The following is a 230,686-nucleotide window of genomic DNA, read 5'->3' on the forward strand; positions in this document are numbered from 1 at the left end:
TTCTTTTCGGTCACTTGATTGACCGCTTGGATTTTGAATTCTTCGGGATAACGTGGGTTGCTCATGGCACCTCCTGATTGGCCTCAGTTTAAGGCAAAGAGGTGTCTACGAAACCCAGGGCGATTCAGTCCATCGACCAATGCGCGTAATGTTCTTTGAGGTAGCGCAGGTCGCCGAAGCGGCTGTGTGCGGCGTAGTTGGCGAATTTGCGGCGGAATTGGTGAGTGGTGAGTTTCCAGCTCAGTCCGCAATTCTTGGTAAAAGCCTTCAGGTTCTGATCCCAAGTCGTATTGGTGAGTGTGCGCACTTGGTTGTTAGCCCTTGGATTTACCCCGAGAAACAGCGAATGGCGATGCTTTAGCGCCTCTGCGATTTGTGGGTCAAGCGGGTTTGCGCGACGGCGGTGCATAATCTCAGCAGCGATCATCGCTCGGTAGGGCGCGCTCCAGCGTTCCATCAGGCGCAGAGCGCGCACGGCGGTCTCAGGAATCATCCAGTCATGTATGCCAGCATCGGTTTTGTCAGATCGAGAGCGCATCCAGTGATAGATGATGCCCTCATCGTCTTCTGTGCGGCGCTCTGCGCCCGACTGTAGATTGGCCAGCTCGTGGTTGCGGCAGCCGGAGGTGCTGGCCAAGACGATGTAGCAGGCCGTGCGTAGATCGATCAGCGCTTTTTTGAATACCTTCAAACCACCTTCCCAACCAGAGGTGCTCAAGTGGCGATTCTTAGCCCAAACGAGACCCTCGACGCTGAGCGCATTGCCTTGCGCCGCTACAGTATCAAGCTCATCTCGCAGATTAAGCACTTGATGACCGCGCTCGACTAGGTGATGGGCCTCTCCGAACAAGGTGCAGAACACGTCATCGGGGATCAGCGGCGTCTTTACACTTCGAGTGTTCCCGCTATTAGTCCCTGCCATTGCCCTTCCGGATGTCTCGGGCCAAGGATGCTGAGGCATCGGGTCGTCGGTATACTGGCTGAGTTCATAGAATGCTTCGACTGCTATGAAGCGGGCTTCCAGCCCACGCGGTGATAATGGTTTGCCTATAGAACGCTTGGCCTGGAGGTGTGCTTTACAGGCGGTTACGTAGGCCATACAGATCATCGGTGTAACCACGCTCAGGCGGTCTAGTTTCAGCATTTCAAGATGGCGCAGAAATGGCAGTGCAGAATTGAACACATAACGAGCCGTAGAGCCTCTAGGTCGACCCGCTTCTTGTCGCCCGCGCATTACGTAACGGTACATTATCGCCTTCACCACCGCTCTAAATGCTAGTGGCACTTGACTGAAGTCTATGCGTCTTTGAGAGGATGACCGGTTACTGGTGAAGCCATCGAGATGCCAGATGTCGTCGGCGTATCGGCTGAGGATGACCCACTGTCCATCTACCTGAGTAGCGGTGATGATAGCAGCATCGCGTTCGGACTCAGGGAGTCCGCGCACGTCACCCGGCGGGGTGATGATGGGCGTCCATGAGAGCGCCAACAAGGTTTCGTCACTCATGCAAAGATCTCCAAGCTCTCAATCAGATCAACTGACCAGTATGGGTGCGGCTGTGAGCGGGCGCGCTCACGAGCGGCCTCAACGTTTGCGGTCTTGAAAATGCCACGCCGCAATCCCTCGGCGACGATGTACTTGTCGATCAGACGAGGGATATGGGCGTACTCTCTTGCCCAGCGTTTTTTGTCCATTCGCGAGCGTTCGCCCAGCACACGGAAGTAGAAGCTGAACAGCTTGTAGAGATCCTCAGCAGTCACCGCGTAGTGTGTGCAGCGCAGGCAGTTCATGAAGCTCATGCAGTTCGCATCCTTGCGCTTTGGGGCGAACTGGCCGTTCACCGGATCGGCGCAACGACCCATTGGGGTGTCTTTATAGGTCTCGCCTATTGTGTGAGTCTGCAACTCCTGCACCAGTACTTCACCCATGAACTTCCAGTTGCGACGGGCGTCTGGGCCGGGCGCTAAATAGTTCCTGTCGGCTACTTGAGGGGTATTGCCGAGCGCTGCGGCGGTGGTCGCGAGATCGCCATCGGTAAGCTCAAAAATACGGTTCGCAAAGGTTTTGCGCAGGCGCGAGATATTTATGCGCAATGGATTTCCGTCGCTATCCTTTAGCCCATATTTAGCTACAAGACTCCTCGCCTCCTTTTCCAAACTCGCCGCGCTTAGCGACGTCACTTGACCGACTGACTCCGTGCTGCGGCTGCGATAAAGCCACACGCGCCCCTTAAGGTCGCCCGGTGCGTCTGAATCCAATGGCTCGGTCAAAACCATAACGCGACGAATCAGACGCTCTACGTTCATCCTAACGCTGGGCGTGTATTCGAGAAGGCGCTCGGCGTCTGATTCGGACCGCAGCGGGACTTTACTAGTGTTGTAGCCGCGCCGCTTCCAAAGCACCAGAAACACAGTGTTGTCTTTGGGGTGTGGCCGCAAGCAGTCGCGACCCATCTCAAGCAGTGGCGTGGTATTTCGTCCGGTGTGCAATGCCACGATCAGCAGGGCAGCGACCAGAAGGTAGCCCGTCACAAGTGGGTTATCGCTCCATATCGGCCTGATAGCCTCGCGCAGTGCTTTTGTAAACGCCTGCCGCTCGCGTTTGGACAGCGCCGTCTCGCCCTTAACCTTTCGGTTGCTGTTTGGGAAGGGGTTGCGTGGGAAGGTAGCGGTATCCCCCGATGGGACCAGGGGGAACAATCCGCGCCGCCCAAGTGCTGTAAGCAAGGACTTTGTTTTCGTGTAGACGTTCTTCTGACTGATAGTTGCCAAACTAAGCTCAGTTAGATGGCGTAGATAACCGTCGATAAGGTCTCGGTTTACATCTGCCAAGACCAAGTTACGTCCAAAAGCTGCCGCCCGGAGCAGGCAGTAATCGAGGAAGTAACGCAGCCCGATTGTGCAGTGATGAGCCGCAGTAGTAACTGCGATGGCTCCGTCCTGACCGGCGAGGAAACGTTCAATTTGGCGCTGGCAGGCGTAGGTGATAGGGTCAATCCCCGCGCCATACCACCGGGCAAAATCGAAGCTCCGGGTGCTGGAGCTGTTCCGCGTGAACTTGACAGCGGTGTTCAACGGAGGGATAGCCTCAGGAAGAACGACCACGTTGCCAGCGGTGTCGATGCTGTGCTCGACTTGTGGGACGCTGAGATCGGTCTTGGTAAATACCTTACGCTTCCCCATCAAGCATCTACCTCCAATGCATTCAGCTCATCGTCGTAGGCCAGCACCGCTTCGTCGGCAATGTCGTTGACCAAATGGAGGTACAGCATGGTCGTTTGAATTGAGCTGTGGCCGAGTTGCCGCTGAAGGAACACGAGAGGGTCCAGTCCGCTCGACCGGTTGCGCTGAAGGCCGATCAAGGTGTGGGTTGCATAGCTATGCCGAAGCATGTGTGTATGGACCTTGATTCCTACACGCTTGCCGGAGTTGTTGATGATCCGATTAAGGCTCTTGCCGTCACCGTAGGATCTCCCAGCTTTGTTGAGGAACAGCGGCTTTTGTGGAGTGTTGCTCAGCGATGCGCGCTCGCCACGTGCCTTTGATGCATAGCGATAGAGTTCTGCCAAGAACTTGCGGCTTACATAGATATCTCGCGGCTTGCTACCTTTGGTCACCATGCCGCTTCCGTCGAACGGATCAAGTCGGAGGCGGATATTGCGTTCGGTTCTTCCAGCCTTTTCGGGGTCGAACACATACTCCAACGGGAAGTTCGCGACTTCCTCTCGGCGCAAGCCCATGTGCAACGCTAGGCGCATCATCATTCGGTGATGGGGGTTCTCAACACTAGCCAGAAGCGATTTGATCTCGGAGATGGTCAGGAACTTGGGGAGAGTCTTATTGCGACGTGGCATCACATCATTTGCCATAACTTTGCCGCCACTGGCATTGGTGTGCTCAAGGAAGCTTGTTTCGCGCTTCACGGTGATTTCTTCATAGTCGAATGGCAGGCGCGTCACCCACCTTTCCTTCAGAGCGAACTCGTAGAACTTGCAGATGTAAGTCAGGCGCTGTCGAGTGGTATTCGATGCCAGCTTGCACGTTACCAAGCAGTAGTCCCGGTAGGCCGCTACAAGGCTTTTGGCCTCGCCACGATCCACGTCGCGCCAGTCAAGCTCATGAGCCTGAAGGAAGCTGAAAAAATCGTAAATTGCACGGCCTGTATTGGGCCATGACTTCTTCGAGCCAATGGCCCCGCGAAGCAGGTAGTTGCGATAGAACAGATTGGCTTGAACGCAGCTCTCCATCGTGTCCCAGAGCAGAATGGGAAATCCTGGATAAGGTTGCCCAGCGATCACAAAGTCCTCAGTACTCCAAACAAGCTCCATTCAACTTCCCCACCTAGACTAAGACACCCAATCGCTTGGCCTATTTGACAGACCTAAGATGATTGAAACGTCTCAAGCACTTTAGTGGGTTTTTTTCTAAGTGGTTGTTTCTAAAATAAAAACAACCTAACGAACCCCAAGAGCCAAATCATAGGGCATTCCTGAGGGTTTGCAGGTGGGCAACCTGACGGGTGAATTCGGCACTGGACATCCGCTGGCTGGGTCTTGGCCGCAGGGCGTCGCTGATGGCGCTGGTGGGTTGGCGGGTCAGGCGGGCCAGAACCTGCCACTGATCGGTTACCCCCAATCGTTCAAAACCGGGATGGCGCAGGCGGGCGCGCCGCAGGATATCCATTTGCAGGCTCTTGAGCAGAACCTGCTGGCCACTGCGTCGGCGCACAAAGTCGGCACTGGCGCGCAGATGCTCGGCCAGTTGTCGCCTGCCTCTGGCGGCGGGCGCTTGCAAGGGGCCTTCACGCAGGCCGACATGCCAGAGCGTCAGGATGATCAGTAGCGCGAGTGTCACCAGCGCCAGCGGGAAGTTGCGCAGCAATAGTCCCGGCAGGCTGTCATGCTCGGTTTCCAGAAGCATGGTCACCGCGCTGTCCTGGGTGATATACCACAACAGCCAGGCGTTGTCGTATTTGGCGATGGCGCGGTTTTTCCACAGATCCGAGTCCGTGAGGACAGTGATCAGCCCCTTGCCATAGATCATTTGCAGCATGTGCGTGGCATCGGCGCTGTTGGCCCAGGACTGGGCGTGATCCTGCGGATCTTCCAGATGGAAGGCCGGGCTGAAACTCATGTAGGCCGGTTCTTTTTCGTTTTCCAGATACAGGCGAGTCAGTTCCGGCCAGCGCATGGAAGGTGCAGCAGGGCGCGGGGCGATCATGGGAACGGGCAGTCTGGGGCGTGCCTCGTTTTCCAGCCGTTCCTGTTCGCGGTCCTGTCGCTTGATATCTCTTGTGAGGTATTGGCGAACCTGAACCCTGTCCAGCAACAGGTCGCCGCTCCGACCCTTTTTTTCGTCCCATAGCTGCTCGGCGACAAACAGCAGATGGCCACCCGATCTGGTCCAGTCCAGCAGCCGTTCGACCTGAGCAGGCGTCATGTTTTCGCGACTGTCGAGCAGCAAGAACGTTTGTGCCTGCTGACTGACATCGGGAAGAGCGAGCAGGGTGCGGGTCGTGTTTACTGACGTCGAGCGTTGCCGAAGGAAGTGTTCGGCAGCCAGGTACGGATTGGCCGCTACTTCCGGTGAAGGCCCTTGATCGATGATTTCTTCGTAGGGCTCGAGGTTCTTGTAGGCATAGATACCGCTCAGTACCAGCGCCACGAGCACCAGCAAGCCGATGAGGATCTGCTTGCGCCGAGTCATCGCTGTACTCCGGCATCGAACAGTCGGCGCCAGCCGTCACAGAGTTCCTGTTGCAGATGAGCGGGTGGCAGGCGATGGCCGTAGGCGAGGTTTTGCCAATGGGTGGTCAGGTTGCGGCTGAACTCGCTCAGCAGTGGCTGGTTCAGTTTCGTGACCTGCTCCAGCACCTGGCCTTCGGTGTCGGCGTTCTTGAGGGGAAGTTGATAGTCACTCAACAAGCGGCTGAGCAAGCCGCGATACAACAGGCTCAACGCTTCTCGCGGTTGGGTGGCCCAGAGTTGCTGGGCGTGGCTGGCAATGTCGTCAGGCAGGCTTTGGGCCGTGATGGACAGGCCGAACAACTGCTCGGGCCTGTCACGCAAGGTTTTGCGCTTGCCATTGCCTCGGCCTACAAAGGTCTTGAACCACTCGCGATAACGCCAGACCAGCCAGCCGATCAGGGCGATGGCGGCCCCCCAAAGCAAGACCTCCAGTACGTTGGCGATCACATTTGCCGACCTCAACAAGCCGTTCAGCCATTTGATCAGGGCGCCTTCACTGCCGGGCTTGGCCTTGGACGCGGGCTCTTCGTGTTCCGGGAAGCGCCAGCCGCTTACGGTCTTGGGGTTCTTGAACGGTGGTTGTTGCAGCAGGGCCTTGATGTCCTTTTTCGCGTCTTCGCTGGTCAAGGCCTGATGCGTCAGGCGTGGTGTATCGGGCGCAGCGGGTTGCGGGTCATTGATGGCTGGATCCTGCTCCGGCAGCGGGCAGCTATAGCTTTGGGGGTCGTCTGCCAGGCTCGACGTGGGCAAGGCGGACAGGGCCAAGCCTGTGGCTATCAGCAGGACAGAAGCGCTGCCGATCAACCGTTGGCGCAGGCGCCTGAATATCAGTTCGATATCCCAGGCTTCCAGTGTGGTGCGGCGATTGAGGTACAGGGTAAAACCGCAGGCAACGTAGATCGGCCCCCAGAACACCAGCACCAAGGCATAAAGCGCATTGCTCAGGTGTTCAAGCCAGTTCCAGCTTCCGTCCGTATTCAGCATGCTGTACCAGCGCCAGTCGAGTTCGATCTGCTGGGGAATGAAGGCATAGAACAGCAGGATCAGGCCGAACCACAGCGCAAATTCCAGATGGCTGCCGACGATGGTCAGGCAGCGGGCGGCGCGCATGTTTTTTTGTTGGAGCAGGGCGATGCGCTGGCTTCGTTCGATGCCTGAAAGGTTTTCCAGTTGTTGCACCGGCAGCAGGAAACTGCGACTCAGGCTCAGGCGTCTTGTGGTCAGGCTGGGGAGCAACTGGTTCTTGAGTGTCGCAGGCCAGGCCTTTAGCGCCTGTTTGAGTGTCGGCGCAGGGCCGAACAAGGCCTGGGAGAGAATCAGCAGGGACAAGCGCTCAAAGACGGGTTTTAGCCACCAGATCAGGATGAAGACCAGCGAGGGATAATCCCACAGCAATACGCTGAGCAGCGTGAAGATCGGCAGTGTGACGATGGCCCAACTGCTCATCAGCAGGGCACGGTGTTCGCGGGCCAGCAGTACGCCGAGATCGATGGCTTCCCAGGCGTTGCGCGGACGTATCGTGACGCTGGCGTCAGTCAGGCGCATGGGCTGTCCGTCCTGCCAGAGCCAGATAGGCAATCACCAATGCCCAGAGAGCGGCGCCCACCAGATATTTGATGAGAGGGGCGGGCCAGGTCATCGATGACCAGTAGGCTTCTATAAAGGCCGCAATAAACAGGAACAGAATGACGCCGCCGATCAGTTGCACACTGGTTCGTGCCGCCAGACGCAAGGCTTCGGCGCGGGTCAGGCGGCCCGGAGCCAGCAAGGCCCAGCCCAGTTTCAGGCCTGCCGCGCCGGCCAGGGCAATTGCCGTCAGCTCAAAGGCCCCGTGCCCCACCACGAATGACCAGAATGTCTGGCCAAAGCCGATCTGTGTCAGGTGGCCGGCAACGGCACCGATCATCAGGCCGTTGAACAGCAGGAAGAACAGGCTGCCCAGGCCAAAGAGCAATCCGCTGGCGTAGGTCTGAAACGCGATGCCGATGTTATTCATGATGTAGTAGCCGAACATCATCCAGTCATCGCTGGATTCTCGCTCCAGTGCCTGGCCTATGCGTTTCGCGGCGGGGTCGTACATGCTTTCCATGTCGCTGACCTGTGCCGGGCTGAGGATGCTGTAGACCAGATCCGGAAAGAAATACACCAGCAGGCCCATGCCGATCAGGCTGGCGAAAAACAACAGGCTGGCGACCAGTACGAAGCGCCATTGCGCCCGAACCAGACGCGGGAAGCCTGCGAGGATGAAACTCAGGAACTGCGCACCGATGCTGTTGCGATGGCGGTAGAGCTGTTGGTGGCCGCGCATGGCCAGTTGTTGCAACGGGTCGATCAAGTGGCTGCTGTAGCCGCGTTCCCTCGCCAATGCCAGTTGATGGCAGATACGCCGGTAATCGCTGGCGAAGGTTTCGCCGGTTTCGGGATCGCTCTTGCTACGCTCAAGTGCATCCAGGCGCTCACTGAAACGTTGCCATTGGGGTTGGTGACGGGCTTCAAACAGGCTCTGTTTCATGTTGGCCCCAACAGGCCGCGGGCCAGGCCATTGATGTGCGCGACTGCCTTGCCGGGAGGAATGTGCAAGGGTTCTGCCAGAATGGCTGCCAGCTCTTCAGTGCGGGCAGCGGAGAGTTCGCCCTGGCGTTCCGCCAGATCCATGACGGCACGTTGTTCGTCCAGAGTCAGCGTGAACGGCGCAACAACCGGCTCGGCTTGCGGCAGAACGGGGCGCTGGACCGGTACATCGCGATAGATCACGCAGGTTCCGGCCGCCAGATCGCCCAGACGCTTGAACATGGGATGGCTCAGGCAACTGATGATCCCGATGCAGTAACCGAAAGGCAGCATGTCGACGACGCGCAGCAGGTTGCGGATCAGCGACGATGCCCAGCCGATGGGCGTGCCATCGTCCTGTACCACGCGCAGGCCCATGATGCGTTTGCCCGGCGTGCTGCCTTGATTCAATACTTCAAACAGCACCATGTACCACCAGGTCACCAGAAACGTGGCGATGGAACCCAGGCCTGTGCCGAGTTTGTCGAACAGCCGGAAGAACATGATGAGTGCGCCGATGATCAGCACTCGGATGCCGAGATCGATCCCGAAGGCCAGTGCGCGCGGCAGCAGACCGGCTGGACGGATGACCAGATCGATGCCTTCCGGGGTCTCGATCCCTATTCGGGTATCCAGTGGCGCGGGCGGCGCTGCATTCCTTGGCGAGGCTGGAGGCGATGACATTGTCGGGAGCAGGGCACCTGAAAGCGATTTGTGATGCTATCGAGCAAGGCTGTGGTGCGCAACAAGGCATTCCGGGCTTTGTGGGGCAATAAGGCTTTAATTCGCCACAGGCATGCTCGACAACCTACACTTTGCAGGTCTTTTGTTCAGGATCAGCCCGTGACCTCCAGCATCTTCTGGTACGACTATGAAACCACCGGTATCAATCCGCGCAGTGACCGTGCGTTGCAGATGGCCGGCATTCGTACCGACTTCGACCTCAATGAGATCGCAGAGCCCGTAAATCTTTATTGCCAGCCCGGCGACGACATTCTTCCTCATCCGGCGGCGTGCCTGATTACCGGGATCACGCCCGAGCGTCTGGCTGAAAAAGGGCTCTGCGAAGCCGATTTCATGACCCGTGTGCATGCTGAACTGTCGGCTCCCGGCACATGCGGTTCGGGCTATAACACGCTGCGTTTCGATGATGAGGTAACCCGTTACAGCTTGTATCGAAACTTCTTCGATCCTTATGCGCGAGAGTGGCAGGGCGGTAACAGTCGCTGGGATTTGATCGATGTAGTGCGAGCCGCCTATGCACTGCGCCCTGACGGGATTGTCTGGCCACAGGAAGAGGGCAGAGTAACCCTCAAGCTGGAACGCCTGACCGCCGCCAATGGCATTGATCACGGGCAAGCCCATGATGCGTTGTCGGATGTGCGGGCAACTATCGCTCTGGCGCGCCTGATACGTGAGAAACAACCAAGACTGTATGACTACCTGTTCGCTCTGCGCAGCAAACATAAGGTTCAGGAACAGATTCGTCTGATGCAGCCGCTGGTGCATATCTCAGGACGCTTTTCTGCGGCCCGTAATTATCTGGGTGTGGTATTGCCGCTGGCCTGGCATCCCAGGAATCGCAATGCCCTGATTGTGTGCGACCTGCATCTGGATCATTCGCCTCTGCTGGACCTGGATGCCGAAGTTCTGAAGCAGCGTTTATATAGGCGTCGTGAGGAGATGGCGGAGGGTGAGTTGCCGGTGCCGCTCAAATTACTGCATATAAATCGATGCCCGGTGATTGCGCCGCTCAGTGTCTTGCGCAGTGAAGATCAAGAGCGCTTGCAGCTGGATATGGCGGGCTATCAGGCGCGCGCGTCTCGGCTGAACGAGAGTCGTGAAGTTTGGCAGAGTAAATTGCCTGCTTTGTATGACAAGGATGATTTCACGGCCACCGAAGATCCCGAGCAGCAATTGTATGATGGATTTATTGGTGATCGTGATCGTCGACTTTGTGAGCAAGTACGCTGTGCCGAGCCGGAACAACTGGCCCATGATGCGTGGCCTTTTGACGATGGGCGTCTGCCTGAGTTGTTGTTTCGTTATCGTGCCCGTAACTTCCCCGATACCTTGAGTGACGAAGAGCAACAGCGCTGGCGCCATTTTTGTCAGGCGCGGCTACGCAGCCCGGAATGGGGCGCTCCCAATACCTTACAAAGTTTTACAGACGCGCTGGCCGAGTTGTCTGTTAATGCCACCCCTGCGCAGCTTCAGGTGTTGAATCAGTGGCAGAATTATGTACAGCATTTAACCGGGCGATTGGGAGTATAAGGCGAGAGGGGGGGAATCTTATTAATAAAAAAACGCCAGCAAGCTGGCGTTTTTAACGGGTGCAGATGCGGTGCAGCCCTGTAAGGCTTAGCCCAGCAGAGTGGCCCAGCTTTCAACCTCGTCGCTGCCCCACTTGGCTTTCCACTCTTTCAGAGTTTTATGGTTGCCACCTTTGGTTTCGATGACTTCGCCGTTGTGCGGGTTTTTGTATTGCTTGACTTTGCGAGCACGCTTGGTGCCGGTAGTTTTCACTGCACCGCCACGAGGCGCTTTAACTTTGGATTCTGGATCCAGAAGTGCAATGATGTCGCGCAGCGATTTTTGGTATTCGCCCATCAGTGTGCGCAGTTTGCCTTCAAATTCCAGCTCGGTTTGCAGTTTGTCGTCTTGCGACAGGTTTTTCAAACGGGCTTGCAGTTCTTTGATGGCTTCTTCTGTGGCGCGGTATTCGTTGATCAGGGACATGAGGGAACCTTATGTTGTGATGGGTTTCAGGGTTACAGTCACGCAATAATAGTCAGAGAACTTGAGCAAGTAAACATTAAATAAAAGTTTTATTGGATTATTTAGAATATACACCCCGCCTACAGATTCATGGAACTAGCAAGCGGGTGTGCGACTCCCAAAGATGCACCCTATTAAAGCACCGCTAAATAGAGGGTTTGTTTGGGGCTTGAGCGCTGACAATGTGATGCTGGCAAGGTGCAATCTCTGGCGGCGGGTTTTCTTGAGAGGCAGGCAAAGGGAATACTGCAGTTTTGCCGCACAGTCGCTAGAATAGCGCCTTTGCGAAGTTCTGGAGTTTCCCTAAATGCGCACTTTTCGTCTGGTGATTGCTTGCCCGGACCGTGTTGGCATCGTTGCCAAAGTCAGTAACTTTTTGGCATCCCATAATGGCTGGATTACCGAAGCGAGCCACCATTCGGACAATCTCAGTGGCTGGTTCTTCATGCGTCACGAGATCCGTGCCGATACATTGCCCTTTGATCTCGAGGGCTTTCGCGAGGCGTTTACGCCTATCGCCGAAGAGTTCTCGATGGACTGGCGCATCACTGACTCTGCGCAGAAGAAGCGCGTGGTGCTGATGGCCAGCCGCGAATCCCATTGCCTGGCTGACCTGCTGCACCGCTGGCACAGCGATGAACTCGACTGCGACATCGCCTGCGTGATTTCCAATCACCAGGATCTGCGCAGCATGGTCGAGTGGCACGACATTCCTTATTACCACGTCCCTGTCGATCCAAAAGACAAGCAGCCGGCATTTGCCGAAGTTTCGCGTCTGGTCGGTCATCACAAGGCTGATGTGGTGGTTCTGGCGCGCTACATGCAGATCCTGCCGCCGCAGTTGTGCAGCGAATATGCCCATCAGGTGATCAACATTCACCACAGCTTCCTGCCATCGTTCGTCGGCGCCAAGCCTTATCATCAGGCCTCGCTGCGTGGCGTGAAGTTGATTGGTGCCACTTGTCACTATGTCACCGAAGAACTCGACGCCGGTCCCATCATCGAGCAGGACGTGGTTCGCGTCAGCCATCGCGACAGCATCGAAAACATGGTGCGCTTCGGCCGTGACGTGGAAAAAATGGTCCTGGCCCGTGGTCTGCGTGCTCACCTGGAAGACCGGGTGTTGGTGCATGACAACAAGACCGTGGTTTTCGATTGATCATTTGCGCCATTCGCGAATAAATTCGTTCCTACGCCTCTGTAGGAGCGAATTCATTCGCGAGACGTCATTGAAGGCGACAGATTTTCTTCGAATGTACGGGCGCCTTGCTAATGACCGATCCCCTCGACAAAGCCACCTCCACCGCGCCTCCCACTCTGGGCGAAGGCTGTCTGAGTCGCTACGACCTTGATGAGTTGACGCCTGAAGACGGCGCCGACTTCTCTGAGGCCGCTGAATTGTGGCGTCAGTTGCAAGAACAATCCCCCGAGCCCGACAGCAACGCTTGAGCATTCAGCCAGGCGATTTTGGTCATGGGCTGACGTCCTTCCTCCAGCAAGCGTTTGAGGGTGTCGAGCCAGTAGCGGCGCGAGAACCCATGGCGCATGTCGACAGGGTGCAGGCCCAGACGAATGGTCGGTGCTTCCTGAATCCTGGACCTGTGCAGTTCGCTGACCACTTTCGATACGCCTCGCCGCCAGGAACTTCGTGCGCTCCAGACAAGACCGGGTGCATCGATGCTCGTAAAGTCAGGTAATCGATAAAGGTGCTGCGAGTCGCTGGTGTAAGCCAGTGGCAGTTGGCGCAGCGCTTCGCGGGTGCCTTGGCTCATCAACCAGGCGGGTGCCACAAAACCGTGAAGGGGCCAGGCATGGCGTCTGAACAGTTCAATACCCGCTTCCAGTCGCGCAAGGGCCTGTTGTCTGTTCAGGGTGTAAAACTCGCCTTCCCAGGTGAAGATGCGACGCATGAAGTATTCATGCAGTGAGCGGGGCGCAGGGCCGTCGTCGTAGTGACAGTAACCATGCAATGCCAGCTCATCGCCTCGTTCAAGCCTGCTGTGCAGCAGGTTAGGCAAGTACGGGTCGTTATCCAGCGGGTGGCGTTTGTGGAAGTCCGGTACGACCAGCCAGGTGATGGGGATCGAGCCCAATGCATCCACGGCAGCCACAAAGGGCTGATAGTCGGCCCAGGTTGGCGGCGCGACATCATGCAGGACCAGCAGGACACTGCGCGGTTTCGGCGTTTCAGCCATGGGCGAGTGCTGGCAGGCGACAGCCCAGGACTGCTCGATAATGTTCGAGCAGGCCGCTGATCACGTTATCCCAACTGTAACGCTCCTCGACATGGCGTCGAGCCGCCAGGCCTTTCTGCTGCGTGTCATGGCTGAACAACTCGCGAACGGCGAAGGCCATCGCCTGGGGATCATTCGCATGACACAACAAGCCGCACTCCGGTTTTACTATTTCAGTAAAGGCCCCGGCCGCGACGGCAATTACGGGAATGCCGCTGGCCATGGCTTCAAGGATTACCAGGCCGAAAGTCTCCTGATCGCCTGCATGTACCAGGGCATCGGCACTGGCCAGCAGTTGTGCCAGCAGCCTGGTGTTGCAGAAGCGTCCGATAACCGAAACATTGTCCGGCACCTGGACCGGCATATGTGAACCCACCAGCAACAGGTGATAGTGCGGGCCAAGTTGGCGCATGCATTCAAGCAAGACCGGCAACTTTTTCTCTTTCGAGCCGCGCCCGGCAAATATCAGCAGATGGGTATGTTCGTTCAAGCCGAGTTCAGTTCTGATGTCCGGGTTTCGATGGCGGGGGTTGAATGTCTCCAGATCGACGCCCAGGGGCTGTGTATAAACATTTTCTACGCCCAGGGATATCAACTTGTCAGCCATGATCTGACTGGGCGCCAATACCCGGTCGAAGTTGCCGTATAACTTGCTGATGTAGGCTTCGACACTGGTCCCCATCCAGTGGCCCATGCGGTTGCTGACCAACAATGGCAGATCCGAGTGATAGAAGCCGATCACCGGCACTTCCAGTTGCCGCCGGGCATCGAGTGCCGCCCAGGCAGTGAGGTAGGCATCGCCGACTTCTATCAGGTCCGGTTGCAGGCTATGCAATACATTGCGCCAGGGCGATACCCGTAACGGAAAGCGGTAACCATTGCTGAACGGCAAGGCAGGAGCGGCCACTTTATAAACCCCGTCGTTATGGCTTGAGCAGGCACCGGGGATCAGCAGGCTGTGGCGCACATCCGGGTAGCGCTCAAGGCGGCGGTGCTTGGCATCGAGGTAAGTGCGTACTCCACCGCTGGCGGGGGCGTAGAACATGGTCATGTCGGCGATATGCACAGTTGGCACTCCTGCGATCAATGGCAGTTCTTTCCTTGACCTCCCACAAGAATAGATGTTCGCGTGCAAATCCCGCCGCCCGGCGGGAGGATGGCAGTCAGCCTTGTTGAAACTGGTCAATACTATGCGTTCTATAAAAAGCGGCTGGCTGGCGGTCAGCTATTTCCAACAGCTCTGCATGATGTGCATGAGAAGGTGATGACATGCCCGATTCTCAGGAAATTGCGTTGGGGGCCGACCTTGGTGGGCAACCGGTCTTTCAGGCTTTGCGCCTGACCAATCGTCATGGTCTGGTGGCCGGTGCAACCGGGACTGGCAAGACGGTCACCTTGCAGCGTCTGGCTGAAGCCTTCAGCGATGCCGGCGTGGCCGTATTCGCCGCGGATATCAAGGGCGATCTCTGCGGGCTGGGGGCAGCGGGCAATCCTCAGGGCAAGATTGCCGAACGGATTGCCGGGATGCCCTGGCTCAATCACAAGCCTCAGGGATATCCAGTAACGCTGTGGGATATCGACGGCAAGTCCGGCCATCCCTTGCGCACGACATTGAGTGAAATGGGGCCGTTGTTGCTGGGCAATCTGCTTGAACTGAGCGACAGCCAGCAATCGGCGTTGTACGCAGCCTTCAAGGTGGCTGATCGTGAAGGCCTTCTGCTGCTGGATATCAAGGACCTCAAGGCACTGCTCAACCATTTGCGCGATAACCCGCAGTTGCTGGGGGAAGATGGCGCGCTGATGACTACCGGTTCCAGCCAGGCCTTGCAGCGGCGTCTCGCGGTTCTGGAGCAGCAGGGCGCAGAAGCCTTGTTTGGTGAGCCGGCCTTGCAACTGGAAGATATCCTGCGGCCTGCCAGCGACGGGCGAGGGCGCATTCATCTGCTGGACGCCAGCCGCCTGGTACACGAAGCCCCCAAGGTCTACGCCACTTTCCTGCTGTGGTTGCTGGCAGAACTCTTCGAGCAATTGCCTGAGCGTGGCGATGCAGACAAGCCGCTGCTGGCGCTGTTCTTCGATGAAGCGCATCTGTTGTTTGCCGATACGCCCAAGGCCTTGCAGGAGCGGCTTGAACAGGTGGTGCGTCTGATTCGCTCCAAGGGTGTCGGTGTGTATTTCGTCACTCAGTCGCCCGGTGACCTGCCGGATGACATTCTGGCGCAGTTGGGGATGCGTATTCAGCACGGGCTTCGAGCGTTTACGGCCAAGGAGCAGAAGTCGCTGCGTGCAGTAGCCGATGGTTTCAGGCCCAACCCTGAGTTCGATGCATTGAGTGTGCTGACTGAGCTGGGAATCGGTGAAGCGCTGGTGGGCACCTTGCAGGACAAGGGTACGCCGGCCATGGTCCAGCGGGTTCTTGTGGCTCCTCCTCAATCGCGCATCGGGCCGCTGAGCGAAGCCGAGCGTGTCAGCCTTATCAGCCAGTCGCCTCTGGCGGGGCGCTATGACAGGCCTGTCGACCGGGAGTCGGCCTACGAAATACTGGTCACCCGCAAAGCGAGCGAACCGAGTCAGGCCGATGCACCTGCCGCAAACACGCAGGAGTCGGAAAGTTTCGGGGACAAGGCCAGTGAATTTCTGGGAAGCGTTGCAGGGCAGGCGGTGAAAAATGCCATGCGTCAGGCGGCGACTCAATTGGGTCGTGAGCTGGTGCGGGGTTTGATGGGGTCGTTGCTGGGCGGCAAGAAGCGCAGGTAAGGCGTCAAAGGCGGTGCGTGCGCACCGCCTTTGTATGGAGCATCAGGCCAGCGCTTTGGACGCGAGCCAGAACAGACAGGCCGACAGTGCGACAGTGGCTGGAAGGGTCAGGACCCAGGCCAGCAGAATCGTACGTACGGTGCCGCCTTGCAGGCCGCTCCTGTTGGCAACCATGGTTCCGGCAACACCCGACGACAGGATGTGGGTGGTCGAAACGGGCAGGCTGAAGATGTTGGCCATACCAATTGCGCAGGCTGTGGTGATCTGCGCAGACATGCCTTGAGCGTAAGTCATGCCTTGCTTGCCGATCTTCTCGCCAATGGTCAGTACCACACGTTTCCAGCCGACCATGGTGCCGATACCCAGCGCCAGTGCAACGGCCAGGATTACCCAGAACGGTGCGTATTCGGTCGTACCGGTCAGGTCCTTGCGAAGTTTTTCCAGGTCGGATTTTTCACGAGCGCCCAGGTTTGGCAACTTGCCGACCTTGCGTGCAGTGTCATCCAGGCAAAGCAGGTAGCGACGTACCTCGATGCGTTGCTCGGAAGACAGCGAGTGGTAATCGGCAACGCCTTTCAATGTGTCGAGCAGTGCGTCGATGGTTGGCTCGGTCTGCTCCGGGTTACATGCGGAACTGGATGGCAGGTCGCCCTTGAACGACTTGCCCATGGCCAGGTATTCGCCCAGCGTGTTGCTGTTGCGCTGATAGAACTGGCTCAGGTGCAGGGTTGCATCCCGGGTGCGCTCGATCTGGTAGGTCGTGCTGTTGAGGTCCAGTACGAACTGGCTTGGCACGATACCGATCAATACCAGCATGATCAGGCCGATACCTTTCTGGCCATCGTTGGAGCCGTGTACAAAGCTGACGGCCATGGCCGAAATGACCAGTACCAGACGGTTCCAGAACGGTGGGTGCTTCTTGTCGTCGATCTTGCGACGCTGTTCAGGCGTCTTGTGCATCTTGGACAGGGGGCGCCACCATTTCAGTGCGATGAGCACCAGGCCCGCCACCAGGAAGCCAGCCAGTGGCGAGAACACCAGCGATGCGCCGATATCCATCGCTTTCTGCCAGTTGACGCCCTCGCTCAGGGGGATGTCGTTGATCAGGGCGTTGGCCAGACCCACGCCAAGGATCGAGCCGATCAGCGTATGGGAACTCGATGCCGGGATACCGAAGTACCACGTCCCCAGGTTCCAGGCGATCGCGGCAGCCAGCAGCGAGAACACCATCGCCAGCCCGTGTCCTGTGTTGACGTTGATCAGCATTTCCACCGGAAGCAGGTGGACGATGGCATAGGCCACGCCGACACCGCCCAGCAGGACGCCGAGAAAGTTGAACACACCCGAGAAGAACACGGCCAGATGAGGCGGCATTGCCTTGGTGTAAATGACTGTCGCCACCGCGTTGGCGGTGTCATGAAAGCCGTTGATGAACTCGAACGTTAGGACGAATGCCAGGGCGAGCAACAGGCTCACTAACACCCAAGCATCTAGCCCGCTGAATAAATCGATCATGTAGGTTTTCTGACCCGGTCTGAAGGGGGCGCGATTATGACAGAAAAAATACGGATCGACTTGCCAGCCGCTGATTGGTATCGATTAAAGTCAAAAAAAAGGCATGCCACAGGTGCCCGAATGATTGCTCAATGGGACGGTGACGCCTGTGTGGCTGGCATTTTCAGGTCTGGGCGAACGGCTGAAGCCCGTTCAGACCTATGTCTCTTCTTTCAGGTCTTTTTCCATCTTCTGCAACTCTTGTTTGAAAGCCTGATCCAGAAGACTGGCTCTTTTACGCCAAGGCTTGCGTTCCGGTTCGGGTTGCGCGGCATAGGTGGTGACTTCCCCGCCGTAGACATCCTTGTAACGTTGCTCCTGGCGCTCAAGTTCCGCGCGCAGTTCATCTTTAGTCACTGAGTTACCTGATCTAAGTCAATTGAGTCTGGTGATAACGCTGAGCACGCAAAAGTGTTCGCTCGTGTGAGCTGACCGGCGAAATACATTCGTGGCTGTCTGGCCACGCAGGGATTCCGGCTTTTTCACAAGGCCTTTGACACGTTGCTGCTCGCGGCTACGGGGCACCAGAAAAAACAGCTGTCGTAGCGACATTCGTTTTTGGGTTGGGCGCTAATGCTTAACGTTGACTGGTCCTTGCACCGAAAAATTAACTGCATGTTGCGCAGGAGGGCAAGGTATCGCCAATCAAGTGATCGATACTATCTCCAAGAAGTTCAGTCTCGTCAACTATAGGCGTTGTCCGGACGCCATGAGATTTCATGAATATTGTTTTTTTTGTGAGACTCTTCCGAAGTTTTGGTGAGTAATGAATATGACAGAACTTTCATCGATGAAAGTCTGATGCGCCGGGACAGAATACTGGCGACAAAATTCAAATGAAAATGAGAGAGGCGATTTATCGAGTGATCATTGAGGGGTGCGTCAGGATGTCGCAGTCTGGATCGCTCTAATGAAAACGGCCTTGCTTCGTGGGCAAGGCCGCTGCCTTGGACTTCTTAGTGGGTACCTGACCAGGATTTCCAAGAAGTCACTTCATGGCAGACGTAAAGGTATAAGTATATTTGCGACGGGTCAATTGCGATTATCGGCCATTGGTTCGATAATCGCACAATCCGGGCTTCGCAGAACCCCTTGAAAAGGGGCTGAAGCCAGCGGTTTACAAGGCCTGAGAGCTGTTACAGAGGTGTTGGCAATGAATGATGAACTGCGTAATTCTTTTGCATCGCTGGCACCGCCTATCGTGGCATCGCCTGCAAAACGTATTCAGGCACTGACCGGCGACCCCGATTTCATGACGTCACTGGCACGTGGCCTGGCAGTGATTCATGCCTTCCAGGAGCGCAAGCGGCATCTGACCATTGCCCAGATCAGCCATCGCACGGAAATTCCCCGGGCTGCGGTTCGGCGTTGTCTGCATACGCTGATCAAGCTGGGTTACGCGACGACAGACGGTCGAACCTACTCATTGTTGCCCAAGGTCCTGACACTGGGTCATGCCTATCTGTCCTCGACCCCTCTGGCGGTTTCTTCCCAGCCTTATCTGGACCGCATGAGCGATATGCTGCATGAGGCCTGCAACATGGCGACCCTCGAAGGCGATGACATTCTTTATATCGCCCGCTCGGCAACCACCCAGCGGCTCATTTCCGTCGATCTGTCTGTCGGTGGTCGCTTGCCGGCTTATTGCACGTCCATGGGACGTATCCTGCTGGCGGCGCTGGATGATGTGTCGTTGCGTGAATATCTGGATCATGTGGATTTACAGCCCAAGACCAGCCGCACCATTCGCACTCCCGAAGCACTGCTCGAATGCCTGCAACTGGTTCGCCAGCAAGGCTGGTGCATCGTCGATCAGGAACTGGAGCAAGGGCTGCGCTCGATTGCCGTACCTGTTTATGACGCATCGGGTCAGGTGCTGGCTGCGCTGAATGTCAGCACCAGTGCCGGGCGAGTGGCCCGCAGCGAGCTGGAGCAGCGGTTCTTGCCGATCATGCTCGATGCGAGCCGGGACTTGAGCACGCAACTGTTTACCTGATCGCTGTAGTCGCTTTTTAATGCGTTCGATTATCGAACGCTTAGTCGATTATCGGATTGTTTGCGATCGTGCTCAGGCATAACCTCATTTTCATTGCGGCGCTCTTCGCGCTGATCATTGAACGTGATGTTGGGTTCGGGAGCACCTCATGGCTGAAATTCTTTCTCTACGCGATGCAGTGAAGCAACTGGTCAACGACGGCGATACCGTTGCACTGGAAGGCTTCACGCATTTGATTCCTACGGCTGCTGGTCATGAAATCATTCGTCAGGGCAAAAAAGACCTGACGCTGGTCCGCATGACGCCGGATTTGATCTACGACCAATTGATCGGTGCCGGTTGTGCGAAACGGCTGATTTTTTCGTGGGGCGGTAATCCGGGCGTCGGCTCTTTGCACCGTTTGCGTGATGCGGTCGAAAAACAGTGGCCTCATGCGATTGAAATCGAAGAGCACAGCCATGCCGACCTGGCCAACGCCTACGTGGCCGGTGCATCGGGTTTGCCGTTCGCAGTGCTGCGTGCTTACGCCGGCTCCGACCTGCCCAAGGTCAACCCGCTTATCAAGACCGTGACCTGTCCGTTTACCGGTGAAGTGCTGGCTGCCGTGCCTTCGGTGCGCCCGGATGTCACGGTGATCCACGCCCAGAAAGCCGACCGCAAGGGCAACGTGCTGCTGTGGGGCATTCTCGGTGCGCAAAAGGAAGCGGCCCTGTCTGCCAAGCGCTGCATCGTGACGGTCGAAGAAATAGTCGACGACCTCAAGGCACCGATGAATTCCTGTGTATTGCCTACCTGGGCATTGAGCGCTGTCTGTCTTGTGCCGGGCGGTGCGCATCCGTCCTACGCCCATGGCTACTACGAGCGGGACAATCCTTTCTATCAAGCCTGGGACCCTATTGCCCGGGACCGCGAGAGTTTCACCGCCTGGATTGCCGAATACATTCATGGCACGGCGGATTTCAGTGAGTTCCAGAGCAAGTTGGCCAGCGCTGCGGAGGCAAAATAATGACTTACACCACCAGTGAAATGATGACTATCGCCGCCGCCCGCCGCTTGCGTAATGGCGCGGTCTGTTTCGTGGGCATCGGCCTGCCTTCCAAGGCTGCGAACCTTGCGCGCCTGACCTCTTCGCCGGATGTGGTGCTTATCTACGAGTCCGGCCCGATTGGTGCCAAGCCGAGCGTATTGCCGCTGTCGATTGGTGATGGCGAGTTGGCCGAAACGGCTGACACCGTGGTCGCCACCAGCGAAATCTTCCGTTACTGGTTGCAAGGCGGGCGCGTGGATGTGGGCTTTCTGGGGGCGGCTCAGGTCGACCGTTTCGGCAATATCAACACCACGGTCGTGGGCGATTACCACAACCCGAAAGTCCGCTTGCCGGGTGCCGGTGGCGCGCCGGAAATCGCCGGTTCTGCCAAGTCTGTACTGATCATTCTCAAGCAGTCGGCCCGCTCGTTCGTCAACAAGCTCGACTTCGTGACCTCTGTCGGCCATGGCGAAGGCGGCGACTCGCGCAAGCGCCTTGGGCTGCCGGGTGCGGGACCTGTAGGGATCATCACGGACCTGTGCATCATGGAGCCGGAAGCCAGCACCAACGAATTCGTTGTGACCACGCTGCATCCGGGTGTTACCCGCGAGCAGGTCATTGCGGCCACTGGCTGGGAAATCCGTTTTGCCGAACAGGTCGTTTACTCGGCAGAGCCCACTGATGTGGAACTCAATGCCCTGCGTGAGCTGGAAGCTCGAACCGCGGCGGCTCACGGTCAGGTTGCAGGAGAAGCGTGATGCGTGATGTCTTTATCTGCGATGCGATTCGTACTCCTATCGGACGTTTTGGCGGTGGCCTGTCTTCGGTGCGTGCCGACGACCTGGCGGCCGTGCCGATCAAGGCTTTGATAGAGCGCAACCCGTCGGTCAACTGGGAGGAGGTCGACGAGGTGTTTCTCGGCTGCGCCAACCAGGCAGGCGAAGACAACCGCAACGTTGCGCGCATGGCCGCTCTGCTGGCGGGCCTGCCGCCGAGCATTCCCGGCGTGACCCTCAATCGGTTGTGCGCTTCGGGCATGGACGCTATCGGCACCGCCTTCCGCGCCATTGCCGCAGGCGAGATGGAATTGGCGATTGCCGGTGGCGTCGAGTCGATGTCGCGCGCACCGTTTGTCATGGGTAAGGCCGATGCAGCGTTCTCGCGCAACATGAAGCTGGAGGACACCACCATCGGCTGGCGCTTCGTCAATCCGGCCATGAAGGCTGCGTACGGCGTCGATTCCATGCCGGAAACCGCCGACAACGTGGCGGATGACTTCAAGATTTCTCGAGCCGATCAGGACGCTTTCGCCCTGCGCAGCCAGCAACGCACCGCCGTTGCTCAGGCTGCGGGCTTTTTCGAGGAAGAGATCGTGCCGGTGCGGGTCGCTCACAAGAAGGGCGAAACCATCGTCGACAAGGATGAACATCCACGCGCCGATACCAGTCTGGAAACGCTGGCCCGGCTCAAGCCTGTCAACGGTCCGGAAAAAACCGTTACCGCTGGCAATGCCTCGGGCGTCAACGACGGCGCGGCAGCCTTGATTCTGGCTTCGGCCGAAGCCGTCAAGAAGCATGGCCTGACGCCTCGGGCACGGATTCTGGGCATGGCCAGCGCCGGTGTTGCACCTCGGGTGATGGGCATTGGCCCGGTGCCGGCGGTACGCAAACTGGTCGAGCGTCTTGGGCTGGCGGTTTCCGATTTCGACGTCATCGAACTCAATGAAGCCTTCGCCAGCCAGGGGCTTGCAGTGCTGCGTGAACTGGGGCTTGCCGACGACGCACCTCAGGTCAACCCGAACGGTGGTGCGATTGCGCTGGGGCACCCACTGGGCATGAGTGGCGCCCGACTGGTGTTGACGGCCTTGCACCAACTGGAAAAGACCGGCGGCCGCAAAGGTCTGGCGACCATGTGCGTGGGAGTAGGGCAGGGGCTGGCGCTGGCAATCGAAGTACAACCCGCGTAAGCGAATTCATTCGCGAGGGGGCGGCATATTCGATAGAGATATGTCGTTTGAAATACCGCATCGCGAATGAATTCGCTCCTACGGTGGCTAGGTAGGAGCCAATTCATTCGCGAGAAGCCGGTGCATTCAACAGAAGTGTGTGGTTTGCAATGCCGGGACGGTTGTACTTGTCGGGCTTGAGTGTTACAGATTGTTTCTAGTCGCCTAATCAGGATGGGGAAACAATGACAACTACAAACACGACGGAAACGCCTTATACCGGCGAAGAGCGCAGCAAGCGAATCTTTGCCATCGTAGGCGCCTCTTCCGGCAATCTTGTCGAGTGGTTCGACTTCTATATCTACGCCTTCTGCGCCATTTACTTTGCTCCGGCGTTCTTTCCTTCGGATGATCCTACCGTTCAGTTGCTCAATACCGCCGGGGTGTTCGCGGCCGGGTTTTTGATGCGGCCGATCGGCGGTTGGCTGTTCGGACGTGTGGCCGACAAGCATGGCCGCAAGAACTCGATGCTGATCTCGGTAACCATGATGTGCGCCGGGTCGCTGATCATTGCCTGTTTGCCGACCTATGCCACGATTGGTGCCTGGGCTCCTGCGTTATTGCTGATGGCGCGTCTGCTGCAAGGGTTGTCGGTGGGTGGTGAATACGGCACCACGGCCACTTACATGAGTGAAGTCGCACTGCGCGGCAAGCGCGGTTTCTATGCGTCCTTTCAGTACGTGACCCTGATTGGCGGCCAGTTGCTGGCAGTGCTGACGGTGGTGATCCTGCAGCAGTTTCTCACCACTGAAGAGCTGCGCGACTACGGCTGGCGTATCCCGTTCGTGATCGGTGCCTGTGCTGCGGTGATTGCCTTGCTGCTGCGCCGCACCCTCAATGAAACGACCACTGCCGAAAGCCGTCAGGACAAGGACGCCGGAAGTATTGCGGCGCTGTTCAAGCATCACAAGTCGGCGTTTATCACCGTACTGGGATACACCGCGGGTGGCTCGCTGATTTTCTACACCTTCACCACTTACATGCAGAAGTATCTGGTCAACACAGGCGGTATGGAACCCAAGACCGCCAGCTACATCATGACCGGCGCGCTGTTTCTGTACATGTGCATGCAGCCGTTTTTCGGCATGCTGGCAGACAGGATCGGGCGTCGTAACTCGATGTTGTGGTTCGGCGCGCTGGGCGCACTTTGCACCGTGCCCATTCTGATGACCCTGAAAAGCAACACCAGCCCGTTCGTTGCTTTCGTGTTGATTACCCTGGCACTGGCGATTGTCAGTTTCTACACATCCATCAGCGGTCTGGTAAAAGCCGAAATGTTCCCGCCCCAAGTGCGTGCGCTGGGTGTCGGCCTGGCTTACGCAGTGGCCAACGCTCTATTTGGCGGTTCGGCCGAATACGTCGCTCTGAGCTTCAAGAGCAACGGCATGGAAAACACCTTCTATTGGTACGTGACGGCGATGATGGTAGTGGCTTTCCTGTTCAGCCTGCGCTTGCCGAAGCAGCCAGCGTATCTGCATCACGATCACTGATTGCGTTTTTCAGGGCATAAAAAAACCACCCGTCAGGGTGGTTTTTTTGTGGATGCCGATCAGAACAATTGAACTGACGGCTTCTCTTTGGCGATAGGTTCCGCGCTGCTGGTCTGCTCGTACCAGCCGCCACCGAGGGCCTTGTACAGGTTGACCTCGCTGGTGAGCTGCGACAGACGATCAGTGATCAGCGTCTGTTGCGCGCTGAACAGCGAGCGCTGTGCGTCAAGGAACGTCAGGTTGCTGTCGATCCCGATGCGGTAGCGACGCTCGGCAAGACGGTAGTAGTCCTGGTTGGCAGTGACGAAATCGCGCTGCGCCTGAAGCTGCTCGTTATAGGTCTTGCGCGAGGCCAGGCCGTCGGAGACTTCCTGGAACGCAGTCTGAATCGCCTTCTCATAGTTGGCGACGTTGATTTCCTTCTGGATCTTGGAGTAATCCAGGCTGGCGCGCAGGTTGCCGGCGTTGAAGATCGGCAGGTTGATGCTTGGCTGGAACAACCATGTGCCCGAGCCGCCCTTGAACAAACCGGACAGGTCGGGGCTGGCTGTACCGGCATTGGCCGTCAGCGTGATGCTCGGGAAGAACGCGGCACGTGCTGCACCGATATTGGCGTTGGCGGCCAGCAGGTTATGTTCGGCCTGCAGGATATCCGGACGACGTTGCAACAGGTCAGACGGCAGGCCGACCGGCATTTCGGTCAGCAGGTCGGCAGACAGTGGCTGCGCCTCTGGCAGGTTGTCAGGCAGGGCTGAGCCCAGCAGCAGGGTCAGGTTGTTCTGATCCTGTGCGACCAGTCGTTGGTACTGGGCCAGTCTGGCCTTGGCACTTTCAACCGAGGTACGCGACTGGCTCAGGTCCAGTGCCGAAGCGACACCCACTTCATTGCTGCGCGAAGTCAGGCGATAGCTTTCCTCGTAGGTCTTGAGGGTTTCCTGCGTCAGCTTGAGCAGTTCCTTGTCGGCCTGCCAGGTCAGGTAAGCGTTGGCGACGTTGGCCACCAGGCTGATCTGTGTGCTGCGGCGTGCTTCTTCGCTGGCGAAGTAAGTCTGCAAGGCCTGATCGCTGAGGCTGCGAACACGACCGAACAGATCCAGTTCATAGGAACTGATACCCAGGTTTGCCGAGTAGGAGCTGGTGATACCGGCCTCGCCACTGGTGGACATGTCGGCTGGCACGCGCTGGCGTGAGCCCGTGGCATTTGCCGACACGGCCGGGAACAGGTCGGAGCGCTGGATGCGGTATTGCGCACGGTAAGCGTCGATGTTCAGTGCCGCGACACGCAGGTCACGGTTGTTGACCAGAGCGGACTGGATCAGTTGTTGCAGTGCCGGGTCATGGAAGAACTGACGCCAGCCTTGTTCGGCGGCAGCTCTTTCGGCGGTCTCGGCTGGCAGGTACGCAGGACCTTGCGGGTACTGCGCTGCAACCGGTGATTCCGGTTGCTTGTACTCAGGAATCAAAGAGCAACCGCTGAGAATGAACGCGGTTACTGCCAGAGAAATCAGGGACTTGCTCATTGGCCAGCCTCATCGTGAGAGATAGGTTTCTGCTTGCTCTTGAAGAGCGACGATATCGATACAAAGAACAGTGGCACCCAGAAGATGGCCAGAACAACGGCAGTGATCATACCGCCAATTACGCCTGTACCAATCGAGTGTTGGCTGCCCGAGCCTGCGCCCGTGGAAATTGTCAGTGGGACAACACCCAGGATGAAGGCCATGGAGGTCATGATGATCGGACGCAGGCGCATCCGGCAAGCCTCAATTGCAGCGTCGACCAGACTCTTGCCCTGTTCGTGAAGCTCCTTGGCGAACTCCACGATCAGAATGGCGTTCTTCGCAGCCAGACCGACTGTCACCAGCAACCCTACCTGGAAGAACACGTCGTTGGACAGGCCGCGCAAGCTGGTTGCCATCAACGCACCGATGACGCCCAGTGGCACGACCAGCATGACCGCGATCGGAATCGACCAGCTTTCATACAGGGCCGCCAGACAGAGGAAGACCACCAGCAGGGAAAGAGCATACAGCGCAGGTGCCTGCGAGCCGGACAGACGTTCCTCGAAGGACAGACCTGTCCAGGAGATGCCGATGCCTGGTGGCAGTTTCTTGGCCAGTGCTTCCACTTCGGCCATGGCTTGACCAGTACTGTAGCCAGGGGCCGGTGTACCGAGAATTTCCTCTGCCGCCACGCCGTTGTAGCGCGACAGTTTAGGCGAGCCGTAGACCCACTTGCCGCTGGCAAATGCCGAGAACGGCACCATCTCGCCTGCACTGTTGCGCACATACCACTTGTTCAGGTCTTCCGGTGACATTCGTGCGCCAGAGTCGCCCTGCAGGTAGACCCTTTTGACACGACCACGGTCGATGAAGTCGTTGATATAGCGGCCACCCATTGCAATCGACAGCGTACTGTTGATGTCCGACAGCGTGATGCCCAGGGCGCTGGCGCGCTCGTCATCGATCAGCAACTGGTACTGAGGCTCATCGTTCAGGCCGTTGGGGCGGACGCCTGCCAGAACCTTGCTCTGGGACGCCATGCCCAGGAACTGGTTGCGGGCTTCCATGAGTTTCTCATGGCCTACGCCACCCTGGTCTTGCAGGTAAACGTCGAAACCGGTGGCGTTACCCAGTTCCAGAACCGATGGAGGCACTACGGCGAACACCATGGCATCGCGGAAGCTGAAGAAGTGTGCCTGGGCACGCTTGGCCAGCTCGAAGACGCTGTTTTCAGCCGAACGCTCATCCCATGGCTTGAGCATCACGAACGCAATCGCAGAGCTCTGGCCGCGACCGGCGAAGTTGAAACCGTTGACCGTGAACACCGATTTGACGGCCCCGCTTTCTTTGGTCAGCAGGTGTTCGCGCATCTTGTCGATGACTTCTTGCGTGCGCTCAGACGACGAACCCGCCGGTGTCTGGACCTGGACGAAGAGAACGCCCTGGTCTTCTTCAGGCAGGAACGCGGCCGGAATGCGAGTGAACATCCAGATCATGCCAACGCAGATCAGGACATAGCCCAGGTACGCCGGGAATTTATGCTTGAGCATATTGCCCACGCCGCGCTCGTAGCTTTCTACGCTGCGGTCGAAGGTGCGGTTGAACCAGCCGAAGAATCCACGCTTGGGTTGACCATGCTTCTCGTGATCGATCGGCTTGAGCATCGTGGCGCAAAGGGCAGGGGTGAAGATCAGGGCCACCACGACCGATAGCGCCATCGCCGAAACGATGGTGATCGAGAACTGTTTGTAGATCACCCCGGTGGAGCCACCGAAGAACGCCATTGGCAGCAGAACCGCCGACAGAACCAGTGCGATACCCACCAGTGCGCCCTGGATCTGCTCCATGGACTTGATGGTTGCCTGTCGGGGCGACAGTTTTTCTTCTGCCATGACCCGTTCGACGTTTTCCACCACGACGATGGCGTCGTCCACCAGCAAGCCGATGGCCAGGATCATGCCGAACATGGTCAGGGTGTTGATGGTGAAACCGAAGGCCGCGAGGATACCGAAAGTACCCAGCAATACCACCGGAACGGTCAATGTGGTGATGACCGTGGCGCGGAAGTTCTGCAGGAACAGGTACATCACCAGGAACACCAGGACAATCGCTTCGCCCAGGGTATGAACAACCCCGGAAATCGACTCGCTGACCACTGGAGTGGTGTCATACGGGTAAACGACTTTCATGCCCGGCGGGAAGAACGGCTCAAGGGATGAAACGGTCTTGCGGATGGCCTTGGCGGTGTCTAGTGCGTTGGCACCGGGGGCCAGCCTGATCGCAAGGCCAGAAGCCGGTTTGCCGTTGAACTGAGAGTCGACACTGTAGTTTTCCGAGCCTAGACCTACCGTGGCAACATCCTTGATGCGCACCTGGGAACCATCGGTGTTGACCTTCAGCAGAATATTGCCGAACTGCTCTGCGGTCTGCAGGCGGGTCTTGCCGATGATGGTGGCGTTCAGTTGCTGGCCGTTAATGGACGGCAGACCGCCGAGTTGCCCGGAGGAAACCTGAACGTTCTGAGCCGTGATTGCGTTGCTGACATCGACCGGAGTCAACTGGAAGTTGTTCAACTTGGCCGGGTCTAGCCAGATACGCATGGCGTATTGGGAGCCAAAGACCTGGAAGTCCCCCACACCGGAGGTCCGGGAAATCGGGTCCTGCATGTTCGATACGATGTAGTTAGCCAGGTCTTCCCTGTCCTGGCTGCCATCTTCGGACACCAGGCCGATAACCATCAGGAAGTTTCGTACTGACTTGGTTACGCGGATGCCCTGTTGCTGCACTTCCTGGGGTAGCAGCGGTGTGGCCAGGTTCAGCTTGTTCTGCACCTGGACCTGCGCCGTATCTGCGTTAGTACCCTGATTGAAGGTCGCGGTGATGGTCATGCTGCCGTCGGAGTTACTTTCCGAACTCACATAACGCAGGTTGTCGATACCGTTGAGCTGCTGCTCGATGACCTGCACCACGGTGTCCTGCACGGTCTGTGCAGAAGCGCCCGGGTAGGTCACTTGAATCGCGATGGCTGGCGGCGCGATGCTCGGGTACTGGTTGATCGGCAGGCTGAGGATCGACAAGGAGCCGATCAGCATGATCACCAGGGCAATTACCCAGGCGAAAATCGGGCGATCGATAAAGAATTTCGACATGGGTTACTCCCCTTTGCTGCCTGCGGCTTTTTCAGTGGCCGGGGCAGGCGCCGGGTTTGCTCCTTTGACGTTGGTTGCTTCTGCGACTTTCACTTCCGCGCCTGGCCTTACGTATTGCAGGCCTTCGGTGATGACACGATCACCGGCGTTCAGGCCTTCTTCGATCAGCCACTCGCTACCTACGGTGCGCTTGGCAACCAGAGTGCGAAGCTCAACCTTGTTGTCCTTGTTCACGATCAGGGCAGTCGGTGTGCCTTTCTGGTCGCGGGTCACACCTTGTTGCGGTGCGAGGATCGCCTGGGCGCTTACACCGGCTTGCAGTTGGGCGTGAACGAACATGCCTGGCAGCAGACGATGATCGGGGTTCGGGAAGACTGCACGCAGGGTTACAGAGCCTGTGCCTTGGTCGACCGAAACTTCCGAGAACTCCAGCTTGCCTTCAACCGGGTAGACGCTGGAGTCTTCCAGAGTCAGCTTGACCTTGGCGGCGTTGTCGCCTGCCTTCTGCAATTTGCCGCTTTCCAGGTCTGCACGCAGCTTGAGCATGTTGGCCGAGGACTGCACCACATCGACATAGATCGGGTCGAGTTGCTGGATGGTAGCCATGGCTTCGGTCTGGGCACTGCTGACCAGCGCACCTTCGGTGACCGCGGAGCGGCCGATACGACCGGAGATCGGTGCCAGAACCTTGGTGTAGCGCAGGTTGATCTGGGCGGTCTGCAAGGCGGCCTGGGCTTCCTGGCTGGAGGCTAATGCCGTGTCGTATTCCTGACGGCTCACTGCTTGTTCATTGACCAGTTGCTTGTAACGATCCGCCAGTGATTTGGCCGACTGCAAGGTCGCCTGTGCGCTGGTGGCGGTTGCTTCGTAAAGCGCCGGGTCGATCTGATACAGCTGCTGGCCAGCTTTTACATCGCCGCCTTCGGTGAACAGGCGCTTGAGAATGATGCCGTTGACCTGTGGACGAACTTCAGCAACACGGAAGGCTGTGGTTCGACCCGGAAGTTCGGTGGTCAGTGCATAAGGTTGGGCTTTGAGGGTGACTACGCCGACCTGAGGAATTTGAGCCGGCGGTGCCGCCTCTTCCTTTTTACTACAGCCACTGAGCAGTGTTGCCAGGGCGACGGCAGTGACCAGAACGGTAACAGCTGGCTTGAATTGCATGAAGATCCTCGGGGGCAGGAGCCTGTTTACGCAAGGGAGTTGGAGAGTGTAAAAAAATATTTCGGCTAGATAAGTAGCATGCTAATGAATATACTTACATTCACGGTTGTTTGTAAACATCTTCTTACCCGCTCATCTGCTGTGTGGAAGGGGTGATTGCAAGCTCGGGACAAGGCAGCCAAATGCCGCCCGATCACGTTTCAGGTCTTGATACACGGTTCGCAAGTCTTTGAGGTTTATTGCCATGGTCCGCCGCACCAAAGAGGAAGCCCAGGTTACTCGCAGTCATATTCTGCAGGCCGCTGAGCAAGCGTTTGATGACCGCGGCATTGCCCGCACGACGCTTGCCGACATTGCGACGCTTGCCGGCGTGACACGTGGTGCTATTTATTGGCACTTCACCAACAAGGCCGAACTGGTGCAGGCAATGCTCGACAGCCTCCGTGAGCCGCTCGAAGACATGGCCCAGGCCAGCGAAAGTGAAACTGAAGCAGATCCGCTTGGCTGGATGAGAAAACTGCTGATTCATTTGTTTCATGAAGTTGCACTTGATCCGCAGACCCGTCGCATCAATGAAATCCTTTTCCATAAATGCGAGTTCACGGATGAAATGTGTGATTTCCGACGTCAGCGTCAAGCTAACGCAATCCTGTGTCATGAACGAATCGGCCGGGCATTGAGCAATGCCGTGCGCCGGGGACAACTACCGGCCTCTCTGGACGTCAAACGCGCCTCGATCTGCCTGTTTTCCTATATCAACGGCATCATCTACCAGTGGCTGCTGGTGCCTGACAGTTTTTCGCTGTCCGGGGAAGCCGAGCAACTCGTCGATAGTTGCATGGATATGTTGCAGTACAGTCCGGCCTTGCGGGCTTGAGTGCGAACCCTGCTGTGAGGTAGGCCAATATAGCGCTGACCTGCACGCGCAGACCAGTACATAACTTCAATACGGCATGCTTTGGCGGGCTGTTTACTCACCGTTTACCTTTTCGGCGTCAGTATTGCCTGGCCAGCCGAGCATCGGGGCTTTGGGATGACACCTGCTTTGTAGGAATTAGGTAGGACATTTCTCGATGTATGTAGCTGATTTCCCAAACTGATTTCCGCGTATTGCTCCGCTATCAAACTCCCTTCAATCTTCGTCCCTTAACAAACAAACGGGAGGGAGGTTGCATGTTTTCATTGAATCTTGCGCCCATATGCTCTGAAGTCAGCAGCAACTTCACCAGTATTGAAATAGCCCTGTCTGGCTGTGAAAAGAGGGTGGCAGGCCTGATCACGGCAGACCCTTGCATGTCTGGCATGGACGCTTCCCAGATCCGACGGATCATCGGGAGGACAGACGATGTCAGAAACTGTATCTGATCCTGTGAGGTTATTGGCCCGGCTTGCCTCTCAATCTGAACATCTGGCGGTAGATTGCTCTGAAGGTGTCCCGGTCGTTCGTCTGGGGCTGATCACAACGCTGTATTTCAAGCAGGGCCATACGCAAGAGGTCAAACGACGTGTCGAGGCCTGTTTCCTGCGTTTCTACGGCGCCTTCAAACCGATGCTCAAATGGCAGCTTTACAACCGGATGCGACGTCTTACGGCCTCGGGGTTTGCTTCGTGCCGGCGTCAGGTCCTGCAAAGCTCGCCCGATGCCCAGTTCGTGTGGTCGATTGCAAGCGCCACCCAGGCGGAAGTCGCGACCTACAGCCTGTTTGTAATGAACACCTCGCAATCACAGGCAGAGAATGATCGTTCCTGTCTGAAAATGGTTTTGCCCTGGTCGTACCTGGCGGAACCCGATGGCTTGAAGCGTTATGAAACCTGGATCAGATACCTGTGCAGCGAGGTTCAGGCCGAACACGGGTTTGGCGGTCTGGCGTGTGTGTTACCGGGGGACGGGCATCATTATCTGCCGCTGGAGTATCAGTTTGCTCAGGAATACGCCGGGCTGATGGTCGATCCTGGTCCGCATATAGAAAGCCTGCGGCTGCTTGAGCATATCAAGGGCGTTGCCTGGTACACGGTATTGGGTGAGTCGTTCGTGCGGCGGCTTGGCGGCAGCGATGCTCTGCGCGGCAAGTTGAGCGGTTGCAGCGACATTGTGTTTCACGCCTACAGCAATGGCCTGATGATTCGTTCAGGAGTCGTTCCGCAACTGGGCAGCCAGGGTAAGGCGCCAGATGTCTACAGGGTGCTTAACAAGATCATCAGGCCGATTCGCTTGCAGGATACCGGCTGCCTTCACCCTTATCTGGTTCCGGGTGTGGGGTTTACCAAGGAAACCACTGCGCAGTGGTATGCCCGTTTCGACGAAAAGCCCGTCCCGCCGGTCAATTGCGGTGAGCCATGCCCCAGATCCGGTTACTGGTTCAGCAATGCCAAGGTGCGTTCCCGGCGCTTTTTCAATCAGGGCGAAATCATGCCTGTATTTGCGCATATCAAGGCTGGACGCAGCCAATGGTTCTGGGCGCAGCAGGAAGACTGAAGCCTACTTCTGTTCCGCACCGCGCAGCAGTTGGTTGGGCATGACCAGTGCCGTCGCCAGACCCAGTAGCGAGACAGCCGCACTGATCATCAATAAATGACGGAAGGTCAGCGCCAGTTCTGCACGCAAGGCTTCGAGGGCCGGACCGCTGGCGGTGTTCAGGCTATCGATCAACGCATTGCCGGCATTGCCTTCGCCACTTATCGATCCGGGTTGAAGCTGGCCGATCCCCGTGTCTTGCAGCATGGCCAGCAGCAGAGCGGACATCATCGCTACACCCACGGCGCCGCCCAGCGAGCGGAACAGATTGGAGGTACTGGTCGCTACGCCAATATCCTTGATCGCGACCGCGCTTTGCGTACCGACCAGTGAAGTGGGGAACTGCATGCCGCTGGCAATTCCGGTCAGGACCATGAACAGGCTGGTGAGCAGGATCGAGTGCGCGGGAGTGAACGCCATCCCCAGAATGGCGATGGGCATGAGTAACGCGCCGCACAGGATAAGAGGTTGATAGCGGCCGGTCACTGCGGTCCTTCTGCCAGCGCAATAGGCGCCGATGGGAATGCCCATCGCCAGTGGCAGCAGATGCAGGGCTGCGCTGTCGGCTCCCCCGCCGGTGACCGTCTGGTAACGCATTGGCATCAGGACGATCAGCGAGATAGCCTGAAAGCTGGTAAAGAACACCGCACTCCAGCAAAGCACTGCGCTGCGATTGGCAAACAGGTGCATGGGCAGCAGAGGTTCCAGCACTCTGCGCTCGTACCATGCAAAAAGCGCCAGGGTGAACAGTGCAATCCCCAGCAGTAGCAGAATCCTTGGGTGACTCAGGCCGTGGCCCTGACCGATTTCGGTGATGCCCAGCAACAGACTGGTAAGGCCGATGATCATCAACACTGTTCCCAGGTAATCGATGACCGGTTTGCGTTGCGGTACGGGCAGGCCATTCAAGGTACGGTAAGCCACGACCCAGGCCACGATGCCCAGAGGAAGATTGATCAGGAACACCCAGCGCCAGGACAGGTATTCGGTCATCAGCCCGCCCAATACAGGGCCGGCGACACTGGCAATGGCGTACATGCTGCTGAAATAGCCCTGATAGCGACCCCGTTCGCGGGGCGGGACTATGTCGGCGATGATCGCCTGGCTGACCGATACCATGCCGCCAGCCCCGATCCCTTGAAGCACTCGGGCCAGCACCAATTGCTCCATGCTTTGCGCAAACCCGCAAAACAGCGACGCCAGGGTAAACAGACCAAGCCCGAACAGCATCAGCCTGCGCCGCCCATACAAGTCACCCAGCTTGCCATAGATAGGCACAGCAACGGTCAGCGCCACCATATACGCCGCGATGACCCAGGCCAGCAGGTCGATATCCTTGAATTGAGCAGAGATCGCGGGCATCGAAACGGCCACGATCGTCTGATCCAGCGCACTGAGAAACACGGCCATCATCAGTGCGAATAAAATGCTGCGAATTGTCGGTGTAGTGTGCGCAAGACTGGTCAAGGTAAAACCCGAAACCTGGCGGGGGAAGTTGGCCAGTCTAATCCGATAGCCTGCTAATCGATAGCTGACTTTGTTTAAGGGGCGCGTGCTATTGGTTGTCGGTCATCGCAAAGCACTTAATGTTGCAGTGGTTGGTACGCAATGGCCAAAGCTGCAGATTGCGACCTTGGGTGCCTGGCGAATCATTTCAATGCGATAGGCGCCCGCCGCGTATATACCAACCACTGCGAGTACACCCAATACAGCCATGCATTTTCTTGTTTTCACTTTCATGGTGCATTCCTCATTCCCACTACAGAAAAGGACATGAAGTGATTGTAGGACAATAATTATGGGTCAGGCGGTAGGAGCGAATTTATTCGCGAAGACCGATTAGAATGCGTCCCTTCGATTTATCCAGCAGACAGGTTCGCTATCCATGGCACGCAAGGAATTCAATGAGTACGAGGCAGTTTCGGCAGTCATTCCCGGTGAAGGCGGTTACAGCGCGGCGATTGCGGTAAAGGCTTTGGAGGCGGGTGGTGCGCCACGCTTCCATCCCGTTCTGGCGGGAGAAAAATTCAAGACCGCCCATGACGCCGATCTGGCCGCGGCTCAGGAGCTTGAGCGGCTGATCGGCGTGGATGTCGAGGCTGAACTGGTGTGGGCAAACGAGTAATCAGACAGTAGGCCGGTACATCTTGAAGAGTGCTTCAGGCCCTAACTGAAAGTAGTCAGCCGGGCCACCACCACGCAGGATAGGCTCGGCTGCTGCGGTGTCATAGACGCCATCCTTGAGCAGCCACTTGGCGATATGCACCGCCACCACCTCCCCCAGAATCAGCCAGCTTGGTACCAGCTCCTTGTCGGCGCGCTGCAATTGCACGATCTGGGTGACCTTGCATTCAAACGATACTGGCGTTTCCAGTACCCGAGGCACGGCGACGATCTTCGAGGCCAGTGGTGTCAGGCCGGCCAGTTCAAACTCATTCACATCAGCTGGCACGGCTGCGCAGCTCTGGTTCATGGCCTCGGCCAGTGAGCGTGTGGACAGGTTCCAGACGAACTCGCCCGTCTGCTCGATGTTATTGAGGCTGTCTTTGCGCCCGACACTGCAAAAACCAATGATCGGGGGAATGTAGTTGAAGGCGTTGAAGAAGCTGTAGGGTGCGAGATTCAGTCTGCCCTCGGCGTCCTGGGAAGAAATCCAGCCAATGGGGCGCGGGCCTACGATAGCGTTGAAGGGATCGTGCAGCAGGCCATGACCTTTGGCTGGCTCGTAGGAGTGAATATCGTCTGACATGGCTTGATTCCTGGTAACCACGGTTTCGGAGAGTCGATCATAGTAGACCTGAGCCCAGGAACAACAAAGCCCGGCACTGGCCGGGCTTGGGTGTCATTCGGGAGGTATCAGACCCGGCGGTTTGCACCGACACGATCAGCACCGTCAGCAGCCAGACGATTTGCACCAACGCGGTCAGCGCCATCGGAAGTCAGACGGTTTGCGCCGACACGATCAGCACCGTCAGCAGCCAGACGATTTGCACCGACGCGGTCAGCGCCATCGGAAGTCAGACGGTTTGCACCGACGCGATCAGCACCGTCAGCAGCCAGACGATTTGCACCGACGCGGTCAGCACCATCGGAAGTCTGACGATTCGGGCCGATGTTGGTGTTGTTCGAACCACCTTCTGCAACGACTGGAGCGTTCAACGAATCATTGGTGTTGATGGCTGGGAGTGCAAAAGCAGTCGAAGCCAGAACAGAGAAAGCGAGGCCGAAAATCAGTTTGTTGGTTTTCATGATGGTGTCTCCAATTTGGGTCGGGTGAGTTGTCATCCCGGTATGGAGGCAATGCTACGCGGCTGGGCATTATTAAGAAGTTAATAGGATTGCTACCTACCATCGCTGAAAATGATAGTAAGTCGTATCGCCCGATTTTCGGGCCTTTCAGGTAGAAATGGCTATTGATGGTGCATTTTCTGAAAAATCTTGCAATAAAGCCTCTTGACAAATTTAAATATAAATAAATTTAAGGGCTTACATGCGAAAGGCTGTTGAAAAGCGCACCAGCCTGAAACAACTTGTCATGTTCTGTCGCCCATGAAAAAGGGCAGCCCATGACGCTGGCTGCCCTTTATCATCACTCAAACACGAGATCAGTCGGTTTCGATACGCGAATGCTTGCGGGTGTCCTTCATGAATACATACACCAGCAGCGAGCATGCGATACAGGCCGTGACATACCAGTAGTAGCCGGTTTCCATGCCGATGCTCTTGAACCACAGTGCAATGTATTCAGCCGTGCCACCGAAGATCGAGACGGTCAGTGCGTAAGGCAGGCCTACGCCCAGCGCGCGGATTTCGGTCGGGAACAGTTCGGCTTTGACCACGGCGTTGATCGAGGTGTAGCCGCTGACGATGATCAGTGCGGCCATGATCAGGAAGAACGCGCCCCACCAGGTCTGGATGGTGTGCAGGGTGGTCAGGATCGGCACGGTGCACAGGGTACCCAGTACGCCGAAGGCGATCAGGATCGGACGACGACCGATCTTGTCGGACAGCCCACCCACGACCGGTTGCAGCAGCATGAACAGGAACAGCGTCGCGGCCGAGATGGTGGTCGAGTCGCTGATGCTCATGCCTACGGTGTTCACCAGATACTTCTGCATGTAGGTGGTGTAGGTGTAGAAGGCCAGGGTGCCGCCCATGGTCAGGCCGACCACGGTCATCAGTTCCTTGGGATGACGCATCAGGGTGCGCATCAGGCTTTCTTTAGGCTTGTCGTCTTTCTGCTTGCGGGTAAAGGACTCTGTTTCTTCCATGCCGCGACGCAGGAACAGCGCAACCACGGCACACAGCGCGCCGATGGCGAACGGGATACGCCAGCCCCAGCTGTGCAGTTCTTCGGTGGTCAGGACCTGTTGCAGCACGATCAGGACAGCCAGTGCTATGAGCTGGCCGGAAATCAGGGTGACGTACTGGAAGCTGGAGAAAAAGCCGCGACGTTCCTTGGTAGCCATTTCACTGAGGTAGGTTGCCGAGGTGCCATATTCGCCACCCACCGACAGGCCCTGCAGCAGACGGGCGAAGACCAGCAGGATCGGAGCACCGACGCCGATGGTTTCATAACCCGGTGTCAGGGCAATGATCAGCGAGCCGAAGCACATCAGCAGTACCGACGCCATCAGGGCTGCCTTGCGTCCTTTGTAGTCGGCGTACAGGCCCATCAGCCAGCCACCGATCGGGCGCATCAGAAAGCCTACGGCGAAGATTGCAGCGGTGTTGAGCAGTTGAGCGGTGCTGTCGCCCTTGGGGAAGAAGACTTTGGCGAAGTACAACGAGAAAGCGGCATAGACGTACCAGTCATACCACTCGACCATGTTGCCGACCGAGCCGCTGAAGATCGACTTGAGCCGGCTGGAGGTGGATTTTTCAGCGGCGGGGGTGCCTGCCGACTCTTTCGAGAGGGAGTTGGAGATATCCATGGTGTTCCTTAAGTCATTATTTTTAGAAGGCAGCTGCACGCAGCCTGACCTGAGCTATAGCAGGAGTTGTGCCAGGCCTGAGAGGCCCGTTCCAGAGGGGGAAGGGGATTAAAATGAGCGGAAATCCGCCTATCCGGTCTTTCTGGATAAGCGGAAAATTGCCGATGGCAGCAAGATATGGGGTTAGCGAGGGTGACCGGGACCGAAAATCAGCACGGCCAGTACAAAGGCGAACATCAGACCCAGGATGATCATGACGCCCTTGCCGATATTTTCCGAGCAGTAGCTCTTGATGCGCTTCCATCTACCGGTTTTCGCTGCGCAATAGCTCTGGAGCCTGAATATCCGGTAGGGCGAAAGGGCTATCCAGGCCGCCAGAGTGATTGCGTATGTGGCCAGCGCAACCGACCCGTTATTGGCGAAGGCGATACCTGCGACGATCACCGGGATACCATGACGCAGCAGCAATGCCTGATGTCCCGGCCAACTCAGCCAGCCAGGCAGTAACCGCTTGCTCAGATATTCATCCACAGATGCAAAGGAGGCGGAAACCGGCCTCCAGAACGACATGAAGACGTGGACCACCAGAAGAATCACCACTGGAAAGCTGAGTGCCGTGAAAATCATGTAGAGCAGATCAAACTTTCCGGCTCTGGACGTAGGAACAATGCCTGCCATCAGAATGAATACGAACCCGAACAGATAGGCTCTCAGGTACGTGTTGAAATGCACCTGGTCATACAGCGTTCGCCAACTCGAAAGATCGGCGTTCGGGTATTGCTCCAGCGTCTCGGGGTAACGATAGGTCAGGTCCTGAGACAGTTGCTCGCAACCTTGCCAGACTGCCGGGTCGCTGTTTCTGGCCATGCGCAACTGAGTATCCAGCGCAGGCGGCTCAAGCAGCAGCTTCGCGGCATCGCCATGATGACTGTTCTCGTTCAGCAACTCTTGCAGGCGTTTGGCAAAACCATATCGTTCGCAACGCTCCACAAGACGTTGCCAGAGCGAAGGCGGATCGGTCGGGGCGTAATGTTTCTGATCCCAGTCAAAGAGCTGGCAGATACGCTCGAACAGGGCCGGCGTCCAGTCCCTCGTATTGATCAGCAGGGTCATGGTCCAGCGCTGAAGGTGCTCACGATGCTCCAGCTTTTCCAGCCAGGGTTGTTGCTCAAGGGTTTTCAGCTCGTCCAGGAACTGGCGCTCCTGCTGTTTTTCCAGCAGCGTTTGCAGGCGTGGCAGCACGTCATCGAGCAGGGCCTGGATCAAGCGTTTTTCCTGATGGGCACCCAGGGTCACCTTTTGCCAGGGCGTCAGCCATTGCAGTTGCGCTACAGCGGCCTTGAGCAGTTCCAGATTGTCGGCGGTGTCGATCAGGCAGTGCTGCACGAGATGCTTCTGAAACTGCGCATCCGCCCCGAGGTCCTTGGCCAACTGATGTTGCGAGTGCAGGTTCTGCGCTGTGGTCTTGTGTGCCAGCTCGTACCAGCTCTGTTCCACAGGCGGAGGCGTGCTGACAACCGTTGGCTCTGAAACCTGTACTGTCTCGACGAGTTGCAGATGCATGAGCGGTTCAGGGCTCGTATCGCTTTCTTCGTACCCGTATTCGTCCTCATCCTCGTCCGCTTCAAGGCGATTACGTGCCAGATCCAGCGCCTGCTCATAAGCGTCGCGCAATCGCTGAAAGGCGTCCGGGTCCTCATCGGGCCGGTTCACTTTCAGCAGCTTTGCGTACTGGCGTTTGATGCTGCGCTCGTCGGCGTTTCTGTCCAGCTCAAGGACGCTCCAGCAATTCATCCCTGTTACCTCTCGCCCCGCTCGAAACGATCGATCTCTTGTTCGAGGCTCTTGCGCATTTCGCTGATCTGGCGCTCATCCTGGGTTTCCAGCACTCGCTGAAACTGGCTGGCCCAGTAGCCGATCATTTCCCGGGCTTCGCCCAGATATTCCTGATACAGCCGCTCCAGGCGTGCGCTCAGGTGCGTATTGACCTGCTGTTCGCGAGGGTGAACCTTGAGCGATTCCAGCACCTTGAGGCGTTCCTGGATTTCAGCCGGGGTCATCACGCCGGGGTTGTTCTCGATCACCAGCTTGTGGCTCTGGCCGGTCATCGGGATTTGCACGTCAGCTTCCAGCAGACCGTTGTTGTCGTAGGTGAATCGCACATTCAACTCGACTTCCCCGGCCTTGGCGGGCGGGATCGGAATATCCAGCTCACCCAGGGCAATGTTGTCTTTCACCAAGCGGCTTTCGCCTTGATAAATCTTCACCAGAACATGCTTCTGATTGTCGCTCAGGGTCTGCACGGTTCTGACCCGGCTGACCGGCACCACGCTGTTGCGCTCGATGATCGGCAGGTAATGGCCGCTTTCGATGGAGGTGCCGAACCGGTTGGAGGTTTCGATACCCAGGGTGTAGGGGCACACGTCGGTCAGGACAATTTCTTCGAGCGCCGCGTCCCTTTGCTTGAGCGCCGCCTGGATGGCTGCACCCTGCGCGACCACTTCATCGGGGTTGAGGGTAATGGACGGAAAGCGCCCGAACAGACCCGCCGCGAGCTTGCGGATCAGCGGCATGCGCGTGGTGCCGCCGACCAGCAGGATTTCGTCGAGATCGGCTACGCGGATTTTCGCATCGCGCAGGGCACGCTCGATGGGGGCGCGCAAGCGCGAGAGCAATGGCGCATACAGCTCGCCCAGTTGTTCCTGGGTAATCGTCTTGCGCCATTCGCGATCGGCATGGCGCAGCACGAATTCGGCGCTGTTGTCCTGGCCCAGCGTTTTACGTACGCGCTCGGCTTCGCGGCGCAATGACGGGCCGATGTTCGTTCTGGGCGGGAAATCGGTTTCATCGCGATGCAGGCCAATGAAGTGATCGACCAGCAAGAGGTCGAAGTCTTCACCGCCAAGAAAGTTATCCCCGGCGCTGGCGCGGACTTCCATCACGCCATCGAACAGTTCGAGGATCGAGATATCGAAGGTGCCGCCGCCGAGGTCGAACACCAGAAAAGAAGTCTCGCCTTCCTTCTGGTGCAGCCCGTAGGCCAGCGCCGCGGCGGTGGGTTCATTGATCAGTTTGTCGACTTTAAGGCCTGCCAGTTCGCCAGCCACGCGAGTGGCCTTGCGCTGCGCATCGCTGAAGTAGGCCGGCACGCTGATCACCGCTTCGGTCACGGGTTCACCGAACTCACGTTCCACATCGGCCTTGAGGCTTTTCAAGACCAGTGCCGAGAGCTCTTCGGGCCGATAGCTGTTCGATCCCAGGCTGACCTTTTGCGCGCTGCCCATATGGCGCTTGAACAGCGCAGCGGTTCTGGCCGGATGGGTTTGCAGGCGTTCGCGTGCAGCTTTGCCCACCAGGATCTGATCATCGTCGTCCAGTCCTACCACGCTGGGCGTCAGCATCTCGCCCAGTGCGTTGGCAACCAGTCGGGTTTTACCATCGCGCCAGACGGCGACCAGACTATTGGTCGTGCCCAAATCTATACCGACGATCATGTAATGCTTTCTCCTTGCGTGGTCACTGTCCGGATTCTAAAGGGGGATAAGGTTGATCGGTCGATTCCATGAATAGTTTCATACCAGAAACATTTCTCGCACCAGCCCGTGACGCTGCATTTTTTCGTTGAGCGTGCGACGCGGCAGTTGCAGCTCATTGAGTACGGATTTGATATCGCCTTTATGACGGGCCAGAGACGCACGCAGGCACTGGGCCTCGAATGCTTCCTGCTGCGCCGCCAGGGATTGTCCCTGTTGCGGTGCTTCTGCGATATCCAGCCCCAATGCCTGACGCTCGGCCGCGTTGGCCAGTTCGCGGACATTGCCCGGCCAGTCATGGCTGAGCAACTGGCTCAGTTGCAAGGCGCTGAGTGCCGGCGCTTCGCGGCCCATGCGGGCAGCGGCGGTGCGGGCAAAGTGGTTGAAGAGCTGCACGATATCTTCGCGTCGCTCACGCAGGGGCGGCAGATGCAACTGTGCAACGTTCAGGCGATAAGCCAGGTCTTCGCGGAAGCGTCCAGCCCGTGCTTCTTCCAGCAGATCCGGCTTGGTCGCGGCGATGATGCGCAGGTCAACTTCAATGCTGCGGTTGGAGCCCAGTCGCTCAAGGCGCTTGTCCTGCAGCACGCGCAGCAGCTTGACCTGCTGAGCCATCGGCATGCTTTCGATCTCGTCGAGAAACAGCGTGCCGCCGTCGGCGTACTCCAGCCTGCCGATACGCTTGCCTTGAGCGCCGGTAAAGGCTCCGCTTTCATGGCCGAACAGTTCGGCTTCGAACAAATGCTCGGGGATGGCGGCGCAGTTGAGGGCGACAAAAGGCTTGCTGGCGCGAGGGCCGAAGTCATGCAGGCAGCGAGCGACCAGTTCCTTGCCGCTGCCGGTTTCGCCACGGATGATCACGTTGACCGGTAGTTGCGACAGTTCCAGCACATTGCGTCGCAAGACTTGCAGGCTGGGCGATACACCCAGCAGCGTGGTATCCAGCTGGGAACGGGCGTCGGCCTGTTCGGTCAGGCGGCGGTTCTCCAGAACCAGTTGGCGTTTTTCCATGGCTCTGCTCAGGTTGGTGAGCAGGGTCTGCGGGCTGAAGGGTTTTTCCAGAAAGTCGTAAGCGCCTTCACGCATGGCCTCGACCGCCATGGGCACATCGCCGTGGCCGGTCAGCAGGATAACCGGCAAGTCCTTGTCCAGCGCTTGCAGGCGGGCCAGCAACTCAAGGCCGCCCATGCCCGGCATGCGCACGTCGGTGAGGATCACGCCAGGAAAGTGTTCGGGCAAGTGCTCCAGACATTCCTCGGCGCGGCTGTAGACCTGAACCTGGAAACCGGACAGCGTCAGCCATGGCTCAATGGCCTGGCGAATGGGGGCTTCGTCGTCAACGACGATGACCGAGTTCAGCATGCGTTTTCAGTCTCTATAAAGTCATTGGGCAGGCTGAACCAGAACACCGCGCCGTTATCCCGGTTTTCTGCCGTCAGGCGACCATTGAGTTCATGGATGATCGCATAGGATACCGCCAGCCCGAGGCCAAGCCCGTCGCCCACCGGTTTGGTGGTGAAGAACGGATCGAAGATATTGCCCAGATGTTCCTGCGCAATGCCACCGCCACTGTCGATGACACTCAGACGCCAGTGTCCGGCTTGGGCATCTATCCGCACTTCCAGGCGTTTGAGGGGTTGATTGCGCATGGCATCCAGGGCATTGCGCAGCAGGTTGATCAGCACCTGTTCCAGACGGATTGCATCGCCACGTACCCAGGCCGGGCGTGACAGATGCAGAACACAACTGACCCGCTCCTCGCGGATGCGCGGGTCCAGCAACAGCAAGGCCTGATCGACTACGGTCGCCAGGTCCAGACGTTCACGCAAGCCGCTTGGGCTCTTGCGGGCGAAGGTTTTCAGGTGCCCGGTCAGCGCGCTCATGCGGGTCAGTTGCTGGTCCAGCGGCGTAAGGGATTTGCAGGCATCCTCGATACGGCCCTGATCCAGAAGCAGGCGCACGGTCGCCAGTTGCATGCGCTGGGCCGTCAGCGGCTGGTTGATCTCGTGGGCCAGTGCCGCGGACATTTGCCCCAGTGCCGCCAGCTTGGTCGATTGCACCAGACCTTCCTGGGCGGTACGCAAATCACGGGTACGCTCCTGCACCTGACGTTCCAGTTCGTCACGGCTGCGCTCGCGCAATTTCGACAGTCGCCAGCGCTGGTACAGGAACAACCCCAGAAAGACCAGCGTCAGCCAGATACCCGCGCCGGCCAGTGCGGCATTGCGTATGTCGTCATTGACCATCTGGGGTTTGCGCAGCAGGTGCAAGGTCCAGTTTTCATCGGGAAGCGGCATGGACTGCCAAAGGTAATCAACCGTGCCGTCGGGGCCGTCGACCCGGCTCAAATGGCTTTGCTGCCCGACCTGATAGAGGATGCGGCTGCGCAGTGGCGACAGCGGCTTTTTATCGTACTGGCGGGTACGCAGCAGTTCTGCACGGTTTTCGAGGGAAATGGGTTCCAGTTCGCGATAGCGCCATTCGCTTTTGCTGGAGATAAACACGATGCCTTTGTTATCGCTGACCAGGAGCAGATCGTCGCCCTGGCTCCATTCCTGTTCGATATTGGGAAACTCCAGCTTCACCACCATGGCGCCGCCGAACTCTCCTGCCTCATCCAGCACGGCATTGGACAGGAAGTAACCGGGAATGCCTGTCGTGACACCGACCGCATAGAAGCGTCCGATACCCTGGGTCCGGGTCTGTTGAAAGTAAGGGCGAAACCCGTAGTTGTGCCCGACATAGCTGTTGGGCTGTCGCCAGTTGCTGGCGCCTACGGCCAACCCGTTTCGATCAAGTAGTTCCAGGGACGAGGAGTGTGCGGTTTCGTTGATTTTTTCCAGCTTGCGATTGAGTGAGAGCTGGGCGCTTTCGCTGATGGGGCCGCTCACCGCTGCGCGAATTTCGGCGTCGAGCGCCAGCACCGAGGGGAGGGCGCGATAGCGTTCGATCAAGGTGTGAAGGGTGTTGGCGTACAGAGCCATTTGCCCGCTGGCACGTGTTGCTTCCTGTGCCAGGGCATGTCGCTGCGCCTGACGCATGGCCAGACTGGCCGACAGGGCGGCGCCCGCCAGGATCAAGAGGATATACAGGGAAATACGCACGTTGCGCTTGATGATCATACTGCGTGTGCTGCCTGAGGTTTCAAAACGGGCGTATTCGCAAGCGCAGGCACTTACGAATACGCCGTTATCGGCATTTACAACAGATCGAAGCTTGCTTTTTTCACTGCTTCGGAGTCGAGGCCGATCATGACCTTGAACTCACCTGGCTCGGCCGCGTATTTCAGCTTCGAGTCATAGAACTTCAGGTCGTTCTCGCTGAGGGTGAAGTTCACGACTTTCTCCTCACCCGGCTCAAGCGTGACTTTCTCGAAGTTCTTCAGTTCTTTCACCGGACGGCTGATCGAAGCCGCTACATCACGCAAGTACAACTGCACGATGGTGGTGCCGGCAACCTTGCCGGTGTTCTTGACGGTGACACTGGCGGTCAGCTTGCCTTTGCGGGCCATCTTGGTGTCCGACAGCTTGACGTCGGAGACATCGAACTGGGTGTAGCTCAGGCCATAACCGAACGGGAACAACGGGCCGTTGGGTTCCTCGAAGTAGTGCGAGGTGTAGTTGCCTGGCTTGCCCGGCGTGTACGGACGGCCGGTGTTCAGGTGCGCATAGTAGACCGGCAGTTGGCCGATCGAGCGCGGGAAGGACATGGCCAGTTTGCCCGACGGGTTGTAGTCGCCAAACAGCACGTCAGCCACGGCGTTACCGCCTTCGGTGCCCGGGAACCAGGTTTCGAGCATGGCATCGGCCTGTTCCAGTTCGTCGACCAGTACCAGCGGGCGGCCATTCATCAACACCAGAACCAGCGGCTTGCCGGTGGCTTTCAGGGCCTTGATCAGATCACGCTGCTTGCCCGGAATGTTCAGGCTGCTGCGGCTTGCCGATTCATGGGACATGCCACGGGACTCACCTACAACGGCCACGATCACGTCGGACTGCTCGGCTACCTTCACGGCTTCGTCGATCATTTCCTGAGCAGGACGTGGATCGACTTCCACTTCGTGTTCGATGAAGTTCAGGTAGTTGAGGATGTGCTCGTTGTCACTGACGTTCGCGCCACGGGCATAGACCAGCTTGGCCTTGTCGCCGACAGCTCTGGTCAGGCCTTCATACACGGTCACCGACTGGTTCGGCCGGCCGGCTGCGGACCAGCTGCCCAGCATGTCGAGCTGACTTTTCGCCAGACCGCCGATCACGGCGATGGTCCCTAGCTTCTTCAGTGGCAGGGTTTCGTTCTGGTTCTTCAGCAGCACCAGAGTCTTGCGGGCGACATCGCGAGCTTCTGCGCGGTGCAGGCGATCATCGGAGTAAGTGTCGGCCGGATCATCGGCGGCAACGCCGATACGACCATAAGGCGCTGCGAACAGGCCCATGTCGTACTTGGCGCCCAGCACTTCACGTACGGCGTTGTCGATTTCCTTCATGGAAACCTCACCGTCCTTCACCAGACCGGGCAATTGCTCGCCGTAGGCCACGTCGTTCATGCTCAGGTCGATGCCAGCCTTGATCGCCAGCTTGGCGGCTTCGCGATAGTCCTTGGCAACGCCGTGTTCGATCAGCTCCTTGATGGCGCCGTGGTCGCTGATGGTCACGCCTTTGAAGCCCCAGTCCTTGCGCAGCAGGTCTTGCATCAGCCACATGTTGGAAGTGGACGGAACACCGTTGATCGAGTTGAGTGCGACCATGACACCGCCGGCACCGGCATCGATAGCTGCGCGGTAAGGTGGCAGGTAATCCTGGTGCATGCGCGTCATGCTCATGTCCACGGTGTTGTAGTCACGCCCGCCTTCGACCGCGCCATACAGGGCGAAGTGTTTGACGGCTGCCATGATGCTGTCGTTCGCGGCGACGCTCTTGCCCTGGAAGGACTTGACCATCACTTCGGAGATACGCGACACCAGATAGGTGTCCTCGCCGAAGCCTTCGGAGCTGCGTCCCCAGCGTGGGTCACGGGAGATGTCGACCATGGGGGCAAAGGTCATGTCCAGGCCGTCGGCGCTGGCTTCCTTCGCAGAAATCCGGCCGGTCAGCGCGATGGCGTCCATGTCCCAGCTGGCAGCCATGCCCAGGCTGATCGGGAAAATCGTGCGATGGCCATGAATCACGTCATAGGCGAAGAACATCGGAATCTTCAGACGGCTATGGGCTACAGCCGCTTCTTGCAATGGGCGGTTTTCCGAGCGTGTAATGGAGTTGAATGTTCCGCCGATCCTTCCTGCGGCAATTTCCTTGAGAATTTTCGGCTGAGGCATCTCACCGCTGATGCTGATAAGGCGCAACTGACCGATCTTTTCATCAAGGGTCATTTGTTTCATCAGGTTGGAGATGAAGGCATTCTTGGCTTGCAGTGTGGCTTTGGCGGAGGGAGCGGTAGTGGAAGTGGCGTCGGCCATTACCGATTGACTGGCCAAACCGACCAGCAGACCTAATAAACACAGCTTATTCATGAATGATTTCTCAAGGCTTTTGCCGGTAACTCGCGTTTAATACCGGGTAGCCAGATTTTGGGTTTTAGACCTTTGGCATTTATTGTGCAAACAACGCGAAGGGTAGACGCTGTTCGTTTCGTTGCCCGAGGCATATCGAATCCAGTCAGATTCGACCGACTCGGGCGTTGGCGAGGGATTATGCCGGGGAACTTCTATTTTGGCTAAGGCGTGTCCATCCAATAGAACAAAAAATCACCGGAGGTCGGGTGTTGAAGTTTGTGTTACAGCATATGTTTTATATAGCGATGTTGTGGGGGAGCGCTCTGAAGGTGCAGGCCGAACAGCTCGCTCTGGTGTTCCCGCCAATGACGGGCAATGTAGTCGACTCGGCGCAAATGCTCGACAGCCAGGCAACGGTGCGTCTGGCGAAAATGCTACAGGCCCATGAGCAAGTGACCGGGGAGCGGGTCGTGCTGGTTACCGTGGTCGACTTGCAAGGCACGACCATCGAGGATTACGGTTCGCGACTGGGCAGCGCATGGGGATTGGGCAGCCAGGGCCGGGACAACAGTGCCCTGCTGATTGTCGACCGCGACAAGCGCAGAGTCCTGATCGAGGTGGGTTCCGCCCTGGACGATCGTCTTACCGAGGCTCAGGCGTCGCTCATCATCAACATGCTGATTGCCCCGGAATTCAACCGCAGCCGCTTTGCCACGGGCATCGAACGTGGCGCGCGGGCCATGATCATGGCGCTGGGCGGTCATGTACCGGACGAACCCGAGCCCTCGACCGAATTCAGCGTCTACGACGTGCAGGCCAGCAGCGATGTGGCCTGGCAGATTGCCGGAGGGCTGATTGTCGGTGTGTTGCTGATTGTGTTTGTCTGCTTGAGAAGGGCCGTACTGGTCTGTGCGGCTTCACGCGAAGGGGCGGCAAGCGGCAAGGGCCGATTTGGCGGCGGCGGGGCTTCGGGCAACTGGTAACAGGACACTGGAAATGGCTTTACTCAATAAAGATGAACAGCAGCAGGTCGCAGAAGCGATTGGTCGTCTTGAACTGCGCACCGATGCCGAACTGGTCACGGTCCTGGCAGCCAGAGCCGATGACTACGCCTACATGCCTCTGGTCTGGGCCGGGCTGATCGGCCTGTTGCTGCCGGGCGTCATCAATTTCTTCATGGATGTGCTGAGCGCCAATGAATTGCTGCTGGCGCAGATGAGTACCTTCATCATCGTGGCCCTGCTGTGCCGTATTCCGGCGGTCACCAGTCATCTGGTCCCGACCGCGGTTCGGCGCTGGCGGGCCGGGAACCTGGCCCGTCGGCTGTTTCTCGAACAGAACCTGCATAACGCGGTGGGCGGCACCGGGATTCTGGTGTTCGTCTGCGAGGCAGAGCGCTACGTCGAAATCCTGGTGGATCACGGTATTGCCACTCGCTTGCACAGCGATATCTGGAAGGCGATGGTTGATGTCTTTACCCAGCAGATCCGGGACGGGCAGGCGGTGCAGGGCTTTCTGGGCTGCATCCATGCCTGCGGCGAATTGCTGGCCGATCATGTTCCGGTGACCCATGATCGCGGCGAGTTGAGCAACCGGTTGGTGGTTCTGGGATAAGGCCTGTCAGTTACGGTCATAAGTCACTTTGTGGGAGCTGCTTGCTGGCAACTTCGCGTACAGACGCAGAATATCTGCCGGTTTTCAGACTTTTTCGCCAGCAAGCTGCCTCCCACACGTTTTGTTTGTGCCTTAACTGATCGGCATCAGTCATACATATTTATTAACCCTGAACCTTCAACCCGCCTAAAATGGCTCCCTTCCTGTTCAGCTCCAGCCGCCCGAGGCGTTTTTCGATGTCAGCCACTGCCACTTCCTCCAGACCCACGCCGGACCATCGCGCGCAGTTCCTGGGTTTGCTGGACACCAGCCTTTCCCAGAACTCTCTCATCAAACTGGTTCTGGCCAGATACGTGGGCTCCGAAGCTGAGTTGCAGCGGGTCATCATCAAGCCACTGACGGTCAAGGATCAGCCATGCCTGTCGTTCGTGTATCGCTACAAGACCCGCGATATCACCAAGAACTTCCCCTTGCGAGAGGCGGTGGATGTCATTGCGGGCTTGCTGCCCGAGTCGTTTAAAAATGCACATTTGCTGTCGCTGACCGATGAGGTGCAACTGGAGTTCGGCAAGAAGGGCAAGAGCACGCTGTTCAAGAGCAAGGCACAGCAAGAGCGCGAGGCGCCATCGGCCGGGCATGATCGTGAGAAGAAACGCTATCTGGAACTCAGCCGTCCATTTCTCGCCGATCTGGGCGTGACCAACAAGCAGCATGAGCTGATCCCGGCCATGTCGCGCAAATGGAAGCAGATCAACAAGTTCATCGAAGTGTTTTCCCATGCCCTGACCTCATCGCCGCTCCAGCTCGATCAGCCGGTCAAGGTGGCTGACTTCGGCTCCGGCAAGGGCTACCTGACGTTCGCGATCCACGATTACCTGTGCAACACCTTGCAGGCACAAGGGCAGGTTACCGGCGTTGAACTGCGCGAAGACATGGTGAACCTGTGCAACGCCGCAGCCGAGCGGCTTGAGCATTCTGGTCTGGTGTTCAAGCATGGCGACGTCCGTAGCGTGGCGCCCAGCGATCTGGACGTGATGATTGCCCTGCACGCCTGCGATATCGCCACTGACTATGCCATTCATATGGGCATTCGTTCCGGTGCGTCGATCATCATGTGCTCGCCGTGCTGCCACAAACAGATCCGTTTGCAGATCCAGAGCCCGACCTTGCTGCGCCCGATGCTGCAATACGGTTTGCACATGGGCCAGCAGGCGGAAATGGTCACCGACAGCCTGCGTGCCTTGCTGCTTGAAGCTTGTGGCTACGAAACCAAGGTGTTCGAGTTCATTTCCCTGGAGCACACCAACAAGAACAAGATGATCCTGGCGGTCAAACGCGCCGAGCCGGTCGACCCGGCGCAGTTGCTGGCGCGTATTCAGGAACTCAAGACGTTCTACGGCATTACCGAACACTGCCTGGAAACCTTGCTCCAGGCAGACGGCTTTCTCAGCTGAGGGATGTGGCCGGTTTTGGCGGCGCAATGACCGATGTCTTGCGCCCCAGCATCACCGTGGCAATGACGGCAGCGGCGAAAACCCAGGTCATCGGTTCGATATGTTCGCCAAAGAACATGGCCGACAAGGCCATGGTGAAGAAGATCTGCAACAGCTGAACCTGGCTGACCCGCGAAATCCCCCCCATCGCCAGCCCTGAATACCACGCAAAGAAGCCCAGGAACTGCGAAAAAAACGCCACATAGGCAAAGGCCCACAAGGTCCCGCTGGACACAGGCCCCTGGTGTTGTGCGGCGAAATAAATGAAAGGGCCGATCAGCACAGGGCTCGACAGCACCAAGGCCCAGCAGATTACTTGCCAGCCGCCCATTTCCTTGGCCAGTCGGCCACCTTCCGCGTAACCCAGCCCGCCTACGGCGACGGCAGCCAGCATCCACAGATCACCTATCTGAATGCCACCGGCACCACTCATCAGCGAATAAGCGAGCACCAATGCGCTGCCCAGTGCCGCGCAGCCCCAGAAGGCCTTGGATGGACGCTCGTGGGACAGCCACGCTGCATAGATCGCGACAAACAGCGGCTGTATGCCGTTGACCAGTGCGCCGTGAGAGGCGGGCAAGGTCTGCATGGCCCAGGCCGACAGCACCGGAAAACCAATGATCACGCCAAAGATCACCAGCGCCAGCCCTTTGAGTTGTTGCCGCGTCGGCCACTTTTCCCGCCGCCAGTACAGCAGCGCCGCCGCCGGAATCGCGGCCAGCAGCGCACGACCGATGCCGTTGAGCAGTGGGTGAAGTTCCTGCACCACGATGCGGGTCATCGGCAGTGTCAGGCTGAAAATGATGACGCCCAGCAGGCCCAGAGCCATACCGGTGTTTTCACGAGAAGACATGATCCCAATCCATTTTTAATGTTTTTTGTATACAGAATGGGCATATAGCCACAGGTCCAATCAATCGTACGTCTACAGCTATGCACAGATTCAACCGTACAGTTGCGACCATCGGTAGCCTGCAGTTGCGCTTCATTGAGCTGGATCAACGTCTGCGCCTGCGCTAAGGCAGAAGCTACAGGCAAACCCAAGGTCCCAGACCCGCCGTCTTGTCGGACACCTGAGCCAGCCAGAGATGAGGATTCGCCATGAGCAGCACCTTTTTCATTCCCGCCGTGAACATTATTGGCTCCGGTTGCATTGATGAAGCCATGCAAGCCATCCGCAAATACGGGTTCCTCAAGGCACTGATCGTCACCGATGCCGGGCTGGCCAAGGCCGGTGTCGCGGCTCAGGTCGCGGGCCTGTTGGTGGAGCAGGGGATCGATGCTGTGGTGTACGACGGTGCCAAGCCCAATCCGACCATCAGCAACGTGGAAAAAGGCCTCGCGCTGCTGCAAGAGCGCCAATGCGATTTCGTGATTTCCCTCGGTGGCGGCTCACCCCATGACTGCGCCAAGGGAATTGCCCTGTGCGCCAGTAACGGCGGGCATATCAGCGATTACGAAGGCGTTGACCGCTCGCAAAAACCTCAACTGCCGCTGATCGCGATCAATACCACCGCCGGTACTGCCAGCGAGATGACTCGCTTCTGCATCATTACCGATGAAGTGCGCCACGTGAAAATGGCGATCATCGACCGCAACGTCACGCCGATCCTGTCGGTGAACGACCCGAAGATGATGGTCGGCATGCCTAAGTCCCTGACCGCCGCCACGGGCATGGACGCACTGACCCACGCCATCGAAGCCTATGTGTCGACCGCTGCTACCCCGATCACCGACGCTTGCGCCATCAAGGCCATGAACCTGATTGCGGGCAACCTGCATAAGGCGGTTTTTGACGGTACGGATATCGTTGCCCGGGAAAACATGGCCTATGCGCAGTTCCTGGCGGGTATGGCGTTCAACAACGCTTCGCTGGGTTACGTGCATGCCATGGCGCACCAGTTGGGCGGTTTCTATGATTTGCCCCATGGCGTCTGCAACGCGGTATTGCTGCCTCATGTGCAAAGTTTCAACGCCGCCGTCAGTGCTGCGCGCCTGACCGACGTGGCTCACGCCATGGGCGCCGATATTCGCGGCCTGTCCCCTGAGGACGGTGCCCGTGCGGCTATTACGGCGATCCGCAAACTGTCGGCGTCGGTGGAAATTCCGTCAGGCCTCGTGGCGCTGGGCGTGAAGGAAGAAGACATCCCGACTCTGGCTGCCAATGCCTTGAAAGACGCCTGCGGCCTGACCAATCCGCGCCCGGCCAATCAGGAACAGATTGAAGGCATCTTCCGTCAGGCTCTTTGAGGAAAACACAATGAGCACCACTTCCAGCGACATCTGCGAAGCCGCCGAGCAACTTGAAGGTTTTGTGGGCTATCACCACAAGCACAAACATTTCATCGTTCGTTTCAGCGAAGACTCTTTTGGCATGGACGTCACCGAAGACAGCATCACCCCCACCAGTGAATTCGTCTGGAGTGCAGGCTCCGGCGCCCAGATGAGCCTCAGCCGCGAGCGCCTGCAACTGCTGCTCGACCAGAACATCGACAGCCGACTGAATATCACCGAACCGCTTCGTGTATACATGCGCCGCCAGGACTTGCCGGAAATCAAAGTGGAGCGCTGGGTGAAGGTGTAAATTCGCACAATACTCGTCATCCCCTTGGGTATGAAATGTGCAGCAAAGCACGGATCTGCCAAGAAAATGACGAGAAACCATGACGCCCATACCCTTCGTATCGGCCCGGCTCACACCTAAAGCCCTGTCGGCAGGGCTTATAGGTTTCATTGTTCTGGTCTGCGTCTCCCTGATACTGGCCACAGCCTGGCAAATCCAACAGTCGGCCGATGAACGTCTGGCAAATGCCCAAATGGGTGTTTCAAATATTGTCAGTGCTGCCGAGCAACAGGCTCAAGACACCGTCCGTCAGGCTGACAACAAGTTGAGGGATATCGTTGAGCGGGTAGAGAGCGAGGGCATGGACCGGCCCCAGCAACTACGCCTGCACAAAATCATGTCCCAGGACACTGCCACGATGGACAGTATTCAGGGACTTTTCATCTATGACGAAGAGGGAAACTGGATCGCCAACTCCTTCTCGCCAAACGTCAGCAAAAAAAATAACAGCGATCGCGACTATTTTATTTATCACCGCGAAAACATTGATGATTCGATTCATATTGGTTCGATCATCACAAGCCGCACTACCGGAGAAATGGTGATTCCGGTCAGTCGCCGTATTCAAAGTCCGGATGGTGGCTTTGCGGGGGTTGCCCTGGCCACGATTCCTGTTGCTTATTTCCAGCGTTTTTTTGAGCGCATGGAAGTTGATGATAAAGGCGTCATTTTTCTAGCCCTTGATAACGGGGACCTGCTGGCACGTCGCCCGGCAGTTGGGACCTTGGTGGTGACCAATATTTCCAAGGGGGAAATCTTCAGCAGATACCTGCCTGTAAGCGATAGAGGTACCGCCATTATCACTTCTGTAGTGGACGGTATTGAACGGATATATGCCTATCGCCGCCTGCAAGGGCTGCCAATGGTGACGGCTGCGGGGTTTTCCTATGAATACGTATTCTCCAACTGGTGGACATATGCCTACCGCTCGTTCGCCATTGCCGGTTTCATCATTTTTGCACTCACGTTGCTCGGGGTTGTGCTTTACAGCCAGGTTCAGAAACTGCTGAAGGCTGAAAAACAACTCAATATCGCACGCAGCGAACTGGAAATACTGGCGCAAACAGACAGCCTCACAAACGTGGCTAACAGAAGATGCTTCGATGCCGCATTACAGAAAGAGGAAGCTCAATCGCGGCGTAACGGACAAAGTATCGGGCTGATTCTTCTCGATATCGACTGGTTCAAGCAATACAACGATACCTACGGTCATGTTATGGGCGACCAATGCCTGCAACAGGTGGCGCGCCTTATACAGGCCAATATCCGTCGCCCTGCCGACCTGGCCGCTCGATATGGCGGGGAAGAGTTTGTGGTCTTGCTGCCGGATACCGATCTGGCCGGTGCATTGAGTGTGGCTGAACTCATAAGGTCAGCCATCCATGCCGCTGGCATTGAACATTCGGGCAGTGCCTTGAAGGTTGTTACCATCAGTGCCGGCGTGGTCGCTACGCGGTTGTCCGAAGGAGAGAGCTACGCTGCAAGTTTGAGAGAGGCGGATCGGCTGCTGTATCGGGCGAAGAGTCTGGGGCGCAATCGGGTTGAAACAGAGTGACTCCAAGGGGCGGCCTTTGTTGTTAAGCCGCCGGGAAGGGACGTTTTATCAGTCAGGTTTGTAGAGTTTGGTTATTTGGGAACACGTGATGCCAGTTACCCGGTTTGATGTGCGCGCACTGATACGTCTTGATTTGCCCCAGCCCCTGAAATGGGGGCTGACGCTGCTGATTGTATGGAGCGCGTATTTATTGAGAGCAAAAGTATTCACCGCGATTCCACCCTTGCCCATATTGTTTTTCTTGCCGGCCATCCTGTTCTCGGCGATTTTTTTCGGACGGCGTTTCGGTCTGTTTGCCACAGCCCTGAGTTCAGCCATTGCTGCTTATTTCTTCCTTCCCCCGCTCGGCAGTTTGAGTATTGCTGCACCCAGTGGCGCATTCAGCCTCACGCTATTCATCATGACCAGTGCACTTATTACGCTAATGGGGTCGGCATTGCGCAATGCCTACCTCGAAACCGAGCAATTGCAGCGCCAGACGGCCATCGCCCACGATGATGCGGAGAAGGCGCGTGCCCTGGCCGAGAAAGGCGAGCGCGAACGACAGTTGCTGCTCGTAGAGTTCGGGCATCGGGTCAAAAACGACATGCAGCGCACCATCGCCACCCTGCATCTGCAAGCCGTCCACTCTGCCCCCGACGTCGCCTCGGCCCTCAGGCAGGCGGCCGGACAGATAAACGTTGTTGCCTCCATGCATGATCGCCTGGCTCACCACGATGGTGAGGTATCCGTTGACATGAATGAATACCTCCAGGACCTGGTCGCCGGGTTGAATTACAGCATGGCCGAAACCCGGCCCATTGAAATGCTTGTAAAGGCACAGGCCCTTACACTGCCTCTGGATCGTGCCGGGGCTGTGGGGCTCATCACCAATGAACTCATTACCAATGCCTTGAAGCATGCGTTTCCCGATGGGCGCGCAGGTAGCATCACAGTAGATTTTTGCCGTACCAACCAACAGTTTGTGCTGACCGTCTCGGACAACGGGGTCGGCCTGCCTGACGAAACCACGGACTCCACGCCGCGACGCAAAGGGCTGGGCCGCAAACTCACAAAGGCTTTGGCAACGCAGTTGGGAGGCGAGCTTGTAGTGACGACGCATGATCCCGTCGGGACTACGACAGTCTTGAGTTTTCCGGTGGTGGAGAGTTGATGTAGGCAGGGATGGTAGTTACACATTGTGAGAGGGGCCTTGGCCGCGACAGCATTGAAGTCGCGGCCAAGGCCCCTCCCACTTAGTGATATGTACGCCTTAACTTATCAGTCAGGGTATCAAACGCTCAGCGCGCAACCTGTCGAATACATCGAAAAAGGCCTGGTCACTGGCCTGATAGGCGCTGAAGCCCAATGCCCTGCTTTTCGACATATCGGTGACTACTTCGATGGGACGTCCAAGGTCTGCATCGGTGTGCCATGGGGATATCAGGCGGCTGATGTCGGCTTCGCGCAGATCATGCTCTGCAACGATCTGACTCCAGGCGCTCTGGTCGTTGGCCATCTGCGTTTCGAGTGGAGAGGGCGCCGATGGAAAGTCGGCCGGTTGCAGGCCGAAGTAGTTGGCGATCTGGCCCCACATCCATTTCCAGCGAAAGACATCGCCGTTGGTGATATTGAATGCCTGATTGGCGGCCTCTGGTGTAGTCGCTGCCCAGAGCTGCTGTCTGGCAAGTTGCCGGGCATCGGTCATGTCGGTGAGGCTGTCCCATTGCACCCGTGAGCCGGGAAATACAAACGGGCGTCCAGTGTGTTTGCTGATGGTGGCGTAGACGGCGAGGGTTGTCGCCATGTTCATCGCGTTGCCCACGGCGACGCCTGTGACCGTATGCGGGCGATGCACGCTCCAACTGAAACCGTCCTTTTCGGCGGCGGCGAATACTTCATCTTCCTGCGCGTAGTAGAAGTTCTCTACATCCAGGCGACCCTGATCCTCACGGAACGGCGTCTGCGGAAGGCTGCCTTTGCCATAGGCCTCGAAAGGGCCGAGGTAATGCTTCAAGCCCGTGACCAGCGCCACGTGCTTTACGCTTGCGGCCGGGCGAACGGCGTCCAGCACATTGCGCACCATGGCGGCGTTGACCCGAATGTTCTCGGCTTCGGTCGCTTGCCGTGACCAGGTCGTGATGAATACATGGGTAGGTTTCAGGTCTGCCAGCGCCGAGCGCAGCGATGCGGGGTCCTGAAGATCAGCAGCGACCGGGATCACGCCTTTCGCGGGGGATGGATTGCGCGAAAGCGCCGCAACCTGCCAGCCGTTTTCAATCAGGAGTCGAGTGGTTTCGCTACCGACGATGCCGCTGGCACCGACGACCAATGCTGTCTGGGTCATAAGGTTTCTCCATGAATTCAGGTGTCTGAAACCCATCGTCCCGGAAAAGTTCAAAGGCGATACCCCGGCGGTTTCTCTGCAATGAGGCAATTGGCAGGAACTGTTATCCACTTGTCAGGCTCTTTTGAATACCAAGCGTAAAACCTGTCTGGACTGATGGCCAAAGGAGGTCAGACCATGAGTGACGATAAGCAGAAGCAACAGGACAAACCCGAGAACGACACCCCCGCGCATTCGACCGAGAAGGAAAGGGAGCGGCTGAAGGACTTCAACAAGAACGGCATTCCGCCTGGAGCATGCTGAGGTCGGGTGTTCACTTCAAAGCCTGGTCATGGTTCAGTAGTTGTGTCGGGCTTTGTGGGGCTGCCTGCAGATACCCACAAGCTCGACATTACTTTTGAATATGAGTGGAGCAACGATCATGAAGTACGACGAAAAACTTATGAGTCGATTGCATGACCACGGTTTCATCAGTAATCCGGTGAACAGGAATAAATCGATCTGGTTGACGGCGAAGGTCGGGAGCGAGGTCGCCAGCAAGCTGCCTCCCTCAAAGTGATTTATGACCTCAACTTATCGGCATCAGCAGGTAGGAGCGGATTTATCCGCGAGACTTCATTGAAGGAGATACATTTTGTTCGGGTGTACGCGCCTCTCGCGAAGAAGCGGAGCGCCGCCCGATTGCTCCTGCCTGTTGGCGTATCGGCTCAGACTTGAGCGACCGTCTGATTCGGGATAGTCGATCTCGATCACAGCCCGCACGCCTCCTGGCAGCCGTGGGAGGTTTTAATTCAACTTACGTTACAGGTCAGTTGAAATATGTGTTTCTCGTCGTTGAAACGCTTACCTGCCAACACCTCGATGCTGGACAGCTGGGTATTGCTAAGGTTGTAACCTTCAATACCTCGCTGCGGTGATGACCAATTCATAATTTCGGCTAGTTGGGCTTCGCAGTCATCTGGTAGAACAATTTCAAAATCTAGAAATTCGTTCTCTTTGTCGAATGCTTCGATGATAAATTTCATGGTTCTACCTGTCTGTTTTTATCTGCGTCTTTGGTTTGCTCACCTGTTTCGTGATTAAACTCTCCAAGATGGGCTCCGCGCTTATTGTATTTCTCAACAGTCCCATGTTGGCTATCCCACTCGAAAATAGTGCCATCTCTTGTCTTCCATCGTTTGCGTAGCCCCCCTCCGCCCTGTATCGATGTTTTCCGTGGGGTAATCCGTGCATCTGGAAAAGCTGTAAGCCCTCTGGGGGCTGGATGATAGCTGTGGTCTCCGCCAAGCGGCTTTGCATAAACCACATACAGCGACTTTAAGCCCGTTTCTGCCGGAAAGACCAGAATACAGTCGTCAGTTGTAATGTCGTCGCCGGGAAGGCCTTCAATCAGGCTGTCCGTGTTTTCCGGGATTGGGTGTACAAGGATGGCACCCAGTTGCTCACTGCTTTGGTCGGGGTAAGTCAGTGGTGGCATTCCTGAAGAGCTGTTTGGCGGCGTCCAGAGAATGGTGATCCCGTTTAGTTCGGCCTCCATCGCAGTTTTGGTTGCGTTCCACTTCACCTGCACTATGCGTACCGAGTCATCACCTGACGCGCCGGTGTGAATGCCGTAGATCTTTGCTATGCCTTCGGCATCACGCCTGAACTGAAAGCGCACCCGTGTTGTGGCCTTGCCCATGCTGCGCAGTTGTTCATCTGTATGGAGTGTGCCGTCACCCATTTTGGTGGGGAGCATGCCCATTATAAAAACGCTTATCGGTCCCCCGGCGCCACGTATTGCCCACGTCATACGCTTTTGCATGATGCCACCGCCAGCAACACGGCCCAGTCCGGCATCAGCACCGATGGCCATTGCCAATGCATCTGCCGACGAAGGCAAAAGCATGGAGGCAACAACCATGATGTTGCCGAAGTTGGAGGCTGGTTCGGTGATCGTTCCTGCTTCTGTGCTGCACCAATTTTCAGCAACGCAGGATTTGGCGAAGACTAGGTCTGCGCGCTGCTTGGGAGATGGCCATTCATCTTTGGGGGCGTACATGGGTTCTGGTATAGAGGTTTTGGCCCACGCTGCCCATGAGGCTCCAGCGTTTGGGCGCTTCTGATGCAAGAGTGAGTCAAAAAAAGAGTCGTGTTTATCCTCCTCCACGTGAAGTCCCTGTATGAGTTCAGACCAAAACGAGAAGGTTGCTGCCCGATAACGCCCCAGGTCAATTTGACTTGGTAACTGATAGTTTCACTGAACCGGTACGATTCAGGGAATTTGATGTGCTTCAACTCAGGCGTGCGCCGCTTTGCCCCACCTCGCTTGGCGCCTATGTCCGCGACGGGGGCACATGATCGAGTGGCGATCATCCGTGAGTCATGATTGCGGCTCGCGGCGCTGAGATTGTTTGTGCGTTCGCGGGATGCAGGGCTGATCTTACCGGTCCCATCGTGGGCGCAGCTCACAAAATCTCAAGAGATCTATGCCCAGTGGGTATTGCTGCCAGATGGACTCAGGATGGGGAAATTGATCAATGGTATTGCAGAAGTTAATCAGCAGAGGATGTTGATTAAAAAGGATTTTTCTAAGGAAAGGCTGGAGCGGGTAGAGGGAATCGAACCCTCAACTAAAGCTTGGGAAGCTTTCGTTTTGCCACTAAACTATACCCGCTCTGAGCGGCTGACTTTGTACCAGATGCCCGGTGCGAGTTAAAGCGCTAAATTCATCCAGCCGCGCTTTCTGGCTGTACTGCGCCCAGGGAGACCATTCGCCAGTTGCTGCTTTCCCTGCGTTGGCGAATGGTCCCTCGGCTCTGTCGAGCGCCGGGCTCAGAAGGCGAATGCATGGTGCGCAGCCTGGTTGTAGGCGTGGCGAGCGGGTTCTGCTACTGGTTGCAGAAAACCCATCAGTGCCTTTTTCGAGTCGCGGCAGGCGGCTTTGTGTTCCATGTCCAGAAAGTGTCCGGCGGCTTCGATGGTGCTGAAGCTGCAGTTCTGTACGTGTTGAGCAAAGAGCACCGCGTCGTCCGCTGCGGTGTATTCGTCCCAAGCGCCGTTCATGAACAGTATGGGGACGTTGATGTTCTTCGCAGCGGTCAGGTAGTTGTCCGGATCGAGTTCCAGTACCTGGCTGATGTGATAGTGCATCTGGTCGTATTCATGCAGGTCCAGGCTGCTGACGTGACGATAGTTGAAGCGTTTGAACAGCGATGGCAGATGTTTGCCGATGGTGTCGTTGATCAGGTGGCCCATTTCATAGCGGTTATGGTCGCCCAGGTGCTTCAGGCCACGGTTCAGGTAGCCGCGCATGTGTTCGTTGAGGATCGGCGAGAACGAACTGATGACCGCACTCTCGATGCGTTTTGGCCGGTGTGACAATGCAACCAGTGCCGCGGCTCCGCCCCATGAAAACGACATGATGTGTTCGGCGTTGAAGTGGTCGATCAGCTCCAGCAGTATCTGGCCTTCCATTTCCCGGGTCAGGGGTTTTTCATGCAGGTTGTGCGGCTTGGATTTCCCGGCATAGGGTTGGTCGTAAAGCACCACATTGAACTGTGGATACAGGTTGCGAACGGTCTGGGCAAAGGAAGCGGTGGTGGCCAGCGAGCCGTTAACCATGACGATGGTTTTTTCCGCGGCATCTGCGCGGTAGAACTCCGTGTAAACCCGAAACTGTCCTTGTATATCAAGCACGGCGATTTCTGGCCTCATATGTATGTCTCCTGACTTACAGATATGCGTATGCGCTAGCGCAAATAAAAAAATGCACGGTTTGGTGACAGGTAGGCATTAGCCTTGAAGGCCCATGTCGATCCAAACGATCTGTTCGACAGGTATTGTTATTGGCGGGCAATTTGTCGTGAACCCGAGGGCTCGATACGGCAAAAGGTTTCTTAGAATGCGTTGCTGACTTGCCAGTCACATGTGGACTGACGATTGGATTCAAGCAGGCGATCCGGGAACCCGCAAGTGCCGTTCGTAATTGATCTGGCCGTTCCGCCGAATGGTAGTGACTTTTTCAGATCGACTGAATTTGAGCGCTACTCAGTGCCTGATAGCTGCCGGGCTCTAGCTCGGGGGCCAGGGCCAGAGGCCCCATGCTTTCTCGATGCAGAATCAGTACTTTATTGTCGAAATGACCGAACATCCGTTTTACCTGATGGTAACGGCCTTCCACGATACTGAGCCTTGCACGGCGAGGTCCGAGCAGGGTCAGAGCGGCAGGTTGTGTGGTGATGTTCTCGTAGGCAAAGTAAAAACCTTCGGCAAACTTTGCTATGTACCGTTCGTCGATAACTTGCTCTGTCTCGACGTAATACACTTTTGAAAGTCTGGTTTGAGGCTGGGTCAGGCGACGTGACCACTGTCCGTCGTTGGTGATCAGCATCAGGCCGGTGGTATTGAAATCCAGCCGACCGGCGATGTGCAGTTCATGTTTGTCGGGTTCATCCAGCAAGTCGAGTACGGTCGGGTGTTGTGCATCGACTGTTGCACTCACATAGCCTCGCGGTTTGTGCAGCATGAAATAACGGGCTGCCTTGCCGGCCTGCAGTAATTCGCTGTCGAATTCCACTCGGCTGAACTCGCGCACTTCATGATGTGGATCGCCAATCACCAGGCCATCGACTTTGACTCGCCCACTGGCCAGCGCCAGGCGGACATGCTGGCGGTTGAAGCGGGGCAGGTTGCTGAGAAAGCGGTCAAGACGCATGAGGGTAACAGGGCGATGGGCAAGGAGCGCGCATGGTACGCCTATCGTTCCGGTTTGGCCTGCACACTGTTTGCGATGCCGGCGCAGCGCGGGCACAGGCAGGCCAGGTTGCGGATCTCGGCGGGCAGGGCTTGCAGCACGGCCGGGTCAATGGTCTGCGAAAAGCACCAGCAGGCTTGATCGACCGTGCGTGGGTCCGCCAGTGTGCAACTGTTGCTGAAGCCGCATACCGGGCACAGGCCGGGGTCTGTGTGTGTCGCTGTTGTGTTCATGCCGGGATAGGGTTCTCGATACAGACTTGGTTGCGGCCATTGAGTTTGGCGCGATAGAGCGCGCTGTCGGCACGGGCGATCAGGCTTTGCAGGGTATCACCGCTTTGCAGTTCGGCCAGCCCTACGCTGACGGTGACCTGTAATGGCAGGCCGGAAAATATATAAACGTGCTGTTCGGCCAGTTCACGGATTTTCTCGGCGATGCGTTGGGCGCCTTTGGTGTCGCTGCCCTTGAGCAGGATGATGAACTCTTCACCGCCCCAGCGGCAAATGATGTCTGACTGGCGCAGACAGCTTTTCAGATCATTGGCAAAACCGGCCAGCACTTCATCGCCCGCCAGATGACCATGAGTGTCATTGAGCCGCTTGAAGTGATCCAGGTCCAGCAGCAGCGCCGTAAGGGGCGTGGCTTCGCGTTGCGTATCCTTGAGCGTATTGACGGCCAGCAGGTTGAAGCCTCGACGAGTGGGCAAGCCGGTCAGGCTGTCGAGCGCGGCCTGGGTTTCAAGTTTTTGCTGGTAGCTGATGATGATGCGATGCAGGAGCCCGACAATCACCAGCGTCACGATCAGGCAGATGAACAGGTTCAGGTACAGCGACTGGCGAATGTCGCTCAGGGCTTTTTCTTCCTGTTTGTCGACGAACAGATACCAGTCCAGTTCGGGGATGAAACGCACATTCAGAAAATGACCTTCGTCTTCGGTGCTGTATTCAAAGGTGCCACTGTGAGGTTTGGGCAGCTTTTCCTGCAGGTCACTCATGCTGGGCAGGTCTTGCAGCTTTTGCCCGATCACTGCGCCTTGTGGCCCGCCGCCCGCTCCAGTCAGGACGATGCGTCCGAAGGTGTCGACGAGGTAGACGTTGCGCTCATAGCGTTGCTGGTAGCGGTCAATCAGTTGGGTGACGGCATCGACGGTAAGACCTACTCCGGCTACCCCGATAAACCGGTTGTTGTAGTCGAATACTTTGTAGTTGATGAAAAAGGTCAGGTTGTCTTTGTTGGCCATGTCGGGGTCGAAGCTGATTTCGTAAGGCACGTCCATGTCCCGCACCCGGTAATACCAGGCGTCTCGCGGTTCAAGGGCGCTGATTTTTTTCAGAATGCCTTTGGCGTGGTAATAGATATGGGTGGAATCGGAGATGAAAAAGGATGTGTAGGCTCCGTAATGATCCATGACTTCCTTGAGGTAACGGGTCATTTGTTCCGGGTTGCGTTCGCCATCGACAATCCAGTCGCGCATGAAAGTATCGCGCGACATCATCGAGGAAATGAGAACGGGCCGGACCAGGTCTTTCTGGATTTCCGAATAGACGGTATCCGAGGTCAATGGCAACTCAGTGTTGATAATTGCGTTGCGAATGGATTCTCGTGAAACGTAATAGCTCAACAGTGAGGTTGTCAGAAAGCCGCTTCCGAGCAAAAACACTAAGGTCAGTAATAATGAACGATGAGATGTAATTGCAGAGTGATGGGGCATGAAAGATCCGCTTTCTTGAATATCCTTGAGAGTGCGTATATTAAATGAATCGGCGATTCATTAATAACCGGATATATAAAGCAAGTCTCTGGCCACTTTCAGTCAGGGCGCATTGATAAGCGCCGGAGCCAGATAAACCGGGCTTCGACGCAGGAAGGCGTCAATGGCGGAACATCGACAATGCACCAAAAGAATCCGGTCGTAATGAATACCCTGCGCCGATAATGTCTTGAACAGATCTTCCAGCGAGGGTGCGGACATTGCAAAACGGTTACGCACCGTCAATATATCCATGGGGACGGGCGGGAGGTGCCCTTTGAAAGGCGAGATATTTGAATTGCGCACAATATTGGCAATGTCCTGATAGCTTTCATCGGCCAGAGTCTGAAACTTTGACAAGGTGTAATTCTTCAATCTGCCGTGAACCGAGGTGCCCGCCATGAGTTTGTCGGTCACTACCAGAGAGGGCAGTGAAGATGGCGGTATCGCCAGGGTATTGCCCGCCGTATTCGATATGGCAAATGGGCCGACTTTTTTACTGACGACGCGATGCAGCTTTGGATCGGCAAGAAGATAACCATGAGGTGCATAGGTTTGTATTTCTGTGCCGTTGGGGATTTTGACCGTCGAACTCCAGGGCAGATACTGGCCATGGGTGCTGACCACCAGGGTGCGGGCCTGACCTTTGCTGGATGTCCAGAGCAGAAACTTGCGTCCCAGTTTCCAGGCATGGATAGGCAGGTTGCCATAGCGTGGATGCCCCGGCACGGTCCAGACCTTGAGCATGCTGTCGGTGTGAAAGAACTTCTCCAGACGGGTTTGCCGAGGTTGCATTGAATGGCCAAACAGTGACGCGTGGCTCAAGGGGCGAACGGCTGTGGCGCGTTGTGTGCGCACGATGTTTCTTGCAGGCGTCACGACTTTCTTGAGCGCCCCAAGCAACCTTGGCGTGAAAGGCATCAGGCTGAACAACCCCAATGACAGTGCAGACAGGATCGCCTGCTTCTTTTCCTCGCGACCACTGCCGGGCTGATTGGCCGCTACGATGTTCAGGGACGTGATGCCGATGTCGATGGCCAGTACCGCAATGAACGCAGGGGTCAGCAGAAAAGACATGGGGGCCAGCACCCATTGCAGATGACTCAGACGCTGGGTCCAGTAGCGCAGCGAAAGCTGGGTCGAAGTCACGATCTGTTGTTGGGTCTCTTCCAGGGTGTTCTGTTTCAGTGTCTGGCGCATGAAAGCGAACGGCGAGCCCGGCAGCAGATATCTATGCAGCGAATGGCTTAATGCCTTGCGCACATCGGGGTTGTATATCGCGTCTGTCCAGGGGCGCAGTATCGAAGCAGGCGGGTCTGGTGCCTGGACTCCGCCCCATAACCTGAACAGATAGTTCAAGCGCTCCTGATTGCGGCCCGGTACGTAATTCAGTACGGCCGTGCGCCACTTCTCGTCCCCGGTGGCTTGCCTGAGGTATTCCTGAAGGGCCTCATCGTTCTTGAATTCAATGAGCGCCTTGGGCAGCCCGGCTTGATAAAGCACCCTTTGCGGCTTGTCGGGCTCCTCAAGCACCAGCAGGCCAGCGCAATACTGGTGCTCTACACCTTCAACAAATGAGTTCTGCACTTCAAAGCCCAGGGTGAGCCATTGCGCAGCGGGGTCCGTCAATGACTTCACGATGCTGTCGAAGCCGCTGCGCAGCAGGCTGCCCTGTTTCAGGCAGATCACGGCCTGACTGATCAACATGGCCTGAAATATCTGCTCGATCCTCTGCGCCTGTTGTTCCCAGAATTCATCGAGACGGCGGGACATCAGGTGCAGAAAGTCGATGGCTTTTATCCGTTCTTCGATATCCAGGGCCGCAACCGCAAGCTCCTTGTCGGCTGACCAGACGCCTTTGCCGGTCGTGTCCAGATACACCACCGACCGACCGCCATGGTCGATATAGCCGGCAGGGTATTGCACCCGATAATTGCTCATCAGGGCTTCACTGAGGCTGACGGGTTTCTCGTCGGGTACGTGTACATGAACGGTAGGTCGCAGAATGCTGCCCAGCGGCGTGACCGAGTGCCCGCGTCGATAGGCAATGAAGACGTGATCAGGGTTTAGCTCTGCGCCATGCAGGGTGAGGATGACTTCAGCCATGAGCTGCGCCGCTATTTTCAGCGGTGCGGGGACTTGCCCGAGGATGGGGGCCTTTGTCTGCCAGAGGTCTACCGCTCCTGCCAGGGTCAGGCCACGTGCAATGGGTTTGAGCAGGTCGATATCGTGGGCGCCATCCACGCTTTCCAGCAGGTCGAGTGCGAATGTTTTCTGAGCATCTGTCAGGTGGCTGAACACGTCACCCTGAAGCACTACCGACTCGACCACGAGTGCCAGGCTTTCATCGGCAATGTATTTGTTCAGCCAGAGTCGATGCTGCCTTGAGGCATTAAGGGCGTCGAGCAATCGTTGGGTCATCTGGCGCGGCTCGTCACTGATGTACTCGGTGATGGTTGCCGTATCACCCAGGACATGAATGAAGCAATGCGAGGTGTTCAGCGACCTGACCTGAAAGATGCCGGGTACGAGCTGAGCGTTGACAGACAGCATGCGGACCTCCGAGCTGTTTCCTCGTGCGGTCTGTTCCAGCGCCTGGCTGTCGGCTGGAAAGTGCTTGAGCCCCAGTGCATCTAGCGTCAGGTAATAACCGTTGCGGCTGATCTTTTTCCGGGCGAACTTTCGTGCCAGCACATCGAGAAAGGAAAGCCTGGCCAGTGCGCGGTAAGTCGTTTCATGTTTGTGCCAGAAGGCATTGACCTTGCTGGTGTAGTCATCGACCCACGGGGCATTGATGATGAGGTCAAACAGTGTCCTGGAGCTTAGTGATGGCGTATCCGGGGCCGGCAATGTGTCGGTTATCGTGCAGCTCAGCAGGTCTGCCAGCCGGCTCGTGTCGCCAGATATCAGGGCCAGTTCGGTCAGGGAGAGTCGGGCGCTGTAACGCTCGCGCCCACGCTCATCGACCGAGGGCCGGTTTTCGGTCGTGAAGGTGATGTGCAGGTGGTCAGGGTCCAGTTGCTTGCCAGCCTTCTGCAGCAGCAGGGCTTTCAGTTGCTCGCCGATATACGCCCGTCGGGGAGGAGGGCAGTCCATGTCCAGTTGCAGGGTTTTCAACAGCAGGATCGAGTCGGCAAGCAGTTTGAAACCGGGGCTTTTTCTGAGCTTTTTCAGTCGCTGTAGGGCTTGTGTATCGGGTAATGCCGAAGGTGATGGCGAGGCGATCTCCGGCAGCGGTTTTTCGTCAGTCGGGTAATGCAGCGGCGCAAGGGAAAATGCCCCCGAGCCATTGAGGCTGTCTTTTCGTTCCGAATCAGGCCCCGGCAATATGATGAAATCGGGATGCTCCAGATTGGAAGCAGCAGAGAGGGATTTCCAGAGTTCATCCATGACAGTGACATAGCGAAGTGAGTGGCCGCTTACTATGTCACTGCCAAGGCTGCGCAGTTGCCTATCTATTTATGGGTTCAGCGCTGTTGCAGATAAGCACGCCAGCCGCCCAGATGGCTGATATCGGTCGCGCCTTCAAGGCCATAAGGTTCGCAGATAAAGCCGCTTTCCCAGCGTCCATCGGCCAGTTGCACCTTGCCCAGCCCCAGCGGTGCGGGAATGCCGGTCAGGAATGAACCCAGCTCACGGCTCGGTAGCTCCCAGACTTCCACCTCTATCGCCACGCCATCTTGCGCGACACGCAACATGCCTGGACGAAACGGCGGGCCGCCTGCCAGTGCATACAACTGATAGTCGGGCGAGCTTTGTGTCACTTCCAGCAAGCGTGCGCCGCGCTGCTTGAGTTGCCAGTTCAGTGCCAGGCCGTCCAGGTGGGCGCCACATACCACAAGGCGGCTCATGTCATTGCGGGCGGCGGACTTGGGTTGAGGCAGATCTGGAATGTGGCCACCGATCAGTGGCAGTGCGGTCTGGCGTTGCAAGGCGTCGGCCATGCTCAGCAGGTACTGATCGGTAAAGGCCCGACCAAACAGCGTTACGCCCCAGGGCAGGCCGTTGTTCATAAAGGCACTGGGGACCGCAACCGCCGCGTAATCCAGCAGGTTGACGAAGTTGGTGTAGTAACCCAGCTCCGAGTTGCGCAACACCGGTTCTGCTTCGAGCTCTGCCGAGGTGACCGGGCGACCGATGCTGGGCGTGACCACGAAGTCCAGGTCTTCAAGCGCCTTGTCGCAGATCGCCTTGAGCGCCTGCAAACGATATTGCGCCCGGAAAGTATCGACACCCGTGACCGCAGGCGCCTTGGCCAGTACAGCGCGGATAACGGGCAGCACGGCGTCGGGAGCTTCCTGCATCAATTGCCCGGCCACGCTGTAGCGTTCGGCGACCCATGGGCCTTCATACAGCAGACGCGCCGCTTCCAGGAAGGGCGAAAGATCCAGGGTGACAGCTTCACCGCCCAGTGCTTTCAGATGAGCGAGCGCCGCCTCGAACAACTGCGGGCCTTCGGCACACCCGAAAAACTCCAGGTCTTCGGCACGTGGCACGCCGAAACGCAAAGCACGGGGCGCGCCGAAGGCCGAAGCGTCGTTCCACAGCGGGTTGCTGCGGCTGTATTCGTCGCGAGGGTCCAGCCTGGCCACCAGCCCCAGCAACTGGCTGGCTTCCCTTGCTGTGGCAGTGAAGGTGGTGACGCAATCCAGCGTACGGCAGGCCGGTACTACGCCAGCCGTGGAGATCAGCCCTTTACTGGCTTTCATGCCGACCAGATTGTTCAGCGCTGCGGGCACCCGGCCCGAGCCTGCGGTGTCGGTGCCCAGCGAGAAGCTGCTGACTCCCAATGCCACGGCCAATGACGAACCGGAACTCGACCCGCCGGACGGATAGTCCTTGAGTACGCTGTTGGGGCATGTGCCATAGGGTGAACGGCTGCCGTTCAGGCCGGTAGCGAATTGATCGAGATTGGTCTTGCCCATGGGCACTGCGCCCAGAGCGATCAGTTGCTCGACAATGGTTGCCGAACGTTGTGGCACATACGCATAGGACGGGCAGGCTGCGGTGGTGGCAATGCCTGCAAGGTCGATATTGTCCTTGATCGAAAACGGGATGCCGTACAGCGGCAGGTCTTTGATATCGCGGTTTTCCAGTACGGCGAGGTAAGGCTCCAGTTCTGCCGGGGTGAGCAGGTGGATGAACAGGTGAAAGTCAGGATTCAGTACGGCGGCCTTTTCATGGAGGGCCAGGATCAGTTGCCGGGGCGTCAGGCTGCCGGACTGGTACGCGGCACGCAGTGTATCCAGTTGCAGGTCGCTTGGGAGTACGTTGTGGTTCATGGCGAATTCCGTCGAAAGAGTTAAAGACACAAGGTTTCAGTCCGTTTCCAGAACGACCACACGTTGCCCGGCTCGCACCGCCGAGCCAGGTTGCACCCGCACATCGCGAACGACGCCGCTCACGGGAGCCAGCAGCGGGATTTCCATTTTCATGGACTCCAGAATCACCAGCACATCTCCTGCCGCAACCCGTTCACCCGGCTGGACCTGCACTTGCCAGAGGTTGCCGGCGATATGGCTGTCGATCCCTTGCTGACCCGCTTCGAGTGCAGGCTCATCGGTGAGCGGGGCCGCACTTTCTTCGCTCTCGAAGTTGGCTTGCCCGCTGGCGATCCAGCGTTCGCGTTCGGCCTGGAAAGCGGCCTGCTGCTGGCTGCGAAAGGCGGCGATTCCCTCGGCTTCCTGACTCAGGAAGGCCTGGTATTCGGCCAGGTTCAGGGTGCTGTGTTCGATTTCCAGCGGGTAGCGGCCCAGCGGGAAGTCTCGACGGATGCGCAGCAGTTCATCGGCGCTGACCGGGTAAAAGCGGATCTGGTCGAAGAAGCGCAGTAGCCAGGGTTTGCCGTCAAAGGCGGCGACTTCGCGATAGCGGTTCCACATCTGCAACGTACGGCCCACGAACTGATAGCCGCCGGGGCCTTCCATGCCGTACACGCACATGTAGGCTCCGCCGATGCCCACCGAGTTTTCGGCGGTCCAGGTACGTGCCGGGTTGTACTTGGTGGTGACCAGACGATGACGCGGGTCCAGTGGTGTGGCGACAGGTGCGCCGAGATAGACGTCACCGAGGCCCATGACCAGATAGCTGGCGTCGAACACCGTTCGTTGCACTTCGTCCAGATTGGGCAGGTCGTTGATGCGGCGGATGAACTCCAGGTTGCTCGGGCACCAGGGCGCGTCCTTGCGCACTGTGGTCATGTATTTCTCGATTGCCAACTGACAGGCCGGATCGTCCCAGGACAAGGGCAGATGCACGATGCGCGACGGGACTTGCAGATCCTGGGTGGCGCAGACGGCATCCCATTCACCGGCGACGATATCCAGCAGTGTTTTGAGAGGCAGTTGTTCGGGCTGGTAATGCACTTGCAGGGAGCGAATGCCTGGCGTCAGGTCGATCACCCCTTGCAGCGCCTTGCTTTCCAGCGCCTGCATCAAGGCGTGCCCGCGGAATCGCAGCACCAGATCCAGTTCGGGAGCCCCGATTTCCAGCAACACATGGGTGTCGCCTGATAGCCGGGCGACCAGTCGTTTGTCGTCCTGGCCTATATCCAGCACAACCGGATTCTGTAGGAGCGGATTTATCCGCGAAGAGGCCGTTACATCCAACGCATCATTTGTGCATGAGCCACCGTCTTCGCGACTGAAGTCGCTCCTACAGAGGAGCGCGCGGGCTATTTCCAGGCTGACCGGGCTGAAACGCACTTTATCTCCGGCCTTGAGCTGCCCCAACTGCCACAGATCCGCTTCGATGATGGTCACCGGGCAGACGAATCCGCCCAGGCTCGGGCCGTCGGGGCCGAGGATGACGGGCATGTCGCCGGTAAAATCCACCGCGCCGATGGCGTAGGGATTGTCATGGATATTGGACGGGTGCAAACCCGCTTCGCCACCATCGGCGCGCACCCATTCCGGCTTGGGCCCGATCAGGCGCACGCCGGTGCGGCTGGAGTTGAAATGCACTTCCCAGTCGGTGGCAAAGAACGTGTCGATGTAACCCTCGGTAAAATATTCCGGCGCGCCATGCGGCCCATAAATCACACGAATCTGACGCACATCTGCCAAGGGAGTGATCTGTTCATCCGGCACACGCTGCCCCGCGCTGCGGTCTGCCAGCGTCGCAATATGCAATACATCTCCTGCGCGTAACGCCCGTCCGCCATGGCCGCCGAACTGGCCGAGGGTGAAGGTGCTTTTGCTGCCCAGATAGTCCGGCACATCCAGACCACCGCGAACGCACAGGTAACTGCGTGCTCCGGCACCCGCAATGGTGCCCATCGCCAACGTCGAACCGGCGGGCAGCAACAGCGCCGTGTTCATGGGCTGCGGCTTACCGTCCAGAGTGACCGGGATCTGCGCGCCCGTAACAGCCACTACCGCATCGGTATTGAAACGAATCAGTGGCCCGCTCATGGTGATTTCCAGTGCCGCGCAACCTTCGGCATTACCCAGCAGGCGATTGCCCTGGCGCAAGGCGCGGCTGTCCATAGGCCCTGACGGCGGTACGCCGACCGCCCAGTAACCAAGGCGGCCCGGATAGTCCTGCACGGTGGTCTGGGTGCCGCCGCTGAGCACTTCAAAGGTGTCGGCGTGATAGATCAGGTTTTCCAGGCAACGTGTCCACGGCTGGCCGCTGGCAAAGGGCGCATCGACGATGATCTGCCGCAGATAATCGCGGTTGGTTTCCACGCCATACAGGCGCGTGTTGCTCAAGGCTTCGGCCAATGCATCACTGGCTTGCTGACGATCCGGTGCCCAACTGATGAGCTTGGCGATCATTGGATCGAAAAACGGCGGGATCTCGCAACCGGCTTCAACCCAGGTATCGATGCGCAGCTTCTGGCCATCGGCCTGAGGAAAGTTCACGGCAGTCAACAGGCCGGGGCAGGGCTGGAAGTCGCGTCCCGGATCTTCGGCATACAACCGCGCCTGAATGGCATGGCCGGTGGGTTTCAGTGTGGCTTGCAACTCGCTGAGCGGCGGCAGATCACCGGCCGCCAGTTGCACCATCCAGCCGACCAGATCGACACCCCACACCTGCTCGGTGACACCGTGTTCGACCTGCAGGCGGGTATTCACTTCCAGAAAGTAGAAACGCTGATCTTCGCTGTCGAAGACAAACTCCACAGTTCCGGCGCTGCGGTAATTGACCGCTTTAGCGAGCTTGATGGCTGCTGCGCAGAGTTCGTCAGCCATGCCTTCCGGCAGGTTAGGGGCCGGGGTTTCTTCCAGGACTTTCTGGTTGCGGCGCTGTACCGAGCAATCGCGTACGCCAAGGGCGAGCACTTCGCCCTGGCCGTCACCGAAAACCTGCACTTCAAGGTGGCGAGCGCGCTGGATGTATTTTTCGATGAACACGCCCGCGTCGCTGAAGTTGTTCTGGCCCAGGCGTTTTACCGCCTCAAAGGATTCGGCCAGTTCATCGGCGCTTCGACATACGCGCATGCCGATCCCGCCACCGCCAGCGGTGCTTTTGAGCATTACCGGGTAGCCGATGCCACGTGCCGCCGTGAGTGCCGATTCAAGGCTGTCGAGCAGCTCGGTGCCTTCGAGCATGGGCACTCCATGTTGTTTGGCCAAGGCTCGCGCTGTGTGTTTCAGGCCGAAGACGCGCAGTTGTTCTGGCGTCGGGCCGACGAAAGCGATGCCGGCTTCTTCGCAGGCCTGGGCGAACGCCGCGTTTTCCGAAAGAAAACCGTAGCCGGGATGAATCGCTTTGGCACCACTGCTTTGGGCAATGGCGAGAATCTTGTCTACCGCCAGATAAGTACCTGCCGCGCCGCCTTCACCCAGGCTGTAGGCTTCGTCGGCCTGCATCAGGTGCAGGCTGGCGGCATCGGCTTCGGAATAGACCGCAACACCTTTGACCTTCAAGGTGCGCAGGGTTCGCAGGATGCGGCAGGCAATGGCGCCGCGGTTGGCGATCAGCAGTTTGTCGAACATGGCATAAACCCCGGAAACCCAGGCTTGCTCGGTTTCGTGATGGGAAGCGGGCCGTCCCGCTATGGGTCGTTGCGCACAACGGTCGTCCGTTGTGGAGGGCTCGATTTTCTGGATTCAGTCGCGAATCAGCAGCCGGGCCGGAGTCGGGTTGTAACCATTGCAGGGGTTGTTCAGTTGTGGGCAGTTAGAGATCAGCACGATCACATCCATCTCGGCGCGCAGTTCGACGTACTTGCCGGGCGCGGAAATGCCGTCCTCGAAAGTCAGGCCACCCTCGGCGGTCACCGGGACATTCATGAAGAAATTGATGTTCGGGCCGATGTCGCCTTTGCTCAGGCGACCGTCATGGGCGCAGGCACGCAGGTAGTTGTCGCGGCAACTGTGCATGTGCAGTTTTTCCAGGGCATAGCGCACGGTGTTGCTCTCCTGGGCGCAGGCACCGCCAAGGGTGTCATGACGTCCGCAGGTGTCATCGACGATGGTCAGCATTGGCTGGCCGAGGTTGGAATAAAGGACGCTGCCGGTGGTCAGGTACACGCTGTTCTGGCGACGCAAGGTGCGTTGCACGTCATAGCGCTCGCGTGGGTTGGCCAGGCTGTAGAACAGGGTATCGACGGCCTGATTGCCTTCCAGGTCGAGAATGCGCACGGTCTGTCCGGCCTTGACCTCGGCCAGGAACGGTTCGCCAGCCGCAATGGTGGCGTCGCAGCAGTGTTGGGTCGAATGCATGACAAGGCCTCCTCAGGCGAACAGACGGTCGGTATTGATAAAGCCACGCTCGTTTTCCGGGCGTGATGTGCGGCAGTGTTCGGCCACGCTGGCGTCGGCTTTCATCCAGCTCAGCTTCACTGGCTGTGGGGCGTACTTGGGGTTGGGGTCCATAGGGTGTTGCAGGGCAGTGAGTACCACCAGCGTATCCATCGGCGCATACAGCTCGATGTAGTCGCCAGCTTTCGAGTTGCCCGGCACGAAATGCAGGCTGCCGGCCTCGTCCACATTGACCCGGCTGAACAGGTTCAGGGTCATCAGCAGGTCGGACAGGCCCAACCCCCATTTGCCCAGCTCTACCAGCAGGTTGTCGACGCCGTTGCGGAAGAAACCATTGCGCAGTTCCTGGTAGCGACCCTGGCCGTATTTCTCTTCGACTTCCGCCGCGTTGAGCACGCCGCCGATGCTGTCGCTCCAGCCGCAGGTGTCGGCGCTGATCGCCGCCAGCACGCGACCCATGTCCGAATACAGGCAATGGCCGCTGGTGAGTTTAGCGGTGTGTTGGCACTTGAGGCTGTCGGGCAGGTTCAGGCGTTCGGTCTTTTCATGGGCATTGAGCAGCGTCAGGCTGACATTGGCATTGCCGTTCAGGTCTGTCAGGCGTAGCAGCTCGCCGCGCTTGAGCACGAATGAACGATGGGCTCCGCCAGGCAGAAGTTCTTCTGCGAACACGGGGAACAGGGTGGTTGAGTCAGTCATGAGTCGGGCTCCTTTCAAGCCGATTGCAGCGAGTCGAGGGCCGCGCGTGCAGCACGGCGGTCGCTGTTCAAGGGGATGTCGTAAGTGATGCGTGCGCCATAGGCGCCAGGGGCGTGCGGGTCCTGGCGCACCTTGTCGAACACCATCAGGCGAGTGCCGAGGTTGAAGCCTTCGGACAGGTCGTGGGTGACCATGAACACGGTCAGCTTCGTTTCCTGCCACAGCTCCAGCAGCAGGTTGTGCATGTCCTTGCGAATACCGGGGTCCAGCGCACCAAAGGGTTCGTCCAGCAGCAGAACCCGGGGTTTCATGATCAGCGCCTGGGCGATGGCCAGCCGTTGTTGCATGCCGCCGGACAGTTGGGTCGGGTATTTGTCGAGTGCGTGCCCCAGCCCGACTTTATGCAGCAGCACCGCGGCCTGTTCCCGTGCGTCGCGCTTGGCCTGACCGAACAGACGACCGAGCCAGGGGGCATTCGGCAGCTCCAGCCCCAGCGCCACGTTGTCCAGCACGCTCAGGTGCGGGAACACCGAGTAGCGCTGGAACACCACGCCACGACTCGGGTCCGGCTCGTTGGCCAGCACCTTGCCGTCCAGCGTGATAGCGCCCCGGCTGGGGATTTCCTGGCCCAGCAGCAGGCGCAGGAACGTGGACTTGCCACAGCCCGATGCACCGACGAGGGTGCAGAACTCTCCTTCGGCCACTTCCAGATTCAAGCCTTCAAGCACAACCTGATCGTCGTACTGCTGCCAGACATTGCGCACACTGATAAAGCTCATCCTCGTGCTCCTTCATACCAGGGGAATGCACGGCGGGTCAGAGCTTTCAGGCCCCAGTCCATCAGCCAGGCGAGCAGGGTGATCCAGATCACGTAAGGCAGAATCACATCCATCGCCAGATAGCGGCGTACCAGGAAAATCCGGTAGCCCAGCCCGTCAGTGGACGCGATGGCTTCGGCCGCGATCAGGAACAGCCAGGCCGATCCCAATACCAGCCGCAAGGCGATCAACAGGCGCGGTAGCAGTTGCGGCAGGATTACCCGCAGGATCAATGTCCAGGTCGAGGCACCGAGGGTTTGCGCCTTGATCAGCAGTTCGACCGGGATTTCCCGTGCGCGCTGTTCCAGATCCCGCGCCAGAATCGGCGTGATACCGATGACAATCAGCATCACTTTCGATAACTCTCCCAGCCCGAAAACAATGAACAGAATCGGCAGAATCGCCAGCGGCGGCACCATCGACAACACCGTCAGCAACGGCGACAGCGGCGCGCCGAAGATCGGCAGAATGCCCGACGCAATCCCCAGGCACAGGCCCAGCAATGCGCTGACTCCCAGACCGATGGCCAGCCGTTGCAGGCTGGAGCCGGTGTCCTGCCAAAGCAGATAACTGCCGGTGCGCGAGTCCTCGGTGAAGGCCATACGATTGACCGCATCGGCCATCTGCACCGCGCTGGGCAGCAGTTTATCGTTGGGGTTTTCCATCAGCCGTGTTGCCGAGCCCGTGAAGTAGGCGAACAGCAACAGGGCGAATGGCAGGATCACCAGAATCAGGCGACCGGCCCGATCCGGGTGGCGATTTATCAAGCGCATGGCAATGACCTTTGGGCTGGGTGCGGTTTACAGCTTGTTGTCGACGGCCATCTGTACGTAGCTTGGGTCGAAGTGCAGCTTGAGGTTGGCCTTGTCGCCTTCAGTCACGCTATTGGCGAACGACATGCCCACGGCGCTAGAGTCTCTGGCACCTTCGCCCAGCAAGCCATGCTCGAAGGAGAAACTGGCGACCTTGCGCATGGTGTCCGGTAGTTGGGTGCTGGTTGCGAAAGCCAGAGCTTCCTTGGGCGTAGCGAACAGCCGAGTGGTGTCGAGTTGCGCCTGGAAGCCCGCCAGATCGGTACCCGAAGCCTTGGCCATGTGCTCCAGTGCCGCCTTGCTGGCAGCCGACTTGGCGTTCATCAGGGCAACCACTTCAAACCAGGCGCCTGTCAGGGCCTTGCCCAGGGCCGGGTTGTCTTTCAGGGTCTGAGTGTTGACCACCATCATGTCCATGATTTCGCCGGGGATCTTGCTCGAGTCGAAGACCTGGGTGACGCCAGGCTTGGCCTTGATGTCCGAGAGCATCGGGTTCCAGGTGGTGACGGCTTTCACTTCATCGGTGTTGAAGGCTGCCGAGATATCGGCGTCTGAGGTGTTGACCACTTTGAGGTCTTTTTCGGTGAGGTCTGCGCTGTCCAGCGCACGGGCCAGCAGGTAATGGGAAACCGACAGCTCGACCAGATTGACGTTCATCCCCTTGAGGTCGGCGACTTTCTTGCCTTCGCCCTTGATCACGATGCCGTCATTGCCGTTTGAGAAGTCACTGACGATCAGCGCCGTGCTTTCAACGCCACCGGCTGCCGGAATGGTCAGGGCATCCATGTTGGTCATGGTGCAGCCGTCGAACTGACCGGCGGTGTACTGATTGATCGATTCGACGTAATCGTTGAGCTGGGTGACATCGATCTTGATGCCGTACTTCTTCGCCCATTTGTCGACGATGCCTTGAGTGCCGGCGTATTCCCACGGCATCCAGCCCGCGTAAATGGTCCAGCAGACGTTGAAGTGATCTTTGGGGGCGGCTTGTGCCGAGAGGCTCAATGCAGCGAGTAGGCCTGCTGCGAGCAGACCGGACAGGCGGGACTTTGGCTTGTGCATGCTGAATAAACCTCCAGTAGTGAAAGGGGCGGCCAGGAGCAACTCGACACCACTGGTGTCCTGTCTCCCGGGCTTTTATCCCGCCGTGTAACCTCTACTGGAGGTCGCCAACTCTCGGACCAGCCACTTGCCTGTCGGCAAGCCGGAACCCTAGTCGGCTATTGCAAATTGTGGTGCCGCGAAGCTGTGTTGACTCCTGCACATCAATCGTTAAGCGAGAGTTGTGCCAACTTGCTACAGGCCTTGTTTCTCCAAGGGTGCTGGAAAATGCGAGAGGTTTTAACGCGCCTGTCTGCCTTGTGCTGGTGCAGGTTTGCACCGTGATGAAGCGTCGCAGGGTGAAATGTTTTGTAGCATCTTTGTACGAAACGGCAGCAGGGTCGCTGGGCCTTGTTTATCAAAGGCTTGCGAGCCATTTGGCCATTATTCAAAGGGACAGGCGGCGAGGTGAACTCCGCACTAGATGGGCTTTTTGCTGTCAGATTATTCGTCTGCTGACCCAATGTTGCAGACGCCGACCAGCGTCGCTGGTTGTGCCCAATCGCGGTCCAAGGAGGCCGCCATGTATCGAAGACCCTTGCTCATCGCGTTTCTGGCCCTGTTCATGACAGGTTGCTATGCAGGTCCTGGTTACTACGAATCCGAGGTGTACACACAACCGACGACAGTCGTCGCTGGAGGGTATGCTTATGACAACGGTTACCGCTCTTCTTATTATCAGGAGCGGCGCATTTATGTAGCGCCTCAGCCACGCTATTACTACAGCCAGCAGCCGCGTTATTACGCACCACCGCCACCACCTCGCTATTACGGTCCTCCACCGCAACAGCGCTACTACAACCCTGGTCGGCCACCGGGCCATGCATGGCGTGATAACCGGTTCCGCGGCAATGATGGCTATCGGAACAATTACCGCAACGACTATCGCAATGACTACCGTGGAGGCGGCCGGTCATGGGATCGCGGCCGAGGTGATGGCCGTTATTGATAGGCAGGTGCCAATGTCCCCCTCCTCTTTGGGAGGGGGCTTGCCCGCGACTAGGCCAGTATTTACGACAAATCCGCCAGCGGATGTCTGCCTTCCCAGGCCTTGGAGAAGTGAGCATCTATCACCGCTCTCGGTATCCTCGCCACGTCCTGCCAGTGCCAATGGGGCGTGTGATCCTTGTCGATCAGACGCGCCCGCACACCCTCATTGAATTCCGGATGGCTGCAGCAGTTGAGGCTCATGGCGTATTCCATCTGGAATACCTGGGCCAGTGACAGATACTTGCCTCGACGGATCTGTTCCCAGATCAGATGAGCGGTCAACGGGCAGCCTTCCAGCAGGTTTTTCGCGCAACGTGCCAGCAGCGCGTCATCCTGATATTGCAGATGACTGATGGCATTCCAGGCACCGGATAGATTCCCGACATCCAGCAATTCATCGATCTGTTGCCGACGCGGCAGCCACTGGGCGGCGGGCAAGTGGCTGATGGCTTCCTGTTGCAGGGCCTTGAGCAGGCTGTTGAGCTGTATGTCAGTCTGTTCCTGCCAGTTCAGTTGCAGCAGGCTTTCTATCAGCACGTTCTGTTGTTCGTCGAGGAGGAAACGGTCAGCCAGGTCCAGATCCAGCGCGTCACGGCCATTGATGTGCGCGCCGGTCAGCCCCAGAAACAGGCCCAGCTTTCCGGGCAGGCGGGACAGAAACCAGCTGGCGCCCACATCCGGATATAAACCGATACCAATCTCGGGCATTGCCAGGCGGCTGCTCGGAGTAACGATACGAATACTGGCGCCTTGCAATAACCCCATGCCGCCACCCAACACATAGCCGTGTCCCCAGCAGATCAAGGGTTTCGGGTAGGTATGCAGGCTGTAGTCCAAACGGTATTCAGCGGCGAAGAAACTGGCGGCAAGAGGTGGCACGGTGCCGGGAGATTCACGACAGGCTTCGGCCAGCGAGCGGACTTCTCCGCCGGCACAAAATGCTTTCGGCCCGTTGCCGCGCAGCAGCACGCACACGATTTGCGGATCGTCCGCCCATGCGCCGAGCTGATTCTGAAGGGCCAGGATCATCGGCAGCGACAGGGCATTGAGTGATTTCTCGGCATCCAGACTGGCGATACCTATCCGGGCGCCATCTTGTGCATGAAGCTCTTCGAATTGCAGATTCATCATGACCCTCTCGTTGGCACTGCAGAACGTTGAGTCATTCAGTGTAGGCAGTTACAAATGACTATCTGCAATCAAGTGTAGGAAACTGCTGGTTTGCTGCTGCGCATTTGACATTGGCAGCCAGCTTTCCTAGTGTCGCGCAGTGTTTTTACCGGGTATGACCATGACAAGCGATGACCGCATCAAACTTGAGCCCAGCTGGAAGCAAGCGCTGCGCGATGAGTTCGACAAACCTTATATGGCGCAACTGCGTGAGTTCCTGCGCCAGGAGCATGCCGAAGGCAAGGAAATCTATCCGCCGGGGCCGCTGATCTTCAATGCGCTCAACTCGACGCCGCTGGATCAGGTGAAAGTCGTGATCCTCGGCCAGGACCCGTATCACGGTCCCGGTCAAGCCCATGGCCTGTGCTTTTCGGTACAACCGGGCGTGCCTGCGCCGCCTTCGCTGGTGAATATCTTCAAGGAGTTGAAGCGCGACTTGAACATCGATATCCCCAACCACGGCTGCCTGCAAGCCTGGGCCGATCAGGGTGTTCTGATGCTCAATACCACCCTGACCGTGCAGCGGGCCAATGCGGCTTCTCATGCCGGCAAGGGCTGGCAGCATTTCACCGACAAGGTCATCGAAGTCGTCAGCGCCCATCAGCCGAATCTGGTCTTCCTGCTGTGGGGTTCCCATGCGCAGAGCAAGCAGAAACTGGTCGACGCCACCAAGCATCTGGTGCTGACTTCGGTTCACCCGTCGCCGCTCTCGGCTTATAAAGGCTTTCTGGGTAACGGACATTTTGGTCGAGCCAATAAATACCTGGAGCAGAATGGTTTGGAGCCGATTGATTGGAGGCTTTAGACGCCAAGCTTCAAGCCGCAAGCTTTAAGCTTCAAGTCAAAAGCTTGCAGCTTGCAGCTCCTATCTCCTATTCCACCGCCTGTAAAACGGCTCTGCCAGAAACATCACAAACAGCAGGCGCATGACCTGCATTGCTGTCACCAGTGGCACCGATAGTTGCAGCACTTCGGCTGTCAGGCTCATTTCGGCGATGCCGCCGGGCATCATGCCCAGGGTCAGGGAGCGCAGATCCAGGTGGGTGAGGGTGCTCAGGCCCAGTGCGGCGAGGGCTGCGATCAGCATGGTCAGGGCTGTCCCCACCAGCGTGCGTCCGAGAAAGGACGGTGCCCGCCTGAAGAACTCACGATTGAAGTGACAGCCCAGGCCGCTGCCGATCAGCAGTTGACCAAGCTGGCTGGCCCCGTTGGGCAGTCCGATTTTCAAGTCCCAGGCGACACTGACCACTGAACTGAGCAGCAGAGGCCCGAATAGCCAGGGATTGGGTTGTTTGAGGCGTTGCCAGAGAAAAGCCAGTACCGCGCCCGCGGGTAGCAGAAACAGCAGCCATCGCCAGTCCACCGTTGTGGCATGCAGCGCTGGAGTGCCGTCACCCAGCAGGTATTTGAAGATCGCCGGTACACACAGCACCACCGCCAGCACCCGCAGGCTTTGAGCGGCCGCAACACTGCTGAGGGTCGCACCATTGCGTGCGCCGAGATTGACCATTTCCCCCGAGCCGCCCGGCATGCTTGAGAAAAATGCCGTAGGACGATCCTCCCCGGTGCGCAGCATCAGCCAGACGCTGACCACGCTGGAAAGACTGGTCACCAGCGCCCCGAGCACAATCAGGCCGAAATGATCCAGCACTTGCTCGATGACTACCGGGGTGAAGTGCAGGCCAATCCCGATGCCGATGATCAGTTGCCCGACTTTGCGTCCACCGGGGATTTGCGTCAGTTGCCAGGGTGTCAGACAGCGGACCAGGATGATCGCCAGCAACGAGCCGATCATCCATGGCAAAGGCCAGCCGACCTGGCTGGCGAGGTATCCGCCAAGCAGGCCGACCAGCGGAGTGCCCCACCAGCTACGAAAGGACCGGTCAGACATCGGCCAGCGCGCGAGACTGCCGGGAGCGCTTGCGCCATATCCGGTATAGCGGGAACAGCAGCATGAAAATCGTCACGATCCAGACACCAATGCTGATCGGGCTGGCCCACAGGATTTCCAGAGCGCCATTGGAGATTGACAGGGCGCGACGCAGGTTCTGCTCCATCAAACCACCCAGAATGAACCCGAGCAGAATCGGCGACAGCGGGAAATCCAGTTTGCGCAGGATATAGCCGAAGATACCGATGCCGACCATCAGGAACAGGTCGAAGGTCGTGGCATGGACGGCGTAGACGCCAATCCCGGTAATGATCGCGATCACAGGTACCAGTGCCCAGTTCGGCACGGCAAGGATGCGGGTGAAGATGCGGATCATCGGGATGTTGAGGATCACCAGCATGATGTTGGCGATGAACAATGAAGCGATCAGGCCCCAGACGATGTCCGGTTGTTGCTGGAACAGCATCGGGCCGGGCGTGATGTTGTACAGCGACAGCGCGCCGATCATCACTGCTGTTGTGCCGGAACCCGGAACACCCAGGGTCAGCATCGGCACCAGCGCGCCACAAGCGGTTGCGCCGATGGCGGTTTCAGGCGCCGCGAGGCCGCGCATATCGCCCTGGCCGAACTTGCCGCTCGGGCCTGCAATGCGTTTTTCAGTCATGTAAGCCACGGCGCTGGCCAGCGTTGCTCCGGCACCCGGCAATACGCCCAGACCGAAACCGAGCAGGCCGCAACGGATGTTCACCAGGAACACCGCTGATGCTTCCTTGAAGTTGAACAGCATACGCCCTGTGGCTTTCACGGCTTCCTGGCCACGATGGGTTTTCTCCAGCAGCAACAGAATCTCGCTGATGGAAAACAGGCCCAACACCAGCACCACGAACTGAATGCCGTCAGCCAGGTGAATATTGTCACCGGTAAAACGGTACACGCCGCTGTTTGCATCGATACCGACGGCTGACAGGAACAGACCGATCAGTGCAGCAATAAAGGTCTTGAGCGGTCGATCACCCGCCATGCCGCCCAGGCAGACAATGGCGAAGACCATCAGCACGAAGTATTCCGCCGGGCCGAAGGCTATCGCCCATTTGGCCAGTAGCGGTGCAAACAACACCATGCCGCAGGTGGCGATGAACGCCCCGATGAATGAACTCCATGCCGACAGTGACAGCGCGACCCCCGCCAGCCCTTTACGGGCCATCGGATAACCATCCAGCGTGGTCATCACAGTCGAAGCTTCGCCGGGAATGTTCAGCAGGATCGAGCTGATACGCCCGCCGTATTCACAGCCCAGATAAACCGCAGCCAGGAGAATCAGTGCCGATTCAGGCGGCAGGCCCAGTGCGAATGCGATGGGAATCAACAGCGCGACGCCGTTGATCGGGCCAAGGCCCGGCAGCAGGCCGACGACGGTGCCAATCAAGGTGCCGGAAAGTGCCGTGACCAGATTGTAAGGGGTAAGGGCAACACCAAATCCCTGGCCCAGATAGCTGAAAGTATCCATATCAATTCTCCAGAACGCTGAGCAGGCCCAAAGGCAAGGGAACGTCCATGGCTTTATCGAACAACAGGTAAAGGCCGACGCTCATCAGGATCACTACCGCGATGCTCGGAACCCAGCGCCCGCCATACAGGCGTGCCATGGGGATGCCGATCAGGATGCTGCTGAGGATGAAACCCAGGGGCTCGAACAGGCCGGCGAAAACCAGCAACAGCGCGATGCAGATGCCGATCTTGATCAGGGTTTCACGATCCAGAGGCGGTTCATCTTCTGAGTGAACGATGGGTGTCGGGCGGATCAGCATGTACAGCAGAGCCAGCCCCATCAGCCCCAGCATCAGCAGAGGAAAGGCTCTCGGGCCTACAGGTTCATAGGAAAAGGGTGCCTGGTAAGGCCAGGCCATCAGTGTCAGACCTGCGCATACCAGTAGCAGTACGGCAGCAAAAATGCGTTGCAAGACCATGGAAAACTCCTGCGTCGCGCCTGCCGGGCAGGCGCAACGGATCGTCAGTCAATTGAGTTCAATCACTGAATCAGGCCGAACTCCTTGGCCAGCATCTTGTAGTCCGCGACTTGTTTCTTGACGTAGGTGTCCAGCTCCGCACCGGTCATGGCGAAGGGGAACAGCTCGCGCTGGTCGCGCAGTTTGGCGAAGTCTTCCGACGCCAGGATCTTGTCGAACGAAGTTTTCCACCAATCGTAGGCTTCGTCGCTGACTTTTGGGCCGACATAGAAACCACGGACCACAGGCCAGACGATGTCGTACCCCTGTTCCTTGGCGGTTGGAATGTCTTTCATTTCCGGCTCGTCGATGCGCTTCTCGGCGAATACCGCCAGCAGACGCATGTCACCGCTCAGGATGTGTGGCATGGAGTCGGAGATATCGGTACTGCCCACCTGAATGTGGCCGCCGAGCAGGGCGGTTGCGATTTCACCGCCGCCTTCGAGGGCGACATAGCGCAGGGCGCGCGGGTTGATGCCAGCGGCTTTTGCGATCAGTGCGGTCTGCATCCAGTCCTGGCTGCCGACGGTGCCGCCGGAGCCGATCACCACTTTGCTTGGGTCGGTCTTCAGAGCCTGGACCAGGTCGTCGAGGTTCTTGTAAGGCGAATCGCTCTTGACTGCGATGGCGCCGTAGCTGGTGCCCACTGCGGCTAGCCAGCGCACGGCATTTTCATCGAAACGGCCGAACTTGCCTTGTGCCAGGTTGAGCAAGGAACCGCTGGACCACGCCACCAGTGTCCCGGCATCGGCTGGTCGTTGCGCGACCACTGCGTTGTAGGCCACTGCGCCGACACCACCAGGCATGTACGTCACGCGCATTGGGGTGGTCAGGATCTTTTCGTTGATCAGTGCGCTCTGGATCAGCTTGCAGGTCAGGTCGAAACCGCCTCCGGGCGAGGCCGGTGCAATGCATTCCGGACGCTTGGGCTCCGCGGCGAACAATTGTGTAGCAACCAGCATGCAGCCGGCCGCCAGGCTCAAATGACGCAAGGATCGAATCATGGTCAGTCTCCTGAAACGTTTTTTGTTTTTGGATAGAAGAAGCTGTTCAGTACGATTTCTGTCGCACGCACGGTTTATCGTCGACGCAAATGAGCGCATCGCAAGCGGGAAATGGATTTGCTGAGCAAGAACGGAACGGTCGAGGGCTCGACGCAATAGACGAGGTGCAAAGCCAGGGATGGCTTGGACATGGTTGACTCCATTTATTGTTTTTATTTTACAGACGCATCCAGGCGCCTTTATTTACGTGCCCATTTCTGCGGCCGTATCGCGATGCTAAATGGCGAACCTTTCACAAACCTTTCAACTATCTTTGAGAGGTGTATTCAATAGCCTCTAGTTGTTTCAATGCTTCACAGGTTGTGGCACGCCTGTACACTCCGCCTTCGTGCCTTCATTACAACATTCATGATTCAGGAGACGGCGATGCGTGTTCTTCTCGTCGAAGACCATCTGCAATTGGCTGAAAGTATCGCCCAGGCGCTCAAGAACGCAGGTTTGAACGTTGATGTGTTGCACGATGGCGTTGCGGCCGATCTGGCCTTGAGCAGTGAGCAATATGCGGTGGCGATCCTTGATGTAGGGCTGCCGCGCCTGGATGGTTTTGAAGTGCTGGGGCGTTTGCGGGCGCGGGGCAAGAACCTGCCGGTGCTGATGCTGACAGCGCGTAGCGATGTCAAGGATCGGGTCCACGGGCTCAATCTGGGGGCCGACGATTATCTGGCCAAGCCGTTCGAGCTTTCTGAGCTGGAGGCGCGGGTCAAGGCGCTGCTGCGTCGCAGTGTGCTGGGCGGTGAGCGGCAGCAGCGTTGTGGTGTGCTGGCCTATGACCTGGATACGAGACGTTTCACTCTGGGCAGTGACTTGCTGAACCTGACCTCCCGTGAGCAAGCCGTGCTTGAGGCGCTGATTGCCCGCCCGGGTCGGGTCATGAGCAAGGAACAACTGGCAGCGCAGGTTTTCGGCCTTGATGAAGAAGCCAGCCCGGATGCCATCGAAATCTACGTCCATCGCCTGCGCAAGAAGCTCGATGGTTATCCCATTGCCATCGTGACTTTCCGTGGCCTGGGTTATCTGCTGGAAAACCGCGATGCATAACGACAGCCTGCGCTGGCGACTGTTATGGAACCTGGCATTACTGCTGATTGTGTTGATGCTGGCCAGCGGCATGAGCGCCTACTGGAATGGACGCGAAGTGGCCGACACGGCCTATGACCGTACTCTGCTGGCTTCGGCGCGGACCATCGCTGCCGGGTTGACCCAGCGCGACGGCACGCTGAGCGCCGATGTGCCTTATGTGGCGCTGGATACCTTTGCCTATGACAGCGAAGGGCGTATCTATTACCTGGTCAACGACATCAACAAGACGTTGATTTCCGGCTATGAAAACCTGCCTTCCCCGCCTTCAGGAACCTTGCGTACCGACGATTACCCGGCACTCGCCAAGTTCTACAACGGCGTTTACCTGGGCCAGGATGTGCGGGTGGTCAGCCTGCTCAAACCGGTCAGCGAACCCGGCATGAACGGTATGGCGGAAATTCGTGTGGCTGAAACCCAGGAGGCGAGGGTGCGTATGGCCCGCAGCCTGATGGCGGACACTTTGCTGCGTCTGGGGATGCTGGGCGGCGGCGCCTTGTTGCTGGTCTGGATCACGGTCAGCTCCACATTGCGTCCGCTGGAGCGACTGCGTACTGCCGTGGAGGAGCGACAGCCCGATGACTTGCGCGCTCTGCCTATGGTTGAGGTGCAGCGTGAACTGCGCCCGCTGGTGAATGCGCTCAACCACTTCACTGAGCGCCTGCGTTTGCAGTTTGAGCGTCAGGCGCAGTTCATTGCCGATGCCGCCCATGAATTGCGCACGCCACTGGCTGCGCTCAAGGCGCGGGTCGAGCTTGGTTTGCGTGATTCCGATCCTCAGCAGTGGCGTTCAACCCTTGAGGCCGCAGCCCAAGGGACGGATCGGTTGACGTCTCTGGCCAACCAGTTGTTGTCACTGGCGCGCATCGAGAACGGAGCCCGCGCGATTGCCGAAGGTGGCGTGCAGAAGCTGGATCTGAGCCAGTTGGCCCGTGAACTGGGCATGGCCATGGCGCCACTGGCTCATTCCCGTGGCGTTGCGCTGGCGCTTGAGGCTGATGAGCCGGTCTGGCTGCGTGGCGAGCCGACGTTGCTCAACGAGTTGCTGAGCAACCTGATCGACAATGCTCTGGCGCATACCCCGGTGGGCGGCAACGTTGTGTTGCGGGTTTATGGACCCTGCATTCTGGAAGTCGAGGACGATGGTTCGGGTATTCCAGAGGAAGACCGCGAGCGGGTCTTCGAGCGTTTCTACCGCCGCAATCAACAGGGTAGCGGTTCCGGGTTGGGGCTGGCGATCGTCGGTGAGATCTGCCGCGCCCACCTGGCGCAGATATCTCTGCATGACGGGGCGCAGCGTGGTTTGAAAGTGCGAGTCAGTTTTGCTGCTTTTCAGTAAAGCATGCCCATCGCTTCGTCCATTTCAGCACTCAGCAGTCCACCGGCCACATTCAGCCGTAATTGATGAAAGGCTGGCAGGTCGACAATGTCGATCTGGCTGAAGGGGTGAGTGGTGTTCTTGTGGATGTGGATGGTCGCGACTTGTACCAGATCGATGTAATCGGCACTTCTGGACACCCGTGTGAAATCCTGGAACTGCGCCGGCACTGCCGCCAGCGGCTCCGGGAAATCCCATGATCGCAGCAGGCGTTCGCCGATGATCGGGTGAATGTTGTCGATCACATGGTTGAGGCTGATCGGGTCGGACAGCAGATCGAAGTGGTCTTCGGCGTACGTCAGGATCGGCAGGATGCCGATGAGGTGGATCAGTCCGGCGAGCGTGGCCTGATCCGGCTTCAGGTTGGTGTGCCGGTGACACAGGGTATAGCTGATCCCGGCCACTTGCAGGCTCTGCTTCCAGATTTCCCGCATCTTGTGTTCGATGACTTCCGACTTGGCGTGAAACATCTGCTCGACTACAAGGCCGATGGCCAGGTTGCAGGTGTAATTGACGCCCAGGCGGCGGATGGCGGTGTTTACGTCGCTGACTTCAAAGTTGGCGCGCAGCAACGGGCTGTTGGCAACCTTGATCAGTCGTGCGGACAGTGCGGTGTCACTGCCGATGACTTTGCTCAGTTCGGCAATGCTTATTTCGGTGTTTTCGGCAGCCAGGCGAATTTTCAGGGCTACCTCTGGCAGGGTAGGCAGAAACAAGGCATCTCTATCGATTGCCTTGATCAGGTTTCTCTGCACCTCGTCAGCCATCTTGCTCATGTTGCATCTCGCAGCCGTTGGGGGTGTTCAGGCCGCCTGGACGCCGGGTAAGCGTCAGGAGGCCAGATAGCTTTTGTGACAGTTGTAACGTGCGGGTGTTCGCCGTAACGGCTTAACGCTGGGTTTCGAGCTTGCTGTCCAGGGTGTAGGGCAGTTCGCTCAATTGCAGGGTTGGTCCGTCTGGCGAGCCGAGATGAAGGTTGCCGCTTTCCGCGGCATCGGCTTGCAATACCGCCAGCAACTCGATGCCTTGCTCGGCGTTGGCTGCGATAACGACATTGCCCACGGCGCTGTTGTGTACGGGAGAGAACAGCGACGTACCGGGTTCGGGAAGTTCGCTGGCCTCCAGCGTAAGGCGATAAAGCCTGCGCTTGAGTTTGCCAAGATACTGCATGCGGGCCACGATTTCCTGGCCGGTGTAGCAACCTTTCTTGAAGCTGACGCCGCCGACCGCCTGCAGATTGATCATCTGCGGGATGAATTCTTCGCGAGTGCTGCCCACTACCTGGCCGATACCGGCGCGGATCTGGCCCAGAAGCCAGTCATTGAGCGGGCCTTCGGGCAGTTGGGCAGCCAGCCGTGATTTCACATCCTCTGCCTGTTCGGCACGAACCCAGAGTTCGGCGCGTGCAGGGGAAGTGCGGATGGCAATCAGATCGTTGGCGCGCACCAGTGCGTCGGTGTCCTGAGGCAGGTCGAGCCCGAGGCTGACCAGGGCTCCGTCACCATCCTGAAGACCGAATCGCACCCAGGCTGCGCTCTCGTCTGTCAGCTTGGACTTGGAGAAGACCGCGTATTTTTTCAGGTCCAGCAATTGCGGCTCGATCAGCTCGCTGGCCATTGCCAGCAGACAGCCATCGCCTTCGAGCACGATGCGGAAGCTCGACTGCATACGGCCTTTTTGGGTGCAGCGGGCACCCAGGCTGGATTTGCTGTCGTTCAGGTAGTTGAGGTTGCAGGTCAACTGACCCTGCAGGAATTTGCTGGCATCCACGCCGCGAACGGCAAGAATGCCCTCATGGGATAGCGTGCTGAAGAAAGCTGAGTGGGCCATGGTCATCGCAAGAGGAAAAGTCTGGGGCACATCATAGTGCCGAGTCGTGAATATGGGTATATGAAAACTGCTGCGACCATTGGGCAATTCGCTCAAACGTCTCGCACCTGTATACTCGCGACCTACTTTGAGGAGCGCTCCATGGTCGAAGACGTCGAACTCAACCGCCTTTATTGGCACAGCCGCCGCGGCATGCTTGAACTGGACGTGCTGCTGGTGCCGTTTGTCCGGGAAGTCTACCCGGATTTGAATGAAGAAGATCGTGAGCTTTATCGTCGCCTGCTCACTTGTGAGGATCAGGACATGTTCGGCTGGTTCATGCAGCGTGCCGAATCCGAAGATCCCGAGTTACAGCGCATGGTTCGCATGATTCTGGACCGTGTCCAGCCCAAGTGATCGTTTCGAGTGCCACTGGCAGGCCTCGCGCCTGCTATTGGTCGGGTATCTGAGTATCCAGCTACTGGCGCTCTTTGCCCTGTATTGGCTCGATATCCCCGGCTGGGCTTCTGTGCTCGGCGTCCTGTTTTGTCTGGCCCATGGTTTTTGGGTCGTTCCCGGGTCGATCCTGCTTGCTCGCCGCTCGGCAGTCACCGCCTTGCGGCGTGATCGCAAGGGCTGGCAGTTGTGGAGTGAGCAGGGCGGCTGGCAGCCCGTGCAGCTCTGTCGTGACAGCCTGGCGCTGCCATGGGTCGTCATCTTGCGCTTTCGTCCCGTAAAAGAGGGACGAGCCGGGCGCCATATTAAAAGTATCTGCATTCCCTGCGATGCGCTGACGCCGGATACCCACCGACGCCTGCGCGTACGTCTGAAATTCAGCCCGCGTAGGTGGGCGGTACCAGAATAGTGTCCAGTGCCTGAGGCAGCATGTTCGGGTAATCCAGCGTGTAATGAAGGCCGCGGCTTTCTTTGCGCTCCATTGCCGAGCGGATCATCAGTTCGGCCACTTGTGCCAGATTGCGCAACTCGATCAGGTCGCGGCTGACTTTATAGTTGCTGTAGAACTCATCGATTTCATCAAGCAGCAGGCGTACCCGGTGCTGGGCGCGCTGCAAGCGTTTGTTGGTACGCACGATCCCGACGTAGTCCCACATGAAACGCCGCAGTTCGTCCCAGTTGTGCGCAATGATTACGTCTTCATCGGAGTCGGTCACCTGGCTGGCATCCCAGGCGGGCAGGTTGTCTGGCATCTGAATCTCGGCCAGTTGCGCCTCGATGTCCGCGGCCGCAGAGCGTGCGTAGACAAAGCACTCAAGCAGTGAGTTGCTGGCCATGCGATTGGCGCCGTGCAGCCCGGTAAAGCTGGTTTCGCCGATGGCGTACAGGCCGGGCACATCGGTGCGGCCCTTGCTGTCGACCATCACGCCGCCGCAGGTGTAATGCGCGGCTGGCACCACCGGGATTGGCTGTCTGGTGATGTCGATGGAGAATTCCAGGCAGCGCTCGTAGACGGTCGGGAAGTGAGTCTTGATGAAGGATTCAGGCTTGTGGCTGATGTCCAGATAGACGCAATCGACACCCAGACGCTTCATTTCGTGGTCGATGGCGCGGGCGACTATGTCGCGGGGAGCCAGTTCGGCACGTTCATCGAAGCGCGGCATGAAGCGCTCGCCGTTGGGCAGCTTGAGATAGGCTCCCTCGCCACGCAGCGCTTCAGTAATCAGGAAGCTCTTGGCTTGTGGGTGATAGAGGCAGGTTGGGTGAAACTGGTTGAATTCCAGATTCGCGACCCGGCAACCGGAGCGCCAGGCCATGGCGATGCCGTCACCACAGGCACCGTCGGGGTTGCTGGTATAGAGGTAAACCTTCGCCGCACCGCCCGAGGCCAGGATGGTAAAGCGGGCACCATAGGTGTCGACTTCCCCCGTCTTGCGGTTGAGCACGTAAGCGCCGAGGCAGCGCTGGCCTGTCAGGCCCAGGCGTCGTTCAGTGATCAGGTCGATGGCGGCGCGCTGATCCAGCAGTTCGATATTCGGACGTTTGCTGGCCTGCTCGAACAGCGTCTTGAAAATAGCGGCTCCGGTAGCGTCGGCCGCATGGATGATCCGGCGATGGCTGTGGCCGCCTTCGCGGGTCAGGTGGAATTCGAAACTGCTTTCTTCGGTGTCCGAATGATCGCCGCGAGTGAACGGAACGCCCTGATCGATCAGCCACTGGATCGACTCACGGCTGTGTTCTACCGTGAAACGTACCGCTTCTTCATTGCAGAGACCGCCACCGGCATTGAGTGTGTCTTCGACATGAGACTCTACGGTGTCGGTGTCATCGAGTACGGCAGCAACGCCGCCCTGGGCCCAGAATGTCGAACCGTTGGACAGGTCGCCCTTGCTCAGGACCGCGATGCGCAAATGTCCGGGAAGGGTCAGCGCCAGACTCAATCCCGCCGCACCGCTGCCAATCACCAGTACATCGTGCTGAAAATGTTGACTCATGTATGAATTCTGCCTTTGGCGGCCATCAGGTTCTGTGGTTTCAACACGGCTTTTTACACGGCCGGGCAGGCTGAATTTTGCGCAGCAATACAGTTCGTGCTGAAACGGCAACAGGCCCTAGTATAAGTAAGGGGGTATCGGCACAATAGCCTCGCTTTCATGGCATTGTGAGACCAGTGCGGGGCTGGATTGTGCGCCAGTCCCTGACGTCATGCATACCGTTTTCCGTTGAGCCGTTAGCCGGTGTTCAATCACCGGATTGGTTTGGTCGCAAAGGTAGCAGTATGCGTCTTGCACCTGTGTTTGGATCTCGGGAACTTTTTAATGAGGCCCAGGCTCAATAGCGGGTTGCCTGTAAAGGACAGCGACGGCTTGCGCGAGGTCGACCCATCATCGACAGCGCAGCCGCCGACAAGACTATTCACGCAGCCGACTTGTTCGAGCTGCGTTTTTCGTGCGGGTCAAATGAGTACCCGCAGGAAACTTGCTTGGAAGGGGAGAACTTTTGCGAAAAGCCCGAGTCTATGTTTGCAAGCCTGAACAATGGCTGATGCAACACCCCTCCAGGCTCAACGAGGAGTGTTCATGCTAACCCAGGAAGAGGATCAGCAGCTTGTCGAGCGCGTTCAGCGCGGTGACACGCGAGCATTTGATCTGTTGGTGCTGAAGTATCAGCACAAGATTCTAGGGTTGATCGTGCGATTCGTGCACGACACCCATGAGGCTCAGGATGTTGCACAGGAAGCCTTTATCAAGGCCTACCGTGCGCTTGGAAACTTTCGCGGTGACAGCGCCTTCTATACATGGCTGTACCGCATCGCCATCAACACGGCGAAAAACTATTTGGTGTCGCGCGGTCGGCGACCGCCAGATAGCGATGTAAGGTCTGAAGATGCGGAGTTCTACGATGGCGATCATGGCCTCAAGGACATCGAATCGCCGGAACGTGCATTGTTGAGGGATGAGATCGAGGGCACAGTCCATCGGACCATCCAGCTTCTCCCGGAAGATTTGCGCACTGCACTAACTTTGCGTGAATTCGATGGTCTGAGTTACGAAGACATTGCGAGCGTCATGCAATGTCCTGTTGGTACCGTGCGCTCCCGGATCTTCCGCGCTCGGGAAGCCATCGATAAAGCCCTGCAGCCGTTGTTGCAGGAATCCTGAGACAGCGGCGATAGCCAAGAGAGGAAACCGCCATGAGTCGTGAAGCCCTGCAGGAATCGCTGTCCGCAGTGATGGATAACGAAGCGGATGAATTGGAATTACGTCGGGTACTGAATGCCATTGACGACGCCGAGACACGTGCAACGTGGTCGCGTTATCAGGTTGCACGTGCTGCCATGCATAAAGAGTTGTTGATGCCTCATCTGGATATTTCGGCTGCTGTGTCTGCCGCAATCGCCGATGAAGTCAGCCCGCTCAAGGCCGCTCGCGGTCCGTGGCGCACTCTTGGCCGTCTGGCCGTTGCCGCTTCGGTGACTGTTGCCGTTCTGGCTGGTGTTCGTCTCTACAATCAGGACGAGATTGCAGGTGCCCAGTTGGCCCAGCAGGTTCAGCAGCCTGCCAATCTGTCTGTACCGCAAGTAAAAGGCCCGGCAGTACTGGCCGGTTACACTGAAAGCACCGAGCAAGCCACAGGCCCTATGGCCAATGGTGTCTTGCAGGGGCAAGCCGGTGAAGGCGATCAGCGTCTGCCAGGTTATCTGCGTCAACACGCTCAGGAAGCAGCGTTGAAGGGTACTGAAAGCGCGCTGCCATACGCACGTGCTGCCAGCCTGGAAAACCGTTAAGGAGGATCATGCGAGCCGTCCCTCTATTACCGCTTTTGCTTGGTGGATGGCTTGTCCTTCCCGCGCATGCAGATGATGCGCAAGACATGTTCAAGCGTCTTGCGCAGGCCAATCAGCAGCAGAGCTATCAAGGTACTTTCGTTTACGAACGTAATGGCAGCTTCTCCACTCACCGTATCTGGCACAGCGTTGCCGACGGTAAGGTTCGCGAGCGGCTGCTCCAGCTTGATGGTTCTGCTCAGGAGGTCTCTCGCGTTGACGGCTTGACCCAATGTGTCAGTGGCACACTGGTGTCGGGCGTTGCCAACCCTTCCGATTCGACAGCACGTGTATTCGATACCAAAAAGCTCTCGGCCTGGTACGACATGACCATTGTCGGCAAGTCCAGGGTTGCGGGTCGGGCGGCTACCATTGTTGCGATGACGCCCAAGGATCAGCACCGATACGGCATCGAACTGCATGTGGATAACGAGACCGGTCTGCCTCTGAAATCGCTTCTGTTGAGCGAAAAAGGTCAGTTGCTGGAGCGCTTCCAGTTCACTGAACTCGATACCGTCGCTCCTTCTGCCGAGTCGCTGCAACCAAGTTCCGACTGCAAGCCGGTGAGTGTCGCCAAGGCCAAGGCCGAACCTGCGAGCGCGCCTGTTGCGTGGCGTTCCGAGTGGCTGCCGCCTGGCTTTGAGCTCAGCAGCAGTTCATCGCGCAAGGATCCGGCGTCGAAGGCATTGGTCACCAGCCTGATGTATGGCGATGGTCTTGCACGTTTTTCGGTATTCATTGAGTCGGTGAGTGACGGCACCAGTACGGATATTCGTACCCAGTTGGGGCCTACCGTTGCCGTGTCCCGCAGGCTTACCACGCCCAAGGGCGTCGTCATGGTGACTGTGGTTGGCGAGATCCCTATGGGGACTGCCGAGCATGTAGCCTTGTCGATGCGCAGTGCCGATGTGCAGGCCAGCAACAAGTAGTTCTGGATAAGTAGCTCTGGAAACGAGGTCAGTGCCCGGGATGTGTAAAAGGTTTCATCTTGGGCCCGATAAGCCGCCAGACCGCAGTTAACCTGGCCTTTGGCAGAGATACTGAAATGTTTGGTGAGGTTTGCAAGTTGCAAAAAATCTCGTTTTTTTCTATAGGTCACAGCCTTGCAGCTCTGGCCTTTGTCGTTTGTGGGGCCAAAAAGCTGACCCAAGGATAGCGCCGCATCCGAATGCGGCGCATGGGGTCTTTGAGTCAGTCGCTCTGTACTGCTTAACTTTGCTCGTTGTTAACGGGAGCCGTATGTCGATACCACGCTTGAAATCTTATGTTTCACTGATTGCCGCCATGATGATGCTCGGCCAGGTCGCTGTGGCTCAGGCCGAGGATTTGCCGGATTTCACTGTGCTGGTTGAGCAGGCTTCGCCTGCGGTAGTGAATATCAGTACCCGCCAGAAAATGCCTGATCGTGCAATGGCCGCTCAGGTTCCTGATATGGAAGGTCTGCCACCCATGCTTCGCGAGTTTCTCGAGCGCAGCATGCCGCCTGGATCTCGTGCCCCCGGAAAGGGCGATCGTCAGCGCGAAGCGCAGTCGCTGGGGTCGGGGTTCATTATTTCCGGTGACGGCTACGTCCTTACCAATAACCACGTGATTGATGGTGCCGATGAGATCATCGTGCGTCTCTCCGATCGCAGTGAGTTGAAGGCCAAGCTGGTCGGTACCGATCCGCGTACCGACGTTGCCGTTCTGAAGATCGATGGCAAGAACCTGCCTACCGCCAAGCTGGGTAATTCCAACAAGCTGAAAGTAGGCGAGTGGGTACTGGCTATCGGTTCGCCGTTCGGTTTTGACCATTCGGTTACCAAGGGCATCGTCAGCGCCAAAGGCCGCAGCCTGCCGAACGATACTTATGTACCGTTCATCCAGACCGACGTAGCGATCAACCCGGGTAACTCGGGTGGTCCGCTGTTCAACATGGCTGGTGAAGTGGTTGGTATCAACTCGCAGATCTTTACCCGCTCCGGCGGTTTCATGGGGCTGTCGTTCGCGATTCCGATCGACGTGGCCATGGATGTCGCCAATCAGCTCAAGACCAATGGCAAGGTCAACCGTGGTTGGCTGGGCGTTGTGATTCAGGAGGTCAACAAGGACCTGGCCGAGTCTTTCGGTCTGGACAAGCCTGCTGGCGCCCTGGTTGCTCAGGTGCTTGAAGATGGCCCGGCTGCCAAGGGTGGCTTGCAGGTCGGTGATGTAATCCTCAGTGCCAACGGCCAGCCGATTGTCATGTCCGCCGACCTTCCGCACCTGATCGGCAATCTCAAGGACGGCAGCAAGGCCGAGCTTGAAGTGATCCGTGACGGCAAACGTCAGAATCTGACGGTCACCGTCGGAGCGCTGCCGGACGAAGGTCAGGAAATGGGCTCTTCGGGTTCTGCTGCCGAGCGCAGCAGCAACCGCCTTGGGGTTTCGGTGATAGAGCTGACCGCCGAGCAGAAGAAAAGCTTCGACCTCAAGGGTGGAGTGGTCATCAAGGAGGTTCAGGGTGGTCCTGCTGCCTTGATCGGTCTGCAGGCGGGTGACGTGATCACTCACCTGAACAATCAGGCCATCGTTTCGGCGAAGCAATTTACCGAGGTCGCCAAGAGTCTTCCCAAGGATCGTTCCGTCTCCATGCGCGTTCTGCGTCAGGGGCGAGCAAGTTTCATTACCTTCAAATTGGCTGAGTAATCGGCAGATTTGACGAAAAAGGGCGGTAGACACCGCCCTTTTTTGTGGTTGCCTGCCGGGTGGATATTGATCTGTATGCCTCCAGACGTGACGCCTCTTGCTTCCTTCAGGTACAATTCCCGGCTATTTTTCGGCGGGTAATCTGCCTGCAACCTTTTTGAGTGTTGATCCGTGAGTGATTTGAGTCATATCCGCAATTTCTCCATCATCGCCCACATTGACCATGGCAAGTCGACGCTGGCCGACCGCTTCATTCAAATGTGCGGTGGCTTGTCCGAGCGCGAAATGGAAGCGCAGGTCCTCGACTCCATGGATCTTGAGCGCGAGCGCGGGATCACCATCAAGGCCCACAGCGTTACCCTGTACTACAAGGCCAAAGACGGTAAGACCTACCAGCTGAACTTCATCGACACCCCGGGCCACGTGGACTTCACCTATGAAGTCAGCCGTTCCCTGGCTGCCTGTGAAGGCGCGTTGCTGGTTGTCGATGCCGGTCAGGGTGTCGAGGCGCAGTCGGTTGCCAACTGCTACACCGCTATCGAGCAGGGCCTTGAGGTCATGCCGGTCCTGAACAAGATGGACTTGCCGCAGGCTGATCCAGACCGTGTCAAGGAAGAGATCGAGAAGATCATCGGCATCGATGCTACCGATGCGGTGGCATGCAGCGCCAAGAGCGGCATGGGTGTCGACGAGGTGCTGGAGCGTCTTGTCGCTACCATTCCTGCGCCTGAGGGCAACATCGAAGATCCGCTGCAGGCGTTGATCATCGACTCCTGGTTCGACAACTATCTGGGCGTTGTCTCCCTGGTGCGCGTGCGTCATGGCCGCGTCAAGAAGGGCGACAAGATCCTCGTCAAGTCCACCGGCAAGGTGCATCTGGTCGACAGCGTCGGCGTGTTCAACCCCAAGCACACTGCAACCGTTGACCTGAAAGCCGGTGAAGTAGGTTTCATCATCGCGGGCATCAAGGACATTCATGGTGCGCCGGTCGGTGACACCCTGACCCTGAGTTCCACACCCGATGTAGACGTGCTGCCGGGCTTCAAACGCATCCAGCCGCAGGTTTACGCTGGCCTGTTTCCGGTCAGCTCGGACGATTTCGAGGATTTCCGTGAAGCGCTGCAAAAGCTGACGCTCAACGACTCTTCGCTGCAGTACCTGCCGGAAAGCTCCGATGCACTGGGCTTCGGCTTCCGTTGCGGCTTCCTGGGCATGCTCCACATGGAGATCATCCAGGAGCGTCTGGAGCGCGAATACGATCTTGACCTGATTACCACTGCACCAACGGTAATCTTTGAGCTGTTGCTCAAGAGCGGCGAAACGATTTACGTCGACAACCCGTCGAAGCTTCCTGACCTGTCCTCTATCGAGGATATGCGCGAGCCAATCGTGCGGGCCAATATTCTTGTGCCTCAGGAGCACCTGGGCAACGTCATTACGCTGTGCATCGAGAAGCGTGGCGTGCAGCACGACATGTTGTTCCTGGGGACCCAGGTTCAGGTGAGCTATGACTTGCCTATGAACGAAGTGGTTCTGGACTTCTTCGATCGTCTCAAGTCTGTCAGCCGTGGTTATGCTTCGCTGGATTATCATTTCGATCGCTACCAGTCAGCCAATCTGGTCAAGCTCGATGTGTTGATCAACGGCGAGAAGGTCGATGCACTGGCGTTGATCGTGCACCGTGACAACGCGCACTACAAAGGGCGTGCGTTGACCGAGAAAATGAAAGAGCTGATTCCGCGGCAGATGTTCGATGTGGCAATCCAGGCCGCCATTGGCGGGCAGATTGTGGCGCGTACAACCGTCAAGGCACTTAGAAAGAACGTACTGGCCAAATGTTATGGCGGCGACGTAAGCCGTAAGCGCAAGCTGCTTGAGAAGCAAAAGGCCGGTAAGAAACGCATGAAGCAGGTCGGCAACGTGGAGATTCCACAGGAAGCTTTCCTTGCAGTGCTCAGGTTGGAATAGTCAGGTCCTATGTCACTAAATTTCCCGCTGTTGTTGGTCATCGCAGTCTTTGTCTGTGGCGTGCTCGCACTGATCGATCTGGTTTTCCTGGCGCCTCGTCGCCGGGCGGCCATTTCGACCTACCAGGGCAGTGTCAGTCAGCCGGACATCGCGGTTGTTGAGCAATTGAACAAAGAGCCTTTGCTGGTCGAATACGGCAAATCGTTCTTTCCGGTGCTGTTTATCGTGCTGGTGCTCCGTTCGTTTCTGGTCGAACCCTTCCAGATTCCCTCGGGCTCCATGAAACCGACACTGGAGGTGGGTGATTTCATCCTGGTCAACAAGTTCTCCTATGGCATCCGCCTGCCGGTGCTGGATCAGAAAGTGATCCAGATCGGCGATCCGAAGCGTGGCGATGTCATGGTGTTTCGCTACCCGAGCGACCCTAGTGTCAACTACATCAAGCGTGTAGTCGGGTTGCCGGGCGACCACATCCGTTACACCAGTGACAAGCGTCTGTTTGTCAATGGTGAGCTGGTTGCCAAGAAGCTGATCGGCAGTGAGCCAGGTACTCTGGGCAGCGCTGAGCTGTACGAAGAGCTGCTTGGCGATGTCGAGCACCAGATCCGCCAGGAGATGAGCCGCTATCGCGCACCGCCTGACAGCGAGTGGACCGTGCCGGCCGAGCATTACTTCATGATGGGTGACAACCGCGACAACTCCAATGACAGCCGTTACTGGGACGATCCGAATATTCCCAAGAATGAACTGGGCATGGTCCCGGACAAGAACATCGTCGGCAAGGCCTTTGCTGTCTGGATGAGCTGGCCGGAGCCCAAACTCAGTCATTTCCCTAACTTTTCACGTGTAGGGTTGATCAAGTAATCAATGCGGCGCTGCTAGAACAGCGCCGTATCTCATTTGGGCTGGCCCGAAACGTTTCTGACCGATAAATCATGTCGGTTGCGTGAGCGGGCTATTCTTGAGGTCGAGGTCGAAGCATGACGTTCTCCGCTTCTCAGAAAGGTTTGTCGTTCGTGGGATGGCTGGTTGCGCTGGCGTTTGTCGCATTTGTGACGAGCACGGCTTTCAAGCTGATCCCGCACTACCTTGACTACATGTCGATGAAGAAAATCATCGAGACGGTCGAGAGCAATCAGGCCCTGGATATCACCACGGTCGACGATTTTTACAGTTATGTCGGTAAAAACATGCAGGTCAACAATATTCGGGATGTGGATTTGAACAAGGCTTTAAAGGTGACGGTGCAGAACAACAAGTTCAGTGCCCATTTGAAATATGAACAGCGTGAGCCGTTGATCCAGAATATCGATCTGGTGATGAAGTTCGACCAGCAATTCAGCGTGGGTAAACTGTGAGCGTATCCTTGAGCCGCCTGGAGCGTCAGCTCGGCTATACCTTCAAGGATCAGGAACTGATGATCCTGGCCCTGACTCACCGCAGCTTTGCTGGCCGCAACAATGAGCGTCTGGAGTTTCTCGGTGATGCGATCCTCAACTTCGTGGCCGGTGAAGCCTTGTTCGAGCGCTTCCCTCAGGCACGCGAAGGCCAGTTGTCGCGTTTGCGCGCACGTCTGGTGAAAGGGGAAACCCTCGCACTGCTGGCCCGTGGTTTCGATCTGGGCGAGTACCTGCGCCTGGGGTCCGGTGAGTTGAAGAGTGGCGGCTTCCGTCGCGAGTCGATTCTTGCCGATGCCCTTGAAGCCTTGATCGGTGCGATCTATCTCGATTCGGGCATGGAGGTTGCGCGTGAGCGTGTCCTGGCATGGCTGACCAACGAGTTCGACAGCCTGACCCTGGTCGACACCAATAAAGACCCTAAAACCCGACTGCAGGAATTCCTCCAGTCCCGTGCCTGTGAATTGCCGCGTTACGAAGTGGTGGATATCCAGGGCGAACCGCATTGCCGGACGTTTTTCGTCGAATGCGAGATCACCTTATTGAATGAAAAGAGTCGAGGCCAGGGTGTCAGCCGTCGCATTGCCGAACAGGTAGCCGCGGCCGCAGCACTCATTGCCCTGGGCGTGGAGAACGGTCATGACTGATACAACTGCAACTCGCTGTGGCTATGTTGCCATCGTCGGCCGCCCCAACGTAGGCAAGTCAACGCTGCTCAACCACATTCTGGGCCAGAAACTGGCAATCACCTCGCGCAAGCCGCAGACCACTCGTCACAACATGCTGGGTATCAAGACCGAGGGCGCCGTGCAGGCGATCTATGTCGATACCCCCGGCATGCACAAGAACGGCGAGAAAGCGCTCAACCGATACATGAACAAGACCGCTTCGGCTGCGTTGAAAGACGTCGATGTCGTGATCTTCGTGGTTGACCGCACCCGCTGGACTGAAGAAGATCAGATGGTGCTCGAGCGTGTCCAGTACGTACAAGGTCCTGTCATCCTGGCGATCAACAAGACCGATCGCATCGAAGACAAGAGCGATCTGATGCCGCATCTGGAATGGCTGCAAGGCCAGTTGCCCAATGCGTCCATCGTGCCGATTTCCGCGCAGCACGGGCATAACCTCGATGCGCTGGAGGGCCTGATCGCTTCCCATCTGCCGGAAAACGATCATTTCTTCCCGGAAGACCAGATTACCGACCGCAGCAGTCGTTTCCTGGCTGCCGAACTGGTTCGCGAGAAAATCATGCGCCAGCTGGGTGCCGAGCTTCCGTACCAGATCACCGTCGAAATCGAAGAGTTCAAGCAGCAGGGCCGCACTCTGCATATCCATGCCCTGATTCTTGTCGAACGTGACGGCCAGAAGAAAATCATCATTGGCGACAAGGGTGAGCGGATCAAGCGTATTGGCAGCGATGCACGTCGCGACATGGAGTTGCTGTTCGACTCCAAGGTCATGCTCAACCTGTGGGTCAAGGTCAAGGGTGGCTGGTCCGATGATGAGCGCGCCTTGCGTTCGTTGGGTTACGGCGACCTGTAAGTGTTCTGTCACCCGATCATGATTTCTTCATGATCGGGTGAATCCCCTTTCTTTCGAGCCAGCCCGATGAGCACGCCAACCGGCCAACCTGCTTATGTGCTCCACAGCCGGGCATATCGCGAAAACAGCGCCCTGGTCGACTTCCTCACACCGCAAGGCCGCTTGCGCGCCGTGTTGCGTAATGCGCGTGGCAAGGCAGGCACTCTGGCGCGGCCCTTTGTTCCTCTGGAAGCAGAGTTTCGCGGGCGTGGTGAACTCAAGAATGTCGGGCGCATGGAAGGTGCCGGTGTTGCCATCTGGTTGTCCGGTGAAGCCTTGTTCAGCGGCATGTACCTCAACGAACTGCTGATTCGCCTGCTGCCTTCCGAAGATCCTCACCCCGCCGTTTTCGATCACTATGCCGCGACCCTGACGGCATTGGCGCAAGGCCGTCCCCTGGAGCCGCTGCTGCGATCATTCGAGTGGCGACTGCTGGACGATCTGGGCTATGGCTTTGCGCTGGACATGGATATCAATGGCGACCCCCTTGCTGCTGACGGTTTGTATCGCCTGCAAGTGGATGCCGGGCTTGAGCGGGTTTATCTGTTGCAGCCCGGACTGTTTCAGGGTGTTGAACTACTGGCCATGGCCGAAGCTGACTGGAGCGCTCCGGGAGCGTTGTCCGCAGCCAAGCGCTTGATGCGTCAGGCATTGGCTGTGCATCTGGGCGGTCGTCCATTAGTGAGCCGTGAACTGTTTCGCAAGCCGTGAGCAGGCTTTATGCTCTGCGGCCTGCTTCGATCAAATTTCAGGAGACACCCGTGACCCAAAGCACTCGCATCCTTCTTGGCGTGAATATCGACCACGTTGCCACCTTGCGTCAGGCTCGCGGTACACGTTACCCGGACCCGGTGAAAGCCGCGCTGGATGCCGAAGAGGCGGGCGCCGATGGCATCACTGTGCATTTGCGTGAAGATCGTCGGCATATTCAGGAGCGCGATGTGTTGCTGCTCAAGGATGTTCTGCAGACACGCATGAATTTCGAGATGGGCGTAACCGAAGAAATGCTCGCCTTCGCCGAGCGCATTCGTCCAGCTCACGTATGTCTGGTGCCGGAAACCCGCCAGGAACTGACCACCGAAGGCGGCCTGGATGTCGCCGGGCAGGAGGCCCGGATCAAGGCTGCGGTCGAGCGACTGGCGAAGATCGGTTGCGAAGTTTCGCTGTTCATCGATGCTGACGAGCAACAGATCGCTGCTTCCAGGCGTGTCGGCGCTCCTGCCATCGAACTGCATACCGGCCGTTATGCCGATGCACAGACGCCGGATGAAGTCGCAGAAGAACTCAAGCGTATTGCCGATGGCGTGGCTTTCGGTGTGGCTCAGGGCCTGATCGTCAATGCCGGCCATGGCCTGCATTATCACAACGTCGAAGCGGTGGCGGCGATCAAAGGGATCAATGAGCTGAACATCGGGCATGCGCTGGTTGCACATGCCTTGTTCGTGGGCTTCAAGGCTGCTGTGGCCGAAATGAAGGCATTGATTGTGGCGGCAGCCAGGTAATCAGCCTCAGGGCTTGCGCCCGACAATCACAGCACGCATCGGTGCGGGCAGGCCTTCAACGGTGCGGCTGTGATCTTGCGGATCAAGGAAATCGCCCAGCGACTGGTAGCGCATCCATTCGGTGCTGCGTTGTTCCTGAACGGTCGTGGTGCTGACATCGACGCAGCGCACATCGGTGAATCCGGCGCGACGCAGCCATAACTCCAGCGCCGGGACCGATGGCAGGAACCATACGTTGCGCATTTGAGCGTAGCGATCTTCCGGGACCAGCACTTGTTGTGCATCACCCGGCACCACCAGTGTTTCCATGACCAGCTCGCCGCCTTTGACCAGGCAGTCCTTCAAGGCCAGCAAGTGGTCGACAGGCGATTTGCGGTGATACAGCACGCCCATTGAGAACACGGTATCGAAGCCTTCGAGGTTGGCCGGCAAGTCTTCCAGAGCAAAGGGCAAATGCCAGGCCGGCAGGTCCGGCAGATAGCGCTGCATCGCCTGGAACTGACAGAAGAACAGCCAGTTGGGGTCGACACCAATCACGCTCTCGGCTCCAGCACCGAGCATGCGCCACTGGTAATAGCCGTTGCCGCAGCCTACATCCAGTATGCGTTTACCCTTGAGATCCAGATGTGGCGAGACTCGTGACCACTTCCAGTCCGAGCGCCATTCGGTATCGACATGCACCCCGAACACATCGAACGGACCCTTTCGCCAGGGTGAAAGCCCCATCAAGGCCTTGCGCACTTGAGTGCGGGTCTCGTCGTCGCACTCGACCTCCAGAGTAAAGCTGTCGGCCAGCTCAACGCGCTCCGGCGTGAGTCTGGGCAGGGCATCCAGTGCGCTTTGCCAGCGTTGCAGGTCGCCGTGCCCCTTGGCCATCTTGGCGTCGAGTTGTGCTTGCAGGCCGTTGGCCCATTCAGCCAGAGGTGTGCCTGTCAGGCGGCGAACGAGTGGAGCGAGATCAATCATGGCAGGGCAATCAACGAGGCAAAGTTAAGGCATTGGAACCAGGGGACGACCTTGGAAAAGCCGGCGGCCAGCAGGCGTTGGCGGTGTTCTTCCAGGCTGTCGGGTTTCATGACGTTTTCGATGGCGCTGCGCTTCTGGGCTATTTCCAGATCGCTGTAGCCGTTGGCGCGTTTGAAGGCGATATGCAGGTCGGTCAGCAGTGCATGCTCCTGCTCATCGTTGAAGCGCAGCTTTTCCGAGAGGATCAAGGCACCGCCAGGCACCAGCGCCTGACGAATGCTGGTCAGCAGCGTCAGCCGCTGTTCGGGAGCGATGAATTGCAGGGTGAAGTTCAAAGCCACCACCGAGGCAGGCTGGAACTGCAATCCCAGAATATCGCCTTCTATGACCTCGACCGGCAGCAACTCCTGAAACATCGAGTTCTGTGCATTGAGGTATTCACGGCAGCGCTCGACCATTGCTGCCGAGTTATCCACCGCGATGACCTTGCAACCCTCGCTGCGCACATGGCGGCGCAGGGCTTGAGTCACGGCCCCCAGCGAACTGCCCAGGTCATACAGAACCGTATCGGGTCTGGCGAATTGTGCCGCGAGCACGCCGAGATTCTCGACAATCGTCGGGTAGCCGGGCACCGAGCGCTTGATCATGTCAGGAAAGACCCGAACGACATCCTCGTTGAAGGCGAAGTCAGGCACCTGAGCCAAAGGCTGGGCGAAAATGCGGTCGGGTTCTTTGCTCACGGCTGTTCCGGCGAAGGCTTTGAAAGGCGGGCATTCTAGGCAAGTTGTCGCCGGGATGCATCAGTCAGAGCGTGTTCTCTGACAGAGCGTGTAAAACGCTTCAATTCACCGTGATCGCACACTCGAAGGTCTGCTCGGGAGGCGCTTCAGGTGTCCAGGGTTGCTGGTAGATCATCAGCAGTTGTCCGCTGCCTGCATCGGCCGCCTTGTAGCGCCATACCGATTGTCCGCCACTGCCAACCATTTCCGTGCTTTGCGCGTTTTTATAGACCTCAGGCCCCAGGCTTCGCAGGACGTTCTGTGCCGGGTTCTGGATCTGCCAGCGAAAGCCGGTGGTGGGGTTGCTGGGCAAGGTGAGGATCAGGGTTTGTCCGCTTTTGAGTGTCAGCGGGCAGTCGCTCTGGGCCTCCACTGAAACGATGTTTTTCGGTGTTTGTGCGCAGGCGGTCAGCAGGGCAAGGCTCAAGGGCGCGAGAAGGCGGGCATGGGTCATGGCAAGGTCCGGTTTTGCGTGACGATGCTGGAGCATAACGCATTGATGCGCGAGCACGATGAAGAACTGTGCAGCCCTGCTGACTGACGTTACACCCGACAAGGTAGGGGAGTTTTGTGAATTTCAGAAAAGTCATACAGCATTAGTGGCGTATTATGGGTTTTGTGTCTGATCTTCATGAAGTATTTAAGCTCCCGATAAACTCATGGAGTTATGAATGGATTGCGCGCAGGCGAGAACGTAAATTGTTTCGCGCTCTTCCATTGTTGCTGGTCGAGGATCTTGATGTCACTGGCTCCTCTTTTTCAGTCGATACAGGATGATGGCGGTATGCCTTGAATGTTCGTTTGGCAAAAGAAAGGTCTTGTGTGCAGCGCAGGGCCTAGAATGAGGTGGCATTTCGATAGGGAAGTGGCACAATCGCCAAGGTTTTTTGTATGGCAGGCTATTTGCGGTTTAATCGACCACAAACAGCGACTGCCCGGCAAGCAGCAGCCAGTCAGTTGCGAGCGGTGGTGAGCATTGGATTTTGCTCACGACACTCGGCGACGGTTCGTTGGACAATATGCACAGGATGGTCGCAGCGTGGACGTAGCAGGCGTTGCTGCGGGCAGCTTTTTTGTTTTCAAGGGCGTTGATCGAGCTGTATCGATCAGTTATCGCAACGCTCAGCAGTAAGACAAATTGGTTTTTCGGCCTTGAGGTCTCGTTAATCCCAGGACTGCCTGCCTCATTTTCAGGAATTATTATGTTTAGCGGAAAAAAACTTCTCATCTCTGGCGGTACAGGTTCTTTTGGCAACGCTGTGCTCAAGCGTTTTCTCGACAGTGATATTGCGGAAATCCGTATTTTCAGCCGGGACGAGAAGAAACAGGATGACATGCGCAAGCGCTATGCCAATAGCAAGCTGAAGTTTTACATCGGTGATGTGCGTGACTACCAGAGCGTGCTCAATGCCACTCGTGGCGTCGATTACATTTTTCATGCTGCTGCCCTGAAACAGGTTCCGTCCTGCGAGTTCCACCCGATGGAAGCGGTCAAGACGAATGTCATCGGTACCGAGAACCTGCTGGAAGCCGCAATCCAGAACGAAGTTCGTCGCGTTGTCTGCCTCAGCACTGACAAGGCCGTCTATCCAATCAACGCCATGGGCATTTCCAAGGCGATGATGGAAAAGGTCATGGTCGCCAAGTCGCGTAATGTCGACGATAGCAAGACCGTCATCTGCGGCACTCGCTACGGCAACGTGATGGCATCGCGCGGGTCCGTGATTCCACTCTTTATCGAGCAGATTCGTGCTGGTAAAGAACTGACGCTTACTGATCCCAACATGACGCGCTTCATGATGACTCTGGGCGATGCCGTCGACCTGGTTCTTTATGCGTTCGAGCATGGTAACAACGGCGATCTGTTCGTTCAGAAGGCCCCGGCCGCGACTGTCGAAGTGCTGGCCAAGGCTCTGACTGCGCTGGTGGGCAAGCCTGATCATCCGATTCAGGTGATTGGCACGCGCCATGGCGAGAAGTTGTATGAAGCGCTGTTGAGCCGTGAAGAAATGGCCTGCGCCGAAGACAAGGGCGAATACTTCCGCATTCCGCCGGACCTGCGCGACCTGAACTACGCGAAGTTCGTGGAGCAGGGTGAAACCAAGATCTCGCGCACCGAAGACTATAACTCGCACAACACCGAGCGCCTGGATATCGAAGGCATGCAACGCCTGTTGCTCAAACTGGACTTCATGCGCGCAATCCAGCGTGGCGAGCACGCTACGCCGGAGGAATGAACATGAAGGTTCTGATTACGGGTGCCAACGGTTTCGTTGGCCAGAATCTTGTTTCCCACCTTGGGGAACGGGCCGATGTGCAGGTACTGCGTTTTACCCGTGACGAGTCCCTGGACAGTCTTGCGGGGCTGGTTGCCGAGGCAGACTTCATTTTTCACCTGGCGGGCGTCAACCGTCCACAAGACCCGCAAGAGTTCCAGACGGGCAATACCGATCTGACTCGCGCCTTGTGTGAGGCCATTGTGAGCAGTGGCCGTCAGGTGCCGATTCTGTACACCTCGTCCAGTCAGGCCGAACTGGACAATGCTTATGGCAGCAGCAAGCGGGGTGCCGAAGACGCGCTCGTGGCACTGAATGCCAGCCATGGTGTGCCGGTTCACCTGTTTCGCCTTCCGAACGTTTTCGGCAAATGGGCGCGTGCGAACTACAACTCGGCCGTTGCAACGTTCTGCCACAACGTTTCCCGAGGCTTGCCGATCAGCATCAACGATCCGCAGGCCCGTATCAACCTGGTCTACATCGATGATGTGATCAGGCATTTCCTGGCCGTCATGGACGGTAAGCTGGCGGGTACGCCTTTCGTCAGTGTCGAGCCACAGTATTCGATTACCGTGGGTGATCTGGCCGAACAGCTGTATGTATTTCGCGACAGCCGCCAGTCAATGATCACCGAGCCGGTCGGCACAGGTCTGGTCCGGGCCTTGTACTCGACTTACCTGAGCTACCTGCCCCCTGAGCGCTTCACCTATGAAGTGCCCAGACACGGTGATCCGCGTGGTGTGTTCGTGGAGATGCTCAAGACGCGGGACTCCGGGCAGTTTTCCTACTTTACGGCGCATCCGGGCATTACCCGTGGGGGGCATTACCACCACTCCAAGACCGAAAAATTTCTGGTCATCAAGGGCAATGCCTGTTTCCGCTTCCGCCATATCGTTTCCGGCGAGTTCTACGAGCTGTTCACCACGGGTGAACAACCGCAGATCGTTGAAACCGTACCCGGCTGGACCCATGACATCACCAACGTGGGTGAGGACGAGATGATCGTCATGCTCTGGGCCAATGAAATATTCGACCGTGAACACCCAGACACTTATGCGCGCCCCGTCGGTACCGAAGCCTGAGCCGCTGTTGACAGGATATTGAAATGAAAAAGCTGAAAATTGTAACTGTCGTAGGCACACGGCCAGAGATCATTCGTCTGTCGCGGGTCATGGCTGCGCTGGATGAGCATTGCGATCACATCCTGGTCCACACTGGCCAGAACTACGATTACGAGCTGAACGAGATCTTCTTTCAGGACCTGGGCATTCGCAAGCCAGACCACTTCCTGAATGCTGCCGGTGCCAGTGGTGCAGAAACCATCGGTAACGTGATCATCGCTGTCGACCGCGTGCTGGCTGAAATCGAGCCAGAGGCTCTGCTGGTGCTGGGCGATACCAATAGCTGCATGGCTGTATTGCCAGCCAAGCGCCGCAAGATCCCGACTTTCCATATGGAAGCGGGCAACCGTTGCTTCGACATGCGCGTGCCGGAAGAGATCAACCGGCGCATCGTCGACCATACGGCCGACATCAATCTGACCTACAGCACCATCGCCCGCGATTACCTGTTGCGCGAAGGTCTGCCGGCAGACCGCGTTATCAAGACCGGCAGCCCGATGTTCGAGGTGCTGGGGCACTACCGCGAAGGCATCGACAACTCGGACGTTCTTACCCGTCTGGGGCTTGAGCCTGGCAAATTCTTTGTGGTCAGTGCGCACCGCGAAGAGAACGTCGACTCGGACAAGAACTTCCTCAAGCTGGTGGATGTGCTCAATACCGTGGCCGAGCAGTTCGGCCTGCCAGTGATCGTCTCCACCCACCCTCGTACCCAGAAGCGTGTCGATGCGATGGGGGTGACCTTCCATGCCAACGTTCGGTTGCTCAAGCCTTTGGGCTTCAAGGATTACAACAAGCTTCAAGTTGAATCCAGGGCCGTACTGTCCGACAGCGGAACGATCAACGAGGAAGCTTCCATCCTGAACTTCCCGGCATTGAACCTGCGCGAAGCTCATGAGCGTCCTGAGGGCATGGAAGAGGCCGCAGCCATGATGGTCGGTCTGGAAACCGAGCGTGTGCTGCAAGGCTTGAGCATCCTGGACAGCCAGTCTCGTGGTGATGTGCGCAGCTTGCGTCTGGTGAGCGACTACAGCATGCCCAACGTTTCGGACAAGGTCGTACGTATCCTGCATAGCTATACCGACTATGTGAATCGAGTGGTCTGGAAGCGGTACTGATCCGAGTAGTGGAAATGGCTGAAAAAGCGTTAAAAGTTCTCGTAGTGACTCAGTATTTCTGGCCTGAGAACATGCGGATCAATGATCTGGTCCGCGATCTTTCGGCGAAGGGGCATGAGGTAACCGTCTTGACGGGGTTGCCTAACTATCCTGAAGGGAAAGTATTTGAAAGTTACCGCGAGAAGCCTGAAGAGTTTAGTCCCTACTGCGGTGCCGAGGTGGTAAGGGTTCCGCTTGTCCCCAGGGGCAAGCGCAGCCTCAGTCTTGCGCTGAACTACCTGTCGTTCTTTATCAGCGCCTCGATCCTGGGGGCTTTCAAGTTGCGCAAACACAAGTTCGATACGATCTTCGTGTATGCCGTTTCGCCAATCATGGCTGCCATTCCGGCACTGGTGATCGGGCGCCTGAAGCGTGCTCCAGTGTTTGTATGGGTGCTGGATCTATGGCCTGAAACCTTGCGTGCCGTCGGTGTGGTGAAGCAGCCTTTACTGCTGGGGCTGGTAGGCAAGGTCGTTTCGTGGATTTATAACCGTACAGACTATCTGCTGCTGCAATCCCACGGGTTCATTGACAACGTTCGGCGTTATTGCACCCGACCGATTACCGATGAGCGTCTGGTTTACTTCCCGAGCTGGGCTGAGGACGATTTTTCATCTTCGGCACCGCCATTATGTGATTTGATCCCGCAGGACCCGAATGTATTTACGGTCGTGTTTGCTGGCAATCTGGGCGAGGCTCAGGATTTCCCGGCTGTACTGGATGCTGCCGAGTCGTTGCGCGTCAGCCATGCCGTACGCTGGGTTATTGTCGGCGATGGCCGCATGAGTGAATGGATTGCCGAACAGATCGCTGCCAGGCAACTGGATAACGTGCATCTTCTCGGTCGTCATCCATTGGAGGCGATGCCGGGGCTGTTTGCCCAGGCCGATGCCTTGCTGGTATCGCTGAAAACCAATGACGTATTTGAAAAGACCATTCCGGGTAAGGTTCAGGCATATCTTGCTTCCGGGAGGCCTGTATTGGGGATGATCAATGGTGAGGCGGCGCGTGTGATCAGTGAGTCCGGTGCCGGTTTTGCCTGTGACTCTGGTGACGCTCAGGGTCTGGCAGCCATTACCCGTTCACTTGCCAATACTGCCCCTGCCCAGCGCGACAGTATGGGCCGTGCCGGGCGCAACTATTACGAGCAGCACTACGCCAAGGGCAATCTTCTGATGCGTCTGGAAACCCTCTTTCGTCAAGCTACCCTTCGCAAAGTGAGCCAGCCATGAACCCCTCTTCTGTTTTACTGACAGGTGCAACCGGTTTTGTCGGTAAAGCGCTGCTCGCCAGTCTGCTCAAGCGGGGCGATAAAGTGACTGCCGCTGTGCGCGGTTCCTCGGCGCAAATCGATCCCTCTGTCACGCTTGCTCAGATTGCCGGCCTGGATGGACAGACGCAGTGGCAGGATAGTCTCCAGGATGTGCAAGTGGTGATTCATGCGGCGGCCCGCGTGCATGTCATGACCGACACTGAGGCCGACCCGCTGGCTGCGTTTCGCAAGGTCAACGTCGAAGGCACATTGAATCTGGCCCGTCAGGCGGCAGCGGCGGGAGTGCGACGTTTTATCTTCATCAGTTCCATCAAGGTCAACGGCGAAGGCACCTTGCCCGGCCAGCCTTACCGTGCTGACGATATTGCGGCTCCGATTGACCCTTACGGGATCTCCAAGATGGAAGCCGAGCAAGGTCTGCGTGCCTTGGCCGAGGAGACGGGGCTGGAGGTGGTGATTATCCGGCCGGTTCTGGTCTATGGGCCGGGAGTGAAAGCCAACTTCCTGTCGATGATGCGCTGGCTGGACAAAGGCGTTCCACTGCCTTTCGGGGCAATCGACAATCGGCGCAGTCTGGTTGCTCTGGATAATCTGGTCGATCTGATCGTGACCTGCATGACGCATCCAGCCGCTGCCAACCAGACGTTTCTGGTCAGCGATGGCGAAGATCTGTCGACTACCCTGTTGCTCAAACGTATGGCGAGTGGGCTTGGCAAGTCGGCGCGCCTGTTGCCGATACCGTCTGCCTTGCTCGTGCTGGCTGCGAGGCTTCTGGGCAAGCGTTCGCTGTCACAGCGTCTTTGCGGGTCCTTGCAGGTCGATATCCAGAAAACACGCTCGCTATTGGACTGGACTCCTCCGGTTAGCGTGGATAAGGCCTTGTCGATGGTCGCGCGCCACTATCAGGAAAACCCGGGCAAATAACGCAAGGGTGGTTCTTTCAACGGGTAGTGGCATTCAAGTTCAGGGCGCGAAGCGCCTTGCAGGCTGATTGCGATATAAATGGTTTTCAACGACGCCATGCGACGTGAAGTCGGTACGAAGCGACATGGAGTGAGGTGGAGGTAGAAGGATGATGATGAAATTACGCTCGCGAATGCTGGGTCTTTCGCGCAAGAACAAGCGAATAGTGCAGGTTGGTGCCGATATTGTGCTGATCTGGGTCGCTTTGTTGCTCGCGTTCGTCGTGCGACTGGGGTTCGATGCAGCTTCCGTATCCATCTTCGAGCACTTATGGCTGTTCTCGGCCGCACCTGTACTGACGATCCCCATCTTTATCCGCTTTGGCATGTACCGTGCCGTCATGCGCTTTTTCGGCAACGATGCGCTGATTGCCATAGGCAAGGCAGTCAGCCTTTCTGCTTTATTGGTGTCGGTGGTGGTGTATTGGTATGGCGACCATGAAGTAGTTGTTCCTCGCTCAGTGGTTTTCAACTACTGGTGGCTGAGTCTGGTCATGATCGGTGGCTTGCGTCTGATCATGCGCCAGTACTTTCTGGGTGACTGGTTCATGGCATCCCAGCATGTGCCCTTTACGTCACGCGACAATGGATTGCCCAAGGTCGCAATCTATGGCGCTGGTGCTGCGGGTAATCAACTGGTCGCGGCCTTGCGCCTGGGCCGCATGATGCGCCCGGTGGCATTCATCGACGACGATAGCAGCGTGACCAAGCGCACCATCGCCGGGCTGGTTGTCTACAAGCCCAGGCATATCCAGCAAATGATCGATGCCACGGGAGCAGAAGAGATTCTTTTGGCGATCCCGTCAGCGACCCGTGCCCGTCGTCGCGAGATCCTCGAGTACCTGGAAGGCTATCCGATCCATGTACGCAGCGTCCCGGGTTTCATGGATCTGGCCAGCGGCAGGGTCAAGGTCGATGACATCCAGGAAGTCGGCATTGCTGACTTGCTCGGTCGCGATTCGGTGTCTGCACAGGATGATCTGCTGGAGCGCTGCATTACCGGCAAGGTGGTAATGGTCACTGGAGCAGGCGGCTCGATAGGATCTGAGCTATGTCGTCAGATCCTGTTTCTGAAACCTTCCCGGCTGCTGCTGTTCGAGCACAGCGAGTTCAACCTCTACAGCATCTTCGGTGAACTGGAGAAGCAGGTTCAGCAGGGTTCGCTGGATGTTGAGTTGCTGCCGATTCTGGGCTCGGTCCGCCACTTCGACAAGATGGTCGATGTGATGGGGACCTGGAACGTCGACACGGTTTATCACGCCGCAGCCTATAAGCATGTGCCGATCGTCGAGCACAACAGCGCCGAAGGTGTCTTGAACAATGTGATGGGGACCTTGCACACGGCACAGGCTGCCTTGCAGGTTGGCGTTGCCAATTTCGTGCTGATCTCCACTGACAAGGCGGTTCGGCCCACGAATGTCATGGGCAGTACCAAGCGCCTTGCCGAAATGATCCTCCAGGCGCTGAGTCGTGAAGTTGCGCCGGTATTGTTCAGCGGCAGCAATAATGTTTCCCACGTCAACAAGACCCGATTCACGATGGTGCGCTTCGGTAATGTGCTGGGCTCTTCGGGCTCCGTGATCCCGCTTTTTCACAAGCAGATCAAGAGCGGCGGGCCATTGACGGTGACTCATCCCAATATCACCCGCTACTTCATGACCATCCCCGAAGCAGCTCAACTGGTGATTCAGGCGGGCTCCATGGGGCAGGGTGGTGACGTCTTCGTGCTTGATATGGGCGCACCGGTCAAGATCGTCGAGCTGGCCGAACGCATGATCAATCTGTCAGGGTTGAGCATGCGCTCCGAGCGAAATCCCCATGGCGATATCGCCATTGAGTTCACCGGCTTGCGTCCCGGGGAGAAGCTTTATGAGGAGCTTCTGATCGGCGATAACGTGGTTCCTACCCGTCACCCGATGATCATGAGTGCCCAGGAAGATTTCCTGCCGTGGGACATCCTCAAAGACAAACTGGTGTCGCTGCTGGAGGCTATTTCCACAGATGACTACCCACGTGTCCGGCAAATGCTGAGTGAGCTGGTCGTCGGTTATATGCCTGAAGGTGAAATTGTCGACTGGATGCACCTGGAACAACGCGCTAACCAGTAGCGCTTGTGGAACTTCGCGAATGGGCGGAACGCCGCCCATTCGCGAAAGTATCAGAACAGTACTTTTGCCACATCCGCAAAGCGTTTGGCGAAGTGTACGGTCAGTCCCTCCTTCAAGTAATCGGGAAGCTCCTCGAAGTTTCCGCGATTGGGTTCCGGAAGAATCAGTTCGTTTATCTTCTGTCGCCGTGCCGCAATGACCTTTTCACGCACCCCGCCAATTGGCAGAACATGTCCGGTCAAGGTCAGTTCGCCGGTCATGGCCACGCCTTTTTTCGGCGGCTGGTTGCGTGCCAGAGACAGCAAGGCACTGGCCATGGTCACGCCGGCACTCGGGCCGTCCTTGGGCGTTGCGCCTTCCGGGACGTGCAGATGCACGAAGGCTTCGTCGAAGAACGTTGTATCGCCACCGAAGCTTTTCAGGTTGGAGCTGACGTAGCTGTAGGCTATTTCGGCGGACTCTTTCATCACGTCACCCAGTTGCCCGGTCAGTTTGAAACCCCGGTTCAGGGTGTGGATGCGTGTCGCCTCGATCGGCAGGGTGGCGCCGCCCATGCTGGTCCAGGCAAGGCCCGTGATGACACCGGTGCCGGACAGGACCTGTTCGCTGCGGAACACTGGCATGCCCAGAGAAGCCTCCAGATCCTTGTTGCCGATCTTGATCACCGAGTCAGGCTTATCCAGCAGTTTGACCACCGCCTTGCGCACCAGCTTGCCCAACTGTTTTTCCAGCTGTCGTACGCCAGCTTCGCGTGCATAGCCCTCGATCACGGCGCGCAGTGCGCTGTCGCTGATCGACAGTTTTGTCTTGGCGACACCGGCCTTGTCCAGTTGCTTGGGCCACAGGTGACGCTTGGCGATGGCGAGCTTTTCTTCGGTGATATAGCCGGACAGGCGTATCACTTCCATCCGGTCCAGCAGTGGACCGGGAATCGAATCCAGTGTGTTGGCGGTGCAGACGAACAGCACCTTGGACAGGTCCAGACGCAGGTCCAGATAGTGGTCGAGGAATTCGACGTTCTGTTCCGGGTCCAGGGTTTCCAGAAGGGCAGATGCCGGGTCACCCTGATAGCTCTGGCCCATCTTGTCGATTTCATCGAGCATGATGACCGGGTTCATCACCTCCACATCCTTGAGCGCCTGCACCAGTTTGCCCGGTTGGGCGCCGATGTAGGTTCGACGGTGGCCCTTGATTTCCGCTTCGTCGCGCATGCCGCCCACGCTCAGGCGATAGAAAGGGCGCCCGAGGGATTCGGCAATCGAACGACCGACGCTGGTCTTGCCCACGCCGGGCGGGCCGACCAGCAAGACAATCGAGCCACTGATCTCACCTTTGTAGGCTCCCACGGCGAGGAATTCGAGAATACGGGCCTTGATATCGTCCAGCCCTGCATGGTGCTGATCGAGCACCTTGCGCGCGTGCTTGAGGTCCAGCTTGTCTTCGCCATAGACACCCCAGGGCAGAGAGCTTGCCCAGTCCAGATAGTTGCGGGTCACTGCGTATTCGGGCGAGCCGGTTTCCAGGACCTTGAGCTTGCCGATCTCTTCGTCGATTTTCTTGCGGGCTTGGGCGGGCAGGGTCTTGCCTTCCAGGCGTTGCTCGAACTGTTCGATATCGGCGCTGCGGTCGTCCTTGCTCAAGCCCAGTTCCTGCTGGATGACCTTGAGCTGTTCCTTGAGGAAGAACTGGCGCTGATGTTCGCCGATCTTGCGATTGACCTCGGCGGAGATCTCTTTCTGCAGGCGCGCGACTTCGACTTCCTTGCGCAGCATCGGCAGGACCTTTTCCATGCGCTTGAGCATGGGGACGCAATCGAGCACTTGCTGGAGTTCGACGCCGGTGGCGGAGGTCAGCGCAGCGGCAAAGTCGGTCAGGGGCGAGGGATCGTTAGGGCTGAAGCGGTTGAGGTAGTTCTTCAGCTCTTCGCTGTAAAGCGGGTTGAGCGGCAGCAGTTCCTTGATCGCGTTGATCAGGGCCATGCCGTAGGCCTTGACCTCGTCGGTCGGCTCATTGGGTTGCTGCGGGTATTCGACTTCCACCAGATAAGGCGGACGGTGGTGCTTGAGCCAGGTGCGGATACGTACGCGGCTCAAACCCTGCGCTACGAACTGCAATCGACCATTTTCGCGGCTGGCATGGTGAACCTTGACCAAAGTGCCATACTCGGGAAGTGCCTTGGTATTGAAGTGGCGAGGATCTTCCTGAGGGGTGTCCATGAAAAACAGTGCAAGCGAGTGATGCTCGGATTTGCTGACCAGTTCGAGGGTTTCGGCCCAGGGCTCTTCATTGACGATCACAGGCAGGACCTGCGCGGGAAAGAAAGGGCGATTGTGGATCGGGATGATGTAGACCTTGTCCGGAAGATTCTGGCCGGGAAGAGCAAGGGACGTGTTGTCGGAATTCAGGTGGATCGTGTGTTCGGCGGCGTCATCAGGCAAATCTTGCGAGTCTTTCTGCTGGTCACTCATAGGGCACCTGCGAAATTGAACATGATGCTTAGATGGGGCAAGTCGCCTCAGGTTTCAATGGGGACGGTCGATAGCGTAAGTAGGAGGTGATCAGCCTGTGAAAAACAAGGCAATGCCTTATGTTTTCAGGCTCTGATTGCGTGATGGCTTTATGCCTGGTGTCGCGTACTCTTAATGGGGTCGACAGTTCATCTGCATGCAAAACCATGCCAAGGCTGGCGTTCTTGTTCTCAGTACTGCCGTTTTGGATTGAATCGAGTATGACCAGAGTATTTTCTTCTGTTGTCCTGGCTGGGTTATTGGTGTGGTCCGCTGCAAATGCATCGGCTGCTGCCTTGACGGCTCAGGTATTTGACAAGCAAGGCAAACCGCTTGCCGATGCTGTCTTGACGCTCAAGGGGCCAGCCGGAGCGGCTGCCAGCGGCGGCAAGGCTGAAATGGATCAGCGCGACCAGGAGTTTTCGCCTCGCGTGCTGGCGGTGCATACCGGCGCGCAAGTCAAATTCCCCAACAGTGACAACATTCGCCATCAGGTCTATTCCTTCTCGCCTGCAAAGCGCTTCGAGCTACGCCTTTATGAAGGTACACCTTCAGAACCCCTGCTCTTCGACAAGGCGGGTGTCGTGGTGCTTGGCTGCAATATCCATGACTGGATGGTCGGTTACATCTATGTCACCGACGAGCCATGGTTCGGCGTGACCGACAGCAATGGCACCCTCAAGCTCGACCAACTGCCTGCCGGGCATTACGTGGCAACGCTCTGGCATCCGCAGGCCGAAGACATGCAGCCGGTGCCGGGAGGTGAGTTAGATATTCCAGCGTCGGGCCTTGCCCAGCGTTTTAACCTCGATGTCGAGATCAAGGCTGAAGATAAACCTGCCAAGCCCGCGCCAGGGGCGTTTGGCGAGGCTTTCCACAAGGCTGCTCATTGATGAGTCTTCGTAACAGCTTTCAGGCGCGCATTGCCTGTGTATTGATTGCTTTGCTGCTTATCGTGATCAGCGCGGTGCTTTTTGCCGTCAAGATTGCGACTGGCGATGCGGTCCGTACCCAGGCTCAGGCTCAACTGGAAGTGGGTAGCCGGGTTTTTGAACGTTTGATCGAGCTGCGCGGCAAGCGCTTGCGCGACACGGTTCAATTGCTGTCTGCCGATTTTGGATTCCGCGATGCGGTAGCCAGCGAAGACTCGGCGACTATCCGTTCGGTGTTGCTGAACCACGGTGGAAGAATCAACGCCAGTGACATGTTTTTGCTGGGCATGGACGGTACGGTTGTCGCCAGTACCGAGGCTGAGGTGCCGGAAGGCTCCAAGTTCGTCTATGACCAGGCGTTGCGCAATGCCAAGCGCAACAAGCAGTCGGTCCTGATCATTCCCGGCGGCGGTATACCGCATCTGTTGGTTGAAAGTACGGTTCTGGCGCCCTTGCCCCTTGGGCGTGTGGTGATGGGATTTGCCATCGATAGCGATATTGCCCAGGAACTGCGCTCGCTCAGTGGCCTGGAAGTTTCCTTTCTGACCGTTGAAAACGGCCAGCCGGGCGAATTGATCAGTACCCAGCCTGATGCCTTGCATCCTGGCCTGGTCGAGCTGATGCGTAACTCCTCCGAAGGTCAGATGCGCGTCACCGAGCAGTTGAATCAGAACTTTCTCAGCCAGGCACTGATGCTGGCCAATACGGGGCAGGCGAGCGACGGGCAAGTGATTGCCTTGCTGCAAAGCCCGCTGGACAAGGCCTTGCAGGCTTTTGCACCACTGGATGAAAAGATTTTCTGGATATCCCTGGCTGCGCTCTTTGCTTCTTTGATCGGTACGCTGGCGCTGGCTCGCAGTGTGTCCACTCCGGTTCGGGAACTGGCTCTGGCGGCCAAGCGTATCGAGGACGGGGATTATGAAACCCCGGTAGCCATGAAGCGCAGCGACGAGTTGGGCATGCTCGCTGGCGCGATCAACGCGATGCAGCGTGGTATCGCAACGCGCGAAGGGCAATTGTCACACAATGCGTTGCACGATGCGGTAACCGGGCTGCCCAACCGGGCGCTGGTCATCGAGCGTCTGGGCAGTGCGATTGCGGCAGAGCGCCCGGTGGCATTGATGTATCTCGGCATCGAGAACATGGCGTCGATCAACGAAAGCTGTGGTGCCGATGGCGTTGACCAGTTGCTGCGCCAGATAGGCCAGCAGTTGCAGGACGCACTGGGTTCTGGCGATACCGTGGCTCGACTGACGGCCAATGAATTCCTGTTGTTGCTGGACCACACCACCAGCGATGGCGCTGTGGCCATGGGCGACACCCTGCAACGCATACTCAGCGAGCCGCATCGTGTCGATAGCCAGGAGATCTCGCTTGAGTGCTGTATCGGTATCACGACTTACCCGGAAAACGGCGACGCCCCCAAGGAGTTGCTCAGTCGTGCGGCGATTGCGCGTAAAGACGCGGTGAATCTGCCGGGCCGTATGCAAATCTACGAAGATGGTCGCGACCTTGCTCACCAACGCCAGATCAGCCTGATTCGTGACCTGCGCAAGGCTGCGCAGAATGGCGAGCTGATGTTGCATTACCAGCCCAAGCTGGATATCCGCAAAGGCCATGTGCGTCAGGCCGAAGCCTTGTTGCGCTGGAGCCACCCGCAATTCGGCAATGTTTCGCCAGCCGAGTTCATCGTGTTGGCCGAGCGCACCGGCAGTATCCAGTTACTGACCAACTGGGTGATCGAAGAAGCCATGCGCCAGTTGGCCGAGTGGAACAAGCGCGGTCTGTTCATCCAGTTGTCGGTCAATATTTCAGCTGACGACCTGCTCGGTAGCGATCTGGTCGGGCATGTCATCACGCTGCTCAAACACCATGGTGTGCCTGCCGAGCAACTGATTTTCGAGATCACGGAAAGCGCCGTGATGAGTGAGCCGGAAAAAGCCCTGATTGTTCTCCATCGTCTGCGCGATTGTGGCATCAGCCTTTCGGTGGATGACTTCGGCACCGGCTACTCTTCGTTGGCACACCTCAAACGATTACCGGTACAGGAGTTGAAAATCGACCAGTCCTTTGTCCGCAATCTGGATGAAACCAGCGAGGACGCAGTGATCGTGCGTTCCACCATCGAGATGAGCCACAACCTGGGGCTCAAGGTGGTCGCTGAAGGTGTCGAGTATCAGCACAGCCTGGATTTGCTTGAGCGTTGGCACTGCGATACGGCTCAGGGTTACCTCATCAGTCGCCCTTTGACCGCCCCCGCGTTCGAGGCATGGATTGCCACGTCTCTGACTCCCCCCAGCCTGATGGTTAATTGAGCTATGACCTACAGAATTTCGTTGTTGTTGGGTTGTGTACTGGGGGCTTTCTCGTCCCTTTCCATGGCCGATAACGGTCGTCTGATCGCCACGGGCGGTGCCAGCAGCATAGAAGGTGCTGCGGGCGGGGGGATAACGCCATGGGCGGTGATTACCGGTTATGGCGAACAGGGCGAGTGGGGCGCCAGTGCCTTTGCTACCCATATCGACTTGCCTGACTACACACTGGATGTGGCGGGTATGGCAGTGGCTTACGGTAACCGTGTCGAGCTGTCCTATGCCCATCAGCGTTTCGATCTGGGCACCTTGCAGCACAAGTTGAGCCTGCCCGAAGACAACCTGACCCAGGACGTCTTCGGCATCAAGGTCCGGCTGTTCGGTGACTTGATTTACGACTCCCTGCCGCAGGTTTCCCTGGGTGTGCAGTACAAGCACCAGAACGATTTTCTGATCCCGAGCCTCATAGGCTCAAAGCGTGATTCGGACGTCGAAGGGTATCTGACCGCCAGCCGCCTGTTCATGGGCGCGGCCTTTGGTTACAACGTTGTAGTCAACGGCGGTGTGCGTTATAGCCGCGCCAACGAAACCGGCTTGCTGGGTTTTGGTGGCGACCGCCGCGACAGCCGCAGCGTCCTCAAGGAAGGTTCGGTTGCCGTGCTGTTCAACCCACGCTGGGCCATGGGGGTTGAGTACCGCGAGAAGCCGGACAACCTGTCGTTTGCCGGAGAGAATGATTGGGCAGATGTGTTTGTCGGCTATTTCCCCAACAAGCATTTGTCCATTGTCCTGGCCTACGCGCGGCTGGGCGAAATCGCCACACTGGATAACCAGAACGGCACTTATCTGTCTATTCAGGGGAGTTTCTGATGAGACGTCTGTTGATGTGCCTGATGATTGCCTTGCTGGCTGGTTGCGCCCAGCAGCCGCCCAAGGATGACCGCCTTTACCAGGACCTCGGACAGCGTGCCGGTATCCAGCGCATTGTCGAGGGCATGTTGATGAACGTCGCCCAGGATGACCGTATTGTCGAGCGCTTCAAGAGGGTCAATATCGTCCTGTTGCGCGACAGGCTGGTGGAAAAGCTCTGTGTCGAAGCCGGAGGGCCCTGCGAATACAAAGGTGACAGCATGGCCGAGTCGCACAAGGGCCAGAACCTGACCCGCAGCGATTTCAATGCGTTGGTAGAAAACCTCATCAAGTCCATGGATGCCGAGAAAATCCCGGTGCCGGTGCAAAACCGCCTGATCGCCAGGCTGGCACCGATGCGTGGCGAAGTCATCGAGAAGTAATCCTCTTGCAAGCCTGTTCGCAATCAAGTCGTTCACGTTGCCGACTTGATTGTGCGACAAATCAAAGAACCGTTCGTTTTCCAATACCTCCCTGCCTTTATGAAGAATTATTAATTTGGGGGGTGAGCTTTTTAATACCGCGTCAATATTCGGTACATAAACCGATGCGCTAAAAGCCCATAGAATGGAAATGAAAAATCCGCCTTTAAAAAATATTTCTAAATTTTTCAGAGGTGTGGTATTTCATTCCAGCGCTCAAGGCAGGCTATCTCTCGCCCTTCAGCGCCGGGGGGTTATCAACAAATGTCCGTTTGCGCATAACTCTTTTGTATTGAAGTTGATACACAGTCGTATGTGAGGTGAACGCCGCATCAGACGGCTTACTTGTCTTAAAAGACGGCAATGCCTATTCAAACCTTTTTGCTTTGGTCATCCCTTTGGATAACCAGGGCCGTTTTCAGTGTGTGTCACATTTCTCAGGGAAGTTATATGTTGCAGAAGCAAAGTCTGTTTTTGAAAAATGTAGTCTCTCGTCAACTGGAGTTGATTCGCGTATTGGGAGCCGGAGTTGCCATGGCGGCTGTGGTGATGCTTCCTCTGGGAGCCGCGCACGCTGCGGCACCCGCTACAGAGGTTGCGCAGCAGGGGATAAGAGCGTTCAAGCTGTGCACGGGCACTGATAACCGTGCGCACATCCAGGAAGGCACGATTGATCAGAAATTCCGCACAGACGTGGACATCATCCACTTCAAGGAAACAGCACCCCATTCGTCCTACGATTGGCACCCTGCTCCTGAAGAGCAATACGTGATCACCCTCACCGGCACGCTGGAGTTCTTCACCACAGGCGGCGAAACTTTTGTCCTGCGTCCTGGTGATGTGCTGGTTGCGCAAGACACCACAGGCGAAGGCCACCGCTGGCAGATGGTCGGTGACGAGCCATGGCGTCGTGCTTACATCACCTTCAAACCGGGTGTGAAAACGGCGTTTGTACCCAAGGCCGGTTCCAAAGGTTGCTGATCGCGTTTCACTGACGCATCGAGCTTGAAACAAGAAAGGCGGCTCCCTCAGGGTAGCCGCCTTTCTTGTTGATTCAGAGAAACATCATTTCGGCAGTTTGAACGCCATTACATAGTCTCCCTGTTTAGTCCCCAGCGAACCATGACCACCGGCCACCACCAGCACATATTGCTGGCCGTCCTTGCCGGTGTACGTCATTGGTGTGGTCTGGGCGCCTGCTGGCAGACGTGCTTCCCACAACTGTTTGCCGTTACGAACATCGTAGGCGCGCAGGTATTGGTCCAGCGTACCGCTCAGGAACGCCAGGCCACTGGCGGTGGTGAACGTACCGCCCAGGCTTGGAACGCCCATTGTCAGCGGGACAGGGACCGGCGAGCTGTCACGCACGGTGCCGTTCTTGTGCATCCAGATGGTCTTGTGATTAGTCAGGTCCACTGCTGCCACATAACCCCATGCTGGCGCCTGGCAAGGCAGGCCCATGGGTGAGAGCAAGGCTTCGAGTATCACGCCATAAGGTGCGCCCTTGTTCGGTTGTACGCCTTCGGTTTCGCTCTTGCGGCCAGGGCCTGCTTCAACCTCGGCTGCGGGGACCAGTTTCGAGCGGAACGCCATGTAACTCGGGTTGACGAAAGCGATCTGGCGAACCGGGTCAATCGAGATGCCGCCCCAGTCGAACACGCCGAAGTTACCCGGGTAAACGATCGAGCCTTGCAGCGATGGCGGTGTGAACGGGCCTTCGTAGCGCAAGGATTTGAAGTCGATCCGGCACAGCATCTGATCGAATGGCGTCACACCCCACATGTCACGTTCCTTGAGGGGCGGTGGCATGAAGTTCAGGTCGGACTTGGGCTGGGTCGGCGAGGTGTGATCCCCTTCGACCGCGCCTTGCGGCACCGGCACTTCCCTGATCGGCACGATGGGCTGGCCATTGCTGCGGTCCAGCACATAGATGCTGCCTTGCTTGGTCGAGGCCAGTACCGCCTGTTTGACGCCATCGGCGGTTTTCATGTCCATGAGCGTCGGCTGACCGCCCACGTCCATGTCCCACAAGTCGTGATGAGTGAACTGATAGTTCCAGCGCACATGACCGGTGGCGATGTCCAGCGCTACCAGGCCTGCGCTGTATTTCTCCGAGCCAGGAGTGCGGTTGCCGCCCCACTGGTCGGGCATCTGGTTGCCCATGGGCAGGTAAAGCATGCCCAGTTTTTCATCGACACTGAACATGGACCACATGTTCGGTGAGTTGCGGGTGTAGGTCTTGCCTTCGGCAATAGGCGTCGTATCGTCCGGGTTGCCACTGTCCCAGTTCCAGACCAGACGGCCCGTGTGAACATCGTAGGCGCGGATGACGCCCGAAGGTTCGTCGGTGGAGACGTTATCGGTGACATGGCCGCCGATCACCACCAGATCCCTGGTCACCGCCGGTGGCGACGTGGAGTAGTAGCCGCCCGGCGCGAAGGTGCCGATATTGGCGCTCAGATCGATTGAGCCTTTGTTGCCGAAGTCTTCACACATCTTGCCGGTGTCGGCATTGAGGGCGATCAGACGGGTATCGGCAGTGGGCAGGAAGATACGGCGCGGGCAGGCGTTGCCTGTCGTGCTCGCGGCTACCGGTGTTGCCGGGCTTTGAGCAGGGCTGCTCGCTGCGTAGGCCGCGTCATCGTGATACGAGACGCCACGGCAGGTCATGTGCGCCCAGCCTTTGAAGTTTTCTGCACTCTGGGTGCTGATCTTCGGATCGAAGCGCCAGATTTCCTTGCCGCTGTCCGGGTCCAGTGCAATCACCTGGCTGTGCGGCGTACACACGTACAACATGCCGTTGACCTTGAGCGGCGTGTTTTCGGCAGTGGTTTCTCCCGGGTCACCCGGCCCGGGAATATCGCCTGTGCGATAGGTCCAGGCCGGGACCAGCTTGCTGACGTTTTCCGGCGTGATCTGGGCCAGCGGCGAGTAGCGGTCGCCAAAGGCGGTACGGCCATAGGACTGCCAGTCGCCATCGGGCATGGCAGGAGCGGTGTTCGCGGTGCCAGCGGTTTCACGATCCAGTTGCCCTTCGATACGGCCGGGGTTTGTGAACTGGCTGGCCAGCGCGGCAACACCTGCCAGCACTACGGCAACAGTCAGGGCACCGGTTCCCAGGCGGGCAGGCTCGCCACGCAGCAGAGGCCGGCGAAACCATGGCAACAGCAGGACAATGCCCAGCGCGAACCAGAGCGCCAGCCGTGGTACCAGTTGCCACCAGTCCAGGCCTACCTCCCACAATGCCCAGACCGTGCTCGCAAACAGCAGCACTGCATACAGGCCAAGTGCGAAGTGAAGTCCCATGATGAGCAATACGCCGGTTACCGTAAAACCGATGCCTGCCAGCAGGTAGTAGAGCGAGCCGTCCAGTTGTATCAGGCGCAGGCCGCCAGCCAAGAGGACCAGTCCCATCAGCGCGATCACCAGACCGAGCAATGTGGGTAACAGGCGATTTCTACTCAAAGCACCTTCAGTGCTCATAATGCAAATCTCCGTGACGATTTCATTGTTTTATTGACGCTACGTTGTGTGTTGCACGTTGGCGTCATGTTTTTGAACGCTAGTTCTTGAAACGAATTCCCGACAGCAGAAATCAACCATTGGTCAGAAGGTCCTGCTCAGGCCCGAAAACCGGGCGTTGAGGCGTAGACCGCCAAGGTATGGATTCGTGCATTGAAATGGTGGTGACAGGCACAGCCCGAGCGGGCAGAACGTCAGTTCAGGAGGGAAAATGATAGGGTGCTAATGATTTTGTAAACAGTCACAAACCTGATACGGACCCTTGCATGATCCGCAACAGTGCAACCCGAAGGCGCCTGCGCATTGCACGCAGGCGCTTCTTTCTTTGGGGACGTCAGAAAGTGGTGCGCAAACCGACTTCCACGCTACGGCCCTGAGCCGGTGCGATATCCCGCAGGATCGAGCTGGCGTAGCGTACCGTCTGGTTGGTCAGGTTCTCGCCGTTGACGAAGGCCAGCCACTGGCTGCCGCCCAGGTTGAAACGATAACCGGCGCTGGCGCCCAGTGTGGTGTAGCCGTCGGTGCTGGATTCGTTATCCGGAACACGATGCTGCGAGCTGGCATGTTCGACATCGATGCGCGCCTGCCATTTGTCCAGCTCCCACAGCAGGCCACTGTTCAGGCGCAGAGGTGCGATACGGGGCAGGGCTTCGCCGGTATCCAGGTTTTTGGCGCGGGTGTAGTCACCGGACAGCTCCAGTGCCAGGCTGCCGTACTGGTTTTCACCCAGTTTCCAGTGATCCTGAGCCTCGATACCGCTGAAGCGGGCACGAACGCCTGCATAGTTGTATTCCGGGATGCCATTGGCATCGTCTTCGCCGTCGTCATCGACCGTACGACCACTGCCCAGCAAGCCGATGTAATTGGAGAAGTGGCTGTAGAACACGCCCGCGCTGCCTTTGTGTGTGCCGTTGTCGAAACGCAGGGCCAGGTCGCTGGACACCGCTTTCTCTTTCGACAGGTCGGCATTGCCGCGTTCATAGGTGCCGGTGGCGACGTGGGCGCCGTTGGCATACAGCTCATAGAAAGTCGGAGCCCGTTCGGTATAGCCCAGTGTCGCGGCCAGGGACCAGACCGGCGTCAGGGTGTAGACCGCGCCCGACGACAGGCTGCCCGCTGTGAATGTGCTGGAGTTCTCGGCGGCGGCGAAACGATCCTTGCCCTGGGCATCTGGATCGACCGTGGTGTGCTCGATGCGTCCACCCAGGCTCAGTTTCAAGCGCTCGGTGGCTTGCAGCTCCTCAAGAATGAACAGCGCGCCGGCATTGGTATCGGTTTGCGGCACGAAAGCTTCTTCACCCAAGGCAGAAAATTCGTTGCGGGTCACTTGTGCGCCGACTACGCCATTGAGTGGGCCGATCGGTTGGTGGCGGGCTTCGATGCGGGCCTCATAACCCTTGTTCTTGAAGGTTGTACCGACTTCGCCGCCTTCGATTTCGCGGTGTTCGTAGTCGGTGTAGCCCGCATCGAGTTTGACCGAAGTGAAAGGCCCGGACAGATTGCGGATCTCGGAAGCGAAAGCGTAATGCTCCTGCTGCATGCGGATGCGCACGTCCTGTTCGGCGGGTGAGCCGTAGTTGGAGTCATAGTTGCTGTACGAGACACCGGCGTAACCGTCATCCCATGTATAGGAACCGCCGACTGCGCCGCCGTCCTGACGTCCATCGCTGTTGCTCAGACGTTTTTTCTTGTCTCCGTCTTCGCTGCCTTGTGCGCGCAGTTCGCTGGTGCGGGCATAGCCGGGAATGCGCAGGTCATTGAACTGACGAGAGTTGGCATCGATGTGCAAAGCGAACTGCCCGTTACCGGCTTCCAGTTTGCCAGCGCTGCTACGGGTGGTATCGGCACCGCCGTAACGCAGCTCGCCGGCACCGTGAATGCCTTCGATGGCTTCGGTGGGAATACGATTGTCAAAGGTGTTGACCACACCGCCGATAGCGCTGCCGCCATAAAGCAGGGCTGCCGGGCCACGTACGATTTCGATACGGTCGACATTCACCGGGTCCAGCGGTACTGCGTGGTCATAGGACAGGGACGATGCATCCAGCGCGCCTACGCCATTGCGCAGGATACGAATCCGGTCACCATCCATGCCGCGAATGATCGGGCGGCTGGCTCCAGGCCCGAAGTAAGACGAAGAAACCCCTGGCTGCTTGTTCAGCGTCTCACCCAGGCTGCCTTTCTGTTCAAACGTCAGGGCATCGCCTTCCAGAACCGTTGTCGGCGTTGCCAGTTGATCGCTGCCCAGCGGGTTGGCCGTGATGACCTGAGGTTGCAGCTCAAGGCTTTCTGCTGCATGGGCCGGCGCGGCAAGCAGCAGAGCGGTTGCCAGTGGCGTCAGGCGCCAGAGCAGGTTACGGTGCATCGGTGACATATCGGTTTCCTTGGCAGGGCGCATGGCAGAGCCCCAGTCGAGAGTTAAGCGGATAGGCAAGTAATTTATTGTTACACTATAACATCTCTTTTTGGCGTGAAAAGGGGAACTTTTCCGTGTCTTGCTGTTAGGGCTTCTTGTGGTCGGAGCTGGCGAAACTTCACTCATCTCACGCTAAGCTCTTCCTACCTTTTGATGGCTCGGCTAAGGTGCGCACCTTCGCATTCATCAAGCTGCAAGGTCAGTCATGACAACAACCCAAAACGACCCACTGCACGGCGTTACGCTTGAGCAGATCCTCAAGGCTCTGGTTGAGCACTACCAATGGTCCGGTCTGGCTGAGCGCATCGACATTCGCTGCTTCAAGAGTGATCCGAGCATCAAGTCCAGCCTGACTTTCCTGCGCAAGACGCCTTGGGCTCGCGAGAAAGTGGAAGCTCTGTACGTGAAGCTGCATCGCAGCAAGGGCTGGTAAAAACGCCTGGCATGGACGCTGGCCTTCAAGGATCAAACGATGCACAGCGAACATCCGCAACAGGCGCAGGGACAGCGTCTTTACACGCTTATTGCTGCCTGCCTCGCCTGGTCCGGTCTGGCTATCCAGATGTATCTGGTTTTCTGGTCGCGCTGGGCCGATCAAGCCAGCCTGTTGGGCGGGCTGATCCGTTTTTTCAGCTTCTTTACCGTCTTGAGCAATACGCTGGTGGCGGTGGTGCTGACTTGTGCTCTGAGTCGCCGCCAGTCCCGCGGGCATGATTTCTTTCGCAACCCGGTTGTATGCGGCGGTATTGCTGCCAGCATTGCACTGGTGGGCATCGCCTATAACCTGCTGTTGCGCCATCTGTGGCAGCCACAAGGCTGGCAGTGGATCGCTGACGAACTGCTGCACGACGTCATGCCGCTGATGTTCGTGCTGTATTGGTGGCTGTATGTGCCCAGAGGCCGCCTGCGTCTTGTCCATGTGTTGCTATGGACGCTGTATCCGGTGCTCTATTTCGGCTACGTCCTGCTGCGCGGCGATGCGATAGGCGATTACCTGTACCCCTTCATTGATGTCGGCACGTTGGGTTATGCCAAGGCCTTCATCAATGCGGGTGGCGTGTTGCTTGGGTTTGTGGGGATTGCGCTGTTTTTGCTGGGGATCGATAAATGGTTTGCCTACAGAGACTCATCATTTTCATCAAGACGCCAGTAACCTGCTGCTTTCACAAACCCGTCATCAAGGCCCAGATCGTCAAGCAGCACGCGGCGAATCTTGCGTGACAAGGCCGCTTCGGTTGCAACCCAGGCGTAGAGCTTGCCGGCAGGCACTTCCAGACTGCGCGCAACCTCCACCAGATTCTGTTCGCCGCGAATGACCCAGGTGACATCGATCTGCGCCTGGCTTGTGAAAACCTGTTGCTCATCCTTGTTCGCAATCTCGACCACCACCCGCGCAATGCGATTCGCTGGTAGCGACTCCAGACGCCGGGCAATGGCCGGGATAGCGGTTTCGTCGCCGATCAGCAGATAGCTGTCGAAGATATCGGGCACCACCATCGAGCCGCGAGGGCCGGCTATGTGCAGGAATTGCCCCGGCTCGGCCTGAGCTGCCCATGTCGCGGCCGGCCCGTCACCGTGCAGGACAAAATCGATATCCAGTTCGCCTGCCGTTTCATCGTAACGACGCGGCGTGTAGTCACGCATGGCGGGGCGCGGGCCGTCGCTGCTGCCGCCGGGCGTGAAGCTCTCCAGCGCGGCCTGCTCTTCGGGAGTCTGGGCGAACAGCAGCTTTACGTGGTCATCGGTGCCCAGGCTGATGAAGCCTGCCAGTTGTGGCCCGTATAAGGTGACGCGACGCATCAGCGGTGTCAGGTCGGTCACACGCAAGACTTCGAGCTTGCGCAGTTTGATTTCATGGTTGACGCGATGGATCGACTGCTGCGAATTCATACGGACTTCTCCGACACAGATTGGGGGCCATCAACGATGGATTTGGCGGTTTCATTGAGCAGGTCGCGAACACGCAGAATTTCTTCCGGGCTCCAGCGGCCATGGTGCATTTGCAGCGCATGACGCAGGTTGTGTACCGCTTCATGGATTTCCGGTGGCCGGTCATGCCCGCGCAAAGAGCGCTTGCTGACTTCGATCCGCATGCGCACGCCATCCAGCGCAACGGCCTGCTCGGTCAGCGATTGCAGACCGGCAACAGTGATGGTGTAGAGCTTCTTGCCGCCCTGGGCATCGCCCAGGATCAGTTCGCTTTCTTCAAGAAAGGTCAGGGTGGGATAAATCACGCCGGGGCTTGGGCTGTAGGCGCCATCGAACATGCCTTCGATCTGGCGGATCAGGTCATAACCATGGCAAGGCTGTTCGGCAATCAGAGCCAGCAGCAACAGCTTCAAGTCGCCCGGAGCGAATACCCGGGGGCCACGTCCGCCGCGTTCACGGCCGGGGCGTTTTTCAAAACCGTCGCGGCCATCGCCATATTCGCGCAGCAGTGGACGGTCATCGGGGCGGTGAGGGTCATCACGCATTGTCTTCATCTCTCGTTACGATTTAGATATACCTTAAGATATATCTTGAAATCTTCGCAAAGAGATACAGACGAACGGTCTTACAGCCGTGTAGAGGGCGTGCTGCACATGGCCTGTCCACCATTTTCCAGATAGGGCGTGAGGATGGGAGCCATGCCCTTGAGTACCTGCACCGGCAGGGCTGAAGTAAATCTGAAGCCTTCGGCGGCGCGTCCGGGGACAAAGGCGGTCAGGGTGCCGAAGTGGTTTTCACCGATGTAGAACACAAAGGTTGCCGTGCGATTGATGGCCCTCGAACTGATAACCCGTCCACCCGCGCCAATGCTTTCGATGCGGTTGTCGCCTGTACCGGTCTTGCCGCCCATGGCCAGGATGCTGCCATCCTGCAATTTGAAAGTGCCTTGCACACGCTTGGCCGTACCGCCATCCACCACTTGCGACAGCGCTTCACGCATGGCTGCCGCGACCTCCGAAGGCAGAACGCGCTTGCCCAGTTCAGGGTTACTGGCCAGCACGGTTTCATAAGGTGTGCCGGCAGCAAAGTGCAGGCTGTCGATGCGCAGGGCGGGCAGGCGAATACCATCGTTCTGGATGATGCCGATCAACTCGGCCAGCGCCGCAGGCCGGTCGCCCGAGCTGCCTATGGCGGTTGCCAGTGAAGGCACCAGATGATCGAACGGGTAACCCACACGCTGCCAGCGTTGCTCGATATCCAGGAACGCCTCGACTTCCATCATCGTACGGATGCGGCTGTCCCGAGCACTCTTGTGTCGGCTCTTGAACAGCCAGCCATAGACTTCCTGGCGCTCATGACGGCTGGCGGCAACCGCATCCTTGAACTGGGCGTCGGGGTATTTCAACAGGTAACCGAGCAGCCACAGATCCAGAGGATGGACACGCGCGATATAACCCTGATCCGGCAAGTCGTAGGCGCCAGGCCCATAGTTTTTGTAAAGCTCTGTCAGGCGTTTTTCGGTGAGTTTCGGGCCGGTTCCGGTTTCGACCAGATGGGCGCGGACGAAGGCCTTGAACGTATCCTGATCGGCACCCGGCAACAGGTAGCGATGCACTGCCGCCAAACGGACAGCAGTGGGATTGATGCCATCGAGAAAGGTGTCCAGCCGTTCCTGGGTGGATTTGTCCTTGTAACGCTTCCAGAACTTGAGCAGGAAAACCGTGCCTTCTCGGTCGGCAAACTGGCTCAGGTATTCCTGACGGCGCGGGTTGTCATCATCCTTGAGCAGCGCAGCGCTGTTGTTTGGAGCCTGATAAGTGCTGTAGCGCACCAGATCACGCATCAGGCGAATGAAGGGCAGGTTGATCGACTCGCGCAGGGACTCGCGCAGCGTCGGAATCCGCTCATTGTCTTCGCGACGGAAATTGTTGAAGCGATGCAGGCCGCCACCGGTAAAAAAGCTTTCGCCAGGGCTAGCCGAATATTGTCGATCCAGGGCCGCAGAGAGCATTTTTGCCAGGTCCCGGTCCTTGTTCTGTATCAGGTAATCCAGAGCCCAGCGGGTCAGCCGGTCAGGCTCTTCGACCGGGGTCTTTCTCAACTCTGTAACACTCATGTCGGCGTAGCGTGCGTGCAGCTCGGCGATGATTTCCAGATAAGTGGTCAGCACCCGCATCTTGGCAGTGGAGCCCAGCTCCAGCTTGCTGCCTTCGTTGATGTCGAACGGCTGGTCGGTGCTGTCGGTTTGCACTCGTACCCGCGAACCGTCCGGGCCGCGCTCGAACAGGGTGAAGCTATAACGCACCTGAGCGGTGCTTGCCGGGGACAAGAGCCGTTCGCCGAACAGGCCGATTTTCTCGGCGAAGGCCGGGTTCGCCAGATCGCGCAGGTATTGGCTGACGCTGTTTTGCAGCTCGCCCTGCAACGTGCTGGTGGCCGACAGATCAAGCCGGTCCAGATCGTAGAGCGGGCGATTGAGCAGGTTGGACAGCCGGCTGCGGGCAACACTGATGCCCTTGTTGGTTTCAATGGGCTGAATTGTCGGTTGCTGTACCCAGTCCCGGTAAGTGACTGCGCTGGCCAGTGCTGCATTGGCCAGTGGTTGATCGATGACCTGTGCCTGTGCAAGCAAGCGAATATGGCTGTCAGTGAGATCCGCCAGTTCCAGTCGGCCTTTGGTCAGGTAATAGGACGGACGACGCTGGGCAATCACCAGCGATAACACCTCGCGCAGCGCCAGACCTTTTTCGGCCAGGCTTTTTGCGTCTTTCGGGTCTGAGGCGAGTACCTGGTTGGTCCTTGCAAAGTCGGCACCGAACCAGACTCGCAAGCCCTCAGCCATGCCATGAACTTCGCCATGCCCGGGCACCGCGGAAAGTGGCACGCTGTTCAGGTAGTCACGCACCACATGCTGACGCGCCTGCAAGGTCTGCTCGCCGGGCAGATAGGCCCGGACACTGGCAGAAATCATCTGACGTAGTTTCTCTGAACCCGATTGCGTCAATCCGTCCGGAGAGTGGCGATATTTCTCCAGTTGTGTCGCCAGGGTACTGCCGCCCGCTGACTGGCCTGGGATCGCAAATATCTTGGCCACCTGAGACAGTGCCGCCTTGGCGAAGCGCGGCCAGTCCACGGCCGGGTTGGCCAGTGGTTGCTGTTCATCCAGCAGATCTCGGTTCTCGATAAACAAAAGACTGTTCACCACCAAGGGCGGGATGGAGGCAAAGTCGGCGTAGAGTTGCTGCGGATAGCGAAACTCATAAAGCGGTTCACTGCGGCAGTCGGTGATCGACAGGCCCGCCTGGATTTTCTCCTCGTAAGGCACGAAAAAGCCGTGTTGGCTGTAGCGCAACAGCTCGGGTGAAAAGCGTGTCTGCCGGGTAATCAGATAATCGCGTTTGAGCAGGCGCGACAGGAATTCATCCATCGACGAATAGCCCAGGCGTTTATCAAAAGGCCCCTCACCGGGATAAACCACTGCATCGCTCGGGCCGGGTTCGAGCGAATAGCTCAAGCTGGCGGCAAAGCGGCTGAACTCCTTTGCCTGAAGCCTTGAACTGCGGCTTTCGACGGCAATGGCTGCTCCCAATGCAATGCCGCCCATCGTCACCACGACCCAGAACACCCTCCACCCGTAACGCTTGCGGCGGGGTGGAGTGGACATGGGAGGGTCATCCTGACGCTCAGCAGAAATCACACCTTGCCTGGTATCGGAATGCCGTAATACGCCCATGATCGATTGGCCCGGTCACCCTGTTAGTCGCACTTGTCTCAAGCTTAGACGCTGGCCGGAGCTGCGGGAAAAATTGTCTTGTGACGTGGGATATTTCAGGCGGGCAGGGGCGTTGAGGCTACCAGGCGACTTCATTGTGCTGGTATTTATTAACAAGAGATATTGCCTGGAAAAACGTAAGGGGTTTCTGAAATTAAAACATGTAGGACATTTCCTTTTATTTTATTCGGGATTGAACCCGATAGGGCTTGGTGATTATGTCCGGCTTGTCAGTGGCAAGGGTGCCCTGCATAAAATCAATAATAAGGAAGTTATCATGAACAAGAGCAGGAACTGGTTTTACCCGGCGTTCTTATCCGGGGTTTTATGGGCGTTTTCATGTCACTCTTTGGCGCAGACGGAGGGAACTGTCGAACCTCCCGCTTCGACTGCCGGACGGGAGCAACAGGTACAAGACATCGAAGGCGAAGCCTTTACTGTATTGAGCGACCGCATTCATCAGATCGAGCAGACATTACAGAGCGACACTTCGGTGGACCGTTATAGTTTTACAGCCATTCGCGGGCAGGATGTATTACTCGCAACGCCGGGGCTCAGTGTATTGAATCGCGTATGGAAGGTTGAATATCAGGTCGATGGTGGAGAGTGGAAGCTCAAGAAATACAACGGGCCTGAGGCTTTTCGTAGCCTGACACCGGGAGCGCGGATCAATATTCGGGTGATGGCCGCTGACGGCGCCAGATTTGATAAAGCGGGTTACCGCATCGTGTTCGGCTCGTACCCCCATATGCGCTATGACCTTCATGATGAAGAGGGTTTGCTGAAAATACCTTATGGCTTGACCAAACCGCCTTTCTTGGCCACCCAGGCTTTTACGAAAGCATTGCTTGAGGGGACATTTACCGATAGCAAGGCTTATCCGTTGGAGGGTGGTGTGATGGGTTTCAGGTTGGAGCCTCATCACGGGTATAAGGAAATTGAGGAAGAGTTTACGTCTGACGCATCAGGGAAGATCTCAAAATTCATAGAGATTAGCCCTTGTGAGGGCGGAAAGTATGCAGATAATTTTGTACATAAACACAATGGCAGGAATACATGGAGCACTCTCTATAAGGATGGAAAGTACAGTGCGCGGAATTTGCTTTTGGGGAGTCTGGAAGATAAGCCACATGTGTACGCTTTTGGACATATCTGCAAGCGAACGCTGGTTAATTGGTCCAGAAACTAAGAAATAGTGTTTGACGTGTAGGGGGCTGCCTGATTAGGCAGCCCCCTTCGTTAGTCAAGCCTTGATATCGATCAGTGGAGATTCCCGCTTCTCTGCATTTTGTTCAATCTGCCGTATCCACTCTTCGCTCAGGTCATTTTTTCTGACGGCCACGATTTTTCCGTAATCAATGGTGTCTTGAAAATTCATGAGATTAAGATTGTATTTTCCCCCAAATGTTTCTGTGTCGTGATCCACCAGAATCATCATGCTTTTAGCATGGAGTTGAACGCTTTCCTTGAAGTCTTCGATGTTGTTGAGTGTGTCTGTAAGCCACTTTATCTCATCCTCACTCAGGCTGTTTTCATACGAGATAACTTTTATTTGTGCGTCATCGCCAAGGGTATAGCTAAAGCCTTTTTTCGCTAGTTCCGGTTTCAACTCGATGAGTTCTTTTCTGAAATGATCGTAATAACACTGTTGAAGAGAAAGGTATGAGGCGGAACGCATTTCTTCAAAACCCAAAAATATTTCTTTGGTCATGGGAGTCCCGACTTCGTCAGGGTCTCCAGAGCCACTGTAGTAAAATCTGTTCTTCCATGGCTCTTCCTCCCGAGTATAAAACTCTTTCGCTCGTGCCTCCCTGGCACTTAGGGTGGGCTCTGCTTCTGGAACAGTCATTTTTGCGGGTATTGAAGTGCTGGCCTGAACAGAAGGTAGTTGAGGTTTTACTGCATTTGATACAACGCTGCTGATATTCATGTTTTGCTCCTTTATGGGTTGATTCCCTATCAGTAGCGGCCGCTGGAAGTAAAACTTGGCCTGATAACGTTGTGGGAAAGTTCCGAGAGGAGGTTTGTGTGAGACGCTTTTCTCAAATCTATTGCAGAGGAGGTGATTGGTTTTGAGTTTTATATTTTGTAGGAGTTTTCTTTTTTCATATTGTCCAGGGTTGATCTTCATGATCCCTGATGATTATGTCCGGTTTGTCAGCGGCAAGAGAGCCCTGCATAAATAATGGAATATTGAGAGAGCTATCATGCATAAGAATAAAAGGTTTTTTTATCGTTTCCTGGTGTCTGGCGCTTTAGTGATGACATGCCAGTCCTTTGCGCACACTAAAGAGATCGCCGAGTCTCCCGGTTTACCAGCAGGGCAAGAACCGCAAGTGCAGGAAGTTTCAGGACAGGCCTCAACCTTTTTGGGTGACCGCCTTAACCAGGTCAATCAGACATTGCAAAGTGCAACATCGGTGCATCGCTATCGTTTTATATCGTTGCGCGGTCAGGATGTACTGTTGGCGACGCCTGGCTATGATGCATCGAGCGCTATGTGGAAGGTCGAGTATCAGGTCGATAATGGCGAATGGAAACTCAAGACGCCTACGGGGCCGCAAGCCATTCGAGACTTGAAACCAGGCTCGCGGGTCAATGTTCGAGTGAGGGCTGCTGAGGGGGCCAGCTTTGGGAAGGCTGACTACCGCATGGTTGTGGGGTCGTATCCCCATATGCAGTATGAGCTTCATGATGAGGGTGGTTTCCTGAAAATTCCTTATGGATTGACCAGGCCTTCCTTCCTCGCCACTCAGGCTTATACCAAGGTATTGCTTGAGGCCACCTTTACCGATAGCAAGGCTTACCCATTGGCGGGAGGGGTAATGGATTTCAGGCTGGAGCCTCATGAAGGTTATGCAGAGATCAATAAAGTGCTCACCTCTGACAGCCGTGGGCAGATCTCAATGTTTCTTGAGTTTGGACGTTGTGAAGGCGGGGATCTGGCAGGGGATTTTGTTCACAGGAGTACGGGTAACAATATATGGAGCACCCGTTATAAAGTCGGGAAATACAGCGCACATAATGTACTTCTTGAAAGCCTGGACGATAAGCAGCAGGCATACACTTTCGGGCATATCTGCAAGCGTTCGCTGGTTAACAGGTCTGGTAGTTAAACGACAGGAAAGTTTCGCTGCCTGATGGCTCAGGCAGCGAACAGTCTGTTTCAGACCTGGATATCGACCAGAAGCTTTTCGTTGTCCTCTCGCTTGGGTGCAAAGCGTTCAATCTGGTAGATGATGGTGTTCATGAAGTTGCCGATGGTATTGCGGCTGAATATCTGGCCATAATCAATGACCTTGCTGTAGGCCTCCAGATTGAGCCTGTGCTCGTTGCCGAACTTCTCGGTGTAGTGATCCGTCAATGTCATGACGCTTTTGGCATGGGTGAACAGATTCTTTTTGAGCCCACTGCGGTCATTGAGACTTTCCGTCAGGTAGCTGAGTTCGGCCGGTGTCAGCACGCCATCGGGGTCGGTCACTTTTATCTGCTGGTCCAGGCCGAGCGTGAAGCCGAAGTGTTTCTTTGACAGCGCCGTATTCAGAAAGGAGAGTTGCTGCTTGAAGTCGTGAAAATTGTCGAACATGGCATGTATGGACGTGTTGAAGGTCTTTAACTCTTTATCAATATAGTTTTTTCTCATGTCTTCAGTGGTTTTGTCGGACAAATCTTTATAAGGCTCTAAAATCTCACCTTTTGATGTCTTGGGTAGCCAAGGCGATTCTTTCGATCGATAAAACGCTTCATTGGCATCATGCCCCCTCTTGATGGCTGCTGGCGGTGTGCTTGATATTTTGTCAGTAGAAACAGCTCTTGAGGCAGGCTCAATTGCTGGGGGTTGCCAGTTTTGCAAGGCAGGGGAAGGCGAATTGATGTTCATGGCACAGTCTCATGGTTTATACAGTCGACTGTTTAGCGGCGGAGTTTGAGGAAACTTGTCCTGATAAGTGTGTAGGAATAGTCCCAGAGACAAGTGCATTAAGGCGGCTTGTAAGAAGTTTCTCTTTTTTATAGTCGTTAAGTCCGTTTTGCAGGAGGCTTTTGATGAAGCAGAGCATCATTGATCCACGGAACCTCGCAAATAAACGAGCTAGCAAAAGTCCATATTTGCCAGCCCGTTTACATTAAAACCTGCCTCAAGCCGTGACTACCCTCTGCGGGCTCCCCAGCCGCTTGTTCAGTTCCAGCCCATTGGCCATCAATACCATCAAACCCAGTCCGACCAGCGCGGTGGTGACTTGCATCGGCCAGGTATCGCCTGCCAGGGCGTTGGCCATATCCGCCAGTGGTGCAAGCAATACGCCCAGGCAGAAGACTTCAAGGGAGTAGCGCCCCATACGGCAGGTCTGTTGCGCGGGCCAGTTATCGAGCCAGGTGTGGCGGGTCGGCAGCAATTTGGCGACCACATAGACCAGAGCCAGGAAGTGTACGAGGCGGGCAGGTTCCAGGTCGGTCTTGCTGATGGGGTACAGGGCTTCCAGGCCCATGGTCGAGACCAGAGCCCCATGCAGTTCGGGCCACTTTTCGCTGAAGGTCAGTGCGCCGGCGATCAAGACATAGACGGTCGCCAGCAGAAACAACGGCTGCTGGTACAACGGACGATGCTCCGCGATGACCGGTTGCGTCGTCCGCAACGCACAGGCACCGCCCAGTACGAACAGCAGTTGCCAGGCCACCGGGTTGAAATACCAGAGCCCGCCGCCTTCGTAGGCGCGCAGGTTCCAGCCAAACAGCGGCACCATCATGTACAGCGCGATGGACAGGCCGACCGCCACTTCAACCTTGCGCAGCATCAAGGGCAGGATCAGCGGCAGAGCCAGTAGCAGCAGGATGTAGAGCGGTAACGGGTCGGTCAGGTTGGGCTTGAAGCGCAGCAACAGTTCGTCGGCCAGGGCTTGCTGTGGATTGCCGACAAAGTATTCGAGGCCCATCTGCTGGACCATATCGCGGGTTTCAACGTGGTTGTTGGCCACGAAGACAATGCCCATCAACAGGGTCAGCAGGAAAATGTGTACCACATACAAGACCCAGGTACGACGCAGGATGCGCACGCAGGCCACCATCATGCCGTCGCGCTGGGCAATGCGTCCGTAGGCCAGAATTGCAGCGTAGCCAGCCAGAAAGACAAATATCTCTGCTGCATCGCTGAAGCCGAAATTGCGCACGGTCAGTTGTGCCAATGGGTTGTCCGGCACGTGATCCCAGAAAATGAAGATCAGCGCCAAACCTCGAAAGAAGTCGATTCGATAATCGCGTCCGTTAGTCATAACGGTGGGCTCTTGAAAGTTTGTCGATTGAATAAGGATCAACCGCAGTGGGTTGAGGTTCCGCACCGCCAGTCAGTAGTCGGTCGGCGGCGCGGCAGGGTGGCGTTAATCGACGAGAAATGCAAAAGCCGGGCTATTACAGAATGTCTCCATACGGTCGGCTCAGGTGAGTTCAGCGGGCTCAAAGCTGTCCGAGCGTGCCATTTGCCACATGCGTGAATAGAAGCTGTCATCCTGTATCCCGTTCAGCAACTGGCCGGGTTGCAAGAACACATGGGTCTGCGAGAACAGTTTGATTTCCGTTGCCGACATACGGCGCACCAGATGCCTGGCTTCCAGTTGTGAAGGCTGATCAAGCCCGGCCGCCGCAAGCATTTCGGCCAGAGCCTTGAGGGTGTTGCGGTGGAAGTTGAAGACTCGTTGAGCCTTGTCCGGCACCACCAGTGCGCGTTGCCGCAAGGTGTCCTGGGTCGCTACGCCGGTCGGGCATTTGTTGGTGTGACAACTTTGTGACTGGATACAACCGATGGCGAACATGAAGCCGCGTGCCGAGTTGGCCCAGTCGGCGCCGATGGCCAGTACGCTGGCGATGTCGAAGGCGCTGACAATCTTGCCGCTGGCACCCAGTTTGATCTTGTCCCGCAGGTTCAGGCCCACCAGAGTGTTGTGTACGAACAGCAGGCCTTCACGCATCGGTGAGCCGATATGGTCGGTGAACTCGACCGGCGCGGCCCCGGTGCCACCCTCGGCACCGTCGATGACGATGAAGTCGGGGTAGATGCCGGTTTCAAGCATGGCCTTGGCGATCCCCATGAACTCCCACGGATGACCCAGGCAGAACTTGAAGCCCACCGGCTTGCCGCCAGACAGCTCGCGCAGTTGAGCGATGAACTGCATCAATTCATAAGGTGTCGAGAAAGCACTGTGCCGAGAGGGTGAGATGCAGTCCTCGCCCATCGGGATGCCGCGGGTATCGGCGATTTCCTGAGTGACCTTGTGTTTGGGCAGGATTCCGCCATGGCCCGGCTTGGCGCCCTGGCTCATCTTGATTTCAATCATGCGCACTTGCGGGTCACGAGCTTGTGCGGCGAAGCGCTCTGGATCGAAGCGACCATCTGCACCGCGACAGCCGAAGTAACCGCTGCCCAGCTCCCAGGTCAGGTCACCGCCATGTTCCCGGTGATACGGGCTGATGCTGCCTTCGCCGGTGTCATGGGCGAAATTGCCCAGCTTGGCCCCCTGATTCAATGCCCGGATGGCATTGGCGCTGAGCGAGCCAAAACTCATCGCCGAGATATTGAAGATCGAGGCCGAGTACGGCTGGGTGCATTGTGGGCCACCGATCAGCACGCGAAACGAGTTTGGATCGCTCAATGGCGCCGGGCGCATGGAGTGGCCGATGAACTCGAAGCCGGTTTCATAGACATCGATCAGCGTGCCGAACGGCCTGTCGGCTGTTTCGTTCTTGGCCCGTGAATACACCAGCGAGCGCTGGGCGCGGGAAAAGGGCAGGGCGTCGCTGTCGGATTCCAGCAGGTATTGGCGAATCTCCGGTCGGATGGCTTCCACGGCATACCGGATATTGCCCAGGATCGGGTAGTTGCGGCGTACCGAATGCGGAGATTGCAGCAAATCGATGATACCGACCACGCTCAATACCGCAGTCAGCAGGGTGAATGGCCAAAGCCACTCGTGATGCCAGAACGGCAGGCTGAACAGGGTGAACAGCACGCAGCCAACGAAGACTGCATAACGACTGAGTAGCGATAGGCTCATATGACATCCTTGGGCTAATGACGACACGCCCTGTCTTTTTGCCGCATCGGGCCGCAGGGCTGCATAAACATCGATTGCTGGCTAACGAGCCGTTGCATGAGAAATGTAGCAGGCGAGTGATAAATGAATAAGGGCGAAGACCGCAATGTTGCCGTTCTTCGCCCTTGATCGAGGAGGTTGTCAGTTGGCAGGGTTGGTCGGCTGGTACTGAAAGGTCGGGCCTGTGAAGGTTTTCGGGTCCGGTATGCCGGACATCATTGCCTTGGCCTGGCCCTTGAGCGACATCATCAGGCCTAGTGCCGTATTCATCTGGTTCTGGCTCGAATCGCCGTTGAACAAGGCATGCAACGACTGGAGCAGGCTGGTGTAGGTGTAGTTGAAATTGTCGTTGGCAAAGGATTGCACCGTGCCCGGTGTATAAGGGCCTGGATCGGTGGCGACGGGATAGACACCTGTGGTGTCCAGGGTTATCGGAGCCCCTGCATAGGCATACTTGTCCTCCGGCGTCGGGCCTCCATCGGGGGTTGGAATCAGTAGCTTCCCTTTCTGGATCTGCATGAAGCGATAGTAATGCGCATAGCCTTTGCCCACGACTTCGAGCGGTGAAAGCGAAGTGCCTTCGCCCTGATCGATGATGCTCTGGAGGGCTTGCCTGGCCGTGGCGACATTGCTGACCACAACCGACTCCCACATCAGGTCAGGTCCGACCTGATTGGGTGACGGATTGAGAAAGACACCGTCGCCGAGCTGTTCTATGGCTTCGATGATGGCGGTATAGAACTGCCCGATGGTGAGGTCTTTTTGTGCGGCAAGCAGTTTGAAGTCGAGGGCATGTTCAGGCTCTTCGATCTGCAGGAAGGTCTGCAGTTGTGTCATCGAGAAGGGAGCCAGATGCACGGTCAGGTCCGATTGCACGCCACCAGGCAGTGGGCCCGGGTAGTTGGGGATAAAACCTGGTGAGTCGATGACTGGTGAGCCGCCGAGGGCGTTCATCACATTGCTCGCCAGTGTCATGTGCAGCATTTCCTCTATGACCACCGAGGAAATGATGGCGGCGATTTCCGGATTCTTGCTGGCATCGATCGAATAGAGCGCATAGAGATAAAGCGGAATCGTCGAGTGCTCCAGCTCGACTGCCTGTTGAAGCGCGTCAAGCACCGCTTGCACTGTTACGGTCGGGCCTTGGAGGCCCGCGATGGTCGAAAGTTGAAGACGGATCATGGGCATTACCCCCTTTGGGATTGGTTGATCAGACGGCGAGCAACCGCTGCCGCTTTGCCACCTCGGGCGGCGTTTGCCAAGGCGGCCTCTTCCTGGGGCGTGTAAGAAGTCGCTTCACTGGTCTGGAGCGCTGCTTTTGGCGCCGTCCTGGTGCCTGGTAGGGGATTCTTGAGCCAGGCAAGAATGGCCTGGCGTTTGGCGGGAGACAGGTCCCGGGTCACCGGCATCGAGTTGGCGTCGTGAATATCCAGGCTGAACGCGAGGGTCAGCAATCCTGCGGTTTTCACCACAGAGTCGAAATCCGCCATGTTCAGGAAGCGCAGCATTACCGGGTAGAGATTGGCGTATTGCTGGAAGATCGGCTGGATATCATCCCAGGTGGGTGATGCAGGAATGCTGTAACCGCTCCAGAGTAGAAAACTGATGAAGTCCCACTGGTTGACGGGGCCGGCATTCATGCCCACTTCAGTGAATACCGGGCGGATGCCATAGACCTGGCCATCGATTGAGGAACTGCTGTTTTTGAAACTGCGAGGTATTCCCGGATCGTTTGTGCTGAGTGACAAGACGGCTTTTCCGCTGGCGTCGGTTACTGCTGTTGCGGCGAAGTTCAGGGCGTTTTCTGGCGTCGCCACCGGCGGGGAAGCCATGACATAAGGGGGGGAGTCGGGTGTTGGTTGCAACTGCGAGGAGTCAAGAATGAATGACACCGAAATCCCTGGCAACGGCTGTCCATACTGCGTTGCGTAGACAGGAATATCGACTTTTTCGTCCGGGCTCAGGCGATAGACAAACTTGTCGGCACGTATGAACGCCGCATTGGTCCATTCATTGATGATGATGCCTTGGCTGCCCGACAGGAGTAGCACATTGGTCTGGGCAACCTGAAGCTGTTGCGCTGACAGCGGCAGTACTACGATGCCTGCCGTCTTTGCATACCAGTCGGGATTGCTGGAGTAGCCATCACCTCCCTGAGAGGCAATGGTTCCGAGAGGAATGATAGAGCACCTCGGACCTGTGGGGGTAAGGCTCGGCTCATAAGCTCCGAGCTGCAGATCTCCGAGATCGTTCAGGCCTGCGCCCGGAGCCGTTGTGGAGATGGCATTACCCAGATCGAGGTAAATGCAACTTGCTTCTGTATCGATGGCTGCTGCAAAGAAGTTGATACCGCCAATGGGAGTGAAGAAGTTTCCCTGAGGTGAAACCGCTGCCATGAAGTGGCGGCCAAGCACCAGATGTCGAGGCTCCTCTGCCAGGTAAGGCCCTATGGTGCCTACGATTCGACCGCACATGAAGTTCGGCGATGTATTGTCCATGTTCAGGCCGTCAACATTGAACTTGATTGACAACTGTCCTGTAGCTTGGGCGGCTTGTTTCAACTGGCTCAGAAATGCAGAGTGAGAAACATCGCCCCATTGCAGATTGTGCAATACCGATTGATACATCGCGCCTGCACCGATGTCTCCTGAACCCGAACCGGTTGCGCGATCCCATATGTCGATGAAGGCAGCAGGCAGGAATTGCCCGCTAAAAAGTGTGTCGCCATTGAGGTCCGCTATCCGCACCTCCAGGCCCCATATTTCCGATACCAGTTGTTGTTCGGGGTCGAGGTCGACCATCTTGGCCGGCACCCTGCCATTGGAATCGGCAATGATGTAACGCAGTACGGGATCTGACGGAGTCACGGCACCCGCCGGGGTCCAGGCTGAGTTGATGGTGCAGCCCAGCAAACGGAATGCCGCGTCACCTTGTGGATTGAACCACCCGTTAGGTGGCTTCATGTGCGGGCCTTCAAGTTTTTGATAGCTGGATTTGAACGCATCATTGTCATAGTGGCCGGCGTCATTATTGACCGTCGACACATTGGCCTGGAATTTCCCGGAAAAGTGAAGCCTGAGGGAGTTCAGATAACTCACGTCGAATACCTCCGTGTTGCGTCCATGTTGTGAAAGGTTGTGTCCGTGCTGCGTCCTGCTAAAAAGCGTGTTCAGGTGTTGAAGGGTTCGATAAGGCCGACCGGATTGCCTTCCGGGTCCTTGAACATCGCGAAGCGGTAGCCATCGATTGCTGTAGGCGGCATCAGCGCCGATCCGCCTGCCGCCAATGCTGTTTCAAGCACCGGTTCCAGGGTGTCCACCAGCAGATAGAAGTTGTGTCCGGGCTCGAAGCCGGGAATGGAAGGATCGGCCTGGCCGATGCCACCCAGTAGCGGCGGAGTACCGGCCGGGAAGTGGATATAGGAGAAGCCGCCAGTCCCGGTCTGATACTGCCAGCCGAACACTTGCTGATAGAACGCCCTGGCCGTTGCGGAGTCCTTCGCGATGATTTCAAACATCACGGCCGGATGCCGGTTGCCGAGCTCTTCTGTCTCTTGAAGGTTGCGCCCGGAAAAACCGGCCAGTGTGTCGAGAAATTGCACTGTGGTGTATGGCTTGCCGTTAGCCGACACGAAGCAGTGGCCGTATTGCGCCACAAAGTTTGTGAAGAGCGGCCCGTTCACATGGGCGAGAAACGCATCGGGGCTTGCATAGGTCTCGAAGAACAACACCAGCAATGGATCAGGTGGCGGCAGCGATTGAAGCCGGCCATCGGCACCGAAAGGTGTGTTTACCAGATAGGTGAGCGTACCGGGTTCGTTGTTTTGTACATCGCGGGCAAGTTGTATCAGTGCCTGGCGTGCTTCTATTTCCTGGCCTGGCTGAATGAACCACTGCGACGTCAGGCTGATGGGCATGTTTCCTCCTTGAATATAGATAGGTAGAGCGCAGGCACAGCAATGCAGAGAGCATCACTCTCTTTATCTGTTGCGGGTAATTGAACAGTGTGTTGAAGGTTGACTTGCCCTGTAACAGTGCATGTCCGGCTCGCTGTACGGCACCTGTGCAGTGTGAGCGATCATTAATTGTCAAAAACACTCGTCAGGATAAAGGCAAAATGCCAACCAACTGTGCTGCCTATGAAAATGAGCCCGTGTCCACGGAGCGTGAAGGCAGTTTCAACATAGATGACTTCATGTTTAATTCCATGGGGATAATGAAAAATATATTTATCGGAAAAGGCTTTCCAATATAGAAATCATTATTTGCAACTTATGGAATGTTTCTCATTTTCAACGGGGCATGTCATTCAGTCTTTCACGTTTCATGACGCACTTCGTTGTGGGTCTGCTTTTCTCTGTTCAACGGCATGATAAACATCAAGTTGTGGATTGAAACTTCAACTCTCCAATATCCACGGTTTGATATGCCGAAGCCGTTCGGCCATGGCATAGATATCGTCACGTCCCTCCAGGCTGGTCCAGCGCAGATGCTGGATCAAGGCCTGCTCTTTCGGATTGAGTGCGACGAAGCCCAGTTCATCGGCCTTGCGCATGAACGTATCGCGTGGCTCGGTCGGGGTACTGGCGGCAATCACTTCCTGCAAGGCGTTTTGCAGCATCGAGACATAACCCACCAGCATCGAAGGGTTGCAGAGCACATCGGTCTTGTTGACATAACCATCGAGCAGACGCAGTGAGTCACGGGCTTCTATCAGTCGCTCGTAAGCGGATTGAGGAAGGTCATAGTGGGTGATATCAGGCATGAGAAATCCTACCGACTTGTTATTTCATCCGCAGTCCAGGGCCAATCGCTGGACGGACCCATACGGCTGTGAGTAGTAGGCGCTGGCGTGTTGTCCTGGCTACCAGTAAGCCGGGAGCCCCGTCCCGGGCCGCTGATTTGGCAGAGGCGGGGCGAACCATAGCTTCAAGCGCCAGCCCGATCAAGTTCAGGGCGGGAGCAGCAAACAGCATTGATTATCATTAATGTGAAGTATTATGTTATGGTATAACAATACTCAAGCAACTCATCCGGAGGCCCCCATGAAACCTGATATCCATCCTGCTTACCGCACAGTGCTGTTCCACGACACGGCTGCCGACGTGTATTTCCTGATCGGCTCCACAGTCGATACCGATCGCACGCAACAGCATACGGACGGCAATACCTACCCTTACGTGGCGCTCGACGTGTCCAGTGCTTCGCACCCGATGTACACCGGCCAGCAACGCAAGACCACCACCGAAGGCCGTATCGCGGGCTTCAACAAGCGCTTCGCAACCTTCGGTTCCGGCAGCAAGGCAGGCACTCCCGCTGCTTGATCCGGCACCCGACTCCCCGATTCAAGGCGATCTGTGCAGGATTGCTCCGGACCGGGGATTTTTTTTGCCTGCTTTTCGGACATGCGACCACTGAGCCTCTGGACTAATGCCGGGCATTGCTTTTATCTTCGCGGCCTGAAAAACAGGAGTACCCGCGTTGAAAAAATCAGTCGCCATCGTTTTCGGTGGGCAATCCAGCGAGCATGAGGTTTCGTTGCAGTCAGCACGCAACGTGATCAATGCGATCGATCGCGAAAGCTATGAGCTGACCTTGATCGGTATCGACAAGCTGGGCCGTTGGCTGCGGTTCGATGAAAGCGATTACCTGCTCAATGCGAGCGACCCAGCAAAGATCAGGCTGAGCACTTCAGGCAAGCTGTTGGCCCTGTTGCCAGGCAGCACAGGCGGACAGTTCGTCGAAGTCGGGTCGGGCGAGCCGCTCAAGCGTATCGATGTCGTGTTCCCGCTGATTCACGGTGCCTACGGCGAAGATGGCTCCCTGCAAGGCCTGTTGCGCCTGCTGGCGATTCCGTTTGTAGGGCCGGATGTGTTGGGCTCTGCGGCCTGCATGGATAAAGACGTGACCAAGCGCCTGCTGCGCGATGCCGACATCAGCGTGGCACCGTTCGTGGTGCTGATGCGTGGCCAGACAGCTCAGTTCAGCGACGTGGCCGGGCAACTGGGGCTGCCGATGTTCGTCAAACCGGCGAGCCAGGGCTCTTCGGTGGGCGTCAGCAAGGTGACCGACGAAGCCGGGTTCAAAGCGGCCCTGGCGCTGGCCTTCGAGTTCGACCACAAGGTTCTGATCGAACAGGGCATTGTCGGCCGGGAAGTGGAATGTGCGGTGCTGGGCAACCGTGAGCCGCAGGTCAGTGTATGTGGCGAAGTCATCGCCAATGACGAGTTCTACGCCTACGACACCAAGTACCTCAACGGTGATCAGGCGCGTATCGCCATCCCCGCCGAACTTGCGCCAGAACTCAGCGAACAGGTGCGCGAAGTTGCATTGCAGGCCTATCGGGTTCTGGGCTGTGCCGGGCTGGCGCGTGTCGACTTCTTCGTCACCGAAGCGCGGGAGATCATCATCAACGAGATCAACACGATCCCCGGTTTCACCTCCATCAGCATGTACCCCAAGCTCTGGCAGGCCACTGGCTTGTCCTACGCCGGTCTGATTGATCGCTTGATCGTACTGGCACTGGAGCGCGATGATGAGGCTCGCTTGCTGAAGACGGACATCTTTGCATGAAGATCATCAATATTGCCGCAGCCTTGTTGATTGCCCCGGATGGCCAGACCTTGTTGGTACGCAAGCGCGGTACCGAGGCGTTCATGCAGCCGGGCGGCAAGATTGAAGCGCACGAGCCAGCGGTAAATGCGCTGGTTCGGGAGCTGGAAGAAGAACTGGGCCTGGTGATTGACCCGCAACAGGCCATTTTCCTCGGTGAATTCAGCGCTCCGGCGGCCAACGAGCCGGGCTTTGAAGTGCATTGCCAGCTGTTCGGGGTACGCACCGATGCCCAGGTCGTACCGGCGGCCGAGATCGAGGAAATCATCTGGGTCGGGCCAGAGCAACACCCGGAACTGGTGCTGGCTCCTCTGACCCGCGACTTGATCCTGCCGCTGTATCGCGAGATGCGCGAAGAAACCTGATCACGGAGCGAATTCATTCGCGAAGGGCTTCTTCGCGAATGAGTTCGCTCCTGCTGGGTTCAACGCACCGCACTCACCCCGTCCAGTGTCGAAAACGACGTGTCCTTCGCCGTCAGCAGGAAATCACGCATGTAAGGCGCGTCGAGCATATCGGCGCGAATACCTGCATAAAGCGTCGCGAACAATCCCTTTTCACCCAGGCGCTTGGCCTTTACGTAGCCACGCGAGCTGTACTCGTGCAGTGCCCAATGAGGCATGCCGCACACGCCGCGTCCGCTGGCCACCAGTTGCATCATCATGACCGTCAGTTCGGAAGTGCGGACCTGCGCCGGTTCAATGTCGGCCGGCTCCAGGAAGCGCGTGAAAATATCCAGCCGATCCCGCTCCACCGGATAAGTGATCAGCGTTTCAGTGACCAGATCCTCCGGCACGATGTAGGGCTTGTTCGCCAGTGCATGCTGGTTGGCCACGGCGAGCATTGCTTCATAAGTGAACAGCGGCACATAGGTGATGCCGGGAATGTCCAGCGGGTCTGAAGTGACCACCAGATCCAGATCACCGCGAGCCAGTGCCGGCAACGGAGCGAACGAAAAACCCGAAGACAGATCAAGTTCGACCTCCGGCCAGGAGTCACGGAACTGGTCGATGGTCGGCATCAGCCACTGAAAGCAGCTATGGCATTCGATAGCCATGTGCAGACGCCCGGCTGTACCGCCTGCCAGTCGCGCAATGTCGCGTTCGGCGCTGCGCAATTGGGGCAGCAATGAATCGGCCAGTTGCAACAGGCGCAGCCCGGCGCTGGTAAAGCGCACCGGTTTGGTCTTGCGCACGAACAACTGCATACCCATGCGCTCCTCCAGTTCCTTGAACTGGTGGGAGAGGGCGGACTGGGTCAGGTGCAAGCGCTCGGCAGCTTCCACAAGGCTGTCGGCCTCGCGTAAGGCGTGCAGGGTTTTGAGGTGACGTATTTCAAGCACCTTGAGCGCTCCATGAATGAAATTTGTGATCAAAGAGAAAACAATGAGTTTGTCTCATGTTTGTCTGGCTGTCGACAATAGCGCCATCTTTTATGGCGAACGCAGCATGGCTTTGGCACGCAGCCTTGGATTTGCGCGCATCCCCGACGATCGCCGGTAAGGGATTTTCAGCGGCCATTTTGCCGTTGATCCCGATTCATCAAACTGTCACGCAACTGTGGCAGCGCGCTTTGAAAAACATCATCAGACTTATTGCCTACTGGGGATCTGTTTTTTGGTGTTTTTCATGCGGGTTTTACTCTTTCTGGCCGCGCTCTTGTGCGGCTTGCCGTCTTTTGCGGCCTCTCGATGCGATGTCAGTGCTCCTGTACAGATTGCCGAACTCAAGGAAGTTCGTATTGCCTATCAAAGTATCGGCAATGAATCCGACCCTGCCTTGCTGCTGGTCATGGGCCTTGGCGGGCAACTGATTCACTGGCCTGACGAAGTGGTGGTTGCCCTTTGTCAGCAAGGCTATCGGGTGATTCGCTACGACAACCGCGATGTCGGCCTGTCGACCTGGGTTCAGCCTCCTGCGGATGCCAACCTCACTTATGAAGTGCTGCGCTACAAGCTCGGCTTGCCGGTGTCTGCGGTCTATTCCCTGACCGATATGGCCGATGATGCGCTGGGCTTGATGGATGCACTGCACGTTGAGCAGTTTCATGTGCTGGGGGCGAGCATGGGCGGCATGATTGCTCAGCATCTTGCCGACCTTGCTCCGCAACGAATCGAAAGCCTGACCCTGATCATGACCAGTTCCGGCGCTCAGGGCCTGCCGATGCCCAATGCTGCCTTGATGCAATTGCTGGCCCGTCGTGGCGCGCCCAATCGCGAGATTGCCATCGAGCAGCAGGCGGATCTGCTGGCCGCCCTGGGCAGCCCGCAGATCAAGGACGACCGGGAAATGCTTCTGCAACAGGCCGCAGCCTCTTATGACCGGGCCTTCAACCCCGAAGGCGTAAAACGTCAGATTACCGCGATTCTGGCCGAGCCCAGCCGTGTCGAACTGCTCAACCGCTTGCGTCTTCCGGTGCTGGTGGTCCATGGAACGGCCGATCCACTGTTGCCGGTCATGCATGGCGTGCATGTCGCTGCGCATATCCAGGGCAGTCAGTTACGCCTGATTCCCGGCCTGGCGCATCGCTTTCAGGAAGCGTTCAAGGCGCCGTTGCTGGCGGCAGTGTTGCCTTATCTCAAGGCGCAGCATGAAGACGGACGGCATGTGGCGCAGTTGTAAGCCAGACGTGTATCGTGACTGTTTTCTGCCAAGTGCGAGCGTCACGATGACCACTCCCCTGAAAATCGATTTCGTTTCCGACGTTTCCTGCCCGTGGTGCGCCATTGGCTTGCGTGCCCTGGAGCAGGCCCTTGAGGCGCTGGGTGATGAAGTGCAGGCGCAGCTTCATTTCCAGCCCTTCGAGCTGAACCCGAACATGGTTGCCGAAGGCCAGGACATCAAGGAACACCTGGCCGAGAAATACGGCTCCACGCCTGAGCAGATGAACGACATCCACGAGAACATCCGGGCGCGTGGCGCAGAGCTGGGGTTTGTCTTTACCCAGGGCGAGCGGCGCATCTACAACACGTTCGATGCCCATCGCCTGCTGCACTGGGCTGAACTGGAAGGCAAGCAACCGGCGTTGAAGCAAGCCCTGTTTACCGCCTATTTCACCGATCTCGCAGACCCGTCCAGCCACCAGACTCTGGCCAACGTGGCGCAAAAAGCAGGGCTGGACCGCCTGCGCGCCGAAGCCATTCTGGCCAGCAACGAATATGCAGCCGAAGTTCGCGAGGCCGAACAACTCTGGACCTCTCGCGGTGTCAGCTCGGTGCCGACCATCGTGTTCAACGACGAATACGCTGTATCCGGTGGCCAGCCGGTGGATGTGTTTGTTGGCGCGATCCGGCAGATCATCAGCAAGAGCGTGTAGAACTGCGCTGGTGGCATCGTTTGTAGGACCGGCTTCAGCCGGGAAGAGGCCTGTGCAGGCGCTTCATCTTCATCGGCCTAAATACCGCCTTCCCGGATAAATCCGGTCCTACGGATTGTGAGCAGCGCCCCCGACACAGACCGCTTGCCGAGTTACAACTTGAAGGTATCGACAACACTCCTGAGCCGTCCGGCCTCAAAGTCCAGCTCACCGCAGGCTTTGAGGGTTGCATTCAGGTTGTCGGTGGCCTGGTGGTTCAACTGGCTGATCGCATGCACATCACGGGTCAGTTGATCGACGGCAGTGGTCTGTTCCTCGGTCGCCGCGGCGACTGTCAGGCACACGTCATCGATCTCGCTGATGCGTGACACGACGCTCAGCAGGCTTGCGCCAGCCTCGGTTGCCACCCTTACGCTCTGGCTGCCCATTTCATGGCTGAGGGACATGGTCTCGGCAGCCTGTGTGGCACCGTCCTGCAGCGCCTGGATCACTGCGCGGATTTCTTCGGTCGCATTCTGGGTGTGATGGGCCAGGCTTCGGACCTCGTCCGCCACCACCGCGAACCCTCGGCCTGCCTCACCCGCTCTGGCCGCTTCGATAGCTGCATTCAACGCCAGCAGATTGGTCTTGCCTGAAATCGTCGAAATGACTTCCAGCACCTTGCCGATATTGGCGCTTTTGGCGTTGAGGTCTTCGATCTGGGTGCGTGTCGTTTCGATGTTCTGTTGCAACTGACTCATCGTATCGACGGTTTTTTCCACCAGCGTACTGGTCCAGTCGATCTGTGTCCTGGCGCTGGATGCACCTCTTGAGGCTGCCGAGGCACTTGAGGCTATTTCCTGTGCTGCCGCTCCCAGTTCTTCGATAGCTGCTGCAACGGTGGTGGTGTAGCCCGACTGGTGCTCCGACTTTTCCACCGAAGAGTTGGACGCCGACAGGACTCGGCGGGTGGCTTCGTTCAAGGCCTGTGTCGTGGATGAAACTTCGGTGATGGAGGCATGAATCCGGTCGCCGAATCGATTGAAGCTCTCGGCCAGGTGTCCGAACTCATCCTGGGAGACAATCGACAAGCGCCGTGTCAGGTCGCCATCGCCCTGGGCAATGTCTTCCATCGCATGGTTGATCAGGTGCAGGGGTTTCATCAGCACGCGCATCAGCAATCCGAGCAACAGCAAGGTAATCAGGCCGGCAACGATTGTGGCGATGATTGCTGAGTTACGGAACGCCGAGATACTGGCCAGGGCCGCCTGCTTATCCAGCACGATGCCGATGTACCAGTCCTGTGAGGGCAGGCCTTTGACGGGGGTGAACAGGGTAAGTTTCGGACCATCCACCGACGCAGCTTCGACCAGTCTGTCGCTCAGCGTCAGCGTCTCTGCGGGAAACAGGTCGGCCAGGGTCTTGCCGATAAGCGCCTTGTCCGGGTGAACCAGTATCTTGCCGGCCTTGCTCACCAGGAGGGCGTAACCGCCACCCTCGAACACCTGCGCATTGATGGTCCGGGAAATGGTCTCGATGTTCAGGCTGGCACCCAGAACCCCCATGACGTGTCCGTTGGAGCGAATGGCGACCGCCTGAGTGATGATCCGGTAATCGATGCCAGCGCCGACGTAGGGTTCTGTCATCGCTGTGCCCTGATCGATGGCATCCTTGTACCACTGCCGTTCCCGGCTGTCGTATCCGGCAGGCATCTGTCGCGGTGGATAGATGTGGAAGCCGCCGTCACGGGTGCCGACATAGCCGGCAATGAACTGCTCCATCAGCACCTGGCCCTGCAACTTGCCGAGTATGTTTTCAGGCGAGGGCGCCTGGCCGATGGATTCGGCAACGTTCTTGATCAGAATCATCCGCCCGTCCAGCCAGCTCTGAATGTCATGGGCCATCGAGACCGAGAGTGCGCGGGTGCTTTGTTCGATTCTCTGTAGGTTGTCGTCACGCAAGCGAACGTCATTCAGCGCGGAAAACGCGCAAAACACTGTCATGATCACCAGCGCGGCGATCAGTAATATCTTCTGGTTGAACCTGAGATGTCTCATCACTGTTTCTCTGCGTACTGGATCGGTTGCACAACAGTCCGTCGGTTTTTGATTAATGTTTAAAGCATCCCTGCTATCGATAACTTCCGGGCGAACGGGGCCGCACGTGTAGAGGCCTACATGTGAAGTTTGCCGGTAAGTAACGTGGTTCTATATTTGAAAGCCTTTGAAGCGTGTCGGGTTTACCACAGGGCCACTGTGTAACTCAGAATCAGTCGGGTTTCATCCAGGTCATTGCCAAAGTTCGAGCGCACTGTGGCATTCCTGAGTTTGATACCGACATTCTTCAATGTGCCGCTCTGGATGACATAACCGATATCGGTATTGCGTTCCCACTCTTTACCCGTGTTATTGCCCGATACACGGACATTGTCACCGCTGACATACCGGCTCATGAAGGTCAGGCCGGGAATACCCAGTGCGGCGAAGTTGTAGTCATAGCGCAACTGCCACGAACGTTCTTCGATGTTGGCGAAGTCGTTGATCTGTACGAAGTTGACCAGGTAAGGGTCGGTATTGGCGATGTATGGAAACGGATCATCGCCGCTCATGCGCTGGTAAGCGGCACTGAACACGTTGGAGCCCAGGGTGTAGGAGACCATGCCGTTCGCGGCGCGGTTGTCGAGGTTGCGAAAGTTACCGTCCTCGGTGCTTTTCGAGTAGCGCAGGTCAAACTTCAGCGACTGCTGTGCAGCCAGCGGAATCTCGTAGACCACGCCACCAAAGAACTGCCGGTAGACGTTTTCCAGATTGCCGTAATACAGGCTGGTGCTGAGGGTCTTGCTGAAGTTGTAGGTGCCGCCGGCGAAGTTGAATTCATCACTGACGCCACCGATGCGGTTACCGGTGAAATCCTGATAGTTGGAGGAACTGTTGAACTTGATCTGCTCCAGCTGGCCGCCTTGCAAGACCAGCTTGTCGATATCCTTTGAGGTCAGCATCGCGCCCTCGAAGGTCGATGGCAGCAGGCGTGTGTCATTGCTCGACACCACCGGGCTGCGAAAGGCAAGAGAGCCGACCTTGAGCACGGTCTCGGACACCTTCGCCTTGGCTGTCAGTTCCAGTTTGGAGTATTCGCTCTGTGAGCCGCGGCCGTTTCTTGAACTGAGGTCGGCTGGCAGCAAACCCGTGCCACCGGAGCCATCGCCGCCATCGAGCTTGAAGCCTGCCATGCCGAGGGCATCGATACCCAGGCCCACTGTTCCGGCGGTATAACCCGACTCGAACCTGAGCATTGCGCCCTGCGCCCATTCCTGTGCCGAGTCGCGCCGGGCAGTGGGTGGGCCGTTGCGAAAGTCACGGTTGAAGTAGAAGTTGCGCAGATCGACACTGGCCTTGCTATCGGCAATAAAGTCTGCCGAAGCGCTCATTGGAATAACCAGCGCGCAAGTACTGACGAGTGCAAAAGTCTTATTGATCGACATTTTCGTTATGCTCCGAGTAATGGCAGATTCAATCGGTACGGTTTGTTTTTATAAGGAGTGCAACGTTGCCTGGAACATTTCCTGTGGGCAGCACGCAGCAACCGGGGGAATACCCGGTTGTGCGTAACTTGCCAGCAGAAAAACTATTGAATCAGAGTGTTGTTTCTATACGGCCAATTCTGGACTTGGCTTCAAAGTAACTACCGGGCTGTTGGGTGATCTGCAATTGACCGGCACACGGCGCCAGAATCGAAGTTTCCATCTTCATCGCTTCCATCACCGCGATAACTTGCCCGGCCTGTACGGATTCGCCATCGGCGACGACCCAGGTATGCAGATTGCCTGCGACCGGAGTAACGACCGCTTGTGGGTCCTGTGCTTCGGCAGCCGCGACACTTTCTGTGCCGGGTGCTGCCGCGTTCAGGCTGACGCTACGCAGAAGTGCTGCTGGCAGGCCCAGTTCGTGACGCTTGCCGTCGATCTCGACGAAGGTGCGCAGCACGCCAGAGTCGGCCGGTGCGGCACTGCGCGGAGCGATGGTCACTTTTTCGGCGAAATCAGTCTCGATCCAGCGGGTATGCACAGCGAAAGTATCGGTGGCGGTGAAGTCGTCATGGTCCATCACTGCACGATGGAACGGCAGCACCGTCGCCACACCGTCCACGTTGAACTCGGCCAGGGCACGGCGGGCACGGCGAATGGCCTGCTCACGGGTGGCACCTGTGACGATCAGCTTGGCGATCATCGAGTCGAAGTTCGGCGACACTCGCGAGCCTTCGATCACGCCGGTGTCCAGCCTCACACCCGGACCGGACGGCGTCTGGAACCGCTCGATGAGGCCAGGCGTCGGCAGGAAACCATTGCCAGCGTCTTCGGCGTTGATGCGGAATTCAAAGCTGTGACCGCGAGGCGTCGGCGTGCCCTCGAACGACAGCGGCAGGCCTTCGGCAACCCGTAACTGCTCGATGACCAGATCGATACCGCTGGTTTCTTCGGTAACCGGATGCTCCACCTGCAAGCGGGTGTTGACCTCAAGGAACGACAAGGTGCCATCCGCGCTGAGCAGGAACTCCACCGTGCCTGCGCCGACATAACCGGCCTCGGCGCAGATGTCCCGTGCCGAATCGTGAATACGCTGGCGCAAGGCATCGTCGAGATAAGGTGCCGGCGCTTCTTCGATCAGTTTCTGATTGCGCCGTTGCAGCGAGCAGTCGCGAGTCCCTGCCACCACGACCCGGCCATGGCGATCAGCAATGATCTGCGCCTCGATATGCCGAGGGCGATCCAGGAAGCGCTCGACAAAGCATTCGCCACGACCGAATGCCGTGACGGCTTCACGTACTGCCGACTCGTACAGCTCACTGACTTCTTCAAGCTTCCAGGCCACTTTCAGGCCACGACCGCCACCGCCGAACGCGGCCTTGATGGCAATCGGCAAACCATGTTGCTCGGCAAAGGCGACCACTTCGCTGGCGTCGTTCACCGGGTCTTCGGTACCGGCTACCAGTGGTGCGCCGACCTTCAGGGCGATTTTTCGGGCCTGGACCTTGTCGCCCAGGGCATCGATGGTGCTCGGGTCCGGGCCGATCCAGGTCAGGCCTGCATCGATCACTGCGCGGGCGAAGTCGGCACGTTCCGAAAGAAAGCCATAACCGGGGTGAACGGCGTCGGCACCGGCGCGAGCCGCGACCGCCAGCAGTTTCTCGATGTTCAGGTAGCTATCGGCAGGTCGCTCGCCGTTCAACGCATAGGCTTCGTCGGCCTGGCGCACATGCAACGCATCGATATCGGCATCGGCATACACCGCCACAGAAGCAATGCCATAGTCGCGGCAGGCACGGGCGATACGGACGGCAATCTCACCACGGTTGGCAATCAGAACCTTTTTCATTGCTTGTTTGTCTCGTCTGAAAGGGCAGGACGCACGGGCTCAAAGGCGCCCAGCGGTTTGAAGCGGATACGGGAATTGACCGGAATCTGACCGGCCAGGTCCAGGTGATAAGGCGCAACCACGCCGATAACCGGGTAGCCACCGGTCAGCGGGTGATCGGCCAGGAACAGCACCGGCTGGCCACTGGGCGGTACCTGAATGGCGCCGACGGTGGTGCCTTCGCTGGGCAACTCACCTTCGATGACACGTTCCAGTGCCTGATCGCCCGCCAGGCGAATGCCGATACGGTTCGACTGCGGCGTCACCTGCCAGGTCTGTTCAGCCAGCAAGGCCTGAGCTTCTGGCGTGAACCAGTCACTGCGCGGCCCCATGACCACATCCAGGGTGATGATCTGATCGGCGCGAGGCATGTCGAATGCCTGTTGCTCGGTCACCGATACCGCAGCCCCGCCCACTTTCTGCTGGAAGCCAAGACGGTCACCGGTCGCCAGCGGCGCAGGACCGACCTGAGCCAGGGTGTCGGTGGACAGGCTGCCCAGCACCGGCTCACGGGTGAAGCCGCCACGAATCGCCAGATAGTTGCGCAGCCCGGCAGTGGGTGCGTCGATGCTGACCCGATCACCGTCCTGCAAGGCGAAAGGTGTGTAGAGCGCCGGGAGCAGCAACTGGCCTTCAGCGGTACGCACTTCTATCGCGGCGGTGGCTCCTGTAATGGCGACCACGGACGGACCATGACTGATAAAGCTCAGGCCGCCCATGAGGATTTCCAGGCAGGCGCTTGCCGGATCGTTACCCACTGCACGGTTGGCGGCGCGCAACGATCCCCGGTCCATGGCGCCCGAGGCCGACACGCCTTGCCCGGCGCGACCAGGACGGCCGAGATCCTGAAACAGGGTTTGCAGGCCGGGCGAAACGATTTCCAGAGCGCTCCCGGTGACGGGAGACGCTGCCGGACGGCTCGGCACAGACACCGAAACATTCTGGACGGGCAGGGGACCGGCATCGCGAAAACGCACGCGATAACCCGGTTGCAGCAATGCCGGTTCATCACGTTCCAGATCCCACATTTTCGACTCGGTCACGCCGATGATCTGCCAGCCGCCAGGGCTGGCCTGTGGATAGATCCCGCTGAAGCCGCCAGCCAGAGCCACGGCACCTGCTGGAATACGGGTGCGCGGCGTACTGCGACGCGGCACCACGAACTCGGCACCGCCGCTGAGGTAGGCAAAGCCCGGAGCAAAGCCGCAGAAGGCTACGTTGTAATCGCTGCCGGTATGGCGCCGGATCACTTCCTCGACACTGATATCCAGTTCACGGGCGACATCGGCCAGGTCTTCGCCGTTGTAATGCACGGCGATTTCGACCAGTTTGCCAGCTTCGCGAACCGAGCCGTGGACGTTGCGCGAAGCGATTCGCGCAGCCAGCGTCTCACGGCTGATGGCGCCGGGCCGAAAGTGTACGAGCACCGTACGTGCGGCAGGAATGATTTCCTGCACGCCGACGATAGGCTCCTGCTGTAGCGAGTCGAACAGGGCAAGTGTCTCGTCCAGATTCGCCAATTCAACCAGGAGCGCGTCCAGGCTGACCGGATAGAAACGCATGATCCACCTCAGGTAAATGTGCGGATGGTGACGCCTGCTTCAAGCAGGCTGTTTTTCAGGTTGCGGGCGATGGCGACCGCGTCCTGGTTGTCGCCGTGTACACAGATCGAATCTGCCTGCAGATTGATCAGGCTGCCGTTCTCGGTCTCGATGACGCCATCGCGTACCAGACGCAACATGCGCTGGGCGATCAGTTCGGGATCGTGCAGCACGGCACCCGGCTTCGAGCGTGACACCAGCGTGCCCTCGGCGGTATAGGCACGGTCGGCGAAGGCCTCGGCCACGCAGGACAAGCCGGCCTCCGTGGCCCAGCCGATCAGTGGCGAGTTGGCCAGGCACACCAGCTTCAACTGGGGATCGATGCGCAGCAATGCCTGGATGACCGCCGTCGCCTGACGCTGATTGCCGGCAATGGTGTTGTACAGCGCGCCATGGGGTTTGACGTAACTCACCCGAGTGCCGACGCTGCGGGCCAGGCCTTGCAGCGCGCCGATCTGATAGATCACATCGGCAGTCAACTGGTCGGAGGGGACGTCCATGTTGCGCCGCCCGAAGCCCACCAGGTCCGGGTAGGACACATGGGCTCCGATGGCAACGCCACGAGCGGCGGCAGCCTCCAGGGTCCGCAGAATCCCGGCCGGGTCACCGGCGTGAAAGCCGCAGGCGACGTTGGCGCTGCTGACGATTTCGAGAACCGCCTCATCGTCACCCATGCTCCATGCGCCGAAGCTTTCGCCCAGGTCGCTGTTCAGGTCAATTGCACGCATCTAAATTATCTCCTTTGAAATCAGGCCGCGCCGATGAACGCAAAGATGGCACCTGCCGACTTGTAGGCCATGAACCAGGACAGCAGACAGGTCAGCACGCCAAGCACCAGCAACCAGCGAGGGTAGTGATAGCCGTCCATCAGGTCGGAACGGCGCCAGCCCACGTACATGAAAATGCTCAGGCCCAGCGGCAGAATCAGGCCGTTGAAACCACCCGCGAATATCAGCAAGGCTGCTGGTGGTTTGCCCAACACCATATACACCGACAGCGTTATGACAATGAAACCGACGGTGGCCAGGTTGCGCACACGCTCGGTGATTCGTTTCGAGAACACGGTGGTGAAGGACATTGTCGTATAAGACGCACCAATCACACTGCTGATACCCGCGGCCCACAACACCAGACCGAACATCATCATGCCGATATCGCCTGCAGCAGCATGGAATGCCTGGGCAGCAGGGTTTGCGCCTTTGCCCGACACGTCGATCACGACACCGCTGGCGACGACGCCGAGGATAGCCAGAAACAGGATGTAACGGGCAACACCGGTGACCAGAATGCCAGTCAGTGCAGCCTTGGATACCGCTTCGATATTTTCCACACCTACAGTGCCGCGATCGAGCAGACGGTGAGCACCGGCATAAGTGATGTAACCCCCGACTGTGCCGCCGACGATGGTCGTGATGGAGGCGAAGTCGATCAGATCGGGCAATACCGTTTGACGCAGGGCTTCACCCAGCGGCGGATGGGTCGCAAAGGCGGCGAAAAGGATCAGGCCCACTTTCAGTAGCCCCAGCACGATCATGATGCGGTCCATGGCGACGCCCGCCCGATGGGACGAGAAGATCCCGATGGCGAGCAGCGCGCTCAACAAGCCTCCCCACTTGGGATCAAGGCCCGTCAAGGCGTTCAACCCAAGGCCCGCACCGGCAATGTTACCCAGCATGAACACCAGGCCGCCGCATATCACCAGTACCGACAGCAGATACCCGCTCCCTGGAATGGCCGCGTTGGCCAGATCGGCTGCGCGCATTTTGGTCAGTGTCACGATTCGCCAGACATTCAACTGAACGACAAAGTCGATCAGGATCGAGGCCAGGATGCCGAAGGCAAACGCAGCGCCCAGAGTTGCGGTGAACGTAGCCGTCTGGGTCAGGAAGCCTGGCCCGATAGCTGACGTGGCCATCATGAAAATGGCGGCGATCAAAGATGCGCGCCGCGCTTTTGTAAACTCTTTGGTGGTCTGTGTCACGGCATGATTCCTACAGTGAGTGGTACCTTGCTTGAGCAATGAGCGTGCCAAGCTTCATTCAATAGCTCTGCGATGTAGGTATATCAAGGATGTATTGTTGAACAATCATATCTTCTTGAGTGAGCGATTTGCACCATATTGTTACCCTTTCACTCAAGTACGCTACTTAATGAAGCACGCGGCACGCTTATGCCTTGCCACGCACTAAGCTCTCAGGGAACATCTGCCGGTTTTTCTCATTCTGGATTTCTCATGAACGACGCTTCTCCCTCCCTTCCTCGCACGTTGGGAGAAACCATTACCCAGGAAATCCGCCGAATGCTGGTTGAAGGCGAGCTGGTGCCCGGCCAACGCCTGTCCGAAGCAGCACTGGCCGAGAGCTTGCAGATTTCCCGTAATACCTTGAGAGAAGCGTTCAGGGTCCTGACCCGCGAAGGATTGCTCAAGCACGAACCCAATCGTGGAGTGACCGTTGCAGAGCCCGATATGGCGTCGATCATCGACATCTATCGCGTGCGCCGTTTTATCGAATGCAAGGCCATCGCCCAGGGTTTTCCACTGCACCCCGGAGCATTGAAAATGCGTGAAGCGGTCGAGGCCGGGATGCGTGCCAGGGAAGCCAAGGACTGGGTGGCGGTCGGTACTGCCAACATGGTCTTCCACAGGGCCATTGTCGAGCTGGCCGACAGCCCGCGGCTGGTGGTGTTCTACGGACAGATATCGGCGGAACTGCGACTGGCCTTCGGCCTGCTCGACGATCCCGAATTCCTGCACTTGCCTTATCTGGACATGAATGCTGCGATCCTGCGCTGCGTCGAGGAGGGGCGTGTAGAAGACGCGACGGCAATGCTCGAAACCTATCTGGTGCAATCGGAGCGCACCGTTCTGGCAGCCTACGAGCGCAGCATGAAGCGGTAGGATTCATCCGGGAAGCGCTATGGCTGACGATGAAGATGCGGTTAGTGTGCAGGTTTCTTCCCGAATGAATTCGGTCCTACGGATTTGTGCGGGGCATCACCCGTGAAACCGCACCCATAACGTTACCAGCACGCTGGCGGCGACCAGCCAGGCCAGTGCGGCCATTGCCAGCGATACTTCCAGCCGCCAGCGGTCCACCATCAGGTACAGGGCCGCCAGGTAAACGAAGTAGGGAATGATCGACCACATGCCGAACAGAATGGTGGTTTTCAGGTCATCCAGCGAGCGGCCCTTGCCGACGATGTAGTGAGCAATCAGCGCAAAGGTCGGGAACAGCGGCACCAGGCCTGCAATGTAATAATTGCGGGTCTTGGCCAGTGCAGCCAGGATCACGACAACAGCTGCGCCCAGAAGGGCCTTGAGTAGCAGATCCACGATTTCTTCCCGTACGGTTTCAGGCTTGCAGCCCGTATTTCTTGACCTTGTCGAACAGCGTGGTCTTGGCCATGCTCAGTTCCTGACTGGCCTGGCTGAGGTTGCCGCCGCTGCGTTGCAGGGCTTCGCGCAGCAGGCTGCGCTCGAAGGCTTCCACCGCTTCGGCAAAACCCAGGCTCTGGCTTTCGGCGTGGTCGGATTTCTTGAACACCGGCAACCCCAGCGCGTAACGCTCGGCCACGTTACGCAGCTCGCGAACGTTACCCGGCCAGTCGTGGCTCATCAAGGCAGACGCCGTTTGCCGGTCCAGTTGTGGCGGTTCGCGGTCGAAGCGCAGTGAAGACAACTGCAGGAAATGCTCGAACAGTTGCAGGATGTCTTCGCGCCGTTCGCGCAGGGGCGGTAGCTCCAGGGTCACGACATTGAGACGGTAATACAGGTCGCTACGGAACTGGTTGGCCTTGCTCAGCTCATTGAGATCGGACTTGGTCGCCGCGATGACCCGGCAATCCACCTCGACGTTCTGGTTGGAGCCCAGCCGTTCCAGGGTACGCTCCTGCAAGACCCGCAACAGCTTGATCTGCAGATTGATCGGCATGCTTTCCACTTCATCGAGGAACAGCGTGCCGTTGTGTGCGTGTTCGATCTTGCCGATCCGGCGCTTGCCCGCACCCGTGAAGGCATTGGCCTCATGACCGAAGATTTCCGACTCGAACAGGCTCTCTGCCAGCCCGCCGCAGTTCAAGGCTACGAACTGATTCTTGGTGCGACGACTGAAGTCATGCAGGCAACGAGCGACCAGTTCCTTGCCGGTGCCGGTCTCACCCTCGATCAGCACATTGGCCGAGGTGTCGGCAATGTTGGCGATCAAGGCCCGCAGGTTCTGCATGGCCGGCGAGCGGCCGATGATCTTGCCTTCCAGCGAGTTGCGTTCGGCCAGTTGCTTGCGCAGTGCCCAGACTTCCCGGGCCAGCCCACGCTGCTCCAGAGCGCGACGGGCGACATCCACCAGCCGCTCCGGCGAGAAGGGTTTTTCCATGAAGTCATAGGCGCCGTCGCGCATGGCATTGACCGCCATGGAGATATCGCCATGGCCGGTAATCAGCACCACGGGCAGGCTGCTGTCGCGGGCCTTGAGACGGGTCAGCAATTCCAGTCCGTCGATACCCGGCAGGCGGATGTCACTGATGACGATTCCGGCAAAGTTGTCGCCGATGCGCTCCAGTGCCTCTTCGGCACTGGATACGCCTTCGCTGGTAATGTCTTCCAGCGCCAGCGCCTGTTGGCAGCCGAGCAGTACATGCGGATCGTCTTCGACGATGAGTACAGTCAGGTCGGTGTTCATTTTAGGATTACTCATGGTGAACGCTCAGGTCCTTTGAGGTGTTCGCGAATACCCACATCTGCAGGAGCGAATTCATTCGCGAAAGGCGCTATGAAGGTCGAAAGGCATATGGAAGACCTCATGAATCCGCCTCCACGTCCTTGACCAGCGGCAGCCACAACACGAAGGTTGTGCCGCCTGCCGGATACTCGGCACTCAGACTGCCACCTGCTGCTGCCGCGAGGCTGGCGGAAAGGGTCAGGCCCAGGCCCAGGCCCTGTTCACCGGGTTTGGTGGTGAAAAACGGTTCGAACAGATGCTTGCGGGCTTCGTCGTCGATGCCATGGCCGTTGTCGCGTACGAGCAAGCGATAGCGATCCTCGACCACTTCACCTGCAAGCCACAATTCGGGTTGTGGTTGGGCATGCATCGCATCCAGGGCATTACCGATCAGGTTGACCAGAATCTGCTCCAGTCGCGTCTGATCTATTCGCAGTTCGGCATCGATGAAGTCCTGATGCAGGTTCAGGCCAAAGTTTTCAAGACGGACGCTCAATAACTGCAAGGCTGCGTCCACCGCCTTGCTCAACTGCGCCTGGCCCTGATCGTTGCCGCGCCGGGCAAAGGCCCGCAGGCTGGCGGTTATGCGCCCCATGCGGTCCACCAGATCGTTGATGGTGCGCAGGTTGGTGCTGGCGGTATCCAGAGCACCGCGTTCGAGGAAGCGAACGGTATTGCCGGACAATGTGCGCAAGGCTGCCAGTGGCTGGTTCAGTTCATGGGCGATGCTGGTGGACATCTGACCGATGGCGGCAAGCTTGCCGGCCTGAACCAATTCATCCTGGGCCTTGCGCAGCGTGTCCTCGGCCTGTCGGCGCTCACGGATCTGCGCCTTGAGGCGTTCGTTGCTGGCGCGCAAGTGTTCGGTTCGTTCTGCGATCTTGCGTTCCAGTTCGTCGTTGGCGGCCTGCAGGGCCTCACGGGCCGCAAGCCGGGTGGAAATCACCTTGCGTCGCTCGTTCCAGGCAATCAGCAAAAAGGCCACCAGCGCACAGGCCACTGCGACCAGCATGCCCTGGCTGGCGGCTTCGCGGCGCAGGTCTTCGAGCGGGGTAAGCAGAGTCAGGTGCCAGGGCGTATCGCTCAGTTGCCGGGTCTGGGCCAGATAGCTGACTTGCGTGTGCTCCTTATCAACACTGACATTGGCGGGGAAGGTGAGCTTTTCAACACCTTCGGCCAGGGTTTCGCGTTCCAGTGGCACCAGTTCGTTCAGCGGCCACCAGTAATATTGCAGACTGCGCGCCAGACGTTCCTTGATGGTCGGGTTCAGTGGGCGCACCGACTTCAGACGTCGGGCCGGGTCGCTGGACAGGATGATGATGCCGTTTTCATCGCTGACAAAGGCCTCCATACGCGCCCGCTGCCAGCGTTCTTCCAACGCTTCCAGTCGAACCTTGATGACGGCGACGCCAATGATCCGGCCTCTTTCCTCCAGCCCGTGGGCCAGGTAATAACCGGATTCGCCCACGGTGGTGCCGATGCCGTAGAAGCGGCCGGGCAAGCCACGCACGGCATCCTGAAAATAGGCGCGGAACGACAGGTCTTCACCCTGATAGCTGTCAGCATCACGCCAGTTGCTGGTCGCCAGCACTCGTCCGGTGGTGTCCATGACGTAAATGGCACGGCTGCGACTGCGGCGGTTGAGGCCTTCAAGGTAACTGTTGACCTTGCCTTGCAGGTCGGGCGTCGGGTTTCTCAGCAGTTGTGAAACGCTGGACTCAAGCTCCAGGACGCTGGGCAGGTAGGTGTACTTGTTGATTTCACTTTCGACCGTACGGGCATGTAACTCCAGCTGGCGTTCGCCATTTTCGCTGAGGTTCTTGATGCCGTGGGTCTCGCTGAATAAATAAGCGATGTAGCCCAGGCCGATCATCAGCATGAGGATCAGCGGAGGCAGAAACAGTTGGCGTATCAGACGGGGTTTCACGGCGAGTGATGGCGGCGCAGCGCTATAGATATGAGGGTCGCATTTCATCACAGTCGTCCTGAGCCGAACAGCTACCCGTGCCCCGAGAAACGGAGCATGGGTAGCGAACGGTATTCCTTAGTGCTGGAGGATCTTGGCGAGGAATTGCTGAGCACGTTCGGAACGTGCGCTGACATCACCGAAAAACTCTTCCTTGGCGCAGTCTTCGACGATCTGCCCCTTGTCCATGAAGATCACGCGATTGGCCACTTTACGGGCGAAGCCCATTTCGTGGGTTACGCACATCATGGTCATGCCTTCGTGGGCCAGTTGAACCATCACGTCGAGCACTTCGTTGACCATTTCCGGGTCGAGGGCGGAGGTCGGTTCGTCGAACAGCATGACCACCGGGTCCATCGCCAGGGCGCGGGCAATCGCCACACGCTGCTGCTGACCACCGGAAAGCTGGCCCGGATGCTTGTGGGCGTGGGCGGAAAGGCCGACGCGATCCAGCAGCTTGAGACCTTTCTCGGTGGCTTCGGCCTTGCTGCGGCCCAGCACCTTGATCTGCGCGATGGTCAGGTTTTCCACGATGCTCAGGTGCGGGAACAGCTCGAAATGCTGGAACACCATGCCGACCCGCGAGCGGAGTTTCGGCAGGTCGGTCTTTGGATCGGAGATCGACGTGCCATCGACCACGATGTCGCCTTTCTGGAAAGGCTCCAGAGCGTTCACGCATTTGATCAGGGTCGATTTGCCGGAACCGGACGGACCGCAGACCACGACCACTTCACCCTTGCTGACCTCGGTGCTGCAATCGGTCAGTACCTGGAAGTCCCCATACCACTTGTTGACGTTCTTGATGGAAATCATATGGCAAACCTTTTTTGCAGACGCTTCACCAGCAACGAGGCGGCAAAGCTGATCGTGAAATACACCACACCGGCGATGATCAGGAACTCATTGGCGCGGCCGATAATGTCGCCACTGGCGCGCGAGGCATTGAGGAAATCCACCAGACCGACCGTGTAAACCAGAGACGTGTCCTGGAACAGAATGATGCTCTGTTGCAGCAACAGCGGAGTCATCTTGCGAAACGCCTGAGGCAGGATGATCAGGCGCATCATTTGCCCGTAGGTCATGCCCAGGGCCTTGGCGGCACCCATCTGACCCTTGGAGATGGACTGCACACCGGCACGCACGATTTCGCAGAAGTACGCGGCCTCGAACATCATGAACGCCACGACGCAAGAGGTGAATGCACCGATCGGCGTGTCTTCACCGGTGATCCAGCGCAGCACGAACGGCACCGCCAGGTAGAACCAGGTGATGACCAGCAGCAGCGGGATCGAACGGAAGTAGTTCACGTACGCACCGGCCACATTGGCCAGCAGCTTGTTCGATGACAGGCGCATCAAGGCCAGGATGGTACCGATGACGAGACCGCCGACGATGCCCAGGGCCATCAGTTGCAGGGTCATGACCATGCCGTTCCACAGGCCCGGAATGGCTGGAATGATTCCACTGAAGTCCATTATTTACCCCCCAGGGAAATCAGGCCCGGCACTGCGACTTTCTTCTCGATCAGACGCATCAGCAACATCAGGCTCATGTTCAGGGTGAAGTAGATCAGTGTCGCCAGAGTGAACGCTTCAAACAGGTTCGCGGAGAACTCGGCGGTCTGCTTGGTTTGTGCCAGCAGTTCCATCAGACCGATCAGCGACGCCACCGACGAGTTCTTGAACACGTTCAGGAATTCGGAGGTAAGTGGCGGAATGATGATCCGGTAAGCCTGTGGCAGCAGCACGTTCCAGTAGATCTGCGGCAGTTTGAAACCCATGGCGCGGGCCGCGGACTCCTGGCCTTTTGGCAGGGCCTCGATACCGGTACGCACTTGTTCACAAACCCGTGCAGCGGTGAACAGACCCAGGCAGACCACGACGCTCAGGAATGCTGAAGTAGTCGGGTTGAGGTCTTGCTTGTACCACTCCTGCAGGTTTTCAGGCAGCAGGTCGGGCACCAGGAAGTACCAGATGAACAGCTGCACCAGCAGTGGCACATTACGGAAGATTTCCACGTAGATCGTGGCGATGCCAGCCACCAGACGGCTTGGCACAGTACGCATGACACCGAGTATGGAACCCAGTATCAAGGCGATGATCCAGGCGGCAACGGCAATGGCGATGGTCCAGCCCAGACCGGAAATGAACCAGTCCAGATAGGTTTCGCTGCCGACACCGGTGGACTTGAAGAATACGCCCCAGTCCCAGTTGTAATTCATCAGGGTCTCCCCCTCTTGTTGTCGAAATGCACGCACCCGTCTCGCATGAATCCGTTCGAGCCCTTATGCACACCAGACCCGCCTTCAGACTCCGTCCTGGCGTTTATTGTCTGGGTACAGTGAGTGATGAGCGGTTTTCCGAACGGGCCGCAGCCTCTTCGGAAAACCGTGAGTTCACGGTGTGTCGGTTACTCAGGCTTTCTTGGCTTCAGCAGCTTTGTCGTTCGGTTCGGCGATCAGCTTTTTCAGCTCCTCGCTCATCGGGAACTGCAGGTTCAGGCCTTTTGGCGGGATTGGCGACTGGAACCACTTGTTGTAGATGGTGTTGATTTCACCGGATTTGTAAGTGGCGACGATGGCGTCATCGACAGCTTTCTTGAACGGCGCGTCGCCTTTGCGAACCATGCAGCCGTAGATTTCATAGGATTGCGCGGTGCCCGTCACAGCCCAGTCGGTCGGCTTCTTGGCCTTGGCCATTTCGCCTGCCAGCAGTGCGTCGTCCATCATGAAGGCGACGGCACGGCCCGATTCCAGCATCTGGAAGGATTCACCGTGGTCCTTGGCGGAGATCACGTTCATGCCCATCTGCTTGTCAGCATTCATCGCTTTGAGGATGCGCTCGGACGTGGTGCCGGCGGTGGTCACGACGTTCTTGCCTTTCAGGTCGTCGAAGTCCTTGTAGGACGAGTCAACCTTGGACAGCAGGCGAGTACCGATCTCAAAGATACCGACCGAGAAGTCCACTTGCTGCTGGCGCTCTACGTTGTTGGTGGTGGAGCCGCATTCCACGTCAACGGTGCCGTTCTGTACCAGCGGGATACGGGTCTGGGACGTGACCAGGTTGTACTTGACCTTCAGGTCCGGAATGTCGAGTTCTTTCTTGATCGCTTCAACGATTTTCAGCTGGATATCGTGGGAGTAGCCAACCGGGATGCCGGAAGCATCGGCAATGTAGGAAAACGGGATGGAGGCGTCACGGTGACCGAGGGTGATGGTGCCCGATTCTTTGATCTTCTTCAGTGTGCCGGTCAATTCTGCTGCGAAAACTGGAGTGCTGATCAGAGTGGCGGCGATTGCTGCGCCCAACAGTTGGGGAACGATACGCATCGATGAATCCTCGAATTCGTTTTTATTAAGAGGGCTGCCAGTAGCAGGCCCGATTTCTCAGTGAATGCTTCAACGGCGTCCGAGCCAGACACACGCGACAGTCGAAGCTATCGACAAAAAGTGTAGAGCATGAGTCGTGCCAAGGATCTTTCGTGTATCCAAATATTTGATTTTATTAGGTTTAATTGTATTTTTTGTTGCGCGGTCGAGCTGCGGGCGTCCGGGTTTCCGAACTGAGGGTGATGGCCTGTTCGGAAAACCGAATAGGACGGATGGACGTGTCAAAGCGCAGCAGAAATGAAAAACCGTTGCAGCGATGCAACGGTTTCAGGGGACGCAGACATTAACGTCTGCCGGAGCAGGAATCAGCGGCTGCTATCGGCTGTTTTCAGTGTGTTGCCCGCGGGTACAACGGCGACCTCGGAGCGGGGTGTGCCGTCCGGGACCCAGTTGTAATTGACGGGCAGGGCGCGGTAAACCCAATTGCTGATGGCGTCGCCTGACGGAGCCTTGCCGTTGTAGGGGCTGACATACTCCCAGACGATTTCTCCCTCGCGGGTTACCTGAAAGAAGCGACCGTTCATGCCTTCATCGATCAGGGTATTGCCATTGGGCAAGCGGCGGGCACTGCTGATGAACGAGCTGTAGAACGCCCAGCCAGGCTGTCTTGAGTTGGCGGCAGTGTATTGCCAGACCACTTGCCGGGTAATCGGATCGATTTCCAGAACGCGGGAGCCGCTGTTCAGCCCCAGAGGTGCCGAGGGGTACCCCGCACTGCCCTGATTATCGAAGACCAGCACGTTGCCTGCGCCGGGTAATCCGGCAGCGATGATGTGCGCGTCATGCTGACCGACAAACTGATCGACGGGGCGTGGCACTTGCAGTGCTGTCTTGCGATCGATGGCGGGCAGGTTGGGGCCAAGATGCCAGACAACCTTGCCGCTGGCCTTGTCGATGATTGCGATGAAGTTGGCGTTACGCGAATCCACCACCAGATTGTCCGGGTGGAAACGCTTATCGCCAGCGTCGAACCATTTGTTGGGGCCGACGACGCTCAGGTTGTTGATGTGCAGATAGTCAGGGTTGTCGGTGGCATGCACCAGCTTCAGTTGTTCGGCGGTAAAACCGAACTCTTTCAGATGCTCGCTCGCCAGCCATTGCCATTTCACTTCGCCAGCAGGCGAGACTTCATAGATGACGTCATCGATCACTTGCGGCACCTTGAAGCCTGCGACCTTGTGTACTTTGTTGGCCAGCACCAGCGTATTGCCATTGCTCAACCTGCGTTGGTCATGATGCTGTTGAGCGGCCCCGCCCGGTGCCTTGTCGCCCCATTGCCAGACGACCTGACCGTTCCAGTCCAGTTCGCCGATGCTTTGATTGCTCAGGCCATTGCCTGCCGCACCGAGCTTGCCCGGATCTTTCTCCGAGAGTTGCAGCAGCACGCGCCCACGTTCGCCACCGACCAGTTGCGGGTCGATGATTGCGGAGGGAAAGCCCTTGTGGGGCCAGCGTTTTACCTCATTGCCATTCATGTCGATCAAGTGGGTCTGCTTGTCGGCACCCGAAAAGACCACATACTGGTTGTACGCCTTGGCGGGATCGTAAAGGGTCACGCCCGTTGGGTAGACACTCGGGGCCGCCTGGGCCGTGAGCGCAAACGCGGACACAGCCCCTGCCAGCCAGGCAGCTTTTGAAAAAGTCATGGGTTTACTCCAGTCAGTCCGGCCAGTCAGAAGTCGTAACGAGCAGTCATGCCCAGCGTGCGCGGCGTACCCAGCAAGCCGCCGTAGCCGCCGTTGGGTTCACTCCACAAGGTCGTGTAATAGGTCTTGTCGAAAGCGTTCTTCAGCCACAGCGAGACGTCCCACTGACCTTGGCCGAGATCTCCGCGCAAGCCGGTGCTGAGGTTGACGACGGCGTAGCTCGGGATCTGCGCGTAATCGGAGTCTTCAACAGTGCCCACGGCCTTGGAGCGGAATGCATAGCTGGCCGTGACGTACTCTTGCAGGCCGTTATCCAGATCCCACTTGTACTCGCCATTGACGTTGGCGATGTATTTGGAGGCTCCGACCACCTGATGGCCGCTCAGGTCGCACGAAGCGGGCGCGCCGGCCTGCAGGCTGACTTCGGGTGGGCAAGGCGCATCTTTATAAGAGGTGTAACGCACGTCGTTGTAAGAGCCATTGACGTTCAGCGTCAGCCCGCGAATCGGCAGAATGGTGCTTTCCAGTTCCAGACCGCGAGAGCGCACGGTGCCGGCGTTGGTCAGGTATTGCACGCGGTTGGCGTTGTCATAGGCGTTGGTCTGGTAACCGTTGACCTGGGTCCAGAACAGGTTGGCGTTGAGTTGCAGGCGACGATCCCAGAGCGTGCTTTTCAGGCCCAGCTCTGCGTTGTTGGCGCGCTCGGTGCCGATCAGCAGTGAGTCTGCACCGGCTGTTGGGGCCGTACCGACCGCCAGGTTGACCCCGCCGGATTTCTCACCGTGGGAGAGCGTGGCGTAGCCCAGCAGATCGTCGGTGAAGTGGTAACTCAGGTTGAGCATGCCCGAAGGGCTGGCGGTGTACTGGTTCAGGTCGCCCGACTCGTAGGCACCTGTGCGGGCATTGCGTGCGGTGAGGGCCGCGCCGGTAACAGTGGCACCGCCTTGCGGAGCATCGCGTTGCACCCAGGCATTCTTCTCTTCATAAGTGCCGCGAACACCGGCAGTGAAATCCAGTTTCGGCGTGAGGTGCCAGGTGCCCTGGGCGAAGAGGGCAAAGCTGTTGGTTTCGATATGGCCTTTGCCCAGGCTGTTGACGTTGGCCAGTGCGCCGGTGGCGGTGCCGTTCCAGATATCGGCCTGCGGGCCATAGTTGGTGAACGACTTGTTATCCAGATCGGAGCCGAAGTAGTACGCACCGACTACGTAATCGAAAAAGCCGCCGCCAGGGGACGCCAGGCGAAACTCCTGGGACCACTGTTTATCTTCCACCGATACGCCGCCGTTGTAGGAGGCCGATGCATTGAGGCCGTCATCGTTGCGCGGCGTGAAATTCCACCAGCGATAGGAACTCACGGAGGTCAGGGTGAAATCGTTGGCCAGCTTCCAGTTGGCTTCCAGCGAGGTGCCCCCTTGATGCACGGTCACGCGCTGGTCGCTGTTGAGGTTGACCTTGCGGTGCGAGCCATCCACCAGCGTGGCACCTGCTGCGGCAGCGCGGCTTTCGTAGCGGTTGACGCCGTTGATGGTCGGTCCGGTGCTGAACAGCGCACGGGTTCCGGCGCTGGAGCTTTCCTCGTTGTAGTCGGCAATCCAGCGCAGGCTGAAGTCTTCGTTGGGCTTGAACAGCAGTTGTCCACGGAAGCCTTCGCGTGAACCGCCACCGAGTTTGTTGCCGTCGAAGACGTTATCCAGATCGCCGTCGCTGCGGCTGCGATAAGCGGAGAAGCGACCGGCCAACTGATCGTTGAGCGGGCCGGAAATCGTGCCCTTGGTCTGGAAGTAGCCACTCTCGCCAATGGACGTTTCGATGCTGCGTTCCGGGGTAAAACCGGGCGCACGGGTATTGATGTTCAGGACCCCGGCCGTGGTGTTCTTGCCGAACAGTGTCCCTTGCGGTCCACGCAGCACTTCCAGTTGCTCGATGTCCATGAGGTCGAACACCGCCATGCCGGGCCGCCCGAGATAAACGTTGTCGATGTACAAGCCAACGCTGCCTTCCAGCCCGTCGCTGGCCGGGTTATTGCCAAGCCCGCGGATCGACACGCTCGACTGCCGGGCATGCATGTAGGCCACGTTCAGGCTCGGCACCAGTTGTTGCAGGTCCTGGATCTGATAGATCCGCTGGCTTTCCAGCGAGGCACCGTCCAGCACGCTGATCGGAGTGGGCACGTTCTGCGAACTTTCCTCGCGGCGGCGGGTGGTGACGGTTACGGTCTTGAGCCGTGTGTCATCCGCGGTAGCACCGCTGTCGGATCTGGCAGCGCTTGTTGTCGACGGGGTTTCAGCCGCGTGGGCAAGCGAAAAGCCTGCGCAGCCCGCCAGCAACAGGGCGAGCGGCAAACGCTTGAGTCGTCCGGCGGCGATCGGGGTGGCGGATTGTTGATCATTCATGTCGCGGCTCCTGTGATGCAATGCCAAGGTCGGTTATTCCTCTTGCACTACTAATATTCTTTTTAGTTATTTGAATATGTATTTATAAGGTTTTACTGAATAAGAGATTGCCTTTATAAGGAGTGCTACCGAGGCAGAGCAAATGCATTTGCCCGATACTTTTTATGTGAAAAATGCATATCGACCTTCGCCAACTCCGTCACCTGCTTGCTCTGGCCGAGCATCGAAGCTTTGTCGCCGCTGCTGTGGCGGTGAACCTGTCGCAATCTGCTTTCAGTCGCAGCATCCAGGCGCTGGAGCACAGCGTCGGCTGCCAGTTGATTGATCGGGTCAGCAAGGACCTGACGCCGACCCAGCAAGGGCAGGTGGTGCTTGAGCACGCGCGGCGTCTGGTCAGTGGTGCCAGGCAACTGACCAGCGAGATCAGCCAGTTCAATGCGCTGGAAGCGGGCGAACTGCGTTTCGGTTGTGGGCCGGCGCCTGCGTCAGGTCTGGTGCCTCGTGCGATAGGCAGCTTCATCAGCCGCCTGCCCAAGGCACGGGTTCATTTTCAGGTGGACGACTGGCAGAGCCTGGGCAAGCGTTTGCTCAATGAAGAGTTCGAGTTCTTCGTGGCCGATACCCGGCAATTCGAGGCAGACCCTTCCTATGTCACGCACAAGCTGCGGCCGCGCAAATGGCATTTCTGCTGTCGCGCCGGGCATCCGCTGGCGCAGCGCGAGACGATTACCGCCAGCGAATTGCTGAGCTTCCCGCTGGCCGCGACCCTGCGGCCACCGAACCTGCGCAAGGTGATGGCCGACCTGAGCGGCCAACCGGACTTCGCGCCTAACGTCGAGTGCGAGAACACGTTCAGCCTGCTCGCCGTGGTGATGAGTTCTAACGCAATCGGTATCAGTGGCTCTTACAGCGATGCGCTGTACTACGCACGGCAGGAGCTGGTGCGTTTGCGTATCGAAGGTCTGGATGACCAATGTGAAGAGTTGTTCACGCGCTATGGCATCGTCAGCCGGGCCGGTTATCGATTGTCGCCTCTGGCGCAGGAGATGATCGAAGAGATCAAGAAGGTCGATCAGGCAGAGGACGTTGCCCACGAATCGTTGCTGACCAATCTGGCGGTGTGATGCCGCCTTGGTATGCAGGCCTTGCATATGAACTATTCAACAAATGCACTTGCTGAATATCCGCCCGGATCGCGAAATAACCGCTATTAGCCTGCACATCAACGGACCGACCCCATGAGCAAATCCATACGACAACTTTTCAAGCCCCTGCTGGGGGTGCTTCTCGCCGGCCTTATCGGCAATGCCCATGCCAGCGATGAGGCAGTGACCATCCGCATCGGCTCACCGGATCAAGGCGCCGGGAGTTTGCCATTCGTGCAAGGTGTGGTGGGGCTTGCGCACATCCATCAGCAGCTTGAGCAGGAATTTGCAGCGTCCGGGGTGAAGGTGCAGTGGCATTTCTTCAAGGGGGCAGGGCCTGCGGTCAACGAAGCTTTTGCCAACCAGCAACTGGACTTCGCCTGGCTGGGCGATCTGGCTGCAATCATCGGTCGCTCCAGCGGTTTGCAGACTCGCCTGCTGCTGGGCGCACGTGGTGCCAACATGTATCTGGCGGTGACGCCGCAATCGGGTATTACCCGGCTGACCGACCTCAAGGGCAAGCGCGTAGCAGCCTATCGTGGCACGGCAGACCAGCTTTCATTTGCCAAGGCACTGGAAAGCGAGGGCCTGAAAGAGCGCGACCTGCAAATCATCAGCCTCGACTGGGCCGCCGCCCGCGCGGCGCTGGCCAGCGGGCAGATCGATGCGACCTGGTCGGGCATGGGTGTCCTGGGGCTTGAGAGCAAGGGCATTCTGTTTCCGGTGAGCACCAAGCAGCTTTCCCGTCAGTCCACCACTCAGGCTGGGCTTGTCGGCAGCCAGGCCTTTATCGACAAGCATCCGGAATTGACCCAGCGCCTGATCAATGTGCTGGTCAAGAACGCCGTGTGGCTGAGTGATGTGCAGAACCTGCCGGCCTATAGCGCGTTGATGGGGGAAAGAAGTTCAACGCCTGCGGCCTTGTTCGAGCGGGAATTGAAAGGCGATGACCTGAAATTCCGCAACTCGCCGCGGCTGGACCCGTTCCTGAAAACCACCCTGCAAAACAGCGTCGAACAGGCCAAGACCCTTGGCCTGATCCGTCGCACTTTCGCGGTGGATGAATGGGCCGAGCCACGTTTCGTCGACAGTGCCCTGCAACAACAGAAACTGACAGATTTCTGGCCGGTATTCGATGCCGCTGGCAATGCACTCTGACCTGACAGGTAATCTCCCATGACTGCAATCAAGAACGTGCTGTACATCATGTGCGACCAACTGCGCCGTGATTATCTGTCGTGCTATGGCCACCCGCATCTGCACACCCCGAATATTGACCGTCTGGCACAAGCTGGCGTGCGCTTCGCCCGGGCTTACACCCAAGGCACCATTTGTGGACCTTCGCGAATGTCGGCCTACACGGGCCGTTACGTCAGCAGCCATCAGGTGGCCTGGAACTCCGTGCCCTTGCCTCTGGATGAACTCACCATCGGCGACTACCTGCGCCCGGCCGGGATTCGCACGGCGCTGGTGGGCAAGACCCACGCCACGCCCAATCTGGACGCCCAGCAACGCCTGGCTCTGGAACCTGACAGCGAGCAGGCCGAGAACCTCAACGAAGTAGGGTTTGAAGCTTTTTTCCGCCACGACGGCATCTACCCGGACGATCCGGTTTTTGCCGACAAGCGTGAAAGTGCGCCTTACACCCATTACCTGCGCAACCTGGGCTTTGATGGGGTCAATCCCTGGCATGACTGGGCCAACGCCGCTGAAGGCGAAAATGGCGAAATCCTCAGTGGCTGGAAAATGCGCCATTCGCACTTGCCGGCCCGTATTGAAGAGCAGCATTCGGAAACCGTTTACACCACCGACCGCGCCATCGACTTCATGGCGGAGCAGGGCGAGCAACCCTGGTGCCTGCATCTTTCATACATCAAGCCGCACTGGCCTTACATCGCCCCGGCGCCTTATCACGCGCTGTACGGCAAAGAGCATGTGATTGCGCCGATACGCGCCGAAGCGGGCAAGGAGAGCGACCACCCGGTTTACGCGGCATTTCGTGAGCACCAGGAAAGCCGCAATTTTTCCCGTGAAGAAGTGCGCCTGAATGTCATCCCGACCTACATGGGGTTGGTGAAGCAGGTGGACGATCAGCTCGGGCGGCTGTTCGATGTGATGCAGAGCAATGGGCGTTGGGACGACACGCTGATCGTCTTCACCAGCGACCATGGTGACTTTCTCGGCGATCACTATCTGGGCGAGAAAGAGTTTCTGCTTGAACCCGCCGTGGGCGTGCCGCTGATCGTGCGTGATCCGCGTCCGGCAGCCGACGTGACCCGTGGCAGTGTCGATGAGCGACTGGTGGAAACCATCGATGCCTTGCCGACCTTTCTGGAAGCTCTGGGCTTGCCCGGTGCCGGGCATCGTCTTGAAGGCCGGTCGCTGATTCCGCTGCTGCATGGCCAGCAACCGCAATGGCGCCAGTTCGCTATTTCCGAATACGACTATGCGTTCCAGGCACCTGCCCGTGAGCGTTTGGGACAACCTATCGATCGTTGCCGGATGTACATGGTGCGCAGCGAGCGCTTCAAGTACCTGGCCTATGACGGTTTCCGCGCTCAGTTGTTCGATCTGGAAAACGATCCTCAGGAACTCAACGATCTGGGTGCCGATCCGGCGTTCGCCCAGGTGCGCGAGCAACACCAGAGCTACCTGTTCGACTGGTTGCGGGGCTTGAAACGGCGCACGACGATCAGTAACGAGGAAATCGATCAGCGTGGGCAACGATTCCGTTATGGCGAGCTGGAAGATGACGCGCTGGTGCAGATCGGCGTCTGGTGAAACATCGCGGGCGTGAGAGCGCCCGCGAACGTTTCAGGTCAGGCACCTTTGATGGTGACGCTTTTTTGCCCGGCGACACCCACCGGGACTTCGCCCTGCAAGGTCACGCGACGCACGATGCGTTCCTGCTGGCCGTAGTCGTCCACGGCATAGTGCTGGGTGGAGCGGTTGTCCCAGATGGCAACATCTCCTGCCGTCCAGCGCCAGCGCACGGTGTTTTCCAGGCGAGTGACATGGCTCTGCAACAGACCGAAGAGATGGGCCGAGTCGCTTGCCGAATAGCCCTTGATGCGTTTGACGAAATGGCCGAGCAGCAGGCTTCTTTCACCACTCACCGGATGCACTCGTACCACCGGATGCTCGGTTTCATAGACGGTGGAAGCAAAGACCTTGCGGTAGTTATCAAGCTTTTCCGAGGTCACGCCGGGCCGGATGCCCGCGTAGTCATATTCGTTGCTGTGCAAGGCCCAGAGTTTGTCGGCCAGTTCGCGTATCTCCGGCGAAAGATCGTTATAGGCCGCAGCAGTATTGGCCCACACGGTATCGCCACCGGAAGCCGGTGCGATGACCGAACGCAGGATCGAGGCCTTGGGGTAAGCGTCCACAAAAGTGACATCCGTGTGCCAGGAGTTGGCGCGCTGGCCATCGGCACCACTCAATTGCATCAGGTAGCGGGTCCCGTCACGCACCGGAACCGTCGGGTGAGCAATGGGTTCACCCAGCAGCTTGGCAAAGGCTTCCTGACTCTGATCGTCCAGGTGAGTCTGGCCGCGAAAGAACAGCACTTTGTATTGCACCAGTGCGGCCTGGATGGCGTCCACGGTGGCGGCATCCAGATCAGCGCTCAAGGCGACGCCATTGATCTGTGCGCCGATACGGCCTGCAATCGGTTGAATATCCAGCGTCAGGGGGCTGGGTTGGGTAGCAAGTGCTGCCTGGCTCATGGCAAATCCTCTTTATCTATGGTTAGAACCAAAAGGTCTATCCGGTATTTATTTTGTTCGTTGACGGCATAAGAGCTTGCATTTAAAACCTCAATCCATTCGTCAGGCCAATACCTTTGGCCTCATTTTCAAATGCCTGGAATGCATATGGATCTGCGTCAATTACGCTACTTCATCGCGCTGAACGAACACCGCAGTTTCGTGCGCGCAGCAGACGCCATGGGGATTACCCAACCGGCGTTCAGCCGCAGTATTCAAGGCCTGGAGCAAGAGTTCGGGTGTGTGCTGGTGGAGCGCGCCAACAAGGATCTGCGACCGACGCCGGAAGGCCATGTGGTGTTGCAGCATGCGTTGCGACTGGTACAAGGCGCTGCGTTGCTGAGCAACGAAGTGGCGCAGATGACCAAGCTCGATGCTGGCGAAATACGCTTTGGCTCAGGACCTGCGCCAGCCATGCGCCTGATCCCCGAGGCCATGTCTCGCTTCATCGAGGCCCATCCCAAAGTGCGGGCTTATCTGGAAGTGAACAACTGGGAAAAACTGGCCCGCAGCCTGGCTCGGGAAGAGATCGAATTCTTCGTGGCCGACACCCGCCAGTTCGAGTCAGACCCGAACTTCCAGACCCGGCCCCTGAAAGCGCGGCGCGGCATGTTCTTTTGCCGGGCAGGGCACCCGCTGCTGAGCAAGGAAAGCCTGTCCACCAATGACATGTTCGATTACCCGCTGGGCGCGACACTGATCCCGCCGGGCATCCGTAAAGGGCTCGCCAACCTCAGTGGCCGCTCCGACTTCACCCTGCATATCGAAACCGCCCATTTCCCGGCCCTGATGAAAATCGTGCAAAGCTCCAACGTCATCGGCATCGGCCCGCAAGAAGCACTGGAGCACGACATCGCCAACGGCACCCTGGCTCGCCTGCACTGGCGCAACCTGCCCGACGAACTCGACAGTCTGAGCGCCCGCTACGGCATCGTCAGCCGTGCAGGCTTCAGACTGTCACCGGCGGCGCGGGCGATGATCGAGGTGATTGTTGAGGTGGATGAAGACAATGAGTGACCCCATCTGTGTAGGAGCGAATTTATTCGCGAATATCGGCCTTCGCGAATGAATTCGCTCCTACTGTACCCACTCACTCACCTTGAAAGGCTTGCGGATCAACCGTTCTCTGGCGGCGATATCCACGGAGGATTGCAAGGCGGCGAGGAATTGCGGGTCGAGTTGTGAGGGGAAGATGTCAGCCATTTTTTCCGTGCGCAGGTCTTTTTCCAGTATGGCTGCCGGGTAGCTCGCATAGTTGGAAACCAGATCGATATAGGCCTGTTTGTTGCTCTCGTCGGTCAGCCAGCGGGTGGCCTGTTCCTGGGCCTTGAGCAGACGAGCCACGGCTTCGGGGTGGGCGTCGACGAAGGCTCCGTCAGCGACCAGTACGCCCTGAATATTGCCCGCGCCGCCCAGGTCCTTGGAGCTTAGAGGCAGTTCTGCCAGACCCTTGGCTTCAAGAGCGGTCAGGCCCGAGAGTGCCCAGGTGGCGTCGATCTGTTTGGCGGCCAGGGCTGCCAGTGCGGCATTGAAGTCCAGGTTGATGACTTTCAGGTCTTTCTCGCTCAGGCCCTGGCTGGCCAGTGCGGTATCGAAGGACAACTGGCTGGCCGTGCCGCGAAATACAGAAACCCGTTTGCCCTTGAGATCCTGCAGGGTCTTGATGCCGGAGCCTGGCACCACCGCCAGATAATGCTTGATGCCGCGAGCGGCGGCGCTGAGCAGGCGGGTATCGAGCCCGTTGGATTTGCCGATGATGGCTGCCAGATCACCCAGATAGGCCAGGTCCACCTGTTTGTTGGCGAACGCTTCATTGATGACCGGGCCTGCGCCCTTGAAGAACACCCACTGAATCTTGATGCCTTCATCGGCAAAGGCCTTTTCGTAAATCTGCTGGCTGCGCAGCACATCGACTATGCCGCCTCCGCTGTTTCCGGCTCCGGCGCTGAGGTCCGGCACGGCGATGCGGATCTCCTTGAGATCGGCGGCATGGCTGGCGATGGAGGTCAGGGCAAGGGCGCATCCGAAGGCCAGGGATTTGAAGATCTTTTTCATGGGCTGTCCTGATTGTTCGCGGAGAACGCCTAATAGACACAGCTTTGGATCAGTCCAGAAATAATATTAATTCCACGTTTAATCACCCAATGGAATAAGCCGCATGTTCGGGGCGCGCTGCGGGACATGCATTGCATGCAATAAAAGTATTCTTTAAATGCATTGGATGTCTGGCTTGCATCCGCACTTAAATGGCGATACTTATCTCTATATGGAATTCCTGTCTGTTTTTATAGATCGGATAAGAATATGCAAATAGCCTTTATGCAGCAGCCGACAGCGGAGTTCTGATATGGCTCGTGACTCCCTTCTTTCTATTCCGCAGCCTGTTGCGTCTTCCCGGCGCCGGGCTGTGGCTCCGGTATTCAAACGGTATCTGTTGGCGTGGTATCTGCCCCTCGCACTGGCTGTGCTCTGGTGGGTGGCCAGCCGCAATCACTGGATGAGCGAGCAGATCCTGCCTGCGCCTTCGCTGGTCTGGCAGAGCGCTCTGGAGCTGGCAACCTCTGACCTTCCCGGTAATCTCTGGATCAGTTTGCAACGTTTGTTCTGGGGGTTGTTGGCGGGGATCTCGGCGGGTGCCGTGCTGGGTGCCTGGCTGGGTTTCAGCCGTCGGGCTGAAAGGCTGGTCTTGCCGACCTTCACCTCGCTGGCGCAAGTGCCGACCCTGGCGTGGATTCCGCTGTTCATGGTCGTGTTCGGCATTGGTGAAATGCTCAAGCTGGTGGTGATGATCAAGGCGGTTATCGTTCCGGTAACTCTGCACACCCTGATTGGTGTTCGCGATGCCCAGCCTCGCTTGCGCGAAGCCGCTGCCGTTTTGCGCCTGCCTCTGCACTTGCTGATTCGGCGTCTGATTCTTCCTGCGGCCTTGCCGTCTTTCATGGCTGGCGTGCGGCTGGCGCTGTCGTCTGGCTGGTCTTCGTTGCTGGCGGTCGAGCTGCTGGCTTCAAGCGAAGGCATTGGCTACCTGATGGTGTGGGCGCGACAGTTATTCATGCTCGATATCGTGTTCGTCTGCATTGCCGTGATCGGCGTGATTGGCGTGCTGATGGATCGCGGGATCGGTCTGGCGGATCGCAAGTGGGTGTTCTGGCCCCATGCCGCGACCGCCGAGTTTCGTGGTCGCGCTCCGGCGCAAGGGCTTGATCGAATCGTTCCCTGGATTCTGCCCTTTGCCTTGCTGGCGCTGTGGCAAGCCGCCAGCCAGTGGGGCTGGGTCAATGCCAATATTCTGGTTTCACCGCTGCTGGTGATTGAAACCCTGTGGGCCGGTCTGCTGGATGGTTCGTTGCCGCAAGCGATGGGGCTGAGCCTGAGCCGTGCCTTGGGAGGTCTGTTTCTGGGCGGTACGCTGGGGTTTTCTTTGGGCTTGCTGCTTGGCTTGTCGCAACCCCTGGAGCGTTTTCTCGGGCCGACACTGGCTGCGTTCAGGCAAGTCGCCATTTTCGCCTGGGTGCCCCTGATCACAGCCTGGTTCGGGTTGGGAGAGCCGGCCAAGTGGGTATTCGTCGGGCTTGCGGCATTTTTCCCGCTGTTCATTGCGACCCAGCGCAGCGTCGCCAACCTGTCACCGCAACTGAGGGAAGCGGCTCAGGTCTTGCGCCTGAGCCTGTGGCAACGCCTGACCCGCATGGTGCTGCCGGGTGCGGCACCGGGGATTTTTGCCGGTCTGCGCCTGAGCCTGATCTATGCCTGGCTGGGCACCATCGGTGCCGAATATTTCATGCCATCCAATGGCGGCATCGGCAGCCTGATGATCGGTGCGCAACAACTGTTGCGCATGGACGTCATCATGAGCGGCATGCTGTTGGTAGGGCTGACCGGCGCGGTACTCAACGAAATCGGACAACGCATTGAAGCGCGGGCAACGCGCTGGAGGCATGCATGACAGCCCAGACCCATTCCATCGTGAACTTCAACCATGTGGGCAAGGTGTTCCAGACCGGTCATGGCGATGTGGAAGCGATTCGTGAGTTCAATCTGCAAGTCGAGGAAGGCGAATTCATTGCCATCGTAGGCTCCAGTGGTTGCGGCAAATCCACGCTGTTGCGGCTATTGATCGGGCTGGACACCGAGTTTCGCGGTGAAATCCTGGTCGACGGCAAGCCGGTCAGCGGCATTGGCAGTGAGCGGGGGATCGTGTTTCAGGAGCATCGCCTGTTCCCGTGGCTGACGGTCGAGGAAAACATCGAGCTGGGCTTGGTCAACGAAGGGCTTGGGCAGAAGGAGATGCAGCAGAGGATCGCTGACTTCATTGATCTGGTTGGCCTCAAGGACTTTACCAAGGCCTATCCCCACCAGCTTTCAGGCGGCATGGCCCAGCGGGTTGCGATTGCCCGAGGGCTGGTGGCGAGCCCTCGTATCCTGTTGCTGGATGAACCGTTTGGCGCACTGGATGCGCTGACACGCCAGCAGATGCAGGAAGAACTGCTGGCCATTCGCGAGCGGGCAAAAATCACTACGGTACTGGTGACGCATGATGTGGAGGAAGCCATCTTCCTGGCCGATCGGGTCGTGGTCATGGAGCCAAGACCTGGCCGTATCAAGCGCATCGTGGATATAAAACTGCCGCATCCTCGTCAGCGCAGCAGCTTTGATTTTCATCAGTTGCGTGAAGAACTGCTGCATGAGCTGACCAGCGATGACCATTACGTCATTCGCGAACCTGAGCAGATACGCAATCTGCCTGCGGCGTTTATTGCCTGTTAGTTCTTCGCGAATGAATTCGCTCCTACGCGGTGTAGGAGCGAATTTATTCGCGAAATCGATCTTCAGGCTGCCGCGATAGCTGATTTATTCGGCACAACCTTTTCCAGATAACCCTGCACCCCGGCCTGTTCTTCAGGCGTGGTGAACAGCCCAAGCTTGGTGCGACGCCACAGGATGTCGTCAGCGTTGGTTGCCCACTCGTTGGCGCACAGGTAATCGACTTCGCGGGTGTACAGGCCTGCGCCCAGATGCTCGCCCATGTCTTCCAGGCCGTTCACGCCGTCCATCAGGCGCCAGCTGCGGCTGCCGTAGGTGATGGACCAGCGTTGTGCGATGGAAACAGGCAGCCATGGGTAGCGTTTGCTCAGCTCGGTTGCCAGTACCTGTGGTGTGGTCATCTCTTCTGCGCCCGGCAGTGCGGCCTTGGCGGTCCAGCTCGGCTTCATCCGGGTGAAGAACGGAGCCAGTTGCGCCAGCGCCGATTCGGCCAGTTTGCGATAGGTCGTCAGTTTGCCGCCGAACACCGAAAGAATCGGCGCTTCGTTTTCGCCGCCCGACAACGACAGGGTGTAGTCGCGGGTGATGGCCGAAGGATTATCAGATTCATCGTTGCACAGCGGGCGCACGCCCGAATAAGTGTGCAACACGTCGCTGCGGCTCAATTGCTTCTTGAAGTGGTCGTTGGCCACTTTCAGCATGTAATCCATTTCGCCATCGGTGATCTGTACCTTGGCCGGGTCGCCCTGATATTCACGGTCGGTGGTGCCGACGATGGTGAATTTGTCCAGGTACGGAATGGTGAACACGATGCGCTTGTCTTCATTCTGCAGGATGAAAGCGTGTTCGCCCTCGTACAGCCTTGGCACGATCAGGTGGCTGCCCTGGATCAGGCGGATGCCGTAAGGCGAGTCCAGCTTCAGGTCTTCGCGAATGAACCTGGCAACCCACGGGCCAGCGGCGTTGACCAGTGCCTTGGCCTGTACCGAGAACAGCGTGCCGTCGGCGCGCTCCATTTCCAGGTGCCACATGCCTTTGGTCCGACGGGCACTCAGGCAGCGGGTGCGTGTATGGATGTGAGCGCCGTTTTCGCGGGCGGCCATGGCATTGAGAACCACCAGACGTGCGTCATCTACCCAGCAGTCGGAGTACTCAAAACCGCGAGTGATGGAAGCGTTGAGCGGGCTGTCCGCCCCGAAACGCAGGCTGCGTGACGCAGGCAGTTTTTCGCGCTTGCCGAGGTTGTCATAAAGGAACATGCCGGCACGGATCATCCAGGCCGGACGCAGATGCGGGCGATGTGGCAGGACGAAGCGCATCGGCTTGACGATATGCGGCGCCTTGGCCAGCAATACTTCGCGCTCGGCCAGTGCCTCTCGCACCAGACGGAATTCGTAATGTTCCAGGTAGCGCAGCCCGCCGTGGATCAGCTTGCTGCTGGCCGACGAGGTGTGGCTGGCCAGGTCATCCTTTTCACACAGGAAAACCGACAGGCCACGGCCCGATGCATCCGCTGCAATACCGACACCGTTGATACCACCACCGATAACGGCAATGTCGTAGACCTCGGAAAGCGATGGTGCTGACGCAGTGGAGTGGGGCATTGGGTGGCCTCCTGGACAATTCTTGAATAACGCACGAAAGGCGAATTTGAACATTGATGTTCGTTTGTGAAAATAATAGCTCAAGAAACAAGGCGCTGCCAGTCAGTATTTATTGAAAATACTGATGAGGATGAGGGGAAAGGAATAAAAACGAACATCGTAGGACGATTTTCGCAAATGCTTGCCTGTGCAGCCATGCCCCGCAGGAGCGAATTCATTCGCGAAAAGGCCGCTGCATCTGTATGAGATTGCACGCGGCCTTCCCGGATAAATCCGGTCCTACAGTTCGCAAAAAACGATGTGAATCAAACCACTTCGAGGCGAATCTTGTGCTGGGCAAGCAATTGCTGCAGTGCCGGCACAGGCGCCTGATCGGTCACCAGACAATCGATCAGGGTGATAGGGCCAAGCCGCACCATGGCGTTACGCCCGAACTTGCTGGAGTCCGCAGCCAGCAGCACTTGTCTGGCATTGGCAATGATCGCCTGGGAAACCCGGACTTCCTGATAATCGAAATCCAGCAGGCTGCCGTCTTCGTCGATTCCGCTGATACCGACCAGAGCAAAGTCGACTTTGAACTGGGTGATGAAATCCACACTGGCCTGACCGACCACGCCGCCGTCGCGGCGCACGTTGCCACCGGCCAGCAGGACCTCGAAATCATCCTTGCCGCTCAGGATCGAGGCCACGTGCAGGTTGTTGGTGATGATTTTCAGGTTGTTGTGGTTGAGCAGGGCGCGGGCGATGGATTCGGTGGTGGTACCGATATTGATGAACAGCGAGGCGTTGTCCGGGATCTGTGCGGCGATGGCTTCGGCGATCCGTTGTTTCTCGTCACGCATCTGGTCCGCACGCATGGCGTAGGCGGTGTTTTCGATGCTTGAGTCATAGGCCGCGCCGCCGTGGTAGCGACGCAGCAGGTTCATTTCCGCAAGTTGATTGATATCCCGGCGGATGGTTTGTGGGGTCACGACGAACAGCGTCGCCATTTCCTCGATGCTCACATAGCCGCGTTCGCGAACCAGTTCGAGGATTTGTTGCTGGCGGGGAGGCAGGTTCATTGTTTTTCCTTAGGGCACCCTCTGCAAATGGCGCCCATGATGCCGCAGCCGGGCCTCGGCTGTCAGCTTCAATAATCCTGCTCCCCGTCCTGCTTACTCCTCGTTTTCGTGTGGTTCCCAGTCACGAGTGCGCTCGACGGCTTTCTTCCAGCCAGCGTAGAGCTTCTCTTTTTCTGCCTCGTCGCACTGAGGCTCGAACACACGCTCGATCACGGCCTTGTTGCGCAACTCGTCCAGACTGCTCCAGAAGCCAATTGCCAGACCAGCCAGGAACGCTGCGCCCAGAGCGGTGGTTTCGCGCATTTGCGGGCGCTCGACCTGAGTGCCGAGGATGTCGGCCTGGAATTGCATGAGGAAGTTGTTGGCGACCGCGCCGCCATCGACGCGCAGAGACTTGAGACGTTCGCCCGAATCCTGCTGCATGGCGTCCAGCACATCGCGAGTCTGATAGGCGATGGATTCCAGTGCGGCGCGGATGATGTGGTCGACTTTCACGCCGCGAGTCAGGCCGAACAATGCGCCACGGGCATAAGGGTCCCAGTAGGGCGCGCCCAGGCCGGTAAAGGCCGGGACCAGATACACGCCGTTGCTGTTCTTGACCTTGTTGGCGAAGTACTCGGTGTCCAGCGCGTCGTTGACGATTTTCAGTTCGTCACGCAGCCACTGCACAGTAGAGCCGCCGTTGAACACCGCGCCTTCCAGTGCGTAAGCCACTTCGCCACGCGGGCCGCAGCCGATGGTGGTCAGCATGCCGTGGGCCGACTTGACGGCTTTCTTGCCGGTGTTCATCAGCAGGAAGCAGCCAGTGCCGTAGGTGTTTTTCGCCTGGCCCGGTTCCACGCACATTTGCCCGAACAGCGCGGCCTGCTGGTCGCCTGCGATACCGGCAATCGGAATCCCGCTTTTGCTGTGGCCATAGACTTCCGAGGATGCCTTGACCTCAGGCAGCATTTCGCGAGGGATATCCAGCACATCGAGCATGCGCTGATCCCATTCCAGGGTATGGATGTTGAACAGCATGGTGCGCGAGGCGTTGGTGTAGTCGGTGACGTGAATCTTGCCGCCGGTGAATTTCCAGATCAGCCAGCTATCGACGGTGCCAAACATCAGCTCGCCCTTGCGTGCGCGCTCGCGGCTGCCTTCGACGTTATCCAGAATCCACTTGAGCTTGGTACCGGAGAAGTACGGGTCGGTGACCAGGCCGGTGGTTTCCTTGATGTATTCTTCAAGGCCGTCGCGCTTGAGCTGCTGGCAGATTTCGGTGCTGCGGCGGCACTGCCAGACGATGGCGTTGTAGATCGGGCGGCCGGTGTCCTTTTCCCATACAACCGTGGTTTCACGCTGGTTGGTGATACCGATGGCCGCGATCTGATTGTGATGCAGGTCAGCCTGAGCCAGGGCCTTGGTCATGCAGGCGGTCTGGGTGGCGAAGATTTCCATCGGGTCATGCTCGACCCAGCCAGCCTGCGGGTAATGCTGGACGAACTCGCTTTGGGCGGTGCTCACCACGTTGGCGTTGCGGTCGAAAATGATCGCACGTGAACTGGTGGTGCCCTGGTCAAGGGCAATGATGTAGTTCTTGTTCTGAGAGTCTGTCATTTCGATTGCCTTGCGTTATTGGGGGTATTCAAGCGGAAGTCTGTGCTTTGCCGCGAATGGCTTCAGGAGCCTGTTCAACGGCGACGGCGCTGGGCAGATGACGGGCGATAAGCCCGCGATAGCCGGCAGCACCCAGGCAGGCACCCAGAATCGGTGCAAAGATCGGAACCAGGAAATACGGTATGTCGCGCCCACCGGTGAACGCTATCTCATCCCAGCCTGCAAGGAATGTCATCAGTTTAGGGCCGAAATCCCGTGCCGGGTTCATGGCGAAGCCGGTCAGCGGCCCCATGGATGCTCCGATCACGGCAACCAGCAAGCCGACCAGCAAAGGCGCCATCGCGCCGCGTGGCAGGCCGTTGCTGTCATCGCCCAGAGCCATGATGACGCCCATCAGCACGGCAGTGATCACCACCTCGACCAGAAACGCCTGGCCCACTGAAATGGCCGGGTTCGGATAGGTTGAGAACACCGACGCCAATTCAAGGCTTTGCACGCTGCCACGAATCATGTTGTGTGCATGTTCGTAATCGAAGAACAGGCTGATGTAAAGCAGATAGACCAGCCCCGCACCACAGAAGGCACCGGCAATCTGTGCGCTTATATAGAAGGGCAGTTTTTTCTTTTCGAAGCCTGCAAAGAGGCTGAGTGCGATGCTGACGGCAGGGTTCAGGTGAGCGCCCGAAACACCGGCGCTTATGTAAATCGCCATGCTGACGGCCAGACCCCAGATGATGCAGATTTCCCACAAGCCAAATGAAGCACCTGCGACCTTGAGCGCTGCAACGCATCCTGTGCCGAAGAAGATCATCAGAGCGGTGCCAAGGAATTCAGCCAGGCACTGGCCTCTGAGCGTCGGTTGTTGCATTGATATGGTCATTTGAACCTCATTTTTTTGTTTTTTGCGGCTTCGTATGCAAAGCACCGATGCTCATCATCTGCCGTATCGGGAAAACCCCATTCCCGACCGGTTTTACGAATCTTGTTGAAAATTGAATTTCAAAAATATTCGTAAACGAAAAAATATAGACAAGAAACAATGCTGTCAAAGGTTGAAAGTGAACCGTTGACGATATTTTCTGACAGCGAAATTTGATTTTTCTCCATTTTGTGTAGGAATTATTTTTTTGATTTTAAAGGGCTATCACTGAGGTGTATGTATTGAGACAGGGCTTTTGCGCTGCATTTCGCCTAAAGTAATGGCCGCCTTGAGTTATCAGGAGTGTCGTATGACCCCCGCGCTGGATTTATTGAAAAAGGTTCGCGCCGAACATCGTATTCACAGTTACGAACATGATCCGAAAGCAGCGTCTTATGGGCTGGAAGCGGCCGAAAAGCTTGGCCTCGAAGCGGCGCGGGTGTTCAAGACCCTGCTTGCCAGCACTGAAAAGGGGGAATTGTTGGTGGCCGTGGTGCCGGTTGCCGGAACCCTGGATCTGAAAGCCCTGGCCAGTGCCGCTGCGGCGAAGAAAACCGAAATGGCCGACCCGGCTGCGGCCCAGCGGGCAACCGGTTATCTGTTGGGCGGGATCAGCCCCCTGGGGCAGAAGAAGCGTTTACGCACCTTCATCGACCACACCGCCCAGCCTTTTGAGACGATCTACGTCAGTGCAGGTCGGCGCGGGCTGGAGGTTGAGTTGTCGGCGGCGGTGCTGGCCGAACATACCAAGGCGGTTTTTGCCGCAATCGGGCGGGAATAGTTCGCTCTCACTTCAAGGTCGGAGCGAATTCATTCGCGAAAAGCGATCTACAGAACCGAATGCGCGGCAACACTCCCGGCAGCCGGAAACAGCACCAGATGCTCGGTGGTCACCCGGATGCCGACTTCTTCCCCTGTCATATGATCGGCATGGCCCGGGAAGATGGCTTCAAGCTGGCTGCCTGTCGGTAACTGCAAGCGATACAGGGTCGAAGCGCCCTGGAATGTTCTGCCAACGACCCGTGCCTTCAGGTCGCTGTCGGCGGCATAGACAATATCGTCCGGCCGCAGCAACACGTCGACGGCACTGCCGCTGACGCCCGGATAGGCGCGATTGCCACGCAGTACGCCGATTTCGGTCTGTACCGACTGTGGATCTACCAGTTGCCCGCGAATGAAATAGCCTTGCCCGATGAAACTGGCCACGAAAGGCGTCTGCGGTTCGTGATACAGGTTGTAGGGCGTATCCCATTGCTCAAGCCGACCTTCCTTGAAGACACCCACATGGTCGCTGACCGCGAAGGCTTCCTCCTGGTCATGGGTCACCAGAATCGCGCTGGTGCCACGAGCCTTGAGAATGTCGCGCACTTCATGGCTCAGGCGTCGGCGCAATTCACCGTCGAGGTTGGAAAACGGCTCATCCAGCAATAACAACTGCGGCTCCGGAGCCAGCGCTCGGGCCAGCGCGACACGTTGCTGCTGTCCGCCGGAAAGCTCATGAGGATAACGTTTGCCCAGCGAGCCCAGATTGACCAACTCCAGCAATTCGTCGATCACCTGATTCAGGCGCGGGTGTTTACGGATACCGAAGGCGATGTTCTGCGCCACGCTCAGATGTGGAAACAGCGCATAGTCCTGGAACACCATGCCGATCCGGCGTTTCTCCGGCGCGAGGGTCCAGCCGGGGCGTGAGATGACTTCGCCGGCCAGCGTGATCTCGCCGGCATGGATCGGTTCAAACCCGGCAATGGCGCGCAAGGTCGTGGTCTTGCCGCACCCTGACGATCCCAGCAGACAGCCGATATCCCCGGCGTTGAGGTGCAGGTTGAGGTCCTGCACCACACGTTGATCCTGATAGCCGCATGCCAGATTGCGCAGATTCAGCAGCAGGGTATGACTCATTTTGGCTGATAGGACGGCGCGACCAGAAACTCCAGCAGGGCTTTCTGGGCATGCAGGCGGTTTTCGGCCTGATCCCAGGCGACCGAGCGTTCATCATCCAGCAGGTCGACGCTGATTTCTTCCCCGCGATGCGCTGGCAGGCAATGCATGAACAGGACGTCTTCGGCAGCCAGGTCGAGCAAGGCCCGAGTGACTTGGAAAGGGGCGAACAGCGCGATGCGTTTGGCGGTTTCTTCTTCCTGGCCCATCGAGGTCCAGACATCGGTACTGACCAGATGCGCGCCGGCGACTGCTTCCTTCGGATCACGGGTGACGGTCACGCGATCACCGGCCAGTGCCAGGAACTCCGGGTTTGGCTCGTAGCCGGAAGGGCAGGCCACGCGCAACTGGAAGTCAAACTGTATGGCTGCTTCTATATAGCTGTTGCACATATTGTTGCCGTCGCCGATCCAGGCCACCGTCTTGCCCTTGATCGAGCCACGATGCTCCAGGAAAGTCTGCATGTCGGCCAGCAACTGGCACGGATGCAGATCGTCGGACAGCCCGTTGATCACCGGGACGCGGGAATTGGCAGCGAATTCGGTCAGGTTGCTGTGGGCAAAAGTACGAATCATCACCGCATCGAGCATGCGTGACATGACCTTTGCACTGTCGGCAATCGGCTCGCCACGGCCCAGTTGGGTGTCGCGATGGGACAGAAAGATGGCCTGACCACCCATCTGGATCATGCCGGCTTCAAAGGAAAGACGGGTACGTGTCGAGGATTTCTCGAAGATCATCCCCAGCACTCGATTCTTGAGTGGTTCAAAAAGCACGCCGCGATTTCGCAGGTCTTTAAGCTCTACGCCACGACGGATCAGGCCCAGAAGCTCATCTGGGGTGTAATCCATCATCGAGAGAAAGTGCCTGGCGCTCATTATTAACTACCTTTTTTGCAACAGACCGCAGGTTCTGAAAGCCGGTTTTTATCGGGAAAACGGCATGACCTGAGGCGAAAGCCGCACGGGGGCGACGAATAAGGAAGGCGCGATAGTATAAAAAAATGTCGCGTCTTACCAATAGCATGCTTACTTCAGAGAGAACGAAGTCCGTAACCGCAAAGGCGCTGGTTGAAACAGCCCTGTGGCCGGTCCGCTGATTGCAGAAGGCAGCATTTGTACACTGACCAAACAGTGCTTGGCAATTGATGCCGATCCTGTAAAAGTCCGGTCTTGTGCCTCTACGCTTATGCGACGTGCTTCACGGCGTTGAAAGGTTGCCCGTTTCCTTAACTGCTTACGTGAGTTATAAAGAGTTACAAGTAACTGCTCAATATCAATCGAGGAGCCGGGAATGGACTCAAAGGAACGACAACTAACGGAGCTGCTTGGGTTGACCGCTCGTACCCTGACGCACCTCACCGCTTCGATGACGTCGATGTCTTTTGAGTTGTTGCGTAGCGAAGACGAAGTCACGCGGGCTGCCGGACGTCGCATGATCGACCGTATGGCGACCATCAGTTCAGGTCTTGATGACCACTGGCGTCTGATCGGCGAGCTGACGGGCGTGCATGTCGCTCAGGAGCAGATCGAAACTGTCACTGAAATCCAGTTGCAGCGTAAGGTCGTGACCCCCATCGGCAACTGACCGACTGAGGCCATCCGCCAGCCTGATGGCCCGCGATTCACGAGACGAACGTCTCTGGCGCGCTCGGCAGTAACGTTCCATATTCTTGTCAATGCAATCAATCATGACTGCCATGACAAGAATATGAGGCTGCGATGATGAGGACCGAGCACCACCGCGCTTGCCACCTGTGCGAGGCCATCTGCGGCCTCACCATCGAAACCAGTGCATCCCCGGATGCTGCCCCGATCATCACCTCGATCAAGGGCGACCCGCTCGATGGTTTCAGCCGTGGCCACATCTGTCCCAAGGCCGTGGCCCTGCAAGATATCCAGAATGATCCCGACCGCTTGCGCCAGCCCATGTTGCGTGTGGGGAGCCAATGGCAGCCGATCGAGTGGCAGGATGCTTTTGATCTCGTCGCCGAGCGCCTTTTTGCCATTCAGCAGCAGTATGGGCAAAACGCAGTCGCGGTCTATCAAGGCAACCCCAGCGTGCATAACTATGGGCTGACGACCCATAGCAACTATTTTCTCGGCTTGCTCAAGACCCGTAACCGTTACTCGGCCACTTCTGTCGATCAACTGCCGCATCACCTCACCAGTTTCCTGATGTATGGCCACGGTCTGTTACTGCCTGTGCCCGATATCGACCACACCGATTTCATGCTGATCCTGGGCGGCAACCCCCTGGCCTCCAATGGCAGCATCATGACGGTGCCTGATGTCGAGAAGCGCCTGAAAGCCATTCAGAAACGTGGCGGCAAAGTGGTTGTGGTCGATCCTCGGCGCAGCGAGACGGCTGCGATTGCGGATCAACATGTCTTTGTCCGGCCCGGTGGCGATGCCGCGCTGCTTTTCGGTCTGCTCAACACCTTGTTCGAGGAAGGCCTGACCCGCGAGAGTCATTTGCCCGTCGATGGTCTGGAGCAGGTGCGAGAGGCGATCAAGGCGCTGAGCGCCGAAGCCATGAGCCCGCGTTGTGGGATTCCTGCCGAGCAGATTCGCCAGCTGGCCCGTGATTTCGCTGCCGCTGACAAAGCTGTGTGTTACGGGCGCATGGGAATTTCCACTCAGGCCTTTGGAACGCTGTGTCACTGGCTGGTGCAATTGATCAATCTGGTGACCGGCAACCTTGATCGGGTCGGCGGAACCCTGTGTACCGAACCTGCCGTGGATCTGGTCAGTTCGACTTCAGGCGGGCATTTCAATCTCTGGCAGAGCAGGGTTTCCGGTTTGCCCGAGTATGGCGGCGAGTTGCCGGTTTCGGCGCTGGCAGAAGAGATTCTGACCGAAGGGGAAGGGCAGATACGTGCCTTGGTCACGGTTGCCGGCAACCCGGTACTGTCCACGCCCAACGGGCGCCAGTTGGAAGAGGCTCTGGACGGGCTGGATTTCATGCTCAGTATCGATCTGTACATCAATGAAACCACTCGTTATGCCGATCTGATCCTGCCTTCAACCTCGGCGCTGGAAAACGATCATTACGACACGACTTTCAACCTTCTGGCGGTGCGTAACGTCACCCGCTTCAATCGTGCGATCTTTGCCAAGCCTGAAGGCGCATTGCATGACTGGGAAATCTTCGTCGGGCTGGCCAGGGCTTTTGCGGCCAAGGCCCAAAAGGAACTGAAACCGACGATGCCTCCTGCGGCAATCATCGACCATGGCCTGCGCAAGGGCTTGTATGGTGAGGCATCGTCTCACGCTTTGTCAGTCGAGGCCTTGGGCAATTACCCGCACGGGCTGGATCTGGGGCCATTGAAACCCAATCTGACACCTCGCCTGAAAACCGCCAATGGACGTCTCCAGGCGGCTCCTGAAGTGATCATGGCTGATCTGTCCCGGTTCATTGAATCACCAGCGCCGCAAGCAGGGGAGTTGTTGTTGATCGGTCGACGGCATGTGCGCAGCAACAACTCATGGATGCATAACTATCACCGTCTGGTGAAGGGCAAACCTCGTCATCAATTGCTGATGCATCCCGATGATCTGGCCAGTCGAGGTCTGAGCGACGGGCAACAGGTGAAGGTCAACTCGCGGGTCGGGATGATCGAAGTGCAGGTGTTGGGCAGTGCCGAGATGATGCCCGGAGTGGTCAGCTTGCCCCATGGCTGGGGGCATTCGCGTGCCGGGGTGCGTATGGCGATCGCCCAGGGGCAGCCAGGCGTCAGTGCCAATGACCTGACTGACGAGCGACAGCTCGATGTCTTGTCCGGCAATGCCGTGTTGAATGGCGTGCCTGTGCAGGTGACTTCCTGCTGAGTTCAAGACTGAGCGTCTGGCACGGGATTCCGTTACAATGCGCCACCGTGCCGACAACTGAGTCGGAAAGTTCAGCCGAGGTGCTCCATGGATATCATCGAAACGATCAAAGAGCAGATTGCCAACAACACCATTCTGCTTTACATGAAAGGCGCTCCGAATGCCCCGCAGTGCGGTTTTTCGGCCAAAGCCTCCCAGGCCTTGATGGCATGTGGCGAAAAATTCGCTTATGTCGACATTCTGCAGAACCCGGAAATCCGCGCCAACCTGCCTAAATACGCCAACTGGCCGACCTTCCCGCAACTGTGGGTTGCCGGTGAGCTGGTTGGCGGCAGCGACATCATCACCGAAATGTTCCAGAACGGTGAGTTGCAGCCTCTGCTCAAGCAAGCGGCTGAAAGCGCGAAGTCCTAATTGCAGGCCGTAGGAGCGAATTCATTCGCGAATGAATTCGCTCCTACCGGAACTGCGACCGACAAAAAGCCCCGCTCTCGTCAGAGGCGGGGCTTTTTGTCGGTCGCTGAAAAGGCTTAATCGCCCATCTGCGACTGCAGGTAATTTTCGATACCCACTTTTTCGATCAGGCCCAGTTGGGTTTCCAGCCAGTCGATGTGCTCTTCCTCGGATTCGAGGATGTCTTCCAGCAGTTCGCGGCTGCCAAAGTCGCCAACGGTTTCAAAGTGCGCAATCGCAGCCTTGAGGTCTGCCAGGCCTTTCTTTTCGATCTTCAGGTCGCACTCAAGCATTTCCTTGGTGTGCTCGCCGATCAGGATCTTGCCCAGCTCTTGCAGGTTAGGCAGGCCTTCGAGGAACAGGATGCGCTTGATGAGCTTGTCGGCGTGCTTCATCTCGTCGATGGACTCGCGATACTCATGAGCGCCCAGTTTTTTCAGACCCCAATCTTCATACATGCGGGCATGCAGGAAGTACTGATTGATCGCGACCAGCTCGTTTCCGAGGATCTTGTTGAGATGCTGGATGACTGTAATGTCGCCTTTCATGTTCGAGGTCCTGCCGATGGCTTGTGTATATAAAGCGCGAGTTTGAGCTGCACTTAAAAGCCTGTCAAACCTAAGTTATTGAATAATAAGTGAAATTAAATAAGAATAAGAATGTTTGAGTTCCGCATCTTGACGCTAAGCGCTTGAATTACAGGCATAAAAAAACCGGACACAGGGTCCGGTTCTTTGAAATAGGGGAATTCAGGCAGCTGAAAATTCTGCTGGATAAGCCAGCGAAACCTGGCTGCTTTGCAGTTCTGTCAGGGTTTCACGCACCACTTCCTTGGCAAGGCAGGCGCATTTTCCGCATTTGCTGGCAACACCCAACGTCTGACGCACTTCGCGATAACTACAGCAGCCCTCAAGGATTGCATCCCGGATCTGGCCGTCAGTGACACCTTGGCAGAGGCAAACATACATAAGTCGGTAACCGTCGCTGGTTATTGCTTTGTGCCGAGGAGGTTAATCTTAATGAGAATGCTTGTCAAAACTGTTTTGGATACGCTTTGCCAACTCCGATGGACGGTCATGAGCAATTTTCAATTCTGCCCGGTAATGCGTCGTTAACTGCCGTGGGAAATATAAATAAAAAAACCGGCGCAAGGCCGGTTCATTCATGAGGCATGGGCCTCAGTCGTCGTAGTCTTCCCAGCCGCCCATTTCCTTCCAGCGGTTGACGATGCCACAGAACAGCTCGGCGGTTTTTTCGGTGTCGTAGCGAGCCGAGTGGGCCTCGCGTCCATCGAAGTCCATTCCGGCTGCCTGGCACGCCTTGGCCAGTACTGTCTGACCATAGGCCAGGCCAGCGAGGGTTGCGGTGTCGAAGCTGGAGAACGGATGAAACGGATTGCGTTTCATGTCCAGGCGAGCGACGGCAGCGTTCAGGAAGCCCAGATCGAAGCTGGCGTTGTGGCCGACCAGCACGGCGCGTTTGCAGCCATTGGCCTTCAGCGCCTTGCGCACGCCGCGAAAGATATCGGTCAGTGCGGTTTCTTCGCTCACTGCCATGCGCAGCGGGTGATCGAGCTTGATACCGGTGAACTCAAGCGCAGCCGCTTCGATATTGGCGCCCTCGAACGGTTCCACACGGAAGAAATAGGTGTGCTCCGGGAACACAAAACCTTTTTCGTCCATGCCGATCGTTACAGCGGCGATTTCCAGCAGGGCATCGGTTGCCGCATTGAAACCACCGGTTTCCACGTCGATGACTACAGGCAGGTAGCCACGAAAACGTGCTGCCATCGGGTGGCGCGAGCCGCCGCCACCGTGACCGTCCTGTTCGTCGTCGTAATGATCTTCACTCACGCATTTTCCTCCAGCAGGCGCCAGCGCAGTTTTTCTCCGGCGCGCAGCGGGATTACGCTCAACTCGCCAAATGGCAGGCTGGCAGGGGCTGTCCACTCGTCACGAACCAGCGTGATGGTGTCCTGGTTGGCAGGCAGGCCGTAGAACGCCGGGCCGTGGAGGCTGGCGAAGCCTTCCAGTTTGTCCAGCGCGTTACGTTGCTCGAAAGCCTCGGCATACATTTCGATAGCGGCATAGGCCGTGTAGCAGCCAGCGCAACCGCAGGCGGCTTCCTTGGCATGCTGGGCATGAGGTGCCGAGTCGGTGCCCAGGAAGAACTTGCCGTTGCCACTGGTTGCGGCATCGAGCAGCGCTGTCTGGTGCGTATTGCGCTTGAGGATCGGCAGGCAATAGAAATGTGGCCGAATACCGCCGACCAGCATGTGGTTGCGGTTATAGAGCAAGTGATGCGCGGTGATGGTCGCTGCAACGTTGGCCGGGGCCGCATTGACGAATTGCACGGCGTCACCGGTCGTGATGTGTTCAAACACCACTTTCAACGTCGGGAAGCGCTCCACCACACGGCGCAGATGCTCGTCGATGAAGATCTTCTCGCGGTCGAAGACGTCAATGTCGCCGCGGGTGACTTCGCCATGGACCAGCAGCAGCATGCCGACTTCGGCCATGGCTTCCAGAACATGGAAAATCTTGTCGATGCTGGTGACGCCAGAGTCGGAGTTGGTGGTCGCACCGGCCGGATACAGTTTGGCCGCATGGACGAAACCGCTGGCCTTGGCCGTGCGAATGTCCTCGGGCGTGGTCTGGTCGGTCAGATAAAGCACCATCAGCGGCTCGAAACGGCTGCCGGCCGGGCGTGCATCCAGGATGCGCTGGCGATAGGCATCGGCTTGCTGTGCATTGCGTACTGGGGGCACAAGGTTGGGCATGATGATTGCGCGGCCAAAAGTGCGCGCAACGTCAGCAACGGTGTGTGGCAAAACAGCTCCGTCACGGAGGTGGATGTGCCAGTCGTCGGGACGCAGAAGGGTCAGGCGGTCAGACATTGGGGATTCCAGGCGGGTCAAACTGCTGGGAATCCTACCGGAAAAGACTCTCTCAGGCACTCGCTATCAAGTTTTGTAGGAAGTTACCGATAGCCCGACGTAAGAAGCAGTTTTTTGTTTCGTGTCATTTTTATAAGTGGAGCCTCCCGTGCGCCAGCTATATCTCGCCTTGCTCAGCGTATTTGCCAGCCTCCCGGCCATGGCAGTCAGTTTCCAGACACGTCTGGAGAGTATCGAGTGGAAGGTCGAAGGGGATCAGTTCGAGTGTCGCCTGAGTCAGCCGATTACCGATTTCGGTGTAGGTGAATTCGTGCGCCGCGCCGGTGAGCAGGCTACATTCCGTCTCAAGCCGTCTTACAACATGCTGGGTAATGGTTCGGCCACTCTGCTGGCTGCGGCAGCACCCTGGCAGCCGGGACGGGGTGATATCAACCTCGGCTCGGTCCGTGTCAGCAATGGCGAGATTCCTTTCAATAGCTCCGAGGCACAGGCCGGACGCCTGATCAGCGGTTTGATGGAAGGGCGCAGCCCGCTCATCCGTCATAGCACCCGCGATGGCGGTGGCCCAATGGAAATAAGGCTATTGCCCGTCAGGTTCAGCAAGGCGTTCAGCGACTATCAGTTGTGTACGACCAAACTGCTGCCGATGAATTTCGATCAGATCAAGCAGGCCGAAGTTGGCTTCCCCGGCGGCGGCATCGAGCTGGACGCCAAGGCCAAGGCCCGTCTGGACAATATGATTGCGTATCTGCGTGCCGACCCAACGGTCAACCATATCGAGCTGGACGGCCATTCGGATAACAGCGGCAATCGCCTGACCAACCGCGACCTGTCCCGGCGTCGGGCGCTGGCGGTGATGGACTATATGAAGGCTCAGGGGATTCCCGAGCAACAGATCACCTTGCGCTTTCATGGCGAGCGTTATCCGCTGGCTCCCAACACCAACGATGCCAACCGCGCGCGCAACCGCCGTGTAAATGTGCATCTGGAGCGTGTCGCTCCCGAAGAAAAGCCGGTTCCAGTCGCTTCTGCCGCCAGCGCTGCACGCACTTCGTAACCCGCCTGTCTCCTCGCGAGGCTGACATAACCTGTCGCCTCGTCGTCACAAGCTGTCGCGCCCCTGTAAATTTGCTGGTTTGAACGGTAGAATCAACGGTTTTCCGTACAACCCGGTGGAGTGATGGCATGGCGGACGTAAACAAGGTAGTTCTCGCGTATTCCGGTGGCCTGGATACTTCGGTCATTCTGAAGTGGCTGCAAGATACGTATAACTGCGAAGTGGTGACCTTTACAGCTGACCTGGGTCAGGGGGAAGAGGTCGAGCCGGCACGTGCCAAGGCTCAGGCCATGGGCGTTAAAGAAATCTACATCGACGACCTGCGTGAAGAGTTCGTACGTGATTTCGTGTTCCCGATGTTCCGTGCCAACACCGTCTACGAAGGCGAGTACCTGCTGGGTACTTCCATCGCTCGTCCACTGATCGCCAAACGCCTGATCGAAATCGCCAACGAAACCGGCGCTGACGCCATTTCCCATGGTGCTACCGGTAAAGGTAACGATCAGGTTCGTTTCGAGCTGGGCGCCTACGCCCTCAAGCCAGGCGTCAAAGTGATTGCCCCATGGCGTGAGTGGGATCTGCTTTCGCGTGAAAAGCTGATGGATTATGCCGAGAAGCATGCAATCCCGATCGAGCGTCATGGCAAGAAAAAATCCCCGTACTCGATGGATGCCAACCTGCTGCACATCTCCTATGAAGGCGGCGTGCTGGAAGATACCTGGACCGAGCACGAAGAGGACATGTGGCGCTGGACCAAGTCTCCGGAAGACGCGCCGAACGTTCCAACCTATCTTGAGCTGACCTATCGCAATGGCGATATCGTCGCTCTGGACGGCGTTGAAATGTCGCCTGCTACCGTACTGGCTACCTTGAACCGCATCGGTGGCGAGAACGGCATCGGCCGTCTGGACATCGTGGAAAACCGTTATGTGGGCATGAAGTCCCGCGGCTGCTATGAAACCCCAGGCGGCACCATCATGCTGCGCGCTCACCGCGCCATCGAGTCGATCACTCTGGATCGTGAAGTCGCTCACCTCAAGGATGAGTTGATGGCCAAGTACGCCAGCCTGATCTACACCGGCTACTGGTGGAGCCCTGAGCGTCTGATGCTGCAACAGATGATCGATGCGTCCCAGGTCCATGTGAACGGTATCGTTCGCCTGAAACTGTATAAAGGTAATGTGATCGTTACTGGTCGCAAGTCCGAAGAGTCGCTGTTCGATGCAAACATTGCCACCTTTGAAGAGGATGGCGGTGCTTACAATCAGGCGGACGCTGCTGGCTTCATCAAGCTCAATGCCCTGCGCATGCGCATTGCTGCGAACAAGGGCCGCAAGTTCTTCTGAACCCGGTCTGATGTTTGAGAATGCAGCCCTTCGGGGCTGCATTTTAAATCGGCGGTGTGCAATGCACTGTCACGTTTTTCCCGACCTTTCCCATGCTGATACTCCCCGTTTGCGTTCTTGATGCCGGGTGCTGCGGGCATTCTTGTGTGTGCGAGAGATAAAGAAGAAGTGGGTCGCAGGAAGGCGTTTCAAATGCTCGTGTCGTGCAGTGTCGCGGGCGTGTGTGGCGATGCGGGCCGGGGGGGCGGTATCGACACGAAGTCCAGTCGATACCGCGTCGGGTTATCTGTTTATATCAAGTATGTTCAGGGCGTTTCACTGTCCCTCTTTTGTTTGAATTCAAAACGATAGGCTTTACCGATATTCCAGACCTGTCGCACACTCAGATCAAGTAGTTGTGCAATTTCCGGCGCGGTATAGCCGAGGCTGGAATAATGCATGGCATGACCGGCAACGACATCGTCAATATCGGAGGTGTCATAGTGGGGGTCTTTATTGGCTTCTCTTATAGGGCGGCTGAACTTGATCTTTACATCGTTTTCCAGCGCCAGTTGTCGAATTTCCTTCTTGTTCATCCTCAATGAATATTGCAGGGCGGAAACCCCTGCGCCTTTGGCAACCAGATTCCTGAGCAACTCCAGTTTGGCACTTTTTTCAAGCTCCGGATAAAGGGCAGGTGCTTCTTCCGCAACCGCTAGAACCGGTGTTTCTGCTGTTTCGCCATCGGGTATAACTGCAATGACACCTCCTTGTGCCACAAACTGTTCAACAGCGGCGGTTAAATCAAGAGGGGTTATATTTTTTGAGGTTGAGTGAGAGGTTTTGTTGTTCATGGTATATCCCTTTTTGAACATGGTTATACACATGGCCAATTCAAAAGAATTGTCAGGCCCGGTTCGGGCTTGTCAAAGGGAGGGTGTTCCTGATCGGCCATGTTCATGTTGCCCGAATCCTTTCGACTCTCTTGATAAGCAGAGTCCATATAAAGCTGTGTTATTCATGGCGTCATTAAAATGACGTCGTTTGTTGGGTCGCTCTAATCTAACTGCACATAGTTGTTGGCAGAAAGTAATGAGTTCGTTGTTAAAAAAGTAACGACTGGTAATAGAATTTGCAAGTGAAAAAACGGCGCACTACATGAATTGACTTGTTGGATTTGAAGAGGTCTTACATGCTGCTATCTACCGTCTGCTAGTTGTGTAGTACGTTTCCTCTTTGGCGTGGCAGGTATGGAAGCCAAATGAAATATAGTATTAGCTACTTGTCGAATGAGCCATTCGCAGAATTGAACTGTGTACGGTGTGCGACAGAAAGGTATGAAACTTTTCTGTAGGGAGTATTTATGTATCACTTTTATCGTGGTGATAGCGTAAAGTCAGCATCTTGAATGCTTCTGCAGTGAGTAACTGATAGTTGAGGAGTCCTGGTTTCGTGCGATGTAGGAAAAATCTGAACGTTGCGTGGTCTTGGTCTTTTTGCTTGGGTTTGTATAAGAAAGGTATATTTATATGTGTATTTTTTCTACGTAGTGCTGATATATGGTTTTGAAGGTAAATTTCTGAAGCAAGTAATTCAATATGATTCTCGCCTGTTTTACGTACGCCCGATTGGTTCACAGGTGCTCGGAGCGAGCATGCTGTAGCTGCCTGGAACATGATGCCTGATGTCTCTGTGCCCCTATTCAGGCCGGTTCTCGGTAGCGCTGTTCGTTTGCGCGTTTTCAGTTTTAGAGTGGTGGCAAGAGGCTACATAAATGACGTCTATCCAGGTTTTTGACAGTTGCCAAGGGTGAATAACCATCGGGGCGATTGCATGTTCATCGGCTATTGACTGATCAGGCTTGAGAAGTAAAAGACTAATGCTTGACCTCGCGGCAATAATTGTTTTATCTGAGTTACGATGCTCTATCTCAGCACTCCAGACGGTAGTAATTTCATCGAATTCCGAAGGGGAGGCTCTATGAAAAATATAAAAAATAGTTCGTTAGTAGCGAAATTTGTAGGAGTTTTCTGTTGTATGTGTAGGAACGGTCTTTGGCTGTTACTCCTCGAGGGTGAGCGTCATGCAAAGCACTAAACGACTAAGCTATTGTGCTGACTCTGAAAATTCGAATAGCGAAAATTGGACTGCCCATGAATAAAGTGCTGATCGTGGATGATCATCCTGTCATTCGCCTTGCTGTACGCATGCTGATGGAGCGCCACGGCTATGAGGTCATTGCGGAGACGGACAATGGAGTGGATGCGTTGCAACTGGCTCGCGAACATTTGCCCGATATCGTCATTCTGGATATAGGCATTCCCAAGCTCGATGGCCTGGAAGTAATTGCCCGTCTGTCTGCCATGACATTGCCATTCAAGGTGCTGATTCTTACCTCGCAGGCACCTGGCCATTTTTCCATGCGCTGCATGCAGGCCGGTGCTGCCGGATATGTCTGCAAGCAACAGGATCTGACCGAATTGCTGAGCGCCATCAAGGCGGTGTTATCGGGGTACAGCTACTTTCCCAACCAGGCCTTGCATACCGTGCGCTCAAGCATGGGGAATGCCAGTGAAGCCGATATGGTGGATCGTCTCTCGGGGCGCGAGATGATGGTGTTGCAGCAATTGGCCAGGGGGAAAACGAACAAGGAAATCGCAGATGGCATGTTCCTGAGCAATAAAACCGTCAGCACCTACAAGACGCGCCTGCTGCTCAAGCTCAATGCGCACTCACTGGTCGATCTGATCGAGCTTGCCCAGCGTAACGGGCTGGTCTGATGCTCACGCCCAAAAGGCTTCCTGTGGGTCTGCGCGGTATCGATCAGGCAAGCCCATGCGAAAGCCTCTCCTGATGAGAGGCTTTGAATCAGGTTTTTGCAAGGGGGCGCTTAAAGGTCGAAGTCGTAATCGGCCAGTTGCTTCTGCAGGCGCCGCTCTTCAAGCATGTTATCGATGGTGCGTCGCTTGCTCAGGTTGGTCTTGGCGGGTTCGACGGGTGCTTGTTCGATGTCGTCCGAATCGACAGCGATGAAATCGTCTTCTACGTCCAATTGCTCTTTGCTGGTACTCATGAAAGTTGACTCCAGGCTTTGGCTGTCATTGGCGCACCTTATATCGATAATCCCGATGCTGGTAAAAAAGATTTTTTCAATCGATCACGCCATAGAACCTCTATTGCTCAATCGTCCGAGGTCTTTTCCTTGTAATCGCAGAGGTCTTCGATTCGGCAGCTTCCGCAGCGGGGCTTGCGTGCCTGGCACACGTAGCGTCCGTGGAGGATCAGCCAGTGATGGGCATCCAGCAGGTAGTTTTTGGGCACAAACTTCATCAACTGTTTTTCCACTTCCACCACGTTTTTGCCGGGTGCGATGCCGGTGCGGTTGCTGACACGGAAAATGTGCGTGTCGACAGCCATCGCTATCTGGCGAAAAGCAGTGTTGAGCACGACATTGGCCGTTTTGCGGCCCACGCCGGGTAATGCCTCCAGAGCTTCGCGAGTTTGTGGCACTTCGCCGTTGTGCAGCTCCATGAGCAGTCGACAGGTTTCAATAACGTTCCTGGCCTTGCTGTTATAGAGCCCGATGGTCTTGATGTACTCGGACAATCCTTCGACGCCCAGCGCGTGAATGGCCTGTGGCGTATTGGCTACCGGATAAAGCCTGGCTGTGGCCTTGTTGACGCTGACATCAGTCGCCTGTGCTGACAGGATCACCGATATCAACAACTCGAACGGTGTGGTGTAGGCCAGCTCGGTTTTTGGATCGGGATTGTCTTCGTGGAGCCTGCGGAAGATTTCCTGACGTTTTGCGGCATTCATGCAGAAGGTATTTCCCTGGAAGGTGTCGGCCTGGTCAAGGCATTGTATGCGGCAAGCAGAAGGCCCAGAAGCATGAAGCCACCGGGGGCCAGAATGGCCATGTGCAAGGCTGGACCAGGAAGGCTAATTTGCCACTGGATTGCAGAATTTCCAAACAACCAGTGAGCATTGCTAAGGATCGTCGCGTTGCCCAACAGTTCGCGCATGAACCCCAGCACCAGCATCAACGTGGTGTATCTGCCCAAGGTGTATTTACTGATGGGCGCAGCCTGGATCTGAAGGCAATGGATGGCGATCAAGGGCAGATAAATGCCCAGAGCCTTATGCAGTTCGGGAGCCTGAAGTTGCAGTCCTGTTTCTGCACAGGTGACCAGTGTGGCGGCAATCAGGGTGCTGGCGAGCCATTTCTGGCGTGTATCCAGCAATGGCGTCAGCGCCCGTAACAAGGCTGTGTGCAAGCCGGCGACCACAGTGAAGACCAGCAAGAAAGCGAGTGCCTTGATCAGCGAATCTGTAGCGCCAATCAGCGGGACGAGAAGGAGCAGGCAGGGCGTATGCAGCTTCACGGTCTTGTACTCAGAAGGCGGACCTTGTGATCGTCGAAGTAGCGCAAGGTGTCCTGAATGGCTCCGACAACCGCTCTGGAGGTGATGGTTGCACCGGCGATCTGGTCGAATGCTCCGTCGTTCAGCGTTTTGCCTGAGAAGCCCTTCAGCCATTGAGGCTCGCTCACGATACGGGCGCCCATGCCCGGTGTCTCGTGTTGCTCAAGCACCTTGATCCCCAACAACCTGCCTTCAATCGATACGCCCACAAGCAATTCCACGGGGCCAGCATAACCCTGGCCGTGGCTATGAAAGATCACTGCATATGGCTGGCCCTCGCGGGTGGCGAGAAAGGCACCCAGCACTGATGAATGGCTCACGGGCAACGGCAATGGATGGCGCAATGGCTGATTGTCGTAGGTGCCGTCGGGCAAGACACTCGACCATTCCTGGTTGCGTGCTTCTTCACGAGCAGCCTGAATGCGCGGCGCGGCAGAGTGTTGCACACTCATGCTGATGCCAGTGCCCAGTCCCGCGATGGCGATCATGATGATCACACCAAGCGGCTTCATGATGCCGACTCCGCAGATGAGCGTGCGGTCAGCCGTTCCAGAGCCGGTACCGCCAGATTCATCAGCAGTACCGCGAAGGCCACGCCATCCGGGTAGCCGCCCCAAGTGCGTATCACATAAGTCATCAGGCCGATGCCGATCCCGAACAGCAGGCGTGCGCGTGGGCTGGCAGGCCCGGATACCGGCTCGGTTGCGATAAAGAAAGCACCCAGCATCGTGGCGCCAGTCAGCAGGTGAAAGGTGGGTGAGCCGTTGGAGTCCGATCCCGAACCGTTCCAGCACAACAGGCTGATCACGAACAGGCTGGCAAGCATGCCGACCGGAGCATGCCAGCTGATGATCCGCTGTCGCAGCAGCCATGCACCGCCTGCGAGAAACGCCAGATTGACCCATTCCGTGCCACGACCACCCATTGCGCCGAAAGCCGGATGGCTGGTGAATAGTTCATCAATGGTCAGGTTGGTGTTGATGCGCAGAACATCCAGTGCCGTGGCCTGTGACCACTCATCCGCTTGAGGGCCATCGCTGAAACCGAAGATCTGTTGCAGGCCGCCCATCAGATTCAGGCCATGGCTGGCAGGCCAGTGATTCATCTGCTGGGTAAAGCTCACCAATACAAAGGCATAACCGAGCATTGCCGGATTGAAAGGATTTTTGCCGACGCCGCCATACAGGTGCTTGCCAAAAACCATTGCGAAGCCACTGGCCAGGCATGTCAGCCACCAGGGGGAATAGGGCGGCAGAGCGAGCGCGAGGAGGGTGGCGCTGACCAGTGCGCTGCCGTCCATGAGGCTTGAATGTGCAGGCCGGCCCTGTAACCGCAGGCCGGTGAACTCGACGAGCAGAGCGGTGCCCGATGCAAGCAGCCATGTGATCAACACTCCCCAGCCATACAGCCACAGCAGCGTCAGCGCGCCGGGCAGGACTGCGAGCAGAACCATGCCCATGGACTTTTGCAGACGCTCAGGCGCTTGCATCGATCAAGGCCGCTTCGGCAGCACTCAGCGCTGTTTCGGCGTGTTGCAATTCTGTGCTCAATGCGGCGAGTCGTTCTGCCGGAGCTTGTGTGGCTTCGGCTTTCTTCAGGGCAGCACGGGCCATAGCCAACTGGATCTTGGCGCGTTTTACCCCGCTATTGTCGAGCCTTGCCACAGGCTGTACGGGTTGCACGGATGCAGCAGAAAGCAGTTTTTCCAGAGCCTGTTCGGCGTCCTCGAATTCCCGTTGCAGTTCCACCAGCCGTGCAGCCTGTTCAGCGATAGGCGGATGCCCGAAAGCTTTGAGGGATTTGTTCAACTGCGCACGACTCATGGCGACGGTAATACGGGCTTTTTTCAGCGCTTCGTCTTCCACTGCGGCCTTGTCGCTACGAACCCGCTCGATGACTGACGTGCTGACCGGTAACGGCTTTTGCGCTCTTGCCTGACGCTCTGCTGCGCGTTGCTCCAGCTCGCGACGCAGCCGTGCATTGCGCGACTCGAAGCGACGACGGGCGTGGTTACGCTTCTGGGCACGGGCCTGCAGTTGTTCGGTGCTTGAAGCCAGGCCACCGACAATCGGTGTGACGCTTGCCAGCGGCAACGGGCGCATTTCGATACAGTCCACCGGGCAGGGCGCCACACACAGGTCGCAGCCTGTGCATTCGTCGATGATGACTGTATGCATCTGCTTTGCGGCACCGACAATGGCATCGACCGGGCAGGCCTGAATGCACTTTGTACAGCCGATGCATTCTGCTTCTCGAATGAAGGCGACCTGTGCCGGTGCCACGCCGCGTTCGGTATCCAGGGGCAGAGCGGGGATGCGCAGCAGTTGCGCCAGTTGCGCAATGGTTTCCTCACCGCCGGGCGGGCATTTGTTGATGGCTTCGCCACCGGCAATACCTTCGGCGTAAGGCTTGCAGCCGGGATGCCCGCATTTGCCGCATTGGGTCTGTGGCAGCAGGGCGTCGATGCGTTGTATCAGGTTCATGACTTTATCAGTCCGTTGAAGCCCATGAAGGCCAGCCCCATGAGCCCGATGCTGATCAAGCGGATCGGCATGCCGCGAAAAGGTTGTGCAATATCTTCAGAGCGGACCCTTTGCCCAAGATCATCCAGCAGGCTCAATACCAGCCAGAAACCCAGACCTGCACCGAGGCTCAGGGCCAGCAGATGCCCAAGGCCCTGATCAGGTTCGATGCCGAGCAGCAAAACGCCTGCCATGCCCGCGTTCCCCAGCAGCAACGGCCACAGGCCGTCGAAGTCCAGCCGTGGAAGCAGTCTTTTCAGCCCCTTCAGGCTGGGCGTCAGCAAAAGCACCATCACCGGCAAGACGACGAACAGCCGCAAGCCTCCCTGATTCAAGGGCGCCAGCACGTAATGGAGGATCAGGTAACTGACGATGCTGCTTGCCAGCATCAGCCAGCAGGTAGCGATGCCCAGTGCATGCAGGCGATGTCGTGGCTGAGGTGACAAGGGATCGGCGCCCAGCGGTTGCTGCAACACGAAGTTGTTGATCAGGGCGGCGCTCAAGAGTGTGTAGATGAAATCGGTCATGATCTTGCCGGGTGGCGAACAGGCTGGTGAGCCTCTTTAAAAGTAGACAGTATCCGGCAAGGAAGCGGCGTGATAGTCAAAGGCCCGATAGCAGAACTATCGGGCCTGGGGTGCATTACTTGATGCGCTGACCTGGCTTGGCGCCACTGTCGGGGCTCAGCAGGTAAATTTCTTCACCGCCGGGGCCGGCCGCCATCACCATGCCTTCGGAAATGCCAAAACGCATTTTCCGTGGCTTGAGGTTGGCGATCATCATGGTCAGGCGACCTTCCAGCTTGCTCGGCTCCGGGTAAGCGCTCTTGATCCCGGAGAACACGTTGCGCTGCTCGTCACCGATATCCAGAGTCAGGCGCAGCAGCTTGTCTGCACCCTCCACATGCTCGGCCTTGACGATCAGCGCAACGCGCAGGTCGACAGCGGCAAAGGTGTCGAAGTCGATTTCCGCCGACAGCGGGTCCTTGGTCAGCTCGCCGTTGCCTGTTGGGGCAGCATCGGTGGAGCTGGCAGCCAGATCTTCCTTGGAAGCGGCGGTCATGGCTTCGACCTTGGCCGGATCGATACGGGTCATCAGCGCCGAGAACGGATTGAGCTGGTGATTGCCCAGCAGTGTCTTGTGATCGTCCCAGGTCAGCGGCGCGACATTGAGGAATTTCTCGGCGTCGGCGGCCAGTGCTGGCAGGACCGGCTTGAGGAAGATCACCAGTTGGCGGAACAGGTTGATGCCCAGAGCACATACGGCCTGGACTTCATCCTGCTTGCCTTCCTGCTTGGCCAGTGACCAGGGAGCCTTGTCGGCGATGTAGGCGTTGGCGCGGTCGGCCAGGGCCATGGTTTCACGCATGGCGCGAGCGAAGTCACGGGCTTCGTAGGCTTCGGCGATGCCAGGTGCGGCAGCCAGGAAAGCGTCGGTCAGCTCCGGCGCGGCATTGCCCTCGACCAGAACGCCTGCGTTGCCTTTGTGGATGAAACCTGCACAACGGCTGGCGATATTGACCACTTTGCCGATCAGGTCGGAGTTGACCTTTTGCACGAAGTCTTCAAGGTTCAGGTCCAGGTCGTCAACGCCCCGGCCCAGCTTCGCCGCGTAGTAGTAACGCAGGTACTCGGGCGAGAGGTGTTCCAGATAGGTGCGCGCCTTGATGAAGGTGCCACGCGATTTCGACATTTTCTGCCCGTTCACGGTCAGGTAGCCGTGGACGTTGATCCCGGTTGGCTTGCGCAGGCCTGCGCCTTCGAGCATTGCAGGCCAGAACAGGGCGTGGAAGTTGACGATGTCCTTGCCGATGAAGTGGTACAGCTCGGTGGTGGAGTCCTTGGCCCAGAAGGCATCGAAGTCCAGGTCCGGGCGACGTGCGCACAGGTTCTTGAAGCTGGCGATGTAGCCGATAGGCGCATCCAACCAGACATAGAAGTATTTGCCCGGCTCGTCAGGGATCTCGAAGCCGAAATACGGCGCATCGCGGGAGATATCCCACTGTTGAAGGCCGCTATCGAGCCATTCGGCGATCTTGTTGGCGACAGCGTCCTGCAGGGTACCGCTGCGGGTCCAGCTCTTGAGCATGTCCTCGAAGGCGGGCAGGTCGAAGAAGAAGTGTTTGGAATCCTTCAGTACGGGCGTTGCGCCGGAAATCGCCGATTTCGGGTCTTTCAGGTCAGTCGGTGCGTAGGTCGCGCCGCATTTTTCGCAGTTGTCGCCGTACTGATCCTCGGTACCGCATTTCGGACAGGTGCCCTTGATAAAGCGGTCGGCCAGGAACATCTTCTTTTCCGGGTCGAAATATTGCGTGATCGAGCGCGTGGCAATATGCCCGGCATCGCGCAGCCGGGTGTAGATCATGCTCGACAGCTCGCGGTTTTCTTCGGCGTGCGTCGAGTGGAAGTTGTCGAAGTCCACCAGGAAGTCGGCAAAGTCGGCGCTGTGTTCGGCCTTGACGTTGTCGATCAGCTGTTCCGGGGTGATGCCTTCCTTTTCTGCGCGCAGCATGATTGCCGAGCCATGGGCATCGTCTGCGCAGACATAAGTGCACTGGTTGCCGCGATGCTTCTGGAAACGCACCCACATGTCGGTCTGGATGTATTCGAGCATGTGGCCAAGGTGAATGGAACCATTGGCATAGGGCAGGGCGCTGGTAACGAGAATCTTGCGTGGCTCGGACATGGGGCTCGGCTACTTGAACTGGAACGGAGGTCGGCCACTATAAAGGTCCGGGAAATATATTTCACCTTGTACAGACTTTCTATATGTAGGATAGCCGCCTGTTTTAGTCAGTCTCTTTTCGGAGTAAGCCCATGAGCGCAGTCAATCGCGCAGCGGTGGAGACGATTCTTCGCCAGTACACCGACCCTTACATGAACCTGGACCCGGTCAGCGCCGGTTGTGTTCGATCCATCGATATTCAGGATGCACAAGTCAGCGTGCAGCTTGAGTTGGGTTATGCCGCCGATCTGTTCCGAAAAGGCTGGGCGCAGGTGCTGCAAACGGCAATCGAAGGCCTGGATGGCGTCGCCTCGGCCAAGGTCGATATCCGCACCGTCATCAACCCTCACAAGGCTCAGGCGCAGGTTCCTGGCTTGGCCAATGTGAAGAACATTGTTGCCGTGGCTTCGGGCAAGGGCGGGGTCGGGAAATCCACGACGGCTGCCAACCTGGCGCTGGCCTTGTCTCGCGAAGGCGCGCGGGTCGGCATCCTCGATGCGGATATCTATGGCCCGAGCCAGGGCGTGATGTTCGGTATTCCCGAAGGCACGCGGCCGCGGATCAAGGACCAGAAGTGGTTCGTGCCCATCGAGGCGCATGGTGTTGAAGTCATGTCCATGGCTTTTCTGACCGATGACAACACGCCGATGGTCTGGCGCGGGCCGATGGTGTCCGGCGCGTTGCTGCAACTGGTCACCCAGACGGCCTGGAATGATCTGGATTATCTGGTCATCGACATGCCGCCGGGCACCGGAGATATCCAGCTGACCCTGGCGCAGAAGGTTCCGGTTGCCGGCTCCGTGATCGTCACGACGCCTCAGGACCTGGCCTTGCTGGATGCGAAGAAAGGCGTCGAGATGTTCCGCAAGGTCAATATTCCGGTATTGGGCGTCGTGGAAAACATGGCGGTGCATATCTGCTCGAACTGCGGGCATGCCGAGCATCTGTTCGGTGAGGGCGGCGGTGAGAAGCTGGCTTCGCAATATGACGTCGAGCTGCTGGCTTCGCTGCCATTGTCGATGCTGATTCGCGAACAGGCCGATGGCGGCAAGCCGACGGCGATTGCCGAGCCGGAAAGCCAGATTGCGATGGTGTATCAGGAACTGGCGCGGCACGTGGGCGCCCGGATTGTGTTGCAGGAAGCTGCAAGCCCGGCGATGCCGACCATCTCAATCAGCGACGATTGAGCTGGGGCAGCGGCAAGCTTTGAGCTGCAAGCTTCAAGTCAAAAGCTTGTAGCTTGTAGCCACAAACCACACGCGCACAAAAAACCCCGCTTTTAAGGGCGGGGTTTTTAAGCGAATCAGTACAAGTTAGATAACTTGAACTTCTTCAGCTTGCATGCCTTTCTGACCGCGGGTAGCGATGAAAGAAACCTGTTGGCCTTCTTTCAGGCTTTTGAAGCCGTCGGATTGGATAGCTTTGAAGTGCACGAACAGGTCGTCACCGGATTGTGGAGTGATGAAGCCGAAGCCTTTTTCATCGTTGAACCACTTAACGGTACCAGTTTGGCGATTGGACATAATATATCTCCTTGGACAAAGTTAACTGCGACTCAGGAAGAGCCCTGGCCGAGACTGAGTGCAAAGAGCTGGAAAATTCATGGAGATGGTTGGATCGAAATTCAACATCGTGTAGAGATTCTCAGTGACACAAGCAACACAGTGGCAACACCTTAACCCTTTTTAAGGGACGTGCCAATGGTCTTATGAGGATTATTTCTATTCGCGCTCAATGTGGGTGTGAGTCCCGTAAACTCTGGATCTGTTGGCTTTGAACCGGACGCCTCGGCCCGGTAAGATGCCGGACATCTTTTTTCACCTCGCTATTCAGGACATCGCCATGAGCATCAAATCGGACAAGTGGATTCGCCGCATGGCGCAAGAGCACGGCATGATCGAGCCCTTCGTCGAGCGCCAGATGCGTGGCGAGGGCGCCGACCGTCTGATTTCCTTCGGAGTATCCAGCTACGGTTACGACGTGCGTTGTGCAGATGAATTCAAGGTTTTCACCAACATCAACTCGGCGACCGTCGATCCGAAAAACTTCGATGAGAAAAGCTTCGTCGATATCAAGAGCGACGTCTGCATCATCCCGCCGAACTCTTTTGCGCTGGCGCGTACCGTCGAATACTTCCGTATCCCGCGCAATGTCCTGACCATCTGTCTGGGTAAGAGCACCTATGCGCGTTGCGGCATCATCGTCAACGTCACGCCGCTTGAGCCGGAATGGGAAGGTCACGTGACCCTGGAGTTCTCGAACACCACGACCCTGCCAGCCAAGATCTACGCCAACGAAGGCGTTGCGCAGATGCTGTTCCTGGAGTCCGATGAGGAATGTGAAGTGTCCTATAAGGACCGCGGCGGCAAGTATCAGGGCCAGCGTGGCGTGACCCTGCCGCGTACATGATTTTTGGGGTGCGGCATTCGGTCAATTGAATTAAAGCCCGTTTGCGCACTCTATTTCCTGACATGATCCTCCTCATACGCAGCGTGTGGGGAGGCCGATGATCGGGAGTGCCCTATGACGACAGATTTCAAACCCTCTGACCGGGAAAAGCCTCCTCAGCTCAATGAGATAGGGCTTCTTGCCTGGTCATTAATGGCTGATTTGCAATTCAATATGGTGGGCGGTGGCATTCCGGGCGATCCGGGGCCGGACACGCCGTTTCCGCCCGGACCACCGGATGAGCCCGGTGAGCCGACATTGCCGGACGAGCCTCCGCCTGTTCCTGTTGCATGAGTGCCCTGCTCTGGAGCGGCTTCAGTGCCCTGACGCCTACTTCAGGTTGCCGCTCAGGAACTGCTGCAAGCGCTCGCTCTTGGGGTTGTTGAGGACTTCGTCCGGATGACCTGATTCTTCGATCTGGCCCTTGTGCAGAAACACCACCTGAGTGGCGACCTTGCGGGCGAAGCCCATTTCATGGGTGACCAGGATCATGGTCCGGCCTTCCTCTGCCAGGCCTTGAATCACCTTGAGCACTTCACCGACCAGTTCCGGGTCGAGCGCCGAGGTAGGCTCGTCGAACAGCATGATTTCCGGCTCCATCGCCAGAGCACGGGCTATTGCCACGCGCTGCTGCTGCCCGCCGGACAGAAACGCCGGGTATTGATCGGCGACACGTTCAGGCAGCCCGACCTTGTCCAGATATTTGCGGGCGCGCTGTTCAGCTTCGGCCTTTGATACGCCCAGCACCCGGCGCGGAGCCATGGTGATGTTCTCCAGCACGGTCATGTGTGCCCACAGATTGAAATGCTGGAACACCATCGCCAGTCGTGTGCGGATGCGTTGCAGTTCGTCGGCGTCGGCGACCCGCATGCCGTCCTTGTCACTGACCATGCGGATCTGCTGGCCATCCAGGCTCATGGCGCCGTCGTTTGGCTGTTCCAGAAAGTTGATGCAGCGCAGGAAGGTGCTCTTGCCCGAGCCGCTGGCGCCGATCAGGCAGATCACGTCACCGCTTTGAGCCTTGAGCGATACGCCTTTGAGTACCTCGTTGTCGCCATAGCTTTTATGCAGGCCATCGATGGTCAGTTTGTACATGTCAGGTCCTCAAGGAGAAAGTAGATAGCCGCTGCGATAGGCCTGAGTGCCAGCGACATGAGCGATGACCATGCCTGCCGTTGCCATGCGTCGTAGTGAGCGGGCATAGAGCAGACCAGCGTTTTGTGCGTGAATGGAGGCGACTGCGTCGCTGATCGGGTCGATGATTTCGGCGATCAGTTGCCCGGCCTCGATGTATTCGCCGGGCTGGGCGCAGAACACCAGCAGGCCGCCAGTCGGGGTAAGGACTGGTTCGACCGCTGCCAGCGGAGTGGCCGGGTAGAGCAATTCAGGTTGCTCGGGGGCTTCGCCTTCGATGGCGCCAAAGTCGATCAGGTAGTTGATGATCGCCTGGCAGTCGCGGCTGCCCAGCGCGTGATTGACGTCACCCTGGCCTCGCAACTCCAGCGTCACCGAAAAGCTGCCCATCGGGATCGGGAAGCGCTCGCCAAAGCGTTGCTGCAATTGCCACCAGACCAGCGTGAAGCATTCATCGAACGATTGACCGCCCGAATCGGTGGCCAGCAGGCTTGCCTGCGCACCCAGATAGCGCGACAGCGGCTCGACTTTCGGCCATGCCTCGGGCGTGGTGTAAAGGTGTTCCACCGACTCGAAGTCGCAATGCAGGTCCAGCACCATGTCGGCATTGCAGGCCAGCTTTTGCAGGGTCAGTCGCAGTGACTGCAACTGCGTCGTGGCGATCTGGGCATCCAGCGCCAGACGCAGGTTTTCGCGGATCAGCGTCGTGTTGTGCTGCGCATCGTCATTGAGCCGGCTTTCGATTTCATCGCCGACCTGTTCGCCAAGGTCGGTAAACCAGCGATTGAAGTTTTGCCCGCTTTCCAGCTCGTAACGCCCCAGCGGGGTGTCCATCAGGATCTGTTCCAGGCCAATCGGGTTGGCAACCGGGACGACAATGATTTCTCCTCGCAGCCGCCCGGCATTTTCCAGTTCTGCAAGGCGCTGTTTCAGATACCAGGCCACCAGCATGCCTGGCAGTTCGTCGGCATGCAGCGACGCCTGGATGTAGATCTTGCAGGTGCCGTCTTGCGGGCCGTAATGAAAACTGTGGACTTGCCGCGCAGTGCCGGGCACCGGCGACAGCAAGTCGTGGGTCTGATGATGCATGGGCAGGTGTCCTGTCTAGTGAGCCGGGCCGAGGAAGGCCAGCCAGCGACGTTCGGCAAGACGGAACAGTCCGACCAGGATAAAGGTGACGGTCAGGTACATGGCTGCTGCAATCCCGAAAGACTGGAACGTCATGAAGGTTGCCGAGTTGGCATCGCGCGCCACCTTGAGAATGTCCGGCACCGTGGCCGTGAAGGCTACCGTGGTCGAGTGCAGCATCAGGATCACTTCGTTGCTGTAGTAGGGCAGCGAGCGACGTAGCGCCGAGGGCATGATCACATAGGCATAGAGCTTCCAGCCTGTCAGGCCGTAGGCCTTGGCGGCTTCGACTTCACCGTGGGCCATGCTGCGTATCGCACCCGCGAAGATCTCGGTGGTATAGGCGCAGGTATTGAGGGTAAAAGCCAGAATGGTGCAGTTCATCGCATCGCGAAAGAATGCGTCCAGAACAGGCTGTTCACGCACGGCCGCGATGCTGTAGATGCCGGTATAGCAGATCAGCAACTGGATATAGAGAGGCGTGCCGCGAAACAGATAGGTGTAGAACTGCACCGGCCAGCGTACCCAGCGCTTTTCCGAGACACGGGCAATGGACAGCGGAATGGACAGGCAGAAACCGATGGCAATGGAAGCGCTGAGCAACCACATGGTCATCGCCAGACCGGTAACGTTGACGCCGTCTGTATAAAGGAAGGCTTTCCAGTATTCCTGAAGCAGCTCGATCATCGCTTGGCCTCCCGGCTGCCTGCGGCGTAATGCCGTTCGGCCCAGCGCAATGCAAAGTTCGATGCACTGGTGATGACCAGATAGATCAATGCCGCCAGGACCAGAAAATAGAACAGTTGATAGGTGCTTTTACCGGCATCCTGAGACGCCTTGACCAGATCGGCCAGACCGATGATCGACACCAGTGCGGTGGCCTTGAGCAGCACTTGCCAGTTATTGCCGATGCCCGGCAATGCGTAACGCATCATCTGCGGGAACACGACATAGCGAAAGCGCTGGCCGCGTTTCAGACCGTAGACGATGGCTGCTTCAACCTGACCGCGTGGCACCGACAGAATGGCGCCGCGGAAGGTTTCCGTGAAATAGGCGCCATAGATGAAACCGAGGGTGATGACCCCGGCGCCGAAAGGATTGATTTCGATGTATTCCCATTCCATGGCGTCAGTGAGGCTGGTGAGCCAGGTTTGCAGGCTGTAGAAAATCAGCAGCATCAGCACCAGATCCGGAACGCCACGGATCAGGGTGGTGTAGATCTGTGCCGGCACGCGCAGCAGCGCCGAGCTGGACAGCTTGGCACTGGCGCCGATCAGGCCGAGCACGATGCTCAGCAGCAGCGACAGTACCGATAATTTGATGGTCATCCAGGTGCCCTGAAGCAGCAGCGGGCCGAAGCCTTTCAAGCTGAATGCCGAGAGTCCCAGGTTTTGCATTAATGCATCGAGCATGGATAAAGCCTTGAGCGGGCAACAAACAGAAACGCCCATCGAGAGCGGCGGCGAATGATCGCCGAATCGATGGGCGTTGGGGGTGTTATTTACCGCTATACAGATTCAGGTCGCCAAAGTGTTTCTTCTGGATTTCGGCGTAGGTGCCGTCATCGTGTAACGCTTTGATACCTTTATCCAGGAGAGCCTTGAGCTCTTTGTTACCTTTTGCGATACCGATCGCAGTCTTGGCGGGCAGCAGCGGGCTGTCGACTGGCTCGCTGACTTCATAACCGGCGCCGGCCGGGGATTTCAGGAAGCCCAGTTCGGCTTGCAGCATGTCCTGGATGGAAGCATCCAGACGGCCGGAAGTCAGGTCCGCATAAACCTGATCCTGGTTGGCGTAGGCTTTGGTGCTTACACCGGCCTTGTCCAGAACGGCCTTGGCATAGGCTTCCTGGATGGTGCCTTGCTCGTAGCCTACGGTTTTACCTTTCAGGCTGGCCGGGTCAGCGGTGAAGCCTGCACCTTTTTTGAACACCAGCGAGGTCGGGCCGGAGAACAGTTCGTTGGAGAAGTCGATGACTTTCTCGCGGGCTGGAGTAACGGTCATCGACGAGATGACACCGTCGAATTTCTTGGCTTTCAGGCCTGGAATCATGCCGTCGAAATCGCTTTCGACCCATTTGCAGGTCACGTTCAGTTCTTTGCAGATTGCATTGCCCAGGTCGATATCGAAGCCCTGGAGGCTGCCGTCTGCGGCTTTCGACTCAAAAGGAGCATAAGAAGGATCGACGCCAAAACGCAGCTCCTTGTATTCCTTGGCCACGGAGGTACCAGCGGCCAGGCACAGAGCCAGTGCGGAAAGGGTCAGCCATGCTTTTTTCATTGTTCAGTCCTTAACCAAATTGAGCGTAGAGAACACGCCAGGCTTGCTACCGGCGGATGCCAGACTGGCAAGAAGTAGCAATTTCCGAACCAAAGAGACGAACGTGCGTTTTAAATATAAGCAGTTGTCGCAATGATGAACTAGCTTGCCATCATGCGCATTTCTGCTTCCGAACGCAGAACCTGCTCACTTGGGCGCGTTGTTTAGTGTCTGGGATGCAGGAGCGATAGTTGCTCAAGAGGGGTGTCCAAAACAGGGCGTGACGAGAGTATTGCCCTGTTTTGGTGCTTTCTGATCTCTACTTTCCGGGCGTCAGGGTCAGGCGCTGTTTGCCATAACCTCTTTCATAGTTCTGCTGTTGCAGCGGAATCGTCTGGTATTGCGCCTTGAGCCACGGTTCGATGCTGTTGGCGTAGTGCGGGCTGGCCGGGTTGTCCGACTGCCCGGTGCTGACCAGACCCATCATTGGTTCCACCTGGCTGAAGTCGACGATCATGCGCAAGGCTGGCGCCGTGTGTGCTTCCAGATTCTTGCCCCACTCATAGCCCGAGACATTGATGGTGCTGTGATCGCCACCGGCTGCGCTCTGGCTGCGGTTGAAGTGGTTGCCGCCCAATGCCTTGGCCAGCGGGCTAGCCGGTGCGGCCCAGTTTTCGCGATGCAGCTTGCCCCATTGCCAGGCCTTGTGATCACTGCCCAACAGGCTGTCGCCTGCGGTGATGGCGGCCGCCAGACTGCGGGCCAGGATTGCAGGCTTGTCTTCTTTTTGTGGGGTCTTGATGTCATCCCAGTAAGGGCTGTCTTCACGGCCCAGCAAATGATCGGCCTGTGGCGAGTATGACGAGCTGGCGTTGGCGCTCAAGGCTTGCCAGGCCAGACTGCTTTCCGGACCCAGCTCATCGAGGAAGGTCAGTTTGGCGCTTTCCTGCAGGAACAGCTCATACATCGCTGCATCGGCGGAGCCAGCGGTGAGCTTGCCGTCGAATGCCATCAGGCGCGTGTAGGCTTCCCGAGCCTTGGCGCGCTCGGCCTCGGGCAGCGCGTCGATGGCCTGCTTGAGCGGCTTGGTCATGCCCGGCGCTTCAAACATGTTCTTGAGCTTGGCGGCAAACGTCGTGGTCTGGTCGTACTGCATGGCAATGGTGCTGCGGGTGTCCTGCTTGCCACTGTTGGCCAGTTCGCCAATGCGCTCGGCCCGCTCCGGGTAGCCCCAGGAGTTGGACAGTTGCATGCCATAGCCTTTGGGCACCGTGCGCTGATTGGCGGTAGCGATCCAGCCCTGGCGCGGGTCTTGATCGTAAGGGTGCAGCATCGAGTCGGCAAAGCCGTCCCAGTCGAACTTGCCGTCCCAGCCCGGTGAAGGCAGCAGGCCCTGGCCTTCACGGCGGTTCGGGTAGCGTCCGGTCACTTGCCAGCCGATGTTCGAGGCATCCGCGAACACCATGTTCAGCGTAATCGCACGAATCTCGCGGCTGGTGTCGAAGGCTTTCTCCACGTTGGGCGCGCGGGACAGGTCGAAGAAAGCATCCAGGCTCTTTTCGTCCTTGAAGTCCGGCGTTTGCAGTGCCAGGCCAAAGCCGTTGCCCAACGGATTTGCGCTGGTGTTGAGCAGGGCGCCGTGACGGGTGGCGTACACGGTTTCACGAATCGGACGGCCGCCTTTGACCAGGAAGGTTTCTTCATGGGCGATGGCGGGCAACCATTTGCCGTCAGCCATGTAGAACAGGCGATTGTTTTCGCGCTTGAGCTTTTCCAGGAACAGATCCTGATTGTCGCCTTTGACGTTGCTCAGGCTCCAGGCCAGCTTGCCGTTGAAACCGCTCAGGATCAGAGGCAGCCCGGCAATCGACGCGCCCGACGCCTGATATTTCGGCGCACGCAACTGCACGAAACTCCAGGCCGAGGTGATCCCGGCAGGCAGTTGCATTTCACTGGCCAGCAGGCTTTTGCCATTACGGCTGCGTTGCGGTGCGATGGCCCAGTTACTGGAAGCGGCTACACCGAGCATGTTCAGCTCGGAAAGTTGCAGCGTGACCTTGGTCAGGTCGTTCAGCTCTTGTGCCTGGCTGTTCAGGCTCAGCCCCTTGAGCTTGTCGGCTTCGGAGAAGGGCAGTGCTTCGTCAGGATAGGTCGGCAGCAGCCAGGCCAGCTTGTCGCTGCCGACTTTCTGGGCCAGCACCAGTGCCGAGAGTTCTTCCTGCAGGTTCACCGACAGGTTGAAACTCAGCAGGCTGAAGATCAGCGCCGAGTCTTCGGGCTGCCAGTATTCCGGGCGATAGCCGGAACTGGCCAGGTCCTCTGGCAGCTTGTCGCGATAGCGGAACAGGTAAGCGTTGACGCCGCGGGCATAGACCTCGAAAAAGCGTTTGAGGCGTGGCGATGAAGCGTTGTAAAGCTCGCTGGCGCGCTGCTTGAGGTTGGCCGAGCGCATCAGGCGGTCGACTTCCAGAGCATCGGCCCCGGCCATTTCCGCCAGGCGTCCCTGTGCCAGCAGGCGCATGCCGACCATCTGGGTGATGCGGTCGCCAGCATGCATGTAGCCGAGCGTGAACAGCGCGTCGTGGTAAGTGCTGCTTTCTATCAGCGGCATGCCCAGGTTATTGCGGCGTACCGATACGTTCTGTGCCAGCCCCTTGACCGGAAAAACCCCGGAATTGGGCAGCAATGTCTCGTTGTCACCACCGCCCAACTGGCAGCCCGCAAGGCTCAGGAAACTTGCCGCAATGGCGGCAGCACTGAATCGGCTCAGGAAAAATGAAGGGGCTGGCGAGGCCATGGCGAAACTCCCGCAGGGGTGGCATATGTAAAGGTCGCTACGTTAGAGAGCAGACAGGCGCCACGCAAGACGGGAAGGGGAGTTTATTTCAGGATTTTACAAAGGGGTGGGTTGGTTCGCGGATAAATCCGCTCTCCTACAGGCTAATGCCGATCAGTTAAGGTGCAAACAAAACTTGTGGAAGACAGCTTGCTGGCGAAAAGGCCTGAAAACCGGCAAATATTCTGCGTCTGTACGCTGAATTTGCCAGCAAGCGCCTCCCACGAAGTGATTTATGACCTTAACTGATCGGCATTACTCCTACAGGCAAGCTCGCAGGAGCCAATTCATTCGCGAAGAAGATCATCAAGCCTTCGGCGGATTGATCTGCTCGACCAGCGCATAAGCCCTTTGGGTCGCCTCACGCCCGGCAATGGTCTCGAACCAGCGCTTGAGATGAGGGAAGTCATCCAGGTTCTGCTGCTGAAAGGTATGCGGCACGATCCACGGGTAGATCGCCATGTCCGCAATGCTGTACTCGCTGCCTGCCACGAAGTCACGGTCGGCCAGACGCTTGTTCAACACGCCGTACAGACGGGCGGTTTCATCCACGTAGCGCTTGATCGCATAAGGAATCTTTTCCTTGGCGAAGCGGTTGAAGTGGTGATTCTGGCCGGCCATCGGCCCAAGGCCGCCCATCTGCCAGAACAGCCATTGCAGCGTTTCCTGACGGCCACGGAAATCCTGAGAGATGAATTTGCCGGTCTTGTCCGCCAGATACAGCAGGATTGCGCCGGACTCGAACAGGCTCAGAGGCTCACCGCCATCGGTTGGTTCGTGATCGACAATGGCCGGGATACGATTGTTGGGTGCGATTTTCAGGAAGCCGGGCTCGAACTGTTCGTCCTTGCCAATGTTCACCGGGAAGATCTTGTAAGGCAGGCCCGTTTCTTCAAGGAACAGGGTGATCTTGTGTCCATTGGGAGTGGTCCAGTAATGAAGGTCGATCATTGAAGGCTCCATGTGATTGATCAAGACCGACTGTTTTACTCTCCCTTGAACTCTCCATACAAATGAAAACGGCCTGCAAGGCAGGCCGTTGGCAAAATGCTCAGCGCTTCACGCGCCGTGGCACTTCTTGAATTTCTTGTCGCTGCCACATGGGCAAGGATCGTTGCGGCCAACGTCCTTCAGGGCGTTGCGCACCGGCTCCTGGTGAGCGTGACCGCAGTTCGGGCCGTGGACATGGCCGTGCTGGTGGTCGTGATGATCATGGTCATGATCGTGATTGCAATCAGGGCCATGCACATGGGCTTGCTGGTTCATCGGGGGTACTCCGCAATTAAATCGGCGCGCATTATCTCGCAAATGTGCGCACAGCAATACCTTTAGCGATTCTTGAGCAGCAGCTCACGGGGTTTTACCGTCTCACTGCGCTCGATAGTGGTGCTGTGCCGGAAAATGATCCCCGTCTTGATCCTGCCTTCGAGTCGGTAGCGAACCTCTTCGTCAGGGTCTTTCATCAGTTCGGCGATGTATTTCACGTGTCGCCATAGGTTGGTCCTGACTGGCACCACAAAGGTTTTCTGGCTGTGAGCTGCGACGAAAAACCAGTCATTGGACCTTTCGTCTGCCAGCAGTACATCGTTGAGCATGAGCTTGTAGCGAAAGCCACGCACCAGCAGACGTGAGTCGTTGGGGTTGTCGACAAGAAAGTGCAGATTGAAGTCCTGCTGCGTCAGCCTGGCCTTGACGACCTGGACTTTCAGCAGATGAACGTCCGGGTCCTGGAAGGACGTGATGCTGCTCCATGTCGAGCAGCCGGTCAGCCCCAGTAATAGCAATGCAAGGCTTATCGTTCTTGTAATTGGCGCCTGGATTGACATTGTTTTGCTCCGTTGGAGAGCTGAGTTTAGCAACTGGCTGGCTTGTTGGGGCTGTCGACGCTACGCCATACTCCCGTCATACGCAGTATGAGTGCCCTTGCATGAATCTCTATGAAATCGTCTTTTGCGGCCAGTTGGTTCCTGGCGCCCAGCTTGAGCGGGTAAAAGCCAATCTGGGCAAACTGTTTCAGGCCGATGAGCAGCGTCTGGCGCTGCTGTTTTCGGGGCGGAGCCTGGTGCTCAAGAGCAATCTCGATGCCGATGCCGCCGAGAAATACCGTTCGACCCTGGAGCGTGCCGGTGCTCTGGTCGAAGTGCTGGACATGAAACTGCCGGTCGAAGAAGTGGAACTGGCACCGCCGCCTGCAGAGCCGGGCACGGCCCGTTTGCAGATCAAGCCTCGGGATGTGTACATGGCGGCTTTTGTTGATGTCGATGCGCCGGATTTTTCTGTCGCCGAAGTCGGCAGCGACATGCAGGACCCCAGGCCCGAACAGTCGACACCGGCGCTGGACCTTTCAGCCTTGAGCCTGGCCCCGGCCGGTAGTGATATGGGGCAGGCAAAACCTGTCGCGAAAGCGCTCAATCCGGATATTTCACACCTGAAGCTCGTGCCATAAAGGCTTCATGGCCTCTTCGCGAATGAATTCGCTCCTACCGGTGTGGGAGCGAATTCATTCGCGAAAACAGTATTCCAGGTTTATCCAATGTAACTCGCACAACACTTCTTGAATTTCTGTTCGCTCCCGCAGGGGCAGGCGTCGTTGCGGCCAGCCTTGAGGGGCGCCGTGGGATCAATGAAGTACCAGCGGCCCTGATTCTGTACAAATGAAGAGCGTTCCCGGTGGCTGTGCTCACCGCTGCCGTCATGCCAGCGAGCCGTGAACGTGACGAAGGCATGTTCGGGCTTGCCACCGAAAACCTCCGAGCTTTCTACCTCAAGGCCCAGCCAGGTGCTTTGCGCACTCCACTGGGCAATGGATTCGCGGTCCAGCCCCTGTTTCTGCGCGGGCAGCGTGGTATCGACCAGATAATCGATCAATCCCAATACATAGGCGCTGTAGCGCGAACGCATCAGCTTCTCGGCGCAAGGCGCGGGTTGTCCCGCATGAAAATGCCCGCAGCAGGCTAACAACAGATCCCCGCTACCGCAGGGGCAAATAGCACTACTCATGACTCACCACCAGTATTTGCCGAAGTTTTCCGGGTTCGCCCAGAATTTCGAGTTCAGCCAGTCGGGTACTTGCTTGTATTCGCGCAAGTCGTAGGTGAACAGTGTCAGGATCTGCTCGTCGCGCTCAAAGCGTTCGCTCGCTTGCAGGGCCAGTGAAAAGAAATCGGTTTCCTGCCAGCCACAGGCCTGCAGGTCGGCCAGTACTGCGATGCGACTGGCATTGAGATTGCGGATACCGCCCAGCAGTTCCAGGCCGGTGCGCTTGGGGATGTGCTCCAGGCAATCGACCACCAGCGCCAGGTCAAAGCGCTGTGCAGCCAGTTCCGCTGGCAGGTTGCCGGGAGCCGCGAGTGCTACCTCGGTCTGTGGGTGTGCTTCCCGGAAAGCGTGCAGTGCAGGAAATTCCTGTGCTCCGACCAGCAGGAGGCGCTCGGGAGCATAACGGTCGAGCAGGGCGGCCAGTGCTTGTTGCGGGGTGCGGGTGGAATAGCCGACGGTCATCGAAAGTCCTCTGGTTGACCTGTAAGACTAGCCTGCCGGGCGGACTCTGGAAAGCGGCGACGCCCCTCGCTTTTATTCAATGCGCCGATCGGGCAACCAAACACTTTGTCTGTTGCATAGAACATAAAGTTGCTTGCAGACGTTTATCGAGCGCATTAGGATGTTGAGCAAAATTGGATCCAATGGAATGTTGTGCATGGAAGCTAAAAACGGAAAACATCGACCTGAACCTTGCGTGTGGCGATGTTGGCAATATTCCGCTTCCCCTTGAGCGTTGTTCTGTACGCATATCTTTTGGTGATATAGCCATTGGGCAGTGCGTCGGAAACTGCATCTTTTAATTCATTTGCAAGACCGCTGCTTCGGCGATGTCTTTGTAGATGCTTGCTGCCCGAAGAATATATACATGTGAGGGCGAGCCATTGAAGGGCTTGCCGTACGCTCGGTATAAGCATATCGACGCTATAGCGTAAAAGTTAATTAGATTCAGGTCTTGAAATTGAAATATACAGCGCTAATACTGCCGCTGCCCCGAAAAGGGCTTATTGAATGATGGCTTTGTAGTGTCAACTCTGTCTGATCTTTTGTCAGATGAGGCATATGCTGTTTTTGCCGGTCGTTCTTGAAATGAGTTATTTCTTTTGCTGTAGCAGTACGTGACAGGGATCAGCGTCTCGCTGAAATAAAATAGTCATTGATTTCAGATGACCATAATGGAGAGGTATAACCGATGATTTCCACTGATGTGATATTGAAAACGCTTGAGTCCACCGTTGATGCCTGCCTGGATGCAGAATTCAAGAAAGACAACATCATGGGCGAGTTCCACCAAGGAGACTGGTTCAATGAGCATTACTACAAGCGCCACATCCTGGAATGCGTAATCCGCATTCACATGAACAATGAACTGGACGCACGTGCCGTTCAGGTGGCGGCCATCGATAATATCTCCGCCGCCAAGCAACTCTCTTACTATCTGTATGATGAGTTTGGCCATGACGAAATGTTTGGGCAGGATCTCATCACTTACGGTTATTCCAAGTCCGACGTTCAGGCAGAGTTTGCCTTCCCGGAAACCTGGAAACTGATGGGCTACCTGAATCTGTGCGTCAGCAAGTTCGGCCCGCTGCCTGCGATCACCTGGGACTGGTTCCTGGAGTACTACGGCGATAAATACAGCTCGTTCATCACCCAGAAAGCCAGCGCCAGCATGGGCCAGCCTGCGGTGAGCGGCGCGGCCTCCCATGTCGCGTTCGACGAAGCGGAAGACCACAGCGGCATGATGAACAACATGCTGGCATCGGTCATCAAGGATGAAAAGGACCTGGACAAAGCCGTTGTCCATATCAAGGCTTTCATCCCGATGGTGGGCGAATACTTCCAGGCCCTGCGTGCTTCAACGCTTTAATACACATCACTGAAGGCCGGTGTAATGGCAACTTATAGTGTCCGCGTTGGAGAGCAGACCTACACCGCCGACAGCAGGCAGCCTCTTATTGATGCAATCCCCTCCGGAGCGCTCGTAAAAGGTTGCCTTAAAGGTGTGTGCAGAGTGTGTCGATGCCGATTGGTGTCAGGCCGCGTTCTGGAAGACGGTGTGGAAGTTACAGTACAAAGCGAGTTTCTGCCCTGTATAAGCAGGGCAGAAACGGATATTGATATTGTCCCCGCTATCAGCAGCTTTCATGCCGCCAGGCTCAAAAGTAAAACGTATTTGTCCGAACAGGTCATGGAAGTCGTCCTGGAGGTCAAGCGGGTTTTTTATAACGCCAAATCTGTCGTGACGTTGAAGCATCCCGAGCTTTCAGCGGTGCGCAGTTACTCCGTGGTCACGTTGGGCAAAAAAGCGTACGACAGCATCACGTTTCATGTGAAGTTACGCCCCGGTGGGCTGTTCTCAAGTCTGTTTGCAACGTTGTCCGTTGACGACCGACTGGAGTATTACATCGTGAGTCCTTCATTGCCTCACTATGAAAGCGCCATGAACCGTCTGAATATAGTCAGTGGCGGCAGCGGAATGGGGGCGGCATTGAGTCGTGCGCAGGAGTTGGTGGTAAAACACAATATCGGTGAAGTTGAGGTGTATGCCGTCAACCGTACCACTCTTTCCACCTACCACTCGGGCTGTATTGAACGATTTCGCAGTTCCGTTGAATGCAAGGTCAATGTCGTCAACATTCCTTATCGTGACTGGACCTGTGCGGATTTCGATATTGGCGAACACTTGGTAGTGGATGCACTTACGGTAGGTGTGGGGTCGGATCTGGTAATCGACAAGCTGAAAAACCTTCCTTTATGTGAACTCGAAAGTTTTGGATAGTCGGAGACTGAACAATGTCCGTAGTTGTCATCGATCCTGTTTCATCCGGCATAAACTATCTCAATGCAGCGCAGCAACTGGGCGTTGATTTATATGTCTTTTCTGTCGACGGGGGCGAGCAGGAGCTTGACCCGCAACTGCGTGCCAAGGCGCGTCAGGTCATCAAGATCGACACCGCTGATTTCGACGCACAGATGGCGGCGCTCAATGAGTTGGGAACCGTCAGTGCCATTCTTCCCGGCGTGGAGTATGCCGTCCCGATGGCTGCAAGCCTGGGCGCTGCGCAAGGTAAAACGCATCTTGGCGACAACGCCGTGCAACGGGTGCGCAACAAGTTCAACTTCCGCAGTCGTCTGACCGAGACGGGGCTCAGCGATATCGGATTTTTTCTGCTCAGCACCGACGAGCCGGTGGTCGTGCCCGCAGGCTTCAGCTTCCCGGCGGTGGTCAAGCCGGTCGATATGGCCGGGAGTATCGGCGTTCGCAAGCTTTATAACCATGAAGAGCTGGTCGAGGCCGTCAGCGCCTTTCGTCAGTCGTTGCCCAATGACATTGGCTTTACCGCCAGCGGACGCCTGATCGTCGAAGAGTACATTCCCGGCAACGAATACAGTATCGAAGGTGTGGTGCGTAGGGATGGCAGCGTCACCATCGCGTCCATCACCGAGAAACTGCTCGGCTCGGAGCCTTACTTCATCGAGATCGGCCATATCGTCGGCCAGGGCTACGATGAGGCGTTTCGCACCACTCTGAACGACTACACGCTGGCGGTGCTGGATGCCATCAGCCTGAACGTCGGCCCTTTCCATCTGGAGCTTCGGGTTACGCCCCAGGGCCAGCCCGTAGCGGTCGAACTGGCAGCCCGTCTTCCCGGCGACGGTATCGTCGAGCTGATCAAACGGGCCAGTGGAATCGATCTGGCCCTCGAAACGCTCTGTGAATACCTGAGCATCGATACGCCTGCCGCCCCCCAGGCGAGTGGTGTCAGTGCCATCGCCTTCATTCCCCGTGGCGAGAAAAGCGAATTTACCCGCCTGCACGGTCTCGGTGAGCTTATCGACAGTCCGTACTACCTCTCGCACCAGATTTACTTTCGTACCGGCGATGCGCTGGGCTCGGACCAGGACTGGACCTCACGGGTTGGCTACGTGATGTTCGGCGGCGTTGATGAGGCCGCAGTCAGAAGCCTGGTCGGGCGGGTACACAACGAGGTTGCAATCGTATGAAGCACGTTCTGATCATTAACCGCTACGACGACGAATTTTCCGATTACCGCAAATATATCGATCACACTCAGGTCGACGTTTCCTATATTTCCCTGGCGGGGCGTGCAGGGCTGATTGATCAGCAGCTCAGCTTCAAAGTGGTGGAGCTTGGCGTACTGGATGCAGGCCTGATATTGCAGGAAGCGCAGGCCATTCATCGTCAGCACCCCATCGACTTTGTCATCGCCTTCTCGGAATACGATCTGGATGCCGCTGCACTGGTCCGCACCGAGCTTAATATCAGCGGTGCGAAAATCGCCGACAACCTGCTGTGCCGTAACAAGGCCAGTATGAAAGAAGCACTACAGGGCTCGACCGTCCGCTACCCGCAGTACCGAAACGTGTTGTCGCGTCTGGACGTGGAAGAGTTCTGCCATGCGCACGGCTACCCGGTGATCCTGAAACCTCAGGTTGGCGCGGCTTCGGACGGTGTCGTGAAGATTGACCGCCTGACCGATATCCCCGACCTGCTGGATTTCACCGGCTATGAAGTGGAAGAGTACATAGAAGGCGATATCTATCACGTCGACGCCATACTGGCGGGCGACAGTACTCCGTATTTCAAGGTGTCGAAATACTTGAACACCTGCCTGGATTTTCGCAATGGCCAGCCGCTTGGCTCGGTGGCTGTCGATAATTCTCGGTTCATCGAGGCGGTGCAGGCTTTTACCAGAGAAGTCTGTGTTCGGCTGAACCTCAAGGATCAGGCCATTCATCTGGAGCTTATCGAGCGGCGCGGCGAACTGGTGTTTCTGGAAATCGGCGGTCGGGTCGGCGGTGGCGAGATTCCGTTTGTCGCCATGCGCAGCGAGGGAATCGATCTGTATGAGCTGTGGACCCGTGCTGCGCTCAAGGACCATGTCCCGCCTGTCAAAACCCGGATCACCGGTTTTCTGATGATGCCCAACCCCTTCACCACTGGCTTTGCCTTCGACCCGAAGATGCAATTGTCCCACCCGCTGCTGGCCTATAGCAGCGTTCAGCGGCAAGGCGAATCCAGCGAGTTCAGCTACGAAGAAATCCCCGCACGGCTGCATTTTGTGGGCGAAACCCAGGCTGAGGTGGAAGACGCCATCCTGTATTGCATGGACGTCCTGCAGACCTCCATTCGTGCCGACTCAGTGCGGGAGGCGAGCTGATGACAGTGCTTGTGCAACTTCCCTCCATCGTACAGCCTGTGGCCATGTCGGTATTCATGGAGGCGCAGCAGCCTTACTCGCTGCGTCAGGCCGATGCCGATGTGCTGGCCCTGGCCGCATCGTTCAATGCCGCAGGTATCCCGACGGCTTTTCTGTCCGACGCGCTGTTCAATGAAGACGGGCCGCACGTCCCGCTGGAAGATATGCGGCAACTGGCCGGGAATGCGCTGCGCTTTGCCGACGATATTCCACAGGAGCGCCAGCGTCTTGCCCACGAACAACTGACGCGCAGCAGTCGCCGGGAACTGGCGGAAATCATCATCAACCAGCCGAAACTCCGGCTGCATTACGATGATGAACTGGGCCGCATCAGCCCTGACGCCACTTATGAAACGTATGAAATTCATCCGTTGTACGGGCTGCTGTTCCCGCGAGACCATTTCATGAACGTGGGCGGCCAGCCGGTTTTCGGCCGCTTGAAACGCCAGGACCGGGCGCGGGAAGTTGAAGTGGTGAAAAATGTAGTCGCCGCCCATGGCTATCCCCTTGTGGAACTCGACCATGTGCTTGAAGGCGGTGACTATCAGGAAAACGAGCGCGTATCGATCATCAACACCGGCTTTCGGACCCAGGTCGAGACGCTGCACTTCTTGCTGGGGTCCAGCCTGCTCAAGAGCGATGTCGTGCTGGCCGTCGAGGATGGGTGGCACAACCCTGAACAGTTCCACCTCGACCACTACGTATCCCTGCTGCGCGGCGACTTGCTGATCGATACGAAACGAGCCGACGCCATCGACCGCTCACGGGTGAGCCTCTATCACCGTACACCTTCTGGCTGGCAGCTCTCGCAAGAACACCTGACGTTGCGCCAGGCCGCAGAGGCTGTGGATCTTGAGCCGGTGTTGCTGGACGAATCGATGATGTCAGCCTGGTGCGCCAATGCGTTCTCACTGGGCAAGCATGTCTGGATCGATCACAACGCACCCACGGGCTTGCTGGATCGGCTGTCGGCGCGTGGCTATGACATTCATCGGGTCTCTTTCGCCGAACACCAGAAGCAATTTGGCGGCATTCATTGCGCCACCCAACTCATATAACTTCTTATATAACTTCGAGGACCCGTCATGACGGTGGGTAATAAGTCTGTTCTGCCCGTTCTGGCACTGATCATCAGCACCATTGGTGTGGCGTCGGCGATTGCGTTCGTCAAGCTCAGCGAGGTGGATGCCACTTCAACGCTGATGCTGCGCATGTTCATCGCTGGCGGCATGGCCTATGCGTTTACCGCCTTGCCGCCCGGCAAGAACAAGGATGTGGAAACCATCACTCCAGGTCGCAGCCGTAGTGTCATGTTGGCCCTGTTGCTGCTGTCGGGTGTGGTGTCGTGCATCGATCTGCTGTCCAACCACTGGGCGGTGAAGCTGACCAGCATGGCCAACACCTCGATCCTGATGAACCTGTCGCCGGTCTTCGTGGCGATTTTGTCCTTTCTGTTTCTCAAGGAAAAAATCGGCACCTCTCAGGTATTGGCGCTGGCCCTGAGTATCGCGGGAGCCTGCCTGCTGGTGTTTGATGGCAGCGCGAGCCTGACATTCTCCAGCCAGAGCGTGACTGGCGACCTGTTGGCCCTCAACTCGGCGCTGTTCTATGCGATCTATCTGATCCTGATCAAATCCCTGCGCGACTGCTTCTCGTCCCGCAAGATAATCATCTGGAACAGCTTCACCTGTGCCTTGCTGCTGTTGCCGGTGGCCCTTGTCACCAGTCAGCAGATTTTGCCGGACACCCTTTATGGCTGGCTGGTGATTGCTCTGTTGGCGTTGATCAGCCAATTGCTGGGGCATGGGTTGATGGCCTATGCGCTGCGTCATGTCGACGTGGTGCTGGCCTCCGTCTCGGCGCTGGCTCGTCCGGTGGTCGCGATTCTGATCGGCTTCTTCTTTTTCGACGAGAAGCTGGCCGCGCTGCAATGGGTAGGCGTCGCCGCCGTGCTGCTGGGCGTCTGGTGGTACAAGCGCCCGGCACCGGTGGTTCAGCCTGTCATTGAGGGCAAGGCCAGCAGCCAGGCCTGAAAACCGGAAGCCCCAGCCTCGATGCCGCCGTCAGTCCGGTCTTTTTTCACTCCACCGCTGGCATATTTGGTGTACAGGACGTCTACTGTGCGGCAACGAAAAAGCGTGCGAAGAATTCGCTTTCGTAAACGCATCATGACCATGGGGGGCAGGCGATGAAGCTGTTTTGGGGGCTGGGCAAGGTATTGACGCTGGGGTTCTGGCTGGTGGTGATGGTCAATTCGGTCATCGAGGCTCCCAGTCCGTTCGGCATCATGATCGATATGGCAGGCAGCCTGGTGCTATTGACTCATTTGCTTGAGTTGATCCTGTTCAACGGCAGCCTGCGCGGTCGCCGGCATCCGTGGCGTGATCGGGGGAAAATCCTCATTTTCGGTATCTTCCATGTCCAGGCCATAGGTCGTCGTCCAGCGGAGTCCACTCATGCGTAACCTTTTTCTCCTGGCGGCCTTGTTCAGCCCGCTGGCCTTGGCGCAGACGATCAATGTCGATGCGCACTCCCTGATGCGTCTGCCGGGTAACAGCAGCGTTCTGCAGGTCGAGCGTCTGGAGGTGGCGGATTACGGCACCTTGCTGATCCCGGCAAATATTACCGAGGTCAAGGTCGGTGAGCTGGTGCTGGGGCATGAGGCACGTATCGCCATCGTGCCGGGTTCGCAGACTTTCAGCCTCGTCGTCAGTCATGGCGAATTGGCCTCTGGCAGCCAGATCATGGCGCGTGGCGCACCGGGGACCTTTGAAAAAGCGGCCTTGCCGGGACGCAATCTGATCCTGCGCTTGCAGAGCCTGAACGCCGAGCAACTGTCGATCGATGCCCGTGGCGGTGCCGGTGCGCGAGGTTATGCAGGGCTTGATGGTGGCAATGGTCAGGCGCCGGGTTGCACCTGGGGGCAGGCGGGTCGCGGTTATGACGGTGACAATGGCGGTAACGGCCATGACGGTGCGGCAGGTGCTCAGGTTCGTCTGGAGCTGCCACAGAGTTTTGCTGCCGAGCGTATCAAGGTCAACGTCGAGGGCGGTGCCCCTGGGCCGGGTGGCGAGGGCGGCAAACCGGGCAAGGGTGGCGAATCCAAAGGCTGTATCGTCTATCGGGCCGATGGCGGCAAGCCGGGGAAACCCGGGCAAGTAGGGCAGCCAGGTGCCGCAGGACCTGCCGGTGCATTGAGCCTACAGCGTCTGTAACGCCGTTTCGTCAGGCCCGGAGCATGCTTGTGCCGGGCCTGGCTTATATTCAAGACAGATTTTTCCTTTCAGAAAGTCGGCCGGGCCGCCGCAATTGCAACTACAGTCAGGCCAACGATCAGATTGATCCCCACCAGACGCCTGATCCTGCCCAATGCAGCGGCACCTTCGGCCCACTGTCCGGCCTCCACTGCGCGTTGCAACTCCGGGAGCTGTAACGACTGGATACGCAAGAACAGTGCAACCATCACTACATACAGCCCCATCATGACCTGCACATAACGTGGTGCTGTCTCGAAGCTGGTGAAGTTCAACTGGATCATGCCGACGCCGGTAATGGGCAAGACCACGATAGCTGCCCAGACCCAGACGAAGAACCGTGGAAACACCTGAAGCCACAGTTTCAGACGCAGCGGACCTTCCAGTGCCGCGCCGACAGCCGGACGAAGGACCATCCAGGCGAAAAACATTCCGCCAACCCAGACCAGGACAGCCAGAACATGCAGTGTGTAGACAGGGGCGAAAGCAGTCATCAGGTACTCCGTTCTGCGCGGATGGATTTAGCGCGGTATGATAGCGCCCACTTGGAACCACTGAAAATTTATCCAGCCTTTTTTGCCGTGCCGCCGAACCCGAGCCAATGATCAGTACCGAATTAAAATCCCAGATACAGGGCGCTTACTCGCGTTTCCTCGAAGCCAAGAGCCTCAAGCCTCGCTATGGCCAGCGTTTGATGATCGCAGAGGTCGCCAAGGTGCTGGGCGATGTCGAGACCGATGAGGAGGGACGGCGTTCTGGCGACCCGGCAGTGGTTGCGGTGGAGGCGGGCACCGGTACGGGGAAGACCGTAGCCTATGCCATCGCCTCTATCCCCGCGGCCAAGGCTGCGGGCAAGCGGCTGGTCATCGCCACGGCAACCGTCGCCCTGCAAGAGCAGATCGTCTACAAGGATCTGCCCGACCTCATGCGCAATAGCGGCCTGAACTTCAGTTTTGCTCTGGCCAAGGGGCGCGGGCGCTATATGTGCCTGTCCAAACTCGACATGTTGTTGCAGGAAGGCGATGCGACCAACGCCACCGCGCAGTTGTTCGAGGAGGAGGGCTTCAAGATCGAGGTCGATGAAGCCAGCCAGAAGCTTTTCACCAGCATGCTCCAGAAGCTGGCCGGCAATAAATGGGATGGTGACCGTGATAGCTGGCCTCAGGAACTGGCCGATCAGGACTGGGCCCGTCTGACCACCGACCACAGCCAGTGTACCAACCGCCATTGCCCGAACTTCCAGCAGTGTGCGTTCTACAAGGCTCGCGAAGGCATGGGCAAGGTGGACGTGATTGTCACCAACCACGACATGGTGCTGGCAGACCTGGCACTGGGCGGCGGCGCGGTGCTGCCCGACCCACGCGACACCATGTATGTGTTCGACGAGGCTCACCACCTCCCGGACAAGGCCATCGGCCACTTTGCCCACTACACCCGGTTGCGCTCCACGGCCGACTGGCTGGAGCAGACGGCCAAGAACCTTGCCAAGCTGCTTGCTCAGCACCCGCTGCCCGGCGATCTGGGCAAGCTGATCGAACAGGTTCCCGAACTGGCGCGTGAGATCAAGGGACATCAGCAATTCATGTTCGGTGCCTGCGAGCAACTGGCCGATTTCCGCGCCGGTGAAGACATGCAGGGGCGTGAGCGCCCGCGCCATCGTTTTGTCGGCGGTGTCATTCCCGAGCATATTCGCGAGATGGGGATTGAGCTGAAGAAGGGCTTTGCGCGGCTGGACGATCTGTTCACGCGCCTGACCGAACTGCTCAAGGACGGCATGGATGGCGAGGTGAATATCGGCATTGCCAGTCATCAGGCCGAAGAGTGGTATCCGCTGTTCGGCAGCCTGCTGGCCCGTGCCCATGGCAACTGGGAGCTGTGGACCGCCTTTACCGCCGAAGACCCGGAAGACAGCCCGCCGATGGCGCGCTGGTTGACCCTGGCCGACAGCGGCGCGCAGTTCGATATCGAGGTCAATGCCAGCCCGATCCTGGCGGCTGAAATGTTGCGACGCAATCTCTGGAACATTGCCTATGGCGCTCTGGTCACCTCGGCGACCCTGACCGCCCTGGGAAAGTTCGACCGCTATCGCATGCGTGCCGGCTTGCCCAAGGGAGCAGTGACGGCGATTGTACCCAGCCCGTTCCATCATGCCGACGCTGGCGTACTGCGGGTGCCTGACCTCAAGGCCGACCCCCGCGATGCGGTGGCACACACGGCGGCAATCATTCGCGAACTGCCGGATCTGGTGGAAGGCTCACGGGGCACGCTGGTGCTGTTTTCATCCCGCAAGCAGATGCAGGATGTCTTTGATGGCCTGGACCGCGACTGGCGCAAGCAGGTCTTCATTCAGGGCAACCTGTCCAAGCAGGAAACCCTCAACAAGCACAAGGCGCGGGTCGATGGCGGCGATTCCAGCGTATTGTTCGGGCTGGCCAGTTTTGCCGAGGGTGTGGATTTGCCCGGTGCATACTGCGAGCACGTGGTCATCGCCAAGATTCCGTTCGCGGTGCCGGATGACCCTGTGGAGGCCGCGCTGGCGGAATGGATCGAAGCCCGAGGCGGCAACCCGTTCATGGAAATCGCCGTGCCCGATGCCTCTTTGCGTCTGATCCAGGCCTGTGGCCGGTTGCTGCGCACCGAAGCGGATCGCGGCACCATTACGTTGCTGGATCGGCGCGTGGTGACGCAGCGCTATGGCAAGGCCATTCTCAATGCGCTGCCGCCGTTTCATCGGGAAATTTCCTGAAGCATCTGCTGGGTGGCGGCAGTTCCCAAAGTCGCCAATCGCTGAAACAATGCACGCCTTTTCAGGCAACAGTCTTGTGGGAGCCAGCGGGTGCAGATTCAGGGCTATTTCGAGCTTAAATTTGAAGCAGTGCGTGAAGCTTTCGCCGCGCTTTTCGACGACCCGCAGGAGCGTGGCGCGGCGTTGTGCATTCAGGTCGGTGGCGAAACCGTCATAGACCTCTGGGCGGGGACCGCCGACAAGGACGGCACCCAGGCCTGGCACAGCGATACCATTGCCAACCTGTTTTCTTGCACCAAGACTTTTGCTGCCGTTGCCGCCTTGCAACTGGTGGATGAAGGCAAGCTGAAACTCGATGAGCCCGTCGCCCGGCTCTGGCCCGAATTTGCAGCCGCAGGCAAGGGCTCGATCACCTTGCGCCAGTTGCTGTGCCATCAGGCTGGTCTGCCGGCACTGCGCGAGCAACTGCCCGCAACCGCCCTTTATGAGTGGGACACCATGACCGCAGCCCTGGCGGCCGAACAGCCTTGGTGGGTTCCTGGCCAAGGGCATGGTTATGCGGCGATCACTTATGGCTGGCTGGTGGGCGAGATGTTGCGTCGCGCCGACGGTCGTGGGCCGGGTGAGTCCATCGTGTCCCGCATCGCACGGCCTCTCGGGCTCGATTTTCATATCGGGCTGGCCGACGAGGAATTCGACCGGGTGGCGCATATCGCTCGCAGCAAGGGGAATATGGGGGACGACGCTGCCCAGCGCCTGCTGCAAGCACTCATGCGCGAGCCTGACGCCATCGCCACCAAGGCTTTCACCAATCCGCCGTCGATCATGACCAGCACCAACAAGCCCGAATGGCGCCGCATGCAGCAACCGGCTGCCAATGGCCATGGCAATGCGCGCAGCCTTGCCGGCTTCTATAGTGGCCTGCTCGATGGCAGCCTGCTTGAAGCTGAACTGCTCAATGAGCTGACTCGCGAGCACAGCGTCGGTCAGGACAAGACCCTGATGACTTCCACGCGCTTTGGCCTGGGTTGCATGCTCGACCAGCCCAATGTGCCCAACGCCACTTATGGCCTGGGGCCGAAAGCATTCGGGCATCCGGGAGCAGGCGGTTCAGTGGGCTTTGCCGATCCCGATTACGAGGTCGCTTTCGGCTTTGTCACTCACACGCTGGGGCCTTATGTGCTGATGGACCCCCGTGCACAAAAACTGGTCAGGACACTGCGTGAGTGTTTGCAGTAACTATCACTCATAAGTGCTTGTTTCATACCGACTGTCAGTTAATGAGGTGTAAGAGGAACCGTACGACGGTTTCTTTTTCCAACTGAGTCTTTATGCGTGTTATACGGACGTAGCCAAGTCCCTACGTCCCTTGTCATCAATACTGCTGTGGGTCATCCATGTTATCCAATAAAAGTCTCGTTCTCGCCCTGTGTATTGCCGTCACTGGCTGTGCCCAAACCCCTAAAACCGATTCTGCCGATGTTGCCGATACGGGCAGCCATTGGTGGCAGTTTGGTTTTGGCAAGGATGCTCCAGCGGATGATGTAGCAAAAGCTCCTGCTCCGGCGTCTGCCCCGGCTCCTCAAAAGGCGGCTGTGGTTGATTCCCTCGCCAAGACTGAAAAGAGCAACCCGTGGTACTGGCCGTTCGGTAGCAGCGATAGCAAGAAGGACGAGCCTAAAGCCGTGCCGATGCCCGATCCGAAAGTCACCCAGGCCTGGCTCGACGAGTACGAGCCGCGCCTGCGTGCGGCGATCAAGGACAGCCCGTTCGAGCTTGAGCGACGTGAAGACCTGCTGGCCATTACCGCGCCGGTCGATACCTCGTTCAACCCTGACCGTCCGGCCATGTTGCTGCCAGTGACCCTCGGCCCTATCACTCGTCTGGCCAAGCTCGTCGAAGGTGACCCCAAGACTGCCGTACTGGTTCTTGGTCATGCCGACACTTCGGGTGTCATGGCTGCCAACCAGAAAATCAGCCAGGAGCGGGCGCAATCCGTTGCTGCGATCTTCCGCCTCAGTGGTCTGGAGCGTAATCGCCTGAGCCTGCGTGGCATGGGGGCCGTGATGCCGCGTGCTGCCAACGACAGCGCTCAGGGTCGCTCGCTCAACCGTCGGGTGGAAATCCTGCTGACGCCGCAGGACACCATGGTTGCGCTGATGAGCAAGTATGTCGTGCCACCGACTGCGCCCACCATGGTCGCTACTCAGGACGTCAAGCCTGTTGTCCCGCCAGCACCCGCCAAGAAAGCGGCTCCTGCCAAGAAAGATACGGCCAAGAAGGCTGCACCTGCGAAGGCTGCCACCGCCAAGAAAGCTGCGCCCGCCAAAGCCACGGCGCCAGCCAAGAAAGCTACTGCGGCCAAGGATGCTCCTGCCAAGACCGTAGCCAAGAAAACCGGCGATCAGGCCAGCAACTGATCGTCTGGCTGACCCGTATCATTCCCGAAGGGGAGTGAGCGGGTCAGACTTCGCATTATTTCGGTGAAGGAACCCTGTCATGACCCAAGCCCTGGCCGATATGCGCCGTGATTATGCTCGCGATGGTTTGACCGAAGCGCAGGCTCCCGATGAACCCTTTGCCCTGTTCCACAAATGGTTCGACGAAGCGGTCAAGACCGAGCAGGCACCTGTAGAAGCCAATGCCATGACGCTGGCGACAGTCGACGAGGAGGGGCG

The 230,686-nt window shown here is 57.5% G+C and carries 206 protein-coding genes, 1 tRNA gene and 1 riboswitch (1 of these 208 cut by a window edge); of the genes, 89 read left to right on the forward strand and 118 right to left on the reverse strand.

The window, feature by feature from the left end:
• Positions 1-124: 124 nt before the first annotated feature.
• The 7 genes from Q6A51_RS12015 to Q6A51_RS12045 form a co-directional block, all read right to left on the reverse strand.
• Positions 125-1,507 carry a site-specific integrase gene (locus tag Q6A51_RS12015; protein ID WP_322791247.1) on the reverse strand — a complete coding sequence of 461 codons (1,383 nt, stop codon included), beginning with the start codon at positions 1,505-1,507 and terminating at the stop codon, positions 125-127.
• The gene (locus tag Q6A51_RS12020; RefSeq protein WP_304574882.1) at positions 1,504-3,183 is read right to left on the reverse strand and encodes a hypothetical protein; all 1,680 of its coding nucleotides are present in this window, start codon (positions 3,181-3,183) and stop codon (positions 1,504-1,506) included. Before Q6A51_RS12020 ends, Q6A51_RS12015 begins: the two co-directional genes overlap by 4 nt.
• On the reverse strand, positions 3,183-4,328 hold the full coding sequence (locus tag Q6A51_RS12025) for a tyrosine-type recombinase/integrase (RefSeq protein ID WP_304574883.1): 1,146 nt from the start codon (positions 4,326-4,328) through the stop codon (positions 3,183-3,185). The genes Q6A51_RS12020 and Q6A51_RS12025 overlap by 1 nt, the downstream gene beginning before the upstream one ends.
• 148 nt (positions 4,329-4,476) lie before the next feature.
• Positions 4,477-5,706: a DUF4350 domain-containing protein gene (locus Q6A51_RS12030; protein ID WP_304574884.1), complete on the reverse strand. Its 1,230-nt coding sequence runs from the start codon at positions 5,704-5,706 to the stop codon at positions 4,477-4,479.
• Positions 5,703-7,292, reverse strand: coding sequence for a DUF4129 domain-containing protein (locus Q6A51_RS12035; protein WP_304574885.1), 1,590 nt, complete (start codon positions 7,290-7,292; stop codon positions 5,703-5,705). Before Q6A51_RS12035 ends, Q6A51_RS12030 begins: the two co-directional genes overlap by 4 nt.
• Positions 7,279-8,259, reverse strand: coding sequence for a stage II sporulation protein M (locus tag Q6A51_RS12040; RefSeq protein ID WP_304574886.1), 981 nt, complete (start codon positions 8,257-8,259; stop codon positions 7,279-7,281). The genes Q6A51_RS12035 and Q6A51_RS12040 overlap by 14 nt, the downstream gene beginning before the upstream one ends.
• A complete protein-coding gene (locus Q6A51_RS12045) occupies positions 8,256-8,981 on the reverse strand; it encodes an RDD family protein (RefSeq protein ID WP_304574887.1) in 726 nt (241 codons plus the stop codon). The genes Q6A51_RS12040 and Q6A51_RS12045 overlap by 4 nt, the downstream gene beginning before the upstream one ends.
• A 159-nt stretch (positions 8,982-9,140) precedes the next feature.
• Between Q6A51_RS12045 and sbcB the strand changes: the two genes are divergently transcribed.
• On the forward strand, positions 9,141-10,571 hold the full coding sequence (sbcB, locus tag Q6A51_RS12050; RefSeq protein WP_201017450.1) for an exodeoxyribonuclease I: 1,431 nt from the start codon (positions 9,141-9,143) through the stop codon (positions 10,569-10,571).
• A gap of 87 nt (positions 10,572-10,658) precedes the next feature.
• Here sbcB and mvaT read toward each other — a convergent pair whose 3' ends face one another.
• The gene (gene mvaT / locus Q6A51_RS12055; RefSeq protein WP_201000236.1) at positions 10,659-11,036 is read right to left on the reverse strand and encodes a histone-like nucleoid-structuring protein MvaT; all 378 of its coding nucleotides are present in this window, start codon (positions 11,034-11,036) and stop codon (positions 10,659-10,661) included.
• A gap of 346 nt (positions 11,037-11,382) precedes the next feature.
• Here mvaT and purU point away from each other — a divergent pair, with 346 nt between their 5' ends.
• Complete coding sequence (purU, locus tag Q6A51_RS12060; protein WP_201017449.1) at positions 11,383-12,234, forward strand: formyltetrahydrofolate deformylase; 852 nt, start codon at positions 11,383-11,385, stop codon at positions 12,232-12,234.
• A 113-nt stretch (positions 12,235-12,347) separates the two neighbouring features.
• Positions 12,348-12,524, forward strand: coding sequence for a hypothetical protein (locus tag Q6A51_RS12065; protein ID WP_201017448.1), 177 nt, complete (start codon positions 12,348-12,350; stop codon positions 12,522-12,524).
• On the opposite strand, the gene Q6A51_RS12070 is transcribed toward Q6A51_RS12065, so the two are convergent.
• Together Q6A51_RS12070 and Q6A51_RS12075 are read right to left on the reverse strand one after the other, a co-directional pair.
• Complete coding sequence (locus Q6A51_RS12070) at positions 12,482-13,270, reverse strand: DUF2334 domain-containing protein (RefSeq protein ID WP_201017447.1); 789 nt, start codon at positions 13,268-13,270, stop codon at positions 12,482-12,484. The two genes, Q6A51_RS12065 and Q6A51_RS12070, sit on opposite strands and share 43 nt — an antisense overlap.
• Positions 13,263-14,354, reverse strand: a complete 1,092-nt coding sequence (locus tag Q6A51_RS12075; RefSeq protein ID WP_201017535.1) for a glycosyltransferase family 4 protein — start codon at positions 14,352-14,354, stop codon at positions 13,263-13,265. Before Q6A51_RS12075 ends, Q6A51_RS12070 begins: the two co-directional genes overlap by 8 nt.
• Before the next feature lie 224 nt (positions 14,355-14,578).
• On the opposite strand from Q6A51_RS12075, the gene Q6A51_RS12080 reads away from it, so the two are divergent.
• Positions 14,579-16,066, forward strand: coding sequence for a helicase HerA-like domain-containing protein (locus tag Q6A51_RS12080; protein WP_304574888.1), 1,488 nt, complete (start codon positions 14,579-14,581; stop codon positions 16,064-16,066).
• Positions 16,067-16,108: 42 nt separating this feature from the next.
• Here the strand turns inward: Q6A51_RS12080 and Q6A51_RS12085 are convergent, their stop codons facing one another.
• Positions 16,109-17,581: an inorganic phosphate transporter gene (locus tag Q6A51_RS12085; protein ID WP_201000231.1), complete on the reverse strand. Its 1,473-nt coding sequence runs from the start codon at positions 17,579-17,581 to the stop codon at positions 16,109-16,111.
• Positions 17,582-17,779: 198 nt separating this feature from the next.
• Entirely contained in the window at positions 17,780-17,977 is a 198-nt protein-coding gene (locus tag Q6A51_RS12090) for a hypothetical protein (protein ID WP_201017445.1), read from the reverse strand.
• Positions 17,978-18,773: 796 nt separating this feature from the next.
• On the opposite strand from Q6A51_RS12090, the gene pcaR reads away from it, so the two are divergent.
• The 5 genes from pcaR (at position 18,774) to Q6A51_RS12115 (ending at position 24,138) form a co-directional block, all read left to right on the forward strand.
• Entirely contained in the window at positions 18,774-19,616 is an 843-nt protein-coding gene (gene pcaR / locus Q6A51_RS12095; RefSeq protein ID WP_117183921.1) for a pca regulon transcriptional regulator PcaR, read from the forward strand.
• 148 nt (positions 19,617-19,764) lie between these two features.
• Complete coding sequence (locus Q6A51_RS12100; RefSeq protein WP_201000230.1) at positions 19,765-20,622, forward strand: CoA transferase subunit A; 858 nt, start codon at positions 19,765-19,767, stop codon at positions 20,620-20,622.
• Positions 20,622-21,401, forward strand: coding sequence for a CoA-transferase subunit beta (locus tag Q6A51_RS12105; RefSeq protein WP_405046142.1), 780 nt, complete (start codon positions 20,622-20,624; stop codon positions 21,399-21,401). The genes Q6A51_RS12100 and Q6A51_RS12105 overlap by 1 nt, the downstream gene beginning before the upstream one ends.
• Positions 21,398-22,609, forward strand: coding sequence for a 3-oxoadipyl-CoA thiolase (gene pcaF / locus Q6A51_RS12110; protein WP_201017444.1), 1,212 nt, complete (start codon positions 21,398-21,400; stop codon positions 22,607-22,609). The genes Q6A51_RS12105 and pcaF overlap by 4 nt, the downstream gene beginning before the upstream one ends.
• A 224-nt stretch (positions 22,610-22,833) precedes the next feature.
• Positions 22,834-24,138, forward strand: coding sequence for an MFS family transporter (locus Q6A51_RS12115; protein WP_201017443.1), 1,305 nt, complete (start codon positions 22,834-22,836; stop codon positions 24,136-24,138).
• A gap of 59 nt (positions 24,139-24,197) precedes the next feature.
• Here Q6A51_RS12115 and Q6A51_RS12120 read toward each other — a convergent pair whose 3' ends face one another.
• The 3 genes from Q6A51_RS12120 to Q6A51_RS12130 are packed head-to-tail and all read right to left on the reverse strand — an operon-like array spanning position 24,198 to position 29,953.
• The gene (locus Q6A51_RS12120) at positions 24,198-25,658 is read right to left on the reverse strand and encodes an AdeC/AdeK/OprM family multidrug efflux complex outer membrane factor (protein ID WP_304574889.1); all 1,461 of its coding nucleotides are present in this window, start codon (positions 25,656-25,658) and stop codon (positions 24,198-24,200) included.
• Positions 25,655-28,789 carry an efflux RND transporter permease subunit gene (locus tag Q6A51_RS12125; protein WP_201017442.1) on the reverse strand — a complete coding sequence of 1,045 codons (3,135 nt, stop codon included), beginning with the start codon at positions 28,787-28,789 and terminating at the stop codon, positions 25,655-25,657. Before Q6A51_RS12125 ends, Q6A51_RS12120 begins: the two co-directional genes overlap by 4 nt.
• Positions 28,790-28,792: 3 nt before the next feature.
• Entirely contained in the window at positions 28,793-29,953 is a 1,161-nt protein-coding gene (locus tag Q6A51_RS12130) for an efflux RND transporter periplasmic adaptor subunit (RefSeq protein ID WP_201000225.1), read from the reverse strand.
• Positions 29,954-30,197: 244 nt separating this feature from the next.
• Between Q6A51_RS12130 and Q6A51_RS12135 the strand changes: the two genes are divergently transcribed.
• Both Q6A51_RS12135 and Q6A51_RS12140 read left to right on the forward strand, forming a co-directional pair.
• Positions 30,198-30,830, forward strand: coding sequence for a TetR family transcriptional regulator (locus tag Q6A51_RS12135; RefSeq protein ID WP_201000224.1), 633 nt, complete (start codon positions 30,198-30,200; stop codon positions 30,828-30,830).
• 468 nt (positions 30,831-31,298) lie between these two features.
• On the forward strand, positions 31,299-32,429 hold the full coding sequence (locus Q6A51_RS12140; RefSeq protein ID WP_201017441.1) for a DUF3396 domain-containing protein: 1,131 nt from the start codon (positions 31,299-31,301) through the stop codon (positions 32,427-32,429).
• 3 nt (positions 32,430-32,432) lie between these two features.
• Here Q6A51_RS12140 and Q6A51_RS12145 read toward each other — a convergent pair whose 3' ends face one another.
• The gene (locus Q6A51_RS12145) at positions 32,433-33,935 is read right to left on the reverse strand and encodes an MDR family MFS transporter (protein WP_304574890.1); all 1,503 of its coding nucleotides are present in this window, start codon (positions 33,933-33,935) and stop codon (positions 32,433-32,435) included.
• Between the two features lie 102 nt (positions 33,936-34,037).
• Complete coding sequence (locus Q6A51_RS12150; RefSeq protein WP_201017439.1) at positions 34,038-34,208, reverse strand: hypothetical protein; 171 nt, start codon at positions 34,206-34,208, stop codon at positions 34,038-34,040.
• Between the two features lie 145 nt (positions 34,209-34,353).
• Here Q6A51_RS12150 and Q6A51_RS12155 point away from each other — a divergent pair, with 145 nt between their 5' ends.
• Positions 34,354-34,593, forward strand: a complete 240-nt coding sequence (locus tag Q6A51_RS12155) for a hypothetical protein (protein ID WP_201000220.1) — start codon at positions 34,354-34,356, stop codon at positions 34,591-34,593.
• Here Q6A51_RS12155 and Q6A51_RS12160 read toward each other — a convergent pair whose 3' ends face one another.
• The 8 genes from Q6A51_RS12160 to bglX form a co-directional block, all read right to left on the reverse strand.
• The gene (locus tag Q6A51_RS12160; RefSeq protein WP_304574891.1) at positions 34,594-35,217 is read right to left on the reverse strand and encodes a flavin reductase family protein; all 624 of its coding nucleotides are present in this window, start codon (positions 35,215-35,217) and stop codon (positions 34,594-34,596) included. It abuts the gene before it with no gap.
• Positions 35,218-35,324: 107 nt separating this feature from the next.
• A complete protein-coding gene (locus tag Q6A51_RS12165) occupies positions 35,325-35,717 on the reverse strand; it encodes a hypothetical protein (protein WP_304574892.1) in 393 nt (130 codons plus the stop codon).
• A gap of 356 nt (positions 35,718-36,073) precedes the next feature.
• Complete coding sequence (locus Q6A51_RS12170) at positions 36,074-37,402, reverse strand: MFS transporter (protein ID WP_201000217.1); 1,329 nt, start codon at positions 37,400-37,402, stop codon at positions 36,074-36,076.
• 183 nt (positions 37,403-37,585) lie between these two features.
• Positions 37,586-39,196 (reverse strand): molecular chaperone DnaJ, encoded by a 1,611-nt coding sequence (locus tag Q6A51_RS12175; RefSeq protein ID WP_304574893.1) that lies wholly within the window; start codon positions 39,194-39,196, stop codon positions 37,586-37,588.
• A gap of 5 nt (positions 39,197-39,201) precedes the next feature.
• Positions 39,202-40,896: a molecular chaperone HscC gene (locus Q6A51_RS12180; protein WP_304574894.1), complete on the reverse strand. Its 1,695-nt coding sequence runs from the start codon at positions 40,894-40,896 to the stop codon at positions 39,202-39,204.
• A 78-nt stretch (positions 40,897-40,974) separates the two neighbouring features.
• Positions 40,975-42,297 carry a sigma-54-dependent transcriptional regulator gene (locus Q6A51_RS12185; protein WP_201000214.1) on the reverse strand — a complete coding sequence of 441 codons (1,323 nt, stop codon included), beginning with the start codon at positions 42,295-42,297 and terminating at the stop codon, positions 40,975-40,977.
• Positions 42,291-44,057: a sensor histidine kinase gene (locus tag Q6A51_RS12190; protein WP_304574895.1), complete on the reverse strand. Its 1,767-nt coding sequence runs from the start codon at positions 44,055-44,057 to the stop codon at positions 42,291-42,293. The genes Q6A51_RS12185 and Q6A51_RS12190 overlap by 7 nt, the downstream gene beginning before the upstream one ends.
• A 77-nt stretch (positions 44,058-44,134) precedes the next feature.
• Entirely contained in the window at positions 44,135-46,441 is a 2,307-nt protein-coding gene (gene bglX / locus Q6A51_RS12195) for a beta-glucosidase BglX (protein ID WP_304574896.1), read from the reverse strand.
• Positions 46,442-46,713: 272 nt separating this feature from the next.
• Between bglX and Q6A51_RS12200 the strand changes: the two genes are divergently transcribed.
• The 3 genes from Q6A51_RS12200 (at position 46,714) to Q6A51_RS12210 (ending at position 49,491) form a co-directional block, all read left to right on the forward strand.
• A complete protein-coding gene (locus Q6A51_RS12200; protein WP_374063366.1) occupies positions 46,714-47,406 on the forward strand; it encodes a TPM domain-containing protein in 693 nt (230 codons plus the stop codon).
• A gap of 13 nt (positions 47,407-47,419) precedes the next feature.
• Positions 47,420-48,037, forward strand: a complete 618-nt coding sequence (locus Q6A51_RS12205; protein WP_304574897.1) for a TPM domain-containing protein — start codon at positions 47,420-47,422, stop codon at positions 48,035-48,037.
• 236 nt (positions 48,038-48,273) lie between these two features.
• On the forward strand, positions 48,274-49,491 hold the full coding sequence (locus Q6A51_RS12210; protein ID WP_304574898.1) for a class I SAM-dependent methyltransferase: 1,218 nt from the start codon (positions 48,274-48,276) through the stop codon (positions 49,489-49,491).
• Here the strand turns inward: Q6A51_RS12210 and Q6A51_RS12215 are convergent.
• Positions 49,484-50,383, reverse strand: coding sequence for a DMT family transporter (locus Q6A51_RS12215; protein ID WP_201017431.1), 900 nt, complete (start codon positions 50,381-50,383; stop codon positions 49,484-49,486). The genes Q6A51_RS12210 and Q6A51_RS12215 overlap by 8 nt on opposite strands.
• Before the next feature lie 248 nt (positions 50,384-50,631).
• On the opposite strand from Q6A51_RS12215, the gene yiaY reads away from it, so the two are divergent.
• From yiaY to Q6A51_RS12235, 4 genes are all read left to right on the forward strand, one after another.
• Positions 50,632-51,780: an L-threonine dehydrogenase gene (yiaY, locus tag Q6A51_RS12220; protein WP_201017430.1), complete on the forward strand. Its 1,149-nt coding sequence runs from the start codon at positions 50,632-50,634 to the stop codon at positions 51,778-51,780.
• Between the two features lie 10 nt (positions 51,781-51,790).
• Positions 51,791-52,114, forward strand: a complete 324-nt coding sequence (locus tag Q6A51_RS12225) for a DUF2025 family protein (protein WP_304574899.1) — start codon at positions 51,791-51,793, stop codon at positions 52,112-52,114.
• Positions 52,115-52,193: 79 nt separating this feature from the next.
• A complete protein-coding gene (locus Q6A51_RS12230; RefSeq protein ID WP_304574900.1) occupies positions 52,194-53,708 on the forward strand; it encodes a diguanylate cyclase in 1,515 nt (504 codons plus the stop codon).
• A gap of 88 nt (positions 53,709-53,796) precedes the next feature.
• Positions 53,797-54,861, forward strand: a complete 1,065-nt coding sequence (locus Q6A51_RS12235; protein ID WP_304574901.1) for a DUF4118 domain-containing protein — start codon at positions 53,797-53,799, stop codon at positions 54,859-54,861.
• A gap of 111 nt (positions 54,862-54,972) precedes the next feature.
• Here Q6A51_RS12235 and Q6A51_RS12240 read toward each other — a convergent pair whose 3' ends face one another.
• Positions 54,973-56,034, reverse strand: coding sequence for an SDR family oxidoreductase (locus tag Q6A51_RS12240; RefSeq protein WP_201017426.1), 1,062 nt, complete (start codon positions 56,032-56,034; stop codon positions 54,973-54,975).
• A gap of 177 nt (positions 56,035-56,211) precedes the next feature.
• Here Q6A51_RS12240 and Q6A51_RS12245 point away from each other — a divergent pair, with 177 nt between their 5' ends.
• Positions 56,212-56,337, forward strand: a complete 126-nt coding sequence (locus Q6A51_RS12245) for a hypothetical protein (protein WP_268939515.1) — start codon at positions 56,212-56,214, stop codon at positions 56,335-56,337.
• A 118-nt stretch (positions 56,338-56,455) separates the two neighbouring features.
• Entirely contained in the window at positions 56,456-56,593 is a 138-nt protein-coding gene (locus Q6A51_RS12250; protein WP_304574902.1) for a DUF6429 family protein, read from the forward strand.
• A 232-nt stretch (positions 56,594-56,825) separates the two neighbouring features.
• On the opposite strand, the gene Q6A51_RS12255 is transcribed toward Q6A51_RS12250, so the two are convergent.
• The 15 genes from Q6A51_RS12255 to Q6A51_RS12325 form a co-directional block, all read right to left on the reverse strand.
• A complete protein-coding gene (locus tag Q6A51_RS12255; protein ID WP_095068582.1) occupies positions 56,826-57,059 on the reverse strand; it encodes a DUF7683 domain-containing protein in 234 nt (77 codons plus the stop codon).
• Positions 57,056-58,075, reverse strand: coding sequence for a colicin E3/pyocin S6 family cytotoxin (locus tag Q6A51_RS12260; protein ID WP_201017425.1), 1,020 nt, complete (start codon positions 58,073-58,075; stop codon positions 57,056-57,058). The genes Q6A51_RS12255 and Q6A51_RS12260 overlap by 4 nt, the downstream gene beginning before the upstream one ends.
• Positions 58,076-58,616: 541 nt before the next feature.
• Positions 58,617-58,690 (reverse strand) — tRNA-Gly (locus Q6A51_RS12265).
• A gap of 158 nt (positions 58,691-58,848) precedes the next feature.
• Positions 58,849-59,730, reverse strand: coding sequence for an alpha/beta fold hydrolase (locus tag Q6A51_RS12270; RefSeq protein WP_201017424.1), 882 nt, complete (start codon positions 59,728-59,730; stop codon positions 58,849-58,851).
• Between the two features lie 307 nt (positions 59,731-60,037).
• Positions 60,038-60,730: a pseudouridine synthase gene (locus Q6A51_RS12275; protein ID WP_201017423.1), complete on the reverse strand. Its 693-nt coding sequence runs from the start codon at positions 60,728-60,730 to the stop codon at positions 60,038-60,040.
• Positions 60,731-60,771: 41 nt separating this feature from the next.
• Entirely contained in the window at positions 60,772-61,002 is a 231-nt protein-coding gene (locus tag Q6A51_RS12280; protein ID WP_201017422.1) for a cysteine-rich CWC family protein, read from the reverse strand.
• A complete protein-coding gene (locus Q6A51_RS12285) occupies positions 60,999-62,480 on the reverse strand; it encodes a sensor domain-containing diguanylate cyclase (protein WP_201017421.1) in 1,482 nt (493 codons plus the stop codon). Before Q6A51_RS12285 ends, Q6A51_RS12280 begins: the two co-directional genes overlap by 4 nt.
• Before the next feature lie 102 nt (positions 62,481-62,582).
• Complete coding sequence (locus tag Q6A51_RS12290; RefSeq protein ID WP_304574903.1) at positions 62,583-65,909, reverse strand: dermonecrotic toxin domain-containing protein; 3,327 nt, start codon at positions 65,907-65,909, stop codon at positions 62,583-62,585.
• A 77-nt stretch (positions 65,910-65,986) separates the two neighbouring features.
• A complete protein-coding gene (gene atzF / locus Q6A51_RS12295; RefSeq protein WP_304574904.1) occupies positions 65,987-67,801 on the reverse strand; it encodes an allophanate hydrolase in 1,815 nt (604 codons plus the stop codon).
• 36 nt (positions 67,802-67,837) lie between these two features.
• A complete protein-coding gene (uca, locus tag Q6A51_RS12300; RefSeq protein ID WP_304574905.1) occupies positions 67,838-71,461 on the reverse strand; it encodes an urea carboxylase in 3,624 nt (1,207 codons plus the stop codon).
• Between the two features lie 114 nt (positions 71,462-71,575).
• Positions 71,576-72,190, reverse strand: coding sequence for an urea amidolyase associated protein UAAP2 (locus Q6A51_RS12305; RefSeq protein WP_304574906.1), 615 nt, complete (start codon positions 72,188-72,190; stop codon positions 71,576-71,578).
• 12 nt (positions 72,191-72,202) lie between these two features.
• Positions 72,203-72,928, reverse strand: coding sequence for an urea amidolyase associated protein UAAP1 (locus Q6A51_RS12310; protein WP_304574907.1), 726 nt, complete (start codon positions 72,926-72,928; stop codon positions 72,203-72,205).
• A gap of 14 nt (positions 72,929-72,942) precedes the next feature.
• Complete coding sequence (locus tag Q6A51_RS12315; RefSeq protein ID WP_201000194.1) at positions 72,943-73,707, reverse strand: ABC transporter ATP-binding protein; 765 nt, start codon at positions 73,705-73,707, stop codon at positions 72,943-72,945.
• Entirely contained in the window at positions 73,704-74,519 is an 816-nt protein-coding gene (locus Q6A51_RS12320; protein ID WP_201000193.1) for an ABC transporter permease, read from the reverse strand. The genes Q6A51_RS12315 and Q6A51_RS12320 overlap by 4 nt, the downstream gene beginning before the upstream one ends.
• Positions 74,520-74,546: 27 nt before the next feature.
• Positions 74,547-75,620, reverse strand: a complete 1,074-nt coding sequence (locus Q6A51_RS12325; RefSeq protein ID WP_304574908.1) for a putative urea ABC transporter substrate-binding protein — start codon at positions 75,618-75,620, stop codon at positions 74,547-74,549.
• 62 nt (positions 75,621-75,682) lie between these two features.
• Positions 75,683-75,785, reverse strand: a riboswitch (guanidine-I (ykkC/yxkD leader).
• A gap of 481 nt (positions 75,786-76,266) precedes the next feature.
• Here Q6A51_RS12325 and Q6A51_RS12330 point away from each other — a divergent pair.
• Entirely contained in the window at positions 76,267-76,608 is a 342-nt protein-coding gene (locus Q6A51_RS12330; protein WP_201000288.1) for a hypothetical protein, read from the forward strand.
• 62 nt (positions 76,609-76,670) lie between these two features.
• Here the strand turns inward: Q6A51_RS12330 and Q6A51_RS12335 are convergent, their stop codons facing one another.
• Entirely contained in the window at positions 76,671-77,777 is a 1,107-nt protein-coding gene (locus tag Q6A51_RS12335; protein ID WP_304574957.1) for an enoyl-CoA hydratase/isomerase family protein, read from the reverse strand.
• A gap of 163 nt (positions 77,778-77,940) precedes the next feature.
• On the opposite strand from Q6A51_RS12335, the gene ung reads away from it, so the two are divergent.
• On the forward strand, positions 77,941-78,624 hold the full coding sequence (ung, locus tag Q6A51_RS12340; protein ID WP_304574909.1) for a uracil-DNA glycosylase: 684 nt from the start codon (positions 77,941-77,943) through the stop codon (positions 78,622-78,624).
• A 60-nt stretch (positions 78,625-78,684) separates the two neighbouring features.
• Here ung and Q6A51_RS12345 read toward each other — a convergent pair whose 3' ends face one another.
• The 4 genes from Q6A51_RS12345 to Q6A51_RS12360 form a co-directional block, all read right to left on the reverse strand.
• Positions 78,685-79,710, reverse strand: a complete 1,026-nt coding sequence (locus Q6A51_RS12345; protein ID WP_304574910.1) for an AbrB family transcriptional regulator — start codon at positions 79,708-79,710, stop codon at positions 78,685-78,687.
• Positions 79,703-81,217 (reverse strand): tripartite tricarboxylate transporter permease, encoded by a 1,515-nt coding sequence (locus tag Q6A51_RS12350; protein ID WP_201017413.1) that lies wholly within the window; start codon positions 81,215-81,217, stop codon positions 79,703-79,705. Before Q6A51_RS12350 ends, Q6A51_RS12345 begins: the two co-directional genes overlap by 8 nt.
• 1 nt (position 81,218) lies before the next feature.
• Entirely contained in the window at positions 81,219-81,677 is a 459-nt protein-coding gene (locus Q6A51_RS12355) for a tripartite tricarboxylate transporter TctB family protein (protein ID WP_201000188.1), read from the reverse strand.
• A 62-nt stretch (positions 81,678-81,739) separates the two neighbouring features.
• Positions 81,740-82,720 carry a Bug family tripartite tricarboxylate transporter substrate binding protein gene (locus tag Q6A51_RS12360; RefSeq protein ID WP_405046143.1) on the reverse strand — a complete coding sequence of 327 codons (981 nt, stop codon included), beginning with the start codon at positions 82,718-82,720 and terminating at the stop codon, positions 81,740-81,742.
• 426 nt (positions 82,721-83,146) lie between these two features.
• Between Q6A51_RS12360 and Q6A51_RS12365 the strand changes: the two genes are divergently transcribed.
• Complete coding sequence (locus tag Q6A51_RS12365; RefSeq protein WP_304574911.1) at positions 83,147-83,818, forward strand: response regulator; 672 nt, start codon at positions 83,147-83,149, stop codon at positions 83,816-83,818.
• Positions 83,811-85,196, forward strand: a complete 1,386-nt coding sequence (locus Q6A51_RS12370; RefSeq protein WP_201017412.1) for a sensor histidine kinase — start codon at positions 83,811-83,813, stop codon at positions 85,194-85,196. The genes Q6A51_RS12365 and Q6A51_RS12370 overlap by 8 nt, the downstream gene beginning before the upstream one ends.
• Here Q6A51_RS12370 and Q6A51_RS12375 read toward each other — a convergent pair.
• Together Q6A51_RS12375 and ygfZ are read right to left on the reverse strand one after the other, a co-directional pair.
• Positions 85,190-86,011 (reverse strand): HDOD domain-containing protein, encoded by an 822-nt coding sequence (locus Q6A51_RS12375; RefSeq protein ID WP_201017411.1) that lies wholly within the window; start codon positions 86,009-86,011, stop codon positions 85,190-85,192. The two genes, Q6A51_RS12370 and Q6A51_RS12375, sit on opposite strands and share 7 nt — an antisense overlap.
• A gap of 112 nt (positions 86,012-86,123) precedes the next feature.
• Entirely contained in the window at positions 86,124-87,065 is a 942-nt protein-coding gene (gene ygfZ / locus Q6A51_RS12380) for a CAF17-like 4Fe-4S cluster assembly/insertion protein YgfZ (RefSeq protein WP_201000184.1), read from the reverse strand.
• Between the two features lie 141 nt (positions 87,066-87,206).
• Between ygfZ and Q6A51_RS12385 the strand changes: the two genes are divergently transcribed.
• Complete coding sequence (locus Q6A51_RS12385; RefSeq protein ID WP_201000183.1) at positions 87,207-87,461, forward strand: FAD assembly factor SdhE; 255 nt, start codon at positions 87,207-87,209, stop codon at positions 87,459-87,461.
• Complete coding sequence (locus Q6A51_RS12390; RefSeq protein WP_304574912.1) at positions 87,445-87,909, forward strand: protein YgfX; 465 nt, start codon at positions 87,445-87,447, stop codon at positions 87,907-87,909. The genes Q6A51_RS12385 and Q6A51_RS12390 overlap by 17 nt, the downstream gene beginning before the upstream one ends.
• On the opposite strand, the gene nadB is transcribed toward Q6A51_RS12390, so the two are convergent.
• Complete coding sequence (gene nadB / locus Q6A51_RS12395) at positions 87,878-89,494, reverse strand: L-aspartate oxidase (protein ID WP_201017408.1); 1,617 nt, start codon at positions 89,492-89,494, stop codon at positions 87,878-87,880. The genes Q6A51_RS12390 and nadB overlap by 32 nt on opposite strands.
• Before the next feature lie 585 nt (positions 89,495-90,079).
• Between nadB and rpoE the strand changes: the two genes are divergently transcribed.
• From rpoE to pdxJ, 11 genes are all read left to right on the forward strand, one after another.
• On the forward strand, positions 90,080-90,661 hold the full coding sequence (gene rpoE / locus Q6A51_RS12400) for an RNA polymerase sigma factor RpoE (RefSeq protein WP_002554912.1): 582 nt from the start codon (positions 90,080-90,082) through the stop codon (positions 90,659-90,661).
• Positions 90,662-90,693: 32 nt separating this feature from the next.
• Positions 90,694-91,287, forward strand: coding sequence for an RseA family anti-sigma factor (locus Q6A51_RS12405; protein WP_201000180.1), 594 nt, complete (start codon positions 90,694-90,696; stop codon positions 91,285-91,287).
• Between the two features lie 8 nt (positions 91,288-91,295).
• Complete coding sequence (locus Q6A51_RS12410) at positions 91,296-92,255, forward strand: MucB/RseB C-terminal domain-containing protein (protein WP_201000179.1); 960 nt, start codon at positions 91,296-91,298, stop codon at positions 92,253-92,255.
• 355 nt (positions 92,256-92,610) lie between these two features.
• On the forward strand, positions 92,611-93,993 hold the full coding sequence (locus Q6A51_RS12415; protein ID WP_236250157.1) for a DegQ family serine endoprotease: 1,383 nt from the start codon (positions 92,611-92,613) through the stop codon (positions 93,991-93,993).
• Positions 93,994-94,164: 171 nt separating this feature from the next.
• The gene (gene lepA, locus Q6A51_RS12420; RefSeq protein WP_201000177.1) at positions 94,165-95,961 is read left to right on the forward strand and encodes a translation elongation factor 4; all 1,797 of its coding nucleotides are present in this window, start codon (positions 94,165-94,167) and stop codon (positions 95,959-95,961) included.
• A 9-nt stretch (positions 95,962-95,970) separates the two neighbouring features.
• A complete protein-coding gene (gene lepB / locus Q6A51_RS12425) occupies positions 95,971-96,825 on the forward strand; it encodes a signal peptidase I (RefSeq protein ID WP_304574913.1) in 855 nt (284 codons plus the stop codon).
• Between the two features lie 116 nt (positions 96,826-96,941).
• Positions 96,942-97,319, forward strand: a complete 378-nt coding sequence (locus tag Q6A51_RS12430; protein WP_201017404.1) for a DUF4845 domain-containing protein — start codon at positions 96,942-96,944, stop codon at positions 97,317-97,319.
• On the forward strand, positions 97,316-98,005 hold the full coding sequence (gene rnc / locus Q6A51_RS12435; protein WP_025261572.1) for a ribonuclease III: 690 nt from the start codon (positions 97,316-97,318) through the stop codon (positions 98,003-98,005). Before Q6A51_RS12430 ends, rnc begins: the two co-directional genes overlap by 4 nt.
• Complete coding sequence (gene era, locus Q6A51_RS12440; RefSeq protein WP_201017403.1) at positions 97,998-98,900, forward strand: GTPase Era; 903 nt, start codon at positions 97,998-98,000, stop codon at positions 98,898-98,900. The genes rnc and era overlap by 8 nt, the downstream gene beginning before the upstream one ends.
• 66 nt (positions 98,901-98,966) lie before the next feature.
• Positions 98,967-99,650, forward strand: coding sequence for a DNA repair protein RecO (recO, locus tag Q6A51_RS12445; protein ID WP_201000174.1), 684 nt, complete (start codon positions 98,967-98,969; stop codon positions 99,648-99,650).
• A 50-nt stretch (positions 99,651-99,700) separates the two neighbouring features.
• A complete protein-coding gene (gene pdxJ / locus Q6A51_RS12450) occupies positions 99,701-100,441 on the forward strand; it encodes a pyridoxine 5'-phosphate synthase (RefSeq protein ID WP_201000173.1) in 741 nt (246 codons plus the stop codon).
• 6 nt (positions 100,442-100,447) lie between these two features.
• Here the strand turns inward: pdxJ and cmoB are convergent, their stop codons facing one another.
• The 4 genes from cmoB to Q6A51_RS12470 form a co-directional block, all read right to left on the reverse strand.
• On the reverse strand, positions 100,448-101,407 hold the full coding sequence (gene cmoB / locus Q6A51_RS12455) for a tRNA 5-methoxyuridine(34)/uridine 5-oxyacetic acid(34) synthase CmoB (protein ID WP_201017401.1): 960 nt from the start codon (positions 101,405-101,407) through the stop codon (positions 100,448-100,450).
• Positions 101,404-102,147 (reverse strand): carboxy-S-adenosyl-L-methionine synthase CmoA, encoded by a 744-nt coding sequence (cmoA, locus tag Q6A51_RS12460; protein ID WP_201000171.1) that lies wholly within the window; start codon positions 102,145-102,147, stop codon positions 101,404-101,406. The genes cmoB and cmoA overlap by 4 nt, the downstream gene beginning before the upstream one ends.
• Positions 102,148-102,247: 100 nt before the next feature.
• Positions 102,248-102,640, reverse strand: coding sequence for a protease inhibitor I42 family protein (locus Q6A51_RS12465; protein ID WP_201017400.1), 393 nt, complete (start codon positions 102,638-102,640; stop codon positions 102,248-102,250).
• A 456-nt stretch (positions 102,641-103,096) separates the two neighbouring features.
• Positions 103,097-103,453, reverse strand: a complete 357-nt coding sequence (locus tag Q6A51_RS12470) for a hypothetical protein (protein ID WP_304574962.1) — start codon at positions 103,451-103,453, stop codon at positions 103,097-103,099.
• Between Q6A51_RS12470 and Q6A51_RS12475 the strand changes: the two genes are divergently transcribed.
• From Q6A51_RS12475 to Q6A51_RS12500, 6 genes are all read left to right on the forward strand, one after another.
• Entirely contained in the window at positions 103,389-104,423 is a 1,035-nt protein-coding gene (locus Q6A51_RS12475) for a polysaccharide biosynthesis protein (RefSeq protein WP_201000169.1), read from the forward strand. The two genes, Q6A51_RS12470 and Q6A51_RS12475, sit on opposite strands and share 65 nt — an antisense overlap.
• A 2-nt stretch (positions 104,424-104,425) precedes the next feature.
• Positions 104,426-105,544: a UDP-2-acetamido-2,6-beta-L-arabino-hexul-4-ose reductase gene (wbjC, locus tag Q6A51_RS12480; protein ID WP_304574914.1), complete on the forward strand. Its 1,119-nt coding sequence runs from the start codon at positions 104,426-104,428 to the stop codon at positions 105,542-105,544.
• Positions 105,545-105,567: 23 nt separating this feature from the next.
• Positions 105,568-106,698, forward strand: coding sequence for a non-hydrolyzing UDP-N-acetylglucosamine 2-epimerase (wecB, locus tag Q6A51_RS12485; protein WP_201000167.1), 1,131 nt, complete (start codon positions 105,568-105,570; stop codon positions 106,696-106,698).
• Positions 106,699-106,712: 14 nt separating this feature from the next.
• Complete coding sequence (locus tag Q6A51_RS12490) at positions 106,713-107,969, forward strand: glycosyltransferase family 4 protein (RefSeq protein ID WP_304574915.1); 1,257 nt, start codon at positions 106,713-106,715, stop codon at positions 107,967-107,969.
• Complete coding sequence (locus Q6A51_RS12495; RefSeq protein WP_304574916.1) at positions 107,966-108,934, forward strand: UDP-glucose 4-epimerase family protein; 969 nt, start codon at positions 107,966-107,968, stop codon at positions 108,932-108,934. Before Q6A51_RS12490 ends, Q6A51_RS12495 begins: the two co-directional genes overlap by 4 nt.
• Before the next feature lie 151 nt (positions 108,935-109,085).
• Positions 109,086-111,080 (forward strand): polysaccharide biosynthesis protein, encoded by a 1,995-nt coding sequence (locus Q6A51_RS12500; RefSeq protein WP_201017529.1) that lies wholly within the window; start codon positions 109,086-109,088, stop codon positions 111,078-111,080.
• Between the two features lie 50 nt (positions 111,081-111,130).
• Here Q6A51_RS12500 and lon read toward each other — a convergent pair whose 3' ends face one another.
• Positions 111,131-113,548 carry an endopeptidase La gene (lon, locus tag Q6A51_RS12505; protein WP_201017395.1) on the reverse strand — a complete coding sequence of 806 codons (2,418 nt, stop codon included), beginning with the start codon at positions 113,546-113,548 and terminating at the stop codon, positions 111,131-111,133.
• A gap of 260 nt (positions 113,549-113,808) precedes the next feature.
• Between lon and Q6A51_RS12510 the strand changes: the two genes are divergently transcribed.
• The 5 genes from Q6A51_RS12510 (at position 113,809) to Q6A51_RS12530 (ending at position 119,143) form a co-directional block, all read left to right on the forward strand.
• Positions 113,809-114,480 carry a methylamine utilization protein gene (locus tag Q6A51_RS12510; protein ID WP_304574917.1) on the forward strand — a complete coding sequence of 224 codons (672 nt, stop codon included), beginning with the start codon at positions 113,809-113,811 and terminating at the stop codon, positions 114,478-114,480.
• The gene (locus tag Q6A51_RS12515; protein WP_201017393.1) at positions 114,480-116,834 is read left to right on the forward strand and encodes a bifunctional diguanylate cyclase/phosphodiesterase; all 2,355 of its coding nucleotides are present in this window, start codon (positions 114,480-114,482) and stop codon (positions 116,832-116,834) included. The genes Q6A51_RS12510 and Q6A51_RS12515 overlap by 1 nt, the downstream gene beginning before the upstream one ends.
• A 3-nt stretch (positions 116,835-116,837) precedes the next feature.
• Positions 116,838-117,701, forward strand: coding sequence for a DUF3034 family protein (locus Q6A51_RS12520; protein ID WP_201000161.1), 864 nt, complete (start codon positions 116,838-116,840; stop codon positions 117,699-117,701).
• The gene (locus tag Q6A51_RS12525; protein ID WP_201000160.1) at positions 117,701-118,123 is read left to right on the forward strand and encodes a group I truncated hemoglobin; all 423 of its coding nucleotides are present in this window, start codon (positions 117,701-117,703) and stop codon (positions 118,121-118,123) included. Before Q6A51_RS12520 ends, Q6A51_RS12525 begins: the two co-directional genes overlap by 1 nt.
• Before the next feature lie 573 nt (positions 118,124-118,696).
• Positions 118,697-119,143 (forward strand): cupin domain-containing protein, encoded by a 447-nt coding sequence (locus Q6A51_RS12530; RefSeq protein WP_304574959.1) that lies wholly within the window; start codon positions 118,697-118,699, stop codon positions 119,141-119,143.
• A gap of 84 nt (positions 119,144-119,227) precedes the next feature.
• Here the strand turns inward: Q6A51_RS12530 and Q6A51_RS12535 are convergent, their stop codons facing one another.
• Positions 119,228-121,645, reverse strand: coding sequence for a glucose/quinate/shikimate family membrane-bound PQQ-dependent dehydrogenase (locus Q6A51_RS12535; RefSeq protein ID WP_304574918.1), 2,418 nt, complete (start codon positions 121,643-121,645; stop codon positions 119,228-119,230).
• A 373-nt stretch (positions 121,646-122,018) separates the two neighbouring features.
• Positions 122,019-124,049: a TonB-dependent receptor gene (locus tag Q6A51_RS12540; protein ID WP_201017527.1), complete on the reverse strand. Its 2,031-nt coding sequence runs from the start codon at positions 124,047-124,049 to the stop codon at positions 122,019-122,021.
• Positions 124,050-124,305: 256 nt separating this feature from the next.
• Between Q6A51_RS12540 and Q6A51_RS12545 the strand changes: the two genes are divergently transcribed.
• Positions 124,306-124,533, forward strand: a complete 228-nt coding sequence (locus Q6A51_RS12545; RefSeq protein WP_201000158.1) for a VF530 family protein — start codon at positions 124,306-124,308, stop codon at positions 124,531-124,533.
• Positions 124,534-124,572: 39 nt separating this feature from the next.
• Positions 124,573-125,253: a Pr6Pr family membrane protein gene (locus tag Q6A51_RS12550; protein WP_304574919.1), complete on the forward strand. Its 681-nt coding sequence runs from the start codon at positions 124,573-124,575 to the stop codon at positions 125,251-125,253.
• Here Q6A51_RS12550 and Q6A51_RS12555 read toward each other — a convergent pair.
• From Q6A51_RS12555 to Q6A51_RS12565, 3 genes are all read right to left on the reverse strand, one after another.
• Positions 125,217-125,990 carry a siderophore-interacting protein gene (locus Q6A51_RS12555; RefSeq protein ID WP_304574920.1) on the reverse strand — a complete coding sequence of 258 codons (774 nt, stop codon included), beginning with the start codon at positions 125,988-125,990 and terminating at the stop codon, positions 125,217-125,219. The genes Q6A51_RS12550 and Q6A51_RS12555 overlap by 37 nt on opposite strands.
• Positions 125,987-126,583 (reverse strand): PadR family transcriptional regulator, encoded by a 597-nt coding sequence (locus Q6A51_RS12560; protein WP_201017389.1) that lies wholly within the window; start codon positions 126,581-126,583, stop codon positions 125,987-125,989. Before Q6A51_RS12560 ends, Q6A51_RS12555 begins: the two co-directional genes overlap by 4 nt.
• Positions 126,584-126,654: 71 nt before the next feature.
• Positions 126,655-129,762 carry a biosynthetic peptidoglycan transglycosylase gene (locus Q6A51_RS12565; protein WP_304574921.1) on the reverse strand — a complete coding sequence of 1,036 codons (3,108 nt, stop codon included), beginning with the start codon at positions 129,760-129,762 and terminating at the stop codon, positions 126,655-126,657.
• A 316-nt stretch (positions 129,763-130,078) separates the two neighbouring features.
• On the opposite strand from Q6A51_RS12565, the gene Q6A51_RS12570 reads away from it, so the two are divergent.
• Complete coding sequence (locus Q6A51_RS12570; protein ID WP_304574960.1) at positions 130,079-130,990, forward strand: hypothetical protein; 912 nt, start codon at positions 130,079-130,081, stop codon at positions 130,988-130,990.
• A 54-nt stretch (positions 130,991-131,044) separates the two neighbouring features.
• Here the strand turns inward: Q6A51_RS12570 and Q6A51_RS12575 are convergent, their stop codons facing one another.
• The gene (locus tag Q6A51_RS12575; protein ID WP_304574922.1) at positions 131,045-131,731 is read right to left on the reverse strand and encodes a hypothetical protein; all 687 of its coding nucleotides are present in this window, start codon (positions 131,729-131,731) and stop codon (positions 131,045-131,047) included.
• Positions 131,732-132,008: 277 nt separating this feature from the next.
• On the opposite strand from Q6A51_RS12575, the gene Q6A51_RS12580 reads away from it, so the two are divergent.
• On the forward strand, positions 132,009-132,917 hold the full coding sequence (locus Q6A51_RS12580) for a hypothetical protein (protein WP_304574923.1): 909 nt from the start codon (positions 132,009-132,011) through the stop codon (positions 132,915-132,917).
• Between the two features lie 50 nt (positions 132,918-132,967).
• Here the strand turns inward: Q6A51_RS12580 and Q6A51_RS12585 are convergent, their stop codons facing one another.
• From Q6A51_RS12585 to Q6A51_RS12615, 7 genes are all read right to left on the reverse strand, one after another.
• Positions 132,968-133,681 carry a hypothetical protein gene (locus Q6A51_RS12585; RefSeq protein WP_304574924.1) on the reverse strand — a complete coding sequence of 238 codons (714 nt, stop codon included), beginning with the start codon at positions 133,679-133,681 and terminating at the stop codon, positions 132,968-132,970.
• A gap of 256 nt (positions 133,682-133,937) precedes the next feature.
• On the reverse strand, positions 133,938-135,068 hold the full coding sequence (locus Q6A51_RS12590) for an OpgC domain-containing protein (protein WP_304574925.1): 1,131 nt from the start codon (positions 135,066-135,068) through the stop codon (positions 133,938-133,940).
• Positions 135,069-135,230: 162 nt separating this feature from the next.
• Positions 135,231-136,844, reverse strand: coding sequence for an FMN-binding glutamate synthase family protein (locus tag Q6A51_RS12595; RefSeq protein WP_201000151.1), 1,614 nt, complete (start codon positions 136,842-136,844; stop codon positions 135,231-135,233).
• Positions 136,845-137,024: 180 nt separating this feature from the next.
• The gene (locus Q6A51_RS12600; protein ID WP_201017383.1) at positions 137,025-138,065 is read right to left on the reverse strand and encodes a ferritin-like domain-containing protein; all 1,041 of its coding nucleotides are present in this window, start codon (positions 138,063-138,065) and stop codon (positions 137,025-137,027) included.
• 5 nt (positions 138,066-138,070) lie between these two features.
• Positions 138,071-139,981, reverse strand: a complete 1,911-nt coding sequence (locus Q6A51_RS12605) for a hypothetical protein (RefSeq protein WP_201017382.1) — start codon at positions 139,979-139,981, stop codon at positions 138,071-138,073.
• Positions 139,982-140,052: 71 nt separating this feature from the next.
• On the reverse strand, positions 140,053-140,799 hold the full coding sequence (locus Q6A51_RS12610; protein ID WP_201017381.1) for a VOC family protein: 747 nt from the start codon (positions 140,797-140,799) through the stop codon (positions 140,053-140,055).
• A gap of 482 nt (positions 140,800-141,281) precedes the next feature.
• Complete coding sequence (locus tag Q6A51_RS12615) at positions 141,282-141,647, reverse strand: hypothetical protein (RefSeq protein ID WP_201017380.1); 366 nt, start codon at positions 141,645-141,647, stop codon at positions 141,282-141,284.
• A gap of 280 nt (positions 141,648-141,927) precedes the next feature.
• Between Q6A51_RS12615 and Q6A51_RS12620 the strand changes: the two genes are divergently transcribed.
• From Q6A51_RS12620 to Q6A51_RS12630, 3 genes are all read left to right on the forward strand, one after another.
• Positions 141,928-142,206 (forward strand): type B 50S ribosomal protein L31, encoded by a 279-nt coding sequence (locus tag Q6A51_RS12620; RefSeq protein ID WP_201000146.1) that lies wholly within the window; start codon positions 141,928-141,930, stop codon positions 142,204-142,206.
• Positions 142,207-142,363: 157 nt separating this feature from the next.
• On the forward strand, positions 142,364-143,455 hold the full coding sequence (gene ddlA / locus Q6A51_RS12625) for a D-alanine--D-alanine ligase (RefSeq protein WP_304574926.1): 1,092 nt from the start codon (positions 142,364-142,366) through the stop codon (positions 143,453-143,455).
• Positions 143,452-143,859 carry an NUDIX hydrolase gene (locus Q6A51_RS12630; protein WP_304574927.1) on the forward strand — a complete coding sequence of 136 codons (408 nt, stop codon included), beginning with the start codon at positions 143,452-143,454 and terminating at the stop codon, positions 143,857-143,859. Before ddlA ends, Q6A51_RS12630 begins: the two co-directional genes overlap by 4 nt.
• 59 nt (positions 143,860-143,918) lie before the next feature.
• Here Q6A51_RS12630 and metR read toward each other — a convergent pair whose 3' ends face one another.
• Positions 143,919-144,836: a transcriptional regulator MetR gene (metR, locus tag Q6A51_RS12635; protein ID WP_201017377.1), complete on the reverse strand. Its 918-nt coding sequence runs from the start codon at positions 144,834-144,836 to the stop codon at positions 143,919-143,921.
• Positions 144,837-144,852: 16 nt separating this feature from the next.
• Between metR and Q6A51_RS12640 the strand changes: the two genes are divergently transcribed.
• From Q6A51_RS12640 to Q6A51_RS12650, 3 genes are all read left to right on the forward strand, one after another.
• A complete protein-coding gene (locus Q6A51_RS12640) occupies positions 144,853-144,996 on the forward strand; it encodes a hypothetical protein (protein ID WP_304574928.1) in 144 nt (47 codons plus the stop codon).
• A 126-nt stretch (positions 144,997-145,122) separates the two neighbouring features.
• Positions 145,123-146,115: an alpha/beta fold hydrolase gene (locus Q6A51_RS12645; protein WP_201017375.1), complete on the forward strand. Its 993-nt coding sequence runs from the start codon at positions 145,123-145,125 to the stop codon at positions 146,113-146,115.
• A 46-nt stretch (positions 146,116-146,161) separates the two neighbouring features.
• Positions 146,162-146,809, forward strand: a complete 648-nt coding sequence (locus tag Q6A51_RS12650) for a DsbA family oxidoreductase (protein WP_304574929.1) — start codon at positions 146,162-146,164, stop codon at positions 146,807-146,809.
• A 152-nt stretch (positions 146,810-146,961) separates the two neighbouring features.
• On the opposite strand, the gene Q6A51_RS12655 is transcribed toward Q6A51_RS12650, so the two are convergent.
• From Q6A51_RS12655 to Q6A51_RS12680, 6 genes are all read right to left on the reverse strand, one after another.
• Positions 146,962-148,845 carry a methyl-accepting chemotaxis protein gene (locus tag Q6A51_RS12655; RefSeq protein ID WP_304574930.1) on the reverse strand — a complete coding sequence of 628 codons (1,884 nt, stop codon included), beginning with the start codon at positions 148,843-148,845 and terminating at the stop codon, positions 146,962-146,964.
• A gap of 182 nt (positions 148,846-149,027) precedes the next feature.
• Positions 149,028-150,269, reverse strand: coding sequence for an OprD family porin (locus Q6A51_RS12660; RefSeq protein WP_201000139.1), 1,242 nt, complete (start codon positions 150,267-150,269; stop codon positions 149,028-149,030).
• A 151-nt stretch (positions 150,270-150,420) separates the two neighbouring features.
• Positions 150,421-152,160: an acetyl/propionyl/methylcrotonyl-CoA carboxylase subunit alpha gene (locus tag Q6A51_RS12665; protein ID WP_201017372.1), complete on the reverse strand. Its 1,740-nt coding sequence runs from the start codon at positions 152,158-152,160 to the stop codon at positions 150,421-150,423.
• Positions 152,157-153,761: a 5-oxoprolinase subunit B/C family protein gene (locus Q6A51_RS12670; protein WP_304574931.1), complete on the reverse strand. Its 1,605-nt coding sequence runs from the start codon at positions 153,759-153,761 to the stop codon at positions 152,157-152,159. The genes Q6A51_RS12665 and Q6A51_RS12670 overlap by 4 nt, the downstream gene beginning before the upstream one ends.
• 8 nt (positions 153,762-153,769) lie before the next feature.
• A complete protein-coding gene (locus tag Q6A51_RS12675) occupies positions 153,770-154,528 on the reverse strand; it encodes a LamB/YcsF family protein (protein ID WP_304574932.1) in 759 nt (252 codons plus the stop codon).
• Between the two features lie 20 nt (positions 154,529-154,548).
• Positions 154,549-155,781: an NRAMP family divalent metal transporter gene (locus tag Q6A51_RS12680; protein ID WP_201000135.1), complete on the reverse strand. Its 1,233-nt coding sequence runs from the start codon at positions 155,779-155,781 to the stop codon at positions 154,549-154,551.
• A gap of 252 nt (positions 155,782-156,033) precedes the next feature.
• Between Q6A51_RS12680 and Q6A51_RS12685 the strand changes: the two genes are divergently transcribed.
• On the forward strand, positions 156,034-156,699 hold the full coding sequence (locus Q6A51_RS12685; RefSeq protein ID WP_074568805.1) for a GntR family transcriptional regulator: 666 nt from the start codon (positions 156,034-156,036) through the stop codon (positions 156,697-156,699).
• A gap of 96 nt (positions 156,700-156,795) precedes the next feature.
• Here the strand turns inward: Q6A51_RS12685 and Q6A51_RS12690 are convergent, their stop codons facing one another.
• The 9 genes from Q6A51_RS12690 to Q6A51_RS12730 all read right to left on the reverse strand — a co-directional run bounded on the left by Q6A51_RS12690 (position 156,796) and on the right by Q6A51_RS12730 (position 167,911).
• The gene (locus Q6A51_RS12690; RefSeq protein ID WP_025261523.1) at positions 156,796-157,134 is read right to left on the reverse strand and encodes a GlpM family protein; all 339 of its coding nucleotides are present in this window, start codon (positions 157,132-157,134) and stop codon (positions 156,796-156,798) included.
• Between the two features lie 19 nt (positions 157,135-157,153).
• Complete coding sequence (aauR, locus tag Q6A51_RS12695; RefSeq protein WP_201017524.1) at positions 157,154-158,479, reverse strand: two-component response regulator AauR; 1,326 nt, start codon at positions 158,477-158,479, stop codon at positions 157,154-157,156.
• A 118-nt stretch (positions 158,480-158,597) separates the two neighbouring features.
• Positions 158,598-160,493 (reverse strand): two-component sensor histidine kinase AauS, encoded by a 1,896-nt coding sequence (gene aauS, locus Q6A51_RS12700; RefSeq protein WP_201017369.1) that lies wholly within the window; start codon positions 160,491-160,493, stop codon positions 158,598-158,600.
• A 69-nt stretch (positions 160,494-160,562) separates the two neighbouring features.
• The gene (locus tag Q6A51_RS12705; protein WP_025261520.1) at positions 160,563-161,297 is read right to left on the reverse strand and encodes an amino acid ABC transporter ATP-binding protein; all 735 of its coding nucleotides are present in this window, start codon (positions 161,295-161,297) and stop codon (positions 160,563-160,565) included.
• Positions 161,294-161,962 (reverse strand): amino acid ABC transporter permease, encoded by a 669-nt coding sequence (locus tag Q6A51_RS12710; protein ID WP_201017523.1) that lies wholly within the window; start codon positions 161,960-161,962, stop codon positions 161,294-161,296. Before Q6A51_RS12710 ends, Q6A51_RS12705 begins: the two co-directional genes overlap by 4 nt.
• Positions 161,959-162,705 (reverse strand): amino acid ABC transporter permease, encoded by a 747-nt coding sequence (locus Q6A51_RS12715; RefSeq protein ID WP_025261518.1) that lies wholly within the window; start codon positions 162,703-162,705, stop codon positions 161,959-161,961. The genes Q6A51_RS12710 and Q6A51_RS12715 overlap by 4 nt, the downstream gene beginning before the upstream one ends.
• A gap of 192 nt (positions 162,706-162,897) precedes the next feature.
• Complete coding sequence (locus Q6A51_RS12720) at positions 162,898-163,812, reverse strand: glutamate/aspartate ABC transporter substrate-binding protein (RefSeq protein WP_201017368.1); 915 nt, start codon at positions 163,810-163,812, stop codon at positions 162,898-162,900.
• 365 nt (positions 163,813-164,177) lie between these two features.
• Positions 164,178-165,518 carry an aryl-sulfate sulfotransferase gene (locus Q6A51_RS12725; protein ID WP_304574933.1) on the reverse strand — a complete coding sequence of 447 codons (1,341 nt, stop codon included), beginning with the start codon at positions 165,516-165,518 and terminating at the stop codon, positions 164,178-164,180.
• A gap of 26 nt (positions 165,519-165,544) precedes the next feature.
• Positions 165,545-167,911 carry a TonB-dependent receptor gene (locus Q6A51_RS12730; RefSeq protein WP_304574934.1) on the reverse strand — a complete coding sequence of 789 codons (2,367 nt, stop codon included), beginning with the start codon at positions 167,909-167,911 and terminating at the stop codon, positions 165,545-165,547.
• A 173-nt stretch (positions 167,912-168,084) separates the two neighbouring features.
• Between Q6A51_RS12730 and Q6A51_RS12735 the strand changes: the two genes are divergently transcribed.
• The 3 genes from Q6A51_RS12735 (at position 168,085) to Q6A51_RS12745 (ending at position 171,837) form a co-directional block, all read left to right on the forward strand.
• A complete protein-coding gene (locus Q6A51_RS12735) occupies positions 168,085-169,035 on the forward strand; it encodes a LysR family transcriptional regulator (protein WP_304574935.1) in 951 nt (316 codons plus the stop codon).
• A 114-nt stretch (positions 169,036-169,149) separates the two neighbouring features.
• The gene (locus Q6A51_RS12740) at positions 169,150-170,214 is read left to right on the forward strand and encodes an ABC transporter substrate-binding protein (protein WP_304574936.1); all 1,065 of its coding nucleotides are present in this window, start codon (positions 169,150-169,152) and stop codon (positions 170,212-170,214) included.
• An 18-nt stretch (positions 170,215-170,232) separates the two neighbouring features.
• On the forward strand, positions 170,233-171,837 hold the full coding sequence (locus Q6A51_RS12745) for an alkaline phosphatase family protein (protein WP_304574937.1): 1,605 nt from the start codon (positions 170,233-170,235) through the stop codon (positions 171,835-171,837).
• Positions 171,838-171,875: 38 nt separating this feature from the next.
• Here the strand turns inward: Q6A51_RS12745 and Q6A51_RS12750 are convergent, their stop codons facing one another.
• Complete coding sequence (locus tag Q6A51_RS12750) at positions 171,876-172,781, reverse strand: TauD/TfdA dioxygenase family protein (RefSeq protein ID WP_304574938.1); 906 nt, start codon at positions 172,779-172,781, stop codon at positions 171,876-171,878.
• A gap of 147 nt (positions 172,782-172,928) precedes the next feature.
• Between Q6A51_RS12750 and Q6A51_RS12755 the strand changes: the two genes are divergently transcribed.
• Positions 172,929-173,837, forward strand: a complete 909-nt coding sequence (locus Q6A51_RS12755; protein WP_304574939.1) for a LysR family transcriptional regulator — start codon at positions 172,929-172,931, stop codon at positions 173,835-173,837.
• 60 nt (positions 173,838-173,897) lie between these two features.
• Here the strand turns inward: Q6A51_RS12755 and Q6A51_RS12760 are convergent, their stop codons facing one another.
• The gene (locus Q6A51_RS12760) at positions 173,898-174,875 is read right to left on the reverse strand and encodes an ABC transporter substrate-binding protein (protein WP_304574940.1); all 978 of its coding nucleotides are present in this window, start codon (positions 174,873-174,875) and stop codon (positions 173,898-173,900) included.
• 292 nt (positions 174,876-175,167) lie between these two features.
• Here Q6A51_RS12760 and Q6A51_RS12765 point away from each other — a divergent pair, with 292 nt between their 5' ends.
• Together Q6A51_RS12765 and Q6A51_RS12770 are read left to right on the forward strand one after the other, a co-directional pair.
• Complete coding sequence (locus Q6A51_RS12765) at positions 175,168-176,766, forward strand: ABC transporter permease (RefSeq protein ID WP_304574941.1); 1,599 nt, start codon at positions 175,168-175,170, stop codon at positions 176,764-176,766.
• On the forward strand, positions 176,763-177,587 hold the full coding sequence (locus tag Q6A51_RS12770; RefSeq protein WP_025261508.1) for an ABC transporter ATP-binding protein: 825 nt from the start codon (positions 176,763-176,765) through the stop codon (positions 177,585-177,587). Before Q6A51_RS12765 ends, Q6A51_RS12770 begins: the two co-directional genes overlap by 4 nt.
• A gap of 62 nt (positions 177,588-177,649) precedes the next feature.
• Here the strand turns inward: Q6A51_RS12770 and glpD are convergent, their stop codons facing one another.
• From glpD to Q6A51_RS12790, 4 genes are all read right to left on the reverse strand, one after another.
• On the reverse strand, positions 177,650-179,188 hold the full coding sequence (gene glpD, locus Q6A51_RS12775) for a glycerol-3-phosphate dehydrogenase (RefSeq protein WP_201017360.1): 1,539 nt from the start codon (positions 179,186-179,188) through the stop codon (positions 177,650-177,652).
• A gap of 305 nt (positions 179,189-179,493) precedes the next feature.
• Complete coding sequence (locus tag Q6A51_RS12780; RefSeq protein ID WP_025261506.1) at positions 179,494-180,249, reverse strand: DeoR/GlpR family transcriptional regulator; 756 nt, start codon at positions 180,247-180,249, stop codon at positions 179,494-179,496.
• 93 nt (positions 180,250-180,342) lie between these two features.
• Entirely contained in the window at positions 180,343-181,848 is a 1,506-nt protein-coding gene (glpK, locus tag Q6A51_RS12785) for a glycerol kinase GlpK (RefSeq protein ID WP_201017359.1), read from the reverse strand.
• A 28-nt stretch (positions 181,849-181,876) separates the two neighbouring features.
• Positions 181,877-182,728 carry an MIP/aquaporin family protein gene (locus tag Q6A51_RS12790; RefSeq protein ID WP_201000115.1) on the reverse strand — a complete coding sequence of 284 codons (852 nt, stop codon included), beginning with the start codon at positions 182,726-182,728 and terminating at the stop codon, positions 181,877-181,879.
• A 349-nt stretch (positions 182,729-183,077) separates the two neighbouring features.
• On the opposite strand from Q6A51_RS12790, the gene ybaK reads away from it, so the two are divergent.
• A complete protein-coding gene (gene ybaK, locus Q6A51_RS12795; RefSeq protein WP_304574942.1) occupies positions 183,078-183,548 on the forward strand; it encodes a Cys-tRNA(Pro) deacylase in 471 nt (156 codons plus the stop codon).
• 47 nt (positions 183,549-183,595) lie between these two features.
• On the opposite strand, the gene Q6A51_RS12800 is transcribed toward ybaK, so the two are convergent.
• The gene (locus tag Q6A51_RS12800; RefSeq protein WP_201017357.1) at positions 183,596-184,669 is read right to left on the reverse strand and encodes an ABC transporter ATP-binding protein; all 1,074 of its coding nucleotides are present in this window, start codon (positions 184,667-184,669) and stop codon (positions 183,596-183,598) included.
• The gene (gene argF, locus Q6A51_RS12805; protein WP_201000112.1) at positions 184,666-185,586 is read right to left on the reverse strand and encodes an ornithine carbamoyltransferase; all 921 of its coding nucleotides are present in this window, start codon (positions 185,584-185,586) and stop codon (positions 184,666-184,668) included. The genes Q6A51_RS12800 and argF overlap by 4 nt, the downstream gene beginning before the upstream one ends.
• Before the next feature lie 415 nt (positions 185,587-186,001).
• On the opposite strand from argF, the gene Q6A51_RS12810 reads away from it, so the two are divergent.
• The 3 genes from Q6A51_RS12810 to grxD all read left to right on the forward strand — a co-directional run bounded on the left by Q6A51_RS12810 (position 186,002) and on the right by grxD (position 188,952).
• Positions 186,002-186,295, forward strand: coding sequence for a hypothetical protein (locus Q6A51_RS12810; RefSeq protein WP_025261500.1), 294 nt, complete (start codon positions 186,002-186,004; stop codon positions 186,293-186,295).
• Between the two features lie 134 nt (positions 186,296-186,429).
• A complete protein-coding gene (locus Q6A51_RS12815) occupies positions 186,430-188,538 on the forward strand; it encodes a molybdopterin oxidoreductase family protein (protein ID WP_304574943.1) in 2,109 nt (702 codons plus the stop codon).
• Positions 188,539-188,625: 87 nt separating this feature from the next.
• Positions 188,626-188,952 carry a Grx4 family monothiol glutaredoxin gene (gene grxD, locus Q6A51_RS12820; protein ID WP_201000110.1) on the forward strand — a complete coding sequence of 109 codons (327 nt, stop codon included), beginning with the start codon at positions 188,626-188,628 and terminating at the stop codon, positions 188,950-188,952.
• A gap of 116 nt (positions 188,953-189,068) precedes the next feature.
• On the opposite strand, the gene bfr is transcribed toward grxD, so the two are convergent.
• From bfr to pyrC, 4 genes are all read right to left on the reverse strand, one after another.
• Positions 189,069-189,539 (reverse strand): bacterioferritin, encoded by a 471-nt coding sequence (bfr, locus tag Q6A51_RS12825; protein WP_025261497.1) that lies wholly within the window; start codon positions 189,537-189,539, stop codon positions 189,069-189,071.
• 201 nt (positions 189,540-189,740) lie between these two features.
• On the reverse strand, positions 189,741-189,959 hold the full coding sequence (locus Q6A51_RS12830) for a bacterioferritin-associated ferredoxin (RefSeq protein WP_117166038.1): 219 nt from the start codon (positions 189,957-189,959) through the stop codon (positions 189,741-189,743).
• Positions 189,960-190,169: 210 nt separating this feature from the next.
• Positions 190,170-190,844 (reverse strand): ribonuclease T, encoded by a 675-nt coding sequence (gene rnt / locus Q6A51_RS12835; RefSeq protein ID WP_201017354.1) that lies wholly within the window; start codon positions 190,842-190,844, stop codon positions 190,170-190,172.
• The gene (gene pyrC, locus Q6A51_RS12840; RefSeq protein ID WP_201017353.1) at positions 190,841-191,887 is read right to left on the reverse strand and encodes a dihydroorotase; all 1,047 of its coding nucleotides are present in this window, start codon (positions 191,885-191,887) and stop codon (positions 190,841-190,843) included. Before pyrC ends, rnt begins: the two co-directional genes overlap by 4 nt.
• Positions 191,888-192,035: 148 nt before the next feature.
• On the opposite strand from pyrC, the gene Q6A51_RS12845 reads away from it, so the two are divergent.
• Positions 192,036-192,944 carry a flagellar protein MotY gene (locus Q6A51_RS12845; RefSeq protein ID WP_201017352.1) on the forward strand — a complete coding sequence of 303 codons (909 nt, stop codon included), beginning with the start codon at positions 192,036-192,038 and terminating at the stop codon, positions 192,942-192,944.
• A 128-nt stretch (positions 192,945-193,072) separates the two neighbouring features.
• Positions 193,073-194,290, forward strand: a complete 1,218-nt coding sequence (locus tag Q6A51_RS12850) for an argininosuccinate synthase (RefSeq protein WP_201000106.1) — start codon at positions 193,073-193,075, stop codon at positions 194,288-194,290.
• 305 nt (positions 194,291-194,595) lie between these two features.
• Here the strand turns inward: Q6A51_RS12850 and Q6A51_RS12855 are convergent, their stop codons facing one another.
• Entirely contained in the window at positions 194,596-195,123 is a 528-nt protein-coding gene (locus Q6A51_RS12855) for a hypothetical protein (RefSeq protein WP_304574944.1), read from the reverse strand.
• Between the two features lie 1,299 nt (positions 195,124-196,422).
• Between Q6A51_RS12855 and Q6A51_RS12860 the strand changes: the two genes are divergently transcribed.
• Positions 196,423-197,049 carry a response regulator transcription factor gene (locus Q6A51_RS12860; RefSeq protein ID WP_025261490.1) on the forward strand — a complete coding sequence of 209 codons (627 nt, stop codon included), beginning with the start codon at positions 196,423-196,425 and terminating at the stop codon, positions 197,047-197,049.
• 110 nt (positions 197,050-197,159) lie between these two features.
• Here Q6A51_RS12860 and Q6A51_RS12865 read toward each other — a convergent pair whose 3' ends face one another.
• The 8 genes from Q6A51_RS12865 to metG all read right to left on the reverse strand — a co-directional run bounded on the left by Q6A51_RS12865 (position 197,160) and on the right by metG (position 203,900).
• Positions 197,160-197,342 (reverse strand): PA3496 family putative envelope integrity protein, encoded by a 183-nt coding sequence (locus Q6A51_RS12865; protein WP_201000104.1) that lies wholly within the window; start codon positions 197,340-197,342, stop codon positions 197,160-197,162.
• Between the two features lie 107 nt (positions 197,343-197,449).
• Positions 197,450-198,088 (reverse strand): endonuclease III, encoded by a 639-nt coding sequence (gene nth / locus Q6A51_RS12870; RefSeq protein ID WP_201000103.1) that lies wholly within the window; start codon positions 198,086-198,088, stop codon positions 197,450-197,452.
• Positions 198,085-198,654, reverse strand: coding sequence for an Rnf-Nqr domain containing protein (locus tag Q6A51_RS12875; protein WP_304574945.1), 570 nt, complete (start codon positions 198,652-198,654; stop codon positions 198,085-198,087). Before Q6A51_RS12875 ends, nth begins: the two co-directional genes overlap by 4 nt.
• A complete protein-coding gene (locus Q6A51_RS12880; protein WP_304574946.1) occupies positions 198,651-199,205 on the reverse strand; it encodes an RnfABCDGE type electron transport complex subunit G in 555 nt (184 codons plus the stop codon). The genes Q6A51_RS12875 and Q6A51_RS12880 overlap by 4 nt, the downstream gene beginning before the upstream one ends.
• Entirely contained in the window at positions 199,202-200,182 is a 981-nt protein-coding gene (locus Q6A51_RS12885) for an RnfABCDGE type electron transport complex subunit D (protein ID WP_304574947.1), read from the reverse strand. Before Q6A51_RS12885 ends, Q6A51_RS12880 begins: the two co-directional genes overlap by 4 nt.
• Positions 200,169-201,176 (reverse strand): electron transport complex subunit RsxB, encoded by a 1,008-nt coding sequence (gene rsxB, locus Q6A51_RS12890; RefSeq protein WP_304574948.1) that lies wholly within the window; start codon positions 201,174-201,176, stop codon positions 200,169-200,171. Before rsxB ends, Q6A51_RS12885 begins: the two co-directional genes overlap by 14 nt.
• Entirely contained in the window at positions 201,173-201,742 is a 570-nt protein-coding gene (locus Q6A51_RS12895) for an Rnf-Nqr domain containing protein (RefSeq protein WP_201000098.1), read from the reverse strand. The genes rsxB and Q6A51_RS12895 overlap by 4 nt, the downstream gene beginning before the upstream one ends.
• A 115-nt stretch (positions 201,743-201,857) precedes the next feature.
• Complete coding sequence (gene metG / locus Q6A51_RS12900) at positions 201,858-203,900, reverse strand: methionine--tRNA ligase (protein ID WP_201017345.1); 2,043 nt, start codon at positions 203,898-203,900, stop codon at positions 201,858-201,860.
• Between the two features lie 131 nt (positions 203,901-204,031).
• Between metG and apbC the strand changes: the two genes are divergently transcribed.
• Complete coding sequence (gene apbC / locus Q6A51_RS12905; protein ID WP_201000096.1) at positions 204,032-205,126, forward strand: iron-sulfur cluster carrier protein ApbC; 1,095 nt, start codon at positions 204,032-204,034, stop codon at positions 205,124-205,126.
• A 126-nt stretch (positions 205,127-205,252) separates the two neighbouring features.
• Here apbC and Q6A51_RS12910 read toward each other — a convergent pair whose 3' ends face one another.
• Positions 205,253-205,462 carry a cold-shock protein gene (locus Q6A51_RS12910; RefSeq protein ID WP_002554837.1) on the reverse strand — a complete coding sequence of 70 codons (210 nt, stop codon included), beginning with the start codon at positions 205,460-205,462 and terminating at the stop codon, positions 205,253-205,255.
• A 319-nt stretch (positions 205,463-205,781) separates the two neighbouring features.
• Between Q6A51_RS12910 and dcd the strand changes: the two genes are divergently transcribed.
• Entirely contained in the window at positions 205,782-206,348 is a 567-nt protein-coding gene (dcd, locus tag Q6A51_RS12915) for a dCTP deaminase (RefSeq protein ID WP_017126297.1), read from the forward strand.
• 114 nt (positions 206,349-206,462) lie between these two features.
• Positions 206,463-206,681, forward strand: coding sequence for a hypothetical protein (locus Q6A51_RS12920; protein WP_201000095.1), 219 nt, complete (start codon positions 206,463-206,465; stop codon positions 206,679-206,681).
• 36 nt (positions 206,682-206,717) lie between these two features.
• Here the strand turns inward: Q6A51_RS12920 and Q6A51_RS12925 are convergent, their stop codons facing one another.
• The 9 genes from Q6A51_RS12925 to Q6A51_RS12965 form a co-directional block, all read right to left on the reverse strand.
• Positions 206,718-207,482 (reverse strand): ABC transporter ATP-binding protein, encoded by a 765-nt coding sequence (locus Q6A51_RS12925; RefSeq protein WP_201017344.1) that lies wholly within the window; start codon positions 207,480-207,482, stop codon positions 206,718-206,720.
• 9 nt (positions 207,483-207,491) lie between these two features.
• On the reverse strand, positions 207,492-208,610 hold the full coding sequence (locus Q6A51_RS12930) for a succinylglutamate desuccinylase/aspartoacylase family protein (RefSeq protein ID WP_201017343.1): 1,119 nt from the start codon (positions 208,608-208,610) through the stop codon (positions 207,492-207,494).
• Between the two features lie 15 nt (positions 208,611-208,625).
• Positions 208,626-209,336, reverse strand: coding sequence for an ABC transporter permease (locus Q6A51_RS12935; RefSeq protein ID WP_201017342.1), 711 nt, complete (start codon positions 209,334-209,336; stop codon positions 208,626-208,628).
• Positions 209,333-210,061, reverse strand: a complete 729-nt coding sequence (locus tag Q6A51_RS12940) for an ABC transporter permease (RefSeq protein WP_304574949.1) — start codon at positions 210,059-210,061, stop codon at positions 209,333-209,335. The genes Q6A51_RS12935 and Q6A51_RS12940 overlap by 4 nt, the downstream gene beginning before the upstream one ends.
• An 85-nt stretch (positions 210,062-210,146) precedes the next feature.
• Positions 210,147-210,929 carry a transporter substrate-binding domain-containing protein gene (locus tag Q6A51_RS12945; RefSeq protein WP_201000090.1) on the reverse strand — a complete coding sequence of 261 codons (783 nt, stop codon included), beginning with the start codon at positions 210,927-210,929 and terminating at the stop codon, positions 210,147-210,149.
• A 298-nt stretch (positions 210,930-211,227) separates the two neighbouring features.
• Positions 211,228-213,705 (reverse strand): penicillin acylase family protein, encoded by a 2,478-nt coding sequence (locus Q6A51_RS12950; protein WP_304574950.1) that lies wholly within the window; start codon positions 213,703-213,705, stop codon positions 211,228-211,230.
• A 345-nt stretch (positions 213,706-214,050) separates the two neighbouring features.
• A complete protein-coding gene (locus Q6A51_RS12955; protein ID WP_201017340.1) occupies positions 214,051-214,695 on the reverse strand; it encodes a glutathione binding-like protein in 645 nt (214 codons plus the stop codon).
• A 108-nt stretch (positions 214,696-214,803) separates the two neighbouring features.
• The gene (locus tag Q6A51_RS12960) at positions 214,804-215,010 is read right to left on the reverse strand and encodes an SEC-C metal-binding domain-containing protein (RefSeq protein WP_111757795.1); all 207 of its coding nucleotides are present in this window, start codon (positions 215,008-215,010) and stop codon (positions 214,804-214,806) included.
• Positions 215,011-215,072: 62 nt separating this feature from the next.
• Positions 215,073-215,570 carry an LEA/WHy family protein gene (locus Q6A51_RS12965; protein WP_201017339.1) on the reverse strand — a complete coding sequence of 166 codons (498 nt, stop codon included), beginning with the start codon at positions 215,568-215,570 and terminating at the stop codon, positions 215,073-215,075.
• Positions 215,571-215,671: 101 nt separating this feature from the next.
• On the opposite strand from Q6A51_RS12965, the gene Q6A51_RS12970 reads away from it, so the two are divergent.
• Positions 215,672-216,190, forward strand: coding sequence for a hypothetical protein (locus tag Q6A51_RS12970; RefSeq protein ID WP_201017338.1), 519 nt, complete (start codon positions 215,672-215,674; stop codon positions 216,188-216,190).
• Between the two features lie 80 nt (positions 216,191-216,270).
• On the opposite strand, the gene Q6A51_RS12975 is transcribed toward Q6A51_RS12970, so the two are convergent.
• Positions 216,271-216,744, reverse strand: coding sequence for a YchJ family protein (locus tag Q6A51_RS12975; RefSeq protein ID WP_201000085.1), 474 nt, complete (start codon positions 216,742-216,744; stop codon positions 216,271-216,273).
• A gap of 3 nt (positions 216,745-216,747) precedes the next feature.
• Complete coding sequence (locus Q6A51_RS12980; RefSeq protein ID WP_201017337.1) at positions 216,748-217,245, reverse strand: DUF6231 family protein; 498 nt, start codon at positions 217,243-217,245, stop codon at positions 216,748-216,750.
• A gap of 730 nt (positions 217,246-217,975) precedes the next feature.
• Here Q6A51_RS12980 and Q6A51_RS12985 point away from each other — a divergent pair.
• The 8 genes from Q6A51_RS12985 (at position 217,976) to Q6A51_RS13020 (ending at position 225,223) form a co-directional block, all read left to right on the forward strand.
• Positions 217,976-218,653: a hypothetical protein gene (locus tag Q6A51_RS12985; protein WP_201017336.1), complete on the forward strand. Its 678-nt coding sequence runs from the start codon at positions 217,976-217,978 to the stop codon at positions 218,651-218,653.
• 24 nt (positions 218,654-218,677) lie between these two features.
• Positions 218,678-219,565, forward strand: a complete 888-nt coding sequence (locus Q6A51_RS12990) for a 2Fe-2S iron-sulfur cluster-binding protein (RefSeq protein WP_201017335.1) — start codon at positions 218,678-218,680, stop codon at positions 219,563-219,565.
• Between the two features lie 14 nt (positions 219,566-219,579).
• Complete coding sequence (locus tag Q6A51_RS12995) at positions 219,580-220,791, forward strand: ATP-grasp domain-containing protein (RefSeq protein ID WP_201017334.1); 1,212 nt, start codon at positions 219,580-219,582, stop codon at positions 220,789-220,791.
• Positions 220,788-221,969: an ATP-grasp domain-containing protein gene (locus Q6A51_RS13000; RefSeq protein ID WP_304574951.1), complete on the forward strand. Its 1,182-nt coding sequence runs from the start codon at positions 220,788-220,790 to the stop codon at positions 221,967-221,969. The genes Q6A51_RS12995 and Q6A51_RS13000 overlap by 4 nt, the downstream gene beginning before the upstream one ends.
• A complete protein-coding gene (locus Q6A51_RS13005; protein WP_304574952.1) occupies positions 221,969-223,066 on the forward strand; it encodes an arginine deiminase family protein in 1,098 nt (365 codons plus the stop codon). The genes Q6A51_RS13000 and Q6A51_RS13005 overlap by 1 nt, the downstream gene beginning before the upstream one ends.
• Positions 223,067-223,093: 27 nt before the next feature.
• Positions 223,094-224,041: a DMT family transporter gene (locus Q6A51_RS13010; protein WP_201017331.1), complete on the forward strand. Its 948-nt coding sequence runs from the start codon at positions 223,094-223,096 to the stop codon at positions 224,039-224,041.
• A gap of 155 nt (positions 224,042-224,196) precedes the next feature.
• Positions 224,197-224,472, forward strand: a complete 276-nt coding sequence (locus Q6A51_RS13015; RefSeq protein ID WP_201017330.1) for a DUF1145 domain-containing protein — start codon at positions 224,197-224,199, stop codon at positions 224,470-224,472.
• The gene (locus Q6A51_RS13020) at positions 224,465-225,223 is read left to right on the forward strand and encodes a collagen-like protein (protein ID WP_201017329.1); all 759 of its coding nucleotides are present in this window, start codon (positions 224,465-224,467) and stop codon (positions 225,221-225,223) included. The genes Q6A51_RS13015 and Q6A51_RS13020 overlap by 8 nt, the downstream gene beginning before the upstream one ends.
• A 68-nt stretch (positions 225,224-225,291) precedes the next feature.
• Here Q6A51_RS13020 and Q6A51_RS13025 read toward each other — a convergent pair whose 3' ends face one another.
• Positions 225,292-225,756, reverse strand: a complete 465-nt coding sequence (locus Q6A51_RS13025; RefSeq protein WP_304574953.1) for a CopD family protein — start codon at positions 225,754-225,756, stop codon at positions 225,292-225,294.
• A 107-nt stretch (positions 225,757-225,863) separates the two neighbouring features.
• Here Q6A51_RS13025 and dinG point away from each other — a divergent pair, with 107 nt between their 5' ends.
• From dinG to pdxH, 4 genes are all read left to right on the forward strand, one after another.
• Positions 225,864-228,008, forward strand: coding sequence for an ATP-dependent DNA helicase DinG (gene dinG, locus Q6A51_RS13030; RefSeq protein WP_201017327.1), 2,145 nt, complete (start codon positions 225,864-225,866; stop codon positions 228,006-228,008).
• A gap of 90 nt (positions 228,009-228,098) precedes the next feature.
• A complete protein-coding gene (locus Q6A51_RS13035; protein WP_201017326.1) occupies positions 228,099-229,247 on the forward strand; it encodes a serine hydrolase domain-containing protein in 1,149 nt (382 codons plus the stop codon).
• A 158-nt stretch (positions 229,248-229,405) separates the two neighbouring features.
• Complete coding sequence (locus Q6A51_RS13040) at positions 229,406-230,428, forward strand: OmpA family protein (RefSeq protein ID WP_201017325.1); 1,023 nt, start codon at positions 229,406-229,408, stop codon at positions 230,426-230,428.
• 79 nt (positions 230,429-230,507) lie between these two features.
• Positions 230,508-230,686, forward strand: partial view of a pyridoxamine 5'-phosphate oxidase gene (gene pdxH, locus Q6A51_RS13045; RefSeq protein WP_201017324.1) — the start only. It continues 469 nt past the right edge of the window; only the first 179 of its 648 coding nucleotides appear in the window; its start codon is at positions 230,508-230,510; its stop codon lies beyond the right edge, outside the window.

It is taken from the genome of Pseudomonas serbiensis, from assembly GCF_030580745.1.
GTDB lineage: Bacteria > Pseudomonadota > Gammaproteobacteria > Pseudomonadales > Pseudomonadaceae > Aquipseudomonas > Aquipseudomonas serbiensis.

Bases quoted from the DNA above. Each gene is read 5' to 3' on its own strand.
- bfr (WP_025261497.1), bottom strand. From the start codon at position 189,539: ATGAAAGGCGACATTACAGTCATCCAGCATCTCAACAAGATCCTCGGA.
- Q6A51_RS12120 (WP_304574889.1), bottom strand. From the start codon at position 25,658: ATGAGCAAGTCCCTGATTTCTCTGGCAGTAACCGCGTTCATTCTCAGC.
- rsxB (WP_304574948.1), bottom strand. From the start codon at position 201,176: ATGAACCTGATACAACGCATCGACGCCCTGCTGCCACAGACCCAATGC.
- Q6A51_RS12715 (WP_025261518.1), bottom strand. From the start codon at position 162,705: ATGAATTACAACTGGGACTGGGGCGTATTCTTCAAGTCCACCGGTGTC.
- Q6A51_RS12070 (WP_201017447.1), bottom strand. From the start codon at position 13,270: ATGGCTGAAACGCCGAAACCGCGCAGTGTCCTGCTGGTCCTGCATGAT.
- argF (WP_201000112.1), bottom strand. From the start codon at position 185,586: ATGAGCGCCAGGCACTTTCTCTCGATGATGGATTACACCCCAGATGAG.
- ung (WP_304574909.1), top strand. From the start codon at position 77,941: ATGACAAGCGATGACCGCATCAAACTTGAGCCCAGCTGGAAGCAAGCG.
- aauS (WP_201017369.1), bottom strand. From the start codon at position 160,493: ATGAAATGCGACCCTCATATCTATAGCGCTGCGCCGCCATCACTCGCC.
- Q6A51_RS12140 (WP_201017441.1), top strand. From the start codon at position 31,299: ATGTCAGAAACTGTATCTGATCCTGTGAGGTTATTGGCCCGGCTTGCC.
- Q6A51_RS12510 (WP_304574917.1), top strand. From the start codon at position 113,809: ATGACCAGAGTATTTTCTTCTGTTGTCCTGGCTGGGTTATTGGTGTGG.
- Q6A51_RS12325 (WP_304574908.1), bottom strand. From the start codon at position 75,620: ATGCACAAGCCAAAGTCCCGCCTGTCCGGTCTGCTCGCAGCAGGCCTA.
- Q6A51_RS12735 (WP_304574935.1), top strand. From the start codon at position 168,085: ATGCATATCGACCTTCGCCAACTCCGTCACCTGCTTGCTCTGGCCGAG.
- Q6A51_RS12255 (WP_095068582.1), bottom strand. From the start codon at position 57,059: ATGAAATTTATCATCGAAGCATTCGACAAAGAGAACGAATTTCTAGAT.
- lepB (WP_304574913.1), top strand. From the start codon at position 95,971: ATGTCACTAAATTTCCCGCTGTTGTTGGTCATCGCAGTCTTTGTCTGT.
- Q6A51_RS12235 (WP_304574901.1), top strand. From the start codon at position 53,797: ATGCCAGTTACCCGGTTTGATGTGCGCGCACTGATACGTCTTGATTTG.
- atzF (WP_304574904.1), bottom strand. From the start codon at position 67,801: ATGAACCACAACGTACTCCCAAGCGACCTGCAACTGGATACACTGCGT.
- Q6A51_RS12730 (WP_304574934.1), bottom strand. From the start codon at position 167,911: ATGAATGATCAACAATCCGCCACCCCGATCGCCGCCGGACGACTCAAG.
- Q6A51_RS12215 (WP_201017431.1), bottom strand. From the start codon at position 50,383: ATGTCTTCTCGTGAAAACACCGGTATGGCTCTGGGCCTGCTGGGCGTC.
- Q6A51_RS12315 (WP_201000194.1), bottom strand. From the start codon at position 73,707: ATGAGCTTTATCAGTGTGCGCAATGTCTGGCAGCAGTACGACGATCAG.
- Q6A51_RS12135 (WP_201000224.1), top strand. From the start codon at position 30,198: ATGGTCCGCCGCACCAAAGAGGAAGCCCAGGTTACTCGCAGTCATATT.
- Q6A51_RS12530 (WP_304574959.1), top strand. From the start codon at position 118,697: ATGGCGGCTGTGGTGATGCTTCCTCTGGGAGCCGCGCACGCTGCGGCA.
- Q6A51_RS12980 (WP_201017337.1), bottom strand. From the start codon at position 217,245: ATGACCGTCGGCTATTCCACCCGCACCCCGCAACAAGCACTGGCCGCC.
- Q6A51_RS12995 (WP_201017334.1), top strand. From the start codon at position 219,580: ATGTCCGTAGTTGTCATCGATCCTGTTTCATCCGGCATAAACTATCTC.
- Q6A51_RS12335 (WP_304574957.1), bottom strand. From the start codon at position 77,777: ATGAATCTGCAATTCGAAGAGCTTCATGCACAAGATGGCGCCCGGATA.
- Q6A51_RS12705 (WP_025261520.1), bottom strand. From the start codon at position 161,297: ATGATTTCCATCAAGAACGTCAACAAGTGGTATGGGGACTTCCAGGTA.
- Q6A51_RS12355 (WP_201000188.1), bottom strand. From the start codon at position 81,677: ATGGTCTTGCAACGCATTTTTGCTGCCGTACTGCTACTGGTATGCGCA.
- Q6A51_RS12035 (WP_304574885.1), bottom strand. From the start codon at position 7,292: ATGCGCCTGACTGACGCCAGCGTCACGATACGTCCGCGCAACGCCTGG.
- Q6A51_RS12290 (WP_304574903.1), bottom strand. From the start codon at position 65,909: ATGGATGAACTCTGGAAATCCCTCTCTGCTGCTTCCAATCTGGAGCAT.
- Q6A51_RS12570 (WP_304574960.1), top strand. From the start codon at position 130,079: ATGAACAAGAGCAGGAACTGGTTTTACCCGGCGTTCTTATCCGGGGTT.
- metG (WP_201017345.1), bottom strand. From the start codon at position 203,900: ATGTCCGAGCCACGCAAGATTCTCGTTACCAGCGCCCTGCCCTATGCC.
- Q6A51_RS12025 (WP_304574883.1), bottom strand. From the start codon at position 4,328: ATGGAGCTTGTTTGGAGTACTGAGGACTTTGTGATCGCTGGGCAACCT.
- Q6A51_RS12370 (WP_201017412.1), top strand. From the start codon at position 83,811: ATGCATAACGACAGCCTGCGCTGGCGACTGTTATGGAACCTGGCATTA.
- glpD (WP_201017360.1), bottom strand. From the start codon at position 179,188: ATGCCCCACTCCACTGCGTCAGCACCATCGCTTTCCGAGGTCTACGAC.
- Q6A51_RS12760 (WP_304574940.1), bottom strand. From the start codon at position 174,875: ATGAAAAAGATCTTCAAATCCCTGGCCTTCGGATGCGCCCTTGCCCTG.
- Q6A51_RS13020 (WP_201017329.1), top strand. From the start codon at position 224,465: ATGCGTAACCTTTTTCTCCTGGCGGCCTTGTTCAGCCCGCTGGCCTTG.
- Q6A51_RS12850 (WP_201000106.1), top strand. From the start codon at position 193,073: ATGGCGGACGTAAACAAGGTAGTTCTCGCGTATTCCGGTGGCCTGGAT.
- Q6A51_RS13000 (WP_304574951.1), top strand. From the start codon at position 220,788: ATGAAGCACGTTCTGATCATTAACCGCTACGACGACGAATTTTCCGAT.
- Q6A51_RS12925 (WP_201017344.1), bottom strand. From the start codon at position 207,482: ATGTACAAACTGACCATCGATGGCCTGCATAAAAGCTATGGCGACAAC.
- pyrC (WP_201017353.1), bottom strand. From the start codon at position 191,887: ATGTCTGACCGCCTGACCCTTCTGCGTCCCGACGACTGGCACATCCAC.
- Q6A51_RS12615 (WP_201017380.1), bottom strand. From the start codon at position 141,647: ATGCCTGATATCACCCACTATGACCTTCCTCAATCCGCTTACGAGCGA.
- Q6A51_RS12665 (WP_201017372.1), bottom strand. From the start codon at position 152,160: ATGAAAAAGGTTCTGATTGCCAACCGTGGTGAGATTGCCGTCCGTATC.
- Q6A51_RS12230 (WP_304574900.1), top strand. From the start codon at position 52,194: ATGACGCCCATACCCTTCGTATCGGCCCGGCTCACACCTAAAGCCCTG.
- Q6A51_RS12285 (WP_201017421.1), bottom strand. From the start codon at position 62,480: ATGCCCCATCACTCTGCAATTACATCTCATCGTTCATTATTACTGACC.
- Q6A51_RS12170 (WP_201000217.1), bottom strand. From the start codon at position 37,402: ATGGATATCTCCAACTCCCTCTCGAAAGAGTCGGCAGGCACCCCCGCC.
- Q6A51_RS12525 (WP_201000160.1), top strand. From the start codon at position 117,701: ATGAGACGTCTGTTGATGTGCCTGATGATTGCCTTGCTGGCTGGTTGC.
- Q6A51_RS12600 (WP_201017383.1), bottom strand. From the start codon at position 138,065: ATGATCCGTCTTCAACTTTCGACCATCGCGGGCCTCCAAGGCCCGACC.
- Q6A51_RS12740 (WP_304574936.1), top strand. From the start codon at position 169,150: ATGAGCAAATCCATACGACAACTTTTCAAGCCCCTGCTGGGGGTGCTT.
- Q6A51_RS12565 (WP_304574921.1), bottom strand. From the start codon at position 129,762: ATGGGCGTATTACGGCATTCCGATACCAGGCAAGGTGTGATTTCTGCT.
- wecB (WP_201000167.1), top strand. From the start codon at position 105,568: ATGAAAAAGCTGAAAATTGTAACTGTCGTAGGCACACGGCCAGAGATC.
- ybaK (WP_304574942.1), top strand. From the start codon at position 183,078: ATGACCCCCGCGCTGGATTTATTGAAAAAGGTTCGCGCCGAACATCGT.
- Q6A51_RS12245 (WP_268939515.1), top strand. From the start codon at position 56,212: ATGAGTGACGATAAGCAGAAGCAACAGGACAAACCCGAGAACGACACC.
- Q6A51_RS12560 (WP_201017389.1), bottom strand. From the start codon at position 126,583: ATGAAGACAATGCGTGATGACCCTCACCGCCCCGATGACCGTCCACTG.
- Q6A51_RS12350 (WP_201017413.1), bottom strand. From the start codon at position 81,217: ATGGATACTTTCAGCTATCTGGGCCAGGGATTTGGTGTTGCCCTTACC.
- Q6A51_RS12415 (WP_236250157.1), top strand. From the start codon at position 92,611: ATGATGATGCTCGGCCAGGTCGCTGTGGCTCAGGCCGAGGATTTGCCG.
- bglX (WP_304574896.1), bottom strand. From the start codon at position 46,441: ATGAATAAGCTGTGTTTATTAGGTCTGCTGGTCGGTTTGGCCAGTCAA.
- uca (WP_304574905.1), bottom strand. From the start codon at position 71,461: ATGTTCGACAAACTGCTGATCGCCAACCGCGGCGCCATTGCCTGCCGC.
- Q6A51_RS12080 (WP_304574888.1), top strand. From the start codon at position 14,579: ATGCCCGATTCTCAGGAAATTGCGTTGGGGGCCGACCTTGGTGGGCAA.
- Q6A51_RS12555 (WP_304574920.1), bottom strand. From the start codon at position 125,990: ATGAATTCGCAGCAGTCGATCCATCGCGTCAACCATGAAATCAAACTG.
- Q6A51_RS12970 (WP_201017338.1), top strand. From the start codon at position 215,672: ATGAATCTCTATGAAATCGTCTTTTGCGGCCAGTTGGTTCCTGGCGCC.
- Q6A51_RS12650 (WP_304574929.1), top strand. From the start codon at position 146,162: ATGACCACTCCCCTGAAAATCGATTTCGTTTCCGACGTTTCCTGCCCG.
- Q6A51_RS12610 (WP_201017381.1), bottom strand. From the start codon at position 140,799: ATGCCCATCAGCCTGACGTCGCAGTGGTTCATTCAGCCAGGCCAGGAA.
- Q6A51_RS12910 (WP_002554837.1), bottom strand. From the start codon at position 205,462: ATGTCCAATCGCCAAACTGGTACCGTTAAGTGGTTCAACGATGAAAAA.
- nth (WP_201000103.1), bottom strand. From the start codon at position 198,088: ATGAATGCCGCAAAACGTCAGGAAATCTTCCGCAGGCTCCACGAAGAC.
- Q6A51_RS12305 (WP_304574906.1), bottom strand. From the start codon at position 72,190: ATGCATTCGACCCAACACTGCTGCGACGCCACCATTGCGGCTGGCGAA.
- Q6A51_RS12475 (WP_201000169.1), top strand. From the start codon at position 103,389: ATGTTTAGCGGAAAAAAACTTCTCATCTCTGGCGGTACAGGTTCTTTT.
- Q6A51_RS12595 (WP_201000151.1), bottom strand. From the start codon at position 136,844: ATGAGCCTATCGCTACTCAGTCGTTATGCAGTCTTCGTTGGCTGCGTG.
- Q6A51_RS12630 (WP_304574927.1), top strand. From the start codon at position 143,452: ATGAAGATCATCAATATTGCCGCAGCCTTGTTGATTGCCCCGGATGGC.
- Q6A51_RS12115 (WP_201017443.1), top strand. From the start codon at position 22,834: ATGACAACTACAAACACGACGGAAACGCCTTATACCGGCGAAGAGCGC.
- Q6A51_RS12360 (WP_405046143.1), bottom strand. From the start codon at position 82,720: ATGATTCGATCCTTGCGTCATTTGAGCCTGGCGGCCGGCTGCATGCTG.
- Q6A51_RS12065 (WP_201017448.1), top strand. From the start codon at position 12,348: ATGACCGATCCCCTCGACAAAGCCACCTCCACCGCGCCTCCCACTCTG.
- Q6A51_RS12365 (WP_304574911.1), top strand. From the start codon at position 83,147: ATGCGTGTTCTTCTCGTCGAAGACCATCTGCAATTGGCTGAAAGTATC.
- Q6A51_RS12935 (WP_201017342.1), bottom strand. From the start codon at position 209,336: ATGATCGAGCTGCTTCAGGAATACTGGAAAGCCTTCCTTTATACAGAC.
- nadB (WP_201017408.1), bottom strand. From the start codon at position 89,494: ATGAGTCAACATTTTCAGCACGATGTACTGGTGATTGGCAGCGGTGCG.
- Q6A51_RS12880 (WP_304574946.1), bottom strand. From the start codon at position 199,205: ATGAAGCCGCTTGGTGTGATCATCATGATCGCCATCGCGGGACTGGGC.
- Q6A51_RS12545 (WP_201000158.1), top strand. From the start codon at position 124,306: ATGACAACAACCCAAAACGACCCACTGCACGGCGTTACGCTTGAGCAG.
- Q6A51_RS12500 (WP_201017529.1), top strand. From the start codon at position 109,086: ATGATGAAATTACGCTCGCGAATGCTGGGTCTTTCGCGCAAGAACAAG.
- purU (WP_201017449.1), top strand. From the start codon at position 11,383: ATGCGCACTTTTCGTCTGGTGATTGCTTGCCCGGACCGTGTTGGCATC.
- apbC (WP_201000096.1), top strand. From the start codon at position 204,032: ATGAGCGCAGTCAATCGCGCAGCGGTGGAGACGATTCTTCGCCAGTAC.
- era (WP_201017403.1), top strand. From the start codon at position 97,998: ATGACTGATACAACTGCAACTCGCTGTGGCTATGTTGCCATCGTCGGC.
- Q6A51_RS12540 (WP_201017527.1), bottom strand. From the start codon at position 124,049: ATGCACCGTAACCTGCTCTGGCGCCTGACGCCACTGGCAACCGCTCTG.
- Q6A51_RS12865 (WP_201000104.1), bottom strand. From the start codon at position 197,342: ATGAGTACCAGCAAAGAGCAATTGGACGTAGAAGACGATTTCATCGCT.
- Q6A51_RS12375 (WP_201017411.1), bottom strand. From the start codon at position 86,011: ATGAGCAAGATGGCTGACGAGGTGCAGAGAAACCTGATCAAGGCAATC.
- Q6A51_RS12160 (WP_304574891.1), bottom strand. From the start codon at position 35,217: ATGTCAGACGATATTCACTCCTACGAGCCAGCCAAAGGTCATGGCCTG.
- Q6A51_RS12770 (WP_025261508.1), top strand. From the start codon at position 176,763: ATGACAGCCCAGACCCATTCCATCGTGAACTTCAACCATGTGGGCAAG.
- Q6A51_RS12885 (WP_304574947.1), bottom strand. From the start codon at position 200,182: ATGCAAGCGCCTGAGCGTCTGCAAAAGTCCATGGGCATGGTTCTGCTC.
- dinG (WP_201017327.1), top strand. From the start codon at position 225,864: ATGATCAGTACCGAATTAAAATCCCAGATACAGGGCGCTTACTCGCGT.
- Q6A51_RS12320 (WP_201000193.1), bottom strand. From the start codon at position 74,519: ATGCGCTTGATAAATCGCCACCCGGATCGGGCCGGTCGCCTGATTCTG.
- lon (WP_201017395.1), bottom strand. From the start codon at position 113,548: ATGAGTGACCAGCAGAAAGACTCGCAAGATTTGCCTGATGACGCCGCC.
- Q6A51_RS12040 (WP_304574886.1), bottom strand. From the start codon at position 8,259: ATGAAACAGAGCCTGTTTGAAGCCCGTCACCAACCCCAATGGCAACGT.
- Q6A51_RS12945 (WP_201000090.1), bottom strand. From the start codon at position 210,929: ATGAAAAAAGCATGGCTGACCCTTTCCGCACTGGCTCTGTGCCTGGCC.
- Q6A51_RS12280 (WP_201017422.1), bottom strand. From the start codon at position 61,002: ATGAACACAACAGCGACACACACAGACCCCGGCCTGTGCCCGGTATGC.
- Q6A51_RS12990 (WP_201017335.1), top strand. From the start codon at position 218,678: ATGGCAACTTATAGTGTCCGCGTTGGAGAGCAGACCTACACCGCCGAC.
- cmoB (WP_201017401.1), bottom strand. From the start codon at position 101,407: ATGATTGATCTCGCTCCACTCGTTCGCCGCCTGACAGGCACACCTCTG.
- Q6A51_RS12675 (WP_304574932.1), bottom strand. From the start codon at position 154,528: ATGCGTGCAATTGACCTGAACAGCGACCTGGGCGAAAGCTTCGGCGCA.
- Q6A51_RS12185 (WP_201000214.1), bottom strand. From the start codon at position 42,297: ATGCTGAACTCGGTCATCGTCGTTGACGACGAAGCCCCCATTCGCCAG.
- Q6A51_RS12810 (WP_025261500.1), top strand. From the start codon at position 186,002: ATGGACTCAAAGGAACGACAACTAACGGAGCTGCTTGGGTTGACCGCT.
- Q6A51_RS13010 (WP_201017331.1), top strand. From the start codon at position 223,094: ATGACGGTGGGTAATAAGTCTGTTCTGCCCGTTCTGGCACTGATCATC.
- Q6A51_RS12430 (WP_201017404.1), top strand. From the start codon at position 96,942: ATGACGTTCTCCGCTTCTCAGAAAGGTTTGTCGTTCGTGGGATGGCTG.
- Q6A51_RS12575 (WP_304574922.1), bottom strand. From the start codon at position 131,731: ATGAATATCAGCAGCGTTGTATCAAATGCAGTAAAACCTCAACTACCT.
- ygfZ (WP_201000184.1), bottom strand. From the start codon at position 87,065: ATGGCCCACTCAGCTTTCTTCAGCACGCTATCCCATGAGGGCATTCTT.
- Q6A51_RS12130 (WP_201000225.1), bottom strand. From the start codon at position 29,953: ATGCAATTCAAGCCAGCTGTTACCGTTCTGGTCACTGCCGTCGCCCTG.
- Q6A51_RS12860 (WP_025261490.1), top strand. From the start codon at position 196,423: ATGAATAAAGTGCTGATCGTGGATGATCATCCTGTCATTCGCCTTGCT.
- Q6A51_RS12535 (WP_304574918.1), bottom strand. From the start codon at position 121,645: ATGAGCACTGAAGGTGCTTTGAGTAGAAATCGCCTGTTACCCACATTG.
- Q6A51_RS12960 (WP_111757795.1), bottom strand. From the start codon at position 215,010: ATGAACCAGCAAGCCCATGTGCATGGCCCTGATTGCAATCACGATCAT.
- Q6A51_RS12020 (WP_304574882.1), bottom strand. From the start codon at position 3,183: ATGGGGAAGCGTAAGGTATTTACCAAGACCGATCTCAGCGTCCCACAA.
- Q6A51_RS12790 (WP_201000115.1), bottom strand. From the start codon at position 182,728: ATGACCATATCAATGCAACAACCGACGCTCAGAGGCCAGTGCCTGGCT.
- Q6A51_RS12210 (WP_304574898.1), top strand. From the start codon at position 48,274: ATGTCAGCCACTGCCACTTCCTCCAGACCCACGCCGGACCATCGCGCG.
- Q6A51_RS12310 (WP_304574907.1), bottom strand. From the start codon at position 72,928: ATGACTGACTCAACCACCCTGTTCCCCGTGTTCGCAGAAGAACTTCTG.
- Q6A51_RS12105 (WP_405046142.1), top strand. From the start codon at position 20,622: ATGACTTACACCACCAGTGAAATGATGACTATCGCCGCCGCCCGCCGC.
- Q6A51_RS12075 (WP_201017535.1), bottom strand. From the start codon at position 14,354: ATGTTCTACGCCCCCGCCAGCGGTGGAGTACGCACTTACCTCGATGCC.
- Q6A51_RS12580 (WP_304574923.1), top strand. From the start codon at position 132,009: ATGCATAAGAATAAAAGGTTTTTTTATCGTTTCCTGGTGTCTGGCGCT.
- Q6A51_RS12940 (WP_304574949.1), bottom strand. From the start codon at position 210,061: ATGCTCGATGCATTAATGCAAAACCTGGGACTCTCGGCATTCAGCTTG.
- wbjC (WP_304574914.1), top strand. From the start codon at position 104,426: ATGAAGGTTCTGATTACGGGTGCCAACGGTTTCGTTGGCCAGAATCTT.
- Q6A51_RS12150 (WP_201017439.1), bottom strand. From the start codon at position 34,208: ATGAAAGTGAAAACAAGAAAATGCATGGCTGTATTGGGTGTACTCGCA.
- Q6A51_RS12720 (WP_201017368.1), bottom strand. From the start codon at position 163,812: ATGCGTATCGTTCCCCAACTGTTGGGCGCAGCAATCGCCGCCACTCTG.
- Q6A51_RS12275 (WP_201017423.1), bottom strand. From the start codon at position 60,730: ATGCGTCTTGACCGCTTTCTCAGCAACCTGCCCCGCTTCAACCGCCAG.
- Q6A51_RS12725 (WP_304574933.1), bottom strand. From the start codon at position 165,518: ATGACTTTTTCAAAAGCTGCCTGGCTGGCAGGGGCTGTGTCCGCGTTT.
- Q6A51_RS13005 (WP_304574952.1), top strand. From the start codon at position 221,969: ATGACAGTGCTTGTGCAACTTCCCTCCATCGTACAGCCTGTGGCCATG.
- Q6A51_RS12950 (WP_304574950.1), bottom strand. From the start codon at position 213,705: ATGGCCTCGCCAGCCCCTTCATTTTTCCTGAGCCGATTCAGTGCTGCC.
- Q6A51_RS12590 (WP_304574925.1), bottom strand. From the start codon at position 135,068: ATGACTAACGGACGCGATTATCGAATCGACTTCTTTCGAGGTTTGGCG.
- aauR (WP_201017524.1), bottom strand. From the start codon at position 158,479: ATGAACACCGACCTGACTGTACTCATCGTCGAAGACGATCCGCATGTA.
- Q6A51_RS12585 (WP_304574924.1), bottom strand. From the start codon at position 133,681: ATGAACATCAATTCGCCTTCCCCTGCCTTGCAAAACTGGCAACCCCCA.
- Q6A51_RS12165 (WP_304574892.1), bottom strand. From the start codon at position 35,717: ATGAAAACCAACAAACTGATTTTCGGCCTCGCTTTCTCTGTTCTGGCT.
- Q6A51_RS12465 (WP_201017400.1), bottom strand. From the start codon at position 102,640: ATGACCCATGCCCGCCTTCTCGCGCCCTTGAGCCTTGCCCTGCTGACC.
- Q6A51_RS12640 (WP_304574928.1), top strand. From the start codon at position 144,853: ATGAAATTTGTGATCAAAGAGAAAACAATGAGTTTGTCTCATGTTTGT.
- Q6A51_RS12385 (WP_201000183.1), top strand. From the start codon at position 87,207: ATGGTCGAAGACGTCGAACTCAACCGCCTTTATTGGCACAGCCGCCGC.
- rpoE (WP_002554912.1), top strand. From the start codon at position 90,080: ATGCTAACCCAGGAAGAGGATCAGCAGCTTGTCGAGCGCGTTCAGCGC.
- Q6A51_RS12670 (WP_304574931.1), bottom strand. From the start codon at position 153,761: ATGCGTTTCTATCCGGTCAGCCTGGACGCGCTCCTGGTTGAATTGGCG.
- Q6A51_RS13025 (WP_304574953.1), bottom strand. From the start codon at position 225,756: ATGACTGCTTTCGCCCCTGTCTACACACTGCATGTTCTGGCTGTCCTG.
- Q6A51_RS12985 (WP_201017336.1), top strand. From the start codon at position 217,976: ATGATTTCCACTGATGTGATATTGAAAACGCTTGAGTCCACCGTTGAT.
- Q6A51_RS12855 (WP_304574944.1), bottom strand. From the start codon at position 195,123: ATGAACAACAAAACCTCTCACTCAACCTCAAAAAATATAACCCCTCTT.
- Q6A51_RS12405 (WP_201000180.1), top strand. From the start codon at position 90,694: ATGAGTCGTGAAGCCCTGCAGGAATCGCTGTCCGCAGTGATGGATAAC.
- Q6A51_RS12620 (WP_201000146.1), top strand. From the start codon at position 141,928: ATGAAACCTGATATCCATCCTGCTTACCGCACAGTGCTGTTCCACGAC.
- pcaR (WP_117183921.1), top strand. From the start codon at position 18,774: ATGAATGATGAACTGCGTAATTCTTTTGCATCGCTGGCACCGCCTATC.
- Q6A51_RS12520 (WP_201000161.1), top strand. From the start codon at position 116,838: ATGACCTACAGAATTTCGTTGTTGTTGGGTTGTGTACTGGGGGCTTTC.
- Q6A51_RS12270 (WP_201017424.1), bottom strand. From the start codon at position 59,730: ATGAGGCCAGAAATCGCCGTGCTTGATATACAAGGACAGTTTCGGGTT.
- Q6A51_RS12515 (WP_201017393.1), top strand. From the start codon at position 114,480: ATGAGTCTTCGTAACAGCTTTCAGGCGCGCATTGCCTGTGTATTGATT.
- yiaY (WP_201017430.1), top strand. From the start codon at position 50,632: ATGAGCAGCACCTTTTTCATTCCCGCCGTGAACATTATTGGCTCCGGT.
- Q6A51_RS12125 (WP_201017442.1), bottom strand. From the start codon at position 28,789: ATGTCGAAATTCTTTATCGATCGCCCGATTTTCGCCTGGGTAATTGCC.
- Q6A51_RS12965 (WP_201017339.1), bottom strand. From the start codon at position 215,570: ATGTCAATCCAGGCGCCAATTACAAGAACGATAAGCCTTGCATTGCTA.
- Q6A51_RS12495 (WP_304574916.1), top strand. From the start codon at position 107,966: ATGAACCCCTCTTCTGTTTTACTGACAGGTGCAACCGGTTTTGTCGGT.
- Q6A51_RS12955 (WP_201017340.1), bottom strand. From the start codon at position 214,695: ATGATCGACCTTCATTACTGGACCACTCCCAATGGACACAAGATCACC.
- Q6A51_RS13040 (WP_201017325.1), top strand. From the start codon at position 229,406: ATGTTATCCAATAAAAGTCTCGTTCTCGCCCTGTGTATTGCCGTCACT.
- grxD (WP_201000110.1), top strand. From the start codon at position 188,626: ATGGATATCATCGAAACGATCAAAGAGCAGATTGCCAACAACACCATT.
- Q6A51_RS12085 (WP_201000231.1), bottom strand. From the start codon at position 17,581: ATGATCGATTTATTCAGCGGGCTAGATGCTTGGGTGTTAGTGAGCCTG.
- mvaT (WP_201000236.1), bottom strand. From the start codon at position 11,036: ATGTCCCTGATCAACGAATACCGCGCCACAGAAGAAGCCATCAAAGAA.
- Q6A51_RS12685 (WP_074568805.1), top strand. From the start codon at position 156,034: ATGAACGACGCTTCTCCCTCCCTTCCTCGCACGTTGGGAGAAACCATT.
- Q6A51_RS12410 (WP_201000179.1), top strand. From the start codon at position 91,296: ATGCGAGCCGTCCCTCTATTACCGCTTTTGCTTGGTGGATGGCTTGTC.
- Q6A51_RS12015 (WP_322791247.1), bottom strand. From the start codon at position 1,507: ATGAGTGACGAAACCTTGTTGGCGCTCTCATGGACGCCCATCATCACC.
- Q6A51_RS12660 (WP_201000139.1), bottom strand. From the start codon at position 150,269: ATGTCGATCAATAAGACTTTTGCACTCGTCAGTACTTGCGCGCTGGTT.
- Q6A51_RS12755 (WP_304574939.1), top strand. From the start codon at position 172,929: ATGGATCTGCGTCAATTACGCTACTTCATCGCGCTGAACGAACACCGC.
- Q6A51_RS12045 (WP_304574887.1), bottom strand. From the start codon at position 8,981: ATGTCATCGCCTCCAGCCTCGCCAAGGAATGCAGCGCCGCCCGCGCCA.
- Q6A51_RS12975 (WP_201000085.1), bottom strand. From the start codon at position 216,744: ATGAGTAGTGCTATTTGCCCCTGCGGTAGCGGGGATCTGTTGTTAGCC.
- recO (WP_201000174.1), top strand. From the start codon at position 98,967: ATGAGCACGCCAACCGGCCAACCTGCTTATGTGCTCCACAGCCGGGCA.
- dcd (WP_017126297.1), top strand. From the start codon at position 205,782: ATGAGCATCAAATCGGACAAGTGGATTCGCCGCATGGCGCAAGAGCAC.
- Q6A51_RS12645 (WP_201017375.1), top strand. From the start codon at position 145,123: ATGCGGGTTTTACTCTTTCTGGCCGCGCTCTTGTGCGGCTTGCCGTCT.
- Q6A51_RS12030 (WP_304574884.1), bottom strand. From the start codon at position 5,706: ATGACTCGGCGCAAGCAGATCCTCATCGGCTTGCTGGTGCTCGTGGCG.
- Q6A51_RS12550 (WP_304574919.1), top strand. From the start codon at position 124,573: ATGCACAGCGAACATCCGCAACAGGCGCAGGGACAGCGTCTTTACACG.
- Q6A51_RS12345 (WP_304574910.1), bottom strand. From the start codon at position 79,710: ATGTCTGACCGGTCCTTTCGTAGCTGGTGGGGCACTCCGCTGGTCGGC.
- Q6A51_RS12205 (WP_304574897.1), top strand. From the start codon at position 47,420: ATGGCTTTACTCAATAAAGATGAACAGCAGCAGGTCGCAGAAGCGATT.
- Q6A51_RS12655 (WP_304574930.1), bottom strand. From the start codon at position 148,845: ATGAGACATCTCAGGTTCAACCAGAAGATATTACTGATCGCCGCGCTG.
- Q6A51_RS12750 (WP_304574938.1), bottom strand. From the start codon at position 172,781: ATGAGCCAGGCAGCACTTGCTACCCAACCCAGCCCCCTGACGCTGGAT.
- Q6A51_RS12815 (WP_304574943.1), top strand. From the start codon at position 186,430: ATGATGAGGACCGAGCACCACCGCGCTTGCCACCTGTGCGAGGCCATC.
- Q6A51_RS12780 (WP_025261506.1), bottom strand. From the start codon at position 180,249: ATGAACCTGCCTCCCCGCCAGCAACAAATCCTCGAACTGGTTCGCGAA.
- Q6A51_RS12180 (WP_304574894.1), bottom strand. From the start codon at position 40,896: ATGATCGTCGGTATAGATTTGGGCACGACCAATAGTCTGGTCGCCGTC.
- Q6A51_RS12895 (WP_201000098.1), bottom strand. From the start codon at position 201,742: ATGACCGATTTCATCTACACACTCTTGAGCGCCGCCCTGATCAACAAC.
- Q6A51_RS12930 (WP_201017343.1), bottom strand. From the start codon at position 208,610: ATGCATCATCAGACCCACGACTTGCTGTCGCCGGTGCCCGGCACTGCG.
- Q6A51_RS12100 (WP_201000230.1), top strand. From the start codon at position 19,765: ATGGCTGAAATTCTTTCTCTACGCGATGCAGTGAAGCAACTGGTCAAC.
- Q6A51_RS12765 (WP_304574941.1), top strand. From the start codon at position 175,168: ATGGCTCGTGACTCCCTTCTTTCTATTCCGCAGCCTGTTGCGTCTTCC.
- Q6A51_RS12490 (WP_304574915.1), top strand. From the start codon at position 106,713: ATGGCTGAAAAAGCGTTAAAAGTTCTCGTAGTGACTCAGTATTTCTGG.
- Q6A51_RS12920 (WP_201000095.1), top strand. From the start codon at position 206,463: ATGACGACAGATTTCAAACCCTCTGACCGGGAAAAGCCTCCTCAGCTC.
- Q6A51_RS12745 (WP_304574937.1), top strand. From the start codon at position 170,233: ATGACTGCAATCAAGAACGTGCTGTACATCATGTGCGACCAACTGCGC.
- Q6A51_RS12250 (WP_304574902.1), top strand. From the start codon at position 56,456: ATGAAGTACGACGAAAAACTTATGAGTCGATTGCATGACCACGGTTTC.
- Q6A51_RS12260 (WP_201017425.1), bottom strand. From the start codon at position 58,075: ATGTACGCCCCCAAAGATGAATGGCCATCTCCCAAGCAGCGCGCAGAC.
- glpK (WP_201017359.1), bottom strand. From the start codon at position 181,848: ATGACAGACTCTCAGAACAAGAACTACATCATTGCCCTTGACCAGGGC.
- Q6A51_RS12800 (WP_201017357.1), bottom strand. From the start codon at position 184,669: ATGAGTCATACCCTGCTGCTGAATCTGCGCAATCTGGCATGCGGCTAT.
- Q6A51_RS12830 (WP_117166038.1), bottom strand. From the start codon at position 189,959: ATGTATGTTTGCCTCTGCCAAGGTGTCACTGACGGCCAGATCCGGGAT.
- Q6A51_RS13015 (WP_201017330.1), top strand. From the start codon at position 224,197: ATGAAGCTGTTTTGGGGGCTGGGCAAGGTATTGACGCTGGGGTTCTGG.
- Q6A51_RS12240 (WP_201017426.1), bottom strand. From the start codon at position 56,034: ATGACCCAGACAGCATTGGTCGTCGGTGCCAGCGGCATCGTCGGTAGC.
- Q6A51_RS12190 (WP_304574895.1), bottom strand. From the start codon at position 44,057: ATGATCATCAAGCGCAACGTGCGTATTTCCCTGTATATCCTCTTGATC.
- Q6A51_RS12175 (WP_304574893.1), bottom strand. From the start codon at position 39,196: ATGAATTGCTGGAGCGTCCTTGAGCTGGACAGAAACGCCGACGAGCGC.
- Q6A51_RS12225 (WP_304574899.1), top strand. From the start codon at position 51,791: ATGAGCACCACTTCCAGCGACATCTGCGAAGCCGCCGAGCAACTTGAA.
- Q6A51_RS12200 (WP_374063366.1), top strand. From the start codon at position 46,714: ATGTTTTATATAGCGATGTTGTGGGGGAGCGCTCTGAAGGTGCAGGCC.
- Q6A51_RS12155 (WP_201000220.1), top strand. From the start codon at position 34,354: ATGGCACGCAAGGAATTCAATGAGTACGAGGCAGTTTCGGCAGTCATT.